The sequence below is a fragment of the Psychrobacter sp. M17(2026) genome, from assembly GCF_055699815.1.
On the sequence record NZ_CM146741.1, the window covers coordinates 115,344 to 346,029 of the forward strand.

The 230,686-nt window shown below is 42.8% G+C and carries 205 protein-coding genes, 4 tRNA genes and 1 riboswitch (2 of these 210 only partly in view); of the genes, 113 read left to right on the forward strand and 96 right to left on the reverse strand.

Features of this window, described 5'->3' with window-relative positions; translation table 11 throughout:
- Positions 1 to 748, forward strand: partial view of a glutaminase gene (locus tag ACR63T_RS00490; protein WP_472784411.1) — the 3' portion only. It extends 179 nt beyond the left edge of the window; only the last 748 of its 927 coding nucleotides appear in the window; the start codon falls outside the window, past its left edge; it ends in the stop codon at positions 746 to 748.
- A gap of 25 nt (positions 749 to 773) precedes the next feature.
- Here ACR63T_RS00490 and ACR63T_RS00495 read toward each other — a convergent pair whose 3' ends face one another.
- The 3 genes from ACR63T_RS00495 to ACR63T_RS00505 all read right to left on the reverse strand — a co-directional run bounded on the left by ACR63T_RS00495 (position 774) and on the right by ACR63T_RS00505 (position 3,009).
- Complete coding sequence (locus tag ACR63T_RS00495) at positions 774 to 1,055, reverse strand: DUF503 domain-containing protein (RefSeq protein WP_472784412.1); 282 nt, start codon at positions 1,053 to 1,055, stop codon at positions 774 to 776.
- Between the two features lie 61 nt (positions 1,056 to 1,116).
- Positions 1,117 to 2,268 (reverse strand): flavin monoamine oxidase family protein, encoded by a 1,152-nt coding sequence (locus ACR63T_RS00500; protein WP_472784413.1) that lies wholly within the window; start codon positions 2,266 to 2,268, stop codon positions 1,117 to 1,119.
- Between the two features lie 48 nt (positions 2,269 to 2,316).
- Positions 2,317 to 3,009 carry a cupin domain-containing protein gene (locus tag ACR63T_RS00505; RefSeq protein ID WP_472784414.1) on the reverse strand — a complete coding sequence of 231 codons (693 nt, stop codon included), beginning with the start codon at positions 3,007 to 3,009 and terminating at the stop codon, positions 2,317 to 2,319.
- 142 nt (positions 3,010 to 3,151) lie between these two features.
- Between ACR63T_RS00505 and ACR63T_RS00510 the strand changes: the two genes are divergently transcribed.
- Positions 3,152 to 3,490: a DUF3817 domain-containing protein gene (locus ACR63T_RS00510; RefSeq protein ID WP_305899292.1), complete on the forward strand. Its 339-nt coding sequence runs from the start codon at positions 3,152 to 3,154 to the stop codon at positions 3,488 to 3,490.
- Positions 3,491 to 3,573: 83 nt separating this feature from the next.
- On the opposite strand, the gene ACR63T_RS00515 is transcribed toward ACR63T_RS00510, so the two are convergent.
- The 5 genes from ACR63T_RS00515 to ACR63T_RS00535 form a co-directional block, all read right to left on the reverse strand.
- Positions 3,574 to 4,140 (reverse strand): hypothetical protein, encoded by a 567-nt coding sequence (locus ACR63T_RS00515; protein ID WP_472784415.1) that lies wholly within the window; start codon positions 4,138 to 4,140, stop codon positions 3,574 to 3,576.
- A gap of 192 nt (positions 4,141 to 4,332) precedes the next feature.
- Complete coding sequence (locus tag ACR63T_RS00520) at positions 4,333 to 4,827, reverse strand: M48 metallopeptidase family protein (RefSeq protein WP_305899294.1); 495 nt, start codon at positions 4,825 to 4,827, stop codon at positions 4,333 to 4,335.
- Positions 4,828 to 4,857: 30 nt separating this feature from the next.
- Positions 4,858 to 5,415 carry a hypothetical protein gene (locus ACR63T_RS00525; RefSeq protein WP_472784416.1) on the reverse strand — a complete coding sequence of 186 codons (558 nt, stop codon included), beginning with the start codon at positions 5,413 to 5,415 and terminating at the stop codon, positions 4,858 to 4,860.
- Between the two features lie 172 nt (positions 5,416 to 5,587).
- Positions 5,588 to 5,845, reverse strand: coding sequence for a YheV family putative metal-binding protein (locus ACR63T_RS00530; RefSeq protein ID WP_472784417.1), 258 nt, complete (start codon positions 5,843 to 5,845; stop codon positions 5,588 to 5,590).
- Positions 5,846 to 8,026: a M3 family metallopeptidase gene (locus tag ACR63T_RS00535; RefSeq protein WP_472784418.1), complete on the reverse strand. Its 2,181-nt coding sequence runs from the start codon at positions 8,024 to 8,026 to the stop codon at positions 5,846 to 5,848.
- A gap of 584 nt (positions 8,027 to 8,610) precedes the next feature.
- On the opposite strand from ACR63T_RS00535, the gene ACR63T_RS00540 reads away from it, so the two are divergent.
- The 5 genes from ACR63T_RS00540 to ACR63T_RS00560 all read left to right on the forward strand — a co-directional run bounded on the left by ACR63T_RS00540 (position 8,611) and on the right by ACR63T_RS00560 (position 13,778).
- On the forward strand, positions 8,611 to 9,723 hold the full coding sequence (locus tag ACR63T_RS00540; RefSeq protein WP_305899298.1) for an AOC03_06830 family ribosome hibernation factor: 1,113 nt from the start codon (positions 8,611 to 8,613) through the stop codon (positions 9,721 to 9,723).
- A gap of 125 nt (positions 9,724 to 9,848) precedes the next feature.
- A complete protein-coding gene (locus ACR63T_RS00545) occupies positions 9,849 to 10,685 on the forward strand; it encodes a glutathione S-transferase N-terminal domain-containing protein (protein ID WP_472784419.1) in 837 nt (278 codons plus the stop codon).
- Positions 10,686 to 10,795: 110 nt separating this feature from the next.
- The gene (locus ACR63T_RS00550) at positions 10,796 to 11,551 is read left to right on the forward strand and encodes an endonuclease/exonuclease/phosphatase family protein (protein WP_201570905.1); all 756 of its coding nucleotides are present in this window, start codon (positions 10,796 to 10,798) and stop codon (positions 11,549 to 11,551) included.
- 49 nt (positions 11,552 to 11,600) lie between these two features.
- A complete protein-coding gene (locus tag ACR63T_RS00555; RefSeq protein WP_472784420.1) occupies positions 11,601 to 12,596 on the forward strand; it encodes an NADP-dependent oxidoreductase in 996 nt (331 codons plus the stop codon).
- 273 nt (positions 12,597 to 12,869) lie between these two features.
- Positions 12,870 to 13,778 carry an EcsC family protein gene (locus ACR63T_RS00560; RefSeq protein WP_472784421.1) on the forward strand — a complete coding sequence of 303 codons (909 nt, stop codon included), beginning with the start codon at positions 12,870 to 12,872 and terminating at the stop codon, positions 13,776 to 13,778.
- A gap of 46 nt (positions 13,779 to 13,824) precedes the next feature.
- On the opposite strand, the gene ACR63T_RS00565 is transcribed toward ACR63T_RS00560, so the two are convergent.
- Genes ACR63T_RS00565 through ACR63T_RS00575 form a run of 3 tightly spaced genes read right to left on the reverse strand, consistent with a single transcriptional unit; the run spans position 13,825 to position 17,383 of the window.
- Entirely contained in the window at positions 13,825 to 14,472 is a 648-nt protein-coding gene (locus ACR63T_RS00565) for an alpha-ketoglutarate-dependent dioxygenase AlkB family protein (RefSeq protein ID WP_472784422.1), read from the reverse strand.
- Positions 14,473 to 14,512: 40 nt separating this feature from the next.
- Complete coding sequence (locus ACR63T_RS00570) at positions 14,513 to 15,430, reverse strand: alpha/beta fold hydrolase (protein WP_472784423.1); 918 nt, start codon at positions 15,428 to 15,430, stop codon at positions 14,513 to 14,515.
- A 36-nt stretch (positions 15,431 to 15,466) separates the two neighbouring features.
- Positions 15,467 to 17,383, reverse strand: coding sequence for an ABC transporter ATP-binding protein (locus ACR63T_RS00575; protein ID WP_472784424.1), 1,917 nt, complete (start codon positions 17,381 to 17,383; stop codon positions 15,467 to 15,469).
- Positions 17,384 to 17,786: 403 nt separating this feature from the next.
- Here ACR63T_RS00575 and ACR63T_RS00580 point away from each other — a divergent pair, with 403 nt between their 5' ends.
- The 3 genes from ACR63T_RS00580 (at position 17,787) to ACR63T_RS00590 (ending at position 20,512) form a co-directional block, all read left to right on the forward strand.
- The gene (locus ACR63T_RS00580; protein ID WP_305899305.1) at positions 17,787 to 18,659 is read left to right on the forward strand and encodes an EamA/RhaT family transporter; all 873 of its coding nucleotides are present in this window, start codon (positions 17,787 to 17,789) and stop codon (positions 18,657 to 18,659) included.
- Positions 18,660 to 18,965: 306 nt separating this feature from the next.
- Entirely contained in the window at positions 18,966 to 19,868 is a 903-nt protein-coding gene (locus tag ACR63T_RS00585) for a fructose bisphosphate aldolase (RefSeq protein WP_201570919.1), read from the forward strand.
- Positions 19,869 to 19,975: 107 nt separating this feature from the next.
- Entirely contained in the window at positions 19,976 to 20,512 is a 537-nt protein-coding gene (locus tag ACR63T_RS00590) for a hypothetical protein (RefSeq protein WP_472784425.1), read from the forward strand.
- A gap of 78 nt (positions 20,513 to 20,590) precedes the next feature.
- Here ACR63T_RS00590 and thiC read toward each other — a convergent pair whose 3' ends face one another.
- The 3 genes from thiC to argH form a co-directional block, all read right to left on the reverse strand.
- On the reverse strand, positions 20,591 to 22,540 hold the full coding sequence (gene thiC / locus ACR63T_RS00595) for a phosphomethylpyrimidine synthase ThiC (protein WP_472784426.1): 1,950 nt from the start codon (positions 22,538 to 22,540) through the stop codon (positions 20,591 to 20,593).
- Positions 22,541 to 22,790: 250 nt separating this feature from the next.
- Positions 22,791 to 22,910: riboswitch (TPP riboswitch) on the reverse strand.
- 211 nt (positions 22,911 to 23,121) lie between these two features.
- Positions 23,122 to 23,415, reverse strand: a complete 294-nt coding sequence (locus ACR63T_RS00600) for an oxidative damage protection protein (protein ID WP_201570925.1) — start codon at positions 23,413 to 23,415, stop codon at positions 23,122 to 23,124.
- Between the two features lie 130 nt (positions 23,416 to 23,545).
- On the reverse strand, positions 23,546 to 24,919 hold the full coding sequence (gene argH, locus ACR63T_RS00605) for an argininosuccinate lyase (protein WP_472785204.1): 1,374 nt from the start codon (positions 24,917 to 24,919) through the stop codon (positions 23,546 to 23,548).
- Between the two features lie 875 nt (positions 24,920 to 25,794).
- Here argH and ACR63T_RS00610 point away from each other — a divergent pair.
- From ACR63T_RS00610 to ACR63T_RS00630, 5 genes are all read left to right on the forward strand, one after another.
- The gene (locus ACR63T_RS00610; protein ID WP_472784427.1) at positions 25,795 to 26,532 is read left to right on the forward strand and encodes a LytR/AlgR family response regulator transcription factor; all 738 of its coding nucleotides are present in this window, start codon (positions 25,795 to 25,797) and stop codon (positions 26,530 to 26,532) included.
- Positions 26,533 to 26,723: 191 nt separating this feature from the next.
- Complete coding sequence (gene hemC / locus ACR63T_RS00615) at positions 26,724 to 27,746, forward strand: hydroxymethylbilane synthase (protein WP_472784428.1); 1,023 nt, start codon at positions 26,724 to 26,726, stop codon at positions 27,744 to 27,746.
- A gap of 111 nt (positions 27,747 to 27,857) precedes the next feature.
- Entirely contained in the window at positions 27,858 to 28,838 is a 981-nt protein-coding gene (locus tag ACR63T_RS00620) for a uroporphyrinogen-III synthase (protein WP_472784429.1), read from the forward strand.
- Between the two features lie 55 nt (positions 28,839 to 28,893).
- Positions 28,894 to 29,874 (forward strand): hypothetical protein, encoded by a 981-nt coding sequence (locus ACR63T_RS00625; protein ID WP_472784430.1) that lies wholly within the window; start codon positions 28,894 to 28,896, stop codon positions 29,872 to 29,874.
- 42 nt (positions 29,875 to 29,916) lie between these two features.
- Positions 29,917 to 30,384: an acyl-CoA thioesterase gene (locus ACR63T_RS00630; RefSeq protein WP_201570935.1), complete on the forward strand. Its 468-nt coding sequence runs from the start codon at positions 29,917 to 29,919 to the stop codon at positions 30,382 to 30,384.
- A gap of 123 nt (positions 30,385 to 30,507) precedes the next feature.
- On the opposite strand, the gene ribBA is transcribed toward ACR63T_RS00630, so the two are convergent.
- A complete protein-coding gene (gene ribBA, locus ACR63T_RS00635) occupies positions 30,508 to 31,614 on the reverse strand; it encodes a bifunctional 3,4-dihydroxy-2-butanone-4-phosphate synthase/GTP cyclohydrolase II (protein WP_472784431.1) in 1,107 nt (368 codons plus the stop codon).
- 325 nt (positions 31,615 to 31,939) lie between these two features.
- On the reverse strand, positions 31,940 to 33,229 hold the full coding sequence (locus ACR63T_RS00640) for a replication-associated recombination protein A (RefSeq protein ID WP_472784432.1): 1,290 nt from the start codon (positions 33,227 to 33,229) through the stop codon (positions 31,940 to 31,942).
- 132 nt (positions 33,230 to 33,361) lie between these two features.
- Between ACR63T_RS00640 and ACR63T_RS00645 the strand changes: the two genes are divergently transcribed.
- Positions 33,362 to 33,871, forward strand: coding sequence for a type IV secretion protein Rhs (locus tag ACR63T_RS00645; RefSeq protein ID WP_472784433.1), 510 nt, complete (start codon positions 33,362 to 33,364; stop codon positions 33,869 to 33,871).
- A 279-nt stretch (positions 33,872 to 34,150) separates the two neighbouring features.
- The gene (locus ACR63T_RS00650) at positions 34,151 to 35,047 is read left to right on the forward strand and encodes a hypothetical protein (protein WP_201570942.1); all 897 of its coding nucleotides are present in this window, start codon (positions 34,151 to 34,153) and stop codon (positions 35,045 to 35,047) included.
- Between the two features lie 134 nt (positions 35,048 to 35,181).
- On the opposite strand, the gene gltA is transcribed toward ACR63T_RS00650, so the two are convergent.
- Positions 35,182 to 36,474 (reverse strand): citrate synthase, encoded by a 1,293-nt coding sequence (gltA, locus tag ACR63T_RS00655; protein WP_305899317.1) that lies wholly within the window; start codon positions 36,472 to 36,474, stop codon positions 35,182 to 35,184.
- 1,070 nt (positions 36,475 to 37,544) lie between these two features.
- Between gltA and sdhC the strand changes: the two genes are divergently transcribed.
- The 12 genes from sdhC (at position 37,545) to ACR63T_RS00715 (ending at position 54,910) form a co-directional block, all read left to right on the forward strand.
- Positions 37,545 to 37,934 carry a succinate dehydrogenase, cytochrome b556 subunit gene (sdhC, locus tag ACR63T_RS00660; protein WP_201570944.1) on the forward strand — a complete coding sequence of 130 codons (390 nt, stop codon included), beginning with the start codon at positions 37,545 to 37,547 and terminating at the stop codon, positions 37,932 to 37,934.
- A 2-nt stretch (positions 37,935 to 37,936) separates the two neighbouring features.
- Positions 37,937 to 38,320 carry a succinate dehydrogenase, hydrophobic membrane anchor protein gene (gene sdhD, locus ACR63T_RS00665; protein ID WP_305900237.1) on the forward strand — a complete coding sequence of 128 codons (384 nt, stop codon included), beginning with the start codon at positions 37,937 to 37,939 and terminating at the stop codon, positions 38,318 to 38,320.
- 228 nt (positions 38,321 to 38,548) lie between these two features.
- On the forward strand, positions 38,549 to 40,399 hold the full coding sequence (sdhA, locus tag ACR63T_RS00670) for a succinate dehydrogenase flavoprotein subunit (RefSeq protein WP_472784434.1): 1,851 nt from the start codon (positions 38,549 to 38,551) through the stop codon (positions 40,397 to 40,399).
- Between the two features lie 212 nt (positions 40,400 to 40,611).
- Positions 40,612 to 41,322 (forward strand): succinate dehydrogenase iron-sulfur subunit, encoded by a 711-nt coding sequence (locus tag ACR63T_RS00675; protein ID WP_305899319.1) that lies wholly within the window; start codon positions 40,612 to 40,614, stop codon positions 41,320 to 41,322.
- A gap of 910 nt (positions 41,323 to 42,232) precedes the next feature.
- On the forward strand, positions 42,233 to 45,100 hold the full coding sequence (locus ACR63T_RS00680) for a 2-oxoglutarate dehydrogenase E1 component (RefSeq protein WP_472784435.1): 2,868 nt from the start codon (positions 42,233 to 42,235) through the stop codon (positions 45,098 to 45,100).
- A gap of 247 nt (positions 45,101 to 45,347) precedes the next feature.
- Positions 45,348 to 46,583, forward strand: a complete 1,236-nt coding sequence (odhB, locus tag ACR63T_RS00685; RefSeq protein ID WP_472784436.1) for a 2-oxoglutarate dehydrogenase complex dihydrolipoyllysine-residue succinyltransferase — start codon at positions 45,348 to 45,350, stop codon at positions 46,581 to 46,583.
- Positions 46,584 to 46,856: 273 nt separating this feature from the next.
- Entirely contained in the window at positions 46,857 to 48,308 is a 1,452-nt protein-coding gene (gene lpdA / locus ACR63T_RS00690) for a dihydrolipoyl dehydrogenase (protein WP_472784437.1), read from the forward strand.
- A gap of 134 nt (positions 48,309 to 48,442) precedes the next feature.
- The gene (gene sucC, locus ACR63T_RS00695) at positions 48,443 to 49,609 is read left to right on the forward strand and encodes an ADP-forming succinate--CoA ligase subunit beta (RefSeq protein ID WP_201570958.1); all 1,167 of its coding nucleotides are present in this window, start codon (positions 48,443 to 48,445) and stop codon (positions 49,607 to 49,609) included.
- Positions 49,610 to 49,758: 149 nt separating this feature from the next.
- Positions 49,759 to 50,634 carry a succinate--CoA ligase subunit alpha gene (sucD, locus tag ACR63T_RS00700; protein ID WP_201570960.1) on the forward strand — a complete coding sequence of 292 codons (876 nt, stop codon included), beginning with the start codon at positions 49,759 to 49,761 and terminating at the stop codon, positions 50,632 to 50,634.
- A gap of 304 nt (positions 50,635 to 50,938) precedes the next feature.
- Positions 50,939 to 51,820: a UTP--glucose-1-phosphate uridylyltransferase gene (locus tag ACR63T_RS00705; RefSeq protein WP_201570962.1), complete on the forward strand. Its 882-nt coding sequence runs from the start codon at positions 50,939 to 50,941 to the stop codon at positions 51,818 to 51,820.
- A gap of 15 nt (positions 51,821 to 51,835) precedes the next feature.
- Entirely contained in the window at positions 51,836 to 53,485 is a 1,650-nt protein-coding gene (gene pgi / locus ACR63T_RS00710) for a glucose-6-phosphate isomerase (protein ID WP_472784438.1), read from the forward strand.
- An 84-nt stretch (positions 53,486 to 53,569) separates the two neighbouring features.
- The gene (locus ACR63T_RS00715; RefSeq protein WP_472784439.1) at positions 53,570 to 54,910 is read left to right on the forward strand and encodes a UDP-glucose/GDP-mannose dehydrogenase family protein; all 1,341 of its coding nucleotides are present in this window, start codon (positions 53,570 to 53,572) and stop codon (positions 54,908 to 54,910) included.
- 123 nt (positions 54,911 to 55,033) lie between these two features.
- On the opposite strand, the gene ACR63T_RS00720 is transcribed toward ACR63T_RS00715, so the two are convergent.
- The gene (locus ACR63T_RS00720) at positions 55,034 to 56,503 is read right to left on the reverse strand and encodes a phosphohexomutase domain-containing protein (protein WP_472784440.1); all 1,470 of its coding nucleotides are present in this window, start codon (positions 56,501 to 56,503) and stop codon (positions 55,034 to 55,036) included.
- Between the two features lie 214 nt (positions 56,504 to 56,717).
- On the opposite strand from ACR63T_RS00720, the gene mazG reads away from it, so the two are divergent.
- From mazG to yjgA, 8 genes are all read left to right on the forward strand, one after another.
- Complete coding sequence (mazG, locus tag ACR63T_RS00725; protein WP_472784441.1) at positions 56,718 to 57,578, forward strand: nucleoside triphosphate pyrophosphohydrolase; 861 nt, start codon at positions 56,718 to 56,720, stop codon at positions 57,576 to 57,578.
- Positions 57,579 to 57,657: 79 nt separating this feature from the next.
- Positions 57,658 to 57,960 carry a ComEA family DNA-binding protein gene (locus tag ACR63T_RS00730; protein WP_472784442.1) on the forward strand — a complete coding sequence of 101 codons (303 nt, stop codon included), beginning with the start codon at positions 57,658 to 57,660 and terminating at the stop codon, positions 57,958 to 57,960.
- 187 nt (positions 57,961 to 58,147) lie between these two features.
- Entirely contained in the window at positions 58,148 to 60,436 is a 2,289-nt protein-coding gene (pcnB, locus tag ACR63T_RS00735) for a polynucleotide adenylyltransferase PcnB (RefSeq protein WP_472784443.1), read from the forward strand.
- Entirely contained in the window at positions 60,426 to 60,992 is a 567-nt protein-coding gene (folK, locus tag ACR63T_RS00740) for a 2-amino-4-hydroxy-6-hydroxymethyldihydropteridine diphosphokinase (RefSeq protein ID WP_472784444.1), read from the forward strand. The genes pcnB and folK overlap by 11 nt, the downstream gene beginning before the upstream one ends.
- A 32-nt stretch (positions 60,993 to 61,024) precedes the next feature.
- Positions 61,025 to 61,825, forward strand: a complete 801-nt coding sequence (panB, locus tag ACR63T_RS00745; RefSeq protein ID WP_472784445.1) for a 3-methyl-2-oxobutanoate hydroxymethyltransferase — start codon at positions 61,025 to 61,027, stop codon at positions 61,823 to 61,825.
- A 76-nt stretch (positions 61,826 to 61,901) separates the two neighbouring features.
- Positions 61,902 to 62,798, forward strand: coding sequence for a pantoate--beta-alanine ligase (gene panC / locus ACR63T_RS00750; protein ID WP_472784446.1), 897 nt, complete (start codon positions 61,902 to 61,904; stop codon positions 62,796 to 62,798).
- A 33-nt stretch (positions 62,799 to 62,831) separates the two neighbouring features.
- Positions 62,832 to 63,782, forward strand: coding sequence for an RNase adapter RapZ (gene rapZ / locus ACR63T_RS00755; protein ID WP_201570994.1), 951 nt, complete (start codon positions 62,832 to 62,834; stop codon positions 63,780 to 63,782).
- Between the two features lie 90 nt (positions 63,783 to 63,872).
- Positions 63,873 to 64,382 (forward strand): ribosome biogenesis factor YjgA, encoded by a 510-nt coding sequence (yjgA, locus tag ACR63T_RS00760; RefSeq protein WP_201570996.1) that lies wholly within the window; start codon positions 63,873 to 63,875, stop codon positions 64,380 to 64,382.
- Between the two features lie 105 nt (positions 64,383 to 64,487).
- Here yjgA and ACR63T_RS00765 read toward each other — a convergent pair whose 3' ends face one another.
- Positions 64,488 to 65,108, reverse strand: a complete 621-nt coding sequence (locus ACR63T_RS00765; protein WP_201570998.1) for a thiol:disulfide interchange protein DsbA/DsbL — start codon at positions 65,106 to 65,108, stop codon at positions 64,488 to 64,490.
- Positions 65,109 to 65,555: 447 nt separating this feature from the next.
- Here ACR63T_RS00765 and ubiG point away from each other — a divergent pair, with 447 nt between their 5' ends.
- The 4 genes from ubiG (at position 65,556) to ACR63T_RS00785 (ending at position 68,618) form a co-directional block, all read left to right on the forward strand.
- Positions 65,556 to 66,425: a bifunctional 2-polyprenyl-6-hydroxyphenol methylase/3-demethylubiquinol 3-O-methyltransferase UbiG gene (ubiG, locus tag ACR63T_RS00770; protein WP_472784447.1), complete on the forward strand. Its 870-nt coding sequence runs from the start codon at positions 65,556 to 65,558 to the stop codon at positions 66,423 to 66,425.
- A gap of 124 nt (positions 66,426 to 66,549) precedes the next feature.
- Positions 66,550 to 67,260: an HAD family hydrolase gene (locus tag ACR63T_RS00775; RefSeq protein WP_472784448.1), complete on the forward strand. Its 711-nt coding sequence runs from the start codon at positions 66,550 to 66,552 to the stop codon at positions 67,258 to 67,260.
- 76 nt (positions 67,261 to 67,336) lie between these two features.
- Complete coding sequence (locus ACR63T_RS00780; protein WP_472784449.1) at positions 67,337 to 68,158, forward strand: YciK family oxidoreductase; 822 nt, start codon at positions 67,337 to 67,339, stop codon at positions 68,156 to 68,158.
- A 193-nt stretch (positions 68,159 to 68,351) separates the two neighbouring features.
- A complete protein-coding gene (locus ACR63T_RS00785) occupies positions 68,352 to 68,618 on the forward strand; it encodes a DksA/TraR family C4-type zinc finger protein (RefSeq protein ID WP_472784450.1) in 267 nt (88 codons plus the stop codon).
- Positions 68,619 to 68,725: 107 nt separating this feature from the next.
- Here the strand turns inward: ACR63T_RS00785 and ompR are convergent, their stop codons facing one another.
- Positions 68,726 to 69,490, reverse strand: a complete 765-nt coding sequence (gene ompR / locus ACR63T_RS00790; RefSeq protein WP_227680312.1) for an osmolarity response regulator transcription factor OmpR — start codon at positions 69,488 to 69,490, stop codon at positions 68,726 to 68,728.
- A gap of 353 nt (positions 69,491 to 69,843) precedes the next feature.
- On the opposite strand from ompR, the gene ACR63T_RS00795 reads away from it, so the two are divergent.
- Entirely contained in the window at positions 69,844 to 72,363 is a 2,520-nt protein-coding gene (locus tag ACR63T_RS00795) for a Tex family protein (RefSeq protein WP_472784451.1), read from the forward strand.
- Between the two features lie 184 nt (positions 72,364 to 72,547).
- Here ACR63T_RS00795 and ACR63T_RS00800 read toward each other — a convergent pair whose 3' ends face one another.
- Complete coding sequence (locus tag ACR63T_RS00800; protein ID WP_472784452.1) at positions 72,548 to 72,919, reverse strand: hypothetical protein; 372 nt, start codon at positions 72,917 to 72,919, stop codon at positions 72,548 to 72,550.
- Positions 72,920 to 73,327: 408 nt separating this feature from the next.
- Positions 73,328 to 74,605, reverse strand: a complete 1,278-nt coding sequence (locus ACR63T_RS00805; RefSeq protein WP_472784453.1) for a saccharopine dehydrogenase family protein — start codon at positions 74,603 to 74,605, stop codon at positions 73,328 to 73,330.
- A gap of 452 nt (positions 74,606 to 75,057) precedes the next feature.
- Between ACR63T_RS00805 and ACR63T_RS00810 the strand changes: the two genes are divergently transcribed.
- Complete coding sequence (locus ACR63T_RS00810) at positions 75,058 to 75,213, forward strand: DUF1328 domain-containing protein (RefSeq protein ID WP_201571013.1); 156 nt, start codon at positions 75,058 to 75,060, stop codon at positions 75,211 to 75,213.
- 127 nt (positions 75,214 to 75,340) lie between these two features.
- Here the strand turns inward: ACR63T_RS00810 and ACR63T_RS00815 are convergent, their stop codons facing one another.
- The 4 genes from ACR63T_RS00815 to ACR63T_RS00830 all read right to left on the reverse strand — a co-directional run bounded on the left by ACR63T_RS00815 (position 75,341) and on the right by ACR63T_RS00830 (position 78,932).
- Positions 75,341 to 75,634 carry a 4a-hydroxytetrahydrobiopterin dehydratase gene (locus ACR63T_RS00815; RefSeq protein ID WP_305899339.1) on the reverse strand — a complete coding sequence of 98 codons (294 nt, stop codon included), beginning with the start codon at positions 75,632 to 75,634 and terminating at the stop codon, positions 75,341 to 75,343.
- Between the two features lie 25 nt (positions 75,635 to 75,659).
- Positions 75,660 to 75,953, reverse strand: coding sequence for a GNAT family N-acetyltransferase (locus ACR63T_RS00820; protein WP_201571015.1), 294 nt, complete (start codon positions 75,951 to 75,953; stop codon positions 75,660 to 75,662).
- A gap of 116 nt (positions 75,954 to 76,069) precedes the next feature.
- Positions 76,070 to 77,485, reverse strand: a complete 1,416-nt coding sequence (locus tag ACR63T_RS00825) for a fatty acid desaturase family protein (RefSeq protein WP_472784454.1) — start codon at positions 77,483 to 77,485, stop codon at positions 76,070 to 76,072.
- Positions 77,486 to 77,738: 253 nt separating this feature from the next.
- Positions 77,739 to 78,932, reverse strand: coding sequence for a flavin reductase family protein (locus ACR63T_RS00830; RefSeq protein ID WP_472784455.1), 1,194 nt, complete (start codon positions 78,930 to 78,932; stop codon positions 77,739 to 77,741).
- Between the two features lie 258 nt (positions 78,933 to 79,190).
- Between ACR63T_RS00830 and ettA the strand changes: the two genes are divergently transcribed.
- Positions 79,191 to 80,852 (forward strand): energy-dependent translational throttle protein EttA, encoded by a 1,662-nt coding sequence (gene ettA / locus ACR63T_RS00835; protein WP_305900239.1) that lies wholly within the window; start codon positions 79,191 to 79,193, stop codon positions 80,850 to 80,852.
- A gap of 111 nt (positions 80,853 to 80,963) precedes the next feature.
- Here the strand turns inward: ettA and plsB are convergent, their stop codons facing one another.
- Entirely contained in the window at positions 80,964 to 83,831 is a 2,868-nt protein-coding gene (plsB, locus tag ACR63T_RS00840; protein WP_472784456.1) for a glycerol-3-phosphate 1-O-acyltransferase PlsB, read from the reverse strand.
- A 114-nt stretch (positions 83,832 to 83,945) separates the two neighbouring features.
- Between plsB and ybaK the strand changes: the two genes are divergently transcribed.
- Both ybaK and ACR63T_RS00850 read left to right on the forward strand, forming a co-directional pair.
- Complete coding sequence (gene ybaK / locus ACR63T_RS00845) at positions 83,946 to 84,419, forward strand: Cys-tRNA(Pro) deacylase (RefSeq protein ID WP_305899343.1); 474 nt, start codon at positions 83,946 to 83,948, stop codon at positions 84,417 to 84,419.
- Between the two features lie 75 nt (positions 84,420 to 84,494).
- On the forward strand, positions 84,495 to 84,869 hold the full coding sequence (locus ACR63T_RS00850; protein ID WP_472784457.1) for a 5-carboxymethyl-2-hydroxymuconate Delta-isomerase: 375 nt from the start codon (positions 84,495 to 84,497) through the stop codon (positions 84,867 to 84,869).
- 115 nt (positions 84,870 to 84,984) lie between these two features.
- Here the strand turns inward: ACR63T_RS00850 and ACR63T_RS00855 are convergent, their stop codons facing one another.
- Positions 84,985 to 86,805, reverse strand: coding sequence for an acyl-CoA dehydrogenase C-terminal domain-containing protein (locus ACR63T_RS00855; protein ID WP_305899346.1), 1,821 nt, complete (start codon positions 86,803 to 86,805; stop codon positions 84,985 to 84,987).
- 313 nt (positions 86,806 to 87,118) lie between these two features.
- Between ACR63T_RS00855 and ACR63T_RS00860 the strand changes: the two genes are divergently transcribed.
- Positions 87,119 to 88,267 (forward strand): FUSC family protein, encoded by a 1,149-nt coding sequence (locus tag ACR63T_RS00860; protein ID WP_472784458.1) that lies wholly within the window; start codon positions 87,119 to 87,121, stop codon positions 88,265 to 88,267.
- Between the two features lie 9 nt (positions 88,268 to 88,276).
- On the opposite strand, the gene aroE is transcribed toward ACR63T_RS00860, so the two are convergent.
- The gene (gene aroE / locus ACR63T_RS00865; protein WP_472784459.1) at positions 88,277 to 89,134 is read right to left on the reverse strand and encodes a shikimate dehydrogenase; all 858 of its coding nucleotides are present in this window, start codon (positions 89,132 to 89,134) and stop codon (positions 88,277 to 88,279) included.
- Positions 89,135 to 89,574: 440 nt separating this feature from the next.
- Here aroE and ACR63T_RS00870 point away from each other — a divergent pair, with 440 nt between their 5' ends.
- Both ACR63T_RS00870 and ACR63T_RS00875 read left to right on the forward strand, forming a co-directional pair.
- On the forward strand, positions 89,575 to 90,231 hold the full coding sequence (locus ACR63T_RS00870; RefSeq protein WP_472784460.1) for a hypothetical protein: 657 nt from the start codon (positions 89,575 to 89,577) through the stop codon (positions 90,229 to 90,231).
- Positions 90,232 to 90,239: 8 nt separating this feature from the next.
- Positions 90,240 to 91,226: an aminotransferase class IV gene (locus ACR63T_RS00875; protein WP_472784461.1), complete on the forward strand. Its 987-nt coding sequence runs from the start codon at positions 90,240 to 90,242 to the stop codon at positions 91,224 to 91,226.
- 27 nt (positions 91,227 to 91,253) lie between these two features.
- On the opposite strand, the gene ACR63T_RS00880 is transcribed toward ACR63T_RS00875, so the two are convergent.
- Positions 91,254 to 91,436, reverse strand: coding sequence for a DpnD/PcfM family protein (locus tag ACR63T_RS00880; protein ID WP_472784462.1), 183 nt, complete (start codon positions 91,434 to 91,436; stop codon positions 91,254 to 91,256).
- A 272-nt stretch (positions 91,437 to 91,708) separates the two neighbouring features.
- Here ACR63T_RS00880 and ACR63T_RS00885 point away from each other — a divergent pair, with 272 nt between their 5' ends.
- A complete protein-coding gene (locus ACR63T_RS00885; RefSeq protein WP_472784463.1) occupies positions 91,709 to 92,203 on the forward strand; it encodes a hypothetical protein in 495 nt (164 codons plus the stop codon).
- Here ACR63T_RS00885 and ACR63T_RS00890 read toward each other — a convergent pair.
- A complete protein-coding gene (locus ACR63T_RS00890) occupies positions 92,200 to 92,964 on the reverse strand; it encodes a DpnI domain-containing protein (RefSeq protein WP_472784464.1) in 765 nt (254 codons plus the stop codon). The genes ACR63T_RS00885 and ACR63T_RS00890 overlap by 4 nt on opposite strands.
- Positions 92,965 to 93,091: 127 nt before the next feature.
- Here ACR63T_RS00890 and mltG point away from each other — a divergent pair, with 127 nt between their 5' ends.
- On the forward strand, positions 93,092 to 94,465 hold the full coding sequence (mltG, locus tag ACR63T_RS00895) for an endolytic transglycosylase MltG (protein ID WP_472784465.1): 1,374 nt from the start codon (positions 93,092 to 93,094) through the stop codon (positions 94,463 to 94,465).
- 159 nt (positions 94,466 to 94,624) lie between these two features.
- On the forward strand, positions 94,625 to 95,290 hold the full coding sequence (gene tmk / locus ACR63T_RS00900) for a dTMP kinase (protein WP_472785205.1): 666 nt from the start codon (positions 94,625 to 94,627) through the stop codon (positions 95,288 to 95,290).
- 100 nt (positions 95,291 to 95,390) lie between these two features.
- On the opposite strand, the gene ACR63T_RS00905 is transcribed toward tmk, so the two are convergent.
- The gene (locus ACR63T_RS00905; RefSeq protein ID WP_472784466.1) at positions 95,391 to 97,733 is read right to left on the reverse strand and encodes a cation:proton antiporter; all 2,343 of its coding nucleotides are present in this window, start codon (positions 97,731 to 97,733) and stop codon (positions 95,391 to 95,393) included.
- A gap of 516 nt (positions 97,734 to 98,249) precedes the next feature.
- Between ACR63T_RS00905 and ACR63T_RS00910 the strand changes: the two genes are divergently transcribed.
- The 6 genes from ACR63T_RS00910 (at position 98,250) to ACR63T_RS00935 (ending at position 103,942) form a co-directional block, all read left to right on the forward strand.
- Entirely contained in the window at positions 98,250 to 99,608 is a 1,359-nt protein-coding gene (locus ACR63T_RS00910) for a Do family serine endopeptidase (RefSeq protein WP_472785206.1), read from the forward strand.
- 297 nt (positions 99,609 to 99,905) lie between these two features.
- Entirely contained in the window at positions 99,906 to 100,823 is a 918-nt protein-coding gene (gene dapA, locus ACR63T_RS00915) for a 4-hydroxy-tetrahydrodipicolinate synthase (protein ID WP_472784467.1), read from the forward strand.
- A 111-nt stretch (positions 100,824 to 100,934) separates the two neighbouring features.
- On the forward strand, positions 100,935 to 101,255 hold the full coding sequence (locus ACR63T_RS00920; RefSeq protein ID WP_472784468.1) for a hypothetical protein: 321 nt from the start codon (positions 100,935 to 100,937) through the stop codon (positions 101,253 to 101,255).
- Positions 101,256 to 101,324: 69 nt separating this feature from the next.
- Positions 101,325 to 102,038: a phosphoribosylaminoimidazolesuccinocarboxamide synthase gene (gene purC, locus ACR63T_RS00925; RefSeq protein ID WP_472784469.1), complete on the forward strand. Its 714-nt coding sequence runs from the start codon at positions 101,325 to 101,327 to the stop codon at positions 102,036 to 102,038.
- A 179-nt stretch (positions 102,039 to 102,217) separates the two neighbouring features.
- Positions 102,218 to 103,309: a glycosyltransferase family 4 protein gene (locus tag ACR63T_RS00930; RefSeq protein ID WP_472784470.1), complete on the forward strand. Its 1,092-nt coding sequence runs from the start codon at positions 102,218 to 102,220 to the stop codon at positions 103,307 to 103,309.
- 255 nt (positions 103,310 to 103,564) lie between these two features.
- Positions 103,565 to 103,942 (forward strand): hypothetical protein, encoded by a 378-nt coding sequence (locus ACR63T_RS00935; RefSeq protein WP_472784471.1) that lies wholly within the window; start codon positions 103,565 to 103,567, stop codon positions 103,940 to 103,942.
- An 89-nt stretch (positions 103,943 to 104,031) separates the two neighbouring features.
- Here the strand turns inward: ACR63T_RS00935 and phoU are convergent, their stop codons facing one another.
- From phoU to pstS, 5 genes are all read right to left on the reverse strand, one after another.
- Entirely contained in the window at positions 104,032 to 104,766 is a 735-nt protein-coding gene (gene phoU, locus ACR63T_RS00940) for a phosphate signaling complex protein PhoU (RefSeq protein WP_472784472.1), read from the reverse strand.
- An 84-nt stretch (positions 104,767 to 104,850) separates the two neighbouring features.
- Complete coding sequence (gene pstB, locus ACR63T_RS00945) at positions 104,851 to 105,774, reverse strand: phosphate ABC transporter ATP-binding protein PstB (RefSeq protein WP_371747897.1); 924 nt, start codon at positions 105,772 to 105,774, stop codon at positions 104,851 to 104,853.
- A gap of 118 nt (positions 105,775 to 105,892) precedes the next feature.
- Positions 105,893 to 106,786 carry a phosphate ABC transporter permease PstA gene (gene pstA, locus ACR63T_RS00950; RefSeq protein ID WP_201571064.1) on the reverse strand — a complete coding sequence of 298 codons (894 nt, stop codon included), beginning with the start codon at positions 106,784 to 106,786 and terminating at the stop codon, positions 105,893 to 105,895.
- Positions 106,787 to 106,824: 38 nt separating this feature from the next.
- Complete coding sequence (gene pstC, locus ACR63T_RS00955) at positions 106,825 to 107,775, reverse strand: phosphate ABC transporter permease subunit PstC (protein WP_201571065.1); 951 nt, start codon at positions 107,773 to 107,775, stop codon at positions 106,825 to 106,827.
- 106 nt (positions 107,776 to 107,881) lie between these two features.
- Entirely contained in the window at positions 107,882 to 108,997 is a 1,116-nt protein-coding gene (gene pstS, locus ACR63T_RS00960) for a phosphate ABC transporter substrate-binding protein PstS (RefSeq protein WP_305899364.1), read from the reverse strand.
- 350 nt (positions 108,998 to 109,347) lie between these two features.
- Between pstS and phoB the strand changes: the two genes are divergently transcribed.
- From phoB to ACR63T_RS00980, 4 genes are all read left to right on the forward strand, one after another.
- Entirely contained in the window at positions 109,348 to 110,046 is a 699-nt protein-coding gene (phoB, locus tag ACR63T_RS00965) for a phosphate regulon transcriptional regulator PhoB (protein ID WP_201571072.1), read from the forward strand.
- Positions 110,047 to 110,139: 93 nt separating this feature from the next.
- The gene (gene phoR, locus ACR63T_RS00970; RefSeq protein WP_305899365.1) at positions 110,140 to 111,234 is read left to right on the forward strand and encodes a phosphate regulon sensor histidine kinase PhoR; all 1,095 of its coding nucleotides are present in this window, start codon (positions 110,140 to 110,142) and stop codon (positions 111,232 to 111,234) included.
- Positions 111,235 to 111,358: 124 nt separating this feature from the next.
- Positions 111,359 to 112,006, forward strand: a complete 648-nt coding sequence (locus ACR63T_RS00975; protein ID WP_472784473.1) for a DNA-3-methyladenine glycosylase — start codon at positions 111,359 to 111,361, stop codon at positions 112,004 to 112,006.
- Positions 112,007 to 112,016: 10 nt separating this feature from the next.
- A complete protein-coding gene (locus tag ACR63T_RS00980) occupies positions 112,017 to 112,328 on the forward strand; it encodes a YqfO family protein (RefSeq protein WP_201571076.1) in 312 nt (103 codons plus the stop codon).
- Between the two features lie 110 nt (positions 112,329 to 112,438).
- Here the strand turns inward: ACR63T_RS00980 and ACR63T_RS00985 are convergent, their stop codons facing one another.
- The gene (locus ACR63T_RS00985) at positions 112,439 to 112,816 is read right to left on the reverse strand and encodes a hypothetical protein (protein WP_472784474.1); all 378 of its coding nucleotides are present in this window, start codon (positions 112,814 to 112,816) and stop codon (positions 112,439 to 112,441) included.
- 533 nt (positions 112,817 to 113,349) lie between these two features.
- Between ACR63T_RS00985 and ACR63T_RS00990 the strand changes: the two genes are divergently transcribed.
- Positions 113,350 to 114,057 carry a ZIP family metal transporter gene (locus ACR63T_RS00990; RefSeq protein ID WP_472784475.1) on the forward strand — a complete coding sequence of 236 codons (708 nt, stop codon included), beginning with the start codon at positions 113,350 to 113,352 and terminating at the stop codon, positions 114,055 to 114,057.
- Positions 114,058 to 114,653: 596 nt separating this feature from the next.
- Here the strand turns inward: ACR63T_RS00990 and ACR63T_RS00995 are convergent.
- Positions 114,654 to 114,857, reverse strand: a complete 204-nt coding sequence (locus tag ACR63T_RS00995; RefSeq protein ID WP_201571090.1) for a CsbD family protein — start codon at positions 114,855 to 114,857, stop codon at positions 114,654 to 114,656.
- A 393-nt stretch (positions 114,858 to 115,250) separates the two neighbouring features.
- Here ACR63T_RS00995 and ACR63T_RS01000 point away from each other — a divergent pair, with 393 nt between their 5' ends.
- A complete protein-coding gene (locus ACR63T_RS01000; RefSeq protein WP_472784476.1) occupies positions 115,251 to 117,455 on the forward strand; it encodes a molybdopterin oxidoreductase family protein in 2,205 nt (734 codons plus the stop codon).
- Between the two features lie 92 nt (positions 117,456 to 117,547).
- Here ACR63T_RS01000 and ACR63T_RS01005 read toward each other — a convergent pair whose 3' ends face one another.
- Together ACR63T_RS01005 and ygfZ are read right to left on the reverse strand one after the other, a co-directional pair.
- Positions 117,548 to 118,867, reverse strand: coding sequence for a D-amino acid dehydrogenase (locus ACR63T_RS01005; protein WP_201571092.1), 1,320 nt, complete (start codon positions 118,865 to 118,867; stop codon positions 117,548 to 117,550).
- Positions 118,868 to 118,922: 55 nt separating this feature from the next.
- Positions 118,923 to 119,675, reverse strand: a complete 753-nt coding sequence (gene ygfZ, locus ACR63T_RS01010) for a CAF17-like 4Fe-4S cluster assembly/insertion protein YgfZ (RefSeq protein ID WP_472784477.1) — start codon at positions 119,673 to 119,675, stop codon at positions 118,923 to 118,925.
- 237 nt (positions 119,676 to 119,912) lie between these two features.
- Between ygfZ and ACR63T_RS01015 the strand changes: the two genes are divergently transcribed.
- Positions 119,913 to 120,266: a zinc ribbon domain-containing protein YjdM gene (locus ACR63T_RS01015; protein WP_472784478.1), complete on the forward strand. Its 354-nt coding sequence runs from the start codon at positions 119,913 to 119,915 to the stop codon at positions 120,264 to 120,266.
- A 41-nt stretch (positions 120,267 to 120,307) separates the two neighbouring features.
- Here the strand turns inward: ACR63T_RS01015 and ACR63T_RS01020 are convergent, their stop codons facing one another.
- The gene (locus ACR63T_RS01020; RefSeq protein ID WP_201571102.1) at positions 120,308 to 120,718 is read right to left on the reverse strand and encodes a hypothetical protein; all 411 of its coding nucleotides are present in this window, start codon (positions 120,716 to 120,718) and stop codon (positions 120,308 to 120,310) included.
- A gap of 176 nt (positions 120,719 to 120,894) precedes the next feature.
- On the opposite strand from ACR63T_RS01020, the gene hemL reads away from it, so the two are divergent.
- Positions 120,895 to 122,196 carry a glutamate-1-semialdehyde 2,1-aminomutase gene (gene hemL, locus ACR63T_RS01025; RefSeq protein WP_305899374.1) on the forward strand — a complete coding sequence of 434 codons (1,302 nt, stop codon included), beginning with the start codon at positions 120,895 to 120,897 and terminating at the stop codon, positions 122,194 to 122,196.
- Positions 122,197 to 122,336: 140 nt separating this feature from the next.
- Here hemL and ACR63T_RS01030 read toward each other — a convergent pair whose 3' ends face one another.
- The gene (locus ACR63T_RS01030) at positions 122,337 to 122,759 is read right to left on the reverse strand and encodes an Mpo1-like protein (protein ID WP_472784479.1); all 423 of its coding nucleotides are present in this window, start codon (positions 122,757 to 122,759) and stop codon (positions 122,337 to 122,339) included.
- Between the two features lie 321 nt (positions 122,760 to 123,080).
- Between ACR63T_RS01030 and ppx the strand changes: the two genes are divergently transcribed.
- From ppx to ACR63T_RS01055, 5 genes are all read left to right on the forward strand, one after another.
- Positions 123,081 to 124,625 carry an exopolyphosphatase gene (gene ppx, locus ACR63T_RS01035; protein ID WP_305899376.1) on the forward strand — a complete coding sequence of 515 codons (1,545 nt, stop codon included), beginning with the start codon at positions 123,081 to 123,083 and terminating at the stop codon, positions 124,623 to 124,625.
- Positions 124,626 to 124,900: 275 nt separating this feature from the next.
- Complete coding sequence (locus tag ACR63T_RS01040; protein WP_305899377.1) at positions 124,901 to 125,704, forward strand: acetyl-CoA carboxylase carboxyltransferase subunit alpha; 804 nt, start codon at positions 124,901 to 124,903, stop codon at positions 125,702 to 125,704.
- Between the two features lie 113 nt (positions 125,705 to 125,817).
- On the forward strand, positions 125,818 to 127,365 hold the full coding sequence (tilS, locus tag ACR63T_RS01045; protein WP_472784480.1) for a tRNA lysidine(34) synthetase TilS: 1,548 nt from the start codon (positions 125,818 to 125,820) through the stop codon (positions 127,363 to 127,365).
- 300 nt (positions 127,366 to 127,665) lie between these two features.
- The gene (proC, locus tag ACR63T_RS01050) at positions 127,666 to 128,541 is read left to right on the forward strand and encodes a pyrroline-5-carboxylate reductase (protein WP_472784481.1); all 876 of its coding nucleotides are present in this window, start codon (positions 127,666 to 127,668) and stop codon (positions 128,539 to 128,541) included.
- Positions 128,542 to 128,637: 96 nt separating this feature from the next.
- Entirely contained in the window at positions 128,638 to 129,207 is a 570-nt protein-coding gene (locus ACR63T_RS01055; RefSeq protein WP_201571117.1) for a YggT family protein, read from the forward strand.
- A 185-nt stretch (positions 129,208 to 129,392) separates the two neighbouring features.
- On the opposite strand, the gene ACR63T_RS01060 is transcribed toward ACR63T_RS01055, so the two are convergent.
- Complete coding sequence (locus ACR63T_RS01060) at positions 129,393 to 130,193, reverse strand: hydroxymethylpyrimidine/phosphomethylpyrimidine kinase (protein WP_472784482.1); 801 nt, start codon at positions 130,191 to 130,193, stop codon at positions 129,393 to 129,395.
- A gap of 306 nt (positions 130,194 to 130,499) precedes the next feature.
- On the opposite strand from ACR63T_RS01060, the gene ACR63T_RS01065 reads away from it, so the two are divergent.
- From ACR63T_RS01065 to ACR63T_RS01080, 4 genes are all read left to right on the forward strand, one after another.
- Positions 130,500 to 130,589, forward strand: a tRNA-Ser gene (locus ACR63T_RS01065).
- A 181-nt stretch (positions 130,590 to 130,770) separates the two neighbouring features.
- A tRNA-Arg gene (locus ACR63T_RS01070) sits at positions 130,771 to 130,847 on the forward strand.
- A 310-nt stretch (positions 130,848 to 131,157) separates the two neighbouring features.
- Positions 131,158 to 131,811 (forward strand): RDD family protein, encoded by a 654-nt coding sequence (locus ACR63T_RS01075; RefSeq protein ID WP_472784483.1) that lies wholly within the window; start codon positions 131,158 to 131,160, stop codon positions 131,809 to 131,811.
- 144 nt (positions 131,812 to 131,955) lie between these two features.
- Positions 131,956 to 132,909, forward strand: coding sequence for an IS256 family transposase, variant Zn-binding type (locus ACR63T_RS01080; RefSeq protein WP_472785207.1), 954 nt, complete (start codon positions 131,956 to 131,958; stop codon positions 132,907 to 132,909).
- A gap of 100 nt (positions 132,910 to 133,009) precedes the next feature.
- Here ACR63T_RS01080 and ACR63T_RS01085 read toward each other — a convergent pair whose 3' ends face one another.
- The 12 genes from ACR63T_RS01085 to ACR63T_RS01140 form a co-directional block, all read right to left on the reverse strand.
- On the reverse strand, positions 133,010 to 133,981 hold the full coding sequence (locus ACR63T_RS01085; protein WP_472784484.1) for a calcium/sodium antiporter: 972 nt from the start codon (positions 133,979 to 133,981) through the stop codon (positions 133,010 to 133,012).
- A 227-nt stretch (positions 133,982 to 134,208) separates the two neighbouring features.
- Positions 134,209 to 134,589 (reverse strand): aspartate 1-decarboxylase, encoded by a 381-nt coding sequence (gene panD / locus ACR63T_RS01090; protein ID WP_201571126.1) that lies wholly within the window; start codon positions 134,587 to 134,589, stop codon positions 134,209 to 134,211.
- Between the two features lie 219 nt (positions 134,590 to 134,808).
- Positions 134,809 to 135,390, reverse strand: coding sequence for an aminoacyl-tRNA hydrolase (gene pth, locus ACR63T_RS01095; RefSeq protein ID WP_305899383.1), 582 nt, complete (start codon positions 135,388 to 135,390; stop codon positions 134,809 to 134,811).
- A 232-nt stretch (positions 135,391 to 135,622) separates the two neighbouring features.
- Positions 135,623 to 136,321, reverse strand: coding sequence for a 50S ribosomal protein L25/general stress protein Ctc (locus ACR63T_RS01100; RefSeq protein ID WP_201571128.1), 699 nt, complete (start codon positions 136,319 to 136,321; stop codon positions 135,623 to 135,625).
- Positions 136,322 to 136,650: 329 nt separating this feature from the next.
- A complete protein-coding gene (locus ACR63T_RS01105) occupies positions 136,651 to 137,598 on the reverse strand; it encodes a ribose-phosphate pyrophosphokinase (protein WP_201571129.1) in 948 nt (315 codons plus the stop codon).
- A 139-nt stretch (positions 137,599 to 137,737) separates the two neighbouring features.
- Positions 137,738 to 137,813, reverse strand: a tRNA-Gln gene (locus tag ACR63T_RS01110).
- A gap of 256 nt (positions 137,814 to 138,069) precedes the next feature.
- Positions 138,070 to 138,145: transfer RNA gene (locus ACR63T_RS01115), tRNA-Gln, on the reverse strand.
- Between the two features lie 147 nt (positions 138,146 to 138,292).
- A complete protein-coding gene (locus ACR63T_RS01120; RefSeq protein WP_472784485.1) occupies positions 138,293 to 138,823 on the reverse strand; it encodes a hypothetical protein in 531 nt (176 codons plus the stop codon).
- Between the two features lie 90 nt (positions 138,824 to 138,913).
- Positions 138,914 to 139,492 carry a hypothetical protein gene (locus ACR63T_RS01125; RefSeq protein WP_472784486.1) on the reverse strand — a complete coding sequence of 193 codons (579 nt, stop codon included), beginning with the start codon at positions 139,490 to 139,492 and terminating at the stop codon, positions 138,914 to 138,916.
- 99 nt (positions 139,493 to 139,591) lie between these two features.
- Positions 139,592 to 140,566: a 4-(cytidine 5'-diphospho)-2-C-methyl-D-erythritol kinase gene (ispE, locus tag ACR63T_RS01130; RefSeq protein ID WP_472784487.1), complete on the reverse strand. Its 975-nt coding sequence runs from the start codon at positions 140,564 to 140,566 to the stop codon at positions 139,592 to 139,594.
- Positions 140,567 to 140,590: 24 nt separating this feature from the next.
- A complete protein-coding gene (lolB, locus tag ACR63T_RS01135) occupies positions 140,591 to 141,217 on the reverse strand; it encodes a lipoprotein insertase outer membrane protein LolB (RefSeq protein ID WP_305899385.1) in 627 nt (208 codons plus the stop codon).
- Between the two features lie 112 nt (positions 141,218 to 141,329).
- The gene (locus ACR63T_RS01140; protein ID WP_472784488.1) at positions 141,330 to 143,273 is read right to left on the reverse strand and encodes a tetratricopeptide repeat protein; all 1,944 of its coding nucleotides are present in this window, start codon (positions 143,271 to 143,273) and stop codon (positions 141,330 to 141,332) included.
- Between the two features lie 590 nt (positions 143,274 to 143,863).
- On the opposite strand from ACR63T_RS01140, the gene hemA reads away from it, so the two are divergent.
- From hemA to ACR63T_RS01160, 4 genes are all read left to right on the forward strand, one after another.
- Positions 143,864 to 145,195, forward strand: a complete 1,332-nt coding sequence (gene hemA, locus ACR63T_RS01145) for a glutamyl-tRNA reductase (RefSeq protein WP_472784489.1) — start codon at positions 143,864 to 143,866, stop codon at positions 145,193 to 145,195.
- Positions 145,196 to 145,793: 598 nt separating this feature from the next.
- The gene (locus ACR63T_RS01150; RefSeq protein WP_201571136.1) at positions 145,794 to 146,951 is read left to right on the forward strand and encodes an aminotransferase class V-fold PLP-dependent enzyme; all 1,158 of its coding nucleotides are present in this window, start codon (positions 145,794 to 145,796) and stop codon (positions 146,949 to 146,951) included.
- 157 nt (positions 146,952 to 147,108) lie between these two features.
- Positions 147,109 to 147,546 (forward strand): YeeE/YedE family protein, encoded by a 438-nt coding sequence (locus ACR63T_RS01155; protein WP_201571138.1) that lies wholly within the window; start codon positions 147,109 to 147,111, stop codon positions 147,544 to 147,546.
- Positions 147,547 to 147,601: 55 nt separating this feature from the next.
- Positions 147,602 to 148,021 carry a DUF6691 family protein gene (locus tag ACR63T_RS01160; RefSeq protein ID WP_472784490.1) on the forward strand — a complete coding sequence of 140 codons (420 nt, stop codon included), beginning with the start codon at positions 147,602 to 147,604 and terminating at the stop codon, positions 148,019 to 148,021.
- Positions 148,022 to 148,112: 91 nt separating this feature from the next.
- Here ACR63T_RS01160 and ACR63T_RS01165 read toward each other — a convergent pair whose 3' ends face one another.
- Positions 148,113 to 149,777: an AMP-binding protein gene (locus tag ACR63T_RS01165; protein ID WP_472784491.1), complete on the reverse strand. Its 1,665-nt coding sequence runs from the start codon at positions 149,775 to 149,777 to the stop codon at positions 148,113 to 148,115.
- A 255-nt stretch (positions 149,778 to 150,032) separates the two neighbouring features.
- On the opposite strand from ACR63T_RS01165, the gene ACR63T_RS01170 reads away from it, so the two are divergent.
- Both ACR63T_RS01170 and ACR63T_RS01175 read left to right on the forward strand, forming a co-directional pair.
- Positions 150,033 to 152,249 carry a 2,4-dienoyl-CoA reductase FMN-binding domain-containing protein gene (locus ACR63T_RS01170; protein WP_472784492.1) on the forward strand — a complete coding sequence of 739 codons (2,217 nt, stop codon included), beginning with the start codon at positions 150,033 to 150,035 and terminating at the stop codon, positions 152,247 to 152,249.
- A 203-nt stretch (positions 152,250 to 152,452) separates the two neighbouring features.
- Entirely contained in the window at positions 152,453 to 153,358 is a 906-nt protein-coding gene (locus tag ACR63T_RS01175; protein ID WP_472784493.1) for a hypothetical protein, read from the forward strand.
- Positions 153,359 to 153,552: 194 nt separating this feature from the next.
- On the opposite strand, the gene ACR63T_RS01180 is transcribed toward ACR63T_RS01175, so the two are convergent.
- Entirely contained in the window at positions 153,553 to 154,407 is an 855-nt protein-coding gene (locus ACR63T_RS01180; RefSeq protein ID WP_472784494.1) for a YHYH protein, read from the reverse strand.
- An 846-nt stretch (positions 154,408 to 155,253) separates the two neighbouring features.
- Between ACR63T_RS01180 and ACR63T_RS01185 the strand changes: the two genes are divergently transcribed.
- Positions 155,254 to 156,033, forward strand: coding sequence for a transglutaminase-like domain-containing protein (locus tag ACR63T_RS01185; RefSeq protein ID WP_305899392.1), 780 nt, complete (start codon positions 155,254 to 155,256; stop codon positions 156,031 to 156,033).
- A gap of 176 nt (positions 156,034 to 156,209) precedes the next feature.
- Here the strand turns inward: ACR63T_RS01185 and ACR63T_RS01190 are convergent, their stop codons facing one another.
- From ACR63T_RS01190 to ACR63T_RS01210, 5 genes are all read right to left on the reverse strand, one after another.
- Positions 156,210 to 156,662 carry a hypothetical protein gene (locus ACR63T_RS01190; protein ID WP_472784495.1) on the reverse strand — a complete coding sequence of 151 codons (453 nt, stop codon included), beginning with the start codon at positions 156,660 to 156,662 and terminating at the stop codon, positions 156,210 to 156,212.
- On the reverse strand, positions 156,655 to 157,053 hold the full coding sequence (locus ACR63T_RS01195; protein WP_472784496.1) for a hypothetical protein: 399 nt from the start codon (positions 157,051 to 157,053) through the stop codon (positions 156,655 to 156,657). The genes ACR63T_RS01190 and ACR63T_RS01195 overlap by 8 nt, the downstream gene beginning before the upstream one ends.
- A gap of 277 nt (positions 157,054 to 157,330) precedes the next feature.
- Positions 157,331 to 158,092, reverse strand: coding sequence for a lysozyme inhibitor LprI family protein (locus ACR63T_RS01200; RefSeq protein ID WP_472784497.1), 762 nt, complete (start codon positions 158,090 to 158,092; stop codon positions 157,331 to 157,333).
- Between the two features lie 73 nt (positions 158,093 to 158,165).
- Positions 158,166 to 158,582: a VOC family protein gene (locus tag ACR63T_RS01205; RefSeq protein ID WP_472784498.1), complete on the reverse strand. Its 417-nt coding sequence runs from the start codon at positions 158,580 to 158,582 to the stop codon at positions 158,166 to 158,168.
- 96 nt (positions 158,583 to 158,678) lie between these two features.
- Positions 158,679 to 159,683, reverse strand: a complete 1,005-nt coding sequence (locus tag ACR63T_RS01210) for a lipoate--protein ligase (protein ID WP_472784499.1) — start codon at positions 159,681 to 159,683, stop codon at positions 158,679 to 158,681.
- A gap of 255 nt (positions 159,684 to 159,938) precedes the next feature.
- Here ACR63T_RS01210 and ACR63T_RS01215 point away from each other — a divergent pair, with 255 nt between their 5' ends.
- Positions 159,939 to 160,019 carry a hypothetical protein gene (locus ACR63T_RS01215; RefSeq protein WP_472785208.1) on the forward strand — a complete coding sequence of 27 codons (81 nt, stop codon included), beginning with the start codon at positions 159,939 to 159,941 and terminating at the stop codon, positions 160,017 to 160,019.
- Between the two features lie 244 nt (positions 160,020 to 160,263).
- Here the strand turns inward: ACR63T_RS01215 and ACR63T_RS01220 are convergent, their stop codons facing one another.
- A complete protein-coding gene (locus ACR63T_RS01220) occupies positions 160,264 to 160,554 on the reverse strand; it encodes a hypothetical protein (protein WP_472784500.1) in 291 nt (96 codons plus the stop codon).
- A gap of 246 nt (positions 160,555 to 160,800) precedes the next feature.
- Here ACR63T_RS01220 and trpB point away from each other — a divergent pair, with 246 nt between their 5' ends.
- Positions 160,801 to 162,018, forward strand: a complete 1,218-nt coding sequence (gene trpB, locus ACR63T_RS01225; protein ID WP_305899398.1) for a tryptophan synthase subunit beta — start codon at positions 160,801 to 160,803, stop codon at positions 162,016 to 162,018.
- A gap of 52 nt (positions 162,019 to 162,070) precedes the next feature.
- On the opposite strand, the gene ACR63T_RS01230 is transcribed toward trpB, so the two are convergent.
- Both ACR63T_RS01230 and ACR63T_RS01235 read right to left on the reverse strand, forming a co-directional pair.
- A complete protein-coding gene (locus ACR63T_RS01230) occupies positions 162,071 to 163,204 on the reverse strand; it encodes a hypothetical protein (protein ID WP_472784501.1) in 1,134 nt (377 codons plus the stop codon).
- 25 nt (positions 163,205 to 163,229) lie between these two features.
- On the reverse strand, positions 163,230 to 164,762 hold the full coding sequence (locus tag ACR63T_RS01235) for an alpha/beta hydrolase (protein ID WP_472784502.1): 1,533 nt from the start codon (positions 164,760 to 164,762) through the stop codon (positions 163,230 to 163,232).
- Between the two features lie 412 nt (positions 164,763 to 165,174).
- Between ACR63T_RS01235 and nemA the strand changes: the two genes are divergently transcribed.
- A complete protein-coding gene (gene nemA / locus ACR63T_RS01240) occupies positions 165,175 to 166,287 on the forward strand; it encodes an N-ethylmaleimide reductase (protein ID WP_472784503.1) in 1,113 nt (370 codons plus the stop codon).
- A 226-nt stretch (positions 166,288 to 166,513) separates the two neighbouring features.
- On the opposite strand, the gene ACR63T_RS01245 is transcribed toward nemA, so the two are convergent.
- Complete coding sequence (locus tag ACR63T_RS01245) at positions 166,514 to 167,875, reverse strand: BaiN/RdsA family NAD(P)/FAD-dependent oxidoreductase (RefSeq protein WP_472784504.1); 1,362 nt, start codon at positions 167,873 to 167,875, stop codon at positions 166,514 to 166,516.
- Between the two features lie 465 nt (positions 167,876 to 168,340).
- Between ACR63T_RS01245 and ACR63T_RS01250 the strand changes: the two genes are divergently transcribed.
- The 8 genes from ACR63T_RS01250 to ACR63T_RS01285 all read left to right on the forward strand — a co-directional run bounded on the left by ACR63T_RS01250 (position 168,341) and on the right by ACR63T_RS01285 (position 178,943).
- A complete protein-coding gene (locus ACR63T_RS01250; protein ID WP_305899402.1) occupies positions 168,341 to 169,219 on the forward strand; it encodes a branched-chain amino acid ABC transporter permease in 879 nt (292 codons plus the stop codon).
- 136 nt (positions 169,220 to 169,355) lie between these two features.
- Positions 169,356 to 170,453 carry a branched-chain amino acid ABC transporter permease gene (locus tag ACR63T_RS01255; protein ID WP_305899403.1) on the forward strand — a complete coding sequence of 366 codons (1,098 nt, stop codon included), beginning with the start codon at positions 169,356 to 169,358 and terminating at the stop codon, positions 170,451 to 170,453.
- Positions 170,450 to 171,217 (forward strand): ABC transporter ATP-binding protein, encoded by a 768-nt coding sequence (locus ACR63T_RS01260; RefSeq protein ID WP_472784505.1) that lies wholly within the window; start codon positions 170,450 to 170,452, stop codon positions 171,215 to 171,217. Before ACR63T_RS01255 ends, ACR63T_RS01260 begins: the two co-directional genes overlap by 4 nt.
- Positions 171,217 to 172,059: an ABC transporter ATP-binding protein gene (locus ACR63T_RS01265; protein WP_472784506.1), complete on the forward strand. Its 843-nt coding sequence runs from the start codon at positions 171,217 to 171,219 to the stop codon at positions 172,057 to 172,059. Before ACR63T_RS01260 ends, ACR63T_RS01265 begins: the two co-directional genes overlap by 1 nt.
- Positions 172,060 to 172,064: 5 nt before the next feature.
- The gene (locus ACR63T_RS01270; RefSeq protein WP_472784507.1) at positions 172,065 to 174,110 is read left to right on the forward strand and encodes an AMP-dependent synthetase/ligase; all 2,046 of its coding nucleotides are present in this window, start codon (positions 172,065 to 172,067) and stop codon (positions 174,108 to 174,110) included.
- A gap of 53 nt (positions 174,111 to 174,163) precedes the next feature.
- Positions 174,164 to 175,399 (forward strand): ABC transporter substrate-binding protein, encoded by a 1,236-nt coding sequence (locus ACR63T_RS01275; RefSeq protein ID WP_472784508.1) that lies wholly within the window; start codon positions 174,164 to 174,166, stop codon positions 175,397 to 175,399.
- Between the two features lie 348 nt (positions 175,400 to 175,747).
- A complete protein-coding gene (acs, locus tag ACR63T_RS01280) occupies positions 175,748 to 177,712 on the forward strand; it encodes an acetate--CoA ligase (protein ID WP_472784509.1) in 1,965 nt (654 codons plus the stop codon).
- Positions 177,702 to 178,943: an NAD(P)/FAD-dependent oxidoreductase gene (locus tag ACR63T_RS01285; RefSeq protein ID WP_472784510.1), complete on the forward strand. Its 1,242-nt coding sequence runs from the start codon at positions 177,702 to 177,704 to the stop codon at positions 178,941 to 178,943. The genes acs and ACR63T_RS01285 overlap by 11 nt, the downstream gene beginning before the upstream one ends.
- A 274-nt stretch (positions 178,944 to 179,217) precedes the next feature.
- Here ACR63T_RS01285 and ACR63T_RS01290 read toward each other — a convergent pair whose 3' ends face one another.
- A complete protein-coding gene (locus ACR63T_RS01290; protein WP_472784511.1) occupies positions 179,218 to 179,622 on the reverse strand; it encodes a hypothetical protein in 405 nt (134 codons plus the stop codon).
- A gap of 509 nt (positions 179,623 to 180,131) precedes the next feature.
- Between ACR63T_RS01290 and pgsA the strand changes: the two genes are divergently transcribed.
- On the forward strand, positions 180,132 to 180,806 hold the full coding sequence (pgsA, locus tag ACR63T_RS01295) for a CDP-diacylglycerol--glycerol-3-phosphate 3-phosphatidyltransferase (protein ID WP_472784512.1): 675 nt from the start codon (positions 180,132 to 180,134) through the stop codon (positions 180,804 to 180,806).
- 91 nt (positions 180,807 to 180,897) lie between these two features.
- Here pgsA and ACR63T_RS01300 read toward each other — a convergent pair whose 3' ends face one another.
- Both ACR63T_RS01300 and ACR63T_RS01305 read right to left on the reverse strand, forming a co-directional pair.
- Positions 180,898 to 181,392, reverse strand: a complete 495-nt coding sequence (locus ACR63T_RS01300; protein WP_472784513.1) for a pyridoxamine 5'-phosphate oxidase family protein — start codon at positions 181,390 to 181,392, stop codon at positions 180,898 to 180,900.
- An 85-nt stretch (positions 181,393 to 181,477) separates the two neighbouring features.
- A complete protein-coding gene (locus ACR63T_RS01305) occupies positions 181,478 to 181,975 on the reverse strand; it encodes a pyridoxamine 5'-phosphate oxidase family protein (protein WP_472784514.1) in 498 nt (165 codons plus the stop codon).
- A gap of 346 nt (positions 181,976 to 182,321) precedes the next feature.
- On the opposite strand from ACR63T_RS01305, the gene purL reads away from it, so the two are divergent.
- The 4 genes from purL (at position 182,322) to ACR63T_RS01325 (ending at position 189,499) form a co-directional block, all read left to right on the forward strand.
- Positions 182,322 to 186,323 (forward strand): phosphoribosylformylglycinamidine synthase, encoded by a 4,002-nt coding sequence (gene purL / locus ACR63T_RS01310; protein ID WP_472784515.1) that lies wholly within the window; start codon positions 182,322 to 182,324, stop codon positions 186,321 to 186,323.
- Between the two features lie 160 nt (positions 186,324 to 186,483).
- A complete protein-coding gene (locus ACR63T_RS01315; protein ID WP_472784516.1) occupies positions 186,484 to 186,612 on the forward strand; it encodes a hypothetical protein in 129 nt (42 codons plus the stop codon).
- A 254-nt stretch (positions 186,613 to 186,866) separates the two neighbouring features.
- Positions 186,867 to 188,579: an AAA family ATPase gene (locus ACR63T_RS01320; protein ID WP_472784517.1), complete on the forward strand. Its 1,713-nt coding sequence runs from the start codon at positions 186,867 to 186,869 to the stop codon at positions 188,577 to 188,579.
- Positions 188,580 to 188,644: 65 nt separating this feature from the next.
- Positions 188,645 to 189,499, forward strand: a complete 855-nt coding sequence (locus ACR63T_RS01325) for a DNA adenine methylase (RefSeq protein WP_472784518.1) — start codon at positions 188,645 to 188,647, stop codon at positions 189,497 to 189,499.
- Between the two features lie 66 nt (positions 189,500 to 189,565).
- On the opposite strand, the gene ACR63T_RS01330 is transcribed toward ACR63T_RS01325, so the two are convergent.
- The 11 genes from ACR63T_RS01330 to ACR63T_RS01380 form a co-directional block, all read right to left on the reverse strand.
- Complete coding sequence (locus ACR63T_RS01330; RefSeq protein ID WP_472784519.1) at positions 189,566 to 189,742, reverse strand: hypothetical protein; 177 nt, start codon at positions 189,740 to 189,742, stop codon at positions 189,566 to 189,568.
- 119 nt (positions 189,743 to 189,861) lie between these two features.
- A complete protein-coding gene (gene tdh / locus ACR63T_RS01335; protein ID WP_472784520.1) occupies positions 189,862 to 190,887 on the reverse strand; it encodes an L-threonine 3-dehydrogenase in 1,026 nt (341 codons plus the stop codon).
- Between the two features lie 58 nt (positions 190,888 to 190,945).
- Complete coding sequence (locus ACR63T_RS01340) at positions 190,946 to 192,049, reverse strand: PLP-dependent aspartate aminotransferase family protein (RefSeq protein WP_472784521.1); 1,104 nt, start codon at positions 192,047 to 192,049, stop codon at positions 190,946 to 190,948.
- A 111-nt stretch (positions 192,050 to 192,160) separates the two neighbouring features.
- Complete coding sequence (locus ACR63T_RS01345; protein ID WP_472784522.1) at positions 192,161 to 192,559, reverse strand: hypothetical protein; 399 nt, start codon at positions 192,557 to 192,559, stop codon at positions 192,161 to 192,163.
- A gap of 21 nt (positions 192,560 to 192,580) precedes the next feature.
- Positions 192,581 to 193,327 carry a pyridoxine 5'-phosphate synthase gene (locus ACR63T_RS01350; protein WP_472784523.1) on the reverse strand — a complete coding sequence of 249 codons (747 nt, stop codon included), beginning with the start codon at positions 193,325 to 193,327 and terminating at the stop codon, positions 192,581 to 192,583.
- A 55-nt stretch (positions 193,328 to 193,382) separates the two neighbouring features.
- On the reverse strand, positions 193,383 to 194,270 hold the full coding sequence (locus tag ACR63T_RS01355; RefSeq protein ID WP_472784524.1) for an N-acetylmuramoyl-L-alanine amidase: 888 nt from the start codon (positions 194,268 to 194,270) through the stop codon (positions 193,383 to 193,385).
- 6 nt (positions 194,271 to 194,276) lie between these two features.
- A complete protein-coding gene (locus tag ACR63T_RS01360) occupies positions 194,277 to 195,050 on the reverse strand; it encodes an MOSC domain-containing protein (protein WP_472784525.1) in 774 nt (257 codons plus the stop codon).
- Between the two features lie 321 nt (positions 195,051 to 195,371).
- Positions 195,372 to 195,785 (reverse strand): ribosome silencing factor, encoded by a 414-nt coding sequence (gene rsfS, locus ACR63T_RS01365; RefSeq protein WP_201571206.1) that lies wholly within the window; start codon positions 195,783 to 195,785, stop codon positions 195,372 to 195,374.
- 112 nt (positions 195,786 to 195,897) lie between these two features.
- Complete coding sequence (locus ACR63T_RS01370; protein ID WP_472784526.1) at positions 195,898 to 196,758, reverse strand: nicotinate-nicotinamide nucleotide adenylyltransferase; 861 nt, start codon at positions 196,756 to 196,758, stop codon at positions 195,898 to 195,900.
- 237 nt (positions 196,759 to 196,995) lie between these two features.
- Positions 196,996 to 199,140: a phosphate acetyltransferase gene (gene pta / locus ACR63T_RS01375; protein ID WP_472784527.1), complete on the reverse strand. Its 2,145-nt coding sequence runs from the start codon at positions 199,138 to 199,140 to the stop codon at positions 196,996 to 196,998.
- A 112-nt stretch (positions 199,141 to 199,252) separates the two neighbouring features.
- Entirely contained in the window at positions 199,253 to 200,482 is a 1,230-nt protein-coding gene (locus ACR63T_RS01380; RefSeq protein ID WP_201571212.1) for an acetate/propionate family kinase, read from the reverse strand.
- A gap of 766 nt (positions 200,483 to 201,248) precedes the next feature.
- On the opposite strand from ACR63T_RS01380, the gene ACR63T_RS01385 reads away from it, so the two are divergent.
- The 4 genes from ACR63T_RS01385 (at position 201,249) to ACR63T_RS01400 (ending at position 205,201) form a co-directional block, all read left to right on the forward strand.
- A complete protein-coding gene (locus tag ACR63T_RS01385) occupies positions 201,249 to 201,524 on the forward strand; it encodes an LptM family lipoprotein (RefSeq protein WP_472784528.1) in 276 nt (91 codons plus the stop codon).
- Positions 201,525 to 201,812: 288 nt separating this feature from the next.
- Positions 201,813 to 203,051 carry a diaminopimelate decarboxylase gene (lysA, locus tag ACR63T_RS01390; protein WP_472785209.1) on the forward strand — a complete coding sequence of 413 codons (1,239 nt, stop codon included), beginning with the start codon at positions 201,813 to 201,815 and terminating at the stop codon, positions 203,049 to 203,051.
- 244 nt (positions 203,052 to 203,295) lie between these two features.
- Positions 203,296 to 204,180: a diaminopimelate epimerase gene (gene dapF, locus ACR63T_RS01395; protein ID WP_201571216.1), complete on the forward strand. Its 885-nt coding sequence runs from the start codon at positions 203,296 to 203,298 to the stop codon at positions 204,178 to 204,180.
- Between the two features lie 49 nt (positions 204,181 to 204,229).
- The gene (locus ACR63T_RS01400) at positions 204,230 to 205,201 is read left to right on the forward strand and encodes a tyrosine recombinase XerC (protein WP_472784529.1); all 972 of its coding nucleotides are present in this window, start codon (positions 204,230 to 204,232) and stop codon (positions 205,199 to 205,201) included.
- A gap of 43 nt (positions 205,202 to 205,244) precedes the next feature.
- Here ACR63T_RS01400 and ACR63T_RS01405 read toward each other — a convergent pair whose 3' ends face one another.
- On the reverse strand, positions 205,245 to 206,132 hold the full coding sequence (locus ACR63T_RS01405; protein ID WP_472784530.1) for a nitrilase-related carbon-nitrogen hydrolase: 888 nt from the start codon (positions 206,130 to 206,132) through the stop codon (positions 205,245 to 205,247).
- A gap of 240 nt (positions 206,133 to 206,372) precedes the next feature.
- On the opposite strand from ACR63T_RS01405, the gene ACR63T_RS01410 reads away from it, so the two are divergent.
- Entirely contained in the window at positions 206,373 to 208,088 is a 1,716-nt protein-coding gene (locus ACR63T_RS01410) for an RNA polymerase factor sigma-54 (RefSeq protein WP_472784531.1), read from the forward strand.
- Positions 208,089 to 208,413: 325 nt separating this feature from the next.
- Positions 208,414 to 208,794, forward strand: a complete 381-nt coding sequence (hpf, locus tag ACR63T_RS01415; RefSeq protein WP_472784532.1) for a ribosome hibernation-promoting factor, HPF/YfiA family — start codon at positions 208,414 to 208,416, stop codon at positions 208,792 to 208,794.
- A gap of 301 nt (positions 208,795 to 209,095) precedes the next feature.
- On the opposite strand, the gene thiS is transcribed toward hpf, so the two are convergent.
- The 4 genes from thiS to ACR63T_RS01435 form a co-directional block, all read right to left on the reverse strand.
- Positions 209,096 to 209,296: a sulfur carrier protein ThiS gene (gene thiS / locus ACR63T_RS01420; protein WP_201571234.1), complete on the reverse strand. Its 201-nt coding sequence runs from the start codon at positions 209,294 to 209,296 to the stop codon at positions 209,096 to 209,098.
- 25 nt (positions 209,297 to 209,321) lie between these two features.
- Complete coding sequence (locus tag ACR63T_RS01425) at positions 209,322 to 209,696, reverse strand: DUF423 domain-containing protein (protein ID WP_472784533.1); 375 nt, start codon at positions 209,694 to 209,696, stop codon at positions 209,322 to 209,324.
- A 77-nt stretch (positions 209,697 to 209,773) separates the two neighbouring features.
- On the reverse strand, positions 209,774 to 210,637 hold the full coding sequence (rpoH, locus tag ACR63T_RS01430; RefSeq protein ID WP_201573683.1) for an RNA polymerase sigma factor RpoH: 864 nt from the start codon (positions 210,635 to 210,637) through the stop codon (positions 209,774 to 209,776).
- 456 nt (positions 210,638 to 211,093) lie between these two features.
- A complete protein-coding gene (locus ACR63T_RS01435; protein WP_472784534.1) occupies positions 211,094 to 211,573 on the reverse strand; it encodes a sulfurtransferase TusA family protein in 480 nt (159 codons plus the stop codon).
- A gap of 401 nt (positions 211,574 to 211,974) precedes the next feature.
- Between ACR63T_RS01435 and ACR63T_RS01440 the strand changes: the two genes are divergently transcribed.
- Positions 211,975 to 213,558, forward strand: a complete 1,584-nt coding sequence (locus ACR63T_RS01440) for a M48 family metalloprotease (RefSeq protein ID WP_472784535.1) — start codon at positions 211,975 to 211,977, stop codon at positions 213,556 to 213,558.
- Between the two features lie 130 nt (positions 213,559 to 213,688).
- On the opposite strand, the gene ACR63T_RS01445 is transcribed toward ACR63T_RS01440, so the two are convergent.
- Positions 213,689 to 214,141 carry a GatB/YqeY domain-containing protein gene (locus ACR63T_RS01445; RefSeq protein WP_472784536.1) on the reverse strand — a complete coding sequence of 151 codons (453 nt, stop codon included), beginning with the start codon at positions 214,139 to 214,141 and terminating at the stop codon, positions 213,689 to 213,691.
- Between the two features lie 177 nt (positions 214,142 to 214,318).
- Positions 214,319 to 214,534 carry a 30S ribosomal protein S21 gene (gene rpsU, locus ACR63T_RS01450; protein WP_201571244.1) on the reverse strand — a complete coding sequence of 72 codons (216 nt, stop codon included), beginning with the start codon at positions 214,532 to 214,534 and terminating at the stop codon, positions 214,319 to 214,321.
- 333 nt (positions 214,535 to 214,867) lie between these two features.
- Here rpsU and ACR63T_RS01455 point away from each other — a divergent pair, with 333 nt between their 5' ends.
- The 4 genes from ACR63T_RS01455 to ACR63T_RS01470 all read left to right on the forward strand — a co-directional run bounded on the left by ACR63T_RS01455 (position 214,868) and on the right by ACR63T_RS01470 (position 217,564).
- Positions 214,868 to 215,416 carry a c-type cytochrome gene (locus tag ACR63T_RS01455; protein WP_305899434.1) on the forward strand — a complete coding sequence of 183 codons (549 nt, stop codon included), beginning with the start codon at positions 214,868 to 214,870 and terminating at the stop codon, positions 215,414 to 215,416.
- 50 nt (positions 215,417 to 215,466) lie between these two features.
- On the forward strand, positions 215,467 to 215,979 hold the full coding sequence (locus ACR63T_RS01460) for a c-type cytochrome (protein WP_472784537.1): 513 nt from the start codon (positions 215,467 to 215,469) through the stop codon (positions 215,977 to 215,979).
- A gap of 121 nt (positions 215,980 to 216,100) precedes the next feature.
- Positions 216,101 to 217,150: a tRNA (adenosine(37)-N6)-threonylcarbamoyltransferase complex transferase subunit TsaD gene (gene tsaD / locus ACR63T_RS01465; RefSeq protein WP_472784538.1), complete on the forward strand. Its 1,050-nt coding sequence runs from the start codon at positions 216,101 to 216,103 to the stop codon at positions 217,148 to 217,150.
- Between the two features lie 42 nt (positions 217,151 to 217,192).
- A complete protein-coding gene (locus ACR63T_RS01470; RefSeq protein WP_201571255.1) occupies positions 217,193 to 217,564 on the forward strand; it encodes a CrcB family protein in 372 nt (123 codons plus the stop codon).
- 583 nt (positions 217,565 to 218,147) lie between these two features.
- Here ACR63T_RS01470 and ACR63T_RS01475 read toward each other — a convergent pair.
- The 5 genes from ACR63T_RS01475 to potA form a co-directional block, all read right to left on the reverse strand.
- Positions 218,148 to 219,092 carry a ricin-type beta-trefoil lectin domain protein gene (locus ACR63T_RS01475; RefSeq protein ID WP_201571259.1) on the reverse strand — a complete coding sequence of 315 codons (945 nt, stop codon included), beginning with the start codon at positions 219,090 to 219,092 and terminating at the stop codon, positions 218,148 to 218,150.
- Positions 219,093 to 219,295: 203 nt separating this feature from the next.
- Positions 219,296 to 220,186: a LysR family transcriptional regulator gene (locus tag ACR63T_RS01480; RefSeq protein ID WP_472784539.1), complete on the reverse strand. Its 891-nt coding sequence runs from the start codon at positions 220,184 to 220,186 to the stop codon at positions 219,296 to 219,298.
- 30 nt (positions 220,187 to 220,216) lie between these two features.
- A complete protein-coding gene (gene potC, locus ACR63T_RS01485; protein ID WP_472784540.1) occupies positions 220,217 to 221,023 on the reverse strand; it encodes a spermidine/putrescine ABC transporter permease PotC in 807 nt (268 codons plus the stop codon).
- On the reverse strand, positions 221,023 to 221,910 hold the full coding sequence (gene potB / locus ACR63T_RS01490) for a spermidine/putrescine ABC transporter permease PotB (RefSeq protein ID WP_472784541.1): 888 nt from the start codon (positions 221,908 to 221,910) through the stop codon (positions 221,023 to 221,025). The genes potC and potB overlap by 1 nt, the downstream gene beginning before the upstream one ends.
- The gene (gene potA, locus ACR63T_RS01495) at positions 221,910 to 223,202 is read right to left on the reverse strand and encodes a spermidine/putrescine ABC transporter ATP-binding protein PotA (RefSeq protein WP_472784542.1); all 1,293 of its coding nucleotides are present in this window, start codon (positions 223,200 to 223,202) and stop codon (positions 221,910 to 221,912) included. Before potA ends, potB begins: the two co-directional genes overlap by 1 nt.
- Before the next feature lie 377 nt (positions 223,203 to 223,579).
- Here potA and ACR63T_RS01500 point away from each other — a divergent pair, with 377 nt between their 5' ends.
- From ACR63T_RS01500 to ACR63T_RS01510, 3 genes are all read left to right on the forward strand, one after another.
- The gene (locus ACR63T_RS01500; protein ID WP_201571284.1) at positions 223,580 to 224,215 is read left to right on the forward strand and encodes a carbonic anhydrase; all 636 of its coding nucleotides are present in this window, start codon (positions 223,580 to 223,582) and stop codon (positions 224,213 to 224,215) included.
- A gap of 212 nt (positions 224,216 to 224,427) precedes the next feature.
- Entirely contained in the window at positions 224,428 to 224,907 is a 480-nt protein-coding gene (gene gloA / locus ACR63T_RS01505; RefSeq protein WP_371747917.1) for a lactoylglutathione lyase, read from the forward strand.
- A gap of 129 nt (positions 224,908 to 225,036) precedes the next feature.
- Entirely contained in the window at positions 225,037 to 226,014 is a 978-nt protein-coding gene (locus ACR63T_RS01510) for a mechanosensitive ion channel family protein (protein ID WP_472784543.1), read from the forward strand.
- 94 nt (positions 226,015 to 226,108) lie between these two features.
- On the opposite strand, the gene ACR63T_RS01515 is transcribed toward ACR63T_RS01510, so the two are convergent.
- From ACR63T_RS01515 to ribA, 3 genes are all read right to left on the reverse strand, one after another.
- Entirely contained in the window at positions 226,109 to 226,582 is a 474-nt protein-coding gene (locus tag ACR63T_RS01515; RefSeq protein WP_305899445.1) for a c-type cytochrome, read from the reverse strand.
- Positions 226,583 to 226,762: 180 nt separating this feature from the next.
- Positions 226,763 to 227,773: an oxygen-dependent coproporphyrinogen oxidase gene (gene hemF / locus ACR63T_RS01520; RefSeq protein WP_472784544.1), complete on the reverse strand. Its 1,011-nt coding sequence runs from the start codon at positions 227,771 to 227,773 to the stop codon at positions 226,763 to 226,765.
- Between the two features lie 47 nt (positions 227,774 to 227,820).
- Entirely contained in the window at positions 227,821 to 228,456 is a 636-nt protein-coding gene (gene ribA, locus ACR63T_RS01525) for a GTP cyclohydrolase II (protein ID WP_472784545.1), read from the reverse strand.
- Between the two features lie 534 nt (positions 228,457 to 228,990).
- Between ribA and dxs the strand changes: the two genes are divergently transcribed.
- On the forward strand, positions 228,991 to 230,686 hold the 5' portion of the coding sequence (dxs, locus tag ACR63T_RS01530; protein WP_472784546.1) for a 1-deoxy-D-xylulose-5-phosphate synthase. It continues 353 nt past the right edge of the window; 1,696 of the gene's 2,049 nt are visible here — the first part of the coding sequence; its start codon is at positions 228,991 to 228,993; the stop codon falls past the right edge of the window.

Genomic DNA, 230,686 nt, shown 5'->3' on the forward strand with positions numbered 1-230,686 from the left:
TATTCAAAGTATCTCTAAAGTATTTACTTTGACCATCGCCCTTGGCAAATTAGGCAATGCGCTTTGGAACCATGTCGGCCGTGAGCCATCGGGTGACCCTTTTAATTCAATTACCATATTAGAGTATGAATCGGGTATGCCGCGTAATCCACTAATTAATGCTGGCGCAATTGCGGTAGTCGACGCCATTATGATGGGGCATGAACCCAAAGAGATATTGGCTGAGATTCTACAGTTCGTGCATTTTATCGCTGATGATGACTCGATCCGTTTCGATGATAAAGTGGCAGCGTCTGAGATGGAGCACAAAGATCGTAATGCATCACTAGCCCACTTTATGAAGTCATTTGGTCATATCAAGCATGACGTAGATAAGGTATTAGGGGTCTATTTTCATCAATGTTCGATTGCGATGAGTTGCCAGCAGCTAGCTTGTGCAGGTCGATTCTTGATGTCCAATGGTGTCAATCAACATACTGGGGTGAGGGTGATTAATCCACAGCGCGCCAAGCGGATTAACTCGCTGATGATGATGTGCGGTCACTACGATGGTTCCGGTGAGTTTGCTTATCGTGTCGGCTTACCAGGTAAAAGTGGGGTAGGTGGTGGTATCTTAACGATTGCGCCAGGCAAAGGCTCAATTGCAGTATGGTCACCAGGGCTTGATCCTGTCGGCAACTCTAAACTTGGCCTAAAAGCATTAGAGATGCTGGTAGAGAAAACAGGCTGGTCTGTTTTTTCGGATTAAAATAAGTTATTGATATAATTAATAATTAAATAAATTCTCGCACTACATCCATTATTCTTGCATCCACCGTGCGCTGCACCTTTTCTTCAATCTCATTACATAACGATTCAACTTTGCGTTTAGAAGTCGCTACGACTACAAAAGACCATTCGCTAGCATCATGCCGATCAAGCTCACCACTTTCACATACTGCTATTGCAGGATTACGTCCGATACGCTCATGCAGACCGCCCATACGCTGACGCTTTTCTTTTAGAGAGCTGCATCCTGGTAGGGTAAAAGTTAGCGTTAAAATACCGATGTGCACTATAGTCTCCTTGATAGGTCGTTTCTAAGTTGAGCTAATGAAGCGCTGATTGCTAAAAAACTTATTGTCTACAATCAGGCAAGTTTTGTACGGCTATGCTTGCCGCATCGATAGCACCAGCCGTATAGCCAGAGAACTGCTGTGACCATTCGCTACCGATGCCCGTTAAGCACTGTTGCCAGACGCCTGCGGCTGCGGTGGCATTAGGTGCTGTAGCGTGCTGACCATAACTATCCGCATTGACATCAATATCAGTAATCGTCGCGGTAAATGGATCTTGTGCCCAGTCTTTGAGATATTCAGCTTTTGGCGTACCTGCCTCTGCGCCAAATAAACGCACAAGTTGTGCGCGACAATACTCTTTTAGTACTGTTTCAGAGATGCTTTGGCGCTGTTGTACTGGCACACCAATAAAACCAAATAATGCGCCGCTACCCTCTGTTATGGAGGCATCATGAATCTCAACAAGAGGCCCTATCGCACTACGCGCTTCTCCTGATAATCCTGTATCGCGCCAAAAGGACGTATCATAAACTGCAAAGTATTTGGCATGAGGTGCCATCCAAGTCGCTGTATTATGCCATTGAGTTGTCAGATCAGTCGGTAGAGCAGGGGTAAAAGCTATGCTGGCTGCTGCCAATCGTGGTGGTAGCGCTAGTAGTATATGCCCAGCTTGCCAAGTCGTCAGCTGTCCAGATGAGTCTTTACTAATAACCTCAATATACTCATCAGTCTTGTTTATCTGATGAACTGGTTGATTGGTAATAATTTTATTTCGATCTAAACGGTTATATAAGGCATTGATCAAAGCTGCCATACCTCCTTTTAGACGCATTGATGGCGAAGTGCTTTTATAGCCTTGGCTACGTATAGCGGGCTCATGAGCCGAGCGTTCAACCATCATATCGCCCTCTTCAAACTGCTCAAAGCTCTCTAATTGTAGCTCATCGATAAGCTGACCAAGCTGCTGCTGAAAGTCAGGCCAAAACCAAGACGGGCCTAAATCAAAGTTGTCAGCTGATAGGGCTGTTGTCGCGTCAGTATTTGGAGACTCTAAGGGCATATCTGTAGCAGAGCGAGTAGTGATAATGCGACCACCAAGCGTAGGACGAGCTTCTAATAGGATATAGTCAATACCTTTTTTTTCTAATAATAGGGCCGCGTACAGACCACTTAGTCCACCGCCTACAATCGCAACAGAAGCTTGCTTCATCTCAAAATCCTTTATTAAAACCGATTAAAATATTATGACTACTCTTATCTACTCATTTAATAGCGCTGCGATATCCGTATGTTTTATCTGCGCTAGATGTCCCGTTTTAAGATAGACAGTGACGCCCTTTAAGCCTGCGCTTATTTGTGGAAGTGTGCCTATAGGAAAGCGTAGCCAACTGCCAGACTTATAAGTCTGCTTGTTTTCAATCAGCTCACCTGCGATCACTAGCAGCTCCACGCCGCCTACTACTTCGGTCATAAACAGTGGCTGGCTTGCAGTCAGTCGCTGTAGGCTCACTTGCTCATCGTCATCAGAGAATAGCGGACAAATCTGACGATCGCCTTGTAACTGCCAGTTGCTATCGTCTGTAGTGTCGATAGCCACATGCTGGTGCTCATCAGTAGACATCTGCCAGAGTTTGACAAAAATGGTAGCACCTTTGACACTATAAGGCTGGTGCCCTGATGTCGGTGGATTGCGTATATACCAGCCTATGGGATAATCGGTATCATCCGCAGAAAAAGTACCTGATAGTACGAGTATCTCCTCGCCACCAGGATGCAAATGATGGGGAAAGTATGAGTCGGGCGCATAGCGTACAATACTGGTAGCACGGGCTTTTTCTGCGCCTACTCGATCAAGCATGACGCGCTCAACGCCTTTTTGTGGTGAATCAACCCACTGATAGTCCTCAAAGGCTAATGCTGCACGTTGTGAAAAGTCGGCATTAATAAGCATAATTTTTTCCAAAAAAGCGGTTAGTAGGTTTAACAATTTATTTGTATCGCTAGTCATTGTTAGCGCGACTTAGCCCTTCAAAGTAGTAGGCAAAGCCAGTATCATAGCTATCATTTATTGATCATAACAAAAGGAAAATCAAGTGTCACAGGCTCAGCTCTCTAGTCATATCACTACTCTTAAACAAGATCAGCGCACTGTCCTAAAAGCCCTCACTATCATAGGTTATTTAGAAGGTACTTCATTTTTACTACTGCTCGGTATTGCCATGCCATTGAAGTATATGATGGGTATTGAAGAGGCTGTAAAGTATATCGGTATGGGTCATGGCGTCTTGTTTATAGCCTATATCGTTATACTCATGACAGTGGTCACTAAAATAAAAACACCACTATGGGCCATGCCTATCGGTGTAATCGGTTCATTCTTGCCATTTGGGCCTTTTATATTTGACCATTTTTTAAAGAAAAGCCTTCAATAAAGTATAAAAAATCCAGTGTCAAACGCTTAGTCTAAACGTCTAACACTGGATTCATAAAGCTTGAAGCTAATTAATTAAACCAATTACTCTTGATCTAACTTATCGATCATACCTTGATATTTATCTTTTTTGGCAGCGATCTTTTTGCGGCGCTCTTCTGCGGTAGCGATTAGATTTTTAGCGATATCTAAGCTCTTATCAAAAGCGGCTAATTCCATATCTACGGCATCTAGCAATTTACCAAGCATCATAGCAGTCGCTTTTTCAGAGACATCATGCTTCATGTCTACCGCGTCAGATTTAAAATCTTCTCTTAGCTTAGTTGCCCATTGATAGATACCAGCCATCGTTATACCAGACTTATCATCTTCGTCAGAGCTGTCTTTATCATTGGCTTTCTTATCAGACTTTTTGTTATCTTTATTTTTCTTGTCTGATTTGTCAGACTTATCTTCTTTTGATTTGCTATCTTTATCTGATTCTTTGTCATCATTACCAAGCTTAGCATCGGTGTCAACTTCTAGATCATGTTCAGCATTGTACTCTTCAAAGTCGCCATCTTCATAAACGACAGTATCGTCTTTTACCACTTCTACACCAGTTACTGCGTTATTCTTCACTGATTTTTTATCTTCATTTTTGTTTGACATAATTTGGAATCCTTATAGGGTTAGCATTTAGATATTAGCTACGATAAATATTGATTCGCCGATAGTAAGCTGATGCTATGGTTTAAGCAATAGCCGGTTATAAATCTACCTTGCAAGCGCCACAGAAGGAAACATAGCAGTACTATCCGTTTACAAACTATCTTTACAAATTTTGTATCTTAGCTAAATAATTTACTGCTCTTGCCACTGTAGCCAAAGCCTAGTATCCAGCTCAAACTGATGATAATCGGGCTCCATATGACAGCAGAGTTGATAGAAGGCTTTATCGTGATCTTTTTGTTTAAAATGCGCCAGCTCATGCACAACTATCATCTTTAAGAACTCAGGTGGCGCTTTTTTAAATAGGCTGGCGACCGTGATACTATTATGGGATTTAAGCTTGCTGCCTTGTACTCGCGACTGAAAGGTGTGAATACCTAATGCCTGATTCAGTACCGCAAGCTTACTGTTATAACTGACTTGGGTGAGTGAGCCACTTTTACGCATATATTGGTTTTTGATCTCATTAATATACTGATATAGCGCTTTATCGCTTTGTACCTCATGGCTGGTTGGATAGTTTTTGTGAATATAATCACCCAGCGTTCCTGTGCTAATCATTTGCGCCGCTTGAGTTTGAATGTGCTCAGGATAATGGGCGATATACTTTAGGGTGGGTGAAGTCACGGCATTTTCCTTATTTCTTAATACTGTTTTTTAGCTTGGAATATCGATATTTTTAGGTAAATGTAGCTCAATACGTAATTTGGGCAAGTCTTGCAGATGCTCAATTAGTAGGGGCAAGGTAATAGACTGCCATTCTAAAGGCACTGTATTAGTAATGCTCAGATCAGTATCGCTTATTGCACTGTTAGACGAATTGCTGACAGTCTGATTGCTAGATATCAGCGGCCGCGTCAATACGGACATCTTGCGGATGCCTTTATAGCGTATCAACGGCATAAGCTGCTGACCTAAATCATTAAGAGCCGCCACTAGCCAGCGCGTGCGTGTAGGATGATAAGGGTGATCAGATATGACAAGATTGGCAATATGAATAGGCTGATTGTTATTAGAATTAGCACTCAGTCCTGCGCGTTCATGCTCGCGTTTATGGAGCAGACAGCCACCGACTGATAGGCTACCATCACGGCAGGCGCGATGATAGCGATGATAGTTATCAGGATATAGCGTCTTACAGCGTGTCAATACTGGATCGAGTAATATGCCAGCGCTATTAACGGGCAATAATAATACTTGTGCCTTGCTATTCAAAATAGGGCTATGAGTTTGCTCAATAATAGCTATGGTATTTACCTCCCAATACTTATACCAAACCCAAAAGGTGCGATTGACATTGTTAAACTCAGCCTACTAGATGTAGTGCTTGCGTAAGTTTGTCGCGCTACTTTAATTTTGGAAATGGTATCACCTAGTTCTTGAACTTTTAATTTCTAAACTTTACCGTGCCGCTCGTACCAGTCGCCATAGCATCACGAGCTAGCTGATCCTCAGCGTTGTTTTTAGCGCTTATCAAATCAGGATCAGGACGATGCTCGCTATGTCCGCACTGCGTACATTCAATATATTCATCAGGCGTCGGATCAGTAATATTGACTTGTACTACCGCATCTATCGCCTGACACTTAGGACAGCTGACACCCGCTAAAAACTGACGCTTGGGACGAGGAGATTGATAGCGCATTTAGCTGGCCGCCTTATCAACGCTGGCATCATTAAAGCCGCTATGACGTAGCAAGGCGTCGATACTGGCGCTGCGTCCACGGAAGTTCTCAAAGTTAGTCTTGGCAGGTAAGCTACCACCGACTGAGAGCACAGTATCGCGGAACGCTTTGCCTGTAGTAGCATTAAAGATACCTTCTTCTTCAAATTTGCTAAAAGCATCAGCTGATAGTAGCTCGGCCCATTTATACGAGTAATAGCCTGCCGCATAACCACCAGCAAAGATATGACTAAAGCCATTAGCGAAGCGGTTATATTCTGGCGTTTCTGTAATAGCGATATCATCGCGTACGGACTCTAAAGTCTGCAAAATACCCTCGTAATCAAGCGCTGGCGTCTGCGCGTGAATCAGCAAATCAAACAATGAAAATTCAATCTGACGTAAGGTTTGCATACCGCTCTGAAAGTTTTTGGCAGCTAGTAGCGCGTCAAGCTTGTCTTGCGGTAATGGCTCGCCAGTTTCAACATGGCTACTGATCAGCGCAATACCCTCAGCATCCCACGCCCAGTTTTCCATAAACTGACTTGGCAGCTCAACGGCATCCCACTCAACGCCATTGACGCCAGCGACATCACCGACACTCACTTGGGTCAATAAATGATGCAGCCCATGACCGAACTCATGGAACAAGGTTAACACTTCATTATGAGTCAGTAAGCTGGGCTTACCTGCCAGCGCTGGAGTAAAGTTACCGACCATAAAGCACACGGGTAGCTGATCATAGCCCTCAATATCATGACTATAACGCGCTTGAAAACCGCTCATCCAAGCACCGCCACGTTTACCGCTGCGAGCGAATAGATCAAAATAAAAGCCGCCGACTAAGCTATCATCAGCATCAAACAATTGATAAAAGTGCACATCGTCATGCCAGAGCGTGGCGATATTAGTCGTTTCGTTTTGTCCAGTTTGTTGCTCTTTTACGGTAATACCATATAAACGCTCAACGATAGCAAATAGCCCATCGAGAACTTTTGGCAAAGGGAAATAAGGGCGAATCTCTTCTTGTGATAAGCTGAATTTGCTTTGCTTCACCTTTTCAGCGATATAAGCATTATCCCAAGGTTGCAAATCATCAATACCATAGTCTTTGGCACTGTCTTGCAGCTGCTCTAGATCCTGTTTAGCAGTCGGTGTAGCTTGCACGGCTAAATCGCGTAAAAATTTCTCAACCTCGGTGACATTGTCCGCCATCTTTGTCGATAGTGAGACTTGTGAATAATTGTCAAAGCCTAATAGCTGCGCCTTTTGCCCGCGAAGATCTAATATCTCACTCATGATATCAGCGTTATTCAGTGACTCGCTCTTAGCATTGATATGTTCATCAAACTCTGAGGCGCGGGTGACATAAGCATGATATAGCGTTTTGCGTAGCTCGCGATCATCAGCATGAGTCATCAACGCGATATATACAGGAATATTTAAGCTGGCGACATAATAAGGGCTAGGCAAATCATCGATTTCAGCTTGGGTTAGCTCCTCTTTTTCTAGCATTCGAACTTTGTACTGCTCACCTGTATCAGCCAACAATCCAAGTCCACTTTCAGTGATACCCGCCAATTGTGATTGCTCAATAGGTAGCATAAAAGCTTGGGTGGCATCTAATATATTATCTGAAAATTTCGCTGACAAAGTCGATAGTTTACTTTGAATCGCGGCAAAATTATCTTGCTCAGCCTTAGGTAGTGCCACTCCTGATAACTCAAACTTTTGAATAGCTAGCTCAATAGCACGAGCGCGCGCAAGCTCTAACTGGTCAAAGAATGCCTTGTCATTCTTGATGGTTTGATAACGATCAAATAGCGGTTGATGTTGCCCAACGCGCGTACCATAAGCCGATAGAGTCGGCAGCAGCTCATGATGGATATGACGTATCTCATCGTTACTCATCACGCTATTGAGATGCGATAAGATACCCCAATTGCGATCTAAGGCCAGATTGATATGATCAAAGCTCATCACGTCATCTAGCGCTTGCTCAGCACTGATTGGCGTAAAGTCTTTATCTTGAAATACCGACAGCGTATTTAAGAATTCATTAGCTTGATTAATGGCGTCTATCACTTGAGCCTGTAGCTCAGTAGGCTCGGTCGCTGCAAAGTCAACGAGATTCAAGTTTTGAGAAGTCATAACAGTAGTCATAAGAAGTCCAAAGGCAGTAAAAGGTAAGAATAGTAGTAGTTGAATAAGTATAGAGAGTCAAAATATTACGCTATAAAATAAATAGGGTTAGTAAAAGCATGTTAACTATCAATCATGTTAACTATCAATAAGTAAAAGTGCTGAATGAATAAGAAATGGGTATGTTTGACTTCGAATACAACCCAATACAATAGTCCTAATGCTTAATCAAAACAAATTGTCGTCTTCAGGAATATTTCTCAATATACAATAGTGATGGACACGCTTACAAAGCATATCATTTGCTTGCAAACTAGCCCTATAGCAAAGCGGACGAAATTGTTAGGCTAGTAAATAGAGTCAAACAACAATTGAATAAAAAATGACTTTGTAGGATACTCAATAGAACGAGTCTAATTACTTATAGCTATTTATATTACTTGTAGCTCTTTAGAATCACTAAAAAAGTATTTTAGATAAGTTCATCGGCTAATCACACATGGGTCAACCATCTGTTATATAGTCTTTTATTATTGAGTTATTCGATACTGAGCGGATTAGAAGTTAATCAGCAATTAAAGATAATAAAACTAGGAGCATACTTTATGAAAGCAACTCTCAAAAGTTTACGTGAATCTAAAGCCAATCCAGCGGTAAGTATTTTTGTAAAAACACACCGTGAGCATCCTGCTAATGAACAAGATCCTATTGCCCTCAAAAACCAACTCAAAGTCGCCGAAGATCGTCTGAATAAAGAATACGATAAAAATACAGCATCGACTATCTTAGCGCACATTCACAAAGTTACCGAAGATTTGAATCATAATTATAACCTCGATACATTAGCTATTTTTGCTAGTACTGATGATGTTCAGCTGATTCGTATGCCACTTGATACGAAAGAGCGTGTAGTGATATCAGATAGCTTTGCTACTCGTGATCTCGTCCGTGATATGGCAAGTGCCGTACATTTTTATGCTGTAGTGTTGACGGGTGACGTTGCTCGCTTAATTGAAGCGTCAAATGATCGTGTGGTCATGGAGTTTGATAAAGACTCAGATAAGCAAAACAATATGGAAAACATTCCATTCCCAATTGATAATAATGGCTTATACAAGACCAGCGATGGCGGCTCTGACCGTTCAGCGAATAACGAGAGCGCTCATCTAAAAGAGTACTTCAACCAAGTTGATAAGAGCGTCCAAGAGCTATGGGGCGAGCATAAAATGCCGCTTGTGGTTATCGGTGATACCAAAAACGTTGGTTACTATAAAGAAGTCTGTGACCGTCCAGAGAATATCATTGCAACGGTAACCAATGTTACTCGTCTTGATGATGGCAGCGCTCAGCACATTATCGATGGGGTACAAGAGGCGATAGAAGAGTATCGTAGCTCGCTACATATGCAGGCGATGGGTGAGATCGATAAAGCTCGCGGCGCTAATATGCTACGTACGGACTTACAGGAAGTTTATCAGGGAGCATTCCAAGGTGCAGGCGAGACCTTGTATGTGCGTCGCTGGTATATTCAACCTGCCAAAATCGATGAAAAAGCGCAGACATTAGCCTTAGTGGATGACGCTGCTGGCGAAGGCGTTACTGATGATGCTATTGGTGTCATTATCGAGCACGTTATCCATAATGGTGGCGACGTTATCTTCTTACCAGAGGAGATTATGGGCGCTGATCAGCCTATAGCTTTAGTGACTCGCTATTAATTAGGTTATCTCAAGCATAGACAGATCTAAAGTAGAGCATTGATTCACTAAGGATCAATGCTCTTTTAGTTTAAAGACATGCTCTGGTGCTAAATCACATATTTTATTTTATAAAGGTATCGATAATGATTATCCCTAATAATGCTATTGGTCATAAAATCAAAAGTGCGCAGGCGTTTGTCTCATTAATACTACGTGGTGGACGTGGAGTGATGGGTACCGCCAATCCCATGCAACCTGAGAAATCACTGGTAATGTATGAGTTTGAGGCCTGTCCTTATTCACGCCGCGTCCGTGAAGTCATGACACTGCTTAACCTTGACTATGAGAGTCGCCCAAGCCCGCACAAAGGCCATGTCTATCGTGACGAGCTAAAAGAGCTGGCAGGAAAAGCGCAAGTACCGTTCTTGATTGACGAAAACAATGTGGATGGTGCTAACGGCGAAGAGGGCGATCAGATATTAGACTCACAAGCGATTATCGATCATCTATTTGCTAATTATTCTAAAAAAGGTTTTACCCCAGATAAGTACCAGCGCCAAAATAAAAAGGATAACGCCTCATTAGCCAATAAAGCGGCAAGTGTCGCCTCCATGATGCGTGGGGTAAAAGCGGTGCATCCTAAGAAAAATTTAGCTCGTGGTAAACCTAAACAGCCGCTACATCTGTATGGTTTTGAAGCCAGTCCATTTTGCCGTTTGGTCAGAGAAACCTTGAGTGAGCTTGAGGTAGGCTATATCAATCATAATGTCGCTCGTGAGCGTATCCAAGATATTGGCGCATTTGGTTTTCATTTAACTAAGGGTGAATACCAGCCTATCAAAGGCGGCAAACGCGATCATTTGATGAATGAGGAGATTAAGGGTGAGTTGCTATTTCCTTATCTTATCGATCCTAATACCGATACCAAGATGTATGAGTCGCAAGATATTATCAATTACTTAGAATATAATTATGGTTGATAGTTTGAGCTTTCTAATAGAGCGTTATTACAAACGTTAGTTTGCAATATTTGCTATATTAGTTTTTACTGCTTTTTATTAACTCACTCTATGCTATGACTACTAAACCTATGACTACAGACTCTTTTGTATTGACCAGCTACAACATTCATAAAGGCATGTCGCCGATGAATCGTCAGGTAAAGATGCAAGGCATCGCCCAAGCATTGGATATGGCAGGGGCGGATATCTTGTGTCTGCAAGAAGTGCAAGGGCAGAACCTTAAGCGTAATATGCAATATAACGAATATCCTGATCAATCGCAGCATGAATGGTTTGGCGAGTTTTTGCAGTTAGAAAACAGCTATGGCAAAAACTCAGAGTATGAAAATGGTCATCACGGTAATGCGGTATTAAGTCGTTTTCCGTTAGATCCTAAGCATAATGTCAATATCAGCGTCAACAAACTTGAGCAGCGCGGCGTCTTGCATTGCGAAGTACAACCCATAGGATGGGAGCGGCCTGTAGTGGTGTTATGCGCTCATCTTAATCTCTTTGAGCGCGATCGGGTCAAACAATATCAAGCGATTAGCGATTATGTGCGTCACGAGATCGATGATGGTCAGCCGCTTATTTTGGCAGGAGACTTTAACGATTGGAAGCGCATGTCTTGCGACAAATTAGCCAATAGCCTTGGGATGACAGAAGCCTTTAGACACTGTCATGGCAAGCTGCTACCGACCTTTCCTGCGAAGCTACCTGTACTGAGCCTAGATCGTATTTATGTGCGTAATCTGACGGTTAAAGATGCGTGGGTACATACGGGGAAACCTTGGTCAACGCTATCCGACCATTTGCCAATCAGTGCAGAGTTGGCCTTGTTATAAACTATTTAGTAAAAAGTAAAACCTGATAAATAAAAAAGGAATCATTTCTATGTCTACTAACAATCTACCTAGCCAGCAACATGCTGTCTTAATCACTGAGTTTGGCGCACCTGAGGTCATGCAGTATCAAGACGGCGTTGCTGTTCCTGAACTAAATGACGAGCAAGTACTGATAAAAGTAGCCTATGCTGGGATTAATCCCGTCGATTATAAAACTCGTCAAGGCAAAGGCTGGGGCGCGGATAATATTCGTCGTGATAAGTTTGAGCAAGACAAGCCTGCTATTTTAGGCTTTGATGTGGCAGGTACAGTAGCTAAGAGCAACAGCGACAAATTTGCAGTAGGTGATAAAGTCGCCGCACTGAGCTTTGATAGCAGCTGTTATGCCGAATATGTCGCTGTCGATGCTGATCTACTAGCACAGGTGCCTGAGTCCGTTACTCTAGAACAAGCAGGTGCGCTACCTTGTGTTGGTCAAACCGCCGTGCAGTTCGTGGACTTTGCTGATATAAAATCAGGTGAGCATATCGTTATGAATGCGCCAGCAGGTGGCGTTGGTCAGTTAGTTATTCAGCTATTGGCAGAAAAGATTACTCGTGAAAATATAAAAGTTACTGTCATTTGCTCACCAGACAAATACGCTAAGCTTGATCAGCTCGTTGATAAAGAGGCGCTAACAGGCTGGATCGATTATACCAGAGACGATGACTTTCCAGAGTTGCAAGCCGATGTGTTACTAGATTTAGTCGGCGATGATGCTGGGGTACGTGCACTCAGCACTATTAAGCCAGACGGTCGAGTGTATGTGCTGCCTACGATCTGGGTTGATAAGCTAAAAGCCGCAGGTAGCGATCAGCTAACTATCGAAGGCTATGCCGTCAAACCTAATGGCGAGGACATGGCACGCGTCTTACAGCACCTCGCAGCTGGCAACCTAAAGCTGCATATTCAAAAGAGCTATCCGTTATCTGACGTGGTCGCTGCGCATACTAAGCTAGAAAAAGGCAATGCTTTTGGCAAAATCGTGTTGCAGGTATCTACCTAATTTATAATGATAAAAGCTCTAAAACGCAAGATAGAGGCTGCCTTTATCTTGCGTTTTTTGTGCTTAAATGACTGCTAATCTTCAAGTGATTTAAATGTGTTAGCAAAATAATAAGGGTTATAAGTCATTGCTTTTATTAATTTACTAAAGCCATACCCATTAACGAACTTTCTTACAAAAGGTAATTTAGCATACTGTTATAGTTTTAAAGATAGCAAGTATAGAGCGAGCTGTTTTTATTCTTTTAACTTATAGGATATTGGAGAAACTAATATGGATGTTAATAATGCTAATAATGAAATTAATGAGCAAACACTCGATAATGAGGCTTATATTGCCAAAGCTCGTCAAGAAATAGAAGATTGGATGTATCCTGACAGTAGTATTTTAGATAAGACTCTTGCTGCTTTGGCTATGCCTATTGAAAAGGCAGGCGAGGCGCTGATGAATGTACCGCAGCTAGGTGATACCCTTAAGCAAGCAACTGAAAAAACTATAGTGAGCTTGAGTGACGCGGCTAACTGGACGATAGATGTGCAAGATACTATCGAAGCCTATCGTAATGACTCAGATAGCGATGGTACAGATATAAAGAAGCTCATAGATATTCAAAATCTACCTATTGCAGTCGCCGATAACCAAGTCAAATTATTTAAGAGCAAATATGTTGCCTTGACTAGCGCACAAGGGGTGACAACGGGCATAGTCGGCTGGGCAGGCATTCCTGCCGATGTGGTCGGCTTAATTACTGCCAACCTGCGTGCTATTAGTGAATATGCGACTTATTACGGTTTTGATATGACTGCCAAGCACGAGCAAGTATTTGCGATGTCGCTATTAGGGTTAGCAACGTCTACTTCAGGTGATGAGCGACAAGCCGCGCTGGATGATACTTTTAGCTTAGTAAATAGTGATAAATCGAAAAATGATTCTTTGAAGAGCGACGGCAAAGACCCTGAAACTTTGGCGCTCAATCAAATCAATGAAGAGGTCATGTCACGGGTATTACGTCAAACCGCAACAAAAGTCGCGACTAATTTGGTCAAAACTAAAGCGGCACAGATAGTACCAGCGGTAGGTGCAGTGGTCGCAGGTGGCGTCAATGCTAGCTACACAGCAAGCGTCTGTGAGGCTGCATATCAGTGCTACCGTCAGCGTTTTTTGAATCGAAAAAACAGGTAAGGTAGTAAAAGTTCAAGTGGGTAGCAAACCTAATTAGATATCAAGCTTAGGCAGTTAGCATCCGCCGAAAAGTTAAACTGATTCGTCCCGCGTGCACGGTTTTAGTCTTAGTAATGGTATGTTTCCAATACTGCTGAGTATCACCGTGCATGACAATTAACTGACCTGACTCAAGATAAAGCTCGACTTTGACGGGCTTTTCTTGATGTCTGTTATTTTTATGCTTAAGTTTTTTATGTTTAAAAACAAACTTGCGCGTAGCACCTAAAGACAGTGCGGCAATGATCGGCTGCTCGCCTAATTCTTTTTCATCATCCGCGTGATAACCCATGCCATCTGTGCCTGTAGGATAAAAATTAAGCAGGCAAGTATTAAATTCAACTTTGATACCGATAGTTGCTAATTTTGCTTCAACCTGTTTTTTAATTTGTAATACGGATGGTGTCCAATCGATAGCTTTGCGCGCATGCCCAGAGTAGGTATAGCTTAAGCCCTTGTCACCCATCCAAACCATCTGACGAGTAGTGATATGTGTCTTACCAAATAAAGTGACCGTATCTGCTTGCCAAGGTAGATCAGTGGCCAATTGCTCATAAAGCTCAGTAGCTTCATCAATGACTATACCCAAATCATTTACCACGCCATTATAGGGCAAGAGATTATCAGTAGATTTAGGGATAAAAAGATCGTTCATTGTGCTTACTCACTATCACTTTCTTACAATTTCTTATATCTCAACTATTGGCAGCCTTATGTAAAGCCAAAATAGTATCCGCGCATACTTTCGGTGCTTCTATCGGTAATAGATGACCATTTTCGGGCAGGGTAGTGAGCTGACTGGCTGGCACAAACTTACGCCAATTATTACGGACTTTATCGCTGATAAAAATAGTTGGTTTACCAACAATGAGCTGATAGGAAAGATTCATCTTTTTAAGTTTCTTTAGAGCGCCATCGATATAGGGAATACCAAAATAATTGGCAATCTCTTGCTCTGGGCTAAATATAAAGGTATAGCTACCATCGCTTTGTTTTACTAGGCTCTCTTTGGCGAATAGATACAGATGCTCATCAGAGACACGGCGATACGCTTTATTTGCTCGTAAGCTCTCATAGAGTTCATCTACGCTTGACCAAATCGTCTGTTTTTCTAAAGCGCTTTTAAAAGGTTGACGCTTTAACTTGATAGCGCGAGGAATTAACTTATATAGAATCGCTTGTGACTTGGTAAAGGTGACAGGCTCAATCAAGTATAGCTGTGAGAATAAGTCAGGACGTTTGGCCGCTGCGATAGCTGTCGCCGTCGCGCCTTGCGAATGACCGATAGCGATGATAGGAGCATCTTGCGTCTGCTCCAAAAACTTAATCAGCATATCAGCGTCTTGCTCACGGGTTAATACTTGGGCGGTCGGCTTATCATGCCAATAGCCACGCATTGCAAGCGAGCTTAGCTCAAAACCAGCAGCAAGCTCAATCAATAAAGGCTGATAATTACCTACAGTGAAGCCATTACCACCATAAAAGTGTGCTTTGACTCGTTCGCAATTTTTATCGTCAGTCTCTTTATTGACCGAGCTATTTAATTCGCTAAGCTCATAATAGCGAGCGCGTTTATTATCAAGAGTAATACTTTTTGCAAAATCTTCGATCATGCGAGCACTTCCTTGTCATGTATTACTTATGGTTTACTATTCCAATTCACCCAAAAAGTCGCCACTTTGACGATGCCAAAGTCTAGCATAGACACCATTTAATTCTAATAGCTCATCATGACTGCCTTGCTCAATAATACGACCTTGATCCATCACCACCAAACGATCAAGAGCGGCGATAGTCGAGAGGCGATGGGCGATTGCAATGACGGTTTTGCCTTCCATAATGTCATTCAAGCTCTCGGTGATAGCGAACTCAATCTCAGAATCTAAGGCACTAGTGGCTTCATCTAACAGTAGTACTGGCGCGTTTTTGAGCATAACTCGGGAGATGGCTATACGTTGGCGCTGACCGCCTGAGAGCTTGACGCCACGCTCGCCAACTTGGGTATCGAGACCTGTATTGCCTTTATCATCATACAAGTCTTTGACAAACTCCCAAGCCTGCGCTTGCTTGGCGGCGGTAATGATTTCTTCATCGCTTGCATTAGGGCGGCCATAAGCGATGTTTTCACGTACCGTACGATGCAATAAGGAAGTATCTTGGGTGACCATACCGATTTGTTGACGTAGCGACTCTTGTGTGACCTGATCAATCGCTTGGTCATCGATTAAGATTTTGCCACTATCGACATCGAAGAAGCGCAATAGCAGATTTACCAGAGTCGATTTACCCGCTCCTGAGCGTCCGACTAAGCCAATCTTTTCTCCTGCTTTAATATCTAAATAAAAGTCATCTAGCAGCTTTACTCTTGAGCTTATAGCGGTTGTTTCCATTGTCGGGATTTCGTCAATACGCGCGCCTTCAACATCAAGGTCTTTATTACCTTCGTAGCCAAAGTCGACATGATCAAAAATGATACGCCCTTGGGTCACTTTTAATTTTGGCGCATTTGATTTGTCTACAATAGTTTGCGGCGCTGATAGGGTGCGCATACCATCTTGTACCGTACCGATACTCTCAAAGAGACTAGCAGTCTGCCACATAATCCAGCGAGTCAGGCCATTGAGCCGCAGTGCCATCGCGGTCGCAGCAGCAATAGCACCGACCCCAACAGCACCTTGTTGCCATAGATATAAGCCGATGCCAGCAGTACTACTAACTAATATTACACTGATTAGATGAGTGGAGACCTCAAGATAGCTCACCCAACGCATCTGCGCATGCACCGTCCCTAAAAACTGCCCCATAGCATTTTTGGCATAACCTAGCTCGCGGCGTGAATGACTGAATAGCTTGACGGTCATAATATTAGCGTAGGCATCAGTAATGCGTCCAACCATTAGCGCTCGCGCATCCGCTTGGACGATGGCGGTTACTTTAAGCTTTGGAATGAAATACCACATGCACAGACTAACTAGCACAAACCAAATGATAAAAGGTATCAGCAGCAGACTGTCTAAATTAAACAAAATGACGCCAGTCGTAATAAAGTAAACAGTGACGTACATAAACATATCAGCGACAGTCATCACTGTATCGCGCACGGCAAGTGCAGTCTGCATGACCTTGGCAGATACTCGTCCAGAGAACTCATCTTGATAGAACTGCATCGATTGACTCAGCATGCGCTGGTGAAATCGCCAGCGCATCTGCATTGGAAACACACCTTGGAGCGTCTGAAAATGGATAAATGAGGATAAGGCAATCCAGAATGGACTTACTAGCATCACCGCCAGCATTAACAGCAAGATATCGCCTTTTTCACTCCACAAGTTTTGCGGAGTATAGATACCTAGCCAATCGACGATATTGCCAATCCAAGCAAATAGCATCGCCTCATAGATGCCAATACCTGCTGACAAGATCATAAATAGCAGCAACCAACCGCGCAGACCTTTAGTACAGGCCCACAAAAACTTCATCAACCCATCACGAGGTGAGGGCAGTGGCATTGGAGTATCGGGAAAGGCAGATAGGCGTGTTTCAAAAAAGCGAAATAGAGCATTCATAGGCAATAACAATATATCAGTAACAATACGTCAAGATAAGCGCTGGCAGAGCTTACTCGACGCTAAGATTTACATAAATTTAAAAAATAAAACAGCGCTCTATTTTAGCAAAATCTAGCTATCTGCCTTGCAGGGTAATTGTAATTTATAGCGTATAGGAATAAACCTGTTATCTGCTTGATTATTGCTTGAGCAATGGACGCTATATCAAATGTTTATAAGGAGTTAAGAATAAAATAGTATTAGGAAAATATAGGTATTGATATTAATGACATATATTGTTACATTCTATGGTTTTTGATGACCTGACCACTGTATCTTATAGCAATCATTATCGCGATATAAAATCTTAGCTCTATAACAGCAACCGTCCATATATTTAAGGCTCAAAAGGTAAATAATTATGCTGTATTTAACGCTCGCGGTGCTTTGTAGTGTTGCCGTCTCGGTACTGTTAAAGGTGCTACGCCAACGCGATATAGATATTCGTCAAACTATCGTTGCTGGTTATCCTGTGGCGTTTTTATTGACCCTATTTTTATTAAAGCCTGAAGTGAGCGCTATAGATGGTTTAGGTGGCGCTTGGCTGATTATTATTGCCTTGGGTATCTTGTTGCCCCTAGTGTTTATGATCTTGGGTCGAGCGATTGAAGCGGTAGGTATGGTCGCCACCGACGCCGCTCAGCGTTTATCACTGATTATTCCGATTATCGCCGCTTTTCTCTTATTTGGCGAAGTGTTGACTGGCACACGTATCTTTGGCTTGCTGCTAGGTGTGTTAGCGCTTGGCGCTTTGGTATATCGACCAACGCAAACGATGGCTAATACTCATGACAATACTACCGTTAGTAAACACGCACTGTATACCCCACTGTGGCTATTTGGCGTATGGATAGGCTACGGCACTATCGATATATTATTTAAGCAAGTCGCTAAACAAGGCGCGGCCTTTCCACTGACTTTATTTGTCAGCTTTGGGCTGGCAGGCTTACTGCTGTTTATATATTTACTTATCACTCGAGTACGCTGGCAGGGCAAAGCCTTAGCCGCTGGATTGCTACTAGGTGCGCTGAATATGGGTAATATTTACGCTTATGTGCGCGCGCATCAAGTGCTCTCTGAGTCGCCAAGCATCGTATTCACAGGTATGAACGTTGGGGTTATCACAGTCGCAACACTCATCGGTGTTGGGGTGTTCAAAGAGCATCTTAATCGAATCAATATGTTGGGTATAGTATTAGCAATCAGCTGTGTGGCGGTGCTATTTTTGGCGTAGTTAATAATAGATAAAACAGATGCGTATTATTGTGCCGCGTAACTGGTATAAATTTTTATTGCTTGCTGTGTCTACGCTGACAGGGGCTGCTAAAAATAGATACCAGTCACGCTATAGCGCTTTTAAGTTCAATAGACCCTAATTATATGGCGAACCTGAGCTAATTTTTAGCTTAGCGTACTTTTTAACGGATTGGCTATAGGCAGCTTGCACGTCATATGCTAAGGTAATTTGCAACCGATAAATATCTGTTATTAACACTGTTTTATCGATTTATTTTTATCATAATAATAGGATATACAAGTAATGGAAAATCAAGAACAATACAACAAACAGCTCCAACGTGTCAAAGAGGGCTCAGGATTTATCGCCGCACTCGATCAAAGTGGCGGCAGTACCCCTAAGGCCTTGGAGAATTATGGCGTCACCAGTGATGACTATGACAATGACGAGGCAATGTTTGATCAAGTACATGCTATGCGCTCGCGTATTATGACCTGCGATTGCTTTGATAATGAACGTGTCTTGGGCGCTATACTATTTGAAGATACGATGGATCGCGAGGTTGAAGGCAAGCCCACCGCCAACTATCTATGGGAAGATAAAAATATCGTACCCTTTTTAAAGGTGGATAAAGGTTTAGCAGAACAGATGAGCGGCGTACAAGTGATGCGTCCAATGCCTGATCTGGATGCGCTACTGGACAAAGCAAATAGATATCCAGTATTTGGTACGAAGATGCGCTCGGTTATTTATGAGCCCAATGTCGATGGTATTGAGCTAGTCGTACAGCAACAGTTCGACGTCGCTAAGCAAATCATCTCTAAAGGTCTCATGCCAATCGTTGAGCCAGAAGTAGACATCAATAGCGCGAAAAAGCACGATTGCGAGCTACTACTCAAAACCAATCTATTGCACAATTTAGATCGTTTGGCAGATGATAAGCAAGTTATGCTGAAATTGACTTTGCCTGAAGAGGCGGGATTCTATCAAGAGTTGATCGATCATCCAAAAGTGCTAAAAGTTGTGGCATTATCAGGTGGCTATAGCCGTACTGATGCATGCGATAAGCTTAAGCAAAACCCTGGCATGATTGCTAGCTTCTCACGCGCCTTTACTGAGGGTTTAAGTAAACAGCAAAGCGATAAAGAGTTTGCTGATACGATTGATACTTCGATCAATGAGATTTATGAGGCGTCAAAGGTTTAGAATTTAGAGTCTTGTAGGGTTGGTTTATGATCTCAGCGGGCTTGTTGCTTACTGAGATTTTTTAATGCTATACATGAGTTTTTTGCTGTTACTCGTCAAGGTGAACTATGCTCTCTATCAACTCTAAGCTCATTAAAGTAGCTTTAGTAACATCTCTATATATTCCTTGCACACTTAATGCCAGTGTCCATGAGCCAATATCCAATCCATTTACTAGAGAGCTTGCAAGTATTGACTTAGCGACCATTGATTACGAGTTACTACAAGCTAACTTTATGTATTTTACCATTAATGCTTTTATTAATAGTTGCGAAAAAAATGCTCCAGATTTGAGTCATGAAATGATTATCACTGGAGAAGAAATTTTCGAAAATAACCCTAAACTAACTAAAAGTTTAGAGATAACGAAAGAACTTTGGAGGGAGGTTAGCTTAAATGATGATGCAGGTCTCTTGAACGCTCAACAAATAGACACTTTGAATATGATTAGTGGGGTTATTGGACTCTTGCGCGGTGTTGATCTTAAACTATCTGCTGATGAATGCTTAGGATTCTTGCAGAATATTCAAAATGTACCCAATCGGGAACAATTCTGGGATAACTACCTACGTCAAGCAATCCCTGTAATTATAGAGTCTTCGTAACTTCAATAAAAAATTAACTAAAAAGCCTAGCAACTATTAATAGCGCTAGGCTTTTTTGTGAGAATAATCAGGCAGTTTTTAAACCCCTTTATTCTCCAAACCCTTTGCATATTCCCGTACATTTTGGGTGATTTTCATTGAGCAAAATTTCGGGCCACACATCGAGCAAAAGTGAGCGGTCTTGTGTGCGTCTTTAGGCAACGTCTCATCATGAAATTCACGTGCCGTATCAGGATCAAGGGCTAGATTAAATTGATCGTCCCAGCGGAATTCAAAACGGGCTTTGGATAAGGCGTTATCACGCGCCTGTGCACCCGGATGACCTTTAGCCAGATCAGCAGCATGGGCGGCGATTTTATAAGTGATAATGCCATCTTTGACATCCTTTTTATTCGGCAGGCCCAGATGCTCTTTTGGCGTGACGTAACATAGCATCGCGGTACCAAACCAGCCAATCATCGCCGCGCCAATAGCACTCGTAATATGATCGTACCCAGGTGCGATATCGGTCGTTAATGGCCCTAACGTGTAAAAAGGCGCGTCATTACACAGCTCAAGCTGCAAGTCCATATTCTCTTTAATGCGGTTCATCGCCACATGACCTGGGCCTTCAACCATTACTTGTACATCGTGCTCCCAAGCGATTTTGGTTACCTCTCCAAGGGTACGCAGCTCACCAAATTGTGCTTCATCGTTGGCATCTTGCAAGCAGCCAGGGCGCAGGCCATCGCCTAAGCTAAACGCCACATCATACTGCTTCATAATCTCGCAAATATCAGCAAAATGCGTATACAAAAAGTTCTGCTGTTGATGCGCAAGGCACCACTGCGCCATGATAGAGCCACCGCGTGAGACGATACCCGTTAAGCGTCCAGCCGTTAGCGGCACGTACTCAAGTAATACGCCTGCATGAATAGTAAAATAATCCACGCCTTGTTCCGCCTGCTCTATCAGCGTATCGCGGAATATCTCCCACGTTAAATCTTCAGCGACACCATCGACTTTTTCTAGTGCCTGATAAATAGGAACCGTACCAATCGGTACCGGTGAGTTGCGAATTAGCCACTCACGAGTCTCATGAATATGGTTACCCGTTGATAAGTCCATGATGGTATCAGCGCCCCAACGTGTCGCCCACGTCATTTTAGAGACTTCTTCATCAATAGAAGAGCCGAGCGCTGAGTTACCGATATTGGCGTTGATCTTAACCAAAAAGTTACGACCGATGATCATGGGCTCAGATTCAGGGTGGTTGATATTATTAGGAATGATTGCGCGTCCTGCTGCTACCTCTGAGCGCACAAATTCAGGAGTGATGACAGTAGGAGTGTTCGCGCCAAAGCTCTCCCCATCATGTTGGCGCATATCGGTCAGCTCGTGTTGCTTTTGGGTTTCGCGGATGGCGATGTATTCCATTTCTGGAGTAATGATGCCACGGCGCGCATAGTACATTTGCGTGACGTTGCCTGCTTTACCAGCGACATCTTTGGCACGACGCGGTTTATCAATATGAGCGAATCTTAGATTGGCGGTGCTGATATCACGCGCACGCGCTAGACCATATGAGCTGGACAAGCCATCTAGCTGTTCAGTATCGCCGCGCTCAGCTATCCAGCCTTCGCGCAATTTTGGCAAGCCTTTGGTTAGATCAATCTGAATGTTGGGATCAGTATAGACGCCAGAAGTATCGTAGACATAAAATGCTGGATTTGGCTCCCACTCGTTCTCAGGAGTACCTTGTACTGGAGTAGGGTCAAGGCTAATTTTGCGCATGGGCACTTGAATATCAGGACGCGTGCCTTCGATATAGACTTTATGAGAGGCGGGCAAGATACGATGCAGGTCGCGAGCATCTTCTTCAAAACGAGCATCGGTGGCACTACGATGAGCAGGGGTTTTTAGCGCGTCGCTCTTTTTATCCGCTTTGCTTGAGTTTGTGACAGGCGAGTTAGCAGGTTTATATAATGTCGGCTCAGAGTGTGTAGATGAGTGGCTGTCAGGTGTTGGATGAATCGTTGCAGTAGTCATATGCTGTCCTAGCGATTGTGTTGTCTAAGGGTAAGGCAACACCGCCAGTAGCTGCGGGGCAAGCATAAGTTATCAAAGTAAATGTCAGTGGATTAATAGAGTTTATCACTAAGCAAAATAGTCATAAGCTCTATTAATAATACTTTGGACGCAACTTTTTATTAGACGTTATTGTTTAGCAAAACGTAAGCTGTACTAAACATACACCGGTAATAAAAAGGCATTTCTGCATATCCTTTACTTCTCAATAACAAAGTGCTTAAGACTTCCCTGCGTCGGTACTAACCGCATCAGGTTCGGCGGGTGATCTCTCAGCGAATGTACGATGACTATTTGAATAGCCACCTACACCGCACCCCGAGTCTGTCAGTGTTGTAAATCGTCTTGATACTAACAAAATTTTGCCCTAAGCGCTAATGCTATTTATTTATATAGATAATGTCACTTTTCATACAATGTCATTTTTTGCTTTATGCAAAGTCATCATCGCTACAAATCTTTGTCATATTAGATCTAGTTAAAAAAGTCTGCTAAGCAACGTTGTAAAAGATGAGTTGTTAGACTATTTACTTAGTTTTAATTTACTTGCTTTCAGGCGTCCAACCCTGTGCGCGCTCGTAATCTTCGTTATCCAAAAATTTATCACGCTGATCGGTTAAGAACTTTTTAGCTTCAGGATCTAGCATGCTGAGATGGTTTTCATTAATCAACATCGTTTGTTGCTCAAGCCATTCTTTCCATGCTTTATCCGAAACTGTTTCTTGTAGCTCTTGACCTTTTTTATTGGGAAAAGGAGGATGCGCCATCTTAGGTAAATCTTGCTGATATTTACGGCAAAATACAGTATTGGCTTGTGGATTAAAAGTTTCGGTCATGGGGTTATCCTTTTTTATGAGTATGCCTAGTAGGTATAAATAATTGATTGCCTTATCTTAACGCATTCATCCATAAAAAACACCCGCGACAATAGCGGGTGTTTTTTGCTAAACGAGATAAAAAGTAAATCTAAGCAAAAGCTTCTAAACGAGTGCGACCACGAGCAACCGCTTGCTTAACTTGATTTGGAGCGGTGCCACCTAAGTGATCACGGGCAGCCAAGGAACCTTCTAAAGTTAAATACTCGAACACATCATCGCCAATGGCGTCACTAAATTGTTGTAACTGCGCTAAGGACAAATCACTTAAATCAACGCCCTCCTTGATACCTAAAGCGACGGCATTACCGACTACCTCATGAGCATCACGAAATGCCACACCATTACGGACCAAGTAATCCGCCAAATCGGTCGCCGTCGCATAGCCTTTCATGGTTGCAGCGCGCATATTTTCTTTATTGGGCGTGATATTTGGCAGCATATCGGCAAAAGCTAATAGCGAGCCTGTTAGGGTATCAACACAATCAAATAGTGGCTCTTTGTCTTCTTGGTTGTCTTTGTTATAGGCGAGTGGCTGGCTTTTCATGAGGCTAAGGAGCGTCATTAGCTGTCCAAATACCCGAGCCGCTTTGCCGCGTACTAATTCTGGCACATCAGGATTTTTCTTTTGCGGCATGATTGATGAGCCGGTACAAAAGCGATCAGGTATCTGCACAAAGTTAAATTGTGCGGACATCCATAGGATAATCTCTTCGCTCATGCGTGACAGATGCATCATTAGAATAGAGGCGGCGGAAGTAAATTCAATCGCAAAATCACGATCTGATACCGCGTCTAAAGAGTTTTGGCAGATACCTTCAAAACCTAACAATTCAGCAGTGATAGTGCGGTCAATTGGAAAAGTTGTCCCTGCAAGAGCAGCACTACCAAGTGGTAACTGATTGATACGACGACGGGCGTCAACTAGGCGCTCAGTATCACGATAGAGCATCTCAAACCATGCCATCACATGATGACCAAAGCTGACAGGCTGCGCGGTCTGCAAATGGGTAAAGCCTGGCATAATCGTATCCGTATGCTGCTCAGCGAGATTGAGCAAGCCGCTCTGCAAACGAACCAATAGGGCTATAATATTATCGACTTCTTCCCGTAACCAAAGACGAATGTCAGTAGCCACTTGATCGTTACGACTACGACCTGTGTGTAGCTTTTTGCCGACGGCACCGATGATATCGGTTAAGCGCGATTCGACGTTCATGTGCACATCTTCAAGCGCGATTGACCAGTCAAACTCGCCCAGCTCAATTTCGCTCAGTACTTGCTCTAGACCATCAATAATAGTCGCCACTTCACTTTTGGTGAGAATGTCGCATTCACCAAGCATCGTAGCGTGGGCAATAGAGCCTTCGATATCGTGGCGAGCAAAGCGTTGATCAAAACCAACGGAGGCGGTAAAAGCGGCAACGAAGCTATCGGTAGCCTCGCTAAAGCGCCCACCCCACATTTGCTGTCCTTGACGGCTTTGCTCAACCGTGTTGGTGTTAGAAGCATCTGTGCTAGAATCGGATGCAAGTGAGCTGTTATTTTGCTCAAAATTTACGGAGCTACTAGGGTTTGAAGAGTTAGCGTTCATATCGGTACAAGACAAGTCAGAAGAATAAGGAGTTAAGTATAGCAAATGATGAGGTGGCCTTACTAGTTGGGCGTCTAGAGTTTTTATTCCAAAACTTATGAAAGTGATGAGCGTTTGCCAATGGCTGCTGTATATCTGCTTTTGGTCGCTGTTCATCACCGTGATGAGCCGCCATGAATTGGCAACTTAGACAGATTTTATTATTTTTTATCTTAGCCATACTGTACAAAATATAATTGCTATACTACCAGCGCTCTTTATTATCGATTATATGGACTTCAACACTCAAACTGAACGCCTAAGAGCTTATTTTGGCGAAAATTCTTTTATAAAAAGTGAAGTAACCAGTCGACAAGTCGTTACTGTTATTGATTATTCTTTGCAAGATGTTGGAATTTAAGGTTTTATTTTATCAAAAATGATTACATTCGTCTTTTTTGGTATATATCTTGCTGTATTACTCATATCAAACGATGTTTATGCAGAACGTTTAGACTATAAATCATTAGAATGTTTTTATAGTGATTATAGGTATAGTTAATAGCTTTAAGTATTTGTCTGTATTTATTTGAAGCTACAAGATAAGTGTTATTGTTGTCATTACTGTTTACTAGGCGTCTATATGTTATAAATAATTATATAAATATGGATATAACGTGAACAAGAATTTGAAATAGTTTTCACCAATGTGTTTATAGTATAATTTTTTAGTTTTTAGTAGAGTGGGTAGCTATCGGGGAGTGTAAATGAGGATTGTAGTTTGTGACGATGAGCCTTTGGCTCGTGAACGTTTGGTCAGAATCGTACAAGATTCAGGGCACCACGTGATTGCACAAGCAAAAACAGGTGCAGAAGCGATCATGGCTGTAAAAGAGCAGCAACCTGATGTCATCTTATTAGATATCCGTATGCCTGAGATGGATGGTGTGCGGTGCGCTCAGATATTGAATGAGCTGCAACATCCGCCAGCTATTATATTTGTGACTGCTTATGATCACTATGCTATCGCCGCTTTTAAATCTCATGCTATCGGTTATTTATTAAAACCTGCTAATAGGGATGAGCTGCTAGAAGCGCTCCGTAACGCCAAAAATCTAAATGCCGCACAGCTCAATGAGATGCGTAAGCTTGAAGACCCTACGGCACGTCCTATTCGTGAGCATATCGCCGCGCGCACTCATCGAGGCGTTGAGCTCATTAAGCTACAAGATATTTATTATTTTACGGCAGATCAAAAGTATGTCAAAGTTCGGCACAAAGACGGTATTGTGCTCATAGATGACACCTTGAAAGAGCTTGAGCAAGAGTTTGGTGAGCGCCTGTTTCGCGTTCATCGCAATGCTATTATTAATCTAAGCTTTTTGGATTTTTTAGAAACGATCGATACAGGACAGTATCAAGTCCGCTTTAAAGGCATTGAGGAGAATCTAGCGGTAAGTCGTCGCCACCTGCCGGCGTTAAGAGAGAAAATCCAAAGTATGTAGTTTAGAGCATACGCTTTATCAAGCGATTGCCATAGTCATTCATATCATCCAGCCCTTATTTATGGTTAAATAGGGGTGTTTTTTTGCGTCCTTGTTTGTCTTTACATGGCCAAACTTGATAACTATTTGCTTGTTGTTTTATCACTAGTCTACTTTTATGATAAATAGCATTTATTCTACTGAGGTCTATAATGAGTACCAATTCACCATTAGCGCTAACTACCCTAAATATTGCTACTCGTCAAAGCCCATTGGCTCTATGGCAAGCTGAGCATATTCGTGACCGATTATTGGCACTTTATCCTGAAATGACTATCAATTTACTAAAAATTGTCACTAAGGGTGACAAAATTTTGGACACACCCTTGGCAAAAATTGGCGGTAAAGGGTTATTTGTCAAAGAGCTTGAGCAAGCGCTGTTTTCAAGAGAGGCAGATATCGCCGTGCATTCGCTAAAAGATGTACCGATGCAGCTGCCTGAGGGTCTTATGCTAGGCGTATACTGCAAACGTGCGTCCCCAACGGATGCTTTTGTCTCTGACACTTATTCTACTATCGACGAGTTGCCACAAGGTGCAGTGGTCGGTACGGCAAGCCTACGTCGTCAATGCCAGATAAAAGCGTATCGCCCTGATCTGCAGATCAAAACCTTACGTGGTAATGTAGGTACGCGTTTAGGCAAGCTTGACGCTGGCGAATACGATGCTATCATTTTGGCGACTAGTGGCTTGCAGCGCATAGAGCTGGACGCACGTATTCGTAGTGAATTGGATATTGATACTTGCCTGCCAGCGGTTGGTCAAGGGGCGCTTGCGATAGAGTGCCGCGCAGATGACACGCAGATTTTACAGTTATTAGCGCCTTTAAATGACGACAAAGCACGCATTCGTCTGATTGCTGAACGTGCTCTGAATCGACACCTGCAAGGGGGCTGCCAAGTTCCTATCGCCGCTTTTGCAGTGCTCCAAAATGACAGTAATGCTAACAATGACGCCCATGGTAATAATGATAGTGGCAATAGCTTATGGCTGCGTGGACGAGTGGGCACTGAGGACGGTAGCCAGCTGTTAAAGTTTGAAAAACGCATTACCTTATCAGGCCGTCAAAGTGACAAAGAGGCGCAGGCCAATCAATTAGGCATCGATGTCGCGACGCTATTATTAGACAATGGTGCTGGCACTATTCTAGCAGCGATTTATCAAGCTGATGAATAGAGCCTAATCTTGATGACTTGTGCAGCGTTTTGAGTGGTGATACTTTTATAAATAATATCTGTATGAAGTGGTGGTACTTTTATAAATAGTATCTGTATAAATAGTATCTATATGAACAATATCTTTATGAATAATTTATTGACGTCAGATTTATTTAAGCCAATGGTTATTAACACTCGACCAGTAGAGCGCGCTGCGCCTTTGACTGAGCATTTGCAAGAAGCTGGATTTGATGTGGTTAGCATCCCGATGCTAGCTCTGCAATCAAGAGCTATCACAGCAGATGATATCACTATTATGCGAGCTTGGCTGGCAGGTGATTATAAAGCGTTGGTTATGGTTAGCCCTACGGCGGCCGCCTTAGGATTAGCTTTGTGGCAAACACTTACAGAACAGGCGAATGAACTAGGTAATGATGCCTCAAGCATCAATAAAAATATTGATAATAGCTCACCACTTAAATTATTAGTAGCGCCTAGTCATCTCATTGCGGTAGGGTCAGCGACGGCACAAGTACTTCAGCAAGCTCAGCTATCGACTACTAGCTATGAAGTGCTCCAGCCTACTGTTGCTAACAATGAAGGTATGCTTGCTATGCCAGAAGTTGAGCAATTACAAGCGGGCGACAAGCTGCTTGTTTGGCGAGGTCTAGGTGGACGACGCTTGCTAGTCGATACTTTGCAAGCGCGAGGGGTACATATCGATAGTATCGCTTGGTACGAGCGCGTGTTGCCAGATAATGCATTGAGCAATTATCAGCGCTGGGCACAAGACTTTTATAGACTGTCTAAGATGCAAGAGGAGTCGTTAGATAAACGATCGAAACCTATTGTGATCATCAGTAGTGGTAGCGCTTTTGAGAATTGGCAAAGCATTGTTAAACAAGCCATATTTGTTCAACAAAATAATGATGTTGCCGTCACTGAGACTGTCTTTGAGAGCAAGGCTATTCCTGCACTGAAAGATTATAGTTATGTGGTATTAGGGGTGCGCCTAGCGGATATGCTAGCTGAGCTACAGCTTGATTATCTACGGGTAGAGGATCTATCACCGATTACTATTGCTAGCATCATTAAAGACAACATGCTGTAAATATAGGTTTTACCATCATTTCAGCTGATTTAGCTTTATTATTAATAGGTCTACTATGTCAACCGAACCTGAACCTTCCAAAACACCAACGGCTATACAGCAACGTAAACAGGCTAATCAGTTATTATTGCGTTTGCAGTGGCTGCTTATTTTAATATTAATAATAGCTTTAGCGTGGTTGTACATCAGTCAGCAACGGTTTCAGAACCAAGTGAATGAGCGCTTTCAAAGTAATGAGCAGATAGTGACTCGCCTAAATGATATTGATGATCGCCTATTTGCGAATACTCAACCAGTGCTACCAAAATCTGAAAGAGCAGTTGGTAGTCAAGCGCAAAATCAGCTCGATTTACTGCGTATTCAGGTTCAAGCGACAGATAGCTTACTGGCTAATAACAACATCAAAGCCGCTGTTAAATTGTTAAGCGGGTTACAATGGCAGCTATCACAGAATAGTAATGAGATTGCGCCTGCGTTGACTGTAGTGATCCAAAAATCTCTACAAGAAGATATCGAACGTTTGCAAGCGCTCAGTGCTCAGCCTAGTCCTTGGCAGCTACAAAATCTTGCTATTCAAGATATTCAGGAATTTTTGCACAGCCATGAGCGTGTCAATTCAAAAATTATAGCTGACAGTAATAAAGCTCAAAGCAATAAAACACTTAGTCAAAATACTTTGTTGACTCGGCAGCAGTTGACTATTCATGAAGTCATTATGACACTGAACTTAGCGATTCAAGCCAGCAATATGCGCGAGCAAGATCAGCTCATAAGCTATCTGAATCAGGCACGTACTCAACTACAAACGCTGACTACCATAAAGCCTAAAGCCAAAGATACTAGCAAAAAACCCAACCAAGCGGATCGCTTAGAGACAGATGGTTTAGCTACAAATCGCTTGGACAATATGCCTGCGCCAAACAATATTACAGAGGTTATAGTGTGGCTAGATCAGCTATTAGCTAATACACCGACGCCTATACCTTTAGTGACCGCTCAGGTATTAGAACAGCCTAACAATCAAATTAACCCGTGATATAGGTAATGTATGACTGAGCACCTTATAACTGAGCATTTTATGAGCAATACCTTTGATAAAGATCAAGTGATACCTGATGAGCTGGCAAGCTATGCTGTAATCCATCGCCAGTCTATACAGTGGGGAGAGATGGATGCATTTAATCATTTGAATAACGTAGTCTACTATCGTTATGCAGAGTCTGCGCGTATCGCCTATTTGCAAGCATTAGGGATGTTCGATGGCAGTATGGTGACAATGTTGGCGCACTCAAACTGTCAGTATTTGCGCCCTGTTACTTATCCCGATACGTTATTGATAGGTGTGCGCTGTCAGCGCTTAGGTAACACTAGCATTGTCATAGAATATGCCTATTATAGCGGTGAGCAACAAGCAATCGTTGCTAATGCTGAAGCGGTCATCGTGCGTATGGATAGCTCAGGAACCAAAAAACTTCCTTGGATAGAAGCAGAGCGTGAGAGGCTACTCACATTAGAGCAAAAATTTGGGCATATACCAGAAGTGTAGAGCCAATAAAATAAGCCTTAGACCTAATATAAGTATCCATATATGAGTATTTATAAAAAAACACGCTAACTTTTATTAGCGTGTTTTTTAGTTTTGTCTCAATCTAAAGTTGAATAGCTAGTCCTACTTAGGCGCATTCACAAAGTCGACTACATTGAGATCAAACCCTGATAACGCATAGAATTTCATAGGTGAAGAGAGCAAACGCATATCACGTACTCCTAAATGACGCAAAATCTGCGCACCCACACCGACGCTACGATACGGCTGTTGAGTGAGTGTTGATTGTGATTCATTATCTGCGGCTTTATCTAGCGCATCTCCTAAATCAACCGGTTGGTTACTACCAATCCAAACCAATACACCACGATCTGAGGCGCTAATTTCTTTTAATGCCGCTTGTACGCTCCAGCCACTACGGCCAGTCATGTCATTTTTGGCCGCAAACAAATCACGTAATGGATGGAAGCCATGAACACGTACCGTACTGACGCCTTCGCTGACATCGCCTTTGACTAACGCTAAATGAGTCTCATCAGCACCAAATTCGCGGAAGCGATGCAGGGTGAACGTACCATGTTCAGTTTCAAAAGGATGCGATTCTACTTCTTCTACGGTTTGCTCATTGGCAATACGATAGTTGATAAGATCAGCAATCGTACCTATTTTTAGATCATGCTCTTTGGCAAATATTTCTAGATCATCGCGGCGTGCCATCGTACCATCAGCGTTGATGATTTCGACTAGCACAGATGCTGGCTCAAGACCTGCTAAGCGTGACAAATCACAACCGGCTTCTGTATGACCCGCACGATGCAATACGCCACCATCTTGTGCGATGATAGGGAAAATATGCCCAGGCTGTACAATATCTTCAGCTTTAGCAGTAGCAGAAACCGCTGCTTGAATCGTACGAGCGCGATCGGCAGCAGAAATACCAGTCGTGACACCTTCAGCTGCTTCAATGGATACGGTAAAGTTGGTGCTGAATTTCGCTTCGTTACGTTCAGACATCAGTGGCAAAGACAGCTGATGCGCACGAGCTTGCGAGATGGTTAGACAGACTAAGCCACGTGCGTGGGTGATCATGAAGTTAATATCTTCAGGGCGCACATGGGTCGCTGCCATGATGATATCACCTTCGTTTTCACGGTCTTCATCATCCATCAAGACGACCATCTTTCCAGCACGAATGTCTTCGATAATCTCAGGAATCGTATTTAAACTCATAGTAAATCTCAATATTTTATTATTTGTAGATAGGTGTGATTTGGAATATAAAGTATTACTCACTATTGTAGCAGCAGATAATACAAAGCGCTGTTACGGTCAAGCAAAGCGAGCCATTAGTAATGTCATTCAATAAAAAATGACTCACTCAATGGCTTATATATCATTATGAGGGCATTTTAACGCTTTTCATCGCAACGTGCTGCGTCATCTTCCCACTATATCGTTCAGTATGTCAAAGATAGTCATCAGTATTATCAATGATCGCTATTATTTATGAATGAATACGCACATTACATAATAAGCTGAGCCGTGTTGTACGTGCTTAGTTATTACTCGCTGCTTGGTTTTTCAGCCAATCCATAAACTGCTGACTGTGTTGTTCTCTCTGATTGTCGGCAAACTCATAAAAACGGGTGCCAATGAGGTTGTCTGGCAAATAGGTTTGCTGATAATAATGATTAGGGTAATTATGCGGATAAGAGTAGCCTACGCCATATCCTTCATCACGCATCAGCTTAGTCACCCCATTACGTAGGTGTAGAGGTACTGGCGAGGCGTCCTTTTCAGCGAGGCTCATCGCTGCATTAATCGCTTTGTAAGTACTATTGCTCTTTGCACTGGTCGCCAGATAAACCACCACTTGTCCTAAGATAATACGTGCCTCTGGCATACCAATCGACTGTACGCTACGCAGTGCAGCATCCGCGAGCAGTAAAGCATTAGGGTTGGCGTTACCGATATCCTCGCTGGCCAAAATGACCAAACGCCGCGCAATAAAATCAGCAGGCTCGCCGCCCACCAGCATCCGTGCCATCCAATATAATGCCGCATCAGGATCGGAGCCCCGGACTGACTTTATCATCGCTGAGATAATATCGTAATGCTGCTCACCATCTTTATCGTAACGCACTAATGCGGTTTGTGCGACGCGTTCGATCAGCTCATTATTAATGACAATAGGCGACTGTTTCATATCAGCAGTTTGCACCGCCAGCTCCAATATGTTCAGCGCTTTACGTGCATCACCATGAGCCAATTGGGTGATAAATTCTGTCGCCTGCAAGTCTATTTTAAGCGCCTTTAATATCTTATCCGTCGCAATAGCACGCTCTAAAACCAACGCAATTTGCCCAGCACTTAACGGCTCTAATCGATACACTTGGCAACGGGATAACAAAGCATTATTGACGCTAAATGAGGGGTTTTCAGTAGTTGCGCCAATTAGCGTAATATCACCTGCCTCAACAGCGCCGAGCAAAGCGTCTTGCTGCGCCTTATTGAATCTGTGAATTTCATCAATAAAGACAACAGGCGACTCAAAGCTCAGTGAGTCTTTAGTATCCAATACTTCGCGTAATTGTTTGACGCCAGTATTTAATGCTGACAAAGCATGAAAGGGCCGACCGACAGCCTCTGCTAAGAGCATAGCTATTGTCGTCTTGCCAATACCTGCTTCACCATGCAAAATAATCGACGGCAAATGATGGCGCTCAACTAAGCGTTGCAGAGGAGCACCTGTCGATAGTAGATGCTCCTGTCCGATAATAGCTTGTAGCGTCATCGGTCGCATACGCTGAGCCAGCGGCGTATCAGCATGAAAAGATGCAGACATAAAACTCTCAATGCTTAATTAGTTCAGTATGATTAATTGGGTATGATAGATTTGATATTTAGTAGATATTAGGGCACATTGAATATTCACAAGTCGCAGGGCTTTAGTTGATTTAGCAAAAAGAAGGTACTCATGATTCCACGTTTTTCTCTTACCTCAGCCTTCAAACAGCAATGGCAGGCGCTTGGTGCAAAACCGCACTCTCGTCCCTTAACCTTTGGTGAAATCGATTTAGCGTACTCAGTATTTGGTGATAGCTTAGATACTAGTGAGATACAGCTAAAAACAGCGTGGTGGGTGCTCAAAAATTATGCCGTTAGCCCTAATGGCAATATCTATTTTAATTCCGCAGATTGGATTACAGATTTTAGCGTTGCTTCATTGGGTAAGAAAAGTTGGCTGATTCATGAGTTGACCCATGTTTGGCAATTACAACGCGGTCTAAAAGTAGTACGTGGCGCATTAATTAACCGTCGCTATAGCTATGTGCTGCAAGCTGGCAAGCCGTTTTTTAACTATGGTATCGAGCAGCAAGCGCGCATGGTGCAAGACTATTTTATACAACGTCATTTAGGTCAAGATTGCCAAGCTTTTGAGGCCTGTATACCTTTTTTGCAAACTAAACCTGTTGACATAGCCTGATAACAAAACCGCCTATTTGAAAATTAGTCTGATCACCTCGAAGAAGCATATTTATCATTTTAAACAAAATTATAAGTTCAAACAAAATAATAAAAAAAAGCTATACTAACTTTTATTTAAAAAACTTTAAATTTTGTGTGCGTTCAAATTTGTGTTTGATATGATTACTTATCATGATTGGCTGTCTGCGACAAGATGTAGGCGCACGCCATTAGTTACCCTAAGTTTTTGCTAACTTAGGTGTTTTGCTAACTTAAGCATTAGAGTAGGAGTGACTCTGTGATAGTTAAAGCGACAAGATTACCAATAGCCATGCTGACTAGTACTTTATTGAAAGCAGCGTTATTAACAGGAGCGTTATTATTGTCAGCTTGTCAGCAGCAATCTGCCCCAGAAGTAGATCAGGACAGTCAAGTCAGTGAACCGCTAGATATCGAAGAAACCAAAAAGGCGGTGCAAAGTGATTCTGCTAAGGCTCGTATTGAGCAGTTTGAGCCTTTGTATGTTGTTGAGATGCAGCGGCTTCAGCAGCGTCTGCAGACAGAATATGAAGCTTTTGAATCGGCTGATGTCGCAGATAGTGAGGACAGTCTATTGACCACACCAACGACTTTGGACAGTGCCCTTGCCACCACGCTTCCTAATAGCCAGTCTGCTATCGATGAGCCTGCGATACCATTAGCACCGGATGCTGATATTACAGAAGACGATATAGAAGCCGACACAGCTATCAATACAAGTACGGAGGTGGGCGAGCGCGATGTAGAAGTGCTCAAGCGTATGAGTATAGAGCCGCAAAAGCCTAAGGTATTAACTCAGCAGCAGACAATTAAGCGCTATCAGCAAGCAATGAAGGCGTTGTATCAGCCAGTCAGCTCAGAGCTAAGCGCGGAGAATATAGATACTTTGATCAATATCAGCACTTTGATACCAGAGTTATTTGAGCACGAAGAGATTGCTAAGCGTGTGAATATAAAGAGCCCAGCACTAGCGCGACTAATAGTGCGCTATCAAGTCGCACAACAGATAGAAGCGCAGCAGCTATTAGATATGCAGCAAATGAGGGAGACTCAGCAGCAAGAGTTCGAAGGTCTAATGACAAAGTTTAATGAAACGATTGCAGGCTATGACGAGCAAATTGCTAAATATGAGCAAACGCTAAAAGAGTTTCAGTAATAAAATCCAACCCGCGCTAGCGATATGCAATAATTTACCTAACCTAAAGTTAATAATTGCTATTCATAAGACAATAAAAATCCCGCACATGGCGGGATTTTCATTGTCTTCAATTAAGGTCATTTAAAAGGTTATTACTTGCGATCTTCGACTTTTACAAAATCGCGCTTCGTCTCACCTGTATATAACTGACGCGGACGACCGATCTTAAACGGTGCACTGTGCATCTCAAGCCAATGACTGATCCAGCCAGAAGTACGCGCTAGCGAGAAGATAACCGTAAACATTGACGTTGGAATACCGATGGCTTTTAGAATAATGCCAGAGTAGAAATCAACGTTTGGATATAGATTGCGTTCAATGAAGAACGGATCTTCAAGCGCGATACGCTCAAGCTCCATGGCCAGTTCAAGTTTAGGATCATTGATACCTAAAGCTTCTAACACTTCGTCAGAAGCTTCTTTTAGCACTTGCGCACGTGGATCAAAGTTTTTGTAAACACGGTGGCCAAAGCCCATCAGCTTCACTTCACGGCTCTTCACTTTTTCCATAAATGCAGGAACGTTCTCAACGGTGCCGATCTCATCTAACATGTCAAGCACCGCTTCATTAGCGCCGCCATGTGATGGACCCCAAAGTGCCGCAATACCAGCTGCGATACAAGCATACGGGTTTGCACCAGTAGAGCCAGCTAAACGTACGGTAGAGGTTGAGGCATTTTGCTCATGATCAGCGTGCAATGTAAAGATTTTGTCCATTGCGCGAGTGATGACATCGTTTGTTTTATAGTCTACATCGGCAGGAGTAGCAAACATCATGTACAAGAAGTTTTCAGCATAGCTAAAGTCATTACGTGGATACATGAACGGTTCGCCTTGAGAGTATTTATAACTCATTGCAGCAAGCGTTGGCATTTTGGCAATCAGACGGATAGCAGTGATTTCACGATGATCTTCATTGCTGATGTCTAGATCTTCATGATAGAACGCGGATAAAGCACCAACCACACCAACCATAATAGCCATTGGATGGGCGTCACGGCGGAAGCCTTCAAAGAATTTACGCAGCTGATCATGAACACCTGTATGCTTACGGATTTTTTCAAAGAAGTCTGCTTTTTGCTCAGCGTTCGGTAAATCGCCATGAATCAATGCATAAGCCACTTCTAAATATTCAGCATTGTTTGCCAATTGATCGATAGGGTAGCCGCGATGTAGTAGCTCACCTTTACCGCCGTCGATAAAAGTAATTTTTGATTCGACAGGAGCTGTGAACATAAAGCCTGGGTCATAAGACCAAAAGTTTGCCTCTTGCAAAGCAGAAATGCTCAAAACTGGACGCCCTAAAGTCCCTCTTATAATAGGGAGCTGGTATTCCTTACCGTCTACACTCAGTGTGGCACTGTTATTAGCTTTATTATCAGCCATAGTTCTCTCCATTGGTTTTAAATTGTTAAAGTTAAAGACTATCAACGTTTATTTATCACATTACTTCACATCATTGCTCATTAAACAAATAAATTTAGCTAATCAGGCTATATTAGCAGTAAAGAGAGGCAATTTGAAAAGAGTTTTCTTAGTAAACCGTTCCATTCACGGGGTTCAATGGGCTTTATAACGACTAATTTTTGTATCAAAATATGTCTAATAAGTAAATTTAACGGTTTTGTATTGCTGGCTATTTGCTGAATAGTTATCATTACCTTAATAAAATAGCATGATTTTCAGTAGAAACTTTGCAGCTCATTTAACTATTAGTGTAGTCAACATAGACGGTATCTAGGTAACAGTAAAATATAGCGTATCTTTTGAGTAACAATCTATAGCAAACGTATAGACAAGGGCAAGCTGAAATATCGCAAAATTCTGACTATTGATGGTTATAGAAGCTATAACCGCTATTCACGCGATAAATTTGTATTTAAAAGCTAAGCATTTTATAATTGACATAATTTGGCTGCTGTTAATTTTATGCAAATTAACTTTATCTATTTTAACCACATCGTTTATTTTAGCTAATTGATAATTAGGTAGATTAGTCTATATCTTGTTACTATTGATAGGTTAGTCTACTGTTTTCGCAACGATTTACTTGTTGTATGTTAGCTGTATTCATATGGTATTACAGTGATGAGCTTTTAGCGATACTTAATAAAGATGACCAAAAAGTTATCTTTTTTGCGTTGAAGCATGCCATTATATCAAGCCATGATTAAAGCTAATGAGATATTTTGACAAACGTTTTTAGTTTGGTGGGTAATTGTCAAATCGTTGGCTTTAGAATTTTTTGATAAACATTGTTCTTATGAATATAGTATTTAGCTAAGAATTAGTTAAATAAAAATTAGAGAGTTATTATAGATTAACGATAGTGTTCGTTTACATAAAATTAGTAAAGTCAGCTAGCTCTTCCTTATTTATTCGTTCTATGTGGTGTTAAGTGTGTTTGCTTGACGATTAGCAAACCATAAGCAACTACTGGATATAACTGCAAAAGGATGCCCGCTTTGAAAAGCAACCGACCTATAGATCTTCCTTTGAGCCAAGTGATTAGCGTTAATGCAAAATCACCCATTGCGATTGCATCAATTCTGCATCGCGTTTCTGGCATTATTCTATTTTTACTCATTCCTGTCATGCTTTGGCTTCTGCAAACTTCACTGGCATCGCCTGTGAGTTTTGAGACGGTATTTGACAATATTCTTGTGCGTTTTGTAGCTTGGGTCTTTGTAGCTGCCATTGCTTATCATTTTGTGATGGGTATGAAGCATTTATTTGCGGATATGGGTATGAATGAAGAACTAAAATCTGGCCGCACCGCTGCTGTTGTCAGCTTTGTTATCGCTGCGATCTTGATTGCCGCGTCATTTGTATGGGTGATGTTCTAATGATTAAAAATGATTCAGGAGTTAAAAGTGCCACAGGTTTAACAGGCTCAGGAACACGTGATTGGATCGTGCAACGCTTTGGCGCTATGGTACTGGCTTTGTATAGTATCACTTTGCTAGTCTTCTTTTTGACCCATGGTAACGTGACCTTTGTGGAGTGGTCAGCATTTATGACCAGTTTACCAATGCGCCTGTTTAGTTTAGTCGCTATTGTCGCACTGGCAGGTCATGCTTGGGTTGGTTTGTGGACTGTCCTTACTGATTATGTTAAGTCAGGCAGTATGCGTTTAATACTCCAAGCTTTGATGGTCGCTGCTATTTTAGTTTATGTGTTTTGGGGCATTATGATTTTTTGGGGTACAGGTTTTGGCGTTATTGCTGTTTAAATAAGGGTCATGCGTAACCATATAGAGTAGATAACTTTATTATTATCTATTGAATTGTAAAATAGATTATTTAGACCTTAGGGTATAGAGTCTATTGATTTGCAATACTTATGGTTATGATGTCTATGAAATAATCAGCGCTATTGATATAGTAAATACCAAATAACCATTTGATAAATTATCCTCGTATTTAATCTGTGAGTATTAATAAGCATTAGGAAAACCGTAATGGCAACTAGACAAGATAATACCATTAGTAATATTAAGACCCTAAACTACGATGCAGTCATCGTTGGTGGTGGCGGCTCAGGTATGCGTGCTTCACTACATTTGGCCGAAGCAGGTATGAAGGTTGCAGTCCTTACCAAAGTATTCCCAACGCGTTCGCACACGGTTGCGGCTCAGGGCGGTATCGGTGCAAGTTTGGGTAACATGAGTAACGATAACTGGCACTTTCACTTTTATGACACCGTTAAAGGGTCAGATTGGTTGGGTGACCAAGACGCGATTGAATACATGTGCCGTGAAGCGCCTAAAGTAGTCTATGAGCTTGAGCACATGGGCATGCCGTTTGACCGTAACGAAGACGGCACGATTTATCAGCGCCCGTTTGGTGGTCATACCTCTAACTATGGCGAAAAAGCCGTTCAACGTGCTTGTGCTGCTGCTGACCGTACAGGTCACGCATTGCTACATACGCTATATCAAAAAAACCTTGAGCAAGGTACTGAATTCTTCATCGAGTGGATTGCGCTTGATTTGATTAAAGATGAAGCGGGTAACATCAACGGCGTCATCGCACTTGAGCAAGAAACCGGTACTATTGCTGTATTCCAGTCACCGATTACTGTCCTAGCGACTGGTGGTGCAGGCCGTATCTTTGCGGCTTCCACCAATGCTTATATCAATACTGGTGACGGTATTGGCATGGCAGTACGTGCTGGTATCCCATTGCAAGACATGGAATTCTGGCAGTTCCACCCGACGGGCGTTCATGGTGCAGGCGTACTATTGACCGAAGGTTGCCGTGGAGAGGGCGCTATCTTACGTAACAAAGATGGCGAAGCATTCATGGAGCGTTACGCGCCAACTGTAAAAGACTTGGCACCGCGTGATCTAGTATCACGTTCTATGGATCAAGAAATCAAAGAAGGCCGTGGCTGTGGTCCTAATGCTGACCATATCGTGATGGATATGACGCATCTAGGTGTTGAAACCATCATGAAGCGTCTACCATCAGTATTTGAGATTGGTAAAAACTTCGCTAACGTTGATATCACTAAAGAGCCTATTCCAGTTATCCCAACCATTCATTATATGATGGGCGGTATTCCGACGACGATTCATGGTCAAGTGGTGACACCTGATTTAGAAGCGGGTACGGATGAAGAAGGTCTATACACGAAAGGTACTATTGTTAAAGGTCTTTATGCCATTGGCGAATGCGCTTGTGTCAGTGTCCATGGTGCCAACCGTCTAGGCACGAACTCATTACTTGATTTATTGGTGTTTGGCCGTGCTGCTGGCAAGCATATCGTTGATGAGTTCCATCATGCTGACCATAACTACAAGCCGCTTGATCCTCGTGTCCTTGATTATACTGTGCGCCGTTTAGACAAGTTGCAACAGTCTACTGAAGGGTACAATGCTCAAGAAGTGGCTGACGAGATTCGCAGCACCATGCAACTGCATGCCAGCGTATTCCGTACTCAAGCAATGATGGACGAAGGCGTTGAGAAAATTCTAGCGCTAGGCGACAAAATCGACCAAATTCATTTGGCTGATAAGTCACAAGTCTTTAACACTGCGCGTATTGAAGCTTTCGAAGTTGCCAACTTGTATGAAGTGGCCAAAGCGACGATGATATCAGCAGCGATGCGCCATGAAAGTCGCGGCGCTCACAGTGTCTCTGACTACGATCGTCCAGAAGATGATGACTATGCACCAAACGGCCGTAATGACCATGATTGGATGAAGCATACCTTGTGGTATTCTGAAGGCAATAAAATCGTTTATAAGCCAGTTCGCAAAGTTCCATTGACGGTTGATTATATCGAGCCAAAAGTTCGCGTCTATTAATCTTAGATGTTGTGCCTGATATATAGCAGCAATGTTAATGTTTTATCTTTTATTAATTTATTAAAAAGGTGACCGCCAGCTACATGCACTTGTCAGCGCTAATACACTATTAATCGGTATTTGATATCGTTTATCAGTTCAGATTAATAGTCAGCGCAATCTTGTTGCAACCTTTGTATGCCCGCCATCACCTACGTGTGGAGTTTAGCATTATGAGCCGAGGTACTCGCACCATCGAAGTCTATCGCTACGATCCTGATCTGGACGCAGCGCCACGCATGCAAACTTATACAATTGAGTTGTTAGACTCAGATCGTATGTTGCTTGACGTGTTATTACGCCTAAAAAAGGAAGATGAAACACTGACCTTCCGTCGCTCTTGTCGTGAAGGCATCTGTGGCTCTGATGGCGTAAACATCAATGGCAAAAATGGTTTAGCATGTTTAGTTAACATGAATACTTTGCCAGAAAAAGTAACGGTTCGTCCGTTGCCTGGCCTTCCAGTCGTTCGTGATTTGGTCGTTGATATGAACCAGTTTTACGAGCAATATGAAAAAGTACATCCGTATTTAATTAATGACCAACCAGCACCGCCAACAGAGCGCTTACAGTCGCCTGAACAGCGTGAAAAACTTAATGGTTTGTACGAATGCATCCTATGTGCTTGCTGCTCAACCAGCTGCCCATCATTCTGGTGGAACCCTGATAAGTTCCTAGGTCCATCAGCATTGCTGCATGCTTATCGGTTTGTCGCTGATAGCCGTGATGGTGATACTCAAGCACGCTTGGCTCGTTTAGACGATCCATTTAGCTTGTTTCGCTGCCGCGGTATTATGAACTGTGTATCAGTCTGTCCCAAAGGTCTAAATCCAACCAAAGCGATTGGTCATTTACGTGTGATGTTGATTGATCAAGCTGGTTAATTTTTTGTTAATAGCGATATAAAGGGCACCGTCAAAAATATTGACGGTGTTTTTTTACGCCAATATTTTGTTTTTTAATATTGCGTTAGCATACTATTAATCTTCTTAGCTTAGTTGACGGTATTGAAATCGATATTTGAATGCAGTTCTTGTCTATCAAATTGTAATTTTATAATCAAACTGTGTTGGAAGGCTGTAAAAAATAGACTTTCCATACGCAATACCCTTTACTATCTATCTTGCCTCATAACAACTAGCTAAACGCATGACTAGTTTCAATAAATAAAATTAGTATTTATCGAATAGCTATAAAAATAGTCAAATAAAAATGCTATCATAGTGTCAGTCCGTTAAATACGGAAAATACTAGATATTTATTACGTAAATATCTAGTATTGAACAAACAAACTATGTCAGGCAATTTTTGCATGTTATTCTGTGCAGCAGTATATGTTTAGCATACAGATAGGGTATATTAGTAAAGGAAGAATCTTACAGCAGAAAATAGATGTTCTGTCGGCTAGCTAAATATCCTAACTATCGATTGCAAGTGATTGAGTATTGAAGTCGTGATGCTAGGGCATTTACGTTTTAATGCTCTACGTTTATAATGATCAAATATATTATATCTATTGGCTATTTTTAGTATATAGCAATCAGTTTTGTGTGACGAGGTTGAAGATAAGACCGTACGTTCATAATTGATGATTACTAGCATTTAATAGCAGGCCTTATGTGTCTATCATCCGTGATAGCTATTCAGGTAATTGATAGCATAGCGCTGATAAACAATTACATTCCTACTAATTTTTTCTAATGGCTACGCCACCTGTCAAAGTGCTTAGCATATGACGGATCACACAACAATAAGCACAATTTCATTCATTTATCTATCAAATAGACGATTATTATGAATAGTATAACCAAACAAGCAAATGATTCAGGACACACTGAACTCGCCGCTGATAACGCCCATTATATTGAAGCCCTTTATGAGCAGTTCTTAACCGACCCTACTAGTGTCGATACAGAATGGCAAAACTACTTTAAACAGTATCAATCGCCAAATGACGCTCATCATAATGCCATTCAAGATCAGTATCTTTTATTAGCACGTAACCAAACGGCGAATAAGAGATCTGCTGCCTCTAACACCAATAGTAACGTTGATTCGGCAAACTGTGCTGATCCTAAACAGATGGGTGTACAACAACTCATTTCTGCTTATCGTCGCCGTGGTCATCGCCGCGCTCAGCTTGATCCTTTAGGTTTGCATCCTCGCCCTGAGGTTGAAGATTTAAGCTTGGCTTATCATGGTCTAGCAGAATCAGATTTAGATACTATTTATCCTACCAGTGACTTAAATATCGGTAAGTCTGAAGCGCCATTACGTGAGATCATTGAGGTCATGGAGCGTGTTTATTGCCGTTACATTGGCACTGAGTATATGCATGTCACTAGCAGTACCGAAAAGCGCTGGATGGAAAAGTACTTAGAGAGCAATTTAGGTCATATTGATTTTGATAAAGAAAAGCGCTTAGCTATTCTTGAGAGCTTGACAGCTGCTGAGGGTTTAGAGAAGTATTTGGCTCGTAAATATACGGGCGTAAAACGTTTTGGTCTAGAAGGTGGTGAGAGCTTTATACCAGCCGTCAATGAGATCATCCAACGTGCTGGCAGCTATGGCACTAAAGAGATGGTTATCGGTATGGCGCATCGCGGCCGTCTTAATTTACTCGTTAACGTTTTAGGTAAAAACCCCGCTGATCTATTTGATGAATTCGATGGTAAAGTACAACCAGAAAAAGGCTCAGGCGACGTCAAATATCACAATGGTTACTCGTCAAATGTAAGTACGCCAGGTGGTGAGGCACATTTAGCTTTAGCCTTTAACCCCTCACATCTAGAGATCGTTGCGCCAGTATTAGAAGGTTCAGTACGTGCTCGCCAAGTTCGCCGTAATGATACAGATGGCAACTTAGTATTGCCAATCGTGGTGCATGGTGATGCTGCTTTTGCTGGTCAAGGTGTGGTACAAGAGACTTTTCAGATGTCACAAACTCGTGCTTATACCACGGGTGGTACATTACATATCGTTATCAACAACCAAGTTGGCTTTACAACCAGTCGTCAAGAAGACGCTCGTTCGACAGAATATTGTACTGATGTTGCAAAAATGGTGCATGCGCCTATCTTACACGTTAATGGCGATGATCCAGAGTCAGTCGTTTTTGCTGCGCAACTGGCATTAGACTATCGTCATGAGTTCGGTAAAGATATTATTCTCGACTTGTTCTGCTATCGTCGTAACGGTCATAACGAAGCTGATGAGCCATCAGCGACTCAGCCACTTATGTATGCAGTGATAAAAAAGCTAGCCACTACTCGTACAATATATGTACAAAAGCTAGTCGCGGCAGGTGTCATTAGCGATGCAGAAGCGGTTAAATATGAAGACGAATACCGTGAATCTTTAGATCGTGGTGAATACGTCGTTAATTCATTGGTGTTTGAGCCAAGCGAAGAGTTGTTTGTGGATTGGAAGCCTTATCTAGGTCATGAATTACAAGATGATTGGGATACTAGCGTCGATATCGAAAAACTAAAAGCTTATGGTCGAAAAATGGCTGAAATGCCTGAAGGCTATAAGTTGCAGCGTCAAGTAGGTAAAGTCGTTGAACAGCGCTTAGCAATGCAAACTGGTGAAGAGCCATTGAACTGGGGTGCTGCTGAAACTTTAGCTTATGCCTCTTTAGTTGACAACGATGATATTATGGTGCGTATTACTGGCGAAGATGTCGGTCGTGGTACTTTCTCACATCGCCATAGCGAGCTATACAATATCAATGATGGCAGCATGTATGTGCCATTGGCTCATGTCAGTGATACCCAAGCTCGTTTCGCTACTTATAACTCTCTATTATCAGAAGAGGCGGTACTTGCTTTTGAGTATGGGTATGCCACTACAGTTCCTAATGCAGTGGTTATTTGGGAAGCGCAGTTTGGTGATTTTGTTAATGGCGCGCAAGTCGTTATCGATCAGTTTATCGCTAGTGGTGAGACCAAATGGCAGCGCGTTTGCGGCTTGACTATGTTATTGCCACACGGCTTTGAAGGTCAAGGCCCTGAGCATTCTTCAGCACGTCTTGAGCGCTTCTTACAGCTATGTGCTGAAGATAATATGCAAGTGATTACCCCAACGACGCCTGCGCAAATATTTCATGCGCTACGTCGCCAAGGGGTGCGCCCGATCCGTAAGCCTCTGATTGTTATGTCGCCTAAGAGCTTGTTACGTCATAAGCTTGCCACCTCAGAGCTAAATGAATTAGCCAATGGTAAGTTTGAGACTGTCTTGCCAGAGATTGATAAGCAAGATGCTAGCAAAGTCACACGTTTAGTATTATGTGGCGGTAAGGTCTATTATGACCTACTTGAGCAGCGTCGTGCTTTGGGTCTAGATCATGTGGCTATCGTGCGTATTGAACAATTGTATCCATTACCAGAAGCGCGTTTGGTTGATGAGATCGAAAAGTATAGCAATCTTAAAGAGATTGTTTGGACACAAGAAGAGCCATTAAACCAAGGCGCTTGGTACTACCTAGCTCCAGATATGTTCCGTATTGTTGTGCCACATCCAACTAAGGCTAAGTTGATTGAGCCAGTAGCACGTCCTGCTAGTGCAGCTCCTGCAACAGGTTCGGCGAAGCTACATGTGCAGCAGCAGCAAGCGTTAATCGCAGGTGGTCTTGGTATTGAAGTAGATCAATTGGCTAAATAGTTCACTTTATGAATGACAGTTATTCGCGTTTTATGTTAAATGCTAATAACTGTCGCTCAAACGTTTGATAGTACGAATCTGCATTTAGAATATCAGTATTTAGAAAAGTCGCATTTGAAAACAGTATTTAGAATAACAGTATCAGGCGATGACAGTCAGCAGTTAACTACTTACTATCAGTTATCCGTGCAACTGCCTATCAAGACTTTATAACCTATAGCAATATTTAAATTTAAGGAGTATATCGATGGCTGAGATTAAAGCCCCCGTGTTTCCAGAATCGGTTGCCGATGGCACAATCGTTGAATGGCATGTCACTGAAGGTCAGCAAGTTAGCCGTGACGACCTACTAGCCGAAATCGAAACTGATAAGGTAGTATTAGAAGTCGTTGCACCTGACAATGGTGTCGTTACTAAGATCGTCAAGCAAGTCGATGATATTGTATTATCTGATGAGCTTATTGGTGAGTTTGAAGCGGGTGCTACCGCTGAAGCTGGCTCTGCTCCTGCTGTTGATCCAGATCAGCCTGCTGCCCCTGTTCAACAAAAAGAAACGGGTTACGGCGATACACCAAGTCGTCCAAATGCTCCTGAAGCTGATCATAAAGATCAAAGCCCAGCAGTACGCAAAGCGGCGAAAGAGTCAGGCGTTGATCCTAAAGATGTCGAGGGCAGTGGTCGTGGTGGTCGAGTCACTAAAGGCGATATGGCAAGCCCAACTCTAAAAGCTGATAGTAGTATCAAGACTGACAGTGGTAAGGTTGTTGCAGAGTCAACGGGTGAGCGCAGTGAGAGCCGCGTACCTATGACGCGTCTACGTAAGACAGTTGCCAATCGCTTATTAGCAGCTTCTCAAGAAACTGCAATGCTAACTACGTTTAACGAAGTCAATATGAAGCCGTTGATGGATATGCGTGCTAAATATAAAGAGCAGTTCGAAAAGCGCCATGGCACACGTTTAGGCTTTATGTCGTTATTCATAAAAGCGGCGACTGAAGCGTTGAAACGTTTCCCAGCGGTTAATGCTTCATTGGACGGTGATGACATCGTTTATCATGGTTACTATGACATCGGTGTTGCGGTATCTTCTAATCGTGGTCTAGTAGTACCAGTACTGCGTGATACCGATCAAATGAGTATGGCTGATGTTGAAGCCAAAATTCGTGAGTTCGGTGGCAAAGCACAAGAAGGTAAACTTGGTCTAGACGATATGATCGGTGGTACATTCACTATCTCTAACGGTGGCGTATTCGGATCACTCATGTCAACGCCTATCTTGAACCCGCCACAAACGGCTATCTTAGGTATGCATGCCATTAACGATCGCCCAATGGCAGTTAATGGTGAAGTTAAAATCTTGCCAATGATGTATCTTGCATTGTCTTATGATCACCGTATGATTGATGGTAAAGAAGCGGTACAGTTCTTAGTAACCATTAAAGAATTGGTTGAAGACCCAACTATGCTACTTTTAGATCTTTAAATTTTTGGGCTTGTATTGGCAATTGCTAGTACAAGCTTTTTAGTTATTATCTAAGCGCTTATTCACTCTAAGCTATTCAATATATCTGTCATCTTAGTTATTCTGCATCATTCAATATGAAAAATCAGCTTTAGTGATAGCCATGACTTATTAGTTATAGAGTCATTAAGCTTTGATTAATATTACTACGCGTTGATTACTACTATTAAGCTTTGATTTGTAATTTAGATGATTCACAAATTTTTAACTATACATAAAATATGGAATTCCATTATGAAAGACAATTATGATCTAGTCGTTATTGGCGGTGGTCCTGGTGGTTACGAAGCAGCTATCCGTGCAGGGCAGCTAGGTATGAGCGTTGCTTGTATCGAAAAACGAGTTTATAAAGGTGAACCTGCTCTTGGTGGTACTTGCTTGAACGTCGGTTGTATCCCGTCAAAAGCACTACTTGATAGCTCGCACCGCTATGAAGCTACTAAACATGATCTCGATGAGCATGGCATTAGTACTGGCGATGTTGCCATCGACATTGAGAAAATGATTGAGCGTAAAGAAGGTATCGTTAAGCAGTTAACAGGTGGCGTTGCAGCACTACTAAAAGGCAATGGCGTTGACTGGCTACAAGGCTGGGGCACGTTGGTTGATGGCAAAGGCGCTGACAAGACTGTTAAATTTACAGCACTTGCAGACGAAGCAGAAAGTACTATTACTGCTAAAAATGTCATTCTTGCAGCAGGGTCTGTTCCTATTGATATCCCAGTTGCCAAAACTGACGGTGATCGCATCGTCGATTCTACGGGCGCGCTTGATTTTACTTCAGTTCCTAAGCGTTTAGGTGTCATCGGTGCAGGCGTTATCGGTCTTGAGCTTGGTTCAGTATGGCGTCGTCTAGGTAGCGAAGTAGTTGTATATGAAGCGCTTCCAAGCTTCTTAGCCGCTGCTGATAAAGACATCTCAAAAGAAGCTGGAAAAATGCTGAAAAAGCAAGGTCTTGATATCCGTGTCGATACCAAAGTAACTAATGCTGAAATTAAAGATGATCAAGTGGTTGTTACTAGCGAAAATAAAGGCGAAGCATCAGATGAGAGCTTTGATAAGCTGATTGTGTGTGTCGGTCGCCGTGCATACTCTGAAAAATTACTTGGTGATGACAGCGGTATTCAGTTGACTGAACGTGGATTAATCGACGTTGATGATCAATGTAAGACTAATCTTGATGGCGTGTACGCTATCGGTGATTTAGTCCGTGGCCCTATGCTTGCGCATAAAGCTATGGAAGAGGGCATGATGGCAGTTGAGCGCATCCATGGCGAAAAAGCTCAAGTTAACTATGAGACTATTATTAATGTTATCTATACCCATCCAGAAATCGCATGGGTTGGTTTGACTGAGCAAGAAGCGACCGAAGCAGGTTATGAAGTCAAAACAGGCTCATTTAATTTAGCCGCTAACGGCCGTGCATTGGCTCAAAGTGAAGCACAAGGCTCTATCAAAGTCGTTGCTGATGCCAAGACAGATAGATTGCTAGGTATGCATGCTATCTCTGCTGGTGCTGGTGATATTGTTCACCAAGGCATGATTGCGATGGAGTTCGTCTCTAGTATCGAAGACTTGCAACTGATGACGTTTGCACATCCAACGATCTCAGAAGCCGTCCATGAAGCTGCTTTATCTGCAGATGGTCGCGCTATTCACGCTATTCAGCGCAAAAAACGTAAATAAATAACGCATTATTAGCTGATCATAGCGCAGTTTTATGATAAAGACTGTCGCTGTGATTGCCAGTGCGTCAGACGAACGTTGTCGCGCGCTCACTTTCACTTTTTATTAATTGTAAAAAATAAAGGATACAATCAATGAATTTACATGAGTACCAAGCAAAAGAGCTATTAAAAAGCTACGGTTTGCCCATTCAAGAAGGCATCATTGCCTATAGTGGCGACGAAGCTGCTGCAGCTTTTGATAAAACCCCGACGGATATTGCGGTTATCAAAGCGCAAGTACATGCTGGTGGCCGTGGTAAAGCGGGTGGCGTAAAGCTCGTTAAAACTCGTGAAGAAGCTAAGCAAGTCACTGATGAATTAATCGGTACTAACTTAGTGACTTTCCAAACTGACGCTGATGGTCAGCCAGTTAACTTTGTACTAGTTGCAGAAGATATGTACCCCGTACAGACTGAGCTATATCTTGGCGCTGTAGTAGATCGTTCTACTCGTCGTGTCACTTTCATGGCATCAACCGAAGGTGGTGTTGATATCGAAGAAGTTGCAAATGAGACCCCAGAAAAAATCTTTAAAACGAGTGTTGATCCATTAGTAGGCCTAATGCCTTATCAAGCGCGTGATGTGGCGTTTCAGTTAGGTTTAGAAGGCAAACAGATCAATCAGTTTGTAAAAATAATGACTGGTGCTTATAAAGCCTTTGTTGAAAACGACTTTGCCTTATTGGAAGTTAACCCATTAGCCGTCCGCGAAAACGGCGAGATTGTTTGTGTTGATGGCAAAATCGGTATCGACTCAAACGCTTTATATCGTTTACCAAAAATCGCTGCGCTACAAGACAAAACTCAAGAAAATGAGCGTGAGCTAAAAGCGGCCGAGTTTGACTTAAACTATGTTGCCCTAGAAGGTAACATCGGCTGTATGGTCAACGGTGCTGGTCTTGCAATGGCTACGATGGACATCATCAAATTGTATGGCGGCAAGCCTGCTAACTTCTTGGACGTTGGCGGCGGCGCAACTAAAGACCGCGTTGTTGAAGCTTTCAAGATCATTTTGGAAGACAGCAGCGTTGAGGGTGTGTTGATCAACATCTTCGGTGGTATCGTACGTTGTGACATGATTGCAGAAGCTATCATCGCGGCTATCAAAGAAGTTAACGTAACAGTACCAGTCGTTGTTCGTTTAGAAGGTAACAACGCTGAGCTTGGCGCGAAAATTCTAAAAGAATCTGGTCTGAAATTGATTTCAGCTCAAGGGTTAGCAGATGCGGCTCAAAAAATTGTCGATGCTGTTAAAGCTTAAGTCTTTAATGATTAGTGTTTAGAAATAAGTACTAAAGCATAGTAGTCAAAGCGTAATAGTGGTTTCATAGCTAGGATTGATTGCCAAAATTTGATAGCAATCATATTGAAGATCACTATTACAAGACAACCGAATACAAGGAATAAATAATGAGTGTATTAATCGATAAAGATACCAAAGTATTGGTACAAGGTTTTACGGGTAAAAACGGCACGTTCCATTCTGAACAAGCCATCGAATACGGTACTAAAGTGGTAGGCGGCGTGACCCCAGGTAAGGGTGGTCAAACTCACCTAGGTCTGCCTGTATTCAACACTATGGCAGAAGCTATGGCTGAGACTCATGCTGATGCTTCTGTTATCTATGTACCAGCACCATTTGTACTAGATTCTATCGTTGAAGCGGTAGATGCTGGCGTGAAGCTGATCATCGTGATCACTGAAGGCGTGCCTACTCTAGATATGCTAAAAGCAAAACGTTATATCGAAGAAGCAGACGGCGTGCGTATGGTTGGTCCTAACTGCCCAGGCGTTATCACTCCAGGTCAGTGCAAAATCGGCATCATGCCAGGCCATATCCACATGCCAGGTAAAGTGGGCATCATCTCACGCTCTGGTACTTTGACTTATGAAGCAGTAGCCCAGACGACTAAGCTTGGATTTGGTCAATCAACGTGTATCGGTATCGGTGGTGATCCTATTCCTGGTATGAACCAGATTGATGCATTAAAACTGTTCCAAGAAGATCCACAAACTGAAGCTATCATCTTGATCGGCGAGATTGGTGGTACCGCTGAAGAAGAAGCGGCCGCTTATATCAAAGACAATGTCACTAAGCCAGTTGTTGGTTATATCGCTGGTGTTACGGCTCCAGAAGGCAAGCGTATGGGTCATGCTGGCGCTATTATCTCTGGTGGCCAGGGTACTGCTGAAGAGAAATTCAAAGCCTTTGAAGATGCTGGTATCGCTTATACGCGTGACCCGTCTAAACTTGGTGATAAGCTAAAAGAAGTTACTGGTTGGTAAGATGGACTTCGGTTTATCTAGCTAAACACTAGAACTCTGTTGAAAAAATCAAGGACATCCCTAAAATGGGGTGTCTTTTTTTTATTCTTTATTGCATTATCTCTTGCAAGTGGCAGTCAGTAAGCTTGGAAAATTAAGTATTTTAAACGATGATTGTGGTACGCTTATGATAAAACTTTCCGCGACTATATTTATTTCACTGGTTTGGCAATCGATCATAGCGCTGCGCTAAATTATTTACAGCAAAAACTAACAAAACGATCAGACTCTAATTAAAACAACCTTCTAATATAGCCTATTACTTATGAAAAAAATTACTCACGCCGTCATTCCCGTTGCAGGTTTTGGTACACGAATGTTGCCTTTATCTAAAGCTGTACCCAAGGAGCTGCTGCCATTAGGTAATCGTCCTGCTATTCATTATGTGGTTGAAGAAGCTATTGCAGCAGGTATCAAACATATTGTGCTAGTAGGCCATGCACAAAAAAGTGCCATTGAAAATTACTTTGATATCAATGCTGAGCTTGATACTCAGCTACGTGTTAAGGGCAAGGACGCGCTTGCAGATAGTTTAAATTGGCTGCCAGAGGATGTCACCATATCGATGATACGCCAAGGCAAAGCGCTAGGTTTAGGTCATGCCGTATTAGCGGCGCGACCGATTGTTGGCGAGCATGACTTTGCAGTGTTATTACCTGATGTAGTACTTGATCCTTTTACTACTGATCTAAAGAATGATAATTTGGCTTTTATGTTGGCTGAGTTTGCTAAAAGGGGACACTCACAAATATTAGTCGAAAAAGTCGCTGATGAGGATGTTTCTAAATACGGTATTGCTAAGCTTAGCAATGACATTAGCAATAATGGTAGTTTTGATGATAGCAACGTCAATGTCAGTTTTAAAGTAGCGGGCTTTGTAGAAAAGCCAAGCTTAGCAGAAGCGCCTTCGCGCCTAGCCGTGGTCGGCCGTTACGCATTTAGCAATCAGATATTTGATTATTTAGCCGATACGACAGCCTCTGTCGGTGGCGAGATTCAACTGACAGATGCTATAGACGCGCTGATTAGTCAACAAGGCGTTGAGGTTACTACTATGCTTGGGTGTAGTTATGACGCAGGTGATATGCGCTCTTATATGCAAGCTTTTATTTACTTTGCTGAGCGTCAATTAGACGGTGATAAATAACTGATGAATAAACCTATGTCTATGCCATTGTATAAAAATGCCCGTAGCTCCATGCAATGGACTCAATTACAGCAGCTGGCAAAGCAAGAATGGTCTATTGCTGCATTGTTTAGTCAGGATGAAAGTCGCACTCAGCGTTATAGCGCGCAAACGGGTGCGCTATATATGGACTATAGTAAACAATGTATCGATGATAAGGTGATTACCAACTTATTAGACTTAGCGAATAGCAGTGATCTAGGCAAACGTATTACAGACTTGATGCAAGGGATGACGATTAATACTAGTGAGGAGCGGGCCGCTCTTCATACCGCATTACGACTGCCAGAGGGTGCGAAGCTGCAAGTAGGTAGTCAGAATGTGACCGCTGATGTGCACAATAGCTTAGCGCAAGTTGAACGGTTATCGCAGCGTATTCGCAGTGGCAATTGGCGTGGATTTTCTGGTAAAGCGATTACTGATGTGATCAATATTGGCGTTGGTGGCTCTGATTTAGGGCCTTTGATGGCGGCGACTGCGCTTGATGAATGGGCAGACACCGAGATTGTCGTGCACTTTGTCTCTAATATGGATGGTAGCCAGCTCGATAATTTGCTTAAGCGTCTAAATGCCGAGACTACCCTATTTATTATATCTTCTAAATCCTTTGGTACGGTTGATACCTTGTCCAATGCGAAGACGGCATTGTCATGGTTATTGGTAACCGCTCTCTTGCGTGCAGGTACGCAAGAGAGCGTTCTGCGTCGGCATTTTATTGGTATATCTGCCAATAGCGTCAAAATGAGTGCATGGGGTATTCATCCTGAGCATCAGTTGCAACTATGGGATTGGGTTGGCGGTCGATTTTCTTTATGGTCAGCGATTGGCTTGGCGATTGCTATTCGTATTGGTATGAGCCAGTTTCGCGAGCTGCTTGCGGGTGCGCACAGTATGGATATGCACTTTGCGACAGCCGATTTTAAGGGTAATCTACCAGTATTATTAGGCTTGCTTGCGGTTTGGAACAGTACTTTTTTACATATTCATGCTCATACCGTACTGCCGTATGATGGGCGCTTGGGCTATTTGCCTAGCTACCTGACCCAGCTTGAGATGGAAAGTAATGGCAAATCTGTGACTCATAGTGGCGAGCAGGTTGATTACGATACTTGCCCTATTCTATGGGGCGAGATTGGCTCTAATGCTCAGCATGCTTTTTATCAGTTGCTACACCAAGGAACGCAGCATGTCTCTTGCGATTTTATCGCCTGCGTGCGTCACTATAATGACGATGCTCAGAATGCCTCCTTGCAACATCAGCATGAGTTGTCACTAGCGAATTGCTTGGCACAAAGTCGAGTGCTAGCCTTTGGTAATGATGCTGTTGCTAATATCGCAGCCAGTTGTGATGCGGATAAATATAAGCATTATCGAGGTAATCAGCCATCGACTACGCTATTGATAGATGAGCTAACCCCGCACAGTTTAGGCGCTTTGGTTGCACTGTATGAGCATAAAGTCTATGTAATGGCTAGTATATGGGACATTAACCCTTTTGATCAATGGGGCGTTGAGATGGGCAAGCAGATGGCAGAGTCGGTTTATCAGGCTTTACAGCAAGATAATAATAGCCCATTCGATACTTCTACCAATCAGTTGCTGGCACATATTAGAAAGCTGTCTTAGTTACGATAATTTATAAGTTTTTACTTATTACAGCTTACGGTTATATGATAACTTTTGAAAAATGCCCCTTAGAGAGGAAATAAGATGTCTGTCGCTGTAACTACTACCGAAAACTCAAAAGTCTGTATTATTATCGGTCATGATATCGAAGCTATTACTAGTAGTGTGGTGCTGGCAAGTTTAGGTCAGCAGGTGCATATCTATGCTGACTTGGCGCTATTAGAGCAGCAATTACAGCAGTATAGCTTTGAGCATCATCTGCAAGCACTATGGCAGCTCTATACTCAGCAGCAGCAAATTACTATCCAAGCTTTGCCAGATAATGCTGATACGCTGATTAAGCGTTATGAGAAAGTTGCCACTGCTGATAGTAGTCAACCAATAGCCGCGATGTACTGGTTGTTTTTAGATAGTATCAAAACCGAATGGTCAGATGATAACTGGATCACAGCCTTCAATCGAAGTCAGCAGCAGACGTTACCAATCATTATCAGCGGTATTAAGCCATTAGGCTGTATTCCTACAGTAGCTGAGCGCTTGAAGCGTGCTTGGGTTTATTATGTGCCATTTGTATTTTTGCAAGATGGTGATGCTTATAGCTCTATGCTTACGCCATCCCTATGGCTACTTGGCGAAAAGACGCCAGATAGTAGTCAGCATCTAGCTGCGCTCCAGCCTATTATTCAACACGCCAAAGCAAAACACCATGCTGATATTGCCACTATAGAATTTGCGCGTAGCAGCATCATGGCGATGCTCGCAACGCGCGTCAGCTTTATGAATGAGATGTCCCGTTTGGCAGATAGCCTACAAATAGATATTAAAAAAGTCAGCCGTATTATGGGATTAGATGCGCGTATTGGGAGTAGTTATTTACAGGCAGGCTGGGGCTTTGGCGGTAATACCTTACCTACAGAGCTAGATAAGCTACAGCACTCAGCGGATGAGAAAAGTGTCAATATGCCTATGCTACAGTCAGTTAGACATATCAATGAAGACCAAAAAGAGCTGATATTCCGTAAGTTCTGGCAGTATTTTGACGGGTTTATTGATCATAAGACAGTCATGATTTGGGGTGGTAGTTACAAGTCAGGATCAGGGCGTACCGCAGGGTCAGCCATTCATCCATTATTAGACTTGTTATGGTCGTATAACATTAATACTCTAGTCTATAGTGATAAGGCCAAGACTGAGCTGGCAGATCTTTATAGCGAACAGCCGCTATTAACGCTCGTTGACAAGCCCTACCAACAGCTCAATGAGGCGCAGGCCTTGTTTATTATCACTTTGTCACCGCAGCATCAATTGGATGTCGCTCAGCTTAATCATCAAGCTATACCTATATTTGATGCGCAAAATGCACTAACACGGAGTCAAATTGATACCTTAATAGGGGATTATGTCGGGATTGGTCGTAGTAAATAAAAGCTTAGCTTTACTCTAATAAAAATTTTCTATAAAACTGTTAAAGTGAAAACGCTTGTCAATTTTATGCTGACAGGCGTTTTTACTATTTTAAGGGATAGATTTTTAAGGGACAGGCTGTCATTAAGCAGGAATAGCGCCTTGAGTTGCGAGCCACTGCTGGATATCTTGTGTTTTACTTGCTAATAGTCGCTCATCCCCACGAGTTTCGATATTTAATCGAATCAGCGGTTCGGTGTTAGAAGTGCGCAGATTAAAACGCCACTCGCCAAAGTCTAAACTCAAACCATCAAGCGTGTCTTTGTTAGGCTGCTCTGAGACAAACTTATCTTCAATGCCTCTGATAATCGTTGCAGCATCGGTAGCCGTTAAACGAAAGTTGAGCTCGCCTGAGCTAGGATAAGCGCTGATATAACCAGTAACTAGTTCTGAGAGCGTCTTGCCTGTAATCGATAATAGCTCTATGGTTAATAACCACGGAATCATTCCACTGTCACAATAACAAAAGTCACGGAAATAGTGATGCGCTGACATCTCGCCACCATAGATTGCCCCTGACTCTCGCATCACCTGCTTGATAAAGGAGTGTCCTGATTTGCTAATGACCGCTGTGCCATTATGTTCGCTAATCACGGCTTTAGTGTTATAAAGCACTCTTGGATCGTAGACGATCGACTCATTGGGGTATTTGTTCAAAAAAGCTTGCGCCAGCATCCCTACCACATAACTACCATCAATAAACGCGCCCGTTTCATCGAATAAAAAACAGCGATCAAAATCACCGTCAAAGGCAATACCAAGATCGGCTTTGTTCTGAATAACGGCTTGGCGAGTAGACTCTCTATTAGCCAAAATCATCGGATTAGGAATACCATTTGGAAAGCTACCATCAGGCTCATGGTGCAGCTTGATGACCTCAATCGGAGCATTGGCTTGCGTTAGTTTATCTACTAATAAGTCAACGGTAGGCCCTGCGCTACCATTACCTGAATTGATCACTATCTTTAGCGGCTTTAACTTATCCATATCGACAAAGCTTATGACATGATCGATATAAGCGCTTTTATCCGTCAATAATTGCAAACGACCTTTTACTGTCATGTCAGCGAATTGACCAGATTCTGCTAATGCTTGAATCTCGTTCAGACCATCATCCGCACTAATTGGTTTTGAGTACTCTTTGACTAGCTTTAGCCCATTATAATTGATTGGGTTATGGCTTGCGGTAACTTCGATACCGCCTAGTACTTGGTAATGACTGGTCGCAAAATAGACCTCTTCGGTTCCCGTCATACCCAAATCAATGGCATCAATACCAGCGTCCCTAATACCAGCGATAGTGGCTTGTTTTAACTGCTCGCTTGACTTACGAATATCGCTACCGATAACGATTGCAGATTTTAAAGCTTGTAATTCACTATTGCTCTTGGCCGTCTGAGATAGAATCTGTGCAAACGCGCGCCCGATACGATAGGCAATAGCTTCATCTAAGCTGACTCCGAGCTCACCGCGAATATCATAGGCTTTAAATGAGTCGATAGTAATAGGTGTAAATTCAGTAACAGCCTGATAGCTTGAATCATCGATAGACATAGAGTTTAAATTCCTTACGTTTGCTTATTATAGAAATAACAGTCTTAATAACAGTGTCATTAGAGTTTGGTAATTATTAAATGATACACTAACTGATAAATAGATAGGGTGAAAGCTTTTAGCTAGATCATAATATATCCAGAATTTATATGGTTTCTTAAACCCGTAATTTATTCATATACGTATTTTTTACTAAAAATATAAGAGATTTTTTATGGCTGATCAAAATCAGATTACTGCACCTATGCCTGTACAAGGCGTGCCTGATGCTACTGGCGAATTAACGGACCTTTTAGCGCTAATGGCACGGCTGCGTAGTGATTGTCCATGGGATCAAAAACAAAGCAACCATAGCCTAATCCCTTATGCAATCGAAGAAGCTTATGAGCTTGGCGCGGCAGTACAAGAGGACGATGATGAAGATATAAAAAGCGAGCTTGGCGATGTATTGTTGCAAGTAATCTTTCACTGTCAGCTCTATGCTGAGCAAGGCCGTTTTGATATTAGTGACGTCATTACCACGCTACAACAAAAGCTGATTCGTCGCCATCCGCATGTGTTTGATAGCGAGAATCTGGCCGATGAGGCTGCGGTAAAACTGCGTTGGGATGAGATCAAGGCGGAAGAGAATCAAGCTGCTGCTGCGCGAGGTAAACCTCGTCGTCGTTTAGATAGCGTAAAAGCGGGTAGCGCCCTTATGCAAGCGCAAGAAGTACAAAAACAAGCGTCAAAATTAGGCTTTGATTGGGAAGGTGTCGAGGGAGCATTGGACAAATTAGACGAAGAAGTTAGCGAGCTCAAAGCTGAAATTAAAGACAAATCCAAAAACGAGCTAACCGCCAATATTTGCGATATAGAACAAGAGCTTGGTGATTGTATGTTCGCACTAGTCAATGTCGCTCGTAAACTCAATCTCGATGCCGAAGCCTCGGCATTGACCTGTGTGCATAAGTTCAAGTCACGCTTTGGCTTTATTGAGAGTCAATTAGCAGCAGCTGACAAGACTTTAGAGGACAGTGATTTGACCCAGATGGAGAGGTTATGGGAGGCGGCTAAACATCATGAACGCTTATAAATATTTCTTATATCTTATAAACTCAAATTGGCTCATCAAAATGATTAAAATACTGATCAGCTTGGTGACGGTCATTCTTATGACACTTAGCAGCACGCAAGCCGCGCCCTGTTTTGACAATCCGCAAACGGCTTATGATTATCTAATAGCCCAAGAAAACGTCGAGATTCAGGCAATAACCCAAGCTGGCGTTAATATTAATCGCGCTGATGAGGGCGAGCTGACGACGCTAAAGGGCATCGGTAGCAGCAAAGCACAGGAGATTATTCTGTATCGTGAGATGTTCGGTGAGTTTAAAACAATTGATGATTTGGCAAAAGTTAAAGGCATAGGCAAAAAAACAGTAGAAAATAATCGCTCACGCTTAAAGGTTAAAAACTAAAAATTTCCTTGTCGAGTATATTCATAGTATTAAATACTACTATTTTTGACAAAATAGCAGGTAAGTAGATATCTAAAAACCCCTAATAAGCCTAAAATTTGTTAAACTACAAGGTACATCCGCCTGATGAGAGCTGTGCGAGAACGGTTTAGTCAGGGTGGTTAAGAATATGGCAAGGAGTAGATGCATGGCCGAGCGTGCCGCCAAGCAGTTAGAACTGAATAAATCTGAATTACCTAATTCCATCACCGAAGTAATCGCCACTCTATCCCGAGCAGGTTTTGATGCCTATATCGTTGGTGGTGGAGTGCGTGATACTTTACTAGGCCTGCGTCCAAAAGACTTTGATGCCGTCACTGATGCCAAGCCACATGAGATAAAAGATGTTTTTGGTAAGCGTTGTCGCATTATCGGTCGTCGCTTTCAATTAGCGCATGTGTATTCAGGTCGCGAACTCATCGAAGTGGCGACTTTTCGTGGTCCACCCAATAATGATGCCAATACCAATCAAGACGGCATGATCATTCGCGATAACGTTTGGGGCGATATCAAGCAAGACTTTGCCCGTCGTGATTTCTCTATCAACGCCTTATATTATCAGCCACTAAAAGGTGTGGTTCATGATTTTTGTGGCGCGTTAGATGATATTCGCAATAAGACTATTCGTCTCTTAGGCAATGCGCCAGTACGTATTGAAGAAGACCCTGTGCGTTTATTACGCGCGCTACGCTTTAAAGCCAAGCTTGGCTTTGAGTTTGATGATGAGCTGGCTGATCAGTTTCATGAAGGCAACTGGTCGCTACTTGAGCAAATATCGCCGCATCGACTCTATGATGAGACGCAAAAGATGTTTACTGGTGGCTACCTTGTCCCCTTATTGCCGTTACTATTTGAGTCAGGTGCTATTGATAGTCTGATTATCTATCCGCCTTCCCAGCCTAACGCGTTAGTCAAACAAGTAGCAATCAATACCGATAAGCGCATCAATACGGGCAAAAGTATCAATCCTGCTTTCTTTTATGCTGCTTTATTGTGGGAAAACTACCTGCATCAGTTAGAAAAAGCCAAAAAGCGTAATATGCCTTTTGCCGATGCGCAAATGCAAGCGGCGGGAAAAGTTATAGAGCGCCAACGTATTAAGACTGCTATTCCTAAATTTGCTGAGCAGTTTATTCGCGATATCTGGATCTTGCAGCCAAAATTAGCAGCGCCACGTAGTAAACAGATAGAGCAACTGGCTGAGCATCCACGCTTTCGAGCAGGCTTTGACTTTTTATTATTGCGTGAGCAATGCGGTGATGCTGAGCATCCGTTATCTGAGTCAACCAATGAGATGGGCGACTGGTGGCAGACTTATCAAACCTTATCTGAGGCGCAAAAACAGCAGGCAATTGAGGACTTTGATGAAGGTATCCGTCGCGGTGCTTATAAGCAAGATAAGAGTCGCAGGCGCGATCGCTCGCACAATCGTCAAAGCCATCAAAATCAGACAGAGCAAGCAAATAGCAATGATGATGAGCGCTACATAAATAGTAGTCATAAAAAAACTAGCGATAATGAACAGCCTATGAATAATGACAATACGAACAACGGCAATGCCAAAGTGAATAACGACCCTGCAAACGTGCCTGCACGTCGCCGTCGCCGCACTGATACTGAGTCGGATGTAAAGCTTGATGATAAGTTAGACAGTACACAAAGCCAGCAAGAAAGTAGCCAAAAAAACTCTCGCGCCAATAGTAGTAAGAGTAATAGCTCTCGCAGAAAGTCAGGCAGTAAGCTGACACCGCGAGAGAAGCACGATAGCCATGAGTTGGCTCAATTGCAGCAGTTATCCCTTGCTAACAACAGCACTGAGTTGCAACAAGATAAAGGGTCGACTCCTGCGCCGTTATTTGTGATTGAGCATGCTAATGTCGTGCCGCCACTGAAAAAACAGCTAGCAGAGCAAGTGCAAGCGTCTGATGTTAAAAAGACTAACGCTAAAGCGGCTACTAAAGAAACCACCAAAGAAAAACCAACCAGCACCAGCCAAGCTAAGGATGAGTCTGATTGTAGCAGCAGTGCAAAACAAGCTAAGCCTAAGCGTTCTGTCGCTGCAAAAGCGACCGTAGCGCAAACGCCGAAACTAGTAAGTATCAACAACGAACCTATACCGCATCAGCGCCGTCGTCGTCAGCCTAGTGCTGAAGCAATCGGTGCTGACAAGGCTACTGATACTGCTAAGAGTTCAGCTGAGCAGGTGATGACTGATGCCAAACCTCAGCTGCAACCAAAAGCTAAGTCTCGTCCTGCGAAAGTTAGTAAAAGCGTGAGCTCAGATAAAGCTGCCAAAGCGTCTGTCGATGAACAGAGTAATACCAGCCAAAAATCTACGCCCAATAAATCGGCTAGTTCAGCTAGTAACAAAGGCGCTGTGCCAGCAAAGCGTCGCCGTCGTCAGCCAAGTACTGATACGACAGTGAGTGAGCGATAAAGTGAATAGTAGCGACAATGCCAGCTGGGTCAGATGCTATTTAGGTCTAGGTAGTAATCTAGCGACTGAGTTGGGTTCGCCTGTTGAGCATATACAGCATGCTTTAATGGTTTTAGGTGAGCATACACAGATTCGTGATCTGCAAACCTCTTCATTCTATGCCTCAAAGCCAATGGGGCCGCAAGATCAGCCAGACTTTATCAATGCGGTAGTAGGGTTTGAGACCACCCTCGCGCCACTTGAGCTGCTTGATGTTTGTCAGCACCTAGAGATAGAAGCAAAGCGGGCGCGCTTGCGTCATTGGGGCGAGCGTAGTCTCGATGTGGATATATTGCTATACGGTCAAGCGCAGATAAACGAGTCGCGATTGATCGTACCGCATGCTGGCATAAGCGATCGTAATTTTGTCTTAGTGCCACTGCGAGAGCTTGCGCCTATACTAATGATTGCTGGCAAGCCGATAGTAGCTTATCCAATGAGCGCCGATTGGACAGACTTAACGCAGCTAAATGTCGATATTAATCATACTGATCACCACAACGACAAAGTTTTATGAGACAAGGTTTTACAAATAGCATAGAGAGCTTTATGACGACTTTATCAACTTTAAATAAATTCAAGCGAGAAGGCACTAAGTTTACTTGTCTGACTTGTTACGATGCCATGTTTGCACGGATGATGGACAAAGCCAAGATTGACACTATCTTGATCGGTGATAGTTTAGGTATGGTGGTACAAGGTCATGACTCTACTTTGCCTGTAAGTGTAGCAGATATGGCTTATCATACCGCCAATGTCGCACGTAGCAATGAGCATGCGCTCATCTTAGCGGATTTGCCCTTTATGAGTTATGTCACCTTGCCAGAGGCTATCGCCAATAGTCGTCAGCTGATGCAGGCGGGTGCGCATGTGATAAAGATTGAAGGTGGCAGCGAGCTGTGTGATTTAGTTAGCACATTGGCACAAGCAGGCACACCGACTTGTGTACATTTAGGATTGACTCCGCAATCAGTTAATGTCTTTGGTGGCTATAAGGTTCAAGGTCGTGGTGATGAGTCGGCAGACAAATTGCTGAGCGATGCAAAGGCAGTAGTAGCAGCAGGCGCAGCTTTATTAGTATTAGAATGTGTTCCTGCTGAATTAGCCAAAGCCGTTACTAAGGCAGTAGCCGTACCCGTGATCGGCATAGGTGCAGGCGCAGATACTGATGGTCAAGTATTAGTTATGCATGACATGCTGGGTATGGTTTATGGCCGTGTCCCAAGATTCGTCCACGACTTTTTGACTGATGAACGTAATACTGAACATAGCATTGATGGCGCGTTTGCCTTATATCAGCAATCAGTAGTAGAGGGCAGTTTTCCAATGCAGCAGCATCAATTTGACTAGATTTCTAACGAACAGTTTTAGTAACAACTGTATTTTTAACTTAGCTTTTTCTATGACTGTATAAGAAGACTTTTTGATGCCTACTATTCATCATCATATTGCCACATTACAAGAGACGTTAAAGCCATTGCGTCAGCAACAAAGCATTGCACTAGTGCCGACGATGGGTAACCTACATCAAGGTCATCTTGAGCTAGTAAGACTTGCCCGTCAGCACGCTGATATCGTAGTCGTTAGTATCTTTGTAAATCCAACCCAGTTTGGGGTAGGAGAGGATTTTGACAGCTATCCGCGCACCCTTGATGAGGACATAGCAAAGCTTACCTCGATAGGTGTGGATTATGTCTTTGCCCCTAGCATTAGCGAGATGTATCCTGTGCTGCCACCGCCCACCTTAGTGATGGCAGGTGCTATAGCCACGCAGTTGTGTGGTCAGTCTCGGCCTACACATTTTGATGGTGTTGGTATTGTTGTCGCCAAACTATTCAATATTATCCAGCCTGACAGCGCCATATTCGGTCAAAAAGACTATCAGCAGTTGGCTATTATTAAGCAGTTAGTTCGCGACTTAAGCTATCCTATCGAGATCATAGGTGCCCCTATTGTCCGCGCTGATGATGGATTAGCCTTATCGTCACGTAATCAATATTTAACGGATAATGAGCGCCAAATAGCACCTAGTCTACAGGCACAGCTAAAGCTTTTAGCAAGTCAGCTAATGGAGGCTAAACCTGAACAAAAAGTCTTTGAAAGCTTAATAGCCAAAACTAAAAAGCACATGACTGAAATAGGTTTCGACGTTGATTATTTAGAGGTAAAAACGGCTGAGTTGACAGATCTAAGTGATATACATCTGGCATCTGATTCTAGTAATACTAAGAGTCAGCAGCTAGTTATTTTAGTAGCTGCGCGCTTGGGTCGTGCACGCTTATTAGACAATCAGCTACTCACTATAAAAAGCACTCCTCAATAGTGATTCAATAGACGCAATATAGGATGATGAGTCATGGAAGTAGCGAATAATGAGCAACACAATGCCATCTCGGCGCAAAAGTTAAATGACGATGTCAGTGTATTGGTCATATCTGGTCGCTCGGGGTCAGGTAAAACGTCAGTGCTCAATATTTTAGAGGACTTAGGGTATTATGCTATTGATAACCTACCCTTATCGTTGGTTCCTGATGCGGCGTACAAATTGATCAATGAGAGTACTATAAAGCGCATTGCTTTAGGGGTCGATATTCGCTCGCCACAGGCAGATTTGTCCAATTTTTCATCGATTCATGATATTTTAAAGCAAGTTTACGGTGAGCAGACGGTAAAGGTCATCTACGTAACTGCGCAAGAGAGCACATTAGTGGCACGCTTTAATGCGACGCGTCGGGTTCATCCGCTAATGGCGCAAGACGCTAAAGACTCAGATCATACTAGCTACAATCTGCCAGCGGCGATAAAAAAAGAAATAGAGCTGTTAGAGCCGATTGCCAGCTGTGCTGATATTACAATTGATACCAGTAAGCTTAATATCCATCAGCTAAAAGAGCGGTTGCGTGAGCATATAGGTGCTGATAATAAGATCGTTATAAATCTACTTTCATTTGGCTTTAAGTACGGCAGTCCTATTGATGCCGACTTTGTGTTTGATGTGCGGATTTTGCCAAACCCACATTGGAGCCCTGCGCTACGTAGCGCTACAGGACTTGATGCGGAGGTTGGTGAGTTTTTTGCCGAATACCCTGAGGTCGCTGAGATGACAGATGATATCCATCGGTTCTTACAGCGCTGGCTGCCAGATTTTTTACATAATAACCGTCATACGGTGACAGTCGCTATTGGCTGTACAGGCGGCAAGCATCGCTCAGTATTTATTACTGAACAGTTAAAAACGAGACTTGCTGATAGTTTACCGAGTGAGCTAACTTTGGTCGCCAAACATCGCGAAAAACGTCGTTGGTAAACACTTGAGTTAATTGCTTATATAGCTCAAACTATTCATCACTATCAAACTTAATTATTATCAAACCTTATTATTATCTAGAGAGCTTATATGATTGACTGGTCAGAACAAGACATGCGCGTCTCGCGTACTGAACTAAAAAAATCCCACGAGCGCCTGCAAGAACTGTCTATTCCGCTGGCAAATCTATCAAAAAAGCAGCTAAAAAAGCTACCTGCTAGTGATTATTTTATGGCGGAGCTGATGGCGCTAGCAGATATAACCAGCGCTACTGCCCGCAACCGTCAGACCAAACGCGTCGGTAAGCTTATCAGTGAAGAAAACCGTCATGAGCTAGTAAAAGCCCTATTTGAAGCGCATTTTGCAAGTGAGCAAGTCGCTAAGATTGAGAGCTGGCATAGCCGCTTAAACATCAATGATGAGGGCACGCTTAAACAATTTATCAAGCAATATAAGATCTCTGAGCGTAATAGTCTTTACCAGTTATTATTGTGGATTGAGTACGCTAAGCACTTACAAGATGATGAGCTGATGGCAGAAGCTCAAGAAGATTTAGTAAGCTATATTCGCGAAATCGCTATTTTATCCGATCTAAAATAGTTTTTAATATTTAGCTTGTTAAAGCAGCCTATAAAAAAAGCCAGTCATAATTGAAATGATTGGCTTTTTTATGCTGTTTTTGTGAATTTAGTTTTATTGAATCAGTTACTTTTTCTCAGCGCGTACCTTGTCGACCAAATAATCGACCACTTTAGGTACATTTGCAGGATCACCTGTGACTACGTATTTACCATGAACGACTACTGCAGGTACACCCGTTAATTGATAACGCTTAGCGCCCGCTTGTGAGCGACCGATTTTAGTGCCGACAGCAAACGAGTTATACAAGCTATTAAATTTCTTTTGATCCACACCTTTAGAGCCATACCACTTGGCTAGCGACGTTTGATCAAATAGTTTTTTTCCGTCTTTTTGTACAGCGTCAAACAAGGCATCATGGGTTTTATCTTCAAAACCTAGCAACTGTGCGGCATAAAATCCACGAGCGCTAGCTTCCCAAACAGGGTTTAGAGCTGCTGGCGTCTTAAAGAATGCCACATCTTTATCTTTAGTTTTAGACCACTTATCCATATGCGGGTGGAGAGCATAACAATGTGGACAACCGTACCAAAAAAAGTCACGAACGATGATACTATCACCACTGATTTTTTCTGGGTTATCGAGTACACGGTAATCCTTGCCAGCGACATAGTCAGCTGCCTGTACGCCCATATTGGCAAGACCAATAGCGCAAGCCAAACCAGTCAATGCGATAACACGTTTCATAAATTTTCCTTGAGAGTCTTGAGGTATAAATACTATAAATATAATGCTATGAATAAATCCAATAAGGCCATCTAGTTTGTCGGCCACTTCACTTAGCTTGCTTAGCAATTTACTATGATAAACGATTAAGATCTAATTTGCCTATAGTAACGCAAAATGAGTATGATTGTGAATCGTATTCTTAACCAAAGGTTGCAAGCATGTAGGCGTTATTTAGACAGGCTTACTTGTACTTGTTCAAGCTCATCAAAATGCTCATAAATATGCAAAGCAGTCGTCGCTACCTAGGGTGTCTGACTGGTAATAAGTCTAACGACATATACAAACCTTCACTATGCGTTTACGACAAAATCGCAAGGGTCATGCTAACATTGAATGACTATAAACACGTATAATATTAGACATATAACAATATCCACCCTATTAATGATAATCAAGGAAAATGCTATGAGCTCAGCTGCGCCTTTGGATGCTTTGCAAAGTACCCGTGCTAACGATCACAATAAAAATGATCTTGATATCAGTGCTAACCAAGATATCGCTGCTAACCAAGATGCCACCGCTAACGTCGATCCTAGTGAGGTAGATAAGTTCAATAAACTAGCGAGTGAGTGGTGGGATAAAACAGGCGCATTTGCAACGTTACATGAGATCAATCCACTACGCCTCAACTGGATAGAGGACAATGTAGGGCGTGGCTACAAAGGTAATAATGACAGCTTAGATACTGGCTTTGATACTAGCCTAGCGGGCAAAAAGATCGTTGATGTTGGTTGCGGTGGTGGTATTTTATCTGAATCTATGGCTCGTCGTGGTGCTGAGGTTACGGGTATTGATTTAGGCGTTGAAAATCTAAAAGCGGCTAGTGTCCATGCTGAGCAAAGCAGCTTAACTGATACTTTGAGCTATAAGCATATTGCAGTTGAACGCTTTGCCGCGCAGCATACAGGGCAATTCGATGTAGTGACCTGTATGGAGATGCTAGAGCATGTACCCGATCCCAGCGCTATCGTACAAGCCTGCTTTGACATGCTAGCCCCAGGCGGTGTCTGTGTGCTCTCTACTATTAATCGTAATCCTAAGTCCTATCTGTTTGCTATTATCGGCGCAGAGTATGTATTGCGTTTGTTGGATCGCGGTACTCATGATTATGCCAAATTTATTACGCCAAGCGAGCTGGACAAAATGGCTACCAATGCTGGATTTACGCGCCAAGATATCATCGGACTACACTACAATCCGATTACGAAGCGCTATTGGCTGGCACAAAATGTCGATGTCAACTATATGATGGCAGTACAAAAACCATTAGCGTAGATTTAAAGTATGGTATTGATAATCTAAGTACTACTAATCTAAACGCTAATAGCCTAAATATTAATAACTTAAATACTAATAACGTAAATACTAATAAATTAATAATAAGATAAGAGCTTTTATCATGACTAACTTTGTAAATGCGGTACTGTTCGATCTCGATGGAACTTTGGTTGACACTGCCGCAGACTTTGTGCGTATTATCGGCAAAATGAGTCTTGAGAATAACTGGCAAGCGCCTGATCAGAATGATATCCGTGAGCAAGTCTCAGCTGGAGCCTCAGCGATGGTACAGTTGATGCTCCGGCACAATGGACAGACCGTCGTCAGCCAAGAAGAGCTACTTGAGTTTCGACAGCAGTTCTTGGATGATTATGAAGCGGATATTTGTGTCGATAGCTGTCTTTTTGAGCAACTTGATGAAGTATTAATTTTCTTGGAATCAAAACAAGTACCTTGGGGTATTGTCACTAACAAACCACGCTACTTGGCTGAACAATTACTAGAAAAAATGAACTTGCATGAGCGCTGTACCGTACTGGTCTGTCCTGATGATGTGGCGCGTACTAAGCCCGATCCTGAGCCTATGTATTTGGCGCTAGAAAAGCTAGGTATACCGCGTGGTGGCGCGGCTAGCGTGTTATATGTGGGCGATCATATCCGTGATATTGAGGCGGGCAGGGCAGCTGGCATGCCAACTATTTTGGCGGCATATGGTTATATTCCACCAGAGGATCAAAAAACTATTAAGAAGTGGAACGCAACATACATCGTCGAGACCCCGATGCAGCTAAAAAATCTGTTAGTGGATTCTGGCAAATTTGATTATTTATAGTGCAATCCTCTACACACCTTTTAAAGTTGAACGTTTTTAAATCCCCTATAAATTCTAAAAGATAAGTATCAAGTCTATGACAAATGATTCTCACAAAGACACCGAACAAACTACTAAGCAAGATTCTAATCACTCATTGACTCATGAGGAGATTCGTAACTTTGTCGCCACCGAGAATTGCCTACAAGGCAAGACTATCTTGGTGACAGGTGCAGGGGCAGGTATTGGACGCGTTGCGGCTTTGAGTTATGCAAGCTATGGTGCAACGGTGCTATTATTAGGCCGTACTAGTAGCAAGCTAGAAGCGGTTTATGACGAGATTGAGAGCAGAGGTGGTAAGCAACCTGCTATCTTACCGATGGATTTGGAAAAGGCCAGTTACGCAGAGATGCAGCAGTTAGAAGGATTGATCAATAAAGAGTTCGGTCAACTTGATGGTATATTAAACAATGCAGGCATACTTGGCGAGATGACGCCGCTTGAGATGTATGATGTCGATACTTTTGCTAAAGTTATGCAAGTGAACTTTACCGCAACTTTTATGCTGACCCAAGCGCTATTGCCACTATTAAAAGACGCAACTAACGGCTCTATCGTATTTACATCAAGCACAGTTGGCACGCATCCACGTGCGTTTTGGGGTGCTTATGCACTATCAAAACAAGGCGTTGAGGGTATGAGTGATATCTTTACTCAAGAGACTCAGAATACGACTAACTTGCGCTTTAACTGTATTAATCCAGGCGGTACCCGTACTAACATGCGCGCGCATGCGTTCCCTGGTGAGAGTCCTATGAGTTTAAAGACCCCCAAGGACATTATGGCAGGTTATATTTGCTTGATGAGTGATGATAGTATCGGCGTACGTGGACAAGTCGTGGCGTTACAACCAAAATAATAATGCTTTAAATCATATACTTTGAATCCTATCATTTAAGCCACATAATTTTGCTTAAATTGTGTGAATAACTAAGTCGATTAGCCTATTGAAATAAGCCAAACCTAACCCCATCTAGCTGTTCTTAAAGACTTTATTATATTAATAATAATCTTAGAGTCAAAATTTTTAAAACCATTAAAAAGGATAAGTTATGGCAGGTGGATGGGCAAGAGATGGGGCAGAGCATGAGCAGATGGACGCGACCGTCAATGATGCATTAGAGCGCGTGCGTAGCTCGCTACCTAAAGGGGATAGTGCAGAATTCTGTGATGAGTGCGGTAATGCTATTCCAGAGGCGCGGCGAGTAGCCGTACTTGGCGTACAGCACTGTATAGGCTGTCAAAATGAGCTTGAAAGAGAAGCCAAAGCTATTGAGCTATTTAATCGCCGTGGCAGTAAAGACAGTCAACTACGTTGAAGTGGATTTTTATCATTAATTTATTGTGAATTATTCAGCTCCATAAAAAACCCCTGCCAAATAATGGTCAGGGGTTTTATTTTTTTACTAATATACAGAGCCGTTAGCTATTCTGTGTCAGCACTAGTCGCTTCTGGCTCAGCTTCGTCTGGTACGAATACGTAACCTACACCCCAAACGGTCTGAATATAACGGGCTTGTGAAGGGTTATCTTCAATCAAACGACGCAAGCGTGAGACTTGTACGTCGATAGAGCGCTCCATAGCACCCCATTCACGACCACGGGCTAGGTTCATTAGCTTATCACGAGTCAAGGGCTCACGCGGATGCTGAACTAAGGCTTTGAGTACAGAGAACTCGCCTGTGGTTAAAGTGACGACGTTACCATCACGCTTTAAGGTACGTGTAGATAGATCAAGCGTCCATGGACCAAACTCGACCACCTCTAGCTGATAACTAGGCGCACCTGGTAGCTCACGGTTTTGACGACGTAGCACAGCTTTAATACGGGCGAGCAGCTCTTTTGGATTAAAGGGCTTAGGCAAGTAGTCATCAGCGCCTGCTTCCAAGCCGGCGATACGATCCGCATCGCCGCCTTTTGCAGTCAACATAATGATAGGAATATCCGCATTATCTTCACGCAAGCGCTTACAGATACTGATACCGTCTTCGCCTGGTAGCATCAGATCTAACACCACTAAGGAGAACAGTTCACGTTGCATGAGTTTATCCATCTGACTACCGTCATGCGCGGTACGCACGACAAAACCATCATCTTCTAGGAAGCGTTGTAGCAAAGAGCGCAAGCGGGCGTCATCATCAACAACTAAAATGCGCTGAGTCATAGTATCTAAGCTTTTATTATCAGTCATGAATAAATCCTTTATTGAGCGTTATTATTGTCAAAGGCTACGAATAAGTCAGTTATTGTCCACTAGATTGAGATAGCTAAAAGTTAATATCACCTTATCACAGCTTTGAGGCAACCGTCAGTTATAACTAATATATATGGGTTCACCGCTTTAGTGTATAAGATTGCATCACTAAATGCATCACTCATAGACATAAATGCTGTATGCGTTTGTTTACTACGCCGACAAATCTATAATTAAAGGTTAATTTGAGGCTAAAAAGCGATAAAAAACTGCGATAAGAGAAAAAGGATTTTTATTCATCCAGCTTTTGCTATAATGCCAAACACCATTTCTCAATGATTGATAAGTATATGACTAGCACTGAATCCTTAACGTCATCGCCAGCCTCAACCTCTCAAGGCTTAGATGCAACCACACACGCGAATATTCACGACAAGCTTGCTCGCGCGCTTGGCATTAAGACAGCTCAAGTCAATGCGTTTGTCAAACTCTACGATGAAGGGGATACGGTGCCTTTTATTGCGCGCTACCGTAAAGAGAAAACCCAAAATCTTGACGATGTACAGTTACGTGCGCTCGAGAAGGCGCTCACTTATGAGCGCGATATGGCGACTCGTCGGTTAAAGATTACCGAGCTGCTAAGTGTTCAAGGTAACTTGAGTGATGAGCTGCAAGCTCGCATTGATAATGCGACCTCTAAGCTTGAGCTTGAAGACATCTATTTGCCATATCGTCCACGCCGACGCTCGCCTGCTGCTAAAGCGCGCGCCGCTGGTCTAGATCTGGCTGCACAAGCATTGTTAACGCAACAGATTACCCCAACAGCTGCTTTGGCCGATTATCAGCTGCCTGCGACTATTACTGATGATAGTGGTAATGAGATCGAAGTTGATTTTAGCGACATAGACAAGCAGCTGGCGGGTGTACAAGCTATTATCGTTGATGAATGGACGCAAGCACTCGCTCTTTTAGATAATTTACGCAATAGTTTTGCGAAGACGGCTAGTATCGTCTCAACGGTCGCCAGCGATGATAAGCGCGAAGTAGGCGAGAAGTTCAAAGACTATTTTGAGCATAGCGAGAGCTTAGCTCGCCTGCCCAATCATCGTCTGCTTGCGATGCTACGCGGTCGTCAAGAAAACGTACTAGGTCTCAAGATTGAAGGCGAAGATGCGCCCTTTATTGATAAAATAATCAACAATTTTGATATTGCTAATACTACGCCTGTAGAGCGTCATGAATTCTTGACTGAGGCGGCTAATAGCTTATGGAAAGATAAGTGGCGTCCGCACATTGAGCATCGTCTATTGACCCAGAAGCGTCTGAGCGCTGAGGCAGATGCTATCGATGTATTTGCCAGTAATTTACAACATCTGCTAATGTCCGCACCTGCTGGTCGTAAAGTGATTTTAGGCGTTGATCCTGGTATCCGTCATGGTGTCAAAATGGCTGTTATTGATGCACAAGGTCATGTCATGAGAGATGGCGAGGACAAATCCGTTATTGCTACCGTGTATCCATTTGCCCCTGATAATAAGATGACTGAGGCCAAAACAGTTATTGATCATCTATTAAGCACTTATAATATCGATCTAGTGGCTATCGGTAATGGTACAGCCAGTCGCGAAACTGATGCGATGGTCAAACAGATTCTCCAAGCTAATGACGCCTTGCATGCCAAAGCAGTTATCGTCAATGAGTCAGGAGCGTCTGTGTACTCAGCGAGCGAGCTGGCAAGTGATGAGCTGGCTGATTTAGATGTCTCAGTGCGCGGTGCAGTCTCTATTGCTCGCCGCCTACAAGATCCGTTATCCGAGCTCGTAAAAGTCGATCCAAAAGCTATCGGCGTTGGTCAGTACCAGCATGATGTTAACCAAAACCAGCTAGCCGATAGCTTAGATAAAGTGACTCAAGATAGTGTCAACGCCGTTGGGGTTGATGTAAATACTGCTAGTCCTGCTATTTTGACGCACATCGCTGGTCTAAATAAAAACGTCGCGCAGCAAATCGTCACTTATCGAAAAGAACATGGCGCGTTTGCTAGTCGTGAAGATCTAAAAAGTGTCCCGCGCCTAGGGATAAAAACTTTTGAGCAAGCCGCAGGGTTCTTACGTATCAATGATGGCAGTAACCCTCTAGATGCCACAGGCGTGCATCCAGAGAGCTATGCATTGGTTGCTGATTTATTGACGCAAGCAGGTAAAGACTTGAGTGAAATCATCGGTAATGATGGCGTACTGAACAGTATGGATACTACCGCTATCGCCGCTAATGATGACAATATCAGCATCAAAGCTATTTTAGATGAGCTGGCAAAACCTGCTCGCGATCCGCGTCCTGAGTTCAAAACAGCAAGCTTCCGTGACGATGTGAATAGCATTAAAGATTTAACAGAAGGCATGATGCTTGAGGGTGTGGTGACTAATGTCACTGCCTTTGGATGTTTCGTCGATGTTGGCGTCCATCAAGATGGCTTAGTGCATATCTCACAGATGGCAAATGACTTTGTCTCTGATCCTATGAATCGCGTCAAGCCTGGCGATATTATCTCCGTACGGGTGATCTCTATCGATGAAAAACGGGGTCGTATTGGCTTTAGTATGAAGCCTGAGTCTGAAAAACTAGTACGCCCAGCAGCGAAGACTACGACGGCAAATGTTGCTAATAATGAGGACAAAGCCAGTCGTCCACGCAGCAGTCGTCCAGCTGGCGATAAGCGTCCCTCTAAGCCTAAGCGTCAACATAGTAATAATAATCCTAATGATAGTCGTAGCAAGGCTCCGCGTGCCGAAAAAGCAGAATCGCCTAGCAAAATGGGCACGCTTGGTGCGTTACTACAAGAAGCAGGCGTCAGCAAATCTAAAAAATAATCAATATCTTGGTATTTATACAATAAAAAGGCAGCCTAATGGCTGCCTTTTTTACGCATGATATATAATACTATTTTAAATATAACTAGGGCGCGTTAAAAAAGTAGAAAGCATATATCTAATTGTTTCTTAATAACGATAAACCAATCAAGGATTGGGCTAGCGTACGCAATAAGACATTTGTTTAAAGGCTATCTTCTTCTGAATCCTCTAAATCTTCTTCTAGTAAGTCTTCTTCGTCTGCCAAGACAGGATCTTCAGATATTATTTCTGTCGCTTGTACCTCTGGGTCTTGCGGCGCTTCTTGTGATGCTGCCATCGGCGCTGTCATTGGCTGTTGGGGGATAGTGTTATCAACACTTGCACGTGAGATAGTTTGAATTTCACTAACTGCAAACGTACTAAGTTCACTTGCATCAGTATTGTCAACTGTAGTCTCAACAGCGACAGCTTGTTCAGCTGCTGCTGTCATATCAGCTTGAACTGCCATTGCTAATGTTGGCATTGTAATAGCAGCACCGATAAGCAGCGATAAAGATAGAGTAGAGTTTTTCATTTGTATATTCCTTGATTCATAGTCTTATATTATTAAATATGAAAATCAAAAAGGTTATTTATATCAAATACTATTCGATACAGCTCACATCTATTTAGTATCTTGAATCTATTTATTTAAGATATATAATCTATAAAAAAATAAAATCATGATAATCAATAAACGACTATCACGATTGACTAGTATAGAAAACCGAGTACGTTAGTACTGTTGTTTCTGAACCTTAGACATAATGGTAACAAGGACAATACAAGCAGTTCAGTAGTACATCTATGAGAAATCTAACAGACTCGTGCGAACAAGTCATTGAGTGCAACTAATGTATTATTATTGTCAAATAAAAACAGCATCTTGCTATAAAGATGCTGTCATTTTAATAGTATAAATGTTGCTTTTTAATTTTTTGCATTAGCTGTCAATTACTTCAAAGCTAAGCCCTGCATGGTCTTCTAAGCGCTGTATGAGTTTATCTCCCATAGCAGAGGCAGGAGTCCAGAATCCGCCCGCTACTTCATCTTGACTGATGTCTTGCGCTAGGCATAAAGCAGATTGGGTCAGCATCCGCGAAGTACTACCATAGCCTGGATCTCTATCACCCGTTACTTTAGTGCTAATGTTATCTTGCTTAGTCGTCGTACCAAAAAAGCGAATATCAAAGAAGCCGTTTTCTTGTTCAGATTTAGAAGGACCAGAGCCTGATTTTGGTAAAACATGCTTAGATAATAACTCGCGACTTGGTTTAAACATCATAGCACTGGCAAAACCTAATAAGCCTGCGCTTAGACCATAGCTCATCAGCTTACCTTTAGTACCGTCTTGCATCCACATCGCTTCATCATATTTGAACTCACGCCCATACTCATAACTGAGTAACTGGTTGCTGCGATGGACAATGCGAGTGTTAATACTCGCCATCACAAAAGGCGCAAGCCAGCGCTTATGCTCACCATCATATTCAGGCTTGCCAACATTTTTTTGACGTAGAGTAGGTGCGTCACTATCATCATTTAATAGATAAGGATTGGCCACTTGCTTACGGCGCGATTTATCTTCACCAACCTCTTCAAAAATAGTCGCCATAGAGGCAATCGTACCGCCAGATAGACCGCCTTTAGCAGCTTTGACGCGCATATGAACTGTTTCACAAGCTTGGTTGAACTTATCTTGTGCTTGCTGCTGAGTAAAATAAACCCCTAAATCTGAGGGGATAGAATCAAAGCCGCAAGAGTTGACAATACGAGCGCCGCTCTGTTTGGCGGTATCTTGATACTTATCGAGCATATCTTTGATAAAAATGGCCTCGCCAGTGAGATCGACATAATCGGTACCGTTTTGTGCACAGTATTTGATCAGCGGCTCGCCATATTTTAGATAAGGGCCTACCGTTGAGATAATCACTTGCGTCTGCTGGGTCATAGCATCAAGACTAGCATCATCATCACTATTAGCAATGATAATATCTACCTTATCGGCATCTTCATCCTGTTTGCTAGCTATTTCGTCCTGCAGCTTTTTGAGCTTGTCTTCATCACGCCCTGCTATCGCCCAAGTCACAGATTTGGACGAATTGTCCTTTTTTTGCTCAGCCAAGAACTGTGCTAAATAATGAGCAGTGATCTGTCCTACAAAGCTAGTTGCACCATAAAGCACAATGGTATAAGCGCGTTTATCAGTATTAATAGTCATAAACTATCCTTCATATATAGGGGTAAAAATAAGTTGTACACAGGATTAGTGTGCCGTAAAAGCTATCACTGTTATAGTTATATTTGTGGATGGTCAGTAATCATGACCAGCAAATAATAAAGCAATAGAGCTGATTTTTTGGAAGTATTATTTTTCAAAACTAAATAAAATCACCCAATGTGATAAATTCATTACAAATATGGCCCTATTGCTACAAAGGTTACATAACATAGCTCGAAGATTACTAAAGTGTCTCTTCAAACAAGAAGATTACTGGTATTATTTTTTCAAGTTATCAATAATTATGAAAACAATTAACAATAGCATTGCGATGCGCTTTTAGTAGTCAAGATTGGCTTTTATCATAAATTTTTACCATGACAAAGCTTACTCTGATACATAAAAGCTCAATGCTAGTACTTTTACTTTTAACCTAATTTGAGGAGAATGTTATGTTTCGTTGGGCTATTATTTTTGCAGTGATCGCACTGCTTGCAAGTTTGCTAGGGTTTGGCGGTGTCGCTGGCCTATCATCAAACTTAGCTTATATCTTCTTAGTCGTTGCTGTCATCTTGTTCATCGTGGCCTTCATCGGTCGCAAAGTCTAACAGCAAAGTATTCTATATCAATACTTCAAACATAAAAAAGTCCTCAATATGAATTGAGGACTTTTTTGTGCTTAGAGTATTTTCTATGCTTAGACTCTTTTTTGTGCTTAGACTACAGCAAGTAGTTCTATAAGTGTTTGGGCTGAATAATATATTCCATGCGTTTAGCTAAACGAATATCATGGCTAGTAATGCCGCCTGTATCATGAGAGGTGAGGCGTACATCGACTATATTATAAGTATTGTGCCACTCAGGATGATGTTCTAACGCCTCTGCATAAAAGGCGGCTTGATTCATAAAACTCATAGCTTCAATAAAGTCGTTAAAATGATAAGACTTAATGATGCTATTGCCATCACGCGACCAGCCTGTTAGATCTTCTAACTGCATGTCCACTTGTTTGTCAGATAAACTACTCATAGCACTATCCTTTTTTATATAAAAATTATCTAGTTAAATCCTGATAATCAGGGTGCTTATCAATATAAGAAGCTACAAACGAGCATTGTGGTACTACCTTTTTATTATGATCACGCGCATAGTCTAAGGCATGCTTAACCAGCGCTGAACCGACTCCTTGACCACCTAACGCTTGTGGTACGATCGTATGATCAAAGACCAAAGCATCAGAGCGCTGCTGATAACTAATATAACCTGTGTGACCATCAATAGTAGTCTCGAAGCGCTGAGCTTGCTCGTTATGATTAATGTTTAGTTTATCTTTAGAGATGTCAGTCATAAAAACTCCTTATTATTATAGGTTCTATTCTACTGTCAGCTTACTGATCATTAATGATAAACGTTCTGTGGTAATTTCTCAGTAACTTATCGTTGTTAATAGCGATTATAGACTCTCTAAGCTTTATTAGCACGAGCAAAAGCATAATATAATGATTGGCGCACCACTTGTGGGATATGCCTTTTGAGACCAGTTACTGGCTCCGATATGCGCTGCTGTTTTTGAGTAGGTTCAAGCCGTTTATTTTCATTAGCAAGTGTCTGCTCATAAGCTTGTTGCTCATCAGCATTTGGCTGACTAAAGTGATAGATACGCTTAAGCACTTGAGTAAACTGACGACCAAAGTTGCCTGTATTATAAGACAGCTCGTACTTTTGGCAGATGGCCTCTACTTGCGGTGCGATACTGGCATAACGATGTGCTGGCATATCTGGGAATATATGATGCTCAATCTGATGCGATAAATTGCCCGTCAAAAAGTGAAACAACTTGTGACCTTTAATATTACTAGAGCCTAATATTTGCCGCACATACCAGTCACCTTTGCTCTCTTGATCATCAAGGTGAGTATGAATATGCGCCTGATCGGTAAAATGTCCACAAAATATAATCGCCCACGTCCATAAGTTGCGCGCTATATTGGCGGTAAAGTTACCTGTCAATGTACTAATGGCGCTACCACGACCTAATAACACACCAGCAGTAGCAGGTAGCGCGACATAGTCCTTACCGACTTGTCGAGATATCTTCGCCCACAGTGCTCGCGTCTTTTGCTGTAATAGCTCATGCTTATCTGCAGCGTCCGCATATTCATCAACGCTGATTTGTATATCATGAAAAGCTACGGCCCACTCAAACCCTAAGGCTAAAACCATAGTCTTAAACGGGTTAGAGCGATCCTCAGGTGTCCAAGGCTGCTCATCAGTGACCCGAATCAAATGATAACCGACATCATGATCGCGGCCTACGATATTGGTAAAGGTATGGTGCAAGTAGTTATGCGAATGCTGCCACAAAGGTGCAGGACAGACGATATCCCAGTCGAATTTTTGACTATTAAGATGCGGATGTTGCATCCAGTCATACTGCCCATGCATGACGTTATGACCCAGCTCCATGTTATTGATGATTTTACTAAAACTAAGTAGCGTCGTACCGAGTAGCCAACCGCCCAATTTATAACGCTTTTTAGGCAAGCGCCAGGCTACTGCCAAGAGGCTACGCGCCGCGATTTCACTACCTGCGACTAGCTTATAGACCTGTTCAATATAACGGGCGTCATCCGCACCTAAGGAGTCCATTACTTCGTTATATAGCGCGTTTAACTCTGAAGCTAATGCAGCCGATTGTGCTTTGGATAAGGGTGTTTGGGTCAAAGTAGGATAAGGCTGTGCTTTGGCTGACTGTGAGGTCTCTATACATTCTTGAGAGACAGTGTCTCTGTCAGTAGTGGCTCTAGCTTTTGCGATAGCTGGCGTGGTCAAAATAGGAACAGCAGAATGTACAGGGGATATCGGCGGTAATAAGCGCATTAATAATCCTTAACCGAGACTGCTTATAGCTATTTATCATTGGCGATATCAGCGACGGCTTAATCAATAAAATAGGCTTTATCATACAATATAGCTGAAATTTATTCTATCTACATCGGCGTTAAGTTGCTGTATTTTGGTTAGTTTTTCTAATCGTGCAGTAATAATTATAAAATTAAGCTAATTAATTATTCTGTCAAATAAAGGTTAGAAATGTTCTATATTTTTAGGGCTTTGTAGAGATGTCATTCACCTAAATATCAAGCACCACATCACTCATCGCCACGTTAATACAAGTCTGGATAGAGTCGTGACCATCACCGCTCAGCTTACCTGTCTGAATGTTTTTGACGACGCCACTGATTTTATTACAGCGACACAGTTGGCAAATACCTTGACGACAACCGTAATTAAGACGAATACCAGCCTTTTCAGCACTAAGCAATAATGTGCTATCACTGCTAAACTGCTGCTGGCGCAAATATACCGTATGCGTGGCTAAATCAAATTGCTCATCTAGAGTATCTAACGCTAGCTCAGGTAGAGCAGTGCCAAAGCGCTCAATAATAATATTCTCACGTAGTGAGTTTTCTTTACTAGAATCAAGATTGCCTAATGAGCTTGTAGCTATCTCATCTACCGCCTTGTATAAGCTCGCTAATAAAGCTTGCGAGCCACAGGCAAATATCTGGGTCTCTGGTAAAGGCAAATCTAACGTCAAAAGACTAGCAGCCTGCAAATGACGACTGCCTGCCAAATAGCTATCAGGATTTTGCGTATCAACTAAATAATAAGTAAAGCTGGCATGCTCGTTTTTTAGCTGTTGCCAATAATTCTCTAACACTGCACCACGATTATAATGCGCTAGCGTCACTTGCCGCTTATCTGCTAGCGCTTGCGTGATCAGTCCTAACATTGGGGTAATCCCACTACCACCTGCTATAAATAACAAAGGTGCTTGATTAGCTGAACTGGCTTGCTGCAAGGTAAAGTCACCACTAGGCGCACTACTATCGAATATCGTACCAATAGCGGCGTGCTTGGTGAGATAGTCTGATACTTCTCCTTGCGGCTTGATAGCGATGGTCAAGGTTTGGCGCTGTTTGTTTTTAGCAGTAGTTTTACTACTCTCAGTCCACCATAAATCTTGCTTTGGTAAGCCGACTAGCGAGTAGCTGCGCTGATGATAAATACCTTCGATAGGAATCGTCAGATTAATATATTGACCCCCATGCCAGCCGCTATGTTGACCCTTTTTAGTATCAAAAAAGCGCTGCTTAAAAGCGCGATTGACCTCAAACTGGAGCGCTATCAGCTCATCGCTCAGTGCCTGTCTAGCAATAAGTCGTAATTTTGGCGCAGTCAATGACCAAAATGGTGACAAGTGCGAACCAATGAAGTCAACAAACGCGCTTTGAATAATCTCAGGACGATAACTAGAGGTCATAAGTGAGCTATTTAATAATGAATCTTAGTAATATAATGAGGTTTAAATCGTTATTAACAATAGCTTTACCCTATATAGCTAGATAAAAAGAACTGAAAAATTTTGCTAAACAGCCTACTAGCTTGCAGCCTATGCGCCACAATGCGATAATGAATGACAATTTATAATCCTATTTTTGAGGCTGAGCAAATACATCTGCTTTTGTTCTTTGATAAAGCGCGCTTGCTCGCCTATTTTATGCAGTCCATCGGAGTGTTAATGGCTCAATATATCTACACGATGAACAACGTGTCAAAACTTGTTCCGCCTAAGCGCGAGATTCTAAAAAACATCAATTTATCATTTTTCCCTGGTGCCAAAATCGGTGTTTTGGGTATCAATGGTTCAGGTAAATCTACTTTGCTACGTATTATGGCAGGCGTGGATACTGAGTTCAGTGGCGAAGCACGTGCGCAAACAGGAACTAAGATCGGCTATTTGCCACAAGAGCCACAGCTCGATGATAGCAAAGATGTGCGCGGTAATGTCGAAGATGGTATGCGCGAAGCTTTGGATGCGCTCGAGCGTCTAGATGCTATCTATGCCGAATATGCTGAGCCTGATGCTGACTTTGATAAACTGGCTGAAGAGCAAGGCAAGATGGAAGACATCATTCAGTCTTGGGATGCGCATAACCTAAATAACCAGCTAGAAAAAGCCGCTGATGCGCTACGTCTGCCACCATGGGATGCAGATGTCAGCAAACTATCAGGTGGTGAAAAACGTCGTGTAGCTTTGTGCCGTCTGCTACTATCACGCCCTGATATGTTACTACTCGATGAGCCAACCAACCATTTGGACGCTGAGTCCGTGGCTTGGCTTGAGCAGTTCTTGCAGAATTACAGCGGTACTATCGTCGCTATCACCCATGATCGTTATTTCTTAGATAACGTTGCTCAGTGGATATTGGAATTAGATCGTGGCCATGGCTATCCGTATGAAGGTAACTATACCCAGTGGCTTGAGCAAAAAAACACTCGTTTAGAGCAGCAGAATAAGCAAGAAGAGTCATTCGCTAAAGCGCTGAAAAAAGAGCTGGAATGGATTCGTAAAAATCAAAAAGGCCAAACAGCAAAGTCAAAATCTCGTGTGCAACGTTTTGAAGAGCTAAACTCAACGGAGTTTCAAAAGCGTAACGAAACCTCTGAGATTTATATTCCACCTGGTCCACGTCTAGGTAATAAAGTCATCGAAGTCAACGATATCTCCAAGTCATTTGGCGATCGCCTGCTTTATAAAGACTTGAGCTTTAATGTGCCAGCGGGTGCTATCGTTGGTATTATCGGCCCTAATGGCGCAGGCAAGACCACGCTATTTAATATGATTACTGAGCGTGATACGCCAGATACGGGTTCTGTTGATTTGGGCGAAAGCGTCAGCGTTGCTTATGTCGGTCAGGTGCGTGATAACTTAGATGATAAAAAGACTGTATGGGAAGAGATCTCTGACGGTCTAGATATCATCACGGTTGGTGACTATACCACGCCAAGTCGTGCTTACATCGGACGCTTTAACTTCAAAGGCTCAGATCAGCAAAAGCACGTTGGTCAACTGTCTGGTGGTGAGCGTAACCGTCTGCAATTAGCCAAAACGCTAAAGCAAGGCGCGAACGTATTGTTACTTGATGAGCCATCGAACGATTTGGATATTGAGACTTTGCGTGCGCTTGAAGACGCTATTCAAGTCTTCCCAGGTACCGTAATGGTAGTCTCGCATGATCGCTGGTTCTTAGATCGTATTGCCACTCATATCTTAGCTTTTGAAGAGGAAGGCCCGATCTGGTATGACGGTAACTATACTGAATTTGAAGCGTATCGCAAAAAGACCATGGGTGATGATTCAGGTCCAAAACGCGCAAAGTATAAGAAAATTACGAGCTAAACTATCAAACGTATAGCTCAATACACAAAAAGACCGCTAATCTATTAGCGGTCTTTTTGTGTATTGAAAGTCATAAATTAAATAACTACTCTCTAACGCTTATGGCTATCTCTAACGCTTACGCCCAAATTTACGCTGTTTTTTATTGCTAATAGCGGTAATAGCATGAGTAATCTCTTCATCATCGAGGCTGGCGACTTGTTGTAATATTTGCATCATATCAGTGCTCAGCACGTATTTGGCATGATGGGCGATATTATTAATACGCTCATCAAAGATGAGGACACCAGTCTCGCTATCGGTTTGAATATAGTTGAGACGAATGAGCGCATTGACAAAACTAATAAACAAGGAGCGATCAAAGAAGTCGGGAATATCATCAGCATATAATACCGATAGTCGCTGACCTAGCAGATGACACAGATCAATGACCTCTTCTGCCGTTAGATTGCCTGAACCCTGCTGAGCGAGTAGGGCGAGGGTCATGAAGTAACGCTCTAGGCTATGCTCGACAGGCGTTGCCAATACCATTAATTGCTGATAGCTGCTGCTATTAGTCTCAGGAACACCTAAAACGCCATCACCTAACTCGACGATTAGATCATGAGCGATAAGGTTGTCTACCTTCTTGACTAGAATATCCTGTAGACCATGCGCAGAATAATATAAGAATAGCTCACTTTGCAAGAATGGATAGAGCTGCGCGACGATATCATCAAGACGATGACGCTTGATACGACCGTTACGAGCCACTAGTGCGGCTAAGAACGACTGCAAGATAAAGACATGCAAGATATTATTACGGAAGTAACTCAGTAGCGCCGCTTGGCGTCCAATGACCTGAATAATGTCACCTAAGATATGCGGCGTACGCTCAATGAGTTTGAGCTTGATACCATAGTCGATGATCTGCTGCGGCTGCATATCAGTAATGACCGTATCATCATCATACGGCTGCTGGCGCGCGATACTCTGATAAAGAGCGATCTGCTCACGGCAAATCTCTTCATCAAGCGCCGCTTTTGGTGCTGATAAGAGTACTAATGACAGTAGCGATATCGGATTAATAACAGCGGCTTTATTAATATGCTGCATAATCTTGACACCGATATTATCGACCATAGCGGTGGCTTTGTCGTCCAGCGGCGTATCAGTGCGATCCGCAGGTAGACTATCAGCTGGCACATCAAACTTAGTCAAAAAGTCCGTTAAATGCAGCGGCGCCCCAAAGCTGAGATGGACATTACCAAAGATACGCTCAATTTTGCGACTGACTTTGAGTAGACCGACTAATGATTCAGACTCTTTTTGTTTACCTTTGAGCTCACCCACATAAGTCGCGCCTTCCATAATGCGCTCATAACCAATATAAGTTGGAATGAATACCACAGGCTTATTGGTGCGGCGCAGCTGACTGTGTACCGTCATCGCCAGCATACCCATTTTGGGAGGCAATAGACGACCTGAGCGTGAACGACCGCCCTCAACGAAGTATTCAATCGGGGTATTACGCGTGATCAAGGTATGCATATATTCACGTAGCACGGCAGTATATAGGGCGTTACCACGGAAGCTGCGACGGATAAAGAACGCCACTGCACCACGCAATAAGGGCCCTAATACAGGCACATCTAAATTATCGCCTGCTGCTACATAAGGAATGCTGAGTCCGCGCTTATAGATAACATAAGACAATAGTAAATAGTCGACATGACTGCGATGACAGGGTACATAGATAATCTCGTGATCCGCTGCCAGCTCACGTACGCGCTCGAAATGATGCACTTCTACGCCGTCATAAAGCTGCGTCCACAGCCAAGTTAAAAATCGATCAAACACTCTGATGATGGGATAAGAGTAGTCGTTTACCATCTCGTTAGCATAGCCTTTGGCAAGGCTACGTGCCTCGCGGGTACTAACACCCGTCTCATTAGCCTCGCTCTCTATCGCGTGTCTGATAGCAGGGGAGTAGATCAGCTTATCGACTAGATTACGTTTGTCTGATAAGTCAGGACCGAGCATGCTGGCGCGCTGCTTATCGAGATAAATATTGAGCTGCTGCTGCATAGTACGTACCAGCTCGCGATTAGCATCGGCAGCAGGCACTAAAGGATGCGATAGTAAAGGCTGCTCTAATGCATTATTTAAGCTGGCGGTAGTCAGGTCAGTATTAATATCGGTGCCTAGATTAGCACTTATACTAGTATTGGTATCAGTACTAGAATCACGATTTATATCGGAATTGGCATTACTCTCAAAGCTAGTAGCTATAGGACAATCGTCATCATCGTCGTGTAAGCTATTATAGATGACAGCGCGCAGATCTTGTGGCGGATGAAACTGCACAAAAGTATCGCGACCCATAACACCAATATTGAATAGCTGCTTGGTGATACTAGGGTCTGCCCAGTTATCGCTCATCAATAGCTTGAATAGTGAGTCCTCCTTTTCAGGCGCGCGACCCCAGAGAATAGACACAGGTATCAGACGAATCTGCAGATCAGGATACTGCAAAATAGCAGAAATGAGACGTAACAGGCGCGGTGAGACTTGATCGTCTTTAGCGTTTGGATGATGTAAAAATACAATCGCTGCGTTCTCATCTATATGATGAGTTTCATCTTTTACTTCAAATAACGCAGGCGGTAGATTATGCTCTTGAGTTTGCAAATCGATCAATATACTGTTGGAGCGTGAATAGTCTTGCAGTACATAAAAGGTCAGTATATGATCATTAGCATCAAAATCTGGTAGCTCGCCTAATAGTTTTGGCTTGACGGCCACATCAAGCATTTGACCTGATAGCTTACGATAGAGCTGATTAATAGGTGCTTTAGAGTAGGGTTTAGCGACCACTTTTGGATAGGGTAGATTACCATCATCATTAACCTCGTCAGTATGAGCTGAGGAAGTTTCTGAGAGTTCATTTTTGGCGAACTTACTTTTTAGAAAGCTGTTTTTTAGAAAGTCGGGTATCATAATCAGTAGTCAAATTTTATAAATATAATGCGCTTATGATGCCACAAAAGTGGTTAAAGCGATATATAGTATGTATAGCCATTTTAATTTTGTTAGATGAGGACGCGCTTTAATATGACCCCTGCGATTGATCTTGCTAAACAGCTTAAGCTTAACTACCAGCTACATGAATATACTCATGATAGTCATGCAGAGTCTTACGGTTTAGAGGCTGCCCAAAAGCTCGGTGTTGCCGCCGAGCAAGTATTTAAAACCTTAGTGGTGCAAACAGAAACAGCAACGCTAGCTGTCGCTATAGTGCCCGTCAATACCACAGTGAGCTTTAAAAAAATGGCAAAAGCTATCGGCTGTAAAAAGGTGCAAATGGCCGAGCCACAGCAAGTTGAGCGCAGTACAGGCTATATACTCGGTGGCGTCAGCCCATTAGCACAAAAAAAGCGTCTACTGACAATCATAGATAGCTCAGCTCAATCTAAAGCAACCATCTATGTCAGCGCGGGTCGACGCGGGCTTGAGATTGAGCTGCCAGCACAGCAATTAGCCGATACTCTAAACGCTCGTTTTATAGATATTGCCGACAATAGCTAAGATATTTTAGCGAGGTTTAGATAAACCAATCTTTGCTAAATGACTACGTCTTAAACGTACTATAAGGATAAAACCATGCCACATTTGACCATTCAAGCTACGCCAAACGTTATTATTCCTCACGAGGAGTCATTACTTAAAGCCTTAAACCAAGCGCTTTGGGATAGCGGACACTTTAATAATAAAATAGATATCAAAGCACGTTTTTTGCCAGTCACTACATTTTTGGTTGGAGTAGAAGATGATGAGCAGGCGAATGGGTTTGTTTATGCCAGTTTTAGACTGATGATAGGCCGTGATATTACGATACGCAATGAGTTGTCTGAAATACTCATGACGACGCTAGAAGCAGAGCTAGCAACAGAACAATCAGGTCGTACCTCTCTACAAATATGTGTTGAAGTAGGAGAGTTGAGTGAAGTGTATAAGAAAAAAATTCTAGGCAGCTAACCCTAAGTTCTGTGTTTAGTCAGGTTAATAACATCCCTTAATGACTGTGTTACACGCATAAAAAAGCGCCTAAATATAGGCGCTTTTTTATGAATGATCTATTAACTTTTTAATCTTAGTCTAAAAATGCAAAGCTATCGATTTGCATCGACGTCATGCTCTCGCTTGGCGCGACCATACTTTCGGCGTGACCTGAGGTACGCGGTAAGATTTTATCAAAGAAGAATTCTGCCGTTTGAATCTTGGCTTGATAGAACTCTGGCGATTCTGTACCACCATTTTCTAACTTCTTATAAGCGACAGCCGCCATACGCGCCCAATGATAACCCATCATGATATAACCTGAGTACATCAAAAAGTCATCTGACGCCGCTGAGATAATTTCACGATCTTTACGGGCGATCAGCATCAAGCGTACCGTTAGCGTATTCCACTCAGCACACAGTTTAGTCAATGCCCAGACAAACTTACGCATGTCTTTATCAAGCGCATATTCGCCACACCATCTAATAATCGTTGAAGTATAGTCGCGGATAATCTTACCTTTAGACTGCAAAATCACTTTACGACCTAGCAAGTCCAGCGCTTGAATACCCGTTGTGCCTTCATACATCGTTGCGATACGTGCATCACGAGCGATCAGCTCCATACCCCACTCTTTGATATAGCCGTGACCACCATAAATCTGCTGACCATGTTTGGCCGCTTCAATACCTAGCTCAGTCAAGAAGCCTTTCAAGATAGGCGTATAAAAGCCTAGCTTGTCATCCCACTTTTCGAACTCTTCGTCATCACCATTAGCGATACCTTGCGCCATCTTATCTGCGTAGCGAGCTGAATGATAAATCATTGAGCGACCGCCTTCAGCAAAGGCCTTTTGGGTCAATAGCATACGGCGCACATCAGCATGATGAATAATGGCATCAGCGACTTTTTCAGGGTCTTTAACCCCTGATAAGGTGCGCATAGAGCGACGATCTTTGGCATAAGGAAGAGCGTTTTGGAAAGATAGTTCAGTATGTGCAAGACCTTCGATCCCTGTACCGATACGAGCCGTATTCATAAAGGTGAACATCGCTTTTAGGCCTTTATTCGGCTCGCCAATCAGATAACCCACTGCTTCATCAAAGTTCAACACGCAAGTCGCCGATGAGCTAATACCCATCTTATGCTCGATAGAGCCACAAGTCACACCATTGCGCTCGCCAATCTCACCCTCAGAGTTCGGCAAGAATTTTGGTACGATAAATAATGAGATACCGCGGGTACCTTCTGGCGCATTTGGCAGGCGCGCAAGAACAATATGAATGATGTTTTCGGTTAAGTCATGCTCACCGCTTGAGATAAAGATTTTAGTACCTGATAATTTGTAAGAATCATCCTCTTGTGGAATGGCTTTTGACTTAACTTGACCCAAATCTGTACCACAATGAGGCTCAGTCAGACACATAGTACCTGCCCATGAGCCATCTACTAATTTATGTAAGTAGGTCTGCTTTTGCTCTTCAGTACCGTACTGCATCAAGGTATTGATACAACCTGTTGATAGACCTGGATACATCGACCAAGGCCAGTTCGCCGTGCCGATCATCTCAGACTTAATCAAGTTGAGTGACATTGGCAGATTCATACCACCGTACTCTTCAGGATATGAGATACCTTGCCAGCCACCCTCAACGAACTGAGTATAAGCTTCTTTAAAGCCTTTAGGCGTCGTTACTACACCATCTTTAAAGTGACAGCCTTCTTCATCAGCAGGCTGATAGATGGGCGCTAAGACATTTTCAGAAAAATCAGCCATACCTTGCAAGATCATATCGACCGTTTCAGGATCAGCATTTTCACCATTATCTAAGGTTTTGTAATGGCTTTGAAAGTCAAAAACGTCATTCATCAGAAACTTGATATCACGTAAAGGTGCTTTGTAAGTTAACATAGTCAGTCTCGCAATTTCGTTGATTAGCAATAAGAAGTTAGCAATAAGTTGATTATTAGTAAAGGTAATCCTTGCTAAGTATGTAAAGTAAAACGTATCTAAGGTAAAGCGGTTAAAGTTTGTCTAGTTTTTTAACCAATGTTGTCATCAGTATAAGCTTTATAAAATAATAAATATATAATACATAACTAATATTCATATCAAAGATAACAACTCATTACATTAAATTATATAAAAACTTTATCGTTATAATTTTCAATGGTTTAAGTGGCTTGTTATCGATTTATAAAAGCAGCTAAAGGACAAAAATCACATGAGTTTGATTAAGCAACTAGTATCTTTGAAATGCTGGGTTCAAAAAATACTTAGTTATGCTTTTTATCAGAGCAATCAGCTCATAAAAGGTGAATTGGCGCATTTATTGAACGTCAATAAAAGTCAAAGGCCGTGGCATCTGCCGATAGTTACGGCCGTATCGATTAGCTTTCCGATATTCGTTGGCGTGTATTTTGGCGCATTGGCTGCAGGCATCAAAGCCTCATTGGGCGCTATGATTATCCTAAACTTGCCACTGATTGGCTCATTGCCGCATCGACTGATGACGATCATAGCTTGGGGCTTTGCGATGTCGATGAGTTTTGCATTGGGAGCGATAGCGCAGCAATTACCCTACCTTCGGTTGCCCGTATTTGCCTTAATAGCCTTTGCCGTGATTGTGTTCGGGCGCTATTATCGTCAGCCACCACCTGCTGGGCTATTTATTATGATGGCAGGTGCTATCGCTTTGTTCATCCCTATACCACTAGATCAAGTCATGCTCGCGACAGGACTGGTCATGTTCGGTAGTATTTTCTCTACATTCATGGCGCTGCTGTACACATTGTTCTTATTGACAACGCGGTCATCTCAGCCTGTTATCGACTATAGCTATGAGCCAGATACGTTGAGCGAGAGCTTCATTGTGGCAGGGTTTGTGAGTTTAACGTTATTAATAGCGATAGTATTTAACATGACCAATCCTTATTGGGCGGCGGTCAGTTGCTTTATTATTATTCAAGGTATTCATCTGCGCACGATGTGGATTAAGCAGTTTCATCGTCTGCTAGGGACTTTAATCGGCATAGGATTGGCAGGATGGCTGCTATCATGGCATTCGAGCGGCTGGCAAGTAGCCGTCGCCATACTCGTGATGATGGTCAGTATTGAGACCTTGATAGATCGCCACTATGGACTGGCGGTTATCTTTATCACCCCATTGACGATATTTATTGCTGAATATGGCAGTGGGGCGCTAATAACTGAACCTGTCTATCAGCAAGTGATGCGCGCGCGTTTGCTCGATACGATGCTAGGCTGTCTGCTCGGTATTTTGGGTGGCTGGGTCATGCATTCAACTCAGCTACGTTTGCCATTTCAAAGGCTTGAACGCTGGTTATTGAAACGATTTGGGATAAAAAGCTGACGTTTGATATCAGTTTGCCGATGCTTGCAAAGCAGTCGTTGCGCCATCGACATCCACAGTGTGCCCTGTCCAACGCTCAAAGCTGAGCGCTGCTTGACCAATAAGCATGCCAAAACCATTAGATACTTGCGCACCACGCGCCACAAAATGTTGTAGAAAAGGCAGCTCGCGCCCGTACATCATGTCGTAAACATAACCACTCGTTAAGTCAGCACAGAGCGGCAAAGTATCCCCTGTTAAGCCGATAGAGGTAGCATTGATAATCAAGTCAAAATCACCTGTGAGCTTGGATGTCTCACAACTAGTAATCTTGTGATTGTTGATGACACTACTAGCTGCACTAAGCTCTGAGGCTAAGTCTTGCGCTCGACTTTCGGTACGATTGGCAAGCGTTAACGCGCCGATGCCTGCCTCAATAAGCGGTAGTATCACGCCGCGTGCTGCACCGCCCGCGCCAATAATAGCCACCCGTGCATCAGTCAGTGGCCACCCTAGGCGAATCATATGATTGACCAACCCTTGACCATCAGTATTATCGCCATATAGGGCACTGTCTTTTATCAAGATCGTATTAACCGCGCCTGCTACTTTGGCATGCTCTGATAGACTGCCCTGTGCCTGACATTGGGCATAAGCGACTTGCTTAAAGGGTACAGTCACATTTGCACCAACACCGCCACCATTAAAAAAAGCCTCAACCACTGCTTGAAAGCTTTGGGCATCATCAGGACAATATTGACGCTGATAAGAGATAGTAAGCCCGCTTTGGCTGGCAAACAATTGATGAATAGCAGGTGATTTGCTGTGAGCGATAGGGTTGCCAATTACGATAAAATGCTGGGTCGGATTAAGGGTATGTTGAGTCATGGGCGCTGAATTACCTGTACTTTATTGTGAATAATGAATGTAGATAGTTGCTGTTTATTTCCAATCAAAGTATTTGTAACTGAAATCTAGCTATATAAGCTAATAGAAAGCTGGCAAACAGCTAAATAACAAATATCTCTTAGCGGTGATTGTTATCTGTAACCTAAGGGCTAGTCAAGGCAGGAGCAGTTGGGTAAACTGTGAGGACAGCTATTTCCTGTTGTTTAGCTTTATAACTGAATAACTAAATTTTATAGTGAAACTCTACCTACTAACGTTGGCGTATAACTTGCATCAATGTTAGTCTTGATAAGGTATAGCTTATAAGCGTTATCATACAGCACGCTGCTTTTTTTAACATCAGTAGTGTCTACTTTTGAATCATCAACATCATCTAATACTATTTTATAATTCATTCAAGAAGTGTGAGTAAATTGCCCATGTGGAAGACTACCTTACAGACAACGATGATCGGTACGACTCTAGCTGCTGGCCTAGCCTTGAGTGCCTGCGGGACGGATAAGCAGAGCACTGTTGAAGAGGTCGCCTCTACTATCAGCACTGATACGCCTGAGTCTCAAGAAAGCGCAACACCTACAGCGGATAGCGACATGGATGGCGCAGTCTCTGAGCAAGGTGTGCCCGTTACCTATGACTTGGCGACATGGAGCAAAGATACGGTCGAGCCTGTTAAAATCGATGCGCTAGATAATATCAACGCCACTTTTGGCAAAGTCATTAGCACGGATGAGAATAGTCTAGACTATGCCAGTAACCCTGCTACTAAATACCGCTTTATGACTACCAAAGCGCCTTATTTGGATGTGATTGACTCACAGAAATACTTAGAGCTGGGCTGGTATTATGCCAATCCTACGGACTCTGCTGAGGAAAAAGAGCAGAGTAAATCTCATGCCAAAAAAGCTTATCAAGTCTCTCGCCAGCTGATGGGTGAGGAAGGTGGTAAAGTGCTTGCTGATATGCTTAATGGTCAGATTATCAAGAATCAGAATATAGGCGGTCAAAAGATAGAGCTGGCAAAATGCGAGTTTTATAGCTGTATGCTGATACTCAATAAGTCAGCAGCGAGCACTTAAGCCATTCTATGATGTCAAATAAAGCCCAATGGTTAGCCCTGCACTCGCAGGAAAGTGCTGATCAGACTGCATTGACGCCTGCCGCTTCGATGATAGGCAATCGTGGCATGGCTTATGGCGATGGGTTTTTTACCACAATGGCGGTGCTGGGTGGCGTAGTATTATGGTCAGCGTATCATCGTCAACGACTAGTATCTCATGCGCAAGCGTTACAGCTGGATATCGATATCGACAAGATATTGACTGAGATACGAGCGCAGGCTGAGCAGCTAGAGCAAGGCATAATAAAGCTTATTATCACCCGTGCCGAGCAGCCCGTTCGTGGCTATGGCTTCTGTGCTGATACGACAGGTCGCGCTTGTGAGGTCTGGCTAAAGACAACTGCGATGTTTATCGAGACTCCTAGGCAGCTGCCCCTATTAAATGGGAATAAAGTATCTGTCCAGCCTGCTATCAGCGCTATTTGTCTAACCTCACAGTTGGCTTGTCTGCCGCCGACATTGGCAGGTCTAAAAAGTCTAAATCGACTCGACAATGTGCTGGCAAGTGGCGAGCTACAAAGTATCAATACGCAAAGTACTCAAAATGCTCAGTTAGATTCAGCTAGTCATCAATATGGAGAGGGTTTAGTTCGTGATATGAGTGGTGCTTGGGTTGAGGGCACGATGAGTAATGTCTTTTATCAGTTGGATAATACAGTCGATAGCAAAGCGACAGCTTCTCTAAATACCAATACTGTCAATGATTCAGAACTTTCAGACTATCTCACAAAGTCTCAATGGTACACGCCAGCAATGGATCAGTCGGGTGTAAAAGGGGTCATGCGCCAAGTTATTATAGATTCGCTAGCAGTGTCTGATAAGCCAGTTATCATGCGCTCATTAACGGATGATGATTTGCCTCATTTATCAAAGCTGTTCTTTTGTAATGCGGTACGCGGAGTAATGCCAGCGTCGGCGCTTACTTTGTTAGATGGGGAAGTGGTTCATTTTTGATCACTTTTTATTTATCTTCTGCTTGGCCTAATAAATAATAAATTCAGTATCCATCATATCATCATAATTCAACTCAATATCTTCATTTCTATACTTCTCCTTTGCTTTTAAAATTGCCGCTGAGTCATCCTCAGCAACTATCTCAACAACTCGACTCATGGTTTCAATTATTTCTATTTGATAAGTCTTCGACTCTTTCTGATTTGTCATAACTATCTTTCCTTTTAAAACCGTATAAAGTGGCTCTAGCTTTTGTAAGGTGCATTCCATTCACCGATTTTTATTCGTAGCTTAAATACTGGTGCATGAAATGCGCCCTACATTTATTTTAATTCTCGCGGATGATATTCCTTGTTCAAGGTCACTTAGCCTATCAAATGAATTTAAAAGAAGTGATCGTCTTTTGTTAATACCGCTTGTATCAGGCTGTAATCTGATCAATGATCGCCTTTTAAATAACGAAGTTAAAAGGGGAGAGTTAAATGCGCTCAGTTTATGAAGACAAAAGAATTCCATTACAAATTCGTCATTTGTTAATTTTCCTTAACATATGTAGAAAAGCTAAAAACAATCCTAATCAAATTATTTATTTATCAGGTTATTCAAAGTTAGCGTTTAGTGTTCAGTATTTACAAGGGAGTAGACGGTACATCGCTTACGGTGGTGTATTTGAATATGCACATACACGTGCGCAGGTCGTAAAACAAGGAGTGAATAAGTTACCTCATGATGAGTATGTAATGTGCGCTATTACTGTCAAAAAGCAAGCTTTTACTAAAGCAGTTCGTACACCGTTCGAATTACTAATTAATTGGAATAAATGTGTAAAAAACAGAGCATATAAATGTGTTGATGATCATATGGAAAGCTTTTTTAAAGTAAATGATGAGCTAGAAATGGATTATCTTCCTCATAAATATGACAGACGCTTAGTGGCAGCCACAGATTTGCCACTTTGGAAGAATGGAAACGCTTAACGTAACTTCTGATAACGACCACATCCCAAAAATTCAATAATGCCTTTATCGCGTAGTATTTGGAGCTGTTGGCGGATTTTGTCTTGAATATGATTATTGTCAGGATGTTTAAGCTTTAGTTCCTCTGCAAAAGCATAAACTTGTTTCAAATTAAATTTTTCATCAAGCTTATCGATGCACTGCCAAACATCTAACGTCCAACCACGAGCAAGATTGCTTTGTTTACGCAAAAATAGCGTTTGCTTAAATTGCTGAGTTACTTTATCACGAGGCATAACGGTTTGGTTTTTGACCAAAAATACTTTGCCAGCTTCAGGCACTTGGCGTAAGTCAATATTACAATCGACCCACCCTGCGCGGCGAGCTGTAGCCGATAATGGCTTACGCTTAATAATAATAGTTGCGGTAAAAAAGTGCTTTGGAATAATTAAGAAATTATTAACAGCAAGCTCTTTGGAATAAGTCAAAAAAAAGAAGCTCGGATTATTATCACTGGCAATGCGTTCAAGCATCGTGTCATAAGCGCCATCATTGATAATATTGCTCAATTTAGCTTTTTTACTTTTTAGCTCAAACTGTTCACTGCAATGGGCACAATAAAAGTCAGCGACAGGTTTATTATTACCGAATTCGGCTAAGGGTTGGCTACTACAGTTCGGACAGTAACCTTGCTCTGCGACCCAATTTTCACTTAGGACGCGGATAATTTGGCTAGGTGAGCGGTAGTCTTTGGCAAGCTGTTGATTAAAGTTTAAATTCATAAAAAGCGCTTCCTTATTTGATAAAATGAACTTTAAATCTTAAGTTAGAGGCTATACTAAATAAATTACATTGAAAACCAACCATTTCAGTGCTAAATTCTAGCAAACCTTTGCCTCGCGAGTTGCCATGAGCAAGCCGACATCTGATCTACCGTCCAATAAGCCTGATGAACCTATCAAAAATGACGACGCTATAACGAATACTAGTAGCGATAACAACGCTGCGTCTTCTATAAACGTAGAGTCTGTCGATGCGAACACTAACGTTAGTAGTACCACTACAACGTCGAGCCGAGACGATAAGCCTGTAAAAGTGCCAGCGGATAGCGCTGTAGAAGAACCAGCACCAGTGACCGATATTTCGCTCATCAGTCAGCAGAATAAGCCACGCAAATACAAAAAAGACAATCAATCGTTCTTTATGCAGCGCGGTTATCAGATACTGCTGGTGCTAGGACTTATTGCTGCTTTTTTATTGGTGATGGTTTATCAGACTCTGTTCGGTCGTATTGAGCAGCCCGAACAAAAAGTGACGATAGAGGCGGGTGATACTTATTATGGTCTATTGCCACAGTGGCAACAGCAGATTCCGCTATTCTCCGCGAGCATTGCCAAGTTCTATATCAAATCCCAAGTCGATGCGCCACTGCATGCCGGTATCTATCAGCTGCCTGAGAATCCAACAATCGCCGAAGCCTTGCAAGTATTAGGACAAGGCGCAAAAGTGGCGATGGTAAAGGTGCAGATTATCGAAGGCAAAACTTCAAAAGACTTATATCAGAACTTGCGGGACAATCCAGGCATAACTAAAGAGATTCTCACCGCAGATGCGGATAACAAGAGCATCGCTGAGGCGCTAGACTTAGTCGGTATCTTGCCTGACTCAGTGATCAATAGCGATGACCCTATCGTCAGCTATAACTTGGAGGGCTGGTTTACCCCTGATACTTACTATTATGGTGAAGGTGCAACCGACAGGCAAGTATTGACCGACCTCTATAAGCGTCAGCAGCAAGCACTGACGGCAGCGTGGGAGAACCGTGCGCCAGATCTACCGTATAGCAGTCCTTATGAAGCGCTAGTGATGGCATCTATTATCGAAAAAGAAACCAGCGTGGCAAGCGAGCGTCCGTTGGTATCAGCAGTGTTCAATAACCGTTTGAACAAAAGCATGCGCATGCAGACTGATCCGACTATTATTTATGGTATGGGCAGTCGCTACGATGGTAATATTCGCCGCAAAGATATCGATGAAAAGACAGGTTATAACACCTATCAGATCGACGGCTTGCCACCGACGCCTATTGCGCTGCCCTCAGCAGCTTCTATTGAAGCGACTTTACATCCTGCTGACTCTGAGGCCTTGTACTTCGTAGCGACAGGCACGGGCGGACATAAATTTACCAACAGTTTGGCGGATCATAATAGAGCGGTGCAGGCGTATCTAAAAGTGATGCGTGAGAAAAAATCTCAAATTGCGCCTACGCAGCTTACTGAATAGTAGAGTTGAATAGACCTTATCTCTTTTATACCTTTAGCTGACTACTGCCAAAATAGGCGCAGTGAGTCAGCTATTTTTTAACTATACGTACCATAATGCTATACGTACCATAAATAAGGCTTACGCATGTCAGCAGCTACAGTTATCCACTCAACGACAATGACTGCTAGTAATGAGCTCAAAAGCGCGTCCGAACTGGGACGCTTTATTAGCTTTGAGGGTACCGAAGGCGTCGGTAAAACCACTGCCATTGAAGCCTTGTGTGCACGCTTGCAAGACAATGGCATTGACTATCTGCGCACTCGTGAGCCAGGTGGCAGCCCGTTTGCTGAGCGTCTGCGCTCTATATTGCTCGATCCTGCCACTAGCATCGATGATGATACGGAGTTATTGCTTTTATTTGCAGCGCGTTGTGATCATATGCAACAAGTGATTTTGCCTGCCTTATCACAGGGCACTTGGGTTATCTGTGATCGTTTTACCGACTCAACCATCGCCTATCAAGGTTATGGCCGCGCTCATGGCGATAGCGTAATGCTAACCAAGATTGATACGCTAATAGCGCAGTTTATTCCACAGTTACCTGAGCTGACGTTATGGTTAGACTTGCCAGTGGATGAGGGGATGGCGAGGGCAGGTAAGCGCAGCGTAGCAGATCGTTTTGAGCAGCAGGCGAGCGACTTCTTCATGCGCATATACGAAGGTTTTTCGGCCTTGGCAGATCAGCATCCTGATCGCATACAGCGTATCGATGCCAATGGAAGTAGCGAAGAGGTAAACGTTCGTATTTGGCAAGCGATTGATACTCGTTTTGATTTATCGTAGTCAGTAGCCTTTTAAAAGAAAAATTAAAAAAATCCCAGCTACTGTGAGCTGGGATTTTTGTTTTGACTGACTATTCTGACCTGACTATATTGATCAACAGCTACTTGTCTAGTTCTGACTTATCTGGTTTAGCAGCGTTGTCTTTACTATCTACTTTATCGATACGATCATCGGTATCGGGTAAGCGTTTTGGATCCAATGACCCTTTTTTGGTCTTAGGTGCGCTACCACTACCATTGGCTTTTGACTTTATAACCTCTATAGATTCGGCAGTTGTATTTTTTGGTGTCGCTGAACCATCAACAGCAGGCTTAGATTCTATACTCTGCGCACTCTTTTGTTTAGCAGCATCAGCCTCATTTGCATCAGTAGCAGTTGGCTTAGTAGCTACCGAATCTGTAGATAGCGTTGTTTTGCCAGCATTCAATTTGCTTTGAGAAGAGTTAGCAATAGTATCATCTGCACCCTTAGAGACTATCTGATCTTTGTTATCAGCAGTATCAGTGTCGATATCAGTATTACCAATGGCGATCTCATTATTACTGTTATCATATTCTAGCGCTTTTTCTTTGCGCTTTTCAGGCGCTTTAGAATTGGCCTCAAAATGTGCATCAGCCACTACGCGCGCTTGTTCTTGCTTGGCGGTAACGTCCACAGCTTTTGGCTGCACTTCATCCTCGATGACTAGGGCAATGAGCTTACGATCGCGTGCTACTGTGCCATCGAACTTGTCGGTAATCACATGCAGTTTGCCTTCTTTATCGACAGTATAGAGCGGCACAAATTGCTTATTGTCGGCTTTATATTGCTCAAAGCTATAGCTGTCAGTAATGTTAGTGATCTTAATCTTAGCCTTTCTTGAGATCATACTGGCAAGCTTAGTATAAGTGACGTCTTTGCCAAACATCCACTGGGATGAGAAGTTTGACTGTTTATCATCGCGCTCATTTTTGACTTTCTCTTCACTGAATTTGAGACGATAGAGACTACGCTCACCGAATTCATGACGATAATGAATCTCAGATAAAGTGTTCATTTCGCGATCCATACTCATCGCAAACAGATGACCGATACCGATAAGATCAAGATGATGATCAGCATGATCGGAAATAGGATTACCAAAGTAAGTACGCAGGCCACTCATCCGTGCACCTGCAATGTTAGTGTAGTTGTTGTGCGCCACAATCACATCAAACCCTTGCTCTTTTAGAGAAGTCGCCACCATCAAAGCGACAGGGTTGGAGCCGACGACCAAAATACCGTTGGTCTCAGGCTCACGCACGCCAAGCAAATTACCGACAAACTTTGCCCCTAGACCCTGAATCATGACCGTACCGATAATGACCATAAATACTAGTGGAACTAGCAGCTCAACACCTTGAATATCATACTCTTGCAGGCGGATAGCAAACAGTGAGGAGATGGCAGCAGCAACGATACCACGCGGACCGATCCAGCTAATCATCAGCTTTTCATTAGTGCGCAGGTTTGAGCCGATAGAGGATGCCCAAACGGACAGCGGACGCGCGATAAACATCACGATAGCCAGCAGTACTAATCCTGCAAAGCCCACACTCATCAAGCTTGCCAGCTCAACACGAGCCGCTAGAATAATAAACAATACAGAGATAAGTAGTATAGTTAAGGACTCATTAAACTCTAGAATAGTATCGCGTGGGAATTTTGGCCAGTTAGCTAGCGCCACACCCAGTACGGTAACGGTTAATAGTCCAGACTCATGCTCTAAGTGGTTAGAGATTGAGAAGAGCAAAAGAACATAGGCAAGCGTAAACACATTACGCAAAAACTCAGGAATCATATGGCGACGCATCAAGAACGCCAAGAACCAAGCGCCCGCCATACCGATAGCCGTCGCTAAGATGACAATTTTGGCGAACAGTAAAATACTGCTAGCCTCGCCACCAGAGATAATATATTCATAGACCAATACCACCGCAATGGCGCCGATAGGATCAATGATGATACCTTCCCACTTTAGGATATTGGAGATGGTCTTGTTAGGCCGCACACTACGTAGTAGCGGCATGATTACCGTAGGGCCAGTCACACATACCAACGCACCGAACAGCAACGCGATCAGCGGATCGACATCGAATAGTAGATAGGTTGAGAGCGCAACGATGGCGATAGTAATGAGTACCCCAACGGATACCAGCATCTGCACCACAGTACCGTGCTGTTTGATCTCATCGAACTCTAAGGTCAATGAGCCTTCAAATAAAATGATTGCCACCCCTAAAGAGATGAACGGAAACATCAGCTCGCCTAACACCAAGTCAGGGTCAAAAACCCCTAATATAGGACCTGCAATAATACCAATGAGCAATAAAAATAAAATGGACGGTTGCTTTAAGTACCAAGCCAACCATTGTGCCGCGATGCCTATTGCAACTACGCCAGATAGCAGTAGAGCAGTATCCATAAATTGATCCTTTATAAACGTATGCTGTTAGATATTAGCTATATAGTTACCACTATAAATCATCGCTGACGATAATAATGATATAGAGTAGTTAGTAATTAGTAACAATACTCGTGGACAAAAATAGTAATATCTAAAGATAAGTAGTGTTTATAGGTAAAAGAGGCTAATTTAGACATCGACTTGTTAAGAACTATAACTAAAAGCAGCAACATATAACTAATAATATTAGCTCACAAGAAAGCCTGTAAACTTTATATATTGACTTTTGCCGACTATGATAATAATTTTACTTGTTATAATAGCATGATTTTATTTGGCTTGTATTAGACCCTATTTAACCAACGATTATGATCTAATAACTACTCTCTAATAACTATCGCTCAACAACAAGTATCACTCAATAACAAGATAAAAAAGACCGTCTAAGGAATAACCATGCAGACTCAACGCCGCGCCTCTATCATTCGCTGTTGGTTAAGACATAGTGCGTTGGCAATCGCCGTTGCGACTACTATGACTACAGGTATCGGTCTAGCGACGACTACTGTACAAGCGGCTGTGACTACCGCTGACTTCTCAGATTTAGTACAGCAAGTCACACCTGGGGTCGCCCGAGTCAATGTCACTAAGACCGTAAGTGAATCAGAGTTGGCTAAAGCCCAAACCGCTGAGCTACTGCGTCAGTTTTTTGGCAATCGTATAGATATTCCTGAGCAGGCAACCCAGCCTGCTATCGAACACGCTTACGGCACAGGGTTTTTTGTGACGGCGGATGGTTATATGCTGACCAATCACCATGTCATTGAAGGCGCTGACACAATCACAGTGACTCTGAATGATCGCACCGAGCTTGATGCCACCTTGATAGGTAGTGATGAGCGCTCAGATGTGGCGGTGCTAAAAGTCGTTGGCGCCCAACTGCCAGCCCTACCTATTGGCGACTCTAATAGCTTAAAGGTAGGTGAGCCAGTCCTCGCTATCGGCTCGCCGTTTGGCTTTGATTATTCAGCTTCTGCAGGTATCGTCAGTGCCAAATCGCGCAGCTTCTCAAGAGAGACTAGCGTACCCTTTATCCAAACGGATGTCGCGCTAAATCCTGGTAATTCAGGTGGACCACTATTTAACCAGCGCGGTGAAGTCATCGGCATCAATTCGCGCATTTTTAGTGGTACGGGTGGTTATATGGGTTTGTCGTTCTCCATACCGATTGATGCGGCGATGGATATTTATGAGCAGCTCAAAGCCAATGGCGAAGTATCGCGGGCCTATCTTGGTATTTATCCGCAAGATATCGATCGTAATTTGGCCGAAGTGTATAAACTGGAGCGACCGCAAGGCGCACTATTGACTCGGGTATCCCCTGATTCACCTGCCCAAAAAGCAGGGCTTAAAACGGGTGATATTATATTAGAATATAACGACACTAAGATTATGCGCGCCTCAGATTTATTGAATTTAATCAATCGCGCGCGCCCCGATGATGGCTTTAAAGTACAAGTACAGCGCGATGGTAAAGCGTTACTTATCAGCGGCAAGCTGAGCGATGCGCTAACAGATGTACAAGCAGAAGGCAGCGGGCAGCGCGATAATGAGGTGCGTTTAGGACTTAGGTTACGTAATTTGCTCCCTGATGAACAAGCGGAGCTTGAAGATGATAAAGAGGGCGTGCTAGTTACTGCCGCTGATCCAACAGGTCTTGGCGCACGTTCGGGAGTTTTGGCAGGTGATATCATCACGAATTTGCACCAAACCCCAATCACCAAAGCCTCTGACTTTAATGCGGCAATCTCCTCATTACCCGAAAAAGGGGTGGTTACTATTGGCTTAATACGCCAAGGTATTCCGGCAATTATTGGCTTGAGGATTGAGTAGATCATAGACACAACTATTCGAGAATCTTAACTCATTAACCTTGTCTTAACCTGTAATTGATAGATAGCGACCAAATTAAAATATGTTACACTAGCGGACGTTTATAGCAGTATTTTTATTATGCTTTTTATTAAAGGGTCAATAGTAACTATTGATAGCCCAAAAATCAGCGTTGCTTATAGACTAGCATTGTCTATAAGATAGTAATATAAACTTCAAGCAAGGAAAAAATCCTTGCCCACGACCTATCACATGACAGCTTTTACAAAAGCTAGGATAATACAGTAAGGCACGGTTATGAGCACAGCATATGACGAGATAAAAACCCGACTCCAAGGCTCTATGGTAGCTTTGGTGACGCCCATGAATCCTGACGGCACGGTCGATTACAAACGTCTGGCAGATCTCATAGATTGGCAAATCGATCAAGGTACGCATTGCTTAGTAGCAGTGGGCACGACGGGTGAGTCGGCAACGTTGTCCATGCAAGAGCACAGCGAAGTGATTCGTTATTTTGTGCAGCATGTCAAAGGCCGAGTACCTGTGGTAGCAGGGACAGGCGCTAATAATACGACTGAAGCGATCAAGCTCACTCAAGATGCCAAAGATGCAGGAGCCGACTGTGCGCTGCTGGTTGCGCCTTATTATAATAAGCCGCCACAAGAGGGCTTATATCAGCATTATAAAGCTATTGCCGAAGCAGTCGCTATACCACAAATGCTCTATAATGTGCCTGGTCGTACGGTAGTGGATATCGCGCAGGAGACCGTTGAGCGTTTGGCTGATATCGATAATATTGTCTCAATCAAAGACGCTACAGGTTCTTTAGAACGTGGTGAAAAACTGATTCAGGCGGTCGGTGATAGATTGGTAGTATTATCAGGCGACGATAGTACGGCGCTTGAGCTGATGAGATTTGGTAGTAAAGGCAATATCTCAGTGACCGCCAACGTCGCGCCAAAAGCTATGAGCGAGAGCTTTACAGCAGCGCTACGTGGTGATTTTGCTGCTGCAAATGCGGCACATGATGTGATCAAGCATCTACATCGCGACTTGTTTATCGAGTCAAGTCCGATCCCAGCCAAATATGCGCTGCACAAGATGGGCATGATCGATACTGGTATTCGCCTGCCTCTAGTTTGGCTGGCAGAGGAGCATCACGCTACGATTGATGGTGCTCTAGTACAAGCAAACATCCAGACACAACCACTATAAACTGCGATTAAAGCTGAACATTCGAAACGACTGTTCAGCTTTATATGAATACTACTAACAATCAGTCAAAGGGCTGCATAAGCCTACTGTGCTAGATAATATAGAGATACTATGATGAGAATATCATTCACAACGCCTAAAGCTATGCCCATTGTGTTATCTATTATAATGGGTAGCACCTTAGTTTTGAGTGGTTGTCAGGCTACAAAAGATTTTATTAGTAAACGCGATAATGGTAGCTTGGAGTATCAGCAAAGCCAGAAGCTTGCGCCACTACAGTTACCGACTGACCAACAGACCGCACCTTTTGTGCCTTTATACTCCACGCCAAATGTTGGACAAAATACACTCGTCTTACAAAACGAAGCAGGCAAACAATATCAGTTGCCAAAGCCTGAGCGCGCTGTGGCGGTAACGGCTCCGAATCAATAAAACTCCTCATTACCCTTGTCTATACTATTATTGTCTATACTATCAGCTTGAATGAACAGGATACTTTTAATGCAAAAACAAAAACTGCTATATAAAGGCAAAGCTAAATCTGTCTATGAGACCGATGATAATGACTTTGTAATCTTACACTTTCGTGATGATACCTCAGCACTTGATGGTAAACGTATTGAGCAATTGGCGCGTAAGGGCGTCGTGAACAATCGCTTTAACGCTTTTATTATGCAAAAACTGAACGATGCAGGTATTGAGACTCATCTTGAAAAGCAGCTGTCTGATGATGAAGTATTGGTCAAGCGCATGGATATGGTACCGGTCGAATGCGTTATGCGTAATTTCGCAGCGGGTAGCTTAGTGCGTCGGCTAGGGTTAGAAGAAGGGTGTGTGCTCAATCCACCAACCTTTGAGCTATTTTATAAAGATGATGCGCTGGGTGATCCAATGGTCAATGAGTCGTTATCGGTGACCTTGGGCTGGGCAACAGAGGCGCAGTTAGCAAAAATGCGCGAGCTGACTTATCGAGTCAATGAGGTATTAACAGCGCTATTCGATGCTGGCAATCTAATACTGATAGATTTTAAATTAGAGTTTGGCGTATATCATGACCGTATTGTATTAGGTGATGAATTCTCGCCAGATGGCTGCCGTATTTGGGACAAGACTACTAAGAAAAAACTCGACAAAGACCGTTTCCGCCAGTCATTAGGCGATGTGATTGAAGGCTATGAAGAAGTCGCTCGCCGTATCGGTGTACCTTTGAATTAGTAGCTTATGAAGTGACAATCTAATAATTTATTTTAACGAAAAAAACTGAGCTTTATGCTCAGTTTTTTTTAGCCTTTCATATTTAATACAGCGTCAAAAGGTGTGATAGTTCGCTTACATTATAAATAATATGATCTCATAATAAATGATTTTGTATACCAATGCACAAGGCAATCGATTTGAAGATTTTGATGGTATTATTTTATGGTCTCAACAAAGGTGCTGGCGTTGAGAGAGTAGGCTCTATGATTGCTAACGGTCTATTGGATGCAGGTCATGAGGTAATCTTAGCTAGCATCGGACCTTGTGATACCCCTTTTTTTCCACTTAATAAAGATATTAAAATAATTCCATTATCAGATTCTGAACATGCTAATTGGAATCGTATTCCTAATATCGTTTATGAAACTAATATCATTTATAAAATAAGAAAGCTGTTAAAAACGCAAAGCATCGACATAGTAATGGCAGTAGACATTAAGTGTATTCCTTATACTCTACCGGCAACTTTAGGCTTAACTGTAAAACATATAGGCTGGGAGCATTTTAACTTTGATCCTAATCAAGCGATGAGCGCAAGCTCTTTATTCAGACATTTAGCAGCACGATATTGCGACTCAGTCGTTGTTTTAACTCAAAGAGATAAAGAGTATTGGCTAAAACATACTCGTCACCAGTCACAAATCAGCGCTATAGCCAATCCTTGTCCGTTTCCAGTGCAAGAGTATATTAAGGAAAATAAAAAGATAGTATTAGCAGTTGGCCGTCTAGACAGAGATAAGGGCTTCGACTTGTTACTCAAAGCTTGGCTGCATATCGTCACAGTTATGCCAGAATGGCGATTGAAAATAGTAGGCGAGGGTGAGCAAAGAGCAGAGTTAACTCAGTTTATTAGAGCCAATCAAATAACCGAGAGTGTGGAACTGGTTGGTGCGACTGACGATGTGAGTCACTATTACAAACAGGCGGAGATATTTTGTTTGCCCTCTCGGATAGAAGGGTTCGGTATGGTTTTGACGGAGGCTTTAGCCTTTGGTCTTCCTATTGTTAGTTTTGATTGTGGACCTGGGCCTGCAGAAGTTCTAAAAGATACCGGCTCTATTCTAGTGCCTAAAAATGATATTAGCCAACTCGCCTTAGCGTTAATTCATCTGATGAAGGATGATGAGCAAAGAGAAAGGATTGGCTTAAAAGGTAAAGAAAAAGTCGAGATTTATCAACCCGATACTATCATAGAGGAGTGGTTGAGTTTACTTAAAAATCTTGAATAGCATAGAGTATTATCTTAATAGGCTCTATAACTAGTGCAACAGACCCTAGTTTTATAAAAGTAATTTAGATACATTTATGTGTCACTGGTATAAATTTTTCTTGCTTGCTTTGCCTATGCATACAGAGGCTGCAAAAAATTCCTACTAGCAATATTGGAATGTTTTAAAGTATCTTGATTGTAACTTTACGTGTACTTTTGTTTATGTCTGATATAATATAAATTCTATTATTGGAACATAAATACGGAGATTTAGATGATTGTTTTTGATAAACTAAAAATACTGTTCCAAAATAATGCCTCTAAGATCGAAGCTGAAGCTGTCCGATGCCCTTTAACTAACGATACGGTTAATATTTTAAGGAAACATTCTATCGCCTGTAAGTGTGGAGGGATGGCCGTACCTATTAGCAAAAGGGGCAATGTATTTAGATGTATCCATTGCACTGAAGAGCATCGATATATTAATTATAATCTAGAACGGTTGAGTAACTACTTAGCAGCTCAAGACTCTGATATCACTGCTAATGAAGACGTAACATTCAACACGAATGATTACGATGATGCTATAAAACTATTGCAAGAAGAATATAAGAATCCTCACGTGTCTTTAAAGAATTACTTTAAAACGTAGATTGAGTATCCAACTATCTACCGCTGGCGGCGACAGTTGAGACAGCACTTTTAGATAACTTAAACTGATCTGAGCTCAAGTAAGATAGACTATCGGTTATTCGTATTAGCATCGGCGGTTTGTTGGACGATTTGTTCTACTCGCAAAAAATCCGTATGACGCACATCTTTACCACTAGTACAGAAGATAACTAGCTCAGCGATATTTTTGGCGTGATCGCCAACACGCTCTAATGCGCGTAATACCCATAGTATATTGATCACTTTAGACACGTGACGGCTGTCCTCCATGACATAAGTCATAAGAGATCGCGTGGCAGAGTGATACTCTTCATTGACTGACTCATCGTTTTGCAATACCGAAAATGCCTGCTGAGAATCCATCCGTGAGAAAGCATCAAGTGCGTCAAGCAGCATTAAGCGTACCTGATTGGATAAATGCTGAACTTCTAAATAGCCTCTAGGAGAGGCGCCATCTTCAATTAATCGGCATGCCATGCGTGCTATTTTTTCGGCTTCATCACCCACCCGCTCAAAGTCGACAATACCTTTACTAAGAGCCATGATTAATCGTAAATCATTGGCAGCTGGCTGGCGCTTGGCAACCAATAGAATAATAAGCTCATCGATTCTGATCTCTAACTGATTGACTATATGATCATCAGCGATTACTTTTTTCGCGGTCGGCTCATCTGCGCTTATCAAAGCTCGTGTCGCAATCGCGACTTGCTCTGCAGCCAAGTGTCCCATCTGTATAAATAATTCAACAACTTCATTTAAATCATTATCAAAACTCTTTGATAGATGCTTTCCTGTGTTCGGCATAATTGCTTCCTTGATAATAAGGGACTACTGTAGATGGCTATGCTTAAATAACGGCTTAAAATAATGGCCTAAATAAACAGTAACTTAGCCATAACGACCCGTAATATAATCTTCAGTGGCTTTTTGTGCTGGGCTGGTGAATATTTGATTGGTCTCACCCATCTCGACCATATCCCCCAAATACATGTAGGCGGTGTAGTCAGAGATGCGTGCCGCCTGCTGCATGTTATGAGTCACGATAGCAATGGTATAGTCGTTTTTTAAGTCGGTAATCAAGTCTTCAATAGCGCCAGTGGATATAGGATCAAGCGCTGAGGTTGGCTCATCTAAAAGTAATACTTCAGGCTTAGTTGCCACTGCACGCGCGATGCAGAGGCGTTGTTGCTGACCACCTGACAATGACAATCCTGAGGCCTTGAGCTTGTCTTTGACCTCAAGCCATAATGCTGCCTTTTTGAGAGCCCACTCGACACGCTCATCCATCTCAGCTTTGCTTAGCTTCTCATACAGACGGACGCCAAATGCCACATTGTCATAAATAGACATAGGAAACGGCGTAGGTTTTTGAAAGACCATACCCACTTGCGCCCGTAGCAGGTTGACATCTAAATCTTTAGCTAGAATATTATTACCATCGAGGGTGATTTCACCCTCGCTACGCATATTAGGATATAAGTCGTACATGCGGTTTAAAGTACGTAGCAATGTAGATTTTCCGCAGCCTGAGGGGCCAATGAAAGCCGTTACTTTTTTTTCTGGAATATTAATATTAATGTTTTTTAAGGCTTTAAAGTCACCGTAGTAGAAATCTAAATTCCTAATAGTAATCTTGCTAGGCGGCATATTATCGGGCATATCCGCTATGGTTTGTTTGGTTAAACCCTCACTATCGGGCTGCTGTAGCTGACCTAATGGCTGATTGAGTAAATCATGTTGGCTACTTCTATTAGTTATGCTTTGCTTAGCTACGCTTTGCTTAGTCGCTTTTCTTTCTAGTACATCAGACATAATATTATCCAACTATTTCAATATCTTGTTAAAGGGGCTATCTTTATTTTAAGGCATGCTGTGAATCGTACTGCTCACTGGGGTTCTTACAGCGCTGAGATATGTCTTAGATAGAGAGCTATCTCGTATGATCCTTACCACCGATAAACCGCGCCATAATATTTAATAGCAATACTGTACCGGTAATCAGTAGCGCTGCCGCCCAAGCTAGCGAATGCCAATTATCATAAGGACTCATTGCAAACTGATAAATGGTATTGGGCAAGTTGGCCAGTGGCCCGTTCATATCAGTACTAAAGTACTGGTTGTTTAATGCGGTAAATAACAGAGGGGCGGTCTCACCAGTAATACGTGCAAATGCTAATAGCACCCCTGTGGTTAAGCCAGCCTTGGCCGCTTTTAGGGTCACCGTACTGACTAGCTTCCATTTTGGTGTACCCAATGCATAGGCGGCTTCACGTAAAGTATTGGGCACTAGATTTAGCATATTTTCTGTCGTACGTACGACAACGGGAATCACAATCAGTGCCAAGGCTAACGCTCCTGCCCACCCTGAGAAACTTTGACCTTTGACCATTAATGCATAGATAAATAAACCAATCACGATCGAGGGAGCGGACAGTAAGATATCGTTTAAAAATCGGGTAACCTTGCCAAGCAAGCTACCCTGTGAGAATTCAGCTAAATAAATACCAGCCATCATACCGATGGGTGCACCAATGGCTAAACCCGAAAATGCCAACATCACCGAACCCACGATAGCATTACGCAGACCACCTTCTCCCATAGGCGGCGGTGTATCTGCCGTAAATACGGGCATCTGCATTAGACCTTGAAAGCCTTCAACAAACAGCGTGACCAAAATCCAAAGTAGCCAAAATAAACCAAAAATAATAGCGGATGTAGCAAACCCAAGCCCTAATCTATTTATGAGACGACGCTGATTATATAGGCGTTGGTTGTAGCGCTTTTCAATGCTGGATACTGGAGTAATAGTAGGTGCTGAATTCATCGGGCGTCTATCCTTTTTTATGTTTGATATTATCGCGACTAGTTGCCAGCTTTTTGGTCAATACGCATCAGCAGCAGCTTAGATATCGATAGCACGATAAAGGTAATGACAAAAAGAATGAGGCCTAAATGCAATAATGAGGCTAAATGCAACTCGCTAGATGCCTCAGCAAACTCATTAGCCAAAGCTGAAGTAATAGTCACCCCTGATGTGAATAAACTGGGGCTAATATTAAAGGCATTACCAATCAAAAAGGTCACCGCCATCGTCTCACCCAACGCCCGACCAAGTCCTAAAATGACTCCACCAACCACACCTGCTTTGGTATAGGGTAGGATGATTTTGAACATCACCTCCCAAGTGGTAGCGCCCATGCCATAAGCGGATTCTTTTAATAAATCAGGAACGACAGAGAAAACATCGCGCATAGTGGCGGCAATAAAGGGAATAATCATAATAGCCAGCACTAGTGAGGCGGTAAACATACCAAGCCCCATAGGCGCTCCGGTAAAAACTTGACCAATGATAGGCAAGGGACCAATGTTTTCAATAAACCAAGGCTGAATGTGATCGCCAAAAAACGGTGCAAACACAAATAATCCCCACATACCGTAGATAATAGAAGGAATACCTGCCAGCAGCTCAATAGCGATTCCTAACGGCTTTTTTAGGAAATTAGGACATAATTCAGTCAAGAAAATAGCAATGCCAAAGCTGATAGGAACAGCAATACAGATAGCGATAAAAGAGGTGACCAGCGTCCCGTAAATAGGGGCGAGTGCCCCATATTGATCGTTTACCGTATCCCAGTTATTGCTGGTATAAAAACCTAGCCCAAACTCGGTGATACTAGGCCAGGCCCCGATGAGCAATGAGAGCGTGATACCGCCAAGCGACAGTAGCACTAAGAGCGCAAATGCTTTGGTGGCGTTGACAAAAATAGCATCGTAACGCTTTTGTTTTACCAGTTGAGATTTTAAATCTGCCATAAAACCCTCAATACTCTAATGTATAATCTACAATCTATGATCAGCTTGCTTAACGAGTGTTGTTATTACTTTAACTGCTAAATGCACTGCCAATCTAATTGCTAATTCAAATAGGCTTGTCGGCTGGAAGATAAACAGGCTTACCTTCGCTATCGACCACTTCGTTCCATTTTGCTTTGAAGAGCGCTACGGCAGTATCAGAAAAAGGCACATAATCGAGGTTTAGGGCATCATCATCACCTTGAGCATAAGCCCAATCAAAGAAGCTTAGAGCGCCTGCGACTTGCTTGGCATCTTGCGGTTGCTTATGGACTAAGATAAAAGTAGCTGCAGCGATAGGCCAAGCTTGAGCGGTTTCAGAGTTAGTAATAACTTTATAAAACCCTTCGTGCTGTGACCAATCGATGTCGCCAGCCGCGGCAAAGCTCTCAGCTGAGGGTTGTACCACATTGCCAGCAGCGTTTTTGAGAGCCACATGTGCCAAGCCGCTTTGCTTAGCATAAGCGTATTCGACATAACCGATAGAGTTCTGCATACGATTCACGTAGCTTGAGACGCCCTCATTGCCTTTGCCGCCAGCGCCTGTGGCTGAGGTTGGCCATTTTACGGTTTTGTCCACACCGATAGTGTCTTTCCAAGTGCTTGAGACTTTGGCTAAATAATCAGTGAAGTTAAACGTCGTACCAGAACCATCTGAGCGGAATACCGTAGTAATGGCCGCATCAGGAAGAGTCAAGTCAGGGTTCATGGCAGCAATAGCAGGATCATTCCAGTTGCTGATCTTGCCAAGGTAGATATCAGCGAGCATTGCACCATCTAGCTTCAGTTCACCAGGTCCAATACCTTCGATGTTGACAATAGGAACCACACCGCCGATAACCGTTGGAAACTGAATAAGACCAGCCTCATTTAACTCATCAGGAGTCATTGGTGCATCTGAGGCGCCAAAATCAACTGTTTTAGCAATAATTTGTTTGATACCACCTGATGAGCCGATGGATTGATAATTTACTTGTCCGCCTGTTGCTTTGTTATAAGCGTCTGACCATTTGGCATAGATAGGCTGTGGAAAAGAAGCGCCCGCACCCGTAATATTCATAGAGACGCTGTCAGCTGCTGTTGAGATGACAGAATCGGTAGTTTCATTACTAGTGGTGGCTTGATTACAAGCGGTTAAGGCAAAGGTACTAGCGATGGCTATAGCCATGAACGAATAACGCATTATGTCTCCTAAAATTATTTGAGTATTGGGTCGTTATAAATCACAATGACCACACCGCAGTAATGCTCTGTGGTTAATGAGTACATCGTAACGAGCAAATATGACAGTTTGATGAAATAAAGCGTTTTTATAGAAAAGCTTGCTATCTACTTATAAAAAAGAGTGCTACCTCAAAGGTTAAAGATTAATGTCATTAAATAGTCACAATTAATAGGTTTAATGAGCCTACATTGGCGAGTGTTCTATGCCTTTTTTTCAAGTTTGATACTTCAATCTTGTATCTTAATAACTGATACCCTAATAACTCACATCTTAATAACTTACACCTTAATAATCAGCGAGACCTTAGTATGCGTAACGAGCAGATATTGATTGTCGAAGATGAGCTTGCCATTCGTGAAATGATTGTGATGACGCTAGAGATGGCTGGTTTTGAGAGTTTGCAGGCGGCTGATATTGCAGAGGCGCACCAACAAGTAGTGGATCATCGGCCTGCGCTGATATTGCTTGATTGGATGCTACCAGGGGATAGAAGTGGCATTGATTTTTGTCGCATGCTCAAAAGTGATGAGATGCTGTCTGAGATACCAGTCATTATGCTGACTGCCAAAAGCGAAGAGGATAGTCTCATCAATGGTCTTGATGCTGGGGCTGATGACTATATGACCAAGCCCTTTTCAACCCGTGAACTTATCTCACGCATCAAAGCAGTATTGCGTCGTAGTCATGCGCTCAGCAGTGATAAGTCTATCGAGATCGGTCAGCTAAGCTTAGATCCAAAAAGCCAGCGCGTCACCGCTCAAGGAAATATCATTGATATGGGTCCGACGGAATATCGATTGCTGGCATTTTTTATGAGTCATCCAGAGCGCGCTTATACGCGCACCCAACTGCTAGATCAAGTTTGGGGTGGCAACGTTTATATCGAAGATCGCACTATTGATGTACATATTCGACGCTTACGTAAATTACTACATCCTTACGACTGTGATAAGTTGATTCAAACCGTTCGTGGTACAGGTTATAGGCTGTCTAGTCATCTTGAATAGCGACATGCAGATTAGGTAAGACAAAGTAAAGAAAAGGGCGTCGATGACACCATAGCAGCCAGTAATAAAGATAGAGGATAAGGGAAAAACACGATGACGATAGACAATAGCCAACCAGACAGTCACCAACAAGACAACCAGCAAAAAACCTCCTCGAAAAATACAATGGATCAACTCAAAAAGATCGGAAGCGCGCTGCGAGCGTTAAGAGATGCTGTCATCTTACTCAACGATGATGATGGGCTAGAATGGTGGAATCAAGCGGCCGCAGACTTGTTGTTATTGAGCACAACTGATCAAGGCAGAAGTATTTTTGAGTTTATTACGGCCGCTGAGTTTCGAGAGTATTATCAAGATACGCAGAATCATAGCAGTGGTATTGATATGCCATCATGGCGAGACCCTAATCGCTATCTAAAGTGTGAGCTCACGCCGTTTGGCAATGAAAAGCTACTTATTATTGATGATGTGACTCGTTTGCACCACTTAGAACAAATGCGACAGGACTTTGTAGCCAATGTCTCACATGAGCTACGTACGCCACTGACTGTGCTGATGGGTTATCTAGAGAATTTCTCTGAGCAAGAGGATATATTACCGCAGTGGCGCCGCGGCTTTGAGCTGATGACTCAGCAGACGGCTCGTATGAATAGAGTGGTCAATGACTTATTACTGCTATCTCGTATTGAAATTGAAGAGAATCAGGAACTAGATTATATAGATATGACCAAGCTACTGACCCATATCTATAGCGACGCTCAGGCTTATAATCATGAGTATGGCCATACTATCCATTTGCAAATAGACACCTATGATGGTCTCTATGGCTCAGAGATGTATCTAAATAGTGCGCTGTCCAATTTGGTCATTAATGCTATTAAATATACTCCAAAAAATGGTGATATCGTTATCAATTGGACTAGGACTGCTACAGGGTGTCGATTTTCAGTGACTGATAATGGTATTGGTATTACGGCACAGCATATCGCGCGTTTGACTGAGCGTTTTTATCGTGTTGATAGTGGGCGCAGTCGTGCTACAGGCGGTACAGGCTTGGGACTGGCTATTGTAAAACATGTGCTAAATCAGTATGAGACGACTTTGCAGATTGAGTCGTCAGAAGGGGTAGGCTCGACCTTTAGTGCGCTGTTTCCAAGTGCGTATGTTCGAGTTACTCCTGAGTGCTGATACTATAGCTTTGTAGTCTTGTTTTCAAACAATCCTTAAACACAGTGCAAACAACGTCAATGTGGTCGCATTCTTTTTTTATGCTAAATTGTTAGCTACTATAAAATAAAAAAAGGTCTCATGAATGGTAACCTCTAAAACCTCAATTAATAAAGCGATGGTACTAGAGCCTGAGTGGTTTGCGCGACCCACTTGTGTCGTAGCTGCCGACTTAATAGGTAAAGTACTATGCCGACAGCTAATCGATAGTGACGGTGTACAAAAAACGTTACGCATGCGGATATCTGAGAGCGAAGCTTATATAGGTGACGCTGACGGATCAGTACAAGCACATGTGGCAAAGAAAAAAGAAAAGTCCGAGATTATGTATCGTAAAGGTGGCGTATTCTATGTTTACCTTACTTATGGTGTCCATAGTATGCTCAACCTGATCAGCGGCCCAGTAGGCTCGCCCGAATCTGTGCTTATAAGAGCTGGGTTTTTGAGTGATAGCAGTGAGCGTTTGGTTGAAGAATCATCGCTTAGCGCTGACCAGCAGTTAACCCATGTTAAGCAGTTTGCAGGACCTGGCAAATTGACCAAGCGCTTACAGATTGATAGCGCGTTATATGGCAAAGCTATCGACGTTGAATCAGAGGTTTGGATAGAGGGTGACGGCTGCAAACCTCCTGTGTCAGTGCGTCCGCGTATTGGTATTGATTATGCAGGAGAGGCCAAAGACTGGCTAGTACGCTATATCTGGACTGATCATCCCTCACTTTCTAAAAAATAGGACAGTATGTATGTATAAGCTAACCGTCTTCATTCCAGAGGAAGCTTTAGATCAGGTCAAGTCAGCACTATTTGTAGCAGGCGCTGGCAAGATTGGTAACTATGAGCAGTGCTGCTGGCAAGTAAAAGGCGCAGGACAATTTAAGCCTATGGCAGGTAGCACCCCGCATATCGGCTCGCATGATAGCTTAGAGACCGTCAATGAATGGCGAGTGGAGATGGTCGTAGATGAGTCATTAATGATAGACGTTATCGATGCCTTAAAACAATCACACCCTTATGAGACGCCAGCATATGACGTGATAGCAGTATTAAAATTTTAACGCAGGCTTTTAATGCAAGATTTTGACATTAGCTTATAAAAAGCCCAATAGATCGATTATTGCTCTATTGGGCTTTTCGTACAAAGGCAGAACATAAACAAAAGCTTAAGTTAGTCTTTTTTGACTTTAATTACGTTGTAGTTGGGATACCCAAGCTCAATCTTATAGTTATCATTACCGCGTTTAGCTTTTACCTTGATGGTTCGGTCGCCCTTTTTGTATTTTACATCTTTGACACGGTAGCCCATATTAGCGACTTTATTAGCCGCGCGCTGCTCGATAGCAGGGCGATAGATATCTTTCTCGATTGATTTGATGGATTTTTTATTCTTTTTATAGACGTCGGTATCTTTATAGATATTCTCATAAATATCGCCATAATCATTATAGCCACCAGGCGCAGTGACACAACCAGTAGTCACGGTCAACAAAGCGGCGATAAAGCTACTAGCAGCGATCTTTGAGCCCAAAGATGGTAATTTATTCATAAAGATATTTCCTATAAAGTAGTAAAAAATTCTAGTAGAGCTATAGGCTAGCCTACTTGGGTAATGCAGTCAAAACTATAAACATACCAAAAACTTAATCTTTCTCAAACTTGATAGTATTTAAGTCAGGATAGCTTAAGATAATATCGTACTCTTGATTACCACGTTCGGCTTCAATCTCAAAAACGTCACGATTGTCTTGTTCATCAAGCTCAATGTCGGTGACGTTATAGCTTTGATTGCTGAGCTTATTGATCGCGCTTTGCTTGATGGTAGGGTAGCGCGACTCATTTTTAATCTTATATTCAACATTATTTTAAATTAATTTTTACGTCTAGCGATAATAGTCCTTAAACCCTAGCCATAAATGTCAATACGGTTTATAAGTTGTAATTATTGGGCTAGATTAAGTAATCATTACTTATTTTTAATTAGAATAGGGTTGTCAAAGACATTCTTTAGCGTTAACACTATACAAACTTGATTTCAGAAAAATCCCAAACTTAGCGGGATCAAAAACAGGGTCATCATTAATGCTACTTAAACTTATTCTCTTTTCAGGGTTTGCAGGAGTAACCGTATTCATTGGCGGCTTATTAGCCAATTTATTCGATCATCATGTCAAAGATAGTCCTGTGAAGTATGAGATTGTGCATACCTTAATGTCATTTGGTGCTGGAATAATCCTATCAGCGATCGCTTTAGTGCTGGTTCCAAAAGGTATGGAGACACTTAGCGTTTGGGGGGTAATAGGCTCGTTCTCATTGGGGGCTATACTATTTATGCTCATTGATAAGCGTTTAGCCAAATCAGGAGGTCAGCAAGCTACCCTACTTGCGATGATGATGGATTTCGTTCCTGAGTCTATTGCCTTAGGTGCGGTATTCGCAATCGAGCCACAGATGGCATTATTATTGGCTGTGTTTATAGGCTTACAAAACCTGCCTGAATCCTTTAACTCGTTTCGCGAATTAGTACAAAGCGGCTTCAGTGTCAAAAAGACTTTAGTTATTTTCTTTATACTGAGCTTTTTCGGGATTATCTCAGCGCTTATCGGGCATTTTTTACTCAGACAACACCCCGATTTGACAGCTTATTTGATGGTTTTTGCGAGTGGTGGTATCTTATATCTATTGATTCAAGATATTATTCCTGAAAGTAAGCTAGATAATAACTACATGACGTCATTAGGAGCTACGCTGGGCTTTTTAATAGGCATAGCAGGCGAGATGATTATTTAGCCAAGCAATAGTCATAAATGAAGACTAATTTATAATCATGTAAGCATATGCTTACAAGCAAAGAGGTTAATACCTCTTAACAAACGGTTAACATTTTGGCATTATAGTCACACGGCATCAGGGAATGTGACTCAAGGATTGAGTTTACCGTGTTAAGGACAATGATTCGATTGTTAGCGTCAGGATGACAATAGCTATCGAAGCAAGGACACATGACCTACGCTGGTAGTAGAGAACCACTAACAGTAATTGCAAGTATTGAGCAGGACGCTCGATTATTACCGTATATTTTTTATTTGCATGGATGCAAAGATGAAAATGGTAATAAAGTACAAGGATAGTTGACGATAAAACCGCATAGCAAATTGATGTTATGCGGTTTTATTGTATCTAATGATTGTATATAGTTATTTAGCCTAAGATTCTATTTAGTATTAGATGCTATTAAATATAAGATATTTTTATTAAAATGCTCAGATAACGCAATGAGTATCTAATAGCCTGTTTCGTTGTAATATAAAAACATAAAAATCCGCATCATTGAATGGTGCGGATTTTTGTGTTTTGAGTCTTAAAGCTTGATACTACATCTGAGATTAGTATTTGTTTTCAGTACGCCATTCAGTGACTTGACGTTCAGCGTCATCTTTTGCATGACCATAGCGCTCTTGGACTTTACCTACGAGCTTGTCATGACTACCTTCAATATGTAGTAAATCATCATCAGTAAGATCAGCCCATTTTTGCTTTACTGAGCCTTTCATCTGGTTCCAATCACCTTTTAGAGTCTGTTCATTCATTGTTTTATTCCTTATTTTGTTTATTGGTTTTCATAATCTGAGCAACTTACTTAACTTATATTTGTTTTGAATTCATTGCTTCTAAGTAAAATAGTTGCCACTAAGCTAACTAACTTGTGACTACTAATATAGAGGTGCGCACTTGCGTTGTCTGTATATCCAATGTTTATAGTGTTACTTGATGATGATTATTCACGCCATTATGTTATCGAAGTTATTTTATTGCAGTTATATTATTAAAACGACAACTATTATATAGCTTACTGTATCTGAGATTATCTAGAGAAAAGTAATAATGAACGCATTCGCCACAATAAACACTACAAGCGTACTCTTAAAAGTAATAAAGTGAAAGAATCATAAGGAAACGGTCAATAAACAAGGAAAGTTATTATGGCTGATATTATTAATGATGTTGTAGACATGGAACAAACGCATTTTAGAACGTGTAACTTGTGTGAAGCGATGTGCGGCATTGAGATAAAGTATGATGGTCAAAAGGTGTTATCAATAAAAGGCGATAAAAACGACCCTTTTTCTCAAGGATATATTTGCCCAAAAGCGACTGCATTGCAGGATTTATATGAAGACCCTGATCGTCTGCGTCACCCTGTCGAGCGCACCGCTGACGGTTGGAAACAGATTAGCTGGAACGAGGCGTTAGACAAAGTCGCCACAGGTATTCAAGCCGTACAGAAGCAGTATGGTCAAAACGCTTTTGGGATCTATTTGGGTAATCCAAACGTCCATAATATGGGCGGTATGCTCACCATTAAGCATCTGTTACATAGTCTCAAGTCGCGCAGTCGCTTTTCTGCCACCTCAGTCGATCAATTGCCGCATCATATCGTCAGTATGCATCTGTTCGGACACATGCTTCGTATCCCTGTGCCTGACGTTAACAATACGCACTATATGCTAATCATTGGTGGCAATCCGCTAGCATCCAACGGCAGTATTATGAGTGCGCCAAACATGCGCCAAAAGTTAAAAGACATCAAAGCTCGTGATGGCAAAGTAGTGGTCATTGATCCAAGACGCACAGAGACCGCAGAGATTGCCAGTGAGCACCACTTTATTCGTCCTGCGACCGATGTTCTATTGTTATTAGCCATGCTTAATGAAATTTACTTGCAAGGCTATGCTGACAAGGCACGTCCTAATAACAGAGCCGCCGCATTAGCGCCTGAGATTGATAAGTTGGCGACTTTTGCAAAGGACTATAGTGCTGAGTCGGTTGCTAGTATTACAGGTATCAGTGCGTCTGAGATTAAGCGCTTGGTTAAAGAGTTTTGTGAGGCCGAAAGCTCAGTATGCTATGGACGTATGGGTATATCGGTGCAAGAATTTGGCTTATTAAGTCAATATCTAGCTATGGTAATTAATATTGTCAGTGGTCGCTTAGATGAAGTTGGCGGTTTGATGTTCCCTAATCCTGCGGTCGATGTGGTTAACAGTTCAGGGCCAGGCTATTTGGGTAAGCGCCATAGCCGCGTCAGCAACCTCCCTGATTTTAATGGTGAGTATCCGGCTGTCGTTATGAGTGACGAGATGTTAGTCGCGGGCGAGGGGCAATTAAAGGGCTTTATGTGCGTGGCGGGTAATCCAGTCTTGAGCACGCCAAATGGTGAAAAACTAGACAAGGCATTGTCGCAGTTAGAGTTTATGGTCGCGCTTGACTACTATGTCAATGAGACCAGTCGCCATGCCAATATTATCTTGCCACCAGTCTCGGCGCTAGAGCGTGATCATTATGATGTCACCTTTAATGGTTTTGCTGTACATAATGTGGCTAAATATTCGCCAGCGTTGTTTGACAAAAAGGACAATGAAAAGCATGACTGGGAGATCTACTTAGAGCTAGCAGAGCGCTTAGAAAGGTATGCGCCTGATGCTCTTAAAGACAAGCGTAAAGGCGAACGTGATCTAACCAAGAAGCTTGGACCAAAGTTCTTGCTCGATCAAGCTCTAAAGCATGGCCCTTATGATGATATCGATTTAGAAACGTTAATCGATAATCCTCATGGTGTCGATTTAGGAGCGCTACAAAGTATGCTACCTGATGCGCTACAGCATGCCGATAAGCAGATTAATATGAACGTGGATTTTTATCAAGCGGACTTAGAGCGCGTACAACAGATGATGCAGCACTACGATGACAGCCAAATTTTATTAATAGGTCGTCGCCATGTGCGTAGTAATAACTCATGGATGCACAATAGCTATCGACTGGTAAAAGGCAAATCGCGCTGTACTCTAATGCTGCATCCTGAGACGGCAGCGCAATACAAAATTGTGGATGGTCAAGAGGTCAAAGTGACTTCACGCGTGGGCAGCGTTATCATTGTCGCAGAAGTTACCGATGAGCTCATGCCTGGGGTAGTCAGTATTCCACACGGCTTTGGACATAGTCGCCGTGGCGTCAGGCAAAAGATTGCGCAAGCGCATGCTGGGGTCAGTGTCAATGATCTGACCGATGATACTTTGATTGATGAGCTGTGTGGTAATGCAGCTGTCAACGGCGTACCTGTGCAGCTTGAGGCTATAGAGACAGAATCTAAATCGCTAGCAACTGTTAATTTAAAAAGTCTAGCCTGAGAAATTAATGATCTAAATCTTAAATTAATTAGAGCCTCAAACTAAATAAGCGCTCATCTAGGGCGCTTATTCATGTCTAGAACCTTGTAAAATTATACGCCAATAAAATCAAACTTAACGGGTGGCTTCTCGCCTTGCATAAGCAAGCTAATCGCTTTGGCTGAGCCGCAAGCATGCGTCCAACCTAGCGTACCATGACCGGTATTCAGCCATAGATTATCAAAGGTTGCATCCACGTTCTCACTGCCGTGACGCACTTGACCGCAATGCGCCCGTCCAATGAGTGGCACATTGGATGGCGTCATTGGACGCAGCCCTGTCCAATAATCTACTGAGTTGGCAATGATGCCCTTGGGAAATAAAAAGCGTACGCGCTCAGTAATTGCCGCACAGCGCACGCTATTTAAGTCCATATTATAGCCGTTGAATTCTGCGGTTCCTGCAACGCGCAATTTATCGCCAAGCCTAGAAATAACGAGCTTATACTCATCATCAATTAGACTAATAAACGGCGCCAGATGTGGGGCGCGAGGGTTAACTCGATAAGTGGCTGAGTAGCCTTTAGCAGGAAATATAGGCAGATGCACGTCTAGAGGCTTGAGCAGCGCTGTACTATAACAACCTAGCGCTACCACATGACTATCAGCGCTAAAGGTTTGTGCGTTCTCACCTTTAGGACGTATGGTAATACTGTGTACATGCGGGCGATTAGAGTGCGCATCAGTGTTTAGTGCCAAAACCTCAGTATTGTACATGAAGTGCACACCAGCTGCCGCGCAACTCTGTGCTAAGCGCTGAGTAAATAGATGCGCGTTGCCTGATTCATCACGACTGGTAAAAGTCGCACCAACCAACTTATGAGCGATAGGGTAGAGCGCAGGCTCAAGGCTAGCTGCGGTATTAACGTCGATAAAGTGCCGCTCACAGCCCAACTCTTGCATGCGCTCAGTGGGTGCAACTGCCGCATCAAACTCAGCTTGACTGGTATAAAAGTGCATAATACCGCGCGTTTGCTGCTCGTATTGAATATCGATATTGCGTCGTAGCTGCTGCAAAGTCGCTCGCGAATATAGTCCTAAGCGTACCATTTGTACGAGATTGTCATCGGCTCGATCCGCTCGGCATTCCTGCAAGAACTGCATTGCCCACTTTAGCTGGTCTTTATCAGCGCGCAGTCGATATAGCAGAGGTGCGTCCTCGCGGAATAGCCATTTGAGTGCTTTCATCGGCGTTTTAGGATTGGCCCAAGGCGTGGCGTGCGATACCGATATTTGACCACCATTAGCAAACGAGGTCTGCATAGCTGCGGCGGCCTCACGCTCGATCACAGTGACCTGATAGCCCGCCTTTTGTAGATACCAAGCAGTCGTTACGCCCACAACGCCCGCGCCAAGTACCGCAATATGTGTCATAATCTAAAGTCTCTATAGTTACTCTGCTGGCATTACTAAACGTGCTTGCTACTGTTTATTTAGCACGAGCGACATCTGCTTGTAGAGCAGGCGGCAAATCGAGAATACTTAGATCACTCTGCGCCAACTGTTCTGGACGTGCTACGACTAAAGCTTCAAAACCATCATCAACTACTGTGGCATTGACCACTTGAATTTTATCAAGTTTTGCGCCTGCTGCTGGCGTCTCGCCTGACCCTTTTACATAGTGCAAAAACGCTTTGGGCGCAGATTTAAAGTAAATACGGGCGATAACTTCTTGACCCAAATAACAGCCTTTATCGTAGTCCATACCACCGCGCTGATGCAGGCGTAGCTCCTGTGGTTGAAACTCGCCTTGCGTTGCGGCTACTATCCAATAATTACCTGTTGCTACACTGCATTGCGCCCAAATGGCTGTATTCTCTGGAGTGTCATGGCTGTCTTTATGACTAAAGGTTGGCACCTCATCGAGTACACAAGGATATATGGCTACTGGCGCACTAGTATCGAACTTAGAGAACGCACCATACTTATTGAGGTGCGCTTGTAAGGCCTCTGCACAATCGGCGCTGATAACAACATCGTAATGCTTTTCGGCTTGTTTTTTGATCCAAATACCAAACTCGATACGACCCTTTAGATTGCCGATAGCAGCCGCTTGATAGCTAAGGCCTAGCTTGGTGACATCACAAGTTAATTGACCTTGTAAGAATTTCTCAGCATCAATACCTTGAATAGTTAGTTGGGCAAATTTCGGTAGAGCTGCTAGGTTGGTAGATTGACTCATTGTTATTATCCTAAGTACAAAATTTAGTGAGTTAAAATTTTTTAGAGTTATTTTATAGACCCAAGAAGAGTACCACAAAAAAGCTAACCGTAAAAAACTCTGACGCTAAGCATTAGATAGTGTTAAACCAGCATTTTGCAAGCGTAGGCATTGGTTGCACATTAGTCAAAAACAGCGACATACGGTACAATGAATGAGTAATCGCAAATCTAATCTATAATAATTAAAGAGATGGCTATGAGCTTACCTAATTGTCCAAAATGCGACGCTGAATATACCTATGAAGATGGGTCACTGCTGATATGTCCAATGTGTGCTCATGAGTGGACAGCAGCAGAAACAGAAGCTGCCGAGAGCGCTGAGCAAGATGCGGTGATTCGCGATGCTGTTGGCAATGAGCTACAAGACGGCGATGCTGTTACCGTAATCAAAGACTTAAAGGTAAAAGGATCATCAATAGTCATAAAAGTCGGTAGCAAGGCTAAAAGTATTCGCCTACTACCTGATGCCACCGACGGTCACGATATCGACTGTAAGGTTGAAGGTCATGGCCCAATGAAACTTAAGTCGTCAGTGGTCAAAAAGGCTTAACGTCATTTAAAGCTTTGGTTAAAACTTTGTTAGATGAGCGCTTAGCCAGTTATCTTACCTAGTTTAATAAGCCGTGAAGTGATTGAGCCTTTGGTACGTTGATGCTGCTCAACTAAAGTAGCAACAGAGCTGCCAGTGTCAAAGCCATCTGCTAGTTGCTGATCTTCTGCATCTGTCCAAGGATTCCCTGCATTGGCAGGCAAGTTGGCTTTACGCGCATCGTATCTGATACGACTCTCAAGCGCAGGTATAGTCGCTTGCAAAGCGCGTTGAATGTCACTATTTAGACATAAGCTATTATCAGGCAATGGCTCATCTGATAAAGGATTGATACCGTCAATGAGCGCTTGAATGATAGTCATAGCTTCTTCGGTTTTCATTGGAGCGAGAGCTGAAGCTTCTATAGTGTCGCTGTTTTCAGCTTTATTGCTCGTATTATCTGTCATCATCATTTGCTTACTCCGTGATCAACAAAAGTTTATTTGGCTGTTTTACTATAGAACAAATGGCAAGGTATTAGCAAAAATTAATTTCAACACATTCTAAAAGTGGTTGTTTAAATTTCAATATTTTCAAAATCCAATGTCAAAAGATAATAAATGAAATAAGGTAAACTATGAGCACTAATATGAGTACTAAAAACGAACAACTTTTCGCCCAAGCTCGCAAACATATCCCTGGCGGTGTGAACTCGCCCGTTCGCGCCTTTGCTGGGGTTGGTGGTACGCCTGTCTTTATGCATCGTGCTGAAGGCAGTAAGATCTATGATACCGAAGACAATGCTTATATCGATTATATTGGCTCTTGGGGGCCGATGATTCTGGGTCACGCGCATCCAAAGGTCATCGACGCAGTCAAAAAAGCCGCTGAAGATGGTTTGAGCTTTGGTACGCCAACCCCGTTTGAGACCACCGTTGCAGATACCATTTGCGACATCGTACCGAGTGTAGAGATGATCCGTATGACCAGCTCGGGTACAGAGGCGACTATGAGTGCGATTCGTCTGGCGCGCGGCTATACAGGTCGTGATAATATCGTCAAATTTGAAGGCTGTTATCACGGTCACTCAGATAGCTTATTAGTCAAAGCAGGCTCTGGCATGCTCGATATCGGTGAGCCAACTTCTAAAGGCGTGCCAGCGGACTTTGCTAAGCATACGATTACTCTTCCCTTTAATAATCCGCAAGCGATTAAAGACTGTTTTGAGAAGTGGGGCGAGACGATCGCCTGTGTGATTGTTGAGCCTATCGCCGGTAACATGAACATGATCATCCCTGAGCAAGCGTTCCATGATACTTTGCGTGAGCAGTGTACTGAGCATGGCGCGGTGCTAATCTTTGATGAAGTCATGACGGGCTTTCGTGTCGGACTTGGTGGCGCGCAGGCGCATTTTAATATTCAGCCCGATGTGACTTGTTTCGGTAAAATCATTGGTGCAGGTTTGCCTGTTGGCGCGTTCGGCGGCAAACGCGAGATTATGGAGTGTATCGCGCCGATGGGCGGCGTTTACCAAGCAGGTACGTTGTCAGGTAATCCACTTGCTATGCGAGCAGGTATCGCGATGTTTGAAGACTTAACGGTTGATGGCTTCTATGATGAGCTATCAGCGAAAGTGGCGTATTTAGTCGATGGTATTCAGGAGGCTGCCGATAAGCATGGCATCAATATGCGTACTAACAAGCTTGGCGGGATGTTTGGTATGTTCTTCGTCAAAGATAATGATACCGCGACGCCGGCGAATTTTGATGACGTGACTGAATGCGATATGGAAGCCTTTAATACTTTCTTCCATGGCATGCTTGATCGTGGCATTTATCTAGCACCGTCGGCTTATGAAGCAGGCTTTATGTCGATTAAGCATAGCGATGCAGATTTAGACGCATCGGTTAAAGCCGCTGATGAGATCTTTGCTGAGATGGCAAAGGCTTAAAGGAAGTTTTGATGCTTTAAGCAAAAATAGGTTCATTCCAAACGAAACCAGCATAAATAATTTTGCTGGTTTTTTTATGCAAATTTTTATTAAAGTCTTTGTACCCTACGCAACATTCAATTTATGTAAATAACAACAATTTATTTCATCTTAATCTTATCAAACTTAGTATCTTTTAAGCTCAGCTTGCCACGTAGTACATCGCCATACATACGAAAGTCACTAGCGAAGCTTTTCAAAGGAAACTTAAACGAAGCAGGTTTGTTTTTCTCAAAGAAAAAATGCCCAACCCACGCACAAGCATAGCCCGCTGCGATACCTTTTAGTACAGGTCTAAAAGAGCGATCTTTTATAGATTTCGCCAGTCCTAATAAGCCAAAACTACTCCCTGCAAAGTGTAAGCGACGACAGGCCATATTTTGGTGCTCTGCTAAATAAAAATCATAAAATTTTTGTGGAGCAGGTGTATTCGTGGCTATAAGATCAGCGTTAGCCTCTTGAGCAACGTCGCTATCAGATTGAGTTCTGGTCTTAATATTGGTCTTAGCCGTTCGATTAGTCATAATAGCATCCTTTGCTAAAAAATCATTTGATATAAATAGAATATAGATTACGTCTAACTTAATAAAGTCCTACTGTAAAATTATTTGAACAGTCGCTAAGTTATTGTTATTTATAATATATTGGGTCAACTAAATGTAGCAAACCATGTGATATAACACAAGCATTTACTAGAGACTCAGCGTGATATAAGCGCAGTTTATTGGTGAGCGACAGCGCCTTGATTATCAATGCCTTGTCAGGGTATGGCATAAATGCTTTAATGACAAAACGTGTCGTTATTCGCCAAACTTCATCCATCATATAGGGTAACATTTTTTCTTATGCTCAAAACCCAGTTTACGAATCCAGCGCTTGCTAATGACGAGCTTATAGCCGCTATCGATATCGGTTCTAACAGCTTTCATTTAGCGATTGCACGCCTTGATCATGGTGAAGTCAGAAAAGTAGTGTCTTTGTCCGAAAAAGTGCAGCTAGCAGCAGGGTTGAACGAGCAAAATATTTTAAGTGCCGCCGCTGAGCGCCGTGGCCTTGATTGTCTAAGCCGCTTTGTTGCGCGCCTAGATTCGGTGCCAGCGGACCGGGTGCGTATTGTCGCCACCAACGCCTTGCGTCAAGCCAAAAATGCGGATGACTTTATCCAGCGCGCTAATGAGATACTCCCTAAGCCTATCGAGATTATCGCAGGACGCGAAGAAGCACGTTTAATTCATTTAGGCGTCTCTCATACCAATGCCAGTAGTGATAAGCGCTTAGTGATAGATATCGGAGGCGGTTCAACAGAGTTTATCATCGGTAAAGGCTTTGATCCGTTATTGACCGAAAGCTTACAGATGGGCTGTGTGGCATTTACCAAAAAATTCTTTGCAGATGGCGCAATCACCGATAAGGCTTTTAATGCCGCTATTGCTGCTGCGCGCAAAGAGGTCTTAGCCATCAATGGTCAGTATCAAAAAACAGGCTGGAATAGTGTTATCGGCTCTAGTGGTACTATCAAGGCGGTACGTAATGTGCTGGTCTCCAAAGGCTGGTCTGATGAGCAAGAGCGCATCACGTATAAAGGCGTCAAAAAATTAGAGAAACTCCTAATAAGCCTAGGCGATGTCAAAGATATCGAGCTTGAAGGAGTGAAAGAGCATCGTAAAGCGGTGTTCCCAGCTGGTGTTGCCGTATTACGTGCGACTATGAAAGTATTAGGTATTAGTACGATTGCCTACTCTGATGGAGCGCTACGTGAAGGCGTGATGTATGACATGCTCGGACGCTTTGCCAGTGAAGATGTCCGTGATCGTAGTGTGCTATCGCTGATCAAACGCTATTCAGTGGATAAAAAACAAGCTCGCCAAGTGGTCAGAACCAGCCGTTATTTATTTAAACAAGTCAAAAACAATTTGCATTTAACCAGTGATGATAGTGATTTGTTACGCCGTGCTGCCTACTTACACGAGATAGGCTTGGCCATCAGTCATAGTAACTATCATAAGCACAGCGCTTATTTATTAGAGAACTCTGATATTCCTGGATTCTCACAAGTCGATCAAAAGCGCATGGCGCAGCTAGTATTATCGCATCGGCGCAAACTCAAAGCCGATATGCTTGAGCAAACTTGCCTTATTGGCGGTGATCAGCTGATTTATTTATGTCTTTTGCTCAGACTTGCGGTTCTTGCCCATCATAGCCGTAGTGAATATGATCTGCCGAGTATGGAGCTGCTCATTACTGAGCCTAACTGCTGGCAAATCACCGTTAGCACTGAAAAAAAGCATTATGCTTTTTTATATTCAGATTTATATGCTGATATCGAACAGTTTGCAAAATGGGGTATTAAGTTAAGTGTCGTTGAAGCCAAAGTTAAAGCGGAAGCTTGATAGTTATGGTGAAACGCTAATTATTAACCTACTAAATGCCAAGCATTAATATGCCAAACCACAAATTAATAGTCGTTAAAATAGTGAGCTATAAAATAATCTAATTGATAACAAGCGCTAACTCAACTGTGCTACTATGCTTTTATTGAGTTTACATTTGTACTGCCGTGTGGTTTTTATAGCAGTTTTTAAAGTGCTTGTATAAAAGTAAGGGCTAACGGCAACGAATAAATACTATATGCAGCCTTATATAAAACGACAAAAAGGATAAGTCTATGAGTACCGTTTGGGAAAGCGTTCAGCTGGCACGACATGCCAAGCGTCCATTATTTATGGATTATGTGAATCAGCTATTTACTGAGTTTGATACGTTGCACGGTGATCGTGCCTTTGCCGATGACAAAGCAATCATTGGCGGCTTAGCTCGTTTGGATGGTAAGCCGGTGATGGTTATCGGTCAACACCGTGGGCGTAGTACCCGTGAACGTCTTGAGCATAACTTTGGTATGGCCAATCCTGAGGGTTATCGTAAGGTGATTCGTTTAGTCAAGATGGCTGAGCGCTTTAACGTGCCAGTGATGACCTTTGTTGATACTCAAGGTGCCTATCCTGGTATTGGTGCTGAGGAGCGCGGTCAAGCGCAAGCAATCGCTGAGAGCATTGCCGTATTCTCAAGCTTAAGAGTGCCTATTATTGTGACCGTAGTCGGCGAGGGCGGCTCAGGTGGTGCGTTGGCTATTGGCGTCGGTGACAAGGTTAATATGCTCCAAAACAGCATCTATTCGGTCATCTCTCCTGAAGGCTGTGCGGCTATTCTTTGGAAGACGGCTGAAAAAGCACAAGATGCTAGTGAAGCATTAAAGCTAAACGCTATTAACTTGTATCAGCTAGGTATTATTGATGCGGTTATTGACGAAGGTGAGGGTGCACATTTGCAGCCACAACCTGTGATGAGTGCTTTAAAGAAATTATTATTAGAGCAATTAGATGAGCTACAAGCTATGGATGCTGACGCGCTTACTGAGCTACGCTATGAGAAGCTAAAAGCCTTTAACTCGGAAACTATGTTACCTGCTTAGTCGCTAATGATTACTTGCACTCACAAAAAGCGTACTACTTGATAGTGCGTTTTTTTGTGAGCGTTGTTTAGTTTATAATTCTGCACAAAGTACAGTATCAAATAAGGCTAAATATGAATAGCACTGCCATAAAGCCATATCCTATTGAGCCAATCACTACCCACGCGCATATGGATCAAACGCTTGCAAAGTCATTGTTAGCCAGTGCTAGTGAGTATAGTGAAAATTTACGAGGTCGCCGTATTTGGCTGGCCTGTAGCGGTGGGCGCGATTCTCTCGCTTTAGCGGCACTATGTGTGCAGCTCTATCAGCAAGGTAAGCTGAGTTTTTTGCCACAGCTGTTGCACGTTGATCATAACCTACAAGCCGATAGTCAGCTTTGGGCAGCGCATGTCGCAGGTTGGGCGCAAGCTCAGCAGCTATCTTGTACTATTTTGCAAGCAGAGGTAAAAGGTGGTGATGAGCAAGCGGCGCGAAAAGCACGTTATCAAGCAATGCTAGCCCATATCAATCAAGGCGATGTATTGTTATTAGCTCACCACGGCGATGACCAAGCTGAAACTATGCTGATGCGACTTATGCAAGGGGCTGGCGTCAAGGGCCTAGCCGCTATGCAAGCATGGCGTGAGCAATCGCAGGGCGCGCGACACAATGTACTATGGCGACCTTGGCTGACAGTGCGTCGTACTACTATCAGCCGCTATGCTGAGCAATTACAGCTACCTTATATCGATGATCCGACTAATGAGGACGGGGATAATGTCCGCAGCCGTCTGCGCCGAAATGTCATGCCGCAACTCACGAATTATAATTCGAACGTCATAGAAAATATAGCTCGTAGTGCCCAACTACTTAGCGATGCGGCAGCGACCGTTGAATCGCAAGCCATGCAAGACTGGCAACAGACAGGTATCGATACATTAAGCTTAGCACCTGCTCAGCGCGTATTAGCTATCGATAAGTTAGCTGTTTTGCCTCGTTATCGACAGCGCCAATTGTTGCATTTTTGGCTAGCGCAAGATGAGCCACTACCGCCTGCTAAGCAGCTGATTGATGAAGTAATGCTGTTAATTCAACGCCGAGATAATAATCATCAAACCCAGCTGGAATGGTATGCACAAAACCAGCGTTACAGTATTCGCCGCTACCGTGAGCAGCTGTATCGACTTAGCCAATCATGGCTTGACTGGCTAAGCGTAGCACCAGCTGCGCAGACCCAGCTTGTTTCTATGGATCAGGACACTGTCACTATAGATTTGCTTAAAGATGGCTGTATGCAAGATAAGCGCTATAGTTGGCAGCTGTCGTTGTCGTTAAGTGAGCTGGCATCAAGTGAGCTGGCATCGCTCCTATTAACGAAGAAGAATGAGTTCATCATAAAAGTTACAGCGCTGACTCGCCAACAAAAGCTAAAAACTCAGTTGGCAGGACAGGCGCAGTCTGGCAAAAAACTCTACCAAACTCTAGGTGTGCCCCTTTGGTTACGCGAGAGTTTAGCCGTGATGAGCGTGATAACAACTGACTCTGAAACGACTATTGAGTTGCCGCTACTATTAATTTCCCCTTTTGATAGTTGGATGCTAGATACAGGCTCAGGTTTTAATACCCAAAAATTTGATTTGAAAACAATGATTAACAATAAGCTGTATTTGAACAATTAGCAGTGCTTAACGTCGCTGTTTTTCTGAATGCTTTAAGCTGGGATGCTAGATGTTTTAAGCGGTTTAATCAGAGCTTTGTCGTTGATAGTAGTATTTGTCGTCACTAATTTATCAAACGGCCTTAAGGGCAGTATGCTAAACTAGCTGGCATTTTATAAGTGATTATCTTAGAATTTTAGCCAGAGATGGCTTAGATTTGCCCTTGTATATTTTTAATCGTTGCCGCTATGCAAATGTCGCCAATGTCTTAGTATCGTCAGGGTGGACCTCGTCAAGTGCAGTGATCGTTAGGAGAGTACTATGTCAGCACAAAATAATAATGCAAATAATCAATTGAACAGTCAATTAAAGAATAAAAAAATAAGCTTTATCGGTGGCGGTAATATGGCGCAGGCCTTGATTAGTGGTCTTATAGGCTGTGGCACTGACCCTAAGATGATTACTGTATCAGCGCCCAGTGCCGAGACTCGCGAGCAGTACGCTAGCCAAAATATGAATACCATTGATGCTAGCACTGAGCCAAAAGCGGCGGTTATTGATGCTGATGTGGTGGTGCTAGCAGTCAAGCCTCAAATGATGCAGAAAGTGGTCAGTGAGTTTGCCGATGCCCTGGATAACCAATTAGTCATCTCAGTAGCTGCTGGCCTGTCAACTGAGCTGTTATCTGAGATGCTAGACGGCTACAGTAATATCGTACGCGCGATGCCAAACACACCATCGAAGATACAGATGGGCGCAACAGGACTTTATGCTACTGATAATATTAATGATCAGCAAAAGCAGCTTGCGACCGCAGTGATGCAAGCCTCAGGCCTTGTGATGTGGGTCGATAAAGAGGAGCAAATGCATGCCGTTACCGCTGTGGCTGGTTCTGCGCCCGCTTATATCTTCTACTTTATTGAGTCGATGGTCGATGGTGCTATTGCTTTAGGATTAGATCAAGAGCAAGCGTCAGCACTAGCGATGCAAACAGTACTTGGCGCGGCGACTATGGCTCGAGGTAGTGAAGATAGTCCAAGCGAGCTACGTCGTAAAGTCACTTCTCACAAAGGCGCCACTCAAGCAGCTATCGAATCGATGCAGGCGAATGAAGTAGGCCGCCAAATCAGTGAGGCTATGCAAGCTTGTTACGATCGCAGTAAAGCGCTTGGCGAAGAGATGAAGAGTGATAAGTAATAACGAGTAGTTAGTAAAGCAGAAATAAAGGCCACGTTGTAGCCACTAACATTTATTAAGCTAAATTTTTATTACAAGCAAACTGAGTAGCGCTTCATGAACGATTTTCTATTACAAGTTTTCGACTTAGTCACCACTTTTGCGATGCTGCTAGTGTTCATACGCTTTATGTTGCAGTTCGCCGATATGGATGCCAGCGAGCCTTTGATTGCGCCCGCTTATAAAGCGACTCATATCGTTGATGTGTTCGGTCGCATTTTCCCAACAGTGGGCAATGGACGTATCAGTATTGCCGCTATCGTACTGATGTTTTTGATTCGTCTGATTGATATCTCTGGCAAGGCGGCATTGGCTAACAAAGGTATTGCGCCGATACCACTGTTCTTTCAAGGGTCCCTAAGCTTGATTTTGGACTTTTTGCGGATGTGTCGTTACTTAGTCATCGGCTCCATTATCGTCAGTTGGATTGTGGTGTTTACTCAATCCCAGCATCCTATCATTGGTATCATCATGCGCTTAGCGGAGCCAATTTTAGAACCGTTTCGTCGTATTATGCCAAATTTGGGTATGCTTGATTTGTCGCCAATTGCCGCTTTTTTCGCGTTTTATTTGATCGAGATTATGGTCGGTGCGGTTGCTAATAGCTTAATGCCAATGCTGGGGTAATAATACTAGGTCTTAATTAAAAAGATGATTTTAGTTATTAATAAAAAAGACGCTCTAAACAGGGCGTCTTTTTTATACTTGCTATTAGAGTAATGTCTAAAATTCTTTAAATAGAATCTTCTATTATCGCATTCTAGCCACTGGTGCGCATGGCGCACTCTAAAAAAGCTAAACTAAAATGATTGTTATCTTTTAAAACAAACAAAACGATTGGGTATAAGTTGAGCTTGTTTATCCTCAGGGTGAGGAGCATCAGCGGCAATCAAAGTTTGCGTAATCCAATTATCTGCCGCTTTAACCGCATCAATCAAGGCGTCACCCACGCTTAATCGTCCTGCGATAAAGCTGGCAAGCGAGCAGCCTGAACCATGAAACTCTCCTAGCAGGCGCGGTAATATGCTTCTATGTACCATCTCGCCTTGCACATACAAATACTGCTCAATATCGCCACTGTCAAAGTCATGAGAGGTTTTAACCAGTACGGCATGACACCCCTCTGCGCACAGCTTTTTCGCACCGAGATGCAAGTCTTGCTCGCCACTGAGTGCACGTAGCTCATGAGTATTTGGGGTAATGATCGTTGCATAGGGCAGTAATTTTCTAAAAGCGGCTACTAGCGTCTGCTCATCGCCTAAGCTACCGCCACTGTTGGCGACCAATACTGGATCTAAGACAAAAGGCGTGCCTTTAGTAATAATCTGCTTAGCGAATAGCTCAGTGAGCATAGCGATATTATCAGTCGTCCCTAGCATGCCAGATTTGATAGCTTTGACAGGCAAATCATCTAATACCGTAGTCGCCTGCGCTTTGACCAACTGCGCAGCACAAGCATCAAAGCCAAATACTTGCTGCGAGCTTTGAATGGTGATAGCCGTACAAGCGATAGCAGCATGAGCGCCTGCTTGACCGGTAGCTTCGATGTCTGCTTGCAATCCTGCACCACCTGAGGGATCTAACCCTGAAAAACACAATACTACGGGTCGCATAGCGCCTCCTTGTTTGCACATAGAATTTTAATTATTTTTGATGGTAAATTTTAATTGCTAATGACTATAGCGAGCTTAGGCCTAAAAAGCCATAGTAAGTTCTAAAGCAATATGCACAATAAATCCTCAATAAACCGACTTTATGAACTTTAAATATCCTAATAAATCGTTATTATGCCAAAAGCGTCATAAAAGTTGCATCCAAGGCTTGCAATTCATATTAGCTTTGTTATAATACTGCCCACGACTAGGACGTATCATTAGCATCGATACTGTATTCTATCTCATAGAAGTCTTATATCGCTTGGTGAAATGGGTGAGTGGCTGAAACCAGTTCCCTGCTAAGGAACCATACGTTTGCGCGTATCGAGGGTTCGAATCCCTCTTTCACCTCCATTTATTTGCTCGTTATTAGATTTACAATACAGAGCAATTTGATTCAATAATGTTAGAGCAGTATTAGAAATAATACTACTTTAGCGGATAAAAATATTGACACTCACTGTATTATCTATATAATGATCAACCTAATTTACTACAAAGTTTTATACCGCGTAGTAGATGATGTGCAAAATACGCGCCCGTAGCTCAGTTGGATAGAGCACTTGGCTACGAACTAAGGGGTCGGGAGTTCGAATCTCTCCGGGCGCACCATTTGCATTATCAATAGTCTTAAGTAATACCTAAATCAATCGCCTGTCTTATGACACTTTGGCGATTTTTTTATGTCCGTAGGTTTTATATCGCATATGAGTCGGGTTAGTTTATTATAGCGCCGCTTTGGCTTCATGCCTGCACACAAAGTAAGCATAAGCTATGCTAAAGGCTTTTGATTACGCCAAAGGCTTCTTATTACGCCAAAGGCTTTGATTACGCTACAATAGTCACCATATAACTAATTGTTATTTAAAATTTTGTATTATTCAAATCTATATAATATCTAAACCTTTAGGCTATCTATACTATGTCAAAGAGTACGTCAAAAGCGAGTGCAAAACCTAAGCTACAGCGAAAGGCGCGTCCCACGCAAACACCTGAAATTGAAGAGCCGATCATTGCCAGTCCAACGGAGCGGGTTATCGCTATCGTCTATGACGGTATGCTCATCCTAGCGCTGCTATTCTTGGTTGGGACGGTGTTAACGGTGATCGGTACACTATTGACCATGCAAACGGGTACTGAGTCAGCACAGGCGCAGTCATTACCGACTTGGTATCAGAACTTTATTATGACACCGTCATTTATATTGACGTTAGTAGGCTTCTATGGCCTGTTTTGGCGACGTAGTGGGCAGACTTTAGGAATGCAGACATGGCGGCTCAAAACGGTCAATAATAGCGGTCATCTATTAACTTGGAAACAGTCTTTTAGACGTATCTTAGCGGCCTGCTTGATGCCCTTATTATGCGGGCTTATCGGCAGCTTGATAGGCGGTTCACGAGCGGTCTTATTACTCAGTGCAGTTTTTGGACTGATGTTTAACTATATATTTTGCTTGTTTAACCGTCGTGGTCTAGCGGTACAAGATATGCTATCAAATACCATTACTTTAAAAATGCCTAAACAGCAGCATGAAGGGTTATGGAGCGGATTTAAGAACCGTAAGAAAAATAAATAATTAGGGCGTGTTGAATAAAATATTAAAAGGGCTTGTTTGACATATCAAACAAGCCCTTTTAATATTTTAAATACGAATCCGTAAAGATAAGGATATAGGTGTAATGGACATTTTTCATGCTGTAATAGGGTCTAAAGCTATATACTGTCTGGATTTGCAAGGAATCAACACCATGAATCAAAAAACTGCCCTTTTTGTAGTGATAAACACACCAAGAAGAATGGACGTAAGCTTGGCAAACAGCAGTATCAATGTCTAGCTTGCAGGCGGCAGTTTTTAGGTGGCATCAGACTAAATAATCAAACGCTTTGGACTCAATATACTCAAGGTAAACAGACCTACAAACAACTGGCTGATAAGTACCACTGTAGTGTTAAAACCATACAAAGGCGGTTAGATAAAGTCAGTATTGAGTATCAGATTAAACGTCCTGAGACTGCTAATGTCATCATGGACACCACTTACTTTGGTCGCAAGTTTGGTTTGATGGTCTTTATGGATAACACGACTAGAACCGTACTTTATTACGCGATAGTGAGTCATGAAACCAACAGTGCCTACAAGCAAGGGATTGATCTCTTAGCATCGTCAGGCGTTGATATACAAAGCATCACCTGTGATGGAAGACGAGGACTGAGAGCCCTGTTTAGCAGCATCCCTTGTCAGATGTGCCAGTTCCATCAAGTACAAATAGTGACTCGTTATTTAACTCGTCGTCCTAAGAACATCGCTAGTATTGAGCTTAGATACCTCACTTCAAACTTAACACAGCTCGATAAATCCGACTTCGTAGAGCGCTTAGATCAGTGGTGTTTAACTCATGAAGACTATCTTGATGAACGTAGTACTAATGAAGATACGGGTAAAACGTGGTACACACATAAGCGTCTTAGAAGTGCTTATCGAAGCCTCAGAACCAATAGCGATTGGCTATTCACTTATCGAGAATATGAGCATTTGGACGTGCCCAACACCACAAATTCTCTTGAAGGGTTATTTAGTGAATTAAAGCGACAATTACACAGTCATCATGGTCTAAATGAGCATCGTAAGTTACGGTTTATTAAAGACTTTCTAGGGTCAAAGTCACTCAAATAGCATGAATTATGTCCATTAGCGACTACGTTCTACTTTCTAGCATGAATTTTGTCCATTACACCAGGATTTAAATCTAAGCACCTTTATCATGTCAACTAATCTACATGCTGACGGTTCTAATAAGCATAAAGGTATAGCCGACAAAGAATAAAATCAACGTTATACCAGAGCCCTGAGCAAATTTGTGCTTAGTCTTGTAGGTAAATAGACACATTGCAAATAGCAATAGAGTTATCAAACCCATAGCCAATATATCACGTGATAAAATAATGGCATTTGGCGTAATAGGAGCGATCAATGCCGCCAACCCTACAACACCCAAAGTATTAAAGATATTAGAGCCGATAATGTTGCCCAGTGCCATATCATGTTCGCCTTTGCGAGCGGCTGAGATACTAGCAACCAATTCAGGTAGTGAAGTACCCACTGCGACAATCGTCAAGCCAATAATCAACTCACTCAAGCCCCAAAGTGTTGCCAATTCCACCGCGCCCCAAACGATAGCACGTGAGCTTAATACTAGTACCAATAAACCAAGAAACAATCTGCCAAGTCCACCTGCCATGCTGTGTTCAGCTTGTGTAGTGTCCTCTATAGTATCGTCTTCATGCTCATGGTTACCTTCACGTAGGCTTAATACAATCTGAATACCCAATACGGCCACTAGTAAGGCTATGAGCACCATACCGTCAGCATTACTCAGAGTTCCGTCACTGAGCTGCCAAGCCGCCACAGCAGTCACAAATAGCAGTAATGGCATATCACGATTGATAATGCTTTTACGAATGATGATCGGACTGATTAATACCGTTGCCCCTAATACTAGAGCGATATTGATAATATTAGAGCCATAAGCATTACCTAATGCCAGCTCAGGGCTACCTTCTAATGCGGCGAGTACCGATACCACCATCTCTGGTGCTGACGTTCCTAGCCCTAATATGACGACCCCAATCAAAAAGCTCGGTACATTGAGCTTATTGGCTAAGGCTACCGCGCCATCGATAAAAACATCGGCACTCCACACCAAAATTGCTAAACCTACAACTACTGCCAGTATTGCCAGCCACATCTAAGTGATCCTCTATTAAGAATAATTTTTTGATAAATTAATTTGCGAATAAATAGGTATAAAAAAAGCTGAACCTTAATTTAGATTCAGCTTTAATATTAGCATAAGTTTTATTTTACGATAATTTTGACTTAAGATAAATATAGACTGGTTCAGTTTTATTAAACAATTAATAAACTTGATTCAGCAATATTGAACCGAAAAATAGCTTAGCCAGCTTATAAGCTTTACGCCACTTGCACAGGAATAATATTCGCAGTATCTTTTACGGTATTATCTTCGTTGCAATAGACCAGTCTAGGCTCATAAGTAGCAGCTTCTACTTCATCAAAATGAGCATAAGCACAAATGATGACGATATCGCCTAAATCTGCCATATGAGCGGCTGCACCATTCAATGAGATGATGCCTGAACCTGCCTCAGCGCGGATAGCATAAGTGCGAAAGCGTTTGCCATTAGTGACATTGTAGATATCGATAGATTCGTTCTCACGTAGACCTGCAAGATCTAACAAATCGCTATCGATACCACATGAGCCTTCGTAATGTAGCTCAGCATGGGTAACACGAGCGCGATGCAATTTGCATTTGAGCATATTAAGTAGCATAAGGTGCTTCCTTAGTGAATCTGATAATAAATAAAACTAATAATAAGTGAAACTAACAATGATTATAACTGAAACTGACGATAAGCCACTGATATTTAATGACTAAACTAAGGCATTAATGGGGACAATATCCAAAAATTCAAATGTTAAATTATGGGTCGAGTCATTCATTGGGCTTTATTTCATAGCAGTTTTTTACAGTAGGCGTATCATACCCTATCAATCAGGACATTTAAAACCATTAATGTGTTCACGCGCGCGTTCAATTTTGCCATCTAGTAACAGCGGCAAAGCTTCAAAAGCAGCACTCAATGCGCTATCAATAGCGATCTGCTCATTAGGAGCTGCTTTAGAGAGTACATGACCACTAACCTTGGACTTGTGCCCTGGATGACCGATACCGACGCGCAAACGATGAAAGTCATTGCCAATATGTGGGGTAATGTCACGTAGGCCATTATGCCCACCATGCCCGCCAGCCGTTTTGAGCTTGATGCTACCCGCTGGAATGTCCAGCTCATCATGGGCGATCAATATCTCATCATTGCTAATATTATAAAAATTCACCATCGGTACCACAGATTGACCCGACTTGTTCATAAAGGTAAGCGGCAGAAGCAAACGCACATCGTGCCCGTGAATCTGCCCACGTCCTGTAACACCATGGAACTTTTTATCATGTGAGAGCGATATATTAAACTGATGCGCTAGATGCTGCACGAACCAAAATCCAGCATTATGACGGGTGTATTGATATTGCTCGCCAGGATTACCAAGACCGACAATAAGCTTAATAGACATAGGAATGCTCTGCTGAAATATTAAAGTTAATGAATTTTAAAAAATAAACTTTAAAAAAATAACATTAAGTTCTTTTGAGTACTGTGAATACTATGAGTTACTTTTTTAAAATGTAGTCATAAAAAATAAATGATACAAAAACAGCAGGAGATAGCTATCCCCTGCTGCTTTTTGATTAAGTCACTTTTTTGTTCTAACGTAATGAATAACCTACGCTATAACAAAACAAGTGCTATTCTTCGCCGTCTTTATCTTCGTCAGCAGCTTCGCTGTCGCCATCTTGCTCAGTCGCTGGTACATCAGCTGCATCAACTTCATCAGCATCTTCGTCAACTTCTTCAACCGTTGGTGGCTGCATGTTAACGATAGTACGATCATGACCATCTTCAAGCTCAAGCTCTACGATCACAGCGCCTTCAGGTAGATTAACATCTGATAGACGGAATAGATCACCGATTTCCATACCTGATACGTCGATTTCTAGGTACTCAGGTAATTGTGAAGGTAAGCAAGAGATTTCGATATCTGATACTAGTGTAGATAAGATGCCGCCCTTAGCAGTACCTGGCGCTTCTTCACGGCCAGAGAAATGCACAGGGATGTTGATCGTAATCTTCTGACCTTTTACAATGCGCTGAAAGTCAGCATGCATTGGAAAGCCTTTAGCTGGATGGCGCTGCAAGTCTTTGATAAAAACTTGCGACTCATCACCCTTATCAGTAGTGATAGTCAAGATTTGTGAAAAGAAGGCTTCGTATTCAAGCGACTTTACCATCTCATTTAGTTTGATTGAGATAGCGACTGGCTCTTCACCACCACCATAAATGATAGCAGGAACTAGATTCTGCTTACGTAGGCGGCGGCTCGCACCTTTACCTTGTTGTTCAGCAGAGCGGTCAACCGCGTTAATTGCAAAATGATCAATAGCCATGGGATTAATCCTATAGGAAGTAAGTAAAGTATCTACCAGAAAAATAAACTTGCGACCAGTTTACTGCTGGATAATCGATACGGATATAGTACTGATTTAGAGTATAAAAAAGGTACTAATTAAGAAGTATGCATTGTGTCGCTAGGCTTAAAATTATTAAGTCTAAAGTTATTAAACCTAAAAACCGTAAAAATAAGCAATGTTAGCTAGTAATGAATACAGGCGCGTATTATACGTGGTTTTGTAGCAATAAGAAAGACATACAAAAAGTCAGCGCTAAAAAATGACTTTTAGCGCTGACTTTAACTAATAACTAGCGTCTGCAAAATTTAAGCGTCAAACATGGCACTAATAGACTCTTCGTTATTAATACGACGTAAGCTCTCAGCCAACATCGGTGCGATAGATATTTGGCGGATTTTACTACAAGCAGCAGCCTCATCAGATAATGGAATAGTATCCGTCACGACGATCTCATCCAATGCAGAGTCGCTAATGTTTTTGAGGGCATTACCCGATAACACAGGGTGAGTAATATAAGCCAATACGCGGCGAGCACCACTATCTTTTAACGCCTGCGCCGCTTTACATAAAGTACCTGCGGTATCGACCATATCATCAACAATCACACAGTCACGATCACGGACATCACCGATGATATTCATGACCTGCGACTCATTAGCACGCGCACGACGCTTATCGATAATAGCCAAATCAGCATCGCCCAATTGCTTAGCCATCGCCCGTGCACGCACTACACCTCCGACATCGGGGGAGACCACCATAATGTTATCGTAGTCTTGTTTTTCAAGATCATTGAGTAGCACAGGAGTGGCGTAGATGTTATCAACAGGAATATCAAAGAAGCCCTGAATCTGATCAGAATGCAAGTCAACGGTCATTACGCGATCGATGCTGACGATGTTGAGCATATCAGCGACGACTTTGGCAGAGATGGGCACACGAGCAGAACGAGGACGACGATCTTGGCGAGCATAACCAAAGTAGGGGATAACAGCCGTGATACGACCTGCGCTCGAACGACGCAAAGCGTCAGCCATCATCATGATTTCCATTAGGTTATCATTGGTTGGCGCACACGTCGGTTGCATGATAAATACATCTTTACCGCGCACATGTTCTTTTATCTCCACAGCAATTTCGCCGTCAGAAAAACGCGTGATATCAGCTTTACCAAGAGGAATATGCAGGTGGTCGGCTACGGTTTTTGCAAGTTCAGGGTGGGCAGTACCCGTAAAAATCGCCAAATATGGCATGACTAAGTCCTATTGAGTGACTCAAGCAGCGACCGCTAAGCAGTGTCTAACTGCCCAAATATAGATAAAAAGGAAATGAACGTCGTTAATAGCTATTTTGATTAATGGCTGTTTCGATTAGTGCTAAGACAGTAGAAAATGGTAGGGGTAGCTGGACTCGAACCAACGGATGTCAGGATCAAAACCTGATGCCTTACCAACTTGGCTATACCCCTGTAATGTGCAAGCGAACATTTAATAGTAAACAATATCCATAATGACTGTTAGTGACCGTCGAATACTATTTACAAAATGTTTTTTACTTAGCAGTTAGTCTATCGCTAAAATGATAACTAACTTTCCCTAACGGTGTTCGTTGCGAACTATACCGAAAATAGGCGGGTGTTGTCAATTGCTATAAGATAATCAATCGGTTAAATATCGATTATTATCTCTTATAAAGCACAGCAATATAAAACTTGAACTAATAAATGGCAGGGGTAGCTGGACTCGAACCAACGGATGTCAGGATCAAAACCTGATGCCTTACCAACTTGGCTATACCCCTATTGTGGCGACCTATTATATATAAACTTGCAAATTTTGCAAGTGGTTTACCATTATTATAGCTATTTGTTTACAATTAATTGAATTAGCTTAGTTTTGGTAATCTGCTATCTTTCATAATTTATTAGATAAGTTAGAAATGATAATTCTAGCGATTTGAAAATTTTTCTGCATCCATAAATTGCGAGCCTAAAAACTGAATATATCTACCTTCTAGGCATTTAGGATCTGCTTGTTGTTTAAAACCATAGTCATAGGTAGGATCATAATTTCCAGCATTTAGAGGACCGTTAGTAAAGAGCTTAGTATTTATAGGTATTTCGATACCATTAGCTGTCAAAACCTGTGCCTCTTCATTCCAAGTAGTTATACCATGAGGAAAAATTGGAACGTCAAGTTTATCACCGCTCTGAAGTAGTAGACAGCCATCTTTCATGACTAAAATACCACCAGTTGCTGGTTGTATTTCCATACCACTTTTATAAGGATAAGTGAAAAATTGGGCATATGACTTTTGATCGTACTCTATATTATCGACAGATACTTTGGGATTGGGTACTTTAATGTTTTGAACCTTTGCATCGGCTACTGGATATGAGTCATTATTTTTGATACAACCAGAAATTCCGATCGACATTGTGATTATACTTGGTAGCAGTATAGAAACGATTGGTTTCATAATGAAAAGCCTTTAATTTGCAATAAAGTATATTTGGAAAATTACAAAGTAGCAAAGCCGACTTATATTTTGATTCACTAGTGTTTATTTTTACGGGAAAGTATTAACTAACTTTCCTGTCATGAATACTGCCGGTTCTGTCAGGCAATCTGTATCTTTAGAATCTACAACCGCATAATCCCCTTTTTGAAAATGATAGTGACCTATATACTCTTTAATTACACCACCAGTAGTAATCTCTTCACCAAGTTTAACTTGAGTCCCATTTAAAGAAATCAAACCCTCGTCTTCAAAGAGAATCACTCTACCTGGATAAAAAACAGCACTAAAATATTCAGTATCATTTTGAACAAAATACAAGCAACTACTTTTAACTATATACTTGCCCTTCAAAACAAAATTAATCTCTTGCATCGAGAGAGTAGGCGCATAAGTGAACAGTTCAGCAGGCAAGCTTACACTAGGTGCTAAGTTAGGAATAGCTACTCGTTGAAAGTCCTTTTTTGCTTTCGCATTTGGTAGTGGCAATGGAACTATCTTGTCAGAAGTGCGATTTGGGGTAGAGTCAGTTTGGGGTAGAGAAAGTAATGAGCAGCCAAGCAAACTTGATAATAGACAAGCAAAAGTCGCGAACCTTGTTATGTGTTGATGCATATTTGAATAATTCATATTAATACCAACTTATTTTGTCTAATTATGATATGTCCTACGAACCACCCAAAAACCGCTAGGACTCAAAATTAAATCAAAAATGACGAGTAAAATTTCTTACAAATTATTGACCACATAACCTGCACAAGGCGCGTCTACAATCCACTTATTCAAAAGTGCTTTATTATCAACAATACCTCTATCTAACGGCAAAAATACCGCGCTGCCAGAGCCTGTCATGCGTGCAGTCGCTTGCGCTTGCGACTCTAAGCTTTGCAGATAAATGAGCGCTTCGCTAATCGCTGGAGCAAGGGCAGTGACTACGGGTGTAAAGACGTTTTGATAGGGCGTATTTAAATACTGTGCATATTCATCAGTATCATTTTTAATAGTGTCAATTGATAACGAGGCGATATTTCGTTGTAGCTTTGCATGGGCAAAAAGTTTGGCCGTATTGACATGAGCATTAGGCGTCAATACTAAATAATGCTGATCAGGCAGGTTAATTAACGTTAGTTGCTCGCCAATACCCATCGCGATGGCATCTTGCCCAAAGATAAAGATCGGTACATCTGCTCCAATAGTAGTGGCAATTTTTATCAATTCATCACAGCTTAGATTGAACTGCCAAATCTCGTTAAGCGCAAGCAAAGTCGTCGCTGCATTGGATGAGCCACCGCCTAGGCCTGCGCCCATTGGCAAGTGTTTGTCTAAAGTAATAGTCACTTTTTGCAAATGATCAGGCAGCTTTTGCATGTCTATAGCCGCTAGTAATAAAACGCGTGCCGCTTTAAATATCAAATTATCTTCTAAGCTGACAGTGATACTGTCTGCACCTGCAATTGTAATCAGCTTTTTGCAAATGCTAATGGCTTGCTGATTGCCATCACTATCAAAGGTAAAAATATCATCCAAATCTATTCTTTCAGAAGGCAGAAAATGCAAGTAATCACCCCAATCAAGCAGGCGAAATACCGTTTGCAAGTTATGATAGCCATCCGCTCGCTTGCCAGTAATATGCAAAAATAAGTTGATCTTTGCAGGAGACAAGCGAGTGATTAAGCTATCTAAAGGAGTATCGGTTGAGGCCATAACTATGTCTATAATAAAAGGCTATTAATTTTGATGATTAATGGTCATGACTACTTTATGACCTGCTGGTTGGATAGCTGTGATCTTATTCGGCAGCTTATCATTGCCTTTATAATTGAAGCTGGCGCTCCAATCGCCATTAGCTGAGCTAATCAAGCGATTTTGCGCATCTAACTGTGGCGCGCTATCTGAAGGTGCCGCGCGCCCTGATATCCAATAGGGCATTTGTGAAATAGGCGCTTGCCAACCAGTCGCTTGCTGGAGCAAAGTTTCAGGGTCATCTGCGGTCAGTGTACCTGTTTTTTCACTGACTAGCGTTGCGGTCTGACCATCATATTCGATGTTAGTTTTACCGATACCCAAAGCACCAATGAGCTCAATAGCAAAACGCTCGTTTTGCTGACCCCAAGCATAGAACGCACTGCCACCTTGTGTACCTGTATCAGCAGGCATAGTCACACCAATCTTACCATTTATGTTGAAATCAGAAAGTTTTTCAGTTGGTATCGTTGTAGGCGTAGTCACTGCTTGGTTCTTAGGTAGTGATTGACAACCCGAGATAACTAATAGTGCTGCGCTCATAGTTGCTATGGATAGTATTTTGTTAGATTTAGCAGTTTTATGCGAAGTTGTTGTTAGCACGGCTGACATAGTTATACCTTAAAATTATTAATGAGCTCTAAAAGTTAGACACAGCTTAAGCCATTTATGTTGCCCAGTTATGCATGAATGTTAGTTTATCTTTGGAGCCTTGTCTTTTAAATCAATACAACTGCACTCTATCATTGACGTTTTGTTGACCAAATGAAAAGCGTTGTTGCAAATCTGCGAGCAAATCTGCCACTTTTTCATTATTGCCTAAGCCTTGATAAGCACGGAGTAATAACGTACCTGAGCGTAATGTAGGCAGCACCTCATAAGGGGTCTGTAGGTAACTTATGACTTGAGTGTAGTTGTCAGTGGCAAGGGCGTCGCTGGCGAGTATATTGAGCGCCTGCAAGTGCAGCTCATTGTCATAACGCGGATCATCGTAACGAATCTGAATGATCGTATTTGCCAGTGCTAGCCCTTGCTCTGAGCCGCGATTACTAGCCAATAATAGCTGCGCGTAACTGAGCTGATAATTCAAATTGCTAGGCTCTAATGCTTGCAAATGATTGAGCAAAGCCCGCTTGACGACATAGTCTCGACGATCATCAAGCAGTTGCGCCCGAGCAAACAAAACCAGCTGATTATCTGGATATTTGCGACTGGCGCGCGTTAATAACTGCAGCGCCTCTTCAGGCTCATTTTGTTGCCATAGAATATCCGCTTGCATAACGAAGCTCTCAGGTGCAAACACACTATGCTGTTGGCGCAATAGCTGCAAGGTCGTAATAGCGGATTCAAAATTATTATTTAACAGCTCAAGAGCGACGACTTTTTCGCGCGCAGCTAGAACTAAGTCCTCACGCACAACCCCATTGAGATAGTATTTTGCTTGCTCAAAACGTTGTTGACGCTCAGCACTGATACCTAAATAGTAATAGGCTTGGTCTAGATAAGCAGGCGTCTTCGCTAAGACGTTTAATAGCCGATCGGCACTGCGATATTGCTCAACATCCAAGCTGACTAATGCGGCAAGCAGTGTAATTTCAGGATCATCTTCAAAGCGACTGTGCGCCTCTAGTAATAGCTGCCACGCCTCTTGGCTTTGCTTTAGATCTAGCAAATAGCGAATCTCATACAAATATAAGTTCTTGCTATCTGCATTACGCAAGCGCGCTTGATTAACATAGTTCAATACAGTTTCAGTAGGTTCAATTTTACGTAAAATGTCTGCTTTTAAAGTGATAAAAGGCACATAGTCAGACTGGCTTATAAGCGCCCGATTGATATGGATAAGCGCATTTTTCGGATCATTGAACTGATAAAGTAGACCTGCTTTGAGTACTGATAATGAAGCGTTTTCTTGGCTATCAATAGGTTGCAAAGCCGCAAGTAGCTCACGCTGATCATCGACACTATCAGGATAAATACCGATCAATATTTCGCTTAGATCTGCACGCGGATCATAGCGCAGAATACGATTAAGGGTTTCGCCTGCTAGCCTATAATCGTGCGCTTTCAATGCTAAGTGCGCCACATAAAACCAAGCAGGAACGTGATCAGGGTTTTGATCCTGCCAAGTTTTGGCAAAGATTAACGAGTCACTGATATTTTCATTGTCTAGCGAAAAACTAAGCGCACGCTCAAACACGGCGGTAGCCTCCTGCTTGAAGGATTGCTGCTTGTAGATTGTCAAAGCACGACGGGTATCACCACGATTAGCGGCAAACTCAGCGTCTAGCAGAGCATACAAACTTGGCTCATCAAGAGCTGACTGAGAAGAGTCGATTGAAAATAGATGGTTAGTAAAGACTGTCGGCAGATTGTTTTTATTAATTTTATCATCTATATCAAGAGCAACAGTAGTGGTGTTCTTGGCTTGAGACAAATCACTAGTATCACTCTTGGGAAGTATAGCTTCTAGCAAAGGGCTAAATAGATGAGCCTCAGCGTAAGCGGGCATAGCTAAGTACAGGCAAGCCGCCAACAATAACGTCAGCTTACGTCGCTGCTGTAATCGATCGATAATAGCATCGATAAAACGGCGAATACCCAAAGAGTGATCGCAGGCAGGTTTGAACACCAGTTTTGCATGATTACGAAACTTAAAAAATCTCATAGACAGTCATATTCATCCATAGCTATAGTCAACAGGTTGACACTATTATAATTATAAACCCTATTGTAATTATAAGTAGTATAAGAGCGGATGACGTCAATAAACAATAGTACTCCTGTTATTTATAATCAGATAACTGCAAATCTAACGACTATGTATTTATTACATTACTAAGCATACGTCCCTGTTTTTATTACTGATGATACTTATCGAGGCTTAGCAAATCAATTTAGCAATAAATAAGATGGGTATGAGGTGTAGTGACTAAAAGTACAGCAATGATTAAAAATATAGTAGCAGTTGATTTATTGCTATTTTGCCCAAATACAGACCATTACCGTTACCCACTTTAGGTCTGTGTCAAAAAAGTACCCCTGTGTCAAAAGAGTAAGCAACAGTGATATAATAGCCAGTCCTGTGCTTAGGGCAGCAGTTATTATGACTGTTTTAGGCGTCTTTTTATCTATGCAAGTGAGTAACACTGTCTAAGCTATCGCTTGATAAGTAGTATTTGTTAAGCGACTGTCACTATCAAATGAAAATAGCAGACAAATAAATAGCATGCACTTTATATTTATGGTTTATCAATAATGAGATTAGTGGTCATTGGGGTCAATCACAAAACCGCACCAATCGCTTTGCGTGAGCGCTTGGCGTTCGTGGGTGATGATATAAATAGTGCGTTAGTCCAACTCAAAACCTTTACCGATGGTAGTGTCATTGTTTCAACCTGCAATCGTACAGAAATCTATGCGTTAATGCCGCAACCAATCAGCGCAACGGGTTCGATAACTGTAGCGATGGAGCAGCACATTGCTGATATTAAATCTTGGCTTGGTGATTTTAAAAAATTATCGGCAGCTCAGGTTGAAGGCTTTTTATATGTGCATCAAGATACCCACGCACTCACTCACTGGTTACGAGTCGCCGCAGGTCTTGACTCTATGATCTTAGGTGAGCCACAAATACTCGGTCAGATCAAGCAAGCCGTGCAATTGGCACATACAGAACAGGCGCTAAGCTCGCAGTTAGGTTGGATTGTAGATCAAGTGTTTGCTGCCGCCAAACGCGTGCGCAATGAAACTAACGTTGGTGCACAAGCGGTGTCTTTAGGATTTGCCGCTGCTAAATTGGTCACCCAAATTTTTGATAATCTACCCAGTCGTACGCTAGTTGTCGTCGCAGCTGGTGAGATGAATCGTCTAGTAGCTACTCATATAGCAGGATTAGGTGTCGGTCGAATTATCATCTGTAATCGCAGTCCTGAGCGTGCTGAAGCTCTAGCGACTGAGCTGCGTCAAGCCAACCTTAAGTTAGCGAACTTCAGTGTCGAGGTGCGCCCATTACAAGAGCTGCCACAGGTACTAGCAGAGGCGGACATCGTGAGTAGTTGTAGTGGCAGTATGGATGTACTGATCAATAAGAATATGACCGCTCAAGCGCTCAAGCAGCGCCGTTACAGACCTATGCTAATGATAGATTTGGCAGTGCCGCGCGATATTGACTCAACTATCAGTCAAATGGATGATGTGTATCTATATTCTGTTGATGACTTGCAGCATGTTATAGCAGGTAATCTAGAGCGACGCCGCCAAGCAGCAGTAGATGCGGAATTGTTGGTTAGTCAATTAGTGGTTGAGATAGAACGACGCTTTCAGGTACGTAAAGTGGGGCATGATATCGAGCAATATCGCAATCATACCCAGCTGCAAGTTGAGGAGCTACTTGGTAATGCTCTCAAAAAGCTCGATAGTGGTGAGATGGATGCGAATTCAGCAATGGTTGAATTGACGCGGCAGCTTACCCAAACTTTGAGCCATGCACCCTCCAAGCTGATGCGTAAAGCGGCTCGGGAAGGTGACAGTGAGCTACTTGATTTTGTGGTTTCAGGCTTGCATGGTGCTTATCGCAAGCGCAGATAATGCGTCACTATATTGGCAAACCATTATCTACTATAACTATTAGTATTAGGCTCAGAACTTTAAGATTGCTTTTAAAGCGCTAATAACTGATGACAATAGCCTAAAATTCTGTTATTTTAGAATGTGTTAATAATCGATTTACCTAATATATTAATCAACAACTTATCTTGGTCAAACGCTCAAATTTGTCTTGGTTAAAAGTATAGTAGTACACAAAACATAGCGGTAATATATCAATTATCGTTACTGTTATTTCATAATCAACAGTTCCATTATCATCTGTCTGCCGCCGCGCTACAACCATGATGGTACTGATGTCAAAGCAGTATTGCCTAGACTTATCATTAGACATAACTTATCAACGGCAATAGTGCAAGGTAAAAGTGCTATATCGTCAATCTCATGCAGCACCTTCTTCAATACCTAAGTAGCAAACCCTGTAATAAGCCCTATAGTTGTGTCTAAAAGTTATTGAGCACCATCAGACTTTTTACTAGAGCCATAAGCAAGCACTAGCTCAGTTTCATCTCTATTTGTTTTATTTCTATTTATTTAAACTTACTTCACTTATATTTCAACAACCAACAAGGAAAGTCCTATGTCTGCATTACTAAAAGATATTGATCCAGAAGGTTTATTAGAGTATTCAGTAGTCTATACTGACCGCGCCCTAAATCACATGTCAAGCTCATTCCAGCAAGTCATGAATGATCTGTCACGTGATCTAAAGTCAGTCTATAAAGCTGAAGCGGTCGCTATTATTCCAGGTGCTGGAACTTATGGTATGGAGGCGGTAGCGGCTCAGTTGGCTCAAGACCAAGATACGTTAGTGATCCGTAACGGTTACTTTAGCTATCGTTGGACGCAGATCTTAGAAAAAAATAAACTTGGCAATACTAATACCGTACTAGCTGCGCATCACGCTGAAGATACTAACGAAAGCAGTGATGCAAAAAAGCCATTTGCTCCTGTAGATATCGAAGTCGCCGTTGCCAAGATCAAAGAGCTTAAGCCTGGTATCGTATTTGCGCCGCACGTCGAGACCTCAGCAGGTATTATCTTACCAAACCATTATATCAAAGCCTTAGCCGAAGCTACTCATAGCGTTGGTGGCTTGTTAGTTATCGATTGTATCGCTTCAGGCTGTGTGTGGCTCGATATGAAAGAGCTGGGTATTGATCTATTAATCAGTGCACCACAAAAAGGCTGGAGCAGTACCCCTTGTGCCGGCATCGTCATGATGAGCGAAGCGGCCATTGCCAAGGTAGAAACGACTGAATCTAATAGCTTTAGCTTAGATCTAAAACAGTGGCTCACGATTATGCGCGCCTTTGAAAACGGTGGTCATGCGTATCATGCGACTATGCCAACAGACAGCTTACGCCAGTTCCGTGACACGGTTAATGAGGCCAAAGAGATCGGTTTAGACAAGCTATGTGACGCGCAGTGGGAGCTGGGTAACCGTATCCGCCATGTACTAGAGTCTAAAGGCTTTGAGAGCGTTGCCGCCGAAGGTTATAAAGCGCCAGGTGTTGTAGTTTCTTATACCAGCCGTGATGATATGCATAAAGGTAGCGCCTTTGCTGAAGCAGGCATGCAAATTGCCTCAGGTGTTCCTTTAAAAGTGGGCGAGCCTGAGAGCTTCAAAACCTTCCGCTTAGGTCTATTTGGTTTTGATAAACTACAAGATATCGATGGTGCCGTTGAGCGTTTTGAAACGATACTAAATCAAGTTATTGAAAAACAGCCTAGCTAATAGGACTTTTATTAGTTAAGCGCTTATTAGTATAAAAATACTGAGTTACTAAAGATAGTGACTCAGTATTTTTTTATCATTATATTATACTTTATAATATAATGTATAATAGTGCGATGACATTAAGTCAAATAAAAATCAGAATGAGTAACTAATTATGAGCATACAAATAGACTGGCAAGTTTTTACCCCGATATCATTAGTAGGTGGCATGATGATAGGGGTAGCAACTGTCATTTTGCTATTGGGTATCGGACGCATCGCTGGTATTAGTGGCATCGCTGCAAGCTTATTAAAACCTAAAGGATTAGAGCTTTGGCAAGTGCTGTTTATAGTGGGGCTTATCGTCTCACCGTTACTCTATCAGTTAATCGCTCCACTACCAGCCGTGCAAGTGACAAGCTCTTTGCCATTACTCATTATTGCAGGACTGATAGTCGGCTTTGGCACGCGCTTGGGCTCAGGCTGTACTAGTGGTCATGGCATATGCGGTAATGCACGCTTATCACCACGCTCTATGGCAGCCACCGCGACCTTTATGGGTTTTGGTATTGCAACAGTATTTATCGGACGGCAGGTTTTGGGCATTATTTAATGTCTTTCACCTATGATAAAACGGTTTCTATAAAGATAAATTGCGAGAACTAAAAATGTTAAAAAATATAATAGGCTTATTGGTAGGATTGTTATTTGGCTTTGGGCTATTAATATCAGGCATGACGGATCCTGTCAAAGTACAAGGGTTTTTGGATGTGTTCGGGGCATGGGATATCTCTTTGGCACTGGTGATGGGCGGTGGATTATTAGTCGCCATTGTTGGGGTGCAATTGGCAAAACGTCAACAGACTAGCTGGATTGGTACAAGCATTGACATGCCTAGCAAAACGGTTATTAATAAAAAGCTATTAACTGGCGCGATGCTATTCGGTATCGGTTGGGGATTGGTAGGCATCTGCCCTGGACCTGGGATTGTGCTGCTCGGTACAGGTATCTGGCAAGCGTATGTATTTATCCCTGCAATGATCATTGGCATGCTGGCATATCAATGGCTTGAGCCTAAGATTGGTTGAAAGATTCAATAATTCACGGTACACAAAAAAAAGTCAGTCTAATTGAATTAGACTGACTTTTTTTATGAGTGACAATAATTGGCTTAAAGTTTTACTGGTTCGAAGGCTTCACTTTAGCCGTTTCATGAGCCATCGATTTGGCGGCTTGACGTAGCTCAAACTTTTGTACTTTACCCGTACTAGTCTTAGGGATTTTGGCAAAGATAATATACTTAGGCACTTTAAAACCTGCTAAGTGCTGCTTGCAATGATTAATGACTGTCTCACGCTGCAAGGTATTGCCATCGTGAATTTCGATAAAGGCGACAGGTACTTCACCCCATTTATCATATGGTGCAGCAACGACAGCGCAGCTCAAAATCTCGGGTATTTTATATAAAGTATTCTCAATCTCAATGCTAGAGATATTTTCACCGCCTGAGATAATGATGTCTTTAAGCCTATCCATAATTTTGATATAGCCATCAGGATATTTAACGCCCAAATCACCAGTACGAAACCAACCGTCTTTAAATGCAGCTTCGGTAGCTTTACGACTCTTTAGATATCCTTTCATGATCATGTTACCGCGTAGTGCCAGCTCACCCATTTCTTCACCATCAGCACTTACAGGATCAGTCGTACCTTGTTTAAACACTTCAAAGCCTGTCATCAAATGTGAGATCACCCCTTGACGAGATTTTTTTTGTGCGCGTTCGCTTACGCTTAGAGCGTCCCATTCCTCTTGCTCAGCGCAGATAGTTACAGGCCCATAAGCTTCCGTCAATCCATACACATGCGAGATATCAAAACCCATCGTTTCCATCGCGGTAAGCATTGTTTCTGACGGCGGCGCGCCAGCAACCCAGCCTTTTACTTTATGAGTGATAGCTTGTTTATACTTATCTTTGCCATTGGCTATCATATTATGTACAACGGGCGCTGAGCAGTAATGGCTGACTTTATATTTATCGATCAATTGCAGTATCAAGTCGGCATCTATCTTGCGTAGACAGACGTTGACCCCAGTGCGTTCAGCGATAGCCCAAGGGAAGCACCAGCCATTACAATGAAATAATGGTAGCGTCCATAGATATATGGCGTGCTTGGGCATATCCCAATCTAAGATATTGGAGACTGCATTTAGCGTAGCGCCGCGATGATGATAGACCACGCCTTTAGGCGTCCCCGTAGTGCCTGAAGTATAGTTGAGCGCAATCGCATCCCATTCATCAGCAGGCTTCTCCCAATGGTCTAAATTATCGGAGCTGGCGATTAATGCCTCATAACTCATCTTGCCAAAGCTTTTGATATCGATAGCTGCATCTGTAGCATGAATGACGATTAAATTTGGAAAAGTCTCATCAATAATCTCAGCTAAATCTGCAAACTCACTGTCCATGATTAAAACTTTGGCTTCAGAATGTTGCACACAAAAAGTGAGCGCATTAATATCTAAGCGCGTATTCAAAGTACAAAGTACCCCACCTGACATAGGAATACCAAAAGCACATTCAACCATCGCCGGTGTGTTAGGCAGCATGACGGCAACGGTATCATTTTTATCGATACCTAGTTTGCGCAGGCTATCAGCCAGCTGGCGACAACGGTTAAAAGTCTGTTGCCAGGTTTGGGTGAGGTTATTATGCTCAAGGTCATCGTAGATAATAGCGGTTTTATTAGGATAAACCTGTGCGCTACGAATAATAAAATCAATAGGAGTAAGAGGCTGATAGTTGGCAGAGTTTTTACCAAGACCTGTATGAAAGTCAGTCATAGAGATAATCCTTTATTATTTAGTGGTTATAATTATTTTAACGACTCTTATTTATTATAGATAAAAGATTTTAGAAAGTAAGGTGGTTTGATCGTGTTTGCCAGGTTTTTTCTTAATAACATAATGCTCACTCATCAGTCGCCTATGTGCATAGCTGGCAATAAAGGCATTATGCTACGATGTACTACCACTGACTATTCAGAATGTTTGATTTGCTTTAATAGTAGTACTTTATTGATTCATAAGGATAATGACATGAGCGCCAGCACGAATAATACTGCCAGCCAAGAAAAACGAAGTAAGTTTAAGAAGTTCAGAAAAAGTCGCAAAAATACTGATCGTATTGTCACAACTAGCGCCGCTAATGATTCTGAGCACGGCTCTAGCCACTATCCACATCTATTTGAGCCCTTAGACTTGGGATTTACTAGCCTAAAGAACCGTCTGGTTATGGGCTCTATGCATACGGGGTTAGAGGACAGATTCTATAACTACGGTAAGCTTGCCGCCTACTTTGCCGAACGTGCCAAAGGCGGTGTGGCAATGATGATTACGGGTGGTATTTCACCCAATCGCGAAGGTTGGTTGCTGCCTGCTGGCGGCACGATGAATACAAAGATGGATGTTATCAACCATCAAAAAGTAACGCGCGCCGCTCATAAATATGACAGCAAAATCATTATGCAAATATTGCATAGTGGTCGCTATGGTTATCATCCGTTTGTCGTGTCATCGAGTCCGATTAAGTCGCCTATTTCACCGTTTAAACCGCGTAAAATGAGCATCAAAAATATCGAGCAGACAGTAGAGGACTACGCGCGCTGTGCCAAATTAGCCAAGCAAGCAGGCTATGATGGTGTAGAAATTATGGGCTCTGAAGGCTACTTGCTCAATCAGTTTTTATCGCGTCATGTTAATAAACGTGACGATATATATGGTGGCGATATCAGCGGACGTATGAAACTGGCAGTCGATATAGTCAAGGCGGTACGCAAAGCTGCTGGTGATGATTTTATTATTCTATTTCGCTTATCGGTCATTGATTTGGTCAAAGACGGCAACGTCATGGATGAAGTCATTACTGTTGCCAAAGCGTTAGAGGAAGCAGGTGTGACCATCATGAATACGGGTATCGGCTGGCATGAAGCGCGGGTTCCTACTATTGTCACTAGCGTACCGCGCGCCGCTTTTGTGGACTTTACTGCTGAGATCAAAAAGCATATCAGCATCCCAATGATGGCCGCGAATCGTATCAATATGCCCGATACCGCAGAAGACATCGTCGCTACTGGTAAGGCGGACTTGATTCAAATGGCGCGTCCGTTCTTAGCCGATCCGAGCTGGGTCAATAAAGCCAAAGCAGGCGATGCTGATCGTATTAATACTTGCATTGCCTGTAACCAAGCTTGCCTCGATCATACTTTTGAGAATAAGCGCTCAACTTGTCTAGTCAATCCGCAAGCTTGTTATGAGACGGAGCTGGTCTACAAAAAGACCAAAAAGCCTAAAAAAGTCGCGGTCATCGGTGGCGGTGTCGCGGGTATGTCAGCCGCGCATGTCGCAGCGCTGCGTGGTCATGAGGTCACACTATTTGAAGCCCGTGATATCTTAGGCGGGCAGTTTAACTACGCCAAAGTCATCCCAGGTAAAGAAGAGTTCTTTGAGACTATTCGCTACTATATCAATGAGCTTGAGCACTTAAATGTTGAGATTAAGCTCAATACCAAAGTCGATAAAGCGATGCTTGAGGCAGGTAAGTTCCATCATGTCATCGTCGCGACGGGTGTTGTGCCTAGAACACTAGCGGGCAAGTTAGAAGGCGCTGATCTACCACAAGTGATGACTTATGCGGAACTACTCTCAGGTGAAAAATCAGTCGGTGATACGGTCGCAGTCATCGGTGCGGGTGGTGTTGGCTTCGATGTTAGTGAATATCTCACCGCGCGCCATGGTCAGCCATTAGATCAGTTAGCACCTGAAACGCTTAAAGATCCCAGCTATCGCCCAGAGCCGCAATCGGTAGATGAGTGGCGTGAAGAATGGGGCGTCACTGAAGATATGGATTATCAAAGCGATGGTGGTTTAATTAAGCCGGACGCTATTACGCCTATTCGCCAAGTGTATATGATTCAGCGTAGCAAAGGTCGCTTGGGCAGTGGCTTGAATAAAACCTCAGGCTGGGTGCATCGTGCGCATGTTAAGTCACACGGCGTCATCCAAGTATCGGGTGTCCAGTATGAAAAGATTACTAACGAAGGTATTTGGATTACCAATACTCAAGGTCAAAGTCAACTATTACGTGTCGATAGCGTCGTAATCTGCGCAGGTCAAGAGTCAGTAGTCGAGCTTATGCCAAATGTTGGCGATGCACCTGACGCGCAATATCATCTGATCGGCGGCGCAAAACTAGCGGCCGAGCTGGATGCTAAACGCGCTATTCGGGAAGGGGCTGAGGTTGCGGTTGGGATTTAGAGCTTTAGGTTTGATATAAAAGCGGCGAGATTAATTATCTTGCCGTTTTTTTTGTATAGCAATTATTTTCACAGATTTTTTAAAATGAAATTATCAGTAGCTTAACTCAACAAACAATGGCTTTATTTCGTTGTTTTATACTTCTATACTAATTTAAAAATTGCTCAAAGCTAATTTCACTCTTACGTCATAGCGAATCGACAATGATACTCATTCCTCGTACCCTACTGTTAACAAAATTTTATCTATCCAGCTGTCTCTTGATTGGTGGCTGCTCAACCCTATATGAACCACAAAAACTAAATAATACCTTTGCATTGTCTGAAACTACGCAAGTGAATAGTAGTGCGGACGAGTTTGATACAGTTCCTACTTGGTATGAATTAGTTTCTAAAGGCGTCGAACTACTTCCTGAAGCTCGAAATACTTACGATACACAAGAACCAGAACTAACGGTAATGGGTCCTGCTCAAGTCTTAGCGCTTGACTCCAAATACTATGCTAGGGCTTACGATATCGATCATACTGAAGCCATGCGTCAGATGCTTATCCAGCATGATAATCAAAAACAAAATAACGCACTTCAGGCAGAATTTGGCGATAGGATAGTGACACGGGGCCTTATTAATGAGCCTGAATATGGCATTTTGATAACTTTAGCGGATACTGGTGCGCTGCCGCCTGATCGAATATTATATCGTCCTGCTAATAAGCTCAGTGAGCGTGAAACTGTTTTTGAAAGTTATAAGACGATGACGTCAGAAGGTATTATGCTCACTCAATCTGAATTAGATAACGCTATGGCGCTTATTGAGTCGCCAACGCGTTTTATCGTAAAGTTTGAGATTAGTCCGAAAGCAAAGAACCTGACAGACGCACAAAAGCAACTTATGTATGAACGCTCTAATGAGCTAAATAAGCAAATACCTATGCTCATTGGAAGCTCATACGATAGTAGAGAAGGCGAATATAGAATATACGTGCATGCTGACGATGCTAAAGCTGCAGGGTTCACTGAAGAAAAACTGAAGCAAATTGGTGAAAAATTGATGAGAATGCCTATCCAGATTAAGTGGGGAAGAGGCTATGCTACTTACGGAAGTGAGTAAATGATAATTGTGGGTTAGAATATTTCAGCGCGCAGGGTGGCTAAGCAAAAGCTTAACCCACCAAATCTATAATTTTAATATTTAACGATGCGTTACGTCTTGCCTGCACTCTACAAGAGTTTGACAAGCCTAACGCCACCCTACGTCCACTACCAAAAGTTTATTATCTATTAAATAAGCGATAAATCGAGTCATTATCTTTTGCTAAAACTAGTATCTGGCGTTCCTTTAAAACACCCGAGCACCCATGGGTAAGAGTCAGTAATATAATAGCCATAGCTACCATCAATCGTCATGCCATTGCATTCGTCGAGATCGCCGGAGCTTTGTGAATACTGATAATCATCGATGTAAGTACCATCATAACTTCCACCAGGATTAATACCGTTTTGTTCGACGCGATTACCTGATTTGAGTGCATAACTTGAAGTCGCTTTTCTGATAGTTCCAGCGTCGTTAAAATACGAGCCGTAGATAGGATAACCATCAGCTGCAAAACCCACTACAGGAGATTGAATCGCTGTATCCGAATAAAATAAAGCATTTGGATTACCATGATAATGATAAGTCCCATCTGGCTGGGTATGGGCATTATGCGAATCTGTACTAAAATTTGATAAAGATGACATCGGATCAAATCTAAAAGGCGCATTCATATCATTGCAGCCAATCCTACCATCACCTACGCCAAAACATCCCGCTGCAAGCAGATCCAGTTTGACTCCATTTAAGAAAATCGCATTATCTGAGGTTAAAGAAAGCTCTGTGATAGAAGCTGACATAGTTGGGCTTTGAGTGACTTGATAGGTTTTATTGTTTTCTGATACGTTAGTGACAAAATTGGCATTATTATCATTAAAATTGTGATTAGGTATTGAGTTCGTGCTAAATAAACACTTATTACTATCTAGTGTTATTTTGAGATCGCCCTCGAGAATGACGTTTCTTTGCACATCTAACGCCGTTGAGGTGTAATTATTTACATACTCTGCGCAATTCGTGGCTCTGCTTTCTAATATAATATCTGTAATATCGACACTAGCATCCATACTGTCCGTCGTTCCAGTGTCAGAGTTGTCACTATCAGTGATGATACCAGTACTTGGATTAGAGACACTATCAACATCTGATGAAGAACCTCCGCAGCCGCTTAAGACAAAAGCGGTTATGAAAAAAAATAATATCGCATAAAAACTCCTTTTTTAAAGTATTACAAGTAAATGTGAAGCGCGTAAGAATGTTAATATTATAGTAAAACTATAATATTAACATTTGATAGACCTTATTTAAGCTATTTTTTTCATGAATCTAGATAGTGTGCATAGAATTAATCATTCGTAAGCAAGCGTAGGCTGGGCTTTTAGCACAGCTTTATCTATTAAATATAAGCAAATTTATAATTGTCAAACCATCTGAATCTAATAGAACCAAATATAGCGCTATTTTTGTTAGTTTAGCCGTGACTGTAGCGGTTGTCCTGCTCGTTTGGGCGAGTTGTGCAGTCTTTCCAGAAAATCATAGATTTTCTCTTGTGTCGGGTTAAGTGTCTGGGAAACACTTAATGTTTCCTTCCTTATATCGAGGCAACAAAAACGACTCAAACCGTGTCAGCGCCTCGCCCAGCTGAGGAGATAAAAGAGTAAAGCAGGAAATAGCTCCCCACTCAAAAAACTGTCTCCCAAAACGCACTATCTATGCTACATTGAATCCTACTAGAGATGCTCAATCGCATCCACGACTAATGCCATAAAAAATAATTTTATAATGGTATCTACGCGCTTTACAAAACATCCCGGTTTCGATAAGTCTGCGCGGCTTAACTGTCGCCTTGCACCGATCAAAAAGCTTCAATCGATCGTTAATCCACCAAATCAATACCCTTATGGAGTTCAAACATGATCCTCAAACTTAACGTCAAACTCCATTATCGGCTCCCCGCGCCGATGGACCTTTTGCTTCAGATCGAAGCCGCCGATCTTGTGGATCAGCGGGTGCGTTCGGCCGAGATTTGGACATCAGACGTTGCGCATTTTTCAAGGGTCGTCGCCGATGATGGCATAGGAGAGCGGATTTGGATCCGCGCAGAGGGAGATTTTAGCTGCACTTATACCGCAGAAATTGATATTGACCGTCCTGTTTTAGACATATCGGCCCTGCCCCAAACTGCCCCTCATCTTTTGCCTGGAGAGGCGATCAAATATTTGATGCCCTCTCGCTTTTGCCCATCAGACCAGTTCCATGACTTCGTGAATGCCGAGTTTGGCGATCTCTCAGGTGGCGCGCGGATTGCTGCAATGCGCGATTGGATTGAGTCGACGTTTAGCTATGTGCCTGGATCGAGCCATGCACAAACCACCGCCCTTGACACCTTTGTTCAACGTCAGGGCGTATGCCGCGACTTTGCGCATGTGCTCGTGACACTCGCACGCGCGTCAACGATACCAGCGAGATTCGTGAGCGTTTATGCGCCTGATGTGACGCCACAGGACTTTCATGCCATAGCTGAGGTTTATCTTGGGGGGAGCTGGCATCTCATTGACCCAACTGGCATGGCATCTGCCGACACGATAGCTCGCATCGGTGTTGGAGCCGACGCGTCCGGCGTTGCGTTCTTGACTGCATTCGGATCCATGGAACTGGTCAACCAATCGGTATCCGTGACCAGACAAGATTAGAGTTCTGACTCTAGGCAGCTGAAGTTGGAATTTAGGGTTTGATATTTTAAGTTGAATGACGAGGCGGCGAGATTAATTATCTTGCCGTTTTTTTTGGTAATTGAGAATTCGAAATTTAACTATTTTTACAAATTAGATCAGCAGCACTATCTATGTAACAATCTATGTTTTGATCATTATTTACCTATAGCTATCATAGTACTAACACCAGTGAATGTATTGCCAGAAAAAGTACTACCTACAATAGTTAGTGACGATAATCCTCCATAGATATTTAAACCAATGGATGTAAGATTTATCATATTTATAATTAACTTATCTTCTATTACTTTAAACTGAAGCAAAGGTTGACCTAAAAATGTTACTTCATTACCGTAATCAGTAATGTTTAAACTATATTGCATATTATCAACTTTGTTCTTTGATATTATATTACGCCATTTATTTTTACTAATTCCTTCAATGGGTGCATTAAACCATAATAATGTCTCATAACTTTCATTATCACGGCCTATAAGAAAAACAGGATTGCCTTCAACCTCAAAAATTATTTCACCTTCATTAAACGTATTATTGCAGACCCAAACACTGTTAAAAGGAATATATTCTTTAGGCAATTGCTTATTCATTTCCAAATCCTGCTGCTTTAGGTTTATTTTCTGAGAAATGCTTCTCAATCTCTGAAATTGTTTTTTTCTTCTCTGAGGGCAATATTATATATAAGGCCTCGAATATTACTGCCAATATTATGAGAATTAGCAGAGTGAGTCCTTCCGTATTCGATACAGTTTCTATTCCGTCAAAGTATTTATGGTTCAGCCATTTAGCCAAAACTGTAATAGAAAAAACACTCGTACCAGTAAAAAAAGTATGAGCCCAAATTGGCAGTAAACTATTAACTTTTGTTAGCTTTAGGAAATCACTATTTTCTAGGGGAAAAGGTGTATGAACTGTGGCTCCTCGATAAATACCATCAGAGCTAATTCTTATCGTTTCATTTCCTTGCTTTATACTATCCACTAGTTAAAATCCTTTGCACTTTTCATTCAAGCTATTTATTTTACACTCTTATATGAAAAAATGGTGAATATTCCCAATTAACGGGGCTATTGACGTAGCAAGTTTAGGATGGATTAGCCAAAGCGTAACCCCCTAAATCCATAATTTGAATATCTAACAGCGGGTTACACCTTGCCTTCATTCTCTACAAGAATTTGACAAGTCTAACGGCACCCTACGCCAATCAGCAAAAAAAGGAGACTAGATTTAATCAGAAACCTTTATAAAGACCTACACGCTAATCCACCTCACGCTCCAACACCATACTGTCGAAATACCCCCGCATACCACAATGTAATCTTCTATATCTATTGTCCATATCTCTTAATAACAACTGAGTCTTACCTTTATAGAGCGCTGGATATAAGCGCAGTTCAGCGTTTTCATCTGACAGCTCATCAATAATGACCCAATGATTCTGTGACCATATAGCTTTGCTCTCGCCAATATCGCAGGTATGACCATTAGTAAAAATGAAAACGCCATCAATAATCGACAGATAGGGCTTATTACTGACACTATTAATCGATAACGTATTTATGACCTCTCCTGTATCATCCCAACGCGCCATTTCTGGATTATATATTGAGATTTGAGAAGCCTTAGAAAATTTGCCAAAGGCATTCTTGCTCGGCAACTCAGATTGATTTAGCTCACTTGCATAGTTCCAAGCCACGCCATATTGAGCTTTATCTTCGATACGTTCTGTATACTCACGCTCAAGGCACTCGATTTCTTTACAGGTGTTACGCTGAAACTTGAGCCATGTTCTTTGGTCAATAATGAGGTTGTTTTTATAGTCTTTATCAGACGTATCAGCAAGATTTTGTTTATATTTTTCTGCCATAGTTTCATCAAGCTTAGACAGCTCAGGATTTTTGCAGATAGTTTTCTCTACCCAAGCAGCGGCACTATTGCAGTCAAAACTGGCTGAATTTGCAGGAGTAGAGAATAGGCAAGTTGCTAAAATACTTATTGTAGCTAAAGCTAATTTTTTCATAATGTTCTCGATATGGATCTTCATTGTATTTAAGTAAAGCTAGTATGCATAAAAGGGTCTAGCTTAAATTTAATTACCAACTCCCAATGTTTTCCATCGATAGCCAAGGCTCAGCAGGGTCTAGACGCTCATCAGCTTGTAGCAGTTCGATTGAAATATTATTGGGATCTTTCACAAAAGCCATATAGCCATCTCTAGGCGGTCTTAGTACGGTAACGCCAGCATTCATAAAAGTTTCGCATAGCTCATAGATGTTATCCACTCTAAAGGCAAAATGACCAAAGTTATTACCATCGCTGTACTCTTCTTCATCCCAGTTATGAGTGACTTCAATCTCTGGCGCACCCTCATGAGTCGCTAAGAAATACAGGCTAAATCGTCCTGATTCGGAGTCCTTTTTTCTAAGCAGTTTAAGACCCATGAGATCACAGTAGAAGAATAAAGTTTCTTCTAGTTTATTGGTTCTAATCATGGCATGTAAATATTTCATAAAACACCTTATACTTTAAGATCATAATACTGGGTTAAAAATTCAGCCTAAGCCAAAATTCACAATCGTCAAAATTTATCACTGTATTTGAAAACCCTAATCTTGCATTTCACCAATCAACCACTGTTCAAAATCATTAATTTGCGCTACTAATTCAGACTGTGCTTTGGCTAATCTATCAAGCTTAGCTGTAATATCGCTCTTATCATATTTGATATCAGTTAACGTCTCTTTTAATAAGTCAATTAGCTCAACATTGAGCGCATCTGAGAAGATGACGACTTCTTCGATTACGGCTTGTCTAACATCCATATGTAGATCAATCAGACCCCACTCAAAGCGCGTTTCAATGCGGTGGCTAAACTCAGGCGTTTTGCCAAAGCGCCAGTCCCAATCGGCCATTTGCTGATAGTACTTATTTAAAGCAGGCTGCTTGGCGAGGCTGGCTTCATCCAAGGCTTCTGTTTCTACCGTTTGACCATAATACTCACAAAACGCTTCGATAATAGCGTCAGATAATACGTCATGATTGATACCTTCGTTAAACTCTTTTAGGTTAGCAACGCGAGAACGCACGGACTTAATGCCTTTTGCTTTTAATTTTAGCGGGTGTGGATTAAGATAATCGCCAAGCTTTTGCATATCAGCGTTGACCAGCAAAGTGCCATGATGAAAGCTGCGGTCGATAGCATGTTTAAAGGCGCTGCCTGATATTTTCTTGTCGCCGACTTGCATATCATTACGACCTGATAGCTCAGCGTTGATGCCTAGCTTTTTTAATGCATTAATAATAATAGTGAAGTTTGCGGTTTGGTCGTAGTCGGCTTTGGGTGATAAAAAAGTAAAGTTGGTATTGCCCAAATCATGAAACACCGCACCACCGCCACTCTGACGCCGTGCTAAAAATACATCGTCTGCTTCCATCTTATCGGTCTTGCACTCAACCCAAGGGTTTTGCGAGCGCCCAATAACTACGGTTTCGCTATTACGCCATAAAAATAGCGTATGTGAATCAGGATCAAGGGTGTTAAATATCCAATCTTCGGTCGCGAGATTAAACCAAGGGTTGGTTATCGCAGATTTTAAAATGCGTAATTTCATTATTTATCCTTTATCTAATTGGCTATAAATAGGGAAAGTTAATTGCATGTGAGCAACCAAATTAGACTATGTTACCTCAATGTGGAAATTAAAACTTAATATGCGATTTTGGAAAAACCAGAATTTTGTTATTGGTATTTAAGATGCAAAATACATCTATCTAAAAAGGAGAGCAAAATGGTTGATTCAATACATAATGAAAAGATCGAAACAATCCTCTCAGAATAGGCAAGGGTATATAGAGCTGGTGATGCTATTACCACAGATTATAAGGAAGAAAAAGTAAATATTGAGCTGTCTGAAAACGATGAGATCGTGCGAATCTGGATGGGATAATAGATAATTTGATAGAGCTTAGATGATTAGGGTTAGCAGTATTACTTAAGATTCTACCTAAAATCTTTTCCTAGAATGGTTACCATATTACGCTGCAATTAGCCTGTGCTAAAACTTATTGCGACTATGAAAAGTAGTCAATAACTTAGGGCATTTTGGGAAATAAAGACACCTCGTAAGTATCGGCATGTCTTATAAGATATGCAGATACTTACGAGGTGTCGTTGTGGATGCTTAATAAACTCTAAAATAGAAAGAAGGGGAAAGGGTTATATTCTGGTATCGCGCATTCCGCTTCTTCCGCGATCATTTCAGCGTCGCTCATTATATCGGCTTTACCTATAAATAAATAAACTGAACCGTAATAGTACATTTGGGTTTCGGCATCGCCTATATCTTCAGGGTCAACATCAAGTATTTCAATTTTACACACGTCATTTTTTTGGTAGACGTAGTATTCTGTATCTGCTTGAACAGAAGTGGAGAAGATACTAAACAGCGCAATTAGTGATAATAATAGGGTTGTCTTTTTCATAAGGATGCTCCCAGCTAAATAATATTTAGCACAAGGCTAGATGAGGTCATACCTAATATTCAATAAGTATCTGCTAAAGTAACCTAACAGTATCAATCAAAATATACTAATAAACGAATATTAGTTATTTTTCACTATACACTATTTTATCTATATATTCATAAGCATAATTAATAGGATAAGCGCTTCTAATATTGTTAGAATTGAAACGTAATTCATTACTTTTAAAATATTCAGGGCGAGACTATGACAACTGCAAGCACATATGGTTTACATCATTTATTACTCCCTAATAATGACGGTCTTTATGGCGAGTTCGGTGGCAAGATCGGTCATCCTGAATTGGCAAAAGCCATGGAGGAGATCGAGGTAGGGTTTCGTGAGATTATCAAAGAAGACGACTTTATCGTAGAGATGAAACGCCTGCGTGAAACTTACGTAGGCAGACCGAGTCCGATATTTCATGCCAGACGTTTAACCGAGTATTGTGGCGGGGCACAGATTTATTTTAAGCGTGAAGACTTAAATCACACTGGCGCGCATAAGATTAATCACTGCTTAGGCGAAGTATTATTAGCCAAAAAGCTGGGCAAAACCAAAGTCATCGCCGAGACAGGCGCAGGGCAACATGGCGTGGCGTTGGCAACCGCAGCCGCGCTCATGGGTCTTGAGTGTGAGATTCACATGGGCGTGGTCGATATCGAAAAAGAACATCCTAATGTCAGCCGCATGAAAATATTAGGGGCCAAAATCGTGCCGGTATCGCGCGGCGCAGGCACGCTAAAAGAAGCGGTCGATAGCGCGTTTGAGACTTATCTTGGTGATTTGGATAACAGTATGTTTGCCATTGGTTCAGCGCTAGGCCCAGCACCTTATCCTGAAATTGTCAGCTATTTTCAATCGGTCGTCGGTCGTGAGGCGCGTACGCAGTTCTTAGAAACGACTGGTAAATTACCTAATAAGGTGGTCGCCTGTGTTGGTGGCGGCTCTAATGCGATTGGTATCTTTAGTGGATTTTTGGGCGATGAGAGCGTTGAAAAGGTCGGGGTAGAGCCTGCGGGTGAAGGCTTGGATACGCCCAATCATGCGGCGACGATGACGCTGGGCGTAAAGGGCGAGATTCATGGCTTTAAATGTTATGTACTACTAGATAAAGACGGCGAGCCCGCGCCTGTGCATTCGATTGCCTCAGGTCTCGATTATCCAGGCGTTGGCCCGCAGCATTCACTACTAAAAGATAAAAACATGGCGACTTATGAGTCGGCAACGGATAGCGAGTGTTTGGACGCTTTTATGGCGCTGTCACGCCTTGAAGGTATTATCCCAGCACTTGAGACCGCGCATGCCATTGCCTATGCGATGCGAGTGGCAAAAGATATGTCATCTGATGACACCATCTTGGTCAATTTATCAGGGCGCGGCGATAAGGATATTGACTTTATCTTGGATAAAGTGGAGTTGTAAGCCGCCTTTTTAAACGAGTGGATTAACAATAGCGTAATCCACTATGCGTTCATTATTCTGTACTTTTATCCGTACAAAACAAACCGTGAAAACAGTCCTTATCTCCAATTTCATCCCAGATTGAAGGTATCCGTAGTGCTTTGTCTAATTGATAGCGTGCGATAGCCCAATGACCTACTTCACGACCATCTTCATCTGTATTTGGAGCAGGATATTTTTGCTGACGCTCGCTATCAGGTAATGCCAAAAAATTCAGAAATTTTTGCGCATCCTCAGCTAGAATGCTATTAGGATGTTTTGATAGTTGCTGTATCATTTGCTCGTCTTCAGGCATCATAAACTCACGAATAGCATCATCTGTCCACTGAGTGTTTTCTGCACCAAAGAAAATGATATAGCGATAAAAATCCAATAAGTATCGGGCATCTTTAACCCTGTAGCCATCAGGGTACTGCTGAATATAATTTTCCCAAAAAAGAGCTCGTTTGATTAAGTCTTCAAAAGAAACTGTAACTGAAGCATCACTCCAAAAAGTGTCTTGATTATCTATTGCCATACGTTGAATAAAAGCACTTTGATCTTCACGTAGGTAAGGGGTAAAAATATCAGCCATTGCTTTTAAGTTATGAGTAAAAGAAAAGTACCCTTCACCTTCATCATAGATACTAACATCCGTATCGTTTTTAACAAGACCAACCAAATACTGATCGCGTGGCGTTAACGTCTTTAACTGTGCTGAGGATAAGCCCTCACCATAATAAAGCTCATAAATAGCATTGTTAAAAGTTTCGTAGTCCGACTCTGAATCGTAATCATAATCTAAGTCACTTGCTAAAAACCGACTGTACATATCCTGATAGCTGTTCAGTAACGTCATTACCTCAGCATTATTAGCGGTAGGTAAGCAGGCTTTTAGCTGATCTTGAATACCGTAAATAGCTTCGATTTTACTGTCGCTATCGACTTTTTGCATAGTTTGATTAAGTGCTATACAGTCTTTTGCCATTACGGTTTTGTCGTTAGATACTTTTGATTCTGAGGGGGTCGTCATTTTTACTGGTAGCTTTATCGTTGGCTGTTTGGTGATTTGAACAGCAGGCGTGTCAGCGATTTCAGCTTTTGGCTGGCAAGCACTCATTGAGAGCGATGTGCTCAATAATATTAAGATGAAATTATATTTTTGCATAGGTCACCCTTTACTGACATACAGACTACTTTGCACAGTATAAGTTATTTTTTCGACTACCATCTCGTTGTGTGGCAAAGTTATTAGGATCGATCAAATAGTTAACGACTTGATTATCAACACAATAGCTCAAATCCGCTAGCGCCAAAGTATGTCCATCACTACGACGAGTCAATAATGTGGCATTTAGATATTTTTGCATCATCTGCGCATTGATATAAGGCGTCGCAGGATCGTTAGTTTGTGCAACTAATAATAGTGGCGGTGCCGATAGCTGCATCTTTGGAATATGCGGCACATCACTACCCGCTATAGGCCAATAATAGCAGGCATCTAATATCTCTTCATCATTAAATTCGCGATAATCATCCCAAGTGAGCTGCGCATCGATACGTTTTATCTCATCAATATAGTCCATCTTTTTATCGTTAGTTGGTGCACCATCAGCACAGCTAATCGAGGCAAAAGTCGCATAATCGACGTCGTTCTTTGAGTCGTCAATAAGGGTTTTGAATAGCTCAAAGTCTTTGTTATTAATACTAACCAATAACTCATTAAGCAGTGGCCACTGCTCAGGCCAGGTTAGCAAATCGCCTAATACCCAAGACATATTCATAGTCGAGATAAGCTGACGGTCTAAATCATAGAGCTCATTGTTTTCGATATATAGATATAACTTAGCGAGTTTGGCTTCAGCCTGTTGTACGGTACTCGTATCTGCAAAATAACACTCTGTCTGCTGGCGACAAGACTGGACAAAGCGCTCAAAGGTTCGCTGGGTCTCTTGGGCTTGATTATAAGCCACTTGTAAGTCAGTCTCGTTGAGATTGACGATACCATCAAGGACACCTGCTCGCAGATGGGTTGGGAACTTTTCAGCATAGAGCGCGGCGATTTTGGTGCCGTAAGAGTAGCCAATCAGGTTGATTTTTTCAGCGCCTACAGCTTTGCGTATAGCTTCTATATCATCTACTGCGTAGTCAGCGCCCAATTGTACCAATAGATCATTGGGTGTGTGCTCCCAGCAGCCTTTGGTAAACTGCTCTACATCCTCTGGAAACAGCATTCTCGCGGTGGTGCTACATTTGACCGTAGGCGTGCTTGGATAGACACCGCGCGGCGCGTAACCAATGATATCAAAGTGTTTGGACAGCTTGGCATAAGCGGCAGAGTCAATAGCAGAGACATCTAGCCCAGACTGTCCAGGCCCACCAGAGATATTTATCAGTGTACCGAGCTTATCCTCATCAGAGCCAGTAGCGGGCAGGCGTGATAATGCCAATTTAATAACTGTTGGTTTATCCATCGTTTCGAGCGCTTGTTGCAACGGTACCTCGATAGTAGCGCACTCTAATGAGTCGGTTGCGACATAGCTTGGGAACCATTTGGCAAAGCTCAATTGCGTACAAGGTTGCCAATTAATACCCTCTTTACTATAAGTAGAGCGCTCTTCATCTATGGTCTTTTGCTGGGTTAACGGTGCGGTGGTTGGCGCACAGCTACCACAAGCAAGGGTAGTTGCTGTGAGTAAAGTAATAGAAAGCAGTTTAGAGAACATGGAGCAATTAGACCTATAAAAGAGCAAGTTTGACTTAAGTTTTTAGATAGCGATGGCGAGTATTATAGAGATATAACTGGCGAATACATCAATTATAAATATTATTTTAATATAGCTTATCATTGATTGCAGGTTATTGATTTAATTTATATTAGTATTGTATTTTTATAGCCTTTGTTTGCTCAAATTGATTAAAGTTAGTTTGGCTAAGGGCGGATAGTTCTACTGACAAGCGTTACAAGAGCAAGAAAAATCTGACAAACTAGTGGGTTGATGCCCAAGTAAAGTTGGGACGTTAAGTCAGTAAGTGTTCGTTTGTAACTGTAAATTGAATAATTTTATGCACCCCCTATAAACAGATGATCTAAAATAATTTTAGACATCAATAATAACTAAATCACTAAGGCGCATCATGACACACGATATATTATTTCAACCCGTTAAAATGGGCACGCAAACGCTAAAAAACCGTATTATTATGGCACCCTTGACGCGCCTACGGGCGGTTGAGCCAGGTGATGTCCCTACAGCATTAGCAGGCGAATACTATTCACAGCGCGCAGCAGGTGCAGGTCTAGTCATAACAGAGGCGACACAAGTATCGTTTCAAGCCAAAGGCTATGCTGGCGCGCCCGGATTGCATACGCAAGATCAAATGACAGCGTGGAAAGTAATCGTCGACAATGTCCATGCCAAAGGTGGCAAGATCGTCGTTCAGCTCTGGCATACTGGTCTGGTCGCTCATGATAGCGTCCAACCTGATGGCGGGGCGCCAATCTCCGCATCAGATGTCGATGTCGGTGCGCGTACCTCGTTACGTGATAGTGACAATAAGGCCATTCGCGTTGAAACCACACCACCGCGCGCCGCGACACTTGCTGAGATTGAGCAAGTCATCAAAGACTTCGCTGATGCTACTAAAATGGCAAAACAAGCTGGCTTCGATGGCGTAGAAGTACATGGCGCACATGGCTATCTGTTGCACCAGTTTTGGGTTGAGCAAACCAATAAGCGTAGTGATGAGTACGGCGGTAGTCGTGAGAACCGCGCTGGCTTGACTCTCGACGTTATCGATGCCTGTGTTGAGGCGTGGGATAATGATCATGTGGGTGTACGCATCTCGCCGCAGGGCACATTTAACGCGGTAGAGGCAGGCTATGATGAAGACGATAATATTTGGATGGTTGAGCAAATCAATAAGCGTGATTTGATGTATTTGCATCTATCTGAGCCTGACTGGGCAGGTGGCACGCCTTATAACGATGGTTTCCGTCAGCGTATCCGTGCTGCCTTTGATAATATGATTATCGCGGCGGGCGGCTATACGGCGGACAAAGCTGATAAAAATGTCAAAGCAGGCTATATCGATGCAGCAGCCTTTGGGCGTGATTATATTGCCAATCCTGATTTGGCTGAGCGTATTCGCGAAGGCAAACCATTAAACGAGCAGCATCCAGAGACTTTTTATGGAGGCGGTGCTGAAGGCTATACGGATTATCCTTTTTTAGCTCAAAAACGCGCCTAAGTAGACGTTGAGTACTTGGCTTTATAAAATAAAAATCCACTCTATTATTATAATAGGGTGGATTTTTTAATATAGTAGGATGGTTTGTTGATGCCACGAAACTATCTTCTTTGATTACACAAATTTTATAAGGTTAAGATGGTTAACACCTATTGAGAAAAATAACTGCGCATATAAAATAGCGTTGCACAAGTTGTCATCAATACGCAGATATTAGAATGTAGTATCAGACCACTTCACCGCAAACAAAACCACTAGCCCACGCCCATTGAAAGTTATAACCACCCAGCCAGCCTGTGACATCAAGCACTTCGCCAATGAAGTACAGCCCATCTTGTAGATTGCTTTGCATCGTTTTTGAGGAAATCTCGTCGGTGTTGACACCGCCGCGAGTCACCTCAGCGGTGCGATAGCCCTCAGTGCCAGAGGGTTTGAGTTGCCAGTCATTAATCGCTGACCCAATCTCTTGTAAGCGCTCATCTTTAATATTAGCCAGCTCAGTCTCTTTTACCTCTTCCCATAGCATAGTTTGTAACGCCACTAGCAGCTTTTTGGGTAGCTGATTATCCGTATTCTCTGCCAGCACAGTGCGAACGAGTTGCTTAGGATGTGATTTCTTATGCGCTAATAATAATGCGGTAATATCGATGTCAGGTAGTAGATTGATCTCAATCATCTCGCCCGTTTGCCAATAATTGGACAGCTGTAGCATCGCAGGGCCAGAGAGACCACGATGAGTAAAGAGTAGAGGTAGCTTAAAGGCAGTACGAGTATTGCTGGCGACAACAGGTAAGCTAATACCAGACAGAGCACGCAGGATTTCACCGGTTCTATCGGTAAAGGTAAACGGCACGAGGCTGGCATCAGTAGTCAATAATTGGTGACCGAACTGCTGTGCCAGCTCGTAACCGAGGCCGCTAGCGCCCATCGTTGGGATAGATAGCCCGCCAGTGGCAACCACTAATGATTCGCAGCTATAATTGGTTTGCGATGGTTTACTCTGAGCTGCGGTATCATGCAGCTCTTTCTTACTGAGTTTTTTACTCGTGAGTAATTGAAAGCGTTTACTGACATCTTGCCTATGATCTGAATTAGATATTTTAACCTGATCGACTTGCGTATTGAGCCTGACTTGCACCCCAGCGGCGCTACATTCATCCAGTAACATAGTGACGATATCTTGCGCTGAATCATCACAAAACAGCTGCCCATGTTCGCGCTCATGATAGGCAATCTTATGCTGCTCAACCATAGCGATAAACTCCCAATTCGGATAACGGCTAAGTGCTGATTTACAAAAGTGTTCGTTTGCGCCGATAAAATGCTCAGATTCGACAAAGTAATTGGTGAAGTTGCAGCGACCACCGCCTGACATGAGGATCTTCTTGCCTACTTTATTGGCGTGATCAAGCACTAGTACACGGCGGCCTCGGCGACCAGCAGTCAGGGCACAGTATAAGCCTGATGCGCCAGCACCAATAATAATGACATCAAAATGGTTACTAACAGACTTGCTAATTGTTGATTGATTATTCACGGAATGACGGTCTCGCTTTACGGGTACTGCTTGGTTTGGTGTTTGACTCATAATGATAACTTCTGGCGTAAGTTCAGATGGGTAATAGGAGGTTTCTAAATTATATCATGCCAGCGTTAGGCTCTATCTATGATTGAAATATTTTCTTTGATAATGAGCTCTCAACGCACGCTAACTTTGAAATTTATGATACCTCTCACAATAACAAATTAAATAATAACAAATTAAGAATACTGAAGAGGTTAGTAATGGACACTACGTTACTACTTTTTTTGTGGACAAGTTATGTTTGTTTCTATAAGGTTGAAGTATAGAAGTTGTTAACTAATACTAGCGTAGTGTTTTTTTACCTTACTACTTATTAATATTATAAAAGTTTTAAATTGAAGCACTTAGCGTCTCAGAACCACTCAGGTATATAAACTCAGTTCGTTAGAGAATTTACTTGAATGGTTAAGTTAAACAGCTTATTTAAATATTGTCACGGATGACAATACCTAAGATAAAAGGGAATTTATGGATATCCTACAACTGCTAATCAGTGGTATCGCTAACGGTTGTATTTACGGACTACTAGCACTAGGTTTCGTTCTGATTTACAAAGCTTCTGAGGCAGTCAATTTTGCCCAAGGCGATATGCTGATGCTTGGCGCCTTTTTAGGTATAGCCTTTATCAATGCCGATGAAGCAAACCTGCCATTTCTATTAGGTATCACTTTAGCTTCCATTATTATGGGTGTATTCGGCTATCTGCTAGATCGGTTTGTGCTACGCGGTATCTTTGGTCAGCCGCAGTTCGCTATGGTTATTTTGACTATTTCGATCGGCTTTTTGATTCGCTTTGGTGCTGGTGTGATTTGGGGGTATAGTCCAGTCTCATTACAGACGCCATTTTCGGGTAAGATGCTGGCGCTAGGCTCACTCAGTATCGCTTACGTCGATATCATTATTATCATCTCTACTATTGCCTTAACCTCCGTTTTATACTTCTTTTTTGCTCATACTAGGCTCGGTATCGCTATGCAAGCGAGTAGTCAAAACCAGATGGCGGCCTACTATATGGGCATTCCTGTCAAGCGCGTCAATGGTATCGTTTGGGCATTGTCAGGTGTTGTCGCAGCTCTTGCGGGTATATTATTCGCAGCCAAAGGCGCAATCGAGCCTTCCGTTGGATTACTATTCGGTATCAAAGCTTTTGCCGCTGCTGTGATTGGCGGGTTAGGATCTCTACCAGGTGCTCTTGCAGGTGGCTTATTGATCGGGGTGATAGAGCCTTTTGCCAGCCGTTATCTACCGTTAGGCCTGAGCCAGATTGCGCCTTATGTGGTGATGTTAATTGTGCTAATTGTACGTCCTGGTGGCATTTTCTCTCAGGTTAAACAGAAAAAAGTATAGTACGCGTTTTGGATTAACAGCACAGCTTGCGCTTAGCAACAGCGCCGAACAGATTTATAATAGGTTGTCAGCTTTGACTTTTTGATAACTTAGCACATTTTATACATTCATACATTCTCAAGGATGAGTACTGTCAATGAAAGCCCAGTTTAAACACAGCTATGATCAAGATATTAATATCTTTGAAGATAAGCGCCAGCTTTTCAAATATGGCATTCTTATCTCTTTACTCCTATTGGCACCTTGGCTGCTGAGCAACTATTATATTAGTGAGCTTAGTGCTATTTTGATTTGGTCCATCTCAGGGCTTGGTCTGATGCTATTGACGGGTCATACAGGACAGGTCAGCTTAGGTCATGCCGCCTTTATGGCTATAGGGGCGTTCAGTCATTTAGCGCTCATGAGCCGAGGCTGGAATTTTATACCCGCTCTCATTGCTTGCGCACTCATCACAGGTGTGATTGGCGCCTTGATTGCTCGGCCGATTTTGAGAACGAGCGGTATCTATTTGGCGATTGCGACCTTAGCGCTTAGTATTATCATCGAAGACATCGCTATCGTTGCCGAACCCATTACTGGTGGGATCTCTGGTACTTTTGCACCGCCTATTACTATGTTTGGCTTTACCATTGATCGCTATATTACGCCAAAAGCGTTTTATTACTTATGTCTAACACTCGTTACATTAATTACGCTTGCTTACGTCAATCTACTGAGAAGCAGCACGGGGCGCTCCTTTTTAGCTATTAGAGATAGTGAAGTATCTGCGCGTGCGCTAGGCGTCAATGTACCACAAGCTAAGACCCTAGCTTTTAGCATCTCTTGTGCGATTACCGCTATCGGCGGCGCTATGTACGGCCATTTTGTGCAAGCGGTCAACTACGAAAGCTTTACCGTTATTATCTCTATCACTATCTTATTGCAAATTGTCATTGGCGGTTTAGGCTCCATACATGGCGCATTTTTTGGCGCGATTGTCGTGGTGCTATTACCGCAAGTCATCGCTATTTTAGGCGACACTCTTGGTCAAAGTGCTATCGCTGGTGTTACCAGTATCCCTGGTATCGATACCGCATTGTTCGCCTTGGTCATCGTGATAATGATTATCTACGAGCCACGTGGTATATACGGTATATGGATAAAAGTGCGTACGTGGTTCAGGATGTTTCCGTTGTATCGAAAAGGGCTATTTCGTCGCTCCAAAACTTATCTTAAAACGGAGCGTATGCGATGAGCCTGTTACAAGTAGAGTCATTATCTATCTCATTTGGCGGTGTCAAAGCAGTCGATAACATCAGCTTTGAGGTAAACGAGGGTGAGATATTTACTATCGTGGGTCCCAATGGCGCGGGCAAGTCGACTATTTTTAATTTGATTAGTCGCTTGTATGAGCCACTAAATGGTCGCATTACTTTTGATGGTACTGACATCACAAGCTTGCCTGCGCACGATATTGCCAAACTGGGCATCGCTCGCACCTTCCAGAACATTGAGCTATTTGATCACTCAAGCGTGCTACAAAATCTACTCATTGGTCGTCATTCTCAGCGCAATACCTCTTGGATACAAGAGATGTTATTTTTACCAAAGGTACGTCAAAGTGAACGTGATCATCGTTTGCAGGTCGAAAAAATCATAGATTTTTTGGATTTAGCGCCTTATCGAGATCAGCTGATTGCAGGTTTACCTTATGGTATTCGCAAAGTCGTCGAAATTGCTCGCGCATTGGCAGCCAATCCCAAACTTATTTTGCTCGACGAACCAGCATCTGGTCTGAGCGTGGAAGAAACCTCTGAGATGGCATGGTGGATTGAAGATATGCAAAAGGACTTAGGGTTGACTATTTTGATGGTAGAGCATGATATGAGCTTAGTCAATCGAGTATCAGATCGAGTGCTAGCAGTAGCTGAAGGTAAGTTCTTGGCTCAAGGTACTGCAGCTGAGGTTCAAGCAAATCCACAAGTCATTGAGGCTTATCTCGGACAGGAGGCTATCTGATGCAAGGTATAAAAAAACCAGTGTCATCGGCAGCGCCTGCCACTGAGCTCAAGCTAGTTGATTCAGAAGTGCCCAATAATGTGCTTGAAGTCCGTAATCTTGAATCGTTTTACGGCCCTGTTATGGCATTAAGAGGTGTCAGTTTAGAAGTGCCAAAAGGCAAAGTAGTCACTATCTTGGGTGCTAATGGCGCAGGCAAAACCACCTTAATGAAAACGGTATCTGGCGTCATTAATCCTCGTAAAGGTGCCGTATGGTTTCAGGGTGAACGTATCGATGGTAATGAGCCTGATCGCCTAGTTAAAAAAGGCTTATCACATGTGCCAGAGGGCCGGGAAGTTTTTCCATTTCTCAGTGTCGCTGAGAACCTAGCAATGGGCGCTTATACACGTAATGATAAATCTGAAATACAACGCGATATCGAGATGATATATGACTATTTCCCTATACTAAAAGATCGCCGCGATCAAGCCGCTGGTACGATGTCTGGCGGTCAGCAGCAAATGTTAGCGATTGGACGCGGACTGATGTCACGTCCGTCACTTATGCTCCTTGATGAGCCTTCTCTTGGATTGTCACCATTATTAGTGCAAGAGATCTTTACTATTATTCGCAGGTTGAACAAAGAGCAAGGCGTGACGATTTTACTCGTTGAACAAAACGCTAGAGTGGCTTTGGCAGCCGCGGATTATGGTTATGTATTAGAGACTGGCCGTATTGTCATGGCAGGTTCAGCAGATAAACTGCTGCATTCTGATGATATTAAAGAGTTTTACCTCGGACAAACCAAAGATGACACCGCAGAAGCCACTCGGTGGAAACGCAAAAAGACTTGGCGGTAATGACTATGATTAATCCTACAGATACCTCGACTAATCCCGCAGATACTTCTACAGATAATCTGATTGAACTTCTAGCTGCTGATACGACTGACGTTGATATAGCGCCGACGATACAGGCATCGTCTTATATTGGATCGCCATCTGATAACCATACCTCTGAGAGCAATCGTGAAAGCAGCCATGGAAGTCTTCATAAAAGTAATCATGAAAACAGTAATAAGATTCAAAATGCGCCCTATAACCATGAACCACAAATTCTAGAAGGCTGCGATACTCTAACTAAGCTTTGGCGGCAAGTATGCTTGAGTCGCGGTGCTAAAATTGCGCACCGAGAAAAAGATTTTGGTATTTGGCAAAGCCACAGCTGGTTAGATTACTATCATCGCGGTTGTGATATTGGTATGGCGCTCGTCGAGTTAGGGTTAACGAAAGGCGATACTGTTTCTATTTTAAGTGAAGATAACAAAGAGTGGCTCTATTGCGACTTAGGTGTCTGCGCCGTCGGTGGCATACCTAATGGCGTTTATACGACAGATAGTGCTGAGCAACTCGCTTATATTATCAACGACAGCCAATCTAGATTTTTATTTGTTGAAAACGACGAGCAACTCCATAAGTTCCTTGCTGTTCGCGAACAAATGCCGTCGCTTAAGAAGGTAATTGTATTCGATCGAAAAGGGTTACGCAGTCTCGATGATGATGATGTCATGTTTCTCGATGAGCTGTACGCGCTTGGGCAAAGCGTTGACAACGCTCTAGAGCGCTTTGGTCATTATATTGATCAAAGCACGCCAAATGATGTACGTACACTTATCTATACATCAGGTACTACTGGCAATCCAAAAGGCGCAATCCTCACGCATGCTAATGTCTTATTTGGGCTAAAAACAAGCATTGAGATGATTGATGTAAAATCGACTGACGAGCAGCTTTGCTTTCTACCTTTATGTCATGTATTAGAGCGCCTTACCTCCGTTGATCTCCCTATTCATAGAGGATGTATCGTCAATTTTGCTGAGAGTACGGAGACGGTGTTCGAGAACATGAAAGAGGTGTCGCCAGATTCTTTTACAGCAGTTCCTAGGCTATGGGAGAAGATGTATGCCTCTATTAGCAATATGCGTAGTGATGCCAGTGCCTTTAACGGTTGGGCATTTGATCGCGCGTTAGAGGCGGGCAATGAGTATGCTGGTGTCGTAATGGCAGGCAATACACCAACCACAGGTCAAAAGCTTCGCTATCAGTTTTGGGACAAATTAGTTTTGCACAAAATTCGTGAGATGATAGGAATGTCTAATATCCGTCGTGCTCTCACGGGCGCTGCACCAATATCTTTGGATATCATTCGCTGGTTTCACGCGATAGGCGTGCCTATTTATGAAGGCTATGGTATGACGGAAAGCTCAGGGGTGATCTCACTGAACACCTCTGATGCACAAAGACCGGGTAGCGTCGGCAAACCACTGCCAGGCTGTGAAGTCCGTATCGCTGATAGTGGTGAGATACTGGTCAAAGGCGGTAATGTGTTTGCAGGGTACTGGAATAAACCCGAAAAAACAGCTGAAGATCTACAAGGTGGTTGGTTACATACTGGTGATGTCGGCGAGCTAAAAGAGGGGTTTTTATACATTACAGGCCGTATCAAAGATATCATTATCACGGCAGGTGGTAAGAATATTACGCCTGCTGCTATTGAGAGCAAACTTAAATTCTCCCCTTATGTATCGGATGCTGTTGTCATCGGCGATAAGCGTAAATTTTTGACTTGCCTTATTATGATCGATCAAGAAAACGTCGAAAAATATGCGCAAGATAATCAAGTGATGTTTTCTGACTTTCGCTCGTTATGTCATGCGCCAGAAGTTATCGCCTTGATAGATGAGGTGGTACAAGCTGCCAATGAGACTTTAGCTCAAGTGGAGACCATCAAACGCTTTCGACTTATCGATGTACTTCTGAGCCCTGAGGATGATGAGCTGACGGCGACTATGAAGCTCAAAAGAAGTCTAGTTGAGAAAAAGCATCATACGCTCATTGAGTCTATGTATTAATCTATTTACCACCACATCAAACTGACAGCGACTTGTTCGCAAGGAGAGAAGTAATGAAATGGACATTCAAAATGACGCTAATGGCATTGACCGTTGGCACAATGAGCTTGGCAGGGTGCAGTAGCCCTGAGAGCACATCAACAGCCGAAGGCTCTGATACTGAGGTCACCACCTCTACTAGCGATATACCAGTACAAGGCGTCACTGATACCGAAATCGTCTTAGGCGGCGCCCTTGATCTGTCGGGTCCATTTGCAGGGTTTGGTAATCCTGCGGTCGCTGGAGCCAACATGTACTTTGATGAAGTCAATGCGGCAGGTGGCGTTAATGGTCGAAAAATTCGCTATATCGTCGAAGATCATTCATATCAAGTACCAAAGGCTGTACAGGCCGCTAACAAGCTAGTCAGCCGCGATAAAGTATTTGCTATGCTAATGTCTTTAGGTACACCGCACAATTTGGCCAGCTTCCCTATTATGGATCGCGCCAATGTCCCTAATGTGATGCCGATCACCTTTGCAAAGCCCATGCAAGAAGAGGGTGCCTTAAATCGCCGTTATACGCTTGGTAGTACTTATTACGACTCAATGAAAATGGGTATGGAGTACTTAATTGCCGAAAATGAGGTGAGCAATCTGTGTGTTATGTATATCCCCTCAGATTATGGTGAAGAGACCAATGCTGCTGCTAAAGACATCGCTGATAATAACCCTAATGTGACTTTGGTTCAGGCCAGCTCACATCGCCCAGATGAAACAGACTTCTCTGGTGCGATTGCCAAACTAAAAGATGCTGATTGTGATCTGATTGCTTTATCTCTAACCATACGAGGCGCTATTACTGCAGTAGGTACGGCAAACGCCATGGGCTGGACTGATGTGAAATTTATCGCCCCTGCAACAGGGTTCCATCCTGCAGTTGCTGCGGCACCAGGCGGCGCAAGTGAAGGTTTATATGCGGTTTCGTATTACAACGATTTAGCGCTAAGAGCGGATGAGCCTGAAACAAAAGCTTTTGTTGAGAAGTTCAAAGCCGCAACAGGTGAGGATGTATCAGCAGGCGCTATCTTAGGGTATCTTGCAGCAAAAATTACGGTTGAAGGACTAACAGCCGCAGGTCAAGACCTAAATGCCGATACGTTTAATGCCGGGCTTGAGACGGTCAGCTTTGTTGATGGCATTACAGGATCTACCATAGCCATTACTCCTGAGAGCCATGTTGCAATTAACGACGTTTACCTATCACAAGTAAACAGTGGCGCATGGAAAACCATCACCCAGCTTAAATAAGTACTATTGATATTTAGTCTAAAAATATTTTATAAATAAGCGGATTGCTAGCCAGTCCGCTTATTTTTTGTGCAACAGACCCTAGATAACCTAACCATCGATTACTCATGAATGCTTACCAATTATAAAAGCCAATGCTTATTTAATAAAAACTAAAGTTAACGAGTTTGACAAGATAGTCGTTTTATAATGACTGGAGAATAGGTATGATAAAGATAGATAATGGTTTGATGTGTAACCTCAATGCAAGTTAGGTATAGTGAAAAAGATTTTTTATTTTTTATGCATAACTGCCATTTTGCTTTATAGCCATATTTGTTGCTATTACTTGATAATAAGGAAACCATTATGAAAATATTCCCTATTTCGGCTGATTTTATTGCCACTGCCAATACCAGCGCTGAACAATACCACAATGATTATGAACGCTCTGTTGCCTCATCTAGTAATACTGATGCCTATTGGGCGGAGCGGGCACAAGCCATCGATTGGATCAAAAAGCCAACTATTATCAGCAACGTCAATTATGATTTAGACGATTTTCGTATCAAGTGGTTTGAGGATGGACAGCTCAATATTTCAGTTAATTGTCTAGATCGTCATCTAAAAACCAATCCCTATAAGCCTGCCATTATTTGGGAGGGTGATCATCCCTCTTCAAACAAAATCATCTCTTTCAAAGAGCTGCATAGTGAGGTTTGCCGTTTGGGTAATGCCATGCGCAAACTAGGCGTGCAAAAAGGCGATCGCGTTACGATTTATATGCCGATGATACCTGAAGCTATGATCGCGATGCTGGCTTGTGCTCGTATTGGGGCGGTACATTCAGTCGTATTCGGTGGTTTTTCAGCGGACAGTTTGGGTAATCGTATTGTAGATAGCCAATCTAAGCTGGTGATTACTGCCGACGAAGGCTTGCGTGGTAATAAGCACAGCCCGCTCAAGGTCAATGTCGATCGGGCGCTGGATATGGAAGGCACAGAATGCGTCGAAAAAGTTATTGTGGTTTATCGTACAGGCAATTCGATCCCCATGAGTGGTCGCCGTGATATTTGGTATCATACTTTAGTTGAGAGCGAGAGCGTACACTGCGAGCCTGAGGTTATGAATAGCGAGGATCCGCTGTTTTTATTGTACACTTCAGGCTCTACAGGCAAGCCCAAAGGCGTACTACATACTACAGGCGGCTATATCACTTATGCTTTGTCAACCTTTCGTGACGTCTTTGATATAAAAGACGATGATGTCTACTGGTGCACTGCTGATGTCGGCTGGGTCACAGGTCATACGTATGCCACTTATGCGCCACTAGCTAATGGCACCACTACGCTCATGTTTGAAGGTGTGCCTGATTATCCTACTTGGGCGCGAGTAGGCAATATTATTGACAAGCATAAAGTCAGCATTTTATATACTGCGCCAACTGCCATACGCTCGATGATGAAAGAGGGCAATGACTTTGTCAACGAGTCTGAGCGCTCAAGCCTGCGTCTGCTCGGAACGGTGGGTGAGCCTATCAACCCTGAAGCTTGGGACTGGTACTATAATGTCGTCGGTAATGGTAACTGTCCCGTTATCGACACGTGGTGGCAGACCGAAACAGGCGGTATTATGCTGGCTCCTATTCCAGGTACGGTAGCGCTCAAACCAGGCGCGGCGATGAATCCAATGTACGGTATCGTGCCAGATGTCGTCGATACTGATGATACTATTCTCGATGGCCCTGCTCATGGCAATCTAGTCATTAGTAGTAGCTGGCCTGGGCAGATGCGAGGTATTTATAATGATCATCAGCGCTTTTTAGAGACTTATTTTACCGACTATCCTGGGCATTACTTCACAGGTGATGGCGTTCAGCGTGATGAGGATGGGCACTATTGGATCACAGGTCGGGTCGACGATGTGCTTAATGTTTCAGGACACAGGCTGGGTACTGCTGAAGTTGAGAGCTCAATCGATGCGCATCCGTCTATTGTTGAAGCCGCTGTCGTTGGTATGCCACACGAAATAAGAGGGGTAGGCATCGCCGCTTTTGTCGTTCTTAGTATGGGAGAGGAGGCAAATAGCAGTTTGAAATCTGAGCTCAATCGTCATGTGCGTAATGAGATTGGCCCTATTGCTAACTTAGATGCTATCTACATCGTCGATGCGCTACCCAAGACGCGCTCTGGTAAGATCATGCGTCGTATCTTGCGTAATTTAGCCGCAGGTCAATATATCGGTCTCGGTGACTTGTCTACTTTAGCAGACAGTTCAGTGATCAATCAGATGATCGAAGTGGTTAAAGCGGAGCGCCGTGCCCATGATTGCTAATCATAGTGCAAGGGCTAGTCATAATGTAAAAACAGTAAAGATCGCTATTATCGGTGGCGGCTTAACCGGCTTATTGACCGCGACCCTACTTGAGCGCGCGCTTGCTAAGCAACCTAACCAAGCTGATGTGACTAGTAATAATAAAGCAGATATTACTATCTTTGAGAAATCTCGCAGCGTAGGTCGGCTAGCAACTCGCTATCGTACTAATAAAGATACTGATGCTAATACTAACACTGATCACGAGGTTAATAAACAGTGGCAATGGGCGTTTGGTGCGCAGTTTTTTACTGCTAAAACAGATGGCTTTTCGCAGTTCATAGCGCCTTGGTTAGATTCGGGATTATTACAGCCGTGGTGTGCGCAAGTGGTTGAGTTATTACCAGCTTCAGATGACAATCAGCCACCTACTATTGATAAAAAAGAGCAGTGGGATAGTACTCACGCGCGTTTTGTAAGCACGCCGAAGATGACCAGTTGGGGTCGAGCGCTGGCTGATAATCTAGCATCTAGTACGGTCAAGTTCAAAACCCGTGTCGCACCTTTAAACGATCAACAGTACAACTCTACTACTAAGAAAACTGAGCTATTCGATGAAGATGGCGCAAGTTTAGGGCAGTTCGATTGGGTAATCTGTACCGCACCTAATGGACAAGCCATAGAACTGATGGCGGACAGTGGCTTTAGCGAGCAAGCCAAAATCCTCAAGCCAGAAATGCTGGCATGCTATACCTTAATGTTGGGCTGGGATAATCTTGAGAGCTTACCAGAGTCTTTGAACGCTAAGTCTTTAGATGATAAGTCTTCTAGCGCATGGGACGTAGCCTATGTGCAAGAGTCCATCCTCGATAGAATATTCGTTGAGCATCACAAGCCTAACCACGAACATATATTGCCTAGCGTCACGATTCACGCTGATAATGAGTGGTCTCAGCAGCAGGTGGATGAAGATATTGAGGAGATGACAAGGCAACTATTAGCCGAGGCAAAGCAAGCGTTGAACTGGAATGACGACACAGCACCTAGCCAAGTAGACTGTCATCGCTGGCGTTTTGCCTCAACGCTAATGCCGTTAGATATCGAAGGTGACGAGAAGCCATTAGGCTTGCTAATCGATAAAAAGAATCAATGGATCGTTAGTGGCGACTGGTGTGGTCAGGGTAATATTGAAAGCTGTTATCAAATGGCGGTGGAGACGGTTGGGGTTGTGACTGGCAATTTGAATAAATAAATAAGATTCAGGCTTGGGCATTTCAGGCAATTTTTATCAAACCTTACGCGATCCGCAATGGTAATCATTTTTTACCGTAGGCTGGCGATTCTAGCCCAACTAACAACTTTGGAACACTCCAATGTTAGTTTAAAGGCTCTATCCTAAGAAGACGTACAGTAATTTGAGAGCTGTATAAAGCTTAGCATCGTTGCAACAACCCTATTCGTATATACCTCACTAATGAGGCGTTCAAATCTAAACCAGTTTAAAGTGACTATCATTTATAGCCAATTTATTCACTAGCAGCAGCCGTACTTTCTATCCTATCAAGCCGATCATTTTTAACTGAGCTAGTGTAGCCAATAACCCCACCGATAATCAGTATCGCGCTGACGATAACTAAGAACTTGTCCGTTTTAAAGCCACTTAGCTTGACCAATCCTGATCTAACAAAAGGCAAAGCCAACGCACCGCCAAGGATCAACATGATTGCTGAAATCATCCCGATCTGAAACGCGCCAAGACCTGTAATAATGAACAGCGTGCCCGTGAGATAAGCCCAAAGTTTGCCTTTTCGCTCAGCCTTATTATCGACGGGCTCAGCTACGACTTTAGCCGCGCCGCCACATTTAGGACATATCGTAGCATTCGCATTTATACGCTTACCACAGCTCGCACATTCGGTTTTGTTAGCCATATTCATTGATCGATTTACAAGTTTAATCAACTTTAACTGATTGGCGTTATTTGAGCAATTTATCAATCAAATTTTGCACAAAAAAAGGCCTACAGAAGAAATACTGTAGGCTGAGGAAAACTGGCTAGACAGCTAAATGAATAGACTGTGGAATCAGTAGTTACGGCTTATTGTTGTTATTGTTTCTATGATCATTATTATCTTGCACACCTTGTTAACTGAGATAAGGCTCAGCTTATATTATTCAATCATTTCTTACATCTGCTTACACTTTTCAGTGCACACCTGTATAAGGCTATATTCTCATTGGTATATTTAAAATATATTGTCGATGAATATCACTACTAAGCGTTAATCCTTGTGCGTTGCAAGAGTAAGGATAGTCGCTGCTACTGTTACTCGTACATAGATGGCATGACGGCATCGATGAAAAATGCTAAGCTAGCAGCCTTTATGGTATTTTTAGCCTTATATTTATATTCACCCTTTATTATTAGACTGGTTTTGTCATGACCAAAAATATAGATACGCCGCCTTTGCAACCCGTACCAAACGATAAAAGCATTTTTAATCTGCCGAACAATTTAACGATTGCGCGTATTTTGATGATTCCCCTATTTGTAGCGATAGCCTACTGGCCGCCCGCTATGGGCATTGGACAGGCTGCGATCTCAGATAATGTTATCGCGCGAGTAGGGATGAGCGAGTTTAGCGATAGCTTATTGCGTCATTTACTATTGACAGGCGTCTTTATCATTGCCGCTATTACCGACTGGCTCGATGGCTATTTTGCGCGTAAGCTTAACGTAACATCTGCTTTTGGCAAATTTTTAGATCCAGTCGCTGACAAATTGATGGTAGCAGCTGCGCTTATTATTCTTGTGCAATGGCATCCCAATATCATTATGGCGATAGCAGCTATTGTGATTATCTCGCGTGAGATTGCCGTATCGGCACTGCGTGAATGGATGGCGGAGCTGGGCAATCGTACTAGCGTAGCGGTCTCTTATGTGGGCAAACTCAAGACTACTTTTCAGATGATTGCTATTACGGTGCTGTTATTGAACTGGGAGTCGCTTGAGCTGATTGGTTACGGTCTAATGGTAGCAGCAGTCGTGCTCACGTTATGGTCGATGTTTATTTATCTCAAAGCCGCTTGGCCTTATCTTAAGCAAAGTGGCTAGTTTATAGCTATATTGAATAACAAAAAATGCCAGTAGCTGTAATAAGCTGACTGGCATTTTTATTGGCTAAATTTAAATAACTTACTACAGATTATAGCTCAATCTTAAAGGTCTCACCGATATCTTCAGCGGTTTTACCATCTTGGACTGCTGCTACTACCATCTTAAACATATTTACGGTTGAGCTACCGCTAATCCAACATTCTACGCCATGCGGGACGACTTTGATAAGTTGTACGTTTTCATCGTCTTGACCATGCTCAAAAAATGCATTGTACACAGGTGACCACAGCTCTTCCAGTTTAGCTTTATCAGTAGGTAGCTCTGCATTGGCGCTAACAGAGACGTAGTTCTTCTCATCTTGAGTAGCATAAGATAGGCCGATCTTTTTGTTATCCTGAATGTCTTTGACAACATCTGATGTTTTGTCACCAATAAACCAAATCTCTTTACCACCGATACTGGTTTCACTGGTTGTCATCGGCCAAGCATGCAGATCACCTTTACTATTGACGGTGGTCATCATGGCAAATTTTACATCTTTTACGATTGCTTGTACTTTATCGATATTATCTTGCTTACTCATATAGTTATCCTTTTATTAACAGTACTAAAATTATTTTGTTTATCTTATTTTGGACTTGCTGGTTTTAGATTTATTACTTTAATTATCAATCTAGCGTTACTGAGAAATTTTCACCTAAGCTATCACCAACCGCGGTTTCTGTTACCGCTGCCGCCGTAATTTTAAGCGCGCTAGTCAAAGTATTGCCATTCTCCCAATATTCAGCGCCGTGAGGAATAACCTTTATGAGCTGGACTTTTGGATCATCAATACCCTGCTCAAAATAAGCGTTATAAACCACTGACCATAATTCCTCAAGTTTTGCCCTATCCTCAACCAGCTCGGCTTTACCCGTGATAGATAAGTATTTCTTATTATCCTCAGCAACATAAGATAGGTTTAGCTCAGGATTATTTTTGATATTGTCGACGGTTTGAGAAGGAGTATGACCAATAAACCAGATCTCTCTAGCACCGATACCTGTTTCAGTGGTGTTCATCGGGCAAGAGTGCAGATGGTCTTCATTGGTACGAGTAGTCATCATGGTATATTTGACATCTTTTACCATGGCTTGAATTTTATCGATATTTTCTTGTTTATTCATAATGTTTATCCTTGTCGTTATGACTATTATTGAACGATTTTCAATGCGGACTATTGATAGTTATTTTTATGTGATAAATCTTTATATCATGAAGCCATCTATACAATAGCGGATTATCTGAGCGATTATCTGTAGCTTGCCAGTAATAGGTTGTGAGCGCTTGTAAGGTATAGATAGGTTAAGTAAAATAGACAATGATATTGCCGCTCTTTTATAGAGATAATTTTTATATAAATTTGTCGCGCTTTGCTCCTGCTTATTGTCAGCCTTCTTGTTATAATACATCTCTTCTATTTTATATGGCAGTAATGCCGCCTCCATCCTATAGTCTATGGAACACGCCTCTATGATGACCATCGCTGGACAGCCGTTTTTGACTGATTTTCAATCGCAACAACTTATCACTCAGCTCACCCAAAAAACCGATATAAACGTGACTCAAATTAGTACACAACAAGTGTATGTATTGTCGCGAGAATTGAGTAATGATGAGCATAAAAAGGCATTAGATTTATTCGGGATTCAAGACAGTACTGTGCATCATCCAGCGCAGGAGAATCAGCTACAAGTGATCGTCAGCCCGCGTTTTGGTACGATTTCACCTTGGGCGAGTAAAGCCACCGATATCTTTAATAACTGTGAAATTAAGATCAATCGTGTGGAGCGGGTGATTGTCTATACCTTGACTCTTGATAATAAAGTCAGTGAAAAATTGCCTAAAGCTGCTGAAGAGTTATTGTTCGATAAAATGACCCAAAGTCTAGTTTATGATTTAGATAAAGTCAGTCATTTGTTCGATGATAATGCACCAGCATCGCTCAATCATATCGATGTGATTGGCGCAGGTCGTGCTGCTCTAGAGTCTGCTAATACTGAGTTTGGTTTTGCCTTGTCCGTTGAGGATATTGATTATCTAATGAATGCCTATGTTAATGAGCTAGGCCGCAATCCAACCGACGTCGAGCTGATGATGTTTGCACAGGCTAACTCTGAGCATTGCCGCCATAAAATCTTTAATGCCCAGTGGACGATCGACGGTGAAGTAGCCGCTAAGTCGCTATTTCAGATGATTAAAAATACTTATCAGTCCAATCCACAAGGCATTTTGTCCGCCTATAAAGATAACGCAGCGGTAATGGCTGGCGCGGCAGGCTGGCGTTTTTATCCTGTGCCTACCGATGCTCAAGACAGTACTTCAGCGCATCCGTATAGCTTCCATCAAGAAGATATCGATATCTTGATGAAAGTCGAAACTCATAACCATCCAACTGCGATCGCCCCTTATGCAGGTGCGGCGACGGGTGCTGGCGGTGAGATTCGTGATGAAGGCGCAACCGGTCGTGGCGGTAAGCCAAAAGCAGGTCTGACAGGCTTTCATGTATCACATTTGCATATTCCAGAGCTGGCTGAGAAGTGGGAGCAATCAGGTCAATTAAGTACTCAGGCTTACGGCACACCAGATCGTATGGCGACGAGCCTTGAGATTATGACTGAAGCGCCATTAGGTAGCGCGAATTTCTCAAATGAGTTTGGGCGTCCAAACTTATGCGGTTATTTCCGTAGTTTCCAATTAGATACCTCAGCGGCAAAAGACGGCAGCGAGATGCGTGGCTATCATAAGCCGATCATGCTGGCAGGTGGTTATGGCAATATCAAACGCAACTTAATCGAAAAAAATAGCATCCAACAAGGTGATTTATTAATCGTCTTGGGTGGCCCTGCGATGCAAATTGGTCTCGGCGGTGGCGCAGCGTCATCCGTTGATAGTGGTTCGCTTGATGAAGGCTTAGACTTTGCTTCTGTGCAGCGCGATAACGCAGAAATGGAACGTCGTTGTCAAGAAGTGATGGATCGCTGTTGGGCCTTAGCTGGTAATGATGTTGATGCCAGCAATAATGGCAAAGACGGTAATCCAATCGTTTCATTACATGATGTCGGCGCCGGTGGTTTATCTAATGCTATGCCAGAGCTGGTTAATGACCATGAAATGGGTGCCCATCTGAACCTGCGTAAGATCCCATCGCTAGAAGCTGGCATGTCACCAATGGCGATCTGGTCTAATGAGGCGCAAGAGCGTTACGTCTTAGCCATTCATCCAGAGAGCGAAGCGCAATTCGATGCGATCTGTGCGCGTGAGCGCTGTCCGTATGCAATATTAGGCACGGCAACCGATGTGCGTCAGCTGATCCTTGATGATGAGTTATTAGATGATCAGCCTGTCGATATGCCGATGCAAGTATTGCTCGGTGGTACGCCACAGATGAAGCGTAGCTTTAACCGTACAGAAGCCAGCTTGCCAGCATTAGATTTAGACAAAGTGAATCTAGCCGAATCTATTACTGATGTCTTGCGTCACCCAACGGTCGCTAGCAAGTCTTTCTTGATTAGCATTGGTGATCGCTCAATTACTGGCATGGTGGTACGTGATCAGTATGTCGGTCGCTATCAAGTGCCCGTCGCTGATTGTGCAGTTACCGCTACTGGACTCGTCGCGCTTGACGGTCAAGCCATGACAGGCGAAGCTATGAGTATCGGTGAGCGTACGCCAGTTGCGCTAATTAGTCCTAAAGCCTCAGCGCGTTTAGCTGTTGGTGAAGCCATTACTAACATCGCAGGTGCGCGCATTGCACAGCTATCTGATATCACGATGTCAGCAAACTGGATGGCAGCGTGTGGTGATGATGCGGAAGATGCCGCCCTTTTTGACGCGGTGCATGCTGTTGGTGAAGAGCTTTGCCCAGCACTTGGCATTGCAATCCCCGTCGGTAAAGACTCTCTCTCCATGCGTGCTAATTGGAGTGATGAAGACGGTACAGACAAATCAGTGGTCTCGCCAATGAGCTTGGTTATTACTGCCTTTGCGCCTGTTATTGACGTAGCAAAAACGCTAACGCCAGAACTCATCAACGGTGATAGCGCCTTCTACCGTATTGACTTGTCTAAAGGCAAGCTACGTTTAGGCGGTTCAATCCTTGCGCAAACGCTTAGCCAATTAGGTAATGATTGCCCAGATTTAGCGCAGCCTAGCGACTTGGTTGATTTCTTTAACTTTATCCAAGCGGGTAACGCGCAAGGCGTCATCAGTGCCTATCACGATATTGGTGATGGTGGTCTGCTTGCGACTATCGCTGAGATGCAATTCACTAGCCGCCAAGGTATCAGGTTATCATTAACTGACGATAATTTACTCGGTCAATTGTTTAGCGAAGAGCTGGGCGCAGTGATTCAAGTCATGCCAGAAAACGTCGCGGCCTTGATGCAACTGGCAGAAGAATTTAATGTCAGCGATATGCTAAGCCTCGTTGGTCAAAGCTCAGAAGAAGACAGCTTACTTATCCAAACGCCAACGCTCATGGGTAAAGAAACCTTACGCTTTAGCCGTACTGAATTACAGCAAGAGTGGAGCCAAGTCAGCTATCAAATCGCCCGTCGCCGTGACAACCCAGCGTGCGTACAGCAAGAGTATGACTTGATTAGCGATGCCAGTCATAAAGGCCTTATCGCTGCGCCAAACTTTGACTTGAGCCAAAAGGTTGAAACGCCTTATCTGAATAGCCGTGCTGATTCTGATGGTGGTAAACCAAGAGTTGCTATCTTGCGTGAGCAAGGCGTCAACGGTCAGACAGAAATGGCAGCAGGCTTTACCCAAGCGGGCTTTGAAGCGGTTGATGTGCACATGAGCGATCTGCTCAGCAAGCGCATTGATCTCCGTGACTTCGATGGTCTCGTCGCTTGTGGTGGCTTTAGTTATGGTGATGTACTGGGCGCTGGCTCAGGCTGGGCGAACTCTATCTTGTTCCATGACGAGCTACGCATGCAGTTTGTCCGCTTCTTTGCCCGTCCTGATACCTTCTCACTAGGTGTCTGTAACGGTTGTCAGATGATGGCTCAGTTAAAAGACCTCATCCCAGGTGCAGATAACTTCCCACGCTTCATCGCTAACCAATCGGCTCGTTTTGAAGCGCGTACGGTCAACGTAAAAGTCGAGCGTACCAAGTCTATCCTGTTCAAAGGTATGCAAGACAGCATCTTGCCAATCGCTGTGGCACATGGTGAAGGCTATGCCACACTAGACAACAACGAAATCGACGGTATGGCCAAACACGGTCAGCTGGCGATGCGTTATGTCGATAGCCAAGGTCATCCAACTGAGACGTATCCGCTCAATCCAAATGGTTCTGTCGGCGGTGTCACGGGTCTGTGTAGCACTGATGGTCGTGTGACGATTATGATGCCGCATCCTGAGCGTAACCTAAAAGCTTATAACCACAGCTGGAAACCAGAAGAGTGGAATGAGGACGGTGCGTGGATGCGTATGTTCCGTAATGCCCGAGCTTGGTTGCGCTAGTCGCTAATCAGACTTTTAGCAATTGCTTATAGTTTTAGATCGCTGTTTTTAAAATGAAAAGGTGGGCTTCGGCTCACCTTTTTTGTGTTTGGAGTTTGAGTATTTAAATGTTTAAAGTAACGCCTTAATTTTGCTATTAAGTGATGTAGAGTAGGTTGGTGTGGAGCTTGCGACACCCAACGGTTTAGGGGAGCTAATCCCGCCTTCCACTTGTATCTGCCAGTATGGGCGCGGCGCTTGCTACGGTTTGGGTCGTCGCTTGCTTCGCGTCGCCACCCCAAAGACCTAGCCATCGCAACTTGCCCAAACCAGCAGGATACCGCTATAGTCGGGGCTAGCGGTGACATCGTGTTCTTATAGGTATTCGTCGTGGTTCGAGTCTACAAATTAAAAGGTCGGCAGAGTAGATTAGAGATAGTGTGATTCATTTTACATAGTTCCGTATCATTAGGTATTAGTTTGCTAAAATATCTACAACAGATTATATTGTTTGGCTAGGCTTGTTTCTTACAGCAGTTAGGGTATCTACGAAGGTATAATTTTATGGCAACAAAAAAAGTAGACAGAACTTTATTGAAAAGTATGACAGTCAAAAATTTTAGAAACATGCAAGATGTTAATTTTGAGCTTGGCAAAAGAATTACAGTTGTAAGTGGCAAGAATGGTACTGCTAAATCTACGATATTAGGATTAGTTGCTCAAATTTTTAACTTTGAAAAAGATGTGATAAAAAATAAAAGTTTAGATTTTAAAGCTTTGGACGACAAGGCTTTTAAGTCTCAATTTAGCGAACATTTTAGACTTTCTGACAAATTTGATAAGCCCGGAGAGATGGATGTCAGGTATAACGTTTACGATGCTTATTTTCAAAAAGATATCAATGATTTAAAACTTACTATGACTGCTACGCAAGGTAGAAAGCATCGCACAGTAGTTAGAAATAACCTGCCGACTCCACATAGTAGCAACACTAGTAGAAATGTAACTCACCCAGTTATTTACCTCAGTTTAAAGCGCTTATTGCCAATCTCAGAAAGAGAAAATGATACTGTAAATAACATCTCTTATTTACAGGACAATCGTGAAGATTTCACACATTACTGTAATGAAATTGTAGGTAAGATTGAAGGAACAAATATTACCTCAACTAAAGGATTAGTAGATTCTTCAGTAGTTCATGGTGACAACTACGATCATCAGGCTGTTTCTACTGGTGAAGATAACGTAGGGCAGATTGTTCAAGCATTATTTTCTTTTAAAAGGCTTAAAGAAGATTACTCGGATTATCATGGTGGGCTATTAATTATAGACGAGTTAGATGCGGGATTATTCCCGTATGCTCAAAATAAAGTTATCGACATTCTGAAAGTTTTCAGTAGACAATATGACATTCAGATCATATTGTCTACACACTCACCAATAATTATTGAAAACATATTCAATCAGGGTATTAAAGATAGAAGTAATTTTAGAAACATTTTCTTATCTAGTGTATTTGGTGGTCTAAAAGTTAGAGAAGACTATAGCTGGAATGAAATTTACAATGAATTATTAGTTAGAACAAATAGGGTAGGTGACGACCTAAAACTGCCTAAAGTCAATATATATTTTGAAGATAGCGAAGCTTTAGACTTATTCAAAAGATTGATTAAAGTTAATAAACTTAGAAATATTATAAACCCTCTTAAAGATGTGTCTATGGGTTGTAAAACATATACATCACTTGTTAAAAGTAAAGTCCCAGAGTTTGCGAGCAGGAGCATGTTAGTACTCGATGCGGATGTAGAAATAGACACCAATAAATATTCAAATGTAATATTATTACCTTCTTCTCAGCCGCCTGACAGGCTCTTATTCTATTTTTTACTTTCATTAAGTCGGGACGATAAATTTTGGGACAATAGTTTACAATTTACAAAAGATATTTTTATCAGTCGTACTAATGTCAGCACTATAGTGAGCAGACTACATATCGATGAAAATACGAGTCCAGAAGAATTTGACGCAGCAGTAGATACCGATTTGAAAGACCAAAGCAAAAACGGTTTAAGAGATTTATTTAAAGGTTTCTATAAAGATCAGGAAATACAAAGTCTACTCAGTAAAGTAAGTACTAATCCTTTTGAGCAGTATCTAAAATATAACCCAGATGTGCGTGAAAATTTTGAAAAAGAATTTGTTGGTAAGCTAAGTAAAGTTCTTATTGAAGGGTTAGGTGCGCCAAAGGCTGAAGTTCATATGTACTTATCAAGCTAACTAGTCTTTCTTTTAACGTTATCAAGCTTTATCATGTGTACTATAATTGAAGAATTTGGATTGAAATGAAACGCTCTATATCACCCTTACGTTATCCTGGAGGTAAAGCCAGCATTTTCAACATGGCGAATGACGTTATTGAAAGTCATGGTTATGTTGGCGGTCAGTATATTGAACCATATGCGGGTGGTTGCGGTCTTGCTTTGACACTATTCTTCAAAGGTATAGTAAGTGAATTACATCTAAACGATATAGACCGTTCAATTTGGGCTTTGTGGCATAGTATACTGAATGATACTGATAGGTTAGTTAGTAGGCTGATCGAAATACCTATTAATATGGATGAATGGTACATTCAAAAAGAAATTCAAGATAATAAAGATAAATCTGAGATCTTAGATTTAGCGGTTTCCACTCTCTATCTTAATCGTACAAATCGCTCAGGTATTATCAAAGCAGGTGTTATAGGTGGCAAAAAGCAAGACGGCAACTATAAAATGGATTGTAGGTTCAACCGAGAGCGATTGGCTGAGCAGATTATCCACATTTCCAAAAGTAGGGACAAGATTAGTTTTCATAATATGGATGCAGTAGATTTCATTGATTATATCGAAGGACTAAGCTTGAATAATCCTATACTTATGGTAGACCCACCATATTATAATAAAGGCCAGTCTCTCTATACCAATTTTTATAAGCATGATGACCATGCTAATATAGCTGATAAATTAAAAGAGACATCGCTACCTTGGTTGCTTACTTATGATAATACACCTGAGATTTCAGAGCTATATAGTGAGTTTAGTCAGTATCATTTTAGTATAAATTATAGTGCGGCTAGGAAAAGAATAGGAACCGAGCTATTTATAACCTCTAATGACTTTAGCGTAATAAAGCATGAGTTGTTGAATACTGCTTAACTTAATATTAGAGATTAATAAAAGATCATCTCCAGTAATAAGGGTTCTTAATCCAGTTTCATCCAACTATTCATTCTCTACACGCTTTTTAGCCTCCGCTATCAACTCATGAATCTTAGCACTTTCCTTTAGCACACAAGCATCATAAGCAGAGAGCGGCTCAGACTCTAGTTCTTTTTCCTGATCTTGCTTGGCTTTTTCTGCTAAATACTTTTCAAGTTTATCTGCTTCAGAAACGCCCATAGTTTATCCCTCATATGATTTTTACCATATAAAAAACGGCACTGAAATCAGTGCCGTTTTCTCAGTCGTGACAATGTAAACCCTAACCACGACTCCTCAAATACTGATGCACCACGTTATCAATCCCAGCTTAAAATCACCTTACCGCATTGCCCACTTTCCATGATATCAAAGCCTTCTTGGAAGTCATCAATGTGCATGCGATGGGTAACGATAGGCGATAGATCAATACCGCTAATCAGCATTTGCTCCATCTGATACCATGTCTCCCACATCTCACGGCCATAAATACCTTTTAAGGTCAGCGCCTTAAAAATAATCTTGCTCCAATCCACCGTGGTAGTGTTCGGCAAAATGCCCAAGAGCGAGATTTTAGAGCCGTTATACATATTACTAATCATCGAATCAAAGGCCTGAGGTGAACCTGACATCTCAAGCCCAATATCAAAGCCGTGCATTTTTAACTCAGTAATGGCACCTTCGATGCTTTCACCTTTGGCTGGGTTGATGGTCATGGTCGCGCCCATTTTTTTGGCAAGCGCTAGACGATAATCACTGATATCACTGACCACAATATTGCGCGCCCCTGCGAAGCGGCAAATCGCTGTTGCCATAGAACCAATCAGCCCTGCACCCGTAACCAGTACATCTTCACCAAGGACAGGAAATGAAAGGGCGGTGTGAGTGGCATTGCCAAAGGGGTCCATAATGGCTGCCATCTCATCGCTGATGCGCTCATCGAGTTTGATGACATTATCGGCAGGTATCACCAAATATTCGGCAAACGCGCCATCGCGGTCGACGCCTACGCCGATGGTGTTCTCGCATACATGTAGCTTACCACGGCGGCAGTTACGGCAATGCCCGCAAGCGATATGTCCTTCGCCAGTGACTCGATCACCCACTTCAAAGTGCTTCACACCATCTCCCATCTCGCTAATGATACCGACATATTCATGTCCAATGATCATAGGCGTCTTTATGGTTTTTTGTGACCACTCATCCCACTTATAAATGTGCAAATCTGTACCACAAATAGCGGTCTTTTTAATCTTTATTTTAACGTCATTGATGCCAACAGTAGGTTCTGGCATGTCTTGCATCCAGATGCCTTTTTTGGCATGAGTTTTAACCAGTGCTTTCATACTTTTCTCTTATTTAGCTACATTTTATGGTTGAATTTAGATAAATACCGAACGATGCTTAATCAATCACTTTCATTTGCTTGGCGACTTTGATAAAGGCGGTGATACACTTGTCTAGCTGCTCGCGAGTATGGGCAGCAGAGAGCTGGACACGGATGCGAGCCTCGTCTTTGGGTACGACAGGGTAGAAGAAGCCAATCACATAAATGCCTTCTTTCAGCAGCGCATCTGCCATTTGTTGCGAGACGTTAGCGTCATAAAGCATGACTGCACAAATTGCCGATGCGGTGGGTTTGATATCAAAGCCTGCATCTTGCATTTTTTTCACAAAATAGGCGGTATTTTCATGCAATTTATCTTGTAGGGTATTGTCTTGCGACAGCATCTCAAACGCTTTTACCCCAGCCGCCGCCACCATAGGAGGAATGGAGTTTGAAAACAGATACGGGCGTGAGCGTTGACGCAACATTTCAACGATTTCTTTTTTGCCCGTGGTAAAGCCACCAGTGCGACCGACCACGCCTGCTGAATGCGACTCGTCAATCATTACCATGGCATCATATTTTTGTGCCAACGCATAAATCTCATCCATTGGCGCTACGTTACCATCCATCGAAAACACACCATCGGTGACAATCAAACGAAAACGCTGTGCTTGTGCCGCTTGTAACTGCACCTCTAAATCTTGCATATCCGCATTGGCATAACGATAGCGAGCCGCTTTACACAGGCGCACTCCATCAATGATTGAGGCATGATTTAGCGAATCAGAAATAATGGCATCTTCGCTGGTCAGTAATGGCTCAAAGGCACCGCCATTGGCATCGAAACAGGCCGCATAAAGAATCGTATCTTCGGTATTAAAAAACTTAGAAATCGCCGCTTCTAATTGCTTATGCAAATCTTGAGTACCACAAATAAAACGCACCGATGACATGCCGTAACCTGAGTTTTCGATGGCTTGGATAGCCGCCTTTTTAATCTCAGGGTGGTCAGACAGTCCAAGGTAATTATTGGCGCAGAAGTTAAGCACTTCACGGCCATCGGCGATTTTGATTAGCGCATCTTGCGGGGAGGTGATAATGCGCTCGGTCTTATATAGTCCTGCCGAGCGTATATCGCTGATTTCTTGTTGTAGATGCTTTTGAAAGTCCTGATACATAAAGATTCCTTTTTTTAATATTATTAGAGTTTGTATTGATAATGCAGATATTAGCTTAGTTTGGTTGGTCTCGTTTCTCGACACCAACCTACAGTTATTTGTTCAAACCACCTATAAATAAAACCAGTCTCCATCATAAAGCTTTCCCATATCTCGATCACTGGTTATACGCAACATGTTTGAGATGGCACCATGAGCTTGTCCCTGATTTAGCTTTGTCAAAAAAGTCGCTACCTCAGATTCATCAGCATGAAGTATTTTGTCTAGGTAATAGCGCTGCTCTTTTTCGTTTAATGAGGTTGCTTGAAGTTGAAAGGGTCGATGGAGCGCAGCTTGAAGCAATGCTGCACGATATTTATCATTCTTAATCACTTCAAAGTCTTCAGCCTCTATGTCTATGACAACATCAAATCCTGCAAATCCACTCTCAACAGCAATGTCTAAAGTGTATAATTCATTTTCTGCTTTCGCTATCATACGTAGATCGTGGAATACTATCTTTTCGTCCATACCTATCCCTCCTAAAACCACTTAGGCACAGATATCTAAATACTGACGCACCACATTATCCATGCCTTGCTCTAGCGACTCAATCGTAAAGGCATGACCAATCGATACCTCAGCGATATCACTAAGCGCGAGCAGATCAGCCAAATTTTCCAAATTCAAATCATGACCCGCATTGACGCGGATACCGTTTTCACTAGCGAGGTTAATACAGTCGCTAAATCTCTTTTTTACTTCATCGAAATTAACATTAGCGTCGCTGTTATCAGTGTCATACGCGCGCGCCCATTCTTCAGTGTACATCTCTATCGTTTGTACATCGCTCTCGATGACCGCTTTGATTTGCTCAACATCAGGATCGATAAATACCGCGCAACGTGTGCCGAACGCTTCCAGCTCTTTGCTTAATGTCGATAGCATGTCGCTGTGTTTGATGATGTCAAAGCCATGATCAGAGGTCAGCTGATCGTCACTGTCTGGCACAAGCGTGCATTGATGCGGTTTTACCTCACGGATAATCTTTAAGAATTGCTCGTTTGGATTGCCTTCGATATTGAACTCAATCTCTGGATAGTCTTTTAGGAACGCACTAATATCATAGACATCTTGGTAGCGGATATGACGCTCATCAGGTCTCGGATGCACGGTAAAGCCTTTAACATCGAGATCAATGAGCTTTTTTACGAAATACAAAAGGTTAGGGTAATCCGTGCCGCGAGAGTTACGGATTAAAGCTAGTTTATTCAAATTTACGCTAAATAAGGTGCTCATATTATTTCCTTTAGTTTATTTTTATAACCATTTTTTAGTATTAGTACCGCTAATTTTAGTAGAAGTCCTCTGTACCCGCATACTTTTTATTCAATGCCTGTAGAGTAGCATAAGTCTCGGCATCTATCGTGCCCGTTGGGTTAAGGGGACGAAAGTGCAGCTGAAACGCATAAATCACATCGCGACTGGTTTTATCCCATTCATCAGTCGTATTGATTTGATAGCCGTACTCTCGAAAGGCCTGCTTAATCTCAGAAATAGTGGCGGTATCAAACTCGTTTTGCAGCATAAAAAATGCTTTATCAGCCTCGTCATACCAAGCGCCAATACCGTGTTCTTGATATAGCTGTTGCCAAGGGAATTTTGCCCCAGGGTCAATCTTACGTGACGGTGCTAAATCCGCATGACCGATGATATTTTTTGGTGAAATCTCGTACCTTGTGGCGATGTCTTTTACAAGCTGTCCGACTTTTTTAATCTGTATCTCATCGAACTCAACAAAGTGCTTATAAGGATGATATTCAAGATCGCTGTTATTTAGCGCCCCGCGATACTGCTTTTGAATACCATCATTGACGATTTCGATACCGATAGAGGTGTCATTGAGGATAGTACGACCCGCAAAGCTACCATCGCCTGCATGCCAAGCGCGTTCAGACTCAGGGACTAGGTTATAAATCTTATCGCCATCATTTTTCATAATAAGGTAATGAGCGCTGACTTTACCTTTGGTCAATAGCTTAATGGAGCGCTCGTTATCGCTGACGGTATAGTGCAGCACGATAGTTTTAATCCGCTCACTCTTACCCGTTGCTTGATAGGTTTCGCTATCTACTGTATAAGATTCGGGATTTGCTATTTGATATTTAGGTGTGGTGAGGCAGCCAATTAAGGGTAGAGTTAATATAGAGGCTAATAATAAAGTAGTGAGGTTTTTTGCCATGAAGTGCTAACCCTTCTCAATCTTCTTGCGCAAAACCACCTTCCAACTCTCCTCCAGACATTCAATATTAAGCCACGGCTCAATAACATCGAGAGCAAATTTATCTTTAGAGTTCGACAATTGCCATAGCATTGAGAGCGTCGCAAACGGATAGGGGCGTTCCATCAGATACACGGGTAAGTCAGCGCTAATCATGCCATTACGCACCACTTGAAAGTACCAGCCCGCGATACCTTGTTTACTTATCCATGAGGCGATATTGGGCACTTTGGTAAATTGACCGATTTGGTCATTGATTTTATAGCAGGGCCGGCGCGGTTGTACAATACGTAGCTGTACGCTATCACAGCCATCGACTTGTGCATCACCATATTGCTCACCATATTCATAGACATCACCAATACAGACCGTAGACTCATTCATATCAGGCAAGCCGTTAACAGGTTCGGTAATCAAGTTTTCACCTAATGTGCCAATACGAACGTTTAGATCAAACTCGGCGTTAATAAGTCCATAAGTCGCCGTCGCCATTTGATGCACGGCTTTTAGTGGTCCACCATGATGCTTACGATCGGCTTGCTCATCGCTCGCAAGACCCATAAAGTCAACGGCGACAGGCGCTTGAATCGGTGCTTTATCGATAGCGCTCATTTCCTCACGGGCAAAGGGCATGGCTTTGCCCGCTCGAACTTCGATTAAGGTCGCAATGTGTAGCGGTAGGGTTTTATTAAAGTCAGTATTCATATTTTGCTCAAAATAATGGGTAAATTCAGCGCTCATTTTACGTTTCAGCTTATGGTTATTAGTCAGGCAAGTATTGTTTAAACAATATCGCTTATCTTAGCTTAATCATTAGTTATTTTCAGCTTATTTACCTTACATTACTTTTAAATAAACTAGAATTTTGTCAGTCATTATTAATTGTTATGACTTTACATCCTTGTTTGCTGGGTTAAAAATCCAGCCTACGCGACGTTAAATAAATATGCTCTTAAATTAAAAAATTTAATATATCAAAACCTAGTCATAAAAAAAGACCAGAATATTAATCTGGTCTTTTCGATATAGCTTTCAGCCGCCAATAAACACGGGCAATAAATATTATTTATTCTTGTTACGGCGACCTGCAGTTTTCTTCTCACGCGGTACAGCGACTAGCTCAGCTAATTGCTCAGGTGATGACCATAGACCTTCTAGATCATAAAACTCACGGGCAGCAGGCATCATCATATGCACGACAACTGCGCCAAGATCAATTAACGTCCAGTCAGAATCATTACCGCCTTCACGGCCAAGAGGCATAAATCCTGCTTGTTTGGCATCAGCGCCAAGGCTATCGGCCATCGCGCGGACATGACGTTTTGAAGTGCCATCAGCGATGACGATACGCTCCATGACGTCGGTTAACTCTTCGACATTGAGCACTGTGATGTTTTTGGCTTTCATATCTTCTAAAGCGGTTTTTACCAGTGCTAAACACTGCTCTAAACGCTCATTAGTCATAGTTGGGGTCATAAAGTTAAATCTCTTAAATAATCGGTAATAATAAAATAGGATAATGCTGCTAACAGGCCTTATAAAAACAAGTTAAGAGCAATAAGACAAATATAGTGCGATTTTAACGGAATTAGTCAGCAGAATATAGCTGATGGGCAATAATATAATCATAAACCTTAGGATTTAATGATTTGGATGGTTGGTTTGGCATAATAGAAGTGTCGTGAGCTGATGGTAATAGTGCATTGTTTCTCGTAAAATTTTGCTCAAGGAACTGCTGGCGAATCTCAGTGCTAGATACGCTCATGACGGCTCGAGTATCTATATAAATGCGTCCTTGGTGAGTATCTTTCAAGGGGCTGTCTTTCAACAGGTTATTGTTCAATAAACCATGCGCTAGTGACTTATCATCTGAAGCTACTGGGATAAGTAACAGCTTAGGGTATGACTCAGTCACTTGCGATTGCAGCTCGACGGCTAGCTCATTAGCTAAAACGGCTGCACTTTGTGCGTCTAGAGTTAAGTTTTTGTCACGATTAAATACCCATAAATTAACGTAATGGGTTAATTGCAGACCGTCTTTCCATTTATCTAAGCTACGCGCGCTATCCATGCCCATGATAAATATTAGGCTGTCATGAGGATATTGATTGCGTAGCGTGCGCACGCTATCGATAGTATAGACAGGCGGGGTTTGCCATATTTCGAGCTCATCGATGTTCACAGGCGTCCCTTGCATAGCAAGGTTTAGCATAGCAAGGCGATCACTAGGATCAGTGCTTTGAGTCTTAAAAGGCGAGCGCGCATTAGGCAGTAAAGAGACTTGCAGCTCGCGTTTTCGTTCAGTTGCCATAGGTGCAAGCGTGTTATAGACAGCCATTGCCATTTGCATATGACCCAAATGTATGGGGTCAAAAGAGCCGCCAAGATAAGCGCGAATAGCAGGCTTTATATTTTTTTCAGCTTGAAACGGAGCAGGTTGTTTATTCATAGCATCATTATAACGAGTGAATACAAATTTTGCTTGATAGACTAGCGGTAACTTAACTTTCAATCTAGTTTCTAGATTAAGGATTTTAAGTATTATAGGGTGAAATCCATCGCACCGATAATGACGCTACAACTAACCATCGGTGCATAAAATGCACTCTACGCCTACAATCAATAAAAAACCGACTATCATTATGATAATCGGCTTTGAATAGTTGAGTTAACTCAAAACAACAAATTAAATAGCATCGCTATATGCTTGAATAGCCGTTAGCGCGATAGTGTAGACGATATCATCGACTAGAGCACCTCGAGATAAATCATTCACAGGTTTGTTTAACCCTTGCAGCATCGGCCCAACACTAATGACATTAGCGCTACGTTGCACCGCTTTATAGGTCGTATTACCTGTATTTAGATCAGGGAATATAAACACGTTGGCTTGACCGGCTACCTTTGAATCAGGTGCTTTTTGTTTGCCGACGCTCATGACCGAGGCAGCATCATATTGTAGTGGACCATCAACCGCTAGGTTTGGCTCACGCTCACGGACGATAGCAGTTGCTTGTTTAACTTTTTCAACGTCAGCACCTGATCCTGATGCCCCTGTTGAATAGCTGATCATCGCCACTTTTGGCTCAATACCGAAGGCTGCTGCCGATTGCGCCGATTGAATGGCAATCTCAGCCAGCTCTTCAGCAGTTGGGTCTGGATTAATCGCACAGTCACCGTAGACCACGACTTGCTCAGGCAGTAGCATAAAGAAGATAGAAGAGACCAGTGAATACTGCGGTGCGGTTTTGATTAACTGAAATGCTGGGAGTACAGTATTGGCCGTCGTATGAACAGCGCCCGAAACTAGTCCATCAACCTCATCTAACAGCAACATCACTGTGCCTAGATAGACCGTATCTTTTAGCTTTTCAGCCGCAGCGATATCAGTGGTTTTGCCCTTACGAGCGGCGACCACTGCATCGATATAATTGGTCATATCTAGCGTATCAGGATCAATAATCTCAAGCCCTTCTGGCAATACTAAGCTGCGGTTTTTGGCGACTTGCTCAACCTCGCTACGCTTAGCTAGCAGCACACAATTAGCAATGCCTCGGCTTTGACAGATACAGGCGGCCTCTACCGTACGAGGTTCTGCGCCCTCTGGTAGTACAATACGTTTTTTGGCTTGTTGTGCTTTTTTGACCACTTGATGACGGAACGCGGCAGGAGACAGACGCGGTTTATAATCGCCACTGAAATAATCTTTAATCCAGCTCAGATCTAAGTGGGCGGCGACATAGCGGGTGACATCGGTGGCGCGCTCAGTATCATCACTTGGAATCTCAGCGCTCATATGCATCAGGCTCTGTACGGTCTCAAAGCTATCGGTCTCGACACTCATCACTGGAATGCCCGTTTTCAGTGCCGACTGCCACAGTTCAGCGACAGTCTCATTCGGGATGACTCCGCCTGTTAGCACAATACCTGCCAGCGGGATGCCATTGATACAAGCGAGTCCCGCCGCTAATAGCAAATCATCGCGATCTCCTGGGACGACGATTAGCGTACCGCGCTTAAACACTTCATCGACGCGTGCTACTGAACGTGCGGTCAAGCTGATATCCGTGATACGGCGACTCTTCGCCTCACCGACGTTGAGCCAAGTGGCATCAAGCTCAGCAGCGATATCCCAAGTACGTGGCACTGATAGCGAGTCACTAAAAGGCACGACGCCTATCAAGCGAAATTTATCGGTTTGAAAGTGCGGGGATAGGCGCTGAACGTCACTGACGAATTTTTCATCAAGTTTGTAGACTGCTTCACCAGGAGCGACAGGTTGATTGTCAAAAGTATTAGGGACATCAACGCGCATTAAAATGCAGCCTAAAGTGCGTTCATGAGCGATACCACCAAACTCGCGCCCGTGGACATCAAGCTTATCAGCTAGATGAGCGGGGTTACTGGTGTCAGCGGTGCTCACAAAGATAATCTTGGCATCCAGTGCATGAGCGATAGCGCGGTTGACCTGTGAGGCGTAAGAGGCCTCAGTGGTCGGCACTAGACCTTCACAGATAATGACATCTTGATCTTGACCGATAGACTGAAAGTTTTCGACCACCTCTTCCATCAAGTCATCGAGATTACCATCGCCGATCATGCGCTCAACGCGCTGGCGATTGATAGATTGGGGCGGTGTTAAGCCAAAGGCGTGCATAATAAGCGCACTTGAGCTATCGAGACTGTTTTGTTTATCGAGGGTGTCATCTTGCAAGAACGGTTTCATAAAAGCGGCTTTGACACCGTTATAATCAAGCGCGCGTATCAGCCCTAGCGCGGCTGATGTGACCCCAATACCACGGCTAATAGGAACAAGTAAAATGGTTTGCATAGCGTATCCTACGGTTTATTTTGGTTTTTAATCGGCGTGCTGAGAGTCGCTGTGTTCGCTAAGCTGTATTTGTTAAATAAGGATCAGCTACTCTCAGTTTTATCGTCGATACTTAGTTTAGACCAAGCGCTTGACGGGTTTCTTGCGCGATACGGCACTCTTCATCGGTTGGGATGACCCATAGCTCAACGCTACTGTCCTCAGTTTGGAAGCTGCCTTCCGCACCGCCAGCCAAGGTTTTGTTTTTATCCGTATCAAACTTAATACCGAAGTGACGCATCACATTCACAATACGAGCGCGGGTGGTGGCAGAGTTCTCACCGATACCGCCCGTAAAGATAATACCGGTAAATTCAGGTAGCGCACAGCTTAGGCTGGCAAGATATTTACCGACGCGATAGCTGAACATCTCGATAGCCAGTAGCGCATCTTTGTGACCCTCAGATGCGGCTTGCTCAACAGTACGCAAATCATTGGATAAGCCTGAGATACCTAGCAGACCACTTTCGCTATTGAGCATCTTATCGATGTCCTCAAGACTCATGCCCAGCTGACGCTTAAGATGAATGTGCAAGCTTGGATCGACATCACCGCTGCGCGTACCCATCATCAGACCCTCAAGTGGCGTAAGACCCATGCTGGTATCTAGACTTTTGCCATCATAAACAGCCGCTGCTGAACAGCCGTTGCCTAAATGTGCGGTCAACCAACCATGCGGGCCTTTGACTTCAGTCAGCATGCTGGCACGTTCTGAGACATAGGCGTGTGACGTACCATGAAAGCCATAGCGACGAATTTTATGATCTTCATATAAGGCTTTTGGTACAGGATAGCGATAGGCGACAGGGGGCATCGTTTGGTGAAACGCCGTATCAAAAACGGCGACTTGTGGAATGTCAGGATAGATCGCTTGTACCGCTTCAATCCCTAGCGCATTCGCTGGATTATGTAGCGGTGCTAATGATTTCAGACGTTTTATCTCTGATAGTGCATGCGCGTCAATTTTGATCGCCTCTGAATACTCGCGACCACCATGTACCACACGATGACCAACAGCAACAAAATGATACTGCTCAAGTAGCTCAAGGATTTTTTGTAGCGCCAACTCATGACGACCACCTGGAATAGCAATCTCAAGCTTTTCACCGTTCAGCTTAGTGTGCTTAATACGGGCAGTATCAAGACCCAAATTCTCAGCCAAGCCGACAATACGCGTAGACTCATCTTCGCTGATTAGCGCGTATTTGATTGAAGAAGAACCGCAGTTTAGTACTAACGTAGGGTTGGTCAGTTGCGAGGTGTCTGCATTCTGATCGTTTTGATTATTGACGCTGTCACTCATACTCTATCCTTAGAGGGTTGATGGTAGGTTAATCATAGACGATTAACAGCTGTTGAACAAACAAAAATCAATAGCTATTTTATAGTGTAAATTTAGAAGGTGCTATATACCACTTGCTAGGTGAAGTCATAAAATATTGGCTATTTTCTATCAATACCATGTCTATTAAGCTTATGAAATACAACCCATTTGCCTGCTTTATTAGTTACACCTTGATGACTATAAGGTTTTATATTGGCTCTAGTCAAGCACCTAATAAGCTCATTTCTTAACTAACAGCATAGCTAGCATAGCAGTACAAGCGTTAACTCAAATTGTAAGTAAGTTTGTCTAGATAAGCTATATTATTTATCAAAAAGTGACACCGTCGAATTTCAACATTAAAAATAGTGTTAAAAAAAGGCTCATATCAGCTTATAATTTTGCGCAAATATACCTTGAATCTGCAAAGACTTATCAATTAATGCTATTATTGGCCGCTAGCAAATGACTCTATCTTGCTCGCTAATGATCAAGCAGACGTAGGGCGTGTACTCAATTTGAAGATGGCGATAAAAATGAGATAAATTGCAGCAGGGATAGGATAATAGTGTTATTAATATCGGGATATTGATGAGCTATTTGACACCGCCCTGCCAGAATTTAGCCTTTTTTAGCCCATTTAGTTTCAGACGCTCAGATTAGGGACACGCCCCAGGCTCAATTAAGCTTTTATACCATTGAACGGCTTTGGGATTTATAGTTGCCTCACTAGGATATGCCTACTATGTTAAGCGTTAATCATTCTTTCTTATCTGCAAAATGTGCCCTAGTGGCGATCTCTTTAGCGACATTAGCTATGACAGGTTGTGGTCAAAAAAACGAATTATATTTAGTGGATCCAGCCACTCAAACAGTGACCACTAGCTCTGATGACTTGGCAAGCACTAGCAATCCGCAGGATGCCGCTTTTGCTGATCTTGATGACAGCGATTACAAACAAGAGCGCTACCTAGAGCAGCAGATATTTCCTGAAGTCAGTGATGACCCTAATGATTATTAATAACTAATAATCTTATAGTACTAATGTTTGTAGGGTAAGTTTTAGATAATAGATGTTGGCAAAAATCTATCTCATTTTTATTATCATTTTCAAAATGAGGACACGCCCTATAATCCCAATACTTCACCTTGATAATTTAAAAAGATTAGAGATATCACTATGAGTAATCTTACGTCGGCAATGAACGCGACTCACACTGCAAGTGTAGCTATCCAAACCGAGCAAGGGCTATATATTGACCCCATAGTGCTAACTGACCATTTGCCAGCACTAAGCTACCGCAATCATATGCTATATATAGAAGACGTAAGCGTTAGCGAGCTAGCTGAGCAATATGCAACGCCATGCTACGTCTACTCTAAACAAGCCATATTAAATGTTTATCAGGACTATAGTGATAGCTTTGCTACTATCGATCATCAGATTTGTTATGCGGTAAAGGCCAACTCTAATCTTGCGGTATTAAGTGTACTGGCAGAGGCAGGCGCAGGCTTTGATATCGTCTCTCGTGGCGAGCTAATGCGGGTATTAGCGGCAGGCGGCGCGGCTGCAAAAGTTGTATTCTCAGGCGTTGGTAAAACGCGTGATGATATCGAATTTGCTCTTAACCAAGGCATCAACTGTTTTAACGTTGAGTCTGTCAATGAGCTGATATTAATCAATGAAGTAGCTGAGCAACTGGGCAAATCTGCACCGATATCATTACGGGTCAATCCTGATGTCGATGCCAACACGCATCCGTATATCTCCACAGGTCTTAAAGATAATAAGTTCGGCATCGCTCATGACAAAGCGGTTGCTGTCTACAGCCAAGCCGCAACGATGTCACATATCGATATCGTCGGTATTGACTGTCATATCGGCTCACAGCTGACTGAAGTGGAGCCGTTTATTGCTGCTTTAGACAAGTTGATTGAGCTGATCCACAAGTTAGCTGAACTAGGGATCAAGCTTGCTCATGTTGATTTGGGCGGTGGTTTGGGTGTACGTTACATCGATGAGTCACCTGTCACTATAGCTGACTTTGCAGGGGCGCTATTGCCCAAGCTTACCCAGCTTAATCTCAAAGTATTCTTTGAACCGGGTCGTAGTATGGTTGCCAATGCAGGTATATTGCTCACACGTGTCGATATACTCAAGCCGACTGAGCATAAGAATTTTGCTATCGTTGATGCTGCGATGAACGATTTGATTCGTCCTGCACTGTATCAAGCTGAAATGGCAGTCATTCCTAGTGCGTTACCTGATAGCGTAAGTGTACATGATATGCCATCATGGGATATCGTTGGCGCTATCTGTGAGACGGGCGACTTTTTGGCAAAAGAGCGCCTGCTGAGCTTAGCGGCAAATGATTTATTAGCCATCACTGGCGCTGGTGCTTATGGCATGGTGATGAGTAGCAATTATAATACCCGCCCGCGCGCCTGCGAGGTCATGGTTGCAGGCACTAAGCATCAGCTCGTACGCAAACGCGAAACCGTCGAGGCGCTATATGCTAATGAGATGCCTTGGGGTAATAAGGGATAATAAATAGTATTTATTTGATTTCGATGTAAATATAGCTACAACTAGAACCCATTGTTACTGCAACAATGGGTTTTTTATTACCTAAGTTTTAAGCGTTTTGTATCAATTACTGTCAACTTTTATCAGCGTTACTCACCGTTTGTTATTAGCAAAAATTAATAGGTTATGATCATCTGTAACCATTATCCTACTATAAGCCGTGCTACTATAACCCACATATAAAAACAAAATAGGACATAAGTATATGTTAATAGAATTTACTAAGATGCACGGTCTAGGTAATGACTTTATGGTTATCGACTTAGTCACTCAGCGTTTGGATTTGAGCGCGGAGTTGGTGCAGTTATTGGGTGATCGTCATCTGGGAATTGGCTTTGATCAGCTGCTGGTGGTCGAGCCACCGATGCGTCCAGATGTTGATTTTAGCTATCGTATTTTTAACACCGATGGCGCAGAGGTTGAACAGTGCGGTAATGGCGCACGTTGTTTTGCCCGCTTCGTACAAGCGCGCAAACTGTCCTTTAAACAGCGTCTAAAAGTTGAGACTGCCAGTGGGGTCATTACTTTGACTACTGACCGTTACGGCTGGGTCGAAGTAGATATGGGTAAGCCAAAGTTTGAGCCAAACGAGATTCCGTTCACGCCCAAAGCCACGACCAAGATCCAAAATGCGTATCATCTTAATGTCGCTGGTACACCAGTACAGCTCTATGTGGCGAATATGGGCAATCCCCATGCCGTGATCAAAGTTGATGACATCTTAGAAGCAGATGTTGCCAAGCTGGGCAAAGCGATTGAAGCGCATTCGGCCTTTCCCAATAACGTCAATGTCGGCTTTGTACAAGTCATGAACCAGCGTCATATTCGACTGCGAGTTTATGAGCGCGGGGTCGGTGAGACGCAAGCCTGCGGCACAGGCGCTTGTGCGGCGGTAGCAGTGGGCATAAGGGAGGGCTGGCTAGATGAGGGCGAGGATATCCGTGCTCAGCTGTATGGCGGCAGTATGGTAGTACGCTGGCAGCCAGGCTATTCGGTGATGATGACAGGGCCAACGGCTTTTGTTTATGAAGGGGTGTTTAGTCCTGATGGACTGATGGCACAAGCAGGAATCGAGCCTAACCCATCGTAAGCTAAATGAAGTAGTAGCGCTCTTTTAGGGTTGCAGAAGAGGACAATGCATGACTATTGCTAACTCGCTTAAAGCTATAGAAACAGATTCAGCGCTTGTTGAGCTGCTAACACCTGTGCAGCGCTGGCTCGATATTTTAGCCGTGCGCAACCACTCTAAGCATACTTTGAGCGCTTATTTTGCTGGGGTCAGGCAGCTAGCGTTGTTTTTGCGTGGTAAGCAACTGACGTGGACGCGCTGTGACAAACGTCAATTAGCGCAGCATATTAGTCAGCGTATTGACGAGGATAAGCTGGCGCTGGCGAGTGTGCAGCAAGAGCTATCGGCTATTCGCCATTTTTATGGCTGGTTGATTGAAGAGGGACTGGCGCGTATCAATCCGACGACGGGCTATCAGCTCAAACGCAGTCCAAGACCGCTACCGTCAATCGCGGATATTGATCTACTAAGTCAACTGCTAGATCAGCCTGTACCTGAGACACCAGAGCAGGCGAGGCTGTGGCTGCGTGATAAAGCTATGTTTGAAGTACTCTATAGCAGTGGTTTACGGGTCGGTGAATTAGTAGCGCTGGATATGACGGATATAGATTTAGCCGATTTGCGCCTGAGGGTTACAGGTAAAGGCAATAAGACTCGTATAGTGCCGCTTGGCAATAAGGCCGCTACCGCTATCAAACGCTATCTCCCACACCGTAATCTATGGGTGGAGCAACAGGACAGCGCGTTATTTATTAGCGAAAAGCTCGGTACTCGGCTGTCCAGTCGAGCCGTACAACAACGCCTAAAAGTTGCTGCTATGCGTGCAGGTATTGCGCAAAATATGTACCCGCATCTATTGCGTCATTGCTTTGCCTCGCACATGCTCTCAGGCAGTGGTGATCTGCGGGCAGTGCAAGAGATGCTGGGGCATAGCGATATTAGCACCACCCAAATCTATACCCATGTTGATTTTGCCAAGCTGACCCAAGTTTATGATCGCGCTCATCCGCGCGCAACTCATAGTACAAGCGATATAGAATAGATACTTTGCTAACTTGATTTCTAATAACTTAAGTTATGCCAGATTAGGCTAAGCGATGGCAACCAAAGATAGGCATACGTTGTCGTCCTTGTTGTTGCGCCGCTATATCTAAAGAGCCAAATACTAGCGCATAGGGTGCATCGTCTTTATTTTCAGTTCTCTTAGTAAGCGCACTAGCGTCATAGCTATCAATGACTGTTCCATCAAAAGCGGTAATCGCAGCATGTCCCCAAGTCTGACGGATACTGCCGTTTTTATAATGATGATCGCCGCCTTGCGCCGCACCTATGACCATACATTGACTGTCTAAAGCGCGTGCCTGTAATAGTAGCGACCAATGCGCTTGCCCCGTCATAAAGGTAAAAGCAGCAGGCGCACTAAGTATCTCAGCACCCGCTTGACGCAGGCGTTGCGCTAATGCTGGAAAACGAAGATCAAAACACACCATCATACCCAACTGATAACTGCCATTCTCGACATCAATAGGAGCCACCACTGTTTGCTCGCCAGGCTCAAAGGTTAGCGCCTCATCATAGCTGCCTTGCTTATCAGCGACAGTAGCCGTGAACAGATGAATCTTATCGTAACGCGCCACTTGATGACCATCAGGACTAAATAGCTGGCTGACTTGACGCATACGCCCATCAGGCACGATGATTCCATTTGGACGATATAGACAAGGTAGCGAGCCTGCCAACACGTGAGTTTGGTATTCAGTAGCATAAGAGGCAATTGTCGCTGATAGCTCGTCAAAGCGCTGAGCGGTCGCAAACTGCTGACCCATGCTACAGCAGTTCTCTGGCAACACTACTAGCTGAGCGCCTTGCATACTGGCCTCGCTAATAGCGGCTTTGATGGTTATTAGATTGGTGGCAATATCTTGCTGGCTATTCATTTGCACAGCCGCCACAATAAGTGATTTATTATTCATAGTATTTTCTCAAGGTTATTTGTTAATATGGCACATACGGTTTTTAATAAGATTAAAGCTAACGGTTCATTTTTTAACGAAAATAAAGCTGATCTATTGAGAATAAATTAGCATAGTATCAGAGCTGTGAAAAATACTACGGCTACTATTTGGCTAAATCTGTTATTTGGGCTGTCATTTGGTTAGTCCAAATATCATCAATTTTATGCATCATAAATATCGGAGTGCAATAAACTGCCTATGAGTATGTCGTTTGGCTTGGCAGCTAGTCTTAGCACCTCACAAAAGCTGACCCCACAGATGCAGCAAGCTATCAAGCTGTTGCAGCTATCTAGTCTTGAGCTGGCGCAAGAGGTCCAAGCTAAACTCGATGCCAACCCCTTATTAGAGCGAATAGAGGAAGAAGAGCTTGATTACGATCATGCCGATGAGCTAAACCACGAGCCAAATGAGCCGATGACGCTTGAGATGTGGAATGAGGCCAGCGCAGCCAACCAAAAAGAGCTTAAGTCAAATGCTGATAGTGAGTTTGGTAATGAGTCCGACTCTAATAGTAGCAACGATGATAACTATTCAGACAGCTTAGATAAATTACAGCAAAGTAGTCTAGATAATGAGGCTATGGATAGCAGTGATGATTATAGTAGCGACAGCTTTGAGTATAGCAGTTTTGATAGTGGCAACTATGCCTCAGCTGGCGGTTCAGGCTCAACGAGTAGCAGCGCTGGATTTGACGAATTGGACAGCTATCAAGGCAGCACCAGTGCCACTATTCAAGACTATATACGCTGGCAATTGAACTTCAAGCGGTTATCAGAGACCGATGTTTTGATTGCCAATTATTTGGTTGAGTCGATGGATGATATGGGTTTTATTCGACTCGATATCGGCGAGCTTTTGCAAAGTCTCGATACGATGGCCAGCTTCTATCAGTGGGACACTCAAATCGAATATGATGAGATAGCTGCTGTTCTACGTATCATTCAGTCCTGCGATCCGCTAGGCGTTGGCGCACGGAGTTTGAGCGAGTGTCTAGCTATACAATTAGATAAGCTCGATTCGAGCACTGACCATCTGGCAGAGGCTCATGCCTTATTGAGTGCCAGCGAGCATCTAGTGAGTAATAATATCAAAAAGCTCACTGACCTGACGGGCTTAGCTACAGAGCAAATCAATCCTGCATTAACATTACTGCGTACCCTAAACCCTGCTCCTGGATTATCTTTTCAGAGTAGTCAGCCTGATTATATGCAGCCTGCCGAGAGCTACGATATACCCGATGTATTAGTGACTCCGCTACGGGGTAGTAGCACTATCAAATCATCCAAAAAAGCCAATAACACCAATAATAAAGACAGCTCAGGCACACCCGATAGTTGGGATGTAAGATTGAATCCTGATACTTTGCCCAAACTACAAGTTAATAAAGAGTATGCCAGTTTAGTTAAGCGCGGCGATGATAGTCCTGACAATCAGTATCTACGAGATAATCTGCTTGATGCGCGGCTTTTTATACGCAGTATTGAAGAGCGTAATCAAAATTTACTAAAAGTATGTACTAGCATTATTCGTCGCCAGCAAGATTTTTTATTGTATGGTGCGCGTGCTATGCAGCCCTTAATCCTTAAAGATATCGCTGAAGAGGTAGAGCTTCACGAATCTACTATTTCACGTTTGACGACCAGCAAATCTATTTTGACGCCTCAAGGACTATTTTCATTAAAATACTTTTTTTCATCGCACGTAAGTAGTAGTGATGGTGATATTTCCTCAACGGCTATCAGTGAGATGATCAAACAGCTTATCGCTGATGAAAATCCTAAAAAACCGCTCTCAGACAGTCGATTACAAAGTGCTTTGCAAGAAGAAGGTATCGATATCGCTCGTCGCACCGTTGCCAAATATCGTGAAGCTTTGAATATCGGCTCATCGACCTATCGTAAACAAAAATATTAGGCTGATAATCTAATACCAAACGGTTTAATCAGTGATATATGTTTGATAATTAAAAACAAAATTTTTTGATTATATATAAGTCTGTAGAAAACCCCAGTCTTAGATACATTTAATTACAACAATGCGGCTTGCTACTCTACAGCTTTCATGACAAATTAGAACTACATCGGGAGTAAAAACCCAGTAATAAAGAACGTTAATTTCTGAAGATTTTAAGGATAAATCAACGGTTTTTAATAGCGTTTAATACTCTCGATAAGGTAAGAAAATACAGCTAGTTGGCTTTATTTTCTATAGTTTTAGCTATAAATATAAGGATAACAATATGAATGTTTCGATCAGTGGTCATCATATCACCGTAACCGACGCAATGAATGCAGCGGTAAGCGAAAAATTAGAAAAAATCGAGCGTCATTTTGATCAAATTCAGAGTATCCAAGTTATTTTATCTTTGGATAACAGTGGCGCTAGTGATGGCGGTCAAAAAAGTAACAAGGCTGAAGCTATAATGCGCGTCTCAGGCAAAGAGATGTTTGTACAAGCGTTCGATGATGATATGTATAAAGCCATCAACGATATGTCCGATAAGCTTGAAAGACAAGTCCGTAAATATAAGACGCGTCAAGAGAGCAAAAAGACTCAAGGAGCAGGGCGTGACGGGCGTTATGTAGATAATGATGTGGCTGATGTAGCATCTGCAATGTAACCGACTTACTGATGAACGAGATTATTGAACAAATAGAGGCAGATTGAGAAATAGGTAGGGAGAGGAGATATATAGCTTTAATGCCTTTGACCGATGCAGTATTAGCTGTGATTAGTGATAATCATAATACTAAAACATAGTTGTAGTTATGCTAATTCGGTCAATCTCTCTGCTTGCTATTTAAGTGAAGTAATTACTTGTTAATTAAAAAAAGACCTTGAGCGCTCAAAACGCTAAGGTCTTTTTTATATCTAATTCTGAATGAAAGTATCTTTATTAGAACAGTATTAATAAAAATAAATTAGCCACCACCAACGGCTTGTACCACTTCGATCACCATTCCATCTGCGATACGCATCAGTCCCAGCTCACTTTTGGGGATGAGCTCACCATCGACTTCGACTGCATAGCGCCCAACACTTAATCCCAGCTCATTAACTACTAGCTGTAGCGTTTGATGTGTGGTCTGTAATGTCTTACCATTGACGGTGATAATACTCATAAGTTTATTCCCCTAATATTAAATGCTATAGAGTGCTATTTCCTAAGCGCAATGCAGTCACTGCTAACCACAGCCACCCTGCAATCATAAGCACACCGCCGATAGGAGTGATAGCACCAAACCAACGCGGAGCGCCTAACGCCATCGAATATAAACTACCTGCAAATATAATGATCCCAATCTGTAATAGCCAAGCGCTAGTCTGAGTCGCATAATTTAGGCGAATTAATAAGCTGACAATCAACAGACCAATAGCATGAACCAATAAATATAACGTAGCGGTATGCCACCACGCTAACTGCTCAGCACTGGCGATATTCTTTAGACCATGTGCACCAAAAGCGCCAAGACCTACAGCAATAGCCATATTAATAGCGCCGATACCTATCCAATTCACCATGTGCTACCCTTACAACTATTTACAGCCTTTAGTGAGCTTTGCTATTGTCTAATTCGCTAACCCTACTACTCACAAGACTACTGAATATCATCTGGCAAAATCACACTATCAATAGTCATTGCATCACGGATTTTATCCATAGCATTTTTTTCGATCTGTCTGACTCGTTCTGCTGAGATGGAATATACCGCTGCCAGCTCGTGTAGCGTAGATTTTTGCTCAGTCAGCCAGCGCTGCTCAACGATATCTCGCGAGCGATCATCCAAAGTATCCATAGCCGCTATCAGCGCGGATGAGTTATTCTCTTCCCAGTCGGCTTCCTCAAGCATCTCAGCAGGATCAATACCATCCTCTAGGAACAGTTGCGGCGCATAACGTCCATCATCATCGTCGCTCGACTGAGTCTCAAAGGAGGCATCATAAGAGGTCAGACGCGACTCCATCTCGAGCACTTGCTTGCGGGTGACATTGAGATCACTAGCGATAGCATCGGCTTCCTCTAAGGTGAGCTGATTATTGGTCTTTTTCAGACTGCGTAGATTGAAGAATAATTTACGATGCGCTTTGGTAGTTGCTACTTTGACAATACGCCAGTTACGAATCACAAATTCATGAATCTCAGCCTTAATCCAATGCACTGCAAAAGACACTAAGCGTACGCCTTTGTTAGGATCAAAGCGTTTCACCGCTTTCATTAGACCTAAGTTACCCTCTTGAATAAGATCGGCTTGCGGTAAACCATAGCCTGAATAACTGCGTGCAATATGAATGACAAAACGTAGATGTGACATTACCAGTAATCGCGCGGCTTCAACATCGCCTTCGTCATAATAACGATGCGCGAGCTCTTGCTCTTGAGTCGTGGTCAAAATAGGAATCTGATGCACGGTATTAATATAAGCACCAAGATTTACGCCAGGTGCTGACAGATGCGTCGGCATAGCAGGTACTAAGTCACGCGTACTCGTCTCTTCTAGCGCGCTCGCATCATAAGGAGGGCGCTCTGCTGCTGCCTTTAGAGCAGCCTCACGTGCTGCATTTTTTTCAGGACTAAGCTTACTGTCCGTTTTATCGCTACTGATAGTTTTATCTTTCGCAGTATTCTCTTCTTGCACCTGCTTAACTACGGCAGGTTTACTCTGTTTGTTCTTAGGTTCAGCCGACTTTGCTACGACACTTTTAATTTTTTTGCTAGACGCAGACGTGCTCTTTGCTGTTGTATTCTTTACAGCTTTGGTGTTTTTCACAGCACTGGTATTAGGGTCATCGTTGTTAGGGGTCGTCACCGATTCAGTAGCCATATTCTTGACCTTGATTAATAGAAGATTAGTTAGCGCAATAAACACTTAACTTTTAGTTATATTATGAGTTATGTTAATTGTAAAGGATAGCCCGTCTTAGTTGCTATCAGTTTTGGTAATGATGAAGTGAAATATTGTATCGAAACTTGCAGTGACGGACGCATCAGTAGACGACTGGTTAGTTTTAGCAGTGCTCTGATTCACTAGTAATTGCAAGCAATTGCTGTCCTTAGTTTGCCAGTTTTGCTGACAGAAGGCGACAATATCTGCTTGCGAATTAGGATCCGTTGCGATGATATACAGTGCCTCATTAATTGCAACATTACGTAGCGCCACCTTCGTTTTTAGTAGCGGCATAGGACAAGCCAAACCGCGTCCATCCACTACTTGCTTTATAATCACACCGCTATCTGTCAAAGGTATTGCATTTGAGTCTAGCTTTTGAACCTTTTTAATGTAATCGCTTGGCAATAATTGTAGATGAGTGATAATTATCTCTTGCTCAGTGGCCGTTAGATTCTGAGCAAGATGTATCTGATAAGGCGCAGCTGGGTGAGTATTATTATCAGTGGACATAAACAAAGCCTTTAGTACTTTTGAATTTTGTACTTCTACTTATACTTTTAAAGAAGGTCTTCACAATTAAATATGATGAGCACTCTATTATAACAAACTAGTTATAAGCAAAAGTTACTGTTTAGACCACTGGCAATAAACACGATGATTGGAATTATCAATAGCATAACTTATATGGCTATTTGATGTAACGTGATCGGATATCTCAGTGTTGGATATAGCTGTGTTGCGCAAAGGTATCACAGCGCTTAGATATTGGTAGCAGACAATAGATTAGCATTGATTTGCTCGTGCTAAGCTCTTATAGTCAAAACGACATCAAAAAAAGGTATCAAACTATTATGTTGCCTATCCATAAGTCCAAAGCTAAGCTGCTATTACTAATAATGATAAGCAGTCCTGTGTCTACTATTTTTGTAGCTAGTAGCTATGCTGCATCTACGCCTGTAATGAGTGCGAATCAATCTACAAGTCTATCTGTAAATTCTAATGGGTTAGATTTAGAATATAGCCCCTGGCAATACCCCATTCAGGATAGACAGGCAGAGGCCTTGGCATTGCCCAATCTACGTGGAGATAGTTTAAGCTTTGCAGAGCAGCACCAAAATAAGCTGGCTGGTGAGTGGTCGCTACAAAGGATCAATGGCCAAGCAAAAATGGAGCATGACCCTTGGGTGCAAGAAACCATCAAGGAGATGACGTGGCGACTCAATGCGCAGGCGCGCCAGCAAGCGCCATTGGCAGTGGTCATCATCGATAATCCTAGTATTAACGCCTTTGCCGCGCCAGGTGGCTTAATCGGTATCAATACGGGCACGATTACGGCTGCCAAAAGTATGGATGAGTTAGCAAGTGTCGTCGCGCATGAAGTCGCTCATATCAGTCAGCGCCACTATGAACATAGTGCTGATGAGCGCAAGAAGGCGTTGCTACTACAAATCGGCGGTATGCTGGCGGCGATCGCTGCTTCAGCAGTCGATGGTGATGCAGGCGCGGCAGTAATGATGGGCTCTCAGACCGCTGCAATGAATAGTGGCATGGCTTTTAGCCGCAGTAATGAGCGCGAGGCTGATCGGGTAGGGATGCAGATTATGAATCAGGCGGGCTATAATCCGCGTGCCATGGTGAGCTTCTTTGCCACTATGGATCAACAGCGTCAGCTCAATCAAAGCGCCAATCAGTTTTTGCCTAGTTTTATCCGCTCACATCCACTCAGCAATGAGCGTTTGAGTGAATCACAGAGCCGTGCGCAAAGTTATCCTTCACTGTCGCTGAGCCAGCAGCAGCGTCATCAAGCGCTGTTTGATTTGCTCTACTGGCGGGTGCAAATCACTGGTAAACAGGTAACGCCAACAGCGCTTATGAGCGCTGCTAATAACAGCGTTGGTGCAAAGCTGGCGCTATTGAGCTGGTACGGTGAGCAGCAGCGATTTATTGAAGCGGAGCAACTATACAAAATCCTAGACGCTTTGCCTGCAGTGCAGCGCCAAGCGCTAGAGCCACTATTGTCTATTACCCAAAGCCAGATCTTAACTGAGCAAAACAAATGGACGCAAGCGGCGCAAATGTTAGCAGCTCAGCAGCGTCTATATCCTGAGCGTCGAGATTTACGTCTTTATTTAGCAGAGGCGCTCACTAATAGTGATAATCCAACCCAAGCACAAACGCTATTAAAGCCATTAACCCAGCAGCAGCCAAGCGACCGCTATGCTTGGCAACTGTTGCAATTAGCGAATGAAAAAATCGCTAAAACTACGCCTGTAGCGCAGTTGGCTAAGATTGCAACGATCAATGCGCTACGTTATCGCAGTCATGATCAACTATGGAATGGACGTTACGATAGCGCGTTGACCTCATTGACCCAAGCGCAGCAATTGGCTGAGCAAATGCAGGCAAGCGCACAAGCCAGTAGTGCTAGGCCACTATTAGCCAATATCGCTCAAGAGGTCAAAAACGTAAAAACCGCTAAAGACTATAAGCCCTAAGCGGTAGTTTTAAACAGGCAATAATTTTAAAAGACGATGATTTTAAACAACGTTAACTTCAAACAGGATATAGATTCAATAAAAACAGCATGTTTCAAAAGTCTGTCTAATAAGTGATAAATAGCTCAAGTTACGAAGGCTGTAATGCTTCTTTAACCAGCTTTGAGATTATAGCGGGATCTGCACGACCTGCTGTTTTCTTTTTTAGGCTACCCATTACCGCGCCCATATCGCGCATGGAGGTTGCTCCTTGCGCTGCAATCTCAGTATTCACTAATGCTGCAATCTCGCTATCATCCATTTGTTTGGGCATAAATTCATTGATAATATTAATCTCGAACTGCTCTTTGGCTGCCAAATCGTCACGGTCATTTTCGGTAAAGATAGCCAACGACTCTTGGCGCTGTTTGAGCTGCTTTTGCAGGACATCTAGTACATCTGCATCGTCAAGCTCAATCCGACGATCGACCTCTATTTGCTTGATGACGGCTTGTACATTGCGCATGACTTTGACTCGTTCAATCTCACGCGCTTTCATAGAAGTAATGATCGTATCGGCTATATGTTGTTGAAGTGGACTCATAGCTATTATTATTCCTTAGTAGGTAAAATTTAGTTTATAAAGCAAAATAAAACCGCTATTAACAAAAATTGTAGCATAAAAAATACCACTGTTATCTATAGATAGCAGTGGTATTAGTATAACGCTTGTAGCTAGTTATTTAAGAGAGACCCAGTTGGCACTCTCGATAAATAATAATTAGTACATACGCGTAGTACGGACAGTATCACGTTGGGTTTTTTTCTTATAACGCTTCACAGCAGCTGCTTTTTTGCGCTTACGCTCTTGTGTAGGTTTTTCATAAAACTCACGCTTACGTACATCTGATAATACACCAGCTTTTTCGCAAGCACGCTTGAAGCGACGGATAGCGATATCAACAGGTTCGTTTTCTTTGACCTTAACTGCAGGCATGAAGACTCCTTATAGGGATGAGATTAAAGGCATTAGTTTGGCTGTATATTAGTATTTAGCCGCAATATCTCAAGATTGCCGACATCAGCTCAAACTAGGATAATTTTGACATAACTTTTTACAAAATCTTATGCACAGACCATAGCCGGGCACAAGGGCAGTTATTCTACTTAAAAAATGCAACAAAGTCAAAGTCTTTAATCTATATCAGCATCTTTTTAGTACAAAATCCTTACTACCTATAACGATTTATTAGCAATTTATGCTATTATAATCTCAATCTGACGGTAGCCAATTCTATGCTTTTACGTCAATTTTATTGAGGATGTTGGAATGAGCAAAGTAGGATCAAAATTAGGGTCAAACAAGTCATTAAGCGCAGCACTATTAGCGACAGTAGTGCTGACCTTGGGCGTGAGTGTGACGAGTTGTAGCAGCGAGCACGAAGAGATTTTAGCGGTTGATCGCGTTGATCAAGCGGCTGATATTGCCCGTCAGCTAGCACCAGAAGCTGAAGATATGGAGTTTCCAGAGGTAGTTGCTGCACCGATGCCTGAAGTTACGGCTACAGATATGGAAGTGGTAGCAGATGGTGCAGAAGCGCCAGCTACAGATGCTCCTGCTGCAGCCGAAGATCTAGCGGTCAATGTAGGTGCCGAGCTTTATAATAAGCAATGCATGGCTTGTCATGCTAGTGGTCTGCTCAATGCGCCAAAATATGGTGATGCAGCTGCTTGGGCACCGCGTATTGAAAAAGGTGTAGAGACTTTAGCATCGCATTCAGCGAACGGCTTTAATCAAATGCCAGCTCAGGCTTATAACGGCGTGACAGAAGATCAGATCCGTCAAGCGGTTGAGTACATGATTGCAGCGGCTAGCTAAACGGTTGCAGATGTTAGAGCGAATATTTAGAGTGAGTAGGGGTATTGACTATGAACGCTATGCGAATCTTAATAAGTAAATCATCAATGGCAAAGCTAGCATTTGGTCTTAGTGCGCTATTAATGATTAGCGCTTGTAGTGATAATACTGCAGTTGATGACACGCCCGTTAGTGAGCCTGAGGTTGAAGTAGTCGATGTCGGTGAGCCTGAGGCTGTAAAGCCTGTTGAAGAGGTCGCTGTGATCGAGGCACCAGCCGATGAGGTTGCTATTATAGAGGCAGACACTAACATTAGCGCTGAGCCTGAGATATTAGCTGCTGATGCTGATGCTGGTGCTAAGCTTTATGAGTCAAATTGTAAGGTTTGTCATACCAATGGTCTATTAAATGCGCCAAAACTCGGTGATAATCAAGCGTGGGCACCACGTATCGCTAAAGGCAAAGAGACGCTGTATATGCACTCAGCGCAAGGGTTTAATAAAATGCCTGCGCAGGCTGTGAACGGGATTACTGAAGCACAAGTCAAAGCCTCAGTAGATTATATGTTGGCAGCCGTTAGCTAGATAAGTTTTAGCTATTGAAATTTATCAAACTAACCGTCATTGTCAATCGCAATGGCGGTTTTTTTGAGTTAAAAATTGGTCGCTCTCTTGATGAGTACTGATAACAAATAAAGGCATGAGCATGAAAGTATTAGGACTTGAAACCTCTTGTGATGAGACAGGGTTGGCCGTTTTTGATAGTGAGTTAATAGATACTGACAATCAGGGTTTACTTGGACAAGTGTTATATTCGCAAATTGAGCTGCACGCTCTGTATGGTGGCGTAGTGCCAGAGCTGGCCAGTCGTGACCATATTCGCAAATTAGTACCGCTCTTTGATGAGCTGCTAGAGCAATGTAGTATAAGCAAAGATGACATCGATGCAATCGCTTATACCAAAGGCCCGGGGTTAATTGGAGCGCTAATGACGGGTGCGCTATTTGGTCGTAGCTTAGCCTATGGATTAGATATTCCTGCTATCGGTATTCACCATATGGAAGGGCACTTGCTCGCGCCCTTGATGAGTGCTAACTCGCCTGATTTTCCTTTCGTCTCGCTACTGGTATCAGGTGGACATACTCAGCTGATTGCCGCAAAAGGTATTGGGCAATATGAGATACTAGGCGAGTCGATAGATGACGCGGCAGGCGAGTGTTTTGATAAAGCCGCAAAAATGCTAGGCTTAGAATATCCAGGTGGTCCAAACATTGCTAAGCTCGCCCAGACGGGTAAGGTAGATGCTTATGCGCTACCGCGTCCAATGCTGCATCGCGGTCTGGACTTCTCATTTAGTGGTATGAAAACAGCAGTGCATAATCTAATTAAAGATACAGATGGTTCTGAAAGCGATCCGCAAGTACGCGCTGATATTGCAGCGAGCTTTCAGCAGGCGATGGTCGATACTTTAGTCAAAAAATGCGTCAAAGCGCTCAAGCAAGTGAATATGAATAGGCTGGTTATAGCAGGTGGCGTCAGTGCCAATACTCATCTACGCGAGACGTTAGAGATTGAGCTGGCAAAGGTCAATGCAACGGTTCATTACGCACCGCCAGCGCTCTGCACTGATAATGGCGCGATGATTGCTTATGCTGGCTACCAGCGTTTGCAAGCAGGGCAGTCTGATGATCTTGCAGTCACCTGTGTACCGCGTTGGCCGATGACCGAACTACCAGCATTGTTGCCAGCGCTTTAAGCTAATTTTCAGCGATAATGCTTGCACAAAAAAGGATAAGTTATGCAGTGGTTGGCTATCGGTTTAGGTGCAGCATTAGGCGCGTGTTTGCGCGGCTATTTAGCGCGCTTTAATCCGCTGCATCATTGGATACCGCTTGGCACGCTTGGCGCAAATGTCTTAGGCGGTTTGCTGATTGGACTAGCGCTGGTTTGGTTCGAGCGCGTAGGTAGCGACTTATCGCCCAATATCAGATTGTTTGTCATTACAGGGTTTTTGGGTGGTCTGACTACTTTTAGTACCTTTAGCGCTGAGGTGTTTACTTTTATCAGCGCTGGTAGAGTATTGGCAGGGCTTGGGTTAATTGGGTTGCATGTGGGTTTAACCTTGCTTGCAACTGCTGTGGGGTTTTATTTGTTTAGGTTGGTTTTGTGAGCTTTTGATAGATACTGCTCGCTTAAGGGTCTGATTTGAGTAGTTTCTTTATAGAAGTCTTTTTTGAGTAGTCTATTAATCGTTTAAAGGGTCTGTTTTGGTAGTTTCAGTGGAGTATACCTTTTTTAATACGCTAGCGTAGATTCTAAAGCAGTGCAACGATTACTATAGAGTAGTAGAACGTACGTAAAAGAATGATACTGATACTATTGATCAATGAGTTTATATGACTTTTTTTATCTCTTTCGTTTTTATCATGGTAATACTAACTTTAATTTTCGAAAGGAATACAAATTATGGTTGTCTAGGATTTATAGTCATTATTCTAATTGGTGTAATGGTTGTGAGTTATAGCCAAAAAAAAGCACAGGAAAGACACGAGGAATGGTGAGATGAAGTATACATGGATGGAATAACCAATGGAGAGTACGCTGATTGTGTAGCCGAAGAAGAGAGAATTAGAGCACATTTATATTGTGATCCATAACACTATTGAGTCCGTAGGTTGAGTGGTCTACTACTAGTAGTAATGCTTCACTCAACATACATCATTTTTCATTCTAGAATAAGTAGAAGACAGGCCTTAATACGGCTCTACAATAAAATTCATAGAGGGATCATTCCAACAGCTCCAAGCATGAACGGGCTTACCGTTTTGACTGAGTCCATATAAGCACTTATTTTTATCTTCAGCTTTTAGTCTTACAATATTGCCTGTCACTGGCTCTAGTACAAATGTATTTGCAGATTCGCATGCCGTTAAAGATGCCTTTGCTCCGTCTGTATTATTATTAACTGTTAAACATTCTTTAGATTCTTGATGTTGCAGCTTCTTTTTTCCAGTCGTTGGATGAACTATAATTTTAAATGCCATTCCTGGGTTTTGGTAACATGACCAGGTATAGGCGTTATTATTAGTTGTGCCTGGTGTTTGATAACCATATATACACTTATTTGTCGTTACCTGTTTTAGTCTAAAAGTTCCGCTTGTATCAGGAGCAGGGTTTGGAGAAGAATAGCAAGGAAGAGTTTTTTGATTCACCCTGTACCATTTCGTTCTGTTTTTTCGTTTAACCTTGATCTCATAATTGGTGTTGCAAACAAGTGGCTGTATGACGTATTGAACACTGTCATAATTAGGACAAATCGTCGCAGGTCCTGTTGACCATGCTCCAGATGATCCAGGTCTATAATTCACTTTATATTCTTCACCGCCTTTACAGCCGAAACTAATTTGAATTGCGGGCAAATTAAGTTGATTGTTGTATGTTAACGATTTTAATTCCCAAACATTAGGGTCTTTAGATTTTAAATCATTAACATTGAGACTTTCAGATTTCGATTCCTTAATGTTTGGGATTTCATGTTTTAAGTTTTCAGTATTGAGACTATCCGTTTTTAATTTTTCAGCATTGATGCTGTCAGATTTCAAATTTCCAATATTGAGGTTGCCTGATTTTAAGTGATTAGAGGCATTAGCATGCCCAGCAATTACTAACGAAAACAGCAGAACAATAATTCTATTCATGACACATTCCTTGTATATTATTATTGACAATACTTATCGTTCCTACTACATAAAACGAGATATCCGAATATATTGTATTTTAAATATAGCATGTATAGTCAATTTATATCATAAAGAATAAATCTACTTAATAGATATGTTCACTGCTTATTGCTTTTACTACCTTATAGCGCTGCCTTAAACTCTGAGCGGATATAAAAAATTTATAACGGCTTAACAATCCCTTCCAACAAACCAGCAAAACCCTGCATATAAGCAGTGTCTTGACTGGCCGTACGGGTCGCCGCATAGAGCTGACAATGCACACCTTTCCCTAATCGCCTTGATACTACCCAGCCCTTTTTCTCATATTCCGCTACTACCCAATCGGGTAATGCCGCCACTCCGCGCTCGCTAGCGACTAATTGAATCAGCATCGCGGTCAGCTCCGTGGTACGAATATTTTTAAAACTTACCTCAGCTGGCGTCATAAAGTTAGCGATAATATCTAAACGTTTGGCTTCTACAGGATAAGCAATCAGCGTCTGCTCGGTTAAATCTTCAGGTTGAATAACATCTTGCTCTGCCAAATCGTGTAATGGCGATAGCACTAAACGACTCTCGTACTCAAACAATGGCTGATAGCTCAGACCTTCTATTGGTAGATTACTAGTGGTAATTAATAAATCAATATCACCTTCTAGTAATAAATGATGCGGCTCAGGCTCAAACCCTGTCGCAAAGTCCAGCTCGACATCCGACCACTCACGGCGATAATGATTGAGTATCGGCATCAGCCAATCAAAGCAGCTATGACACTCAGAGGCTAGACGTAACCGGCCTGCTTGACCATGGGCTAAGCGCTTAAGATTGGCTTTAGTACGTGTGACTTGTGGCATAATACTGTCAGCTAGCGCTAGTACCGTTTTACCAGCAGGAGTGAAGGTGAGCGGGCGAGTACGACGATTGACCAGACTGATATCGTAGTAATTTTCTAGCTCTTTGAGCTGGTGTGAGACCGCAGAGGCAGTAACGTGTAATTCATCAGCGGCAGCCGCCAGTGAGCCATGCGCTCGTAGCGCAGTTAAGGTATTAAGATGACGAAGCTCTAACATAAGGTGACCTAAATTTTGTTTTCTAAAAATTTAACGACGACGTAATAACAGCTGCGAGATCATCACTAATACTAGAGAGGCAGCTAACAATAACGTACCGATAGCATTGACCTCAGGCTTGAGACCTACGCGTACCATCGAATAAATCCGCAAGGGCAAAATCTCATAGCTTGGCCCTGTAACGAAGGTCGATACCACGACATCGTCAAGCGATAGGGTAAAAGCGAGCAACCATCCTGCCATTACTGCGGGTAGTATTACTGGAATCAGCACCGTACGTATCATCGTTGACTCAGAAGCACCCAAATCTCGCGCCGCTTCCATCAAGCTCTCATCTAAGCTGCTCAAGCGTGCAAATACAGTAATCACCACAAAGGGTAAGCAAAAAGTAATATGTGCTAATAATAAAGATACAAAACCCAACTGTAGACCAATTAATAAAAATAGCGCCAGTAGCGATATCGCAAGGACAATCTCAGGTGACATCATTAGCACAAATAGCAACCCGTTCAATAAGCCTTTACCGCGAAAGTTATAGCGATGCAGCGCCATAGCGGTTAGCACGCCTATCACCGTTGAGACTGTAGCCGCGACTAAACCTAAAACTATCGAGTGCCAAAAGGCATCAAGCATCGCTTGGTTTTTAAACAACGACTCGTACCATTTGAGACTAAAGCCGCCCCAGTTATAACCTGTCTTTGAGGCATTAAAGGACATCACTACTAAGACGATAATAGGCAAATAGAGTAGCGCATATATTAGGGTTAAATAACCTTTTGCAGCGATGCTACCGACTTGGCTTTTTGTTTTGACAGAGGGAGGACTAGAATTAAACATTAGGCCACCTCATTAAAGTCGGTTTTGCCAATACGCTTGCTACTAGCCCGATAGGCGAGTAATAGTACTGCCATCGCAAGCGTTAATAGAACACTAGCCGCAGCACCAAATGGCCAATCGCGTGCATCTAAGAATTGATTTTTAATAATATTACCGACTAGTAAATTACGCGAGCCGCCCAGGATATCAGCAACATAGAACATACCCATCGCAGGCAGTAGTACTAATAGCACGCCTGAAATAACACCAGGAGTGGTCAGTGGCAAGACCACGTGCCAAAAGGTCTGGGGCTTGGATGCCCCTAGGTCCTGCGAGGCTAGCAACATGTCATCGCGCAGATCCGTAAATACTGCATACAAGGGTAATACCATAAAGGGAAATAGCAAATAGGTTAGACCGATAATCACCGCACCTTGGGTATATAACATGTCTATTGGTGCATCGATAATACCGATGGCTAGCAATGCTTTATTGATTAGGCCATTAGTCGCTAGTAATAGCTTGAGCGCATATACCCGTACTAAAGAATTGGTCCAAAAGGGTAGGATTAGTAACAGCATGAGCAGCGGTTGCCAACGAGCGCGAGCTCTAGAGACTAGCCAAGCAAAAGGGTAGCCTAGCAATAAGCAAATAGCAGTGGTAAGTCCTGCCATCCATAATGAATGCACAAATACTTCAAAGTATAAAGGATCAACGAGACGCAAATAACTGTCGATAGTGGCGGGCAAGCTGATAAAGTCGCTGGTATCACGAGTCAAAAAGCTCACGGCTATGACTAATATATTCGGCAGTAGCGCAAATATTAGCAGCCAGCCCCAAATCAGCCATAGCGTTGCAGTACGAAAGGTGCTTTTATTACTTAGACGAGTCGTATTTTTGCCAGCCATCAACGGATACCTTTATGGGTAGCATTAGATATGTCAAAGACTTTAGTTTGCGCAGTCTCAGTACTATTCTCAGTATTAGCATCAGTATCCACAGAGTCATCATCAGGCAATACCCATTCCCAGCCGTCGACCCAAGTGACTTTAACAGGTTCATTTATTTTATAGTCAAAGCTAGGATCATCCTCATCAAAGAATTCTGAAGCTTTAATGATATGACCATTATCCAGCTCAATAATGGAGTCTAGAGTGCTGCCTTTATAGTTACTCTCAATGACTCGGCCAAGCAGTCCAGCATGAGTGCTATCGTTAACCTCATAAATACGCAAATCTTCTGGGCGTAATAACAGATTGACGATGTCACCGACTTTTACGTCATTGGCAAAGTTAGGACGGCGCAGATTACGCAACGTTGTTGGGCCAGCTTGTGCCTGATTCTGTGATTGGGCTTCGCAAACTTCGACTTCGATACGACCATTAGTGACTTGCCCATTACGGTCTGGCTGCTCGGGATAGACGCCCTTTACCTCAGCTTTGAATAAGTTAGTTTCACCAATGAAGCTGGCGGTAAACAGATTGGCTGGATTTTCATAAATTTCAATAGGCGTGCCAATCTGCTGGAATCTACCATCTTTCATCACCGCAATACGATCTGACATCGACAGCGCCTCTTCTTGATCGTGAGTGACGAATACAAAAGTAATGCCAAGCTCACGCTGCAGACGCTTAAGCTCCGATTGCATCTGCAAGCGCAGCTTATAATCGAGTGCTGATAGTGGCTCATCTAATAGCAGTAGTTTTGGACGATTAATGACGGCTCGGGCAATAGCCACACGCTGCTGCTGACCACCAGATAAGTCTTGTGGACGACGATTGGCTAGATGCTCCATCTGTACCATCGCTAAGATATCGCGCACTCGCGTCTGAATTTCAGTTTTAGGTACTTTTTTCAGCTTAAGCCCATAAGCCACGTTTTGCGCGACGCTCATGTGCGGGAATAGCGCATACTGCTGAAACACAGTATTAACGGGACGCTTATCAGCTGATAATCCTGCCATCTGTATACCATCTAGGTATATCGCACCTGCACTTGGCTGCTCAAAACCTGCTATCAGGCGTAGTAAAGTGGTCTTGCCACAGCCTGATGGCCCTAAAAGCGTTAAAAACTCGCCGTGCTTAATATTTAAATTAATATCAGTTAGTACTTCGGTCTGATCGTAGGTTTTTTTTAGCCCTGTTATTTTTAGTAGCGCATCAAGGTCAGTCGTTTGTATCTGTGAGGAGGAGTCAGTCATAATAGAGGTTCCTAAACGACCAAAATATTGGCGCTGTGATGGTAAAGGGGCTAAGCCTAAGCTCGCTATAGTTGCTGCGTATTATAACAAACCTATTGCTCCAGTTGCGGTAAGTTAGCGACAGATTATGCAGGCTATACTTATTGCAAGCTATACTTCTTTGAAATAAGAATTTAGACTTTGTCTTGTTGATCTTATTCGTTGCGTGCCACTCATTTTATTAATACTGTTCTGCTCATTTACCGCTAATTGTTTATGAAGTTAAGCTTAAAATAAATTGCTTTTTAGAAAAGTTTTTATGATTATTTTGCTATACAATAATTTTATAGACGACTAGGGCGTATCCTAGTAACCCCATTTATAACCAAGGATGACTCATGCCGAATGCCAACCGCCCAAAAACAGGAGCAGAGGCGCTTGCTTTGCTCAAACAAGGTAACGCACGTTACGTCGATAGTTTGACCAGCGATCCCTCGATGCAGCGCCGCCCAGAATTAGTCAAAGATCAAGATCCGTTAGCTATTATTTTGGGCTGTTCAGACGCAAGAGTACCTGTAGAGATTGTTTTTGATCAAGGTCTAGGTGATTTATTTGTGATTCGCGTAGCAGGTAACATAGTCGCGCCATCGCAAATTGGTTCTATCGAGTTTGCCGCTGAAAAGTTCGATACTAAGCTTGTGGTCGTCCTTGGTCATTCTCATTGTGGCGCTGTCACGGCTTGCGTAGACGCACTCATTAATCCTGAGAAAAACTACTCACCAAATCTACAGTCTATCGTTGATCGCATTCGTCCGAGTGTCTATAACTTGCATGAGCTAGCCACTGCTAATGGTCAAGACGCTGATGCTGATGAGCTCCTTGATCGCTCTATTCGCGCTAATGTAATGATGTCAGTCAGCCAGCTCAAACATGGCTCACGCGCTCTAGAGGATTTGGTCAATAGCAATCAGCTGCTCATCGTTGGTGCAGAGTATGACTTAGAAACGGGTTTAGTGCGTTTTTTAGACAGCTGATACTTTATTAAAAGGTAAGTACAAATATGCTAAAAAATAGAACAGCAAGGCGGTAACAAATACGACAGTACTGTTTTATGCTATAGCTTTTTTAACTCATAGAAAATACAAGGATAGCCATGTCTAACTCTACCACCACCCAAGATAGCCAAAATAACACTAGCGCTCAACCTGATAGCAGTATCCAAGTAAAAGGCGTCCAGCCTATCGCTATGGCGACTAATGGCTTTACTTTTAACCACACGATGCTACGAGTCAAAGATCCTGTTAAGTCATTGAGCTTTTATACAGGCGTATTAGGCATGACTTTATTGGCGATCAAAAAGTTCCCTGAGATGGGCTTTGATTTGTATTTTTTGGCGAAGCTTACCGATGATGAGCGTCAAAACTTGCCCGCAGGTGATGATTTGGCTATTTATACTTTCCGTCAGCGCGGTATTTTAGAGCTGACCCATAATTATGGCACTGAGACTAAAGACGACTTTAGTTATCATGACGGGAACGCTGAGCCACAAGGCTTCGGTCATATCTGCTTTAGTGTGCCTGATCTAAAGGCCGCAGTTAGCTGGTTCGATGCTAATGAGGTCGAGTTCAAAAAGCGTCCAGAGGATGGCAGCATGAAAAACATCGCCTTTATTAAGGACGTTGATGGCTATTGGATTGAGATTGTTGAAGCAGGGCTGATGGGTTAGATATTATAAAGGTTGGCTCTATGAGCCTGTACAGCCTAAGGATTGAATAAGATATCGTCTGGTGCTGTGAGCTAAACCTTGCAAGCAAAACATTATAAAAATACTATAAAAGATAGGAACACTACGTTTATGCCCACCTCCGATACTGTTACTGATACTACAGTTGTTGCCGCCACTGATGATGCGCTGACCTACAAAGCCATTGCTGATACTGCCAATGATTTATTGATTAGTTTTGTCGAGCGTATTCCGTATTTTGTCGCCGCAATAATAGTGATGCTTATCTTTTGGTTGCTATCAAAATTATTTAAGAAGATAGTGCGCAAGTTATTAGGCAATCGCAGTAGCCATCAAAATTTAGTCAAAGTATTCCAGCGCGTTGGCGGTGCATTGATATTTTTTATTGGTTTTATGATCGCGATGGTCGTCGCTATACCAGGATTTACCCCAGCCAAACTCATCGGCGCGCTCGGCATAGGTTCGGTAGCCATTGGTTTTGCTTTTAAAGATATTTTCCAGAACTTATTATCAGGTATTTTACTGTTGCTCTCAGAGCCTTTTCGTATTGGCGATCAGATCGTCTCAGGTGATTACGAGGGAACCGTTGAAGATATAAAAATCCGCGCCACGGTTATTAGAACTTATGACGGTCGCCAAGTCGTTATTCCCAACTCAGATCTATATACTTCAGCATTGACAGTTAATACAGCCTATAAGCAGCGACGCTTGCAGTTAGCGGTCGGTATTGGCTATGCTGATGATATCGATGAGGCCAAGTCGGAAATTATGCAGGCATTAGAGAGATCGGATACTGTATCAACGAATGCTTCACCGACAATCATCGCAGTCAATCTAGGCGACTCTACCATTGATCTAGTTGTGCGTTGGTTCATAGATGATGGCACTCAAGCCAATAAAGTAAAATCTATCGATCAAGTGCTCGTTGAAGTCAAAAGAGCGCTAGATAAAGCAAGCATCGATATGCCGTTCCCAGTACGTACGCTAGATTTGAGCGACCCTTCGGTCAAGGCTATCGTCAAGAAGCTGGCTGATCAACAACAGGCGAGTGATGAACAAGATGAGACGCCAAGTTTAATTACTAAGTAATTGAGTGTAAGGGTATAAGGGTATCAATAAAGTCAACCACAAAAAAAGCCGCTATACTTTAAATATAACGGCTTTTTTAGGCGCTTAAAAAATCTTAATCGTCTGTTTCTACTTGGAAATCAGTATGGCACGACTTACAGCTTTTACCGACCGCGCCAAATTCAGCCTTGATGTCATCCACACTAGTTGCCGTTTGAGCCGCAGTATTTAGTTCTGCTGTTACTTTTTGAAATTTCTCTGATTCGGCAAGGAAAGTTTCTTTATCGCTCCAAACCGCTTCAGTAGCATTGCCTACTGCTTCTTGATTTTCAAAATGTACCCAAGGATCTTTAGAGGCTCCTGCCAAAAATGAAGCTTGCTCTTTCGCCACATCAGCGTCGAACGTATCAGGCTCTTTAACCATACCGCCGACAACCTTCATGGTATCGCCGTAGTTTTTCATAATATCTTGACGGGCTTTGACATCTGGGTCAACAGAGCCACTACAAGCTGTGAGACCAAGTGCTGCACTCATCAAAGTGATACTAACCATAGATTTTAACGATTTAGTGCTATAAAGCTTTGACATATAAAAAATCCTCGTATGTGGCTATTAATAAAGAGAGTAAGCAAGTCCAACGGCAAGCTACTCTCAAAATTCGGCTACAAACTAGTATTTGCATTATTTATAAAACAAAGGTCAGCTACAAAGCTGACCCTATAAAATACAAAATTCATTTGCCTATTAGATCCATTATGCCAATAAAGACTATAAAGTCAACCAGTCACGCGGCTTTAGATAATAGTCAGTCAATTCAAATTCTGCTGTACCTGCTACAGGCTCAAAGCGATAATGCCAACTGGCAAGGGGCGGCATGCTCACTAAGATGGACTCAATGCGACCATTACTTTGTAGGCCAAATAAAGTACCACGGTCATAGACTAAATTATATTCGACATAGCGACCACGGCGATACAGCTGAAATTCACGCTGCTCATCAGTAAAGGCAGTATTTTTGCGCTGCTCAAAGATAGGTATGATGCCATCGAGATAACCTTGACCTACCGCTTGCATAAACTCAAAGCATCTCTCAAAGTCCCAGCCACGACTCTCAAGATTGACATCATCGTAGAACAGTCCACCGATACCGCGCTGCTCATCACGATGGCGTAGATGAAAATATTCATCACACCATTGCTTAAAATCAGGATAGACGCTGTCGCCAAAGGGCGCGCATAAGTCATGACAGACCTGATGCCAATGCACACAATCGGCTAATACAGGATAAAAAGGCGTCAAATCAAACCCGCCACCGAACCACCAAATAGGGTCTTTGTCAGCTGCTTCTGCAACGAACAGGCGCACATTAGCATGGCTGGTTGGTACATTGGGATTTTTGGGGTGCACCACTAATGACACGCCCATAGCTTGTGCTTTGCGACCTGCGATATCAGGGTGACGAGCTGTGGCTGACGCAGGTAGATTATGAACATGAATATGGCTAAACATGACCCCCGCTTTTTCTATAACTTTACCATCAGCTAAGATACATGAACGACCGCCACCACCCTCAGGACGCTCCCAGCCATCAGGGACAAAAGTTGCGCTGCCGCCACCATCTGCCTCTTGAGCTTCTAGTGCTTGACAGATACGAGCTTGCAGATCGACCAAAAACTCACGAACTCGCATAATGTCATCGTTGGTTGGCGTTGTAGCGTCTGCTACTGATAAGTCTGGCGCTGACAAATTGGAAAGATTATCACTATTTAAAATGCTCATAAAATATCCATTTATTGATGAATGAATTTCTATTACTGTTTTTATTTTTATTTATTGAGGTGCATGGCGGTATTGAAGTCTTTATCAAGCAAGTGACCCATACGATCGCGCTTGGTTGCCAAGTATTCCTCATTCATATCATTAACACCAACTACCAAAGGCACACGCTCAACCACTTCGATACCATGATCAACTAGATAAGCGACTTTGTCTGGATTGTTAGTGATGAGCCGAACTTTATCCACACCCGCATGAGCGAGCATCGCACCGCACATCTCATAGGTACGCGCGTCTGCTGGAAAGCCTAACATCAGATTGGCATCTAAGGTATCATGACCTTGATCTTGCAGCGCATAAGCACGAATCTTATTGGTCAAACCTATGCCGCGCCCTTCTTGACGCAGATATAAAATAGCACCACAGCCTGCTTGCTGAATGGTCTGCATCGCCGCATTGAGCTGAGCACCACAGTCACATTTGAGCGAGCTAAAGGCATCACCTGTTAGGCACTCAGAGTGAATACGCACTAAGGGTGTTTGCTCAAGGTCTTTATCTAATTCAGCTCTGGGGAGACCAACGGTCAGCATAACGTGCTCTTGACCGTCACCGTTTTCGAACATATGAATATCGAACTCGCCATGACGAGTCGGTAATTTGGCACTGGTAATAAAATGATATGACATTGCTGTCCTGCGTAGGCCGATTATTTGGGCATTAATTATTTAAGCATTAGAGGGTTAAGAGTGATGGCTGCTAGGGTAACTGTAGTTATATTGGCATGATTAACCAAAATACTAGCCCACATCGACTAGGCTAGCAATAAAACACATAAAATTCACACAGTCAGCACGATGGTTGGAGCGATGGTTTAAAAAAAATGCTATTATGCCATACTATTTTGACAGATACAGTCACAAGTCTTTGCTTGGGCTTACTGTACCGTCATCAACATTTAGTATGAATCTCCAATAACAACGTTTATTATCAATGAGCAACAACATCTATTACTAATAAATAACAACGTTTATTATTGACATTCAAAACAAATGATTTAGTGGTGATCCCTTGAACCTATTGTCATCTGTAGCTCATAATGGCTAGTTTTAGTCTGCTATTGTTAAGGCTATAGAGTAGTTATGACGCCGTATCCTAATGATAACGGTGTACATTCGATATGGTAGGTCATTATCTTGTCAGCAGCAGGTATAGTACGGTTTATGCAGCAGTCATCTCATTCCCCACAGTCTCGGTCTACATCGACGTCAGCTCTTGATTCTGCTGTTCACCTATCTGGTTTACAACAGACTTATTTGACGATTCCAGAGGCGTGTCCTAATACGCCGTTATTAGACGCTATCGCTAGCCCAGCCGATCTCAAGTCGCTATCTACCGAACAGCTTATCTGTTTGGTGGATGAGCTGCGCCTATTTCTTTTATATTCAATCGGTCAAAGCGGTGGTCATTTCGGTGCTAATCTGGGAGTGGTTGAGCTGACTATTGCCTTACATTATCTGCTAGATGCGCCACGTGATCAGATCGTTTGGGATGTCGGTCATCAGGCATATGGTCATAAAGTGCTAACGGGTCGCCGCGAGCAGCTGGCAAGTATTCGCGCAAAAGCAGGCTTGACCGCTTTTCCTGAACGCGCGGAATCTATCTATGATACGTTTGGTGTGGGTCATTCCTCAACCTCAATATCGGCAGGTCTAGGCATGAGCCTAGCACTACGGTATCAAAAGCGCGAACAGACGGTCGCCTGTATCATAGGTGATGGGGCGATGAGCGGTGGTATGGCTTTTGAGGCCATGAATGATGCTGTTCAACAAAACGCTGATCTACTGGTTATCTTAAATGACAATGATATGTCTATCTCCTGTTCGATCGGTGGCTTTTCACGTCATTTAGCGACGCTTTGGGAGTCAGGATATCAAGTTGATATCTCAGAGTCAGGTGAGCCAGTACTACGTGCGCGCCCTAGTATGCAGGGTTTTGACCGTCGTAATCGCCATGGCGAGCTGCGCGCTGTGCCAAAGATTGAAGATAATTTATTCAAAGCCATTGGCTTTACCTATTTTGGCCCCTTTGATGGTCATAACTTGCCTGAGTTGTTGCGCGTATTAAGCCTCGCCAAACAAATAAAAGGCCCTGTGCTGATTCATATCTATACGACCAAGGGTAAAGGTTTTGCACCTGCTGAGAGTGATCCCGTTGGCTTCCATGCTATTAGCAAGCTCGCTGCTAGTTCCGAAAAGACAGCGACGAGTAACGATCAGTCCTCTAAGCCTGCCCTCAAGCCCACTCTTAAGTACTCGCAAGTATTTGGTGAGTTTTTATGTGATAAAGCCGCTGCTGATGATAAAATGCTGGCGATTACCCCCGCTATGGAAGAAGGCTCAGGAATGACGGACTTTGCGCGTCAGTATCCAGAGCGCTTCTTTGATGTGGCCATTGCAGAACAGCACGCGGTAACACTAGCGGCTGGTATGGCGACTCAAGGGGTAAAACCCGTTGTCGCTATTTATTCGACATTTTTGCAGCGCGGTTATGATCAGCTTATCCATGATGTTGCCCTACAGAATCTTGATGTCACCTTTGCTATAGATCGGGCAGGGTTAGTCGGTGAAGATGGCGCAACGCATGCAGGTATATTTGATTTTGCCTTTTTGCGCTGTGTGCCCAATATGCTGATAGCGGCACCCAAGGATGAGAACGAATGCTACCAGCTACTTAATACTTGTTATGAGTATCAAGGCTGCACGGCGATCCGCTATCCACGCGGTAGTGGCATAGGCGCAGTTATCGAACGCCCCGCTCAGCTATATCCAATAGGTAAGGGCGTTATAGAGTCAGTATTGGGGTTAGAGCAGGCGACGACTAAATTGGCTGTTTTAGCCTTTGGTACTCTTGTGGATA

Excerpts from the sequence above, each read along its gene's own strand:
- ACR63T_RS01175 (WP_472784493.1), top strand. The coding sequence starts at position 152,453 with ATGATACTCATTCCTCGTACCCTACTGTTAACAAAATTTTATCTATCC.
- ACR63T_RS00860 (WP_472784458.1), top strand. The coding sequence starts at position 87,119 with ATGAGTTTGATTAAGCAACTAGTATCTTTGAAATGCTGGGTTCAAAAA.
- ACR63T_RS00680 (WP_472784435.1), top strand. The coding sequence starts at position 42,233 with ATGAATAGTATAACCAAACAAGCAAATGATTCAGGACACACTGAACTC.
- ACR63T_RS00905 (WP_472784466.1), bottom strand. The coding sequence starts at position 97,733 with ATGGATACTGCTCTACTGCTATCTGGCGTAGTTGCAATAGGCATCGCG.
- ACR63T_RS01165 (WP_472784491.1), bottom strand. The coding sequence starts at position 149,777 with ATGACTGACTTTCATACAGGTCTTGGTAAAAACTCTGCCAACTATCAG.
- phoR (WP_305899365.1), top strand. The coding sequence starts at position 110,140 with ATGACGATAGACAATAGCCAACCAGACAGTCACCAACAAGACAACCAG.
- ACR63T_RS01455 (WP_305899434.1), top strand. The coding sequence starts at position 214,868 with ATGAGCAAAGTAGGATCAAAATTAGGGTCAAACAAGTCATTAAGCGCA.
- tdh (WP_472784520.1), bottom strand. The coding sequence starts at position 190,887 with ATGAAAGCACTGGTTAAAACTCATGCCAAAAAAGGCATCTGGATGCAA.
- ACR63T_RS00875 (WP_472784461.1), top strand. The coding sequence starts at position 90,240 with ATGATGTCAAATAAAGCCCAATGGTTAGCCCTGCACTCGCAGGAAAGT.
- ACR63T_RS01285 (WP_472784510.1), top strand. The coding sequence starts at position 177,702 with ATGATTGCTAATCATAGTGCAAGGGCTAGTCATAATGTAAAAACAGTA.
- ACR63T_RS01510 (WP_472784543.1), top strand. The coding sequence starts at position 225,037 with ATGCCCACCTCCGATACTGTTACTGATACTACAGTTGTTGCCGCCACT.
- sucC (WP_201570958.1), top strand. The coding sequence starts at position 48,443 with ATGAATTTACATGAGTACCAAGCAAAAGAGCTATTAAAAAGCTACGGT.
- ACR63T_RS00565 (WP_472784422.1), bottom strand. The coding sequence starts at position 14,472 with ATGAACGATCTTTTTATCCCTAAATCTACTGATAATCTCTTGCCCTAT.
- ACR63T_RS01160 (WP_472784490.1), top strand. The coding sequence starts at position 147,602 with ATGTTAAAAAATATAATAGGCTTATTGGTAGGATTGTTATTTGGCTTT.
- proC (WP_472784481.1), top strand. The coding sequence starts at position 127,666 with ATGTCAGCACAAAATAATAATGCAAATAATCAATTGAACAGTCAATTA.
- ACR63T_RS01275 (WP_472784508.1), top strand. The coding sequence starts at position 174,164 with ATGAAATGGACATTCAAAATGACGCTAATGGCATTGACCGTTGGCACA.
- plsB (WP_472784456.1), bottom strand. The coding sequence starts at position 83,831 with ATGATACCCGACTTTCTAAAAAACAGCTTTCTAAAAAGTAAGTTCGCC.
- ACR63T_RS01205 (WP_472784498.1), bottom strand. The coding sequence starts at position 158,582 with ATGAAATATTTACATGCCATGATTAGAACCAATAAACTAGAAGAAACT.
- pgsA (WP_472784512.1), top strand. The coding sequence starts at position 180,132 with ATGACCAAAAATATAGATACGCCGCCTTTGCAACCCGTACCAAACGAT.
- ACR63T_RS01100 (WP_201571128.1), bottom strand. The coding sequence starts at position 136,321 with ATGGCTATTGATCATTTTGCAATTAACGCGGTTGACCGCTCTGCTGAA.
- ACR63T_RS01290 (WP_472784511.1), bottom strand. The coding sequence starts at position 179,622 with ATGGCTAACAAAACCGAATGTGCGAGCTGTGGTAAGCGTATAAATGCG.
- panD (WP_201571126.1), bottom strand. The coding sequence starts at position 134,589 with ATGCTACTTAATATGCTCAAATGCAAATTGCATCGCGCTCGTGTTACC.
- ACR63T_RS01350 (WP_472784523.1), bottom strand. The coding sequence starts at position 193,327 with ATGAGCACCTTATTTAGCGTAAATTTGAATAAACTAGCTTTAATCCGT.
- pth (WP_305899383.1), bottom strand. The coding sequence starts at position 135,390 with ATGTCTATTAAGCTTATTGTCGGTCTTGGTAATCCTGGCGAGCAATAT.
- ACR63T_RS01055 (WP_201571117.1), top strand. The coding sequence starts at position 128,638 with ATGAACGATTTTCTATTACAAGTTTTCGACTTAGTCACCACTTTTGCG.
- tsaD (WP_472784538.1), top strand. The coding sequence starts at position 216,101 with ATGAAAGTATTAGGACTTGAAACCTCTTGTGATGAGACAGGGTTGGCC.
- potA (WP_472784542.1), bottom strand. The coding sequence starts at position 223,202 with ATGACTGACTCCTCCTCACAGATACAAACGACTGACCTTGATGCGCTA.
- pstB (WP_371747897.1), bottom strand. The coding sequence starts at position 105,774 with ATGTCTGATGTACTAGAAAGAAAAGCGACTAAGCAAAGCGTAGCTAAG.
- nemA (WP_472784503.1), top strand. The coding sequence starts at position 165,175 with ATGACACACGATATATTATTTCAACCCGTTAAAATGGGCACGCAAACG.
- ACR63T_RS01515 (WP_305899445.1), bottom strand. The coding sequence starts at position 226,582 with ATGTCAAAGCTTTATAGCACTAAATCGTTAAAATCTATGGTTAGTATC.
- ACR63T_RS01185 (WP_305899392.1), top strand. The coding sequence starts at position 155,254 with ATGATCCTCAAACTTAACGTCAAACTCCATTATCGGCTCCCCGCGCCG.
- ACR63T_RS01265 (WP_472784506.1), top strand. The coding sequence starts at position 171,217 with ATGCAAGGTATAAAAAAACCAGTGTCATCGGCAGCGCCTGCCACTGAG.
- ACR63T_RS01380 (WP_201571212.1), bottom strand. The coding sequence starts at position 200,482 with ATGAGTGACAGCGTCAATAATCAAAACGATCAGAATGCAGACACCTCG.
- dapF (WP_201571216.1), top strand. The coding sequence starts at position 203,296 with ATGTTAATAGAATTTACTAAGATGCACGGTCTAGGTAATGACTTTATG.
- ACR63T_RS01445 (WP_472784536.1), bottom strand. The coding sequence starts at position 214,141 with ATGAGTCCACTTCAACAACATATAGCCGATACGATCATTACTTCTATG.
- ACR63T_RS01460 (WP_472784537.1), top strand. The coding sequence starts at position 215,467 with ATGAACGCTATGCGAATCTTAATAAGTAAATCATCAATGGCAAAGCTA.
- ribA (WP_472784545.1), bottom strand. The coding sequence starts at position 228,456 with ATGTCATATCATTTTATTACCAGTGCCAAATTACCGACTCGTCATGGC.
- ACR63T_RS00640 (WP_472784432.1), bottom strand. The coding sequence starts at position 33,229 with ATGTCTGCATCTTTTCATGCTGATACGCCGCTGGCTCAGCGTATGCGA.
- pstC (WP_201571065.1), bottom strand. The coding sequence starts at position 107,775 with ATGGCAGATTTAAAATCTCAACTGGTAAAACAAAAGCGTTACGATGCT.
- purL (WP_472784515.1), top strand. The coding sequence starts at position 182,322 with ATGATGACCATCGCTGGACAGCCGTTTTTGACTGATTTTCAATCGCAA.
- ACR63T_RS00550 (WP_201570905.1), top strand. The coding sequence starts at position 10,796 with ATGACTACAGACTCTTTTGTATTGACCAGCTACAACATTCATAAAGGC.
- ACR63T_RS00810 (WP_201571013.1), top strand. The coding sequence starts at position 75,058 with ATGTTTCGTTGGGCTATTATTTTTGCAGTGATCGCACTGCTTGCAAGT.
- ACR63T_RS01125 (WP_472784486.1), bottom strand. The coding sequence starts at position 139,492 with ATGAATTATTCAAATATGCATCAACACATAACAAGGTTCGCGACTTTT.
- ACR63T_RS00805 (WP_472784453.1), bottom strand. The coding sequence starts at position 74,605 with ATGACTATTAATACTGATAAACGCGCTTATACCATTGTGCTTTATGGT.
- panC (WP_472784446.1), top strand. The coding sequence starts at position 61,902 with ATGCCTACTATTCATCATCATATTGCCACATTACAAGAGACGTTAAAG.
- ACR63T_RS00815 (WP_305899339.1), bottom strand. The coding sequence starts at position 75,634 with ATGAGTAGTTTATCTGACAAACAAGTGGACATGCAGTTAGAAGATCTA.
- ACR63T_RS01330 (WP_472784519.1), bottom strand. The coding sequence starts at position 189,742 with ATGGGCGTTTCTGAAGCAGATAAACTTGAAAAGTATTTAGCAGAAAAA.
- ACR63T_RS00515 (WP_472784415.1), bottom strand. The coding sequence starts at position 4,140 with ATGTCAAACAAAAATGAAGATAAAAAATCAGTGAAGAATAACGCAGTA.
- ACR63T_RS01270 (WP_472784507.1), top strand. The coding sequence starts at position 172,065 with ATGATTAATCCTACAGATACCTCGACTAATCCCGCAGATACTTCTACA.
- potC (WP_472784540.1), bottom strand. The coding sequence starts at position 221,023 with ATGTTTAATTCTAGTCCTCCCTCTGTCAAAACAAAAAGCCAAGTCGGT.
- ACR63T_RS00620 (WP_472784429.1), top strand. The coding sequence starts at position 27,858 with ATGAACAATATCTTTATGAATAATTTATTGACGTCAGATTTATTTAAG.
- ACR63T_RS01040 (WP_305899377.1), top strand. The coding sequence starts at position 124,901 with ATGAGTACCGTTTGGGAAAGCGTTCAGCTGGCACGACATGCCAAGCGT.
- ACR63T_RS01150 (WP_201571136.1), top strand. The coding sequence starts at position 145,794 with ATGTCTGCATTACTAAAAGATATTGATCCAGAAGGTTTATTAGAGTAT.
- ACR63T_RS00585 (WP_201570919.1), top strand. The coding sequence starts at position 18,966 with ATGGAAAATCAAGAACAATACAACAAACAGCTCCAACGTGTCAAAGAG.
- rapZ (WP_201570994.1), top strand. The coding sequence starts at position 62,832 with ATGGAAGTAGCGAATAATGAGCAACACAATGCCATCTCGGCGCAAAAG.
- hemF (WP_472784544.1), bottom strand. The coding sequence starts at position 227,773 with ATGAGCATTTTAAATAGTGATAATCTTTCCAATTTGTCAGCGCCAGAC.
- ACR63T_RS00580 (WP_305899305.1), top strand. The coding sequence starts at position 17,787 with ATGCTGTATTTAACGCTCGCGGTGCTTTGTAGTGTTGCCGTCTCGGTA.
- ubiG (WP_472784447.1), top strand. The coding sequence starts at position 65,556 with ATGAGCTCAGCTGCGCCTTTGGATGCTTTGCAAAGTACCCGTGCTAAC.
- sdhC (WP_201570944.1), top strand. The coding sequence starts at position 37,545 with ATGCCCGCTTTGAAAAGCAACCGACCTATAGATCTTCCTTTGAGCCAA.
- ACR63T_RS01030 (WP_472784479.1), bottom strand. The coding sequence starts at position 122,759 with ATGACTAATCGAACGGCTAAGACCAATATTAAGACCAGAACTCAATCT.
- ACR63T_RS00850 (WP_472784457.1), top strand. The coding sequence starts at position 84,495 with ATGCCACATTTGACCATTCAAGCTACGCCAAACGTTATTATTCCTCAC.
- ACR63T_RS00630 (WP_201570935.1), top strand. The coding sequence starts at position 29,917 with ATGAGCAATACCTTTGATAAAGATCAAGTGATACCTGATGAGCTGGCA.
- ACR63T_RS01005 (WP_201571092.1), bottom strand. The coding sequence starts at position 118,867 with ATGACACATATTGCGGTACTTGGCGCGGGCGTTGTGGGCGTAACGACT.
- ACR63T_RS01120 (WP_472784485.1), bottom strand. The coding sequence starts at position 138,823 with ATGAAACCAATCGTTTCTATACTGCTACCAAGTATAATCACAATGTCG.
- ACR63T_RS00625 (WP_472784430.1), top strand. The coding sequence starts at position 28,894 with ATGTCAACCGAACCTGAACCTTCCAAAACACCAACGGCTATACAGCAA.
- ACR63T_RS01020 (WP_201571102.1), bottom strand. The coding sequence starts at position 120,718 with ATGATGATGACAGATAATACGAGCAATAAAGCTGAAAACAGCGACACT.
- ACR63T_RS00935 (WP_472784471.1), top strand. The coding sequence starts at position 103,565 with ATGATTGTTTTTGATAAACTAAAAATACTGTTCCAAAATAATGCCTCT.
- mazG (WP_472784441.1), top strand. The coding sequence starts at position 56,718 with ATGGCTGATCAAAATCAGATTACTGCACCTATGCCTGTACAAGGCGTG.
- ACR63T_RS01260 (WP_472784505.1), top strand. The coding sequence starts at position 170,450 with ATGAGCCTGTTACAAGTAGAGTCATTATCTATCTCATTTGGCGGTGTC.
- ACR63T_RS01475 (WP_201571259.1), bottom strand. The coding sequence starts at position 219,092 with ATGAATAGAATTATTGTTCTGCTGTTTTCGTTAGTAATTGCTGGGCAT.
- ACR63T_RS01405 (WP_472784530.1), bottom strand. The coding sequence starts at position 206,132 with ATGAATAATAAATCACTTATTGTGGCGGCTGTGCAAATGAATAGCCAG.
- ompR (WP_227680312.1), bottom strand. The coding sequence starts at position 69,490 with ATGACTGATAATAAAAGCTTAGATACTATGACTCAGCGCATTTTAGTT.
- ACR63T_RS00590 (WP_472784425.1), top strand. The coding sequence starts at position 19,976 with ATGCTCTCTATCAACTCTAAGCTCATTAAAGTAGCTTTAGTAACATCT.
- ACR63T_RS01320 (WP_472784517.1), top strand. The coding sequence starts at position 186,867 with ATGGCAACAAAAAAAGTAGACAGAACTTTATTGAAAAGTATGACAGTC.
- ACR63T_RS00820 (WP_201571015.1), bottom strand. The coding sequence starts at position 75,953 with ATGACTGACATCTCTAAAGATAAACTAAACATTAATCATAACGAGCAA.
- ACR63T_RS01200 (WP_472784497.1), bottom strand. The coding sequence starts at position 158,092 with ATGAAAAAATTAGCTTTAGCTACAATAAGTATTTTAGCAACTTGCCTA.
- acs (WP_472784509.1), top strand. The coding sequence starts at position 175,748 with ATGAAAATATTCCCTATTTCGGCTGATTTTATTGCCACTGCCAATACC.
- ACR63T_RS00675 (WP_305899319.1), top strand. The coding sequence starts at position 40,612 with ATGAGCCGAGGTACTCGCACCATCGAAGTCTATCGCTACGATCCTGAT.
- tilS (WP_472784480.1), top strand. The coding sequence starts at position 125,818 with ATGAATAGCACTGCCATAAAGCCATATCCTATTGAGCCAATCACTACC.
- ACR63T_RS01370 (WP_472784526.1), bottom strand. The coding sequence starts at position 196,758 with ATGAATAAACAACCTGCTCCGTTTCAAGCTGAAAAAAATATAAAGCCT.
- ACR63T_RS01325 (WP_472784518.1), top strand. The coding sequence starts at position 188,645 with ATGAAACGCTCTATATCACCCTTACGTTATCCTGGAGGTAAAGCCAGC.
- ettA (WP_305900239.1), top strand. The coding sequence starts at position 79,191 with ATGGCTCAATATATCTACACGATGAACAACGTGTCAAAACTTGTTCCG.
- purC (WP_472784469.1), top strand. The coding sequence starts at position 101,325 with ATGCAAAAACAAAAACTGCTATATAAAGGCAAAGCTAAATCTGTCTAT.
- pstS (WP_305899364.1), bottom strand. The coding sequence starts at position 108,997 with ATGCGTTATTCGTTCATGGCTATAGCCATCGCTAGTACCTTTGCCTTA.
- ispE (WP_472784487.1), bottom strand. The coding sequence starts at position 140,566 with ATGGCCTCAACCGATACTCCTTTAGATAGCTTAATCACTCGCTTGTCT.
- ACR63T_RS01255 (WP_305899403.1), top strand. The coding sequence starts at position 169,356 with ATGAAAGCCCAGTTTAAACACAGCTATGATCAAGATATTAATATCTTT.
- pstA (WP_201571064.1), bottom strand. The coding sequence starts at position 106,786 with ATGAATTCAGCACCTACTATTACTCCAGTATCCAGCATTGAAAAGCGC.
- phoB (WP_201571072.1), top strand. The coding sequence starts at position 109,348 with ATGCGTAACGAGCAGATATTGATTGTCGAAGATGAGCTTGCCATTCGT.
- aroE (WP_472784459.1), bottom strand. The coding sequence starts at position 89,134 with ATGACTCAACATACCCTTAATCCGACCCAGCATTTTATCGTAATTGGC.
- sdhA (WP_472784434.1), top strand. The coding sequence starts at position 38,549 with ATGGCAACTAGACAAGATAATACCATTAGTAATATTAAGACCCTAAAC.
- ACR63T_RS01000 (WP_472784476.1), top strand. The coding sequence starts at position 115,251 with ATGGCTGATATTATTAATGATGTTGTAGACATGGAACAAACGCATTTT.
- ACR63T_RS00785 (WP_472784450.1), top strand. The coding sequence starts at position 68,352 with ATGGCAGGTGGATGGGCAAGAGATGGGGCAGAGCATGAGCAGATGGAC.
- hpf (WP_472784532.1), top strand. The coding sequence starts at position 208,414 with ATGAATGTTTCGATCAGTGGTCATCATATCACCGTAACCGACGCAATG.
- ACR63T_RS01435 (WP_472784534.1), bottom strand. The coding sequence starts at position 211,573 with ATGTCCACTGATAATAATACTCACCCAGCTGCGCCTTATCAGATACAT.
- ACR63T_RS01410 (WP_472784531.1), top strand. The coding sequence starts at position 206,373 with ATGAGTATGTCGTTTGGCTTGGCAGCTAGTCTTAGCACCTCACAAAAG.
- ygfZ (WP_472784477.1), bottom strand. The coding sequence starts at position 119,675 with ATGAGTCAATCTACCAACCTAGCAGCTCTACCGAAATTTGCCCAACTA.
- ACR63T_RS00540 (WP_305899298.1), top strand. The coding sequence starts at position 8,611 with ATGAAAGCAACTCTCAAAAGTTTACGTGAATCTAAAGCCAATCCAGCG.
- ACR63T_RS01360 (WP_472784525.1), bottom strand. The coding sequence starts at position 195,050 with ATGAGCGCTGAATTTACCCATTATTTTGAGCAAAATATGAATACTGAC.
- ACR63T_RS01085 (WP_472784484.1), bottom strand. The coding sequence starts at position 133,981 with ATGTGGCTGGCAATACTGGCAGTAGTTGTAGGTTTAGCAATTTTGGTG.
- ACR63T_RS00990 (WP_472784475.1), top strand. The coding sequence starts at position 113,350 with ATGCTACTTAAACTTATTCTCTTTTCAGGGTTTGCAGGAGTAACCGTA.
- phoU (WP_472784472.1), bottom strand. The coding sequence starts at position 104,766 with ATGCCGAACACAGGAAAGCATCTATCAAAGAGTTTTGATAATGATTTA.
- ribBA (WP_472784431.1), bottom strand. The coding sequence starts at position 31,614 with ATGAGTTTAAATACGATTCCTGAGATTATCGAAGACATTCGTGCTGGA.
- ACR63T_RS00545 (WP_472784419.1), top strand. The coding sequence starts at position 9,849 with ATGATTATCCCTAATAATGCTATTGGTCATAAAATCAAAAGTGCGCAG.
- ACR63T_RS01220 (WP_472784500.1), bottom strand. The coding sequence starts at position 160,554 with ATGAAAAAGACAACCCTATTATTATCACTAATTGCGCTGTTTAGTATC.
- hemA (WP_472784489.1), top strand. The coding sequence starts at position 143,864 with ATGAGATTAGTGGTCATTGGGGTCAATCACAAAACCGCACCAATCGCT.
- ACR63T_RS00855 (WP_305899346.1), bottom strand. The coding sequence starts at position 86,805 with ATGTTAACTTACAAAGCACCTTTACGTGATATCAAGTTTCTGATGAAT.
- ACR63T_RS00890 (WP_472784464.1), bottom strand. The coding sequence starts at position 92,964 with ATGAATTTAAACTTTAATCAACAGCTTGCCAAAGACTACCGCTCACCT.
- lolB (WP_305899385.1), bottom strand. The coding sequence starts at position 141,217 with ATGTCAGCCGTGCTAACAACAACTTCGCATAAAACTGCTAAATCTAAC.
- ACR63T_RS00500 (WP_472784413.1), bottom strand. The coding sequence starts at position 2,268 with ATGAAGCAAGCTTCTGTTGCGATTGTAGGCGGTGGACTAAGTGGTCTG.
- ACR63T_RS01245 (WP_472784504.1), bottom strand. The coding sequence starts at position 167,875 with ATGAGTCAAACACCAAACCAAGCAGTACCCGTAAAGCGAGACCGTCAT.
- ACR63T_RS00780 (WP_472784449.1), top strand. The coding sequence starts at position 67,337 with ATGACAAATGATTCTCACAAAGACACCGAACAAACTACTAAGCAAGAT.
- tmk (WP_472785205.1), top strand. The coding sequence starts at position 94,625 with ATGACTGCTAGTAATGAGCTCAAAAGCGCGTCCGAACTGGGACGCTTT.
- pgi (WP_472784438.1), top strand. The coding sequence starts at position 51,836 with ATGTCTATGCCATTGTATAAAAATGCCCGTAGCTCCATGCAATGGACT.
- ACR63T_RS01340 (WP_472784521.1), bottom strand. The coding sequence starts at position 192,049 with ATGTATCAGGACTTTCAAAAGCATCTACAACAAGAAATCAGCGATATA.
- ACR63T_RS00880 (WP_472784462.1), bottom strand. The coding sequence starts at position 91,436 with ATGACAAATCAGAAAGAGTCGAAGACTTATCAAATAGAAATAATTGAA.
- ACR63T_RS00555 (WP_472784420.1), top strand. The coding sequence starts at position 11,601 with ATGTCTACTAACAATCTACCTAGCCAGCAACATGCTGTCTTAATCACT.
- argH (WP_472785204.1), bottom strand. The coding sequence starts at position 24,919 with ATGTGGGGTGGGCGCTTTAGCGAGGCTACCGATAGCTTCGTTGCCGCT.
- ACR63T_RS00730 (WP_472784442.1), top strand. The coding sequence starts at position 57,658 with ATGACACTTAGCAGCACGCAAGCCGCGCCCTGTTTTGACAATCCGCAA.
- ACR63T_RS00995 (WP_201571090.1), bottom strand. The coding sequence starts at position 114,857 with ATGAATGAACAGACTCTAAAAGGTGATTGGAACCAGATGAAAGGCTCA.
- lysA (WP_472785209.1), top strand. The coding sequence starts at position 201,813 with ATGCTATATATAGAAGACGTAAGCGTTAGCGAGCTAGCTGAGCAATAT.
- gloA (WP_371747917.1), top strand. The coding sequence starts at position 224,428 with ATGGCGACTAATGGCTTTACTTTTAACCACACGATGCTACGAGTCAAA.
- ACR63T_RS00765 (WP_201570998.1), bottom strand. The coding sequence starts at position 65,108 with ATGAAACGTGTTATCGCATTGACTGGTTTGGCTTGCGCTATTGGTCTT.
- gltA (WP_305899317.1), bottom strand. The coding sequence starts at position 36,474 with ATGGCTGATAATAAAGCTAATAACAGTGCCACACTGAGTGTAGACGGT.
- ACR63T_RS01345 (WP_472784522.1), bottom strand. The coding sequence starts at position 192,559 with ATGGACGAAAAGATAGTATTCCACGATCTACGTATGATAGCGAAAGCA.
- lpdA (WP_472784437.1), top strand. The coding sequence starts at position 46,857 with ATGAAAGACAATTATGATCTAGTCGTTATTGGCGGTGGTCCTGGTGGT.
- ACR63T_RS01400 (WP_472784529.1), top strand. The coding sequence starts at position 204,230 with ATGACTATTGCTAACTCGCTTAAAGCTATAGAAACAGATTCAGCGCTT.
- ACR63T_RS00505 (WP_472784414.1), bottom strand. The coding sequence starts at position 3,009 with ATGCTTATTAATGCCGACTTTTCACAACGTGCAGCATTAGCCTTTGAG.
- ACR63T_RS00715 (WP_472784439.1), top strand. The coding sequence starts at position 53,570 with ATGTCTGTCGCTGTAACTACTACCGAAAACTCAAAAGTCTGTATTATT.
- ACR63T_RS01230 (WP_472784501.1), bottom strand. The coding sequence starts at position 163,204 with ATGCAAAAATATAATTTCATCTTAATATTATTGAGCACATCGCTCTCA.
- panB (WP_472784445.1), top strand. The coding sequence starts at position 61,025 with ATGACGACTTTATCAACTTTAAATAAATTCAAGCGAGAAGGCACTAAG.
- ACR63T_RS00910 (WP_472785206.1), top strand. The coding sequence starts at position 98,250 with ATGACTACAGGTATCGGTCTAGCGACGACTACTGTACAAGCGGCTGTG.
- ACR63T_RS00985 (WP_472784474.1), bottom strand. The coding sequence starts at position 112,816 with ATGAATAAATTACCATCTTTGGGCTCAAAGATCGCTGCTAGTAGCTTT.
- sucD (WP_201570960.1), top strand. The coding sequence starts at position 49,759 with ATGAGTGTATTAATCGATAAAGATACCAAAGTATTGGTACAAGGTTTT.
- ACR63T_RS01190 (WP_472784495.1), bottom strand. The coding sequence starts at position 156,662 with ATGAATAAGCAATTGCCTAAAGAATATATTCCTTTTAACAGTGTTTGG.
- ACR63T_RS01075 (WP_472784483.1), top strand. The coding sequence starts at position 131,158 with ATGTCAAAGAGTACGTCAAAAGCGAGTGCAAAACCTAAGCTACAGCGA.
- ACR63T_RS01425 (WP_472784533.1), bottom strand. The coding sequence starts at position 209,696 with ATGGTGAATTGGATAGGTATCGGCGCTATTAATATGGCTATTGCTGTA.
- ACR63T_RS00825 (WP_472784454.1), bottom strand. The coding sequence starts at position 77,485 with ATGCGCTTATTACCGCCGATATCCCCTGTACATTCTGCTGTTCCTATT.
- ACR63T_RS01305 (WP_472784514.1), bottom strand. The coding sequence starts at position 181,975 with ATGAATAAACAAGAAAATATCGATAAAATTCAAGCCATGGTAAAAGAT.
- ACR63T_RS01470 (WP_201571255.1), top strand. The coding sequence starts at position 217,193 with ATGCAGTGGTTGGCTATCGGTTTAGGTGCAGCATTAGGCGCGTGTTTG.
- ACR63T_RS01385 (WP_472784528.1), top strand. The coding sequence starts at position 201,249 with ATGTTAAGCGTTAATCATTCTTTCTTATCTGCAAAATGTGCCCTAGTG.
- ACR63T_RS00610 (WP_472784427.1), top strand. The coding sequence starts at position 25,795 with ATGAGGATTGTAGTTTGTGACGATGAGCCTTTGGCTCGTGAACGTTTG.
- ACR63T_RS01500 (WP_201571284.1), top strand. The coding sequence starts at position 223,580 with ATGCCGAATGCCAACCGCCCAAAAACAGGAGCAGAGGCGCTTGCTTTG.
- rpsU (WP_201571244.1), bottom strand. The coding sequence starts at position 214,534 with ATGCCTGCAGTTAAGGTCAAAGAAAACGAACCTGTTGATATCGCTATC.
- ACR63T_RS00980 (WP_201571076.1), top strand. The coding sequence starts at position 112,017 with ATGTATAAGCTAACCGTCTTCATTCCAGAGGAAGCTTTAGATCAGGTC.
- ACR63T_RS01170 (WP_472784492.1), top strand. The coding sequence starts at position 150,033 with ATGAGCGCCAGCACGAATAATACTGCCAGCCAAGAAAAACGAAGTAAG.
- ACR63T_RS00975 (WP_472784473.1), top strand. The coding sequence starts at position 111,359 with ATGGTAACCTCTAAAACCTCAATTAATAAAGCGATGGTACTAGAGCCT.
- potB (WP_472784541.1), bottom strand. The coding sequence starts at position 221,910 with ATGGCTGGCAAAAATACGACTCGTCTAAGTAATAAAAGCACCTTTCGT.
- thiC (WP_472784426.1), bottom strand. The coding sequence starts at position 22,540 with ATGACTACTGCAACGATTCATCCAACACCTGACAGCCACTCATCTACA.
- ACR63T_RS01155 (WP_201571138.1), top strand. The coding sequence starts at position 147,109 with ATGAGCATACAAATAGACTGGCAAGTTTTTACCCCGATATCATTAGTA.
- ACR63T_RS00720 (WP_472784440.1), bottom strand. The coding sequence starts at position 56,503 with ATGTCTATCGATGATTCAAGCTATCAGGCTGTTACTGAATTTACACCT.
- rpoH (WP_201573683.1), bottom strand. The coding sequence starts at position 210,637 with ATGCCGACGCATCTGTCAGCACCTGGCGTAAATCTTGGTGCTTATATT.
- ACR63T_RS01180 (WP_472784494.1), bottom strand. The coding sequence starts at position 154,407 with ATGGATGCTAGTGTCGATATTACAGATATTATATTAGAAAGCAGAGCC.
- ACR63T_RS00530 (WP_472784417.1), bottom strand. The coding sequence starts at position 5,845 with ATGCGCTATCAATCTCCTCGTCCCAAGCGTCAGTTTTTAGCGGGTGTC.
- mltG (WP_472784465.1), top strand. The coding sequence starts at position 93,092 with ATGAGCAAGCCGACATCTGATCTACCGTCCAATAAGCCTGATGAACCT.
- ACR63T_RS00775 (WP_472784448.1), top strand. The coding sequence starts at position 66,550 with ATGACTAACTTTGTAAATGCGGTACTGTTCGATCTCGATGGAACTTTG.
- ACR63T_RS01015 (WP_472784478.1), top strand. The coding sequence starts at position 119,913 with ATGAGCTTACCTAATTGTCCAAAATGCGACGCTGAATATACCTATGAA.
- thiS (WP_201571234.1), bottom strand. The coding sequence starts at position 209,296 with ATGAGTATTATCACCGTCAATGGTAAGACATTACAGACCACACATCAA.
- yjgA (WP_201570996.1), top strand. The coding sequence starts at position 63,873 with ATGATTGACTGGTCAGAACAAGACATGCGCGTCTCGCGTACTGAACTA.
- ppx (WP_305899376.1), top strand. The coding sequence starts at position 123,081 with ATGCTCAAAACCCAGTTTACGAATCCAGCGCTTGCTAATGACGAGCTT.
- hemC (WP_472784428.1), top strand. The coding sequence starts at position 26,724 with ATGAGTACCAATTCACCATTAGCGCTAACTACCCTAAATATTGCTACT.
- ACR63T_RS01355 (WP_472784524.1), bottom strand. The coding sequence starts at position 194,270 with ATGGCAAAAAACCTCACTACTTTATTATTAGCCTCTATATTAACTCTA.
- ACR63T_RS00885 (WP_472784463.1), top strand. The coding sequence starts at position 91,709 with ATGCGCTCAGTTTATGAAGACAAAAGAATTCCATTACAAATTCGTCAT.
- ACR63T_RS01250 (WP_305899402.1), top strand. The coding sequence starts at position 168,341 with ATGGATATCCTACAACTGCTAATCAGTGGTATCGCTAACGGTTGTATT.
- ybaK (WP_305899343.1), top strand. The coding sequence starts at position 83,946 with ATGACCCCTGCGATTGATCTTGCTAAACAGCTTAAGCTTAACTACCAG.
- ACR63T_RS01210 (WP_472784499.1), bottom strand. The coding sequence starts at position 159,683 with ATGAAATTACGCATTTTAAAATCTGCGATAACCAACCCTTGGTTTAAT.
- ACR63T_RS00830 (WP_472784455.1), bottom strand. The coding sequence starts at position 78,932 with ATGACCTCTAGTTATCGTCCTGAGATTATTCAAAGCGCGTTTGTTGAC.
- ACR63T_RS01235 (WP_472784502.1), bottom strand. The coding sequence starts at position 164,762 with ATGTTCTCTAAACTGCTTTCTATTACTTTACTCACAGCAACTACCCTT.
- ACR63T_RS00645 (WP_472784433.1), top strand. The coding sequence starts at position 33,362 with ATGATTCCACGTTTTTCTCTTACCTCAGCCTTCAAACAGCAATGGCAG.
- ACR63T_RS00800 (WP_472784452.1), bottom strand. The coding sequence starts at position 72,919 with ATGAAAAACTCTACTCTATCTTTATCGCTGCTTATCGGTGCTGCTATT.
- dapA (WP_472784467.1), top strand. The coding sequence starts at position 99,906 with ATGAGCACAGCATATGACGAGATAAAAACCCGACTCCAAGGCTCTATG.
- ACR63T_RS00705 (WP_201570962.1), top strand. The coding sequence starts at position 50,939 with ATGAAAAAAATTACTCACGCCGTCATTCCCGTTGCAGGTTTTGGTACA.
- ACR63T_RS01105 (WP_201571129.1), bottom strand. The coding sequence starts at position 137,598 with ATGCCATATTTGGCGATTTTTACGGGTACTGCCCACCCTGAACTTGCA.
- pta (WP_472784527.1), bottom strand. The coding sequence starts at position 199,140 with ATGCAAACCATTTTACTTGTTCCTATTAGCCGTGGTATTGGGGTCACA.
- ACR63T_RS01300 (WP_472784513.1), bottom strand. The coding sequence starts at position 181,392 with ATGAGTAAGCAAGATAATATCGATAAAGTACAAGCAATCGTAAAAGAT.
- ACR63T_RS00795 (WP_472784451.1), top strand. The coding sequence starts at position 69,844 with ATGACTAGCACTGAATCCTTAACGTCATCGCCAGCCTCAACCTCTCAA.
- trpB (WP_305899398.1), top strand. The coding sequence starts at position 160,801 with ATGACAACTGCAAGCACATATGGTTTACATCATTTATTACTCCCTAAT.
- ACR63T_RS00560 (WP_472784421.1), top strand. The coding sequence starts at position 12,870 with ATGGATGTTAATAATGCTAATAATGAAATTAATGAGCAAACACTCGAT.
- hemL (WP_305899374.1), top strand. The coding sequence starts at position 120,895 with ATGAGTACTAAAAACGAACAACTTTTCGCCCAAGCTCGCAAACATATC.
- ACR63T_RS00575 (WP_472784424.1), bottom strand. The coding sequence starts at position 17,383 with ATGAATGCTCTATTTCGCTTTTTTGAAACACGCCTATCTGCCTTTCCC.
- odhB (WP_472784436.1), top strand. The coding sequence starts at position 45,348 with ATGGCTGAGATTAAAGCCCCCGTGTTTCCAGAATCGGTTGCCGATGGC.
- ACR63T_RS01060 (WP_472784482.1), bottom strand. The coding sequence starts at position 130,193 with ATGCGACCCGTAGTATTGTGTTTTTCAGGGTTAGATCCCTCAGGTGGT.
- ACR63T_RS00570 (WP_472784423.1), bottom strand. The coding sequence starts at position 15,430 with ATGATCGAAGATTTTGCAAAAAGTATTACTCTTGATAATAAACGCGCT.
- ACR63T_RS01140 (WP_472784488.1), bottom strand. The coding sequence starts at position 143,273 with ATGAGATTTTTTAAGTTTCGTAATCATGCAAAACTGGTGTTCAAACCT.
- ACR63T_RS00600 (WP_201570925.1), bottom strand. The coding sequence starts at position 23,415 with ATGACCGAAACTTTTAATCCACAAGCCAATACTGTATTTTGCCGTAAA.
- ACR63T_RS00870 (WP_472784460.1), top strand. The coding sequence starts at position 89,575 with ATGTGGAAGACTACCTTACAGACAACGATGATCGGTACGACTCTAGCT.
- ACR63T_RS00920 (WP_472784468.1), top strand. The coding sequence starts at position 100,935 with ATGATGAGAATATCATTCACAACGCCTAAAGCTATGCCCATTGTGTTA.
- ACR63T_RS00535 (WP_472784418.1), bottom strand. The coding sequence starts at position 8,026 with ATGACTACTGTTATGACTTCTCAAAACTTGAATCTCGTTGACTTTGCA.
- ACR63T_RS01480 (WP_472784539.1), bottom strand. The coding sequence starts at position 220,186 with ATGTTAGAGCTTCGTCATCTTAATACCTTAACTGCGCTACGAGCGCAT.
- pcnB (WP_472784443.1), top strand. The coding sequence starts at position 58,148 with ATGGCCGAGCGTGCCGCCAAGCAGTTAGAACTGAATAAATCTGAATTA.
- rsfS (WP_201571206.1), bottom strand. The coding sequence starts at position 195,785 with ATGACCCCAACTATGACTAATGAGCGTTTAGAGCAGTGTTTAGCACTG.